Source organism: Mesorhizobium shangrilense (assembly GCF_040537815.1).
Taxonomy (GTDB): domain Bacteria; phylum Pseudomonadota; class Alphaproteobacteria; order Rhizobiales; family Rhizobiaceae; genus Mesorhizobium; species Mesorhizobium shangrilense.
Genome location: NZ_JBEWSZ010000001.1, coordinates 438,834 through 663,510, shown reverse-complemented (window position 1 = coordinate 663,510; position 224,677 = coordinate 438,834). Strand labels below are relative to the sequence as shown.

The 224,677-nt window shown below is 62.0% G+C and carries 219 protein-coding genes, 1 tRNA gene, 3 pseudogenes and 2 riboswitches (2 of these 225 only partly in view); of the genes and pseudogenes, 100 read left to right on the top strand and 123 right to left on the bottom strand.

Going from position 1 to position 224,677, the window contains the following annotated elements; all coding sequences use genetic code 11:
- Positions 1-258: the beginning of an acyltransferase family protein gene (locus tag ABVQ20_RS03525; protein WP_354458110.1), read on the bottom strand. Its footprint begins 735 nt before the window's first position; 258 of the gene's 993 nt are visible here — the first part of the coding sequence; it begins with the start codon at positions 256-258; its stop codon lies beyond the left edge, outside the window.
- A gap of 467 nt (positions 259-725) precedes the next feature.
- On the opposite strand from ABVQ20_RS03525, the gene ABVQ20_RS03520 reads away from it, so the two are divergent.
- Complete coding sequence (locus ABVQ20_RS03520) at positions 726-2,024, top strand: BtaA family protein (RefSeq protein ID WP_354458109.1); 1,299 nt, start codon at positions 726-728, stop codon at positions 2,022-2,024.
- Positions 2,021-2,689, top strand: a complete 669-nt coding sequence (locus ABVQ20_RS03515) for a class I SAM-dependent methyltransferase (RefSeq protein WP_354458108.1) — start codon at positions 2,021-2,023, stop codon at positions 2,687-2,689. The genes ABVQ20_RS03520 and ABVQ20_RS03515 overlap by 4 nt, the downstream gene beginning before the upstream one ends.
- Here the strand turns inward: ABVQ20_RS03515 and ABVQ20_RS03510 are convergent.
- Positions 2,686-4,077 (bottom strand): serine hydrolase domain-containing protein, encoded by a 1,392-nt coding sequence (locus tag ABVQ20_RS03510; protein WP_354458107.1) that lies wholly within the window; start codon positions 4,075-4,077, stop codon positions 2,686-2,688. The two genes, ABVQ20_RS03515 and ABVQ20_RS03510, sit on opposite strands and share 4 nt — an antisense overlap.
- Before the next feature lie 224 nt (positions 4,078-4,301).
- Between ABVQ20_RS03510 and ABVQ20_RS03505 the strand changes: the two genes are divergently transcribed.
- Positions 4,302-5,093, top strand: a complete 792-nt coding sequence (locus tag ABVQ20_RS03505) for a glycoside hydrolase family 25 protein (protein ID WP_354458106.1) — start codon at positions 4,302-4,304, stop codon at positions 5,091-5,093.
- A gap of 127 nt (positions 5,094-5,220) precedes the next feature.
- Positions 5,221-6,399 carry a lytic murein transglycosylase gene (locus tag ABVQ20_RS03500; protein WP_354458105.1) on the top strand — a complete coding sequence of 393 codons (1,179 nt, stop codon included), beginning with the start codon at positions 5,221-5,223 and terminating at the stop codon, positions 6,397-6,399.
- 126 nt (positions 6,400-6,525) lie between these two features.
- On the opposite strand, the gene ABVQ20_RS03495 is transcribed toward ABVQ20_RS03500, so the two are convergent.
- A complete protein-coding gene (locus ABVQ20_RS03495; RefSeq protein WP_354458104.1) occupies positions 6,526-7,746 on the bottom strand; it encodes an alanine racemase in 1,221 nt (406 codons plus the stop codon).
- Between the two features lie 202 nt (positions 7,747-7,948).
- Between ABVQ20_RS03495 and ABVQ20_RS03490 the strand changes: the two genes are divergently transcribed.
- Complete coding sequence (locus ABVQ20_RS03490; RefSeq protein ID WP_354458103.1) at positions 7,949-8,869, top strand: DMT family transporter; 921 nt, start codon at positions 7,949-7,951, stop codon at positions 8,867-8,869.
- Between the two features lie 620 nt (positions 8,870-9,489).
- Here the strand turns inward: ABVQ20_RS03490 and metF are convergent.
- Positions 9,490-10,407 (bottom strand): methylenetetrahydrofolate reductase [NAD(P)H], encoded by a 918-nt coding sequence (gene metF, locus ABVQ20_RS03485; RefSeq protein WP_354458102.1) that lies wholly within the window; start codon positions 10,405-10,407, stop codon positions 9,490-9,492.
- A complete protein-coding gene (locus tag ABVQ20_RS03480) occupies positions 10,407-11,414 on the bottom strand; it encodes an ArsR/SmtB family transcription factor (RefSeq protein WP_354458101.1) in 1,008 nt (335 codons plus the stop codon). Before ABVQ20_RS03480 ends, metF begins: the two co-directional genes overlap by 1 nt.
- Before the next feature lie 163 nt (positions 11,415-11,577).
- Between ABVQ20_RS03480 and tsaA the strand changes: the two genes are divergently transcribed.
- The 4 genes from tsaA to ABVQ20_RS03460 all read left to right on the top strand — a co-directional run bounded on the left by tsaA (position 11,578) and on the right by ABVQ20_RS03460 (position 14,435).
- The gene (gene tsaA / locus ABVQ20_RS03475; RefSeq protein ID WP_354458100.1) at positions 11,578-12,084 is read left to right on the top strand and encodes a tRNA (N6-threonylcarbamoyladenosine(37)-N6)-methyltransferase TrmO; all 507 of its coding nucleotides are present in this window, start codon (positions 11,578-11,580) and stop codon (positions 12,082-12,084) included.
- Positions 12,081-12,392 carry a DUF2293 domain-containing protein gene (locus ABVQ20_RS03470; RefSeq protein ID WP_354458099.1) on the top strand — a complete coding sequence of 104 codons (312 nt, stop codon included), beginning with the start codon at positions 12,081-12,083 and terminating at the stop codon, positions 12,390-12,392. The genes tsaA and ABVQ20_RS03470 overlap by 4 nt, the downstream gene beginning before the upstream one ends.
- A 113-nt stretch (positions 12,393-12,505) precedes the next feature.
- Positions 12,506-13,465: a D-amino acid aminotransferase gene (locus ABVQ20_RS03465; RefSeq protein ID WP_354458098.1), complete on the top strand. Its 960-nt coding sequence runs from the start codon at positions 12,506-12,508 to the stop codon at positions 13,463-13,465.
- Between the two features lie 130 nt (positions 13,466-13,595).
- Positions 13,596-14,435, top strand: a complete 840-nt coding sequence (locus tag ABVQ20_RS03460; protein ID WP_354458097.1) for an SDR family oxidoreductase — start codon at positions 13,596-13,598, stop codon at positions 14,433-14,435.
- Between the two features lie 50 nt (positions 14,436-14,485).
- Here ABVQ20_RS03460 and ABVQ20_RS03455 read toward each other — a convergent pair whose 3' ends face one another.
- Positions 14,486-15,103 (bottom strand): MOSC domain-containing protein, encoded by a 618-nt coding sequence (locus ABVQ20_RS03455; RefSeq protein WP_354458096.1) that lies wholly within the window; start codon positions 15,101-15,103, stop codon positions 14,486-14,488.
- A 17-nt stretch (positions 15,104-15,120) separates the two neighbouring features.
- Positions 15,121-15,750: a TetR/AcrR family transcriptional regulator gene (locus ABVQ20_RS03450; RefSeq protein ID WP_354458095.1), complete on the bottom strand. Its 630-nt coding sequence runs from the start codon at positions 15,748-15,750 to the stop codon at positions 15,121-15,123.
- A gap of 124 nt (positions 15,751-15,874) precedes the next feature.
- Between ABVQ20_RS03450 and ABVQ20_RS03445 the strand changes: the two genes are divergently transcribed.
- The 4 genes from ABVQ20_RS03445 to ABVQ20_RS03430 all read left to right on the top strand — a co-directional run bounded on the left by ABVQ20_RS03445 (position 15,875) and on the right by ABVQ20_RS03430 (position 18,030).
- Positions 15,875-16,297, top strand: coding sequence for a tautomerase family protein (locus ABVQ20_RS03445; protein ID WP_354458094.1), 423 nt, complete (start codon positions 15,875-15,877; stop codon positions 16,295-16,297).
- A 30-nt stretch (positions 16,298-16,327) separates the two neighbouring features.
- The gene (locus ABVQ20_RS03440; protein ID WP_354458093.1) at positions 16,328-16,726 is read left to right on the top strand and encodes a VOC family protein; all 399 of its coding nucleotides are present in this window, start codon (positions 16,328-16,330) and stop codon (positions 16,724-16,726) included.
- 82 nt (positions 16,727-16,808) lie between these two features.
- A complete protein-coding gene (locus tag ABVQ20_RS03435) occupies positions 16,809-17,318 on the top strand; it encodes a hypothetical protein (RefSeq protein WP_354458092.1) in 510 nt (169 codons plus the stop codon).
- 145 nt (positions 17,319-17,463) lie between these two features.
- Positions 17,464-18,030 carry a methyltransferase family protein gene (locus tag ABVQ20_RS03430; RefSeq protein WP_354458091.1) on the top strand — a complete coding sequence of 189 codons (567 nt, stop codon included), beginning with the start codon at positions 17,464-17,466 and terminating at the stop codon, positions 18,028-18,030.
- 18 nt (positions 18,031-18,048) lie between these two features.
- On the opposite strand, the gene ABVQ20_RS03425 is transcribed toward ABVQ20_RS03430, so the two are convergent.
- The 4 genes from ABVQ20_RS03425 to ettA all read right to left on the bottom strand — a co-directional run bounded on the left by ABVQ20_RS03425 (position 18,049) and on the right by ettA (position 22,230).
- Positions 18,049-19,170: a beta-ketoacyl-ACP synthase III gene (locus ABVQ20_RS03425; RefSeq protein ID WP_354458090.1), complete on the bottom strand. Its 1,122-nt coding sequence runs from the start codon at positions 19,168-19,170 to the stop codon at positions 18,049-18,051.
- Between the two features lie 119 nt (positions 19,171-19,289).
- Positions 19,290-19,625, bottom strand: coding sequence for a hypothetical protein (locus ABVQ20_RS03420; protein ID WP_354458089.1), 336 nt, complete (start codon positions 19,623-19,625; stop codon positions 19,290-19,292).
- Between the two features lie 116 nt (positions 19,626-19,741).
- Entirely contained in the window at positions 19,742-20,512 is a 771-nt protein-coding gene (gene tam / locus ABVQ20_RS03415) for a trans-aconitate 2-methyltransferase (protein ID WP_354458088.1), read from the bottom strand.
- 68 nt (positions 20,513-20,580) lie between these two features.
- Positions 20,581-22,230, bottom strand: a complete 1,650-nt coding sequence (gene ettA / locus ABVQ20_RS03410) for an energy-dependent translational throttle protein EttA (RefSeq protein ID WP_354458087.1) — start codon at positions 22,228-22,230, stop codon at positions 20,581-20,583.
- 242 nt (positions 22,231-22,472) lie between these two features.
- Between ettA and ABVQ20_RS03405 the strand changes: the two genes are divergently transcribed.
- Positions 22,473-23,765: a GGDEF domain-containing protein gene (locus tag ABVQ20_RS03405; protein WP_354458086.1), complete on the top strand. Its 1,293-nt coding sequence runs from the start codon at positions 22,473-22,475 to the stop codon at positions 23,763-23,765.
- A 69-nt stretch (positions 23,766-23,834) separates the two neighbouring features.
- Here the strand turns inward: ABVQ20_RS03405 and ABVQ20_RS03400 are convergent, their stop codons facing one another.
- Positions 23,835-24,833: a ribonuclease T2 family protein gene (locus tag ABVQ20_RS03400; RefSeq protein ID WP_354458085.1), complete on the bottom strand. Its 999-nt coding sequence runs from the start codon at positions 24,831-24,833 to the stop codon at positions 23,835-23,837.
- 212 nt (positions 24,834-25,045) lie between these two features.
- Between ABVQ20_RS03400 and ABVQ20_RS03395 the strand changes: the two genes are divergently transcribed.
- The 3 genes from ABVQ20_RS03395 to ABVQ20_RS03385 all read left to right on the top strand — a co-directional run bounded on the left by ABVQ20_RS03395 (position 25,046) and on the right by ABVQ20_RS03385 (position 28,909).
- The gene (locus tag ABVQ20_RS03395) at positions 25,046-25,981 is read left to right on the top strand and encodes an alpha/beta fold hydrolase (protein WP_354458084.1); all 936 of its coding nucleotides are present in this window, start codon (positions 25,046-25,048) and stop codon (positions 25,979-25,981) included.
- A gap of 106 nt (positions 25,982-26,087) precedes the next feature.
- A complete protein-coding gene (locus ABVQ20_RS03390; protein ID WP_354458083.1) occupies positions 26,088-27,263 on the top strand; it encodes a CaiB/BaiF CoA transferase family protein in 1,176 nt (391 codons plus the stop codon).
- Positions 27,260-28,909, top strand: coding sequence for a thiamine pyrophosphate-binding protein (locus ABVQ20_RS03385; protein WP_354458082.1), 1,650 nt, complete (start codon positions 27,260-27,262; stop codon positions 28,907-28,909). The genes ABVQ20_RS03390 and ABVQ20_RS03385 overlap by 4 nt, the downstream gene beginning before the upstream one ends.
- Positions 28,910-28,960: 51 nt before the next feature.
- On the opposite strand, the gene ABVQ20_RS03380 is transcribed toward ABVQ20_RS03385, so the two are convergent.
- Both ABVQ20_RS03380 and ABVQ20_RS03375 read right to left on the bottom strand, forming a co-directional pair.
- Entirely contained in the window at positions 28,961-29,401 is a 441-nt protein-coding gene (locus ABVQ20_RS03380) for a CHRD domain-containing protein (protein WP_354458081.1), read from the bottom strand.
- Between the two features lie 218 nt (positions 29,402-29,619).
- The gene (locus tag ABVQ20_RS03375) at positions 29,620-30,903 is read right to left on the bottom strand and encodes a cystathionine gamma-synthase family protein (protein WP_354458080.1); all 1,284 of its coding nucleotides are present in this window, start codon (positions 30,901-30,903) and stop codon (positions 29,620-29,622) included.
- A gap of 135 nt (positions 30,904-31,038) precedes the next feature.
- Between ABVQ20_RS03375 and ABVQ20_RS03370 the strand changes: the two genes are divergently transcribed.
- Complete coding sequence (locus ABVQ20_RS03370) at positions 31,039-31,497, top strand: Lrp/AsnC family transcriptional regulator (protein ID WP_354458079.1); 459 nt, start codon at positions 31,039-31,041, stop codon at positions 31,495-31,497.
- A 50-nt stretch (positions 31,498-31,547) separates the two neighbouring features.
- Here ABVQ20_RS03370 and ABVQ20_RS03365 read toward each other — a convergent pair whose 3' ends face one another.
- The 4 genes from ABVQ20_RS03365 to ABVQ20_RS03350 all read right to left on the bottom strand — a co-directional run bounded on the left by ABVQ20_RS03365 (position 31,548) and on the right by ABVQ20_RS03350 (position 35,754).
- Positions 31,548-32,519, bottom strand: coding sequence for an ABC transporter substrate-binding protein (locus tag ABVQ20_RS03365; RefSeq protein ID WP_354458078.1), 972 nt, complete (start codon positions 32,517-32,519; stop codon positions 31,548-31,550).
- A 40-nt stretch (positions 32,520-32,559) separates the two neighbouring features.
- Complete coding sequence (locus ABVQ20_RS03360; RefSeq protein ID WP_354458077.1) at positions 32,560-33,705, bottom strand: ABC transporter permease; 1,146 nt, start codon at positions 33,703-33,705, stop codon at positions 32,560-32,562.
- Positions 33,702-34,580: an ABC transporter permease gene (locus ABVQ20_RS03355; RefSeq protein ID WP_354458076.1), complete on the bottom strand. Its 879-nt coding sequence runs from the start codon at positions 34,578-34,580 to the stop codon at positions 33,702-33,704. The genes ABVQ20_RS03360 and ABVQ20_RS03355 overlap by 4 nt, the downstream gene beginning before the upstream one ends.
- Before the next feature lie 382 nt (positions 34,581-34,962).
- A complete protein-coding gene (locus ABVQ20_RS03350) occupies positions 34,963-35,754 on the bottom strand; it encodes an ABC transporter ATP-binding protein (RefSeq protein WP_354458075.1) in 792 nt (263 codons plus the stop codon).
- 130 nt (positions 35,755-35,884) lie between these two features.
- Between ABVQ20_RS03350 and ABVQ20_RS03345 the strand changes: the two genes are divergently transcribed.
- Positions 35,885-36,289 carry a cupin domain-containing protein gene (locus tag ABVQ20_RS03345; RefSeq protein ID WP_354458074.1) on the top strand — a complete coding sequence of 135 codons (405 nt, stop codon included), beginning with the start codon at positions 35,885-35,887 and terminating at the stop codon, positions 36,287-36,289.
- A 29-nt stretch (positions 36,290-36,318) separates the two neighbouring features.
- Here ABVQ20_RS03345 and ABVQ20_RS03340 read toward each other — a convergent pair whose 3' ends face one another.
- From ABVQ20_RS03340 to aptA, 6 genes are all read right to left on the bottom strand, one after another.
- Positions 36,319-36,696: a hypothetical protein gene (locus tag ABVQ20_RS03340; RefSeq protein ID WP_354458073.1), complete on the bottom strand. Its 378-nt coding sequence runs from the start codon at positions 36,694-36,696 to the stop codon at positions 36,319-36,321.
- 2 nt (positions 36,697-36,698) lie between these two features.
- Positions 36,699-38,150, bottom strand: coding sequence for a dihydropyrimidinase (gene hydA / locus ABVQ20_RS03335; RefSeq protein WP_354458072.1), 1,452 nt, complete (start codon positions 38,148-38,150; stop codon positions 36,699-36,701).
- Positions 38,151-38,223: 73 nt separating this feature from the next.
- Positions 38,224-38,697 carry a hypothetical protein gene (locus ABVQ20_RS03330; RefSeq protein ID WP_354458071.1) on the bottom strand — a complete coding sequence of 158 codons (474 nt, stop codon included), beginning with the start codon at positions 38,695-38,697 and terminating at the stop codon, positions 38,224-38,226.
- A gap of 205 nt (positions 38,698-38,902) precedes the next feature.
- Positions 38,903-40,153 carry a Zn-dependent hydrolase gene (locus tag ABVQ20_RS03325; RefSeq protein WP_354458070.1) on the bottom strand — a complete coding sequence of 417 codons (1,251 nt, stop codon included), beginning with the start codon at positions 40,151-40,153 and terminating at the stop codon, positions 38,903-38,905.
- A 3-nt stretch (positions 40,154-40,156) separates the two neighbouring features.
- Positions 40,157-40,603, bottom strand: coding sequence for an endonuclease domain-containing protein (locus ABVQ20_RS03320; protein WP_354458069.1), 447 nt, complete (start codon positions 40,601-40,603; stop codon positions 40,157-40,159).
- 112 nt (positions 40,604-40,715) lie between these two features.
- Entirely contained in the window at positions 40,716-42,044 is a 1,329-nt protein-coding gene (gene aptA / locus ABVQ20_RS03315; protein ID WP_354458068.1) for an omega-aminotransferase AptA, read from the bottom strand.
- 227 nt (positions 42,045-42,271) lie between these two features.
- Here aptA and ABVQ20_RS03310 point away from each other — a divergent pair, with 227 nt between their 5' ends.
- On the top strand, positions 42,272-42,907 hold the full coding sequence (locus tag ABVQ20_RS03310; RefSeq protein ID WP_354458067.1) for a TetR family transcriptional regulator C-terminal domain-containing protein: 636 nt from the start codon (positions 42,272-42,274) through the stop codon (positions 42,905-42,907).
- 291 nt (positions 42,908-43,198) lie between these two features.
- Here ABVQ20_RS03310 and ABVQ20_RS03305 read toward each other — a convergent pair whose 3' ends face one another.
- Positions 43,199-44,071, bottom strand: coding sequence for a helix-turn-helix transcriptional regulator (locus ABVQ20_RS03305; protein WP_354458066.1), 873 nt, complete (start codon positions 44,069-44,071; stop codon positions 43,199-43,201).
- Positions 44,072-44,173: 102 nt separating this feature from the next.
- Here ABVQ20_RS03305 and ABVQ20_RS03300 point away from each other — a divergent pair, with 102 nt between their 5' ends.
- Together ABVQ20_RS03300 and ABVQ20_RS03295 are read left to right on the top strand one after the other, a co-directional pair.
- A complete protein-coding gene (locus ABVQ20_RS03300; protein WP_354458065.1) occupies positions 44,174-45,013 on the top strand; it encodes an SDR family NAD(P)-dependent oxidoreductase in 840 nt (279 codons plus the stop codon).
- A complete protein-coding gene (locus ABVQ20_RS03295) occupies positions 45,010-45,732 on the top strand; it encodes an SDR family oxidoreductase (protein WP_354458064.1) in 723 nt (240 codons plus the stop codon). The genes ABVQ20_RS03300 and ABVQ20_RS03295 overlap by 4 nt, the downstream gene beginning before the upstream one ends.
- 2 nt (positions 45,733-45,734) lie before the next feature.
- Here ABVQ20_RS03295 and ABVQ20_RS03290 read toward each other — a convergent pair whose 3' ends face one another.
- The 6 genes from ABVQ20_RS03290 to ABVQ20_RS03265 all read right to left on the bottom strand — a co-directional run bounded on the left by ABVQ20_RS03290 (position 45,735) and on the right by ABVQ20_RS03265 (position 51,114).
- Positions 45,735-46,112 carry a DoxX family protein gene (locus tag ABVQ20_RS03290; RefSeq protein WP_354458063.1) on the bottom strand — a complete coding sequence of 126 codons (378 nt, stop codon included), beginning with the start codon at positions 46,110-46,112 and terminating at the stop codon, positions 45,735-45,737.
- Between the two features lie 69 nt (positions 46,113-46,181).
- Positions 46,182-46,640, bottom strand: coding sequence for a carboxymuconolactone decarboxylase family protein (locus ABVQ20_RS03285; RefSeq protein ID WP_354458062.1), 459 nt, complete (start codon positions 46,638-46,640; stop codon positions 46,182-46,184).
- 11 nt (positions 46,641-46,651) lie between these two features.
- Positions 46,652-47,182 (bottom strand): RrF2 family transcriptional regulator, encoded by a 531-nt coding sequence (locus ABVQ20_RS03280; RefSeq protein WP_354458061.1) that lies wholly within the window; start codon positions 47,180-47,182, stop codon positions 46,652-46,654.
- Between the two features lie 402 nt (positions 47,183-47,584).
- Complete coding sequence (gene preA / locus ABVQ20_RS03275) at positions 47,585-48,898, bottom strand: NAD-dependent dihydropyrimidine dehydrogenase subunit PreA (RefSeq protein ID WP_354458060.1); 1,314 nt, start codon at positions 48,896-48,898, stop codon at positions 47,585-47,587.
- Positions 48,899-48,910: 12 nt separating this feature from the next.
- Entirely contained in the window at positions 48,911-49,753 is an 843-nt protein-coding gene (locus tag ABVQ20_RS03270; protein WP_354458059.1) for a class I SAM-dependent methyltransferase, read from the bottom strand.
- 5 nt (positions 49,754-49,758) lie between these two features.
- Positions 49,759-51,114 (bottom strand): NAD(P)-dependent oxidoreductase, encoded by a 1,356-nt coding sequence (locus tag ABVQ20_RS03265; protein ID WP_354458058.1) that lies wholly within the window; start codon positions 51,112-51,114, stop codon positions 49,759-49,761.
- Positions 51,115-51,377: 263 nt separating this feature from the next.
- Here ABVQ20_RS03265 and ABVQ20_RS03260 point away from each other — a divergent pair, with 263 nt between their 5' ends.
- On the top strand, positions 51,378-52,154 hold the full coding sequence (locus ABVQ20_RS03260; RefSeq protein ID WP_354458057.1) for a VOC family protein: 777 nt from the start codon (positions 51,378-51,380) through the stop codon (positions 52,152-52,154).
- Positions 52,155-52,217: 63 nt separating this feature from the next.
- Here the strand turns inward: ABVQ20_RS03260 and ABVQ20_RS03255 are convergent, their stop codons facing one another.
- Positions 52,218-52,706, bottom strand: coding sequence for a hypothetical protein (locus ABVQ20_RS03255; RefSeq protein ID WP_354458056.1), 489 nt, complete (start codon positions 52,704-52,706; stop codon positions 52,218-52,220).
- A 205-nt stretch (positions 52,707-52,911) separates the two neighbouring features.
- On the opposite strand from ABVQ20_RS03255, the gene ABVQ20_RS03250 reads away from it, so the two are divergent.
- Positions 52,912-53,301, top strand: a complete 390-nt coding sequence (locus ABVQ20_RS03250; RefSeq protein ID WP_354458055.1) for a DoxX family protein — start codon at positions 52,912-52,914, stop codon at positions 53,299-53,301.
- A gap of 24 nt (positions 53,302-53,325) precedes the next feature.
- On the opposite strand, the gene ABVQ20_RS03245 is transcribed toward ABVQ20_RS03250, so the two are convergent.
- Complete coding sequence (locus tag ABVQ20_RS03245; RefSeq protein WP_354458054.1) at positions 53,326-55,752, bottom strand: GcvT family protein; 2,427 nt, start codon at positions 55,750-55,752, stop codon at positions 53,326-53,328.
- Between the two features lie 64 nt (positions 55,753-55,816).
- Positions 55,817-57,355: a trimethylamine methyltransferase family protein gene (locus ABVQ20_RS03240; protein ID WP_354458053.1), complete on the bottom strand. Its 1,539-nt coding sequence runs from the start codon at positions 57,353-57,355 to the stop codon at positions 55,817-55,819.
- 218 nt (positions 57,356-57,573) lie between these two features.
- Here ABVQ20_RS03240 and ABVQ20_RS03235 point away from each other — a divergent pair, with 218 nt between their 5' ends.
- Positions 57,574-58,164, top strand: coding sequence for a transglycosylase SLT domain-containing protein (locus ABVQ20_RS03235; RefSeq protein WP_354458052.1), 591 nt, complete (start codon positions 57,574-57,576; stop codon positions 58,162-58,164).
- Between the two features lie 82 nt (positions 58,165-58,246).
- Here the strand turns inward: ABVQ20_RS03235 and ABVQ20_RS03230 are convergent, their stop codons facing one another.
- The 8 genes from ABVQ20_RS03230 to ABVQ20_RS03195 form a co-directional block, all read right to left on the bottom strand.
- Complete coding sequence (locus tag ABVQ20_RS03230) at positions 58,247-58,684, bottom strand: TA system VapC family ribonuclease toxin (protein ID WP_354458051.1); 438 nt, start codon at positions 58,682-58,684, stop codon at positions 58,247-58,249.
- Positions 58,681-58,908: a CopG family transcriptional regulator gene (locus tag ABVQ20_RS03225; RefSeq protein WP_354458050.1), complete on the bottom strand. Its 228-nt coding sequence runs from the start codon at positions 58,906-58,908 to the stop codon at positions 58,681-58,683. The genes ABVQ20_RS03230 and ABVQ20_RS03225 overlap by 4 nt, the downstream gene beginning before the upstream one ends.
- A 155-nt stretch (positions 58,909-59,063) precedes the next feature.
- Entirely contained in the window at positions 59,064-61,268 is a 2,205-nt protein-coding gene (locus ABVQ20_RS03220; protein ID WP_354458049.1) for a dipeptide ABC transporter ATP-binding protein, read from the bottom strand.
- Positions 61,269-61,319: 51 nt separating this feature from the next.
- Positions 61,320-62,477, bottom strand: coding sequence for an ABC transporter permease (locus tag ABVQ20_RS03215; protein WP_354458048.1), 1,158 nt, complete (start codon positions 62,475-62,477; stop codon positions 61,320-61,322).
- A gap of 12 nt (positions 62,478-62,489) precedes the next feature.
- Positions 62,490-63,524: an ABC transporter permease gene (locus ABVQ20_RS03210; protein ID WP_354458047.1), complete on the bottom strand. Its 1,035-nt coding sequence runs from the start codon at positions 63,522-63,524 to the stop codon at positions 62,490-62,492.
- Positions 63,525-63,675: 151 nt separating this feature from the next.
- The gene (locus tag ABVQ20_RS03205) at positions 63,676-65,334 is read right to left on the bottom strand and encodes an ABC transporter substrate-binding protein (RefSeq protein WP_354458046.1); all 1,659 of its coding nucleotides are present in this window, start codon (positions 65,332-65,334) and stop codon (positions 63,676-63,678) included.
- Between the two features lie 261 nt (positions 65,335-65,595).
- Positions 65,596-71,646, bottom strand: coding sequence for a translocation/assembly module TamB domain-containing protein (locus tag ABVQ20_RS03200; RefSeq protein WP_354458045.1), 6,051 nt, complete (start codon positions 71,644-71,646; stop codon positions 65,596-65,598).
- Entirely contained in the window at positions 71,646-73,571 is a 1,926-nt protein-coding gene (locus ABVQ20_RS03195; protein WP_354458044.1) for an autotransporter assembly complex protein TamA, read from the bottom strand. The genes ABVQ20_RS03200 and ABVQ20_RS03195 overlap by 1 nt, the downstream gene beginning before the upstream one ends.
- Positions 73,572-73,949: 378 nt before the next feature.
- On the opposite strand from ABVQ20_RS03195, the gene ABVQ20_RS03190 reads away from it, so the two are divergent.
- The 10 genes from ABVQ20_RS03190 (at position 73,950) to ABVQ20_RS03145 (ending at position 89,248) form a co-directional block, all read left to right on the top strand.
- Positions 73,950-79,430 (top strand): alpha-2-macroglobulin family protein, encoded by a 5,481-nt coding sequence (locus tag ABVQ20_RS03190; protein WP_354458043.1) that lies wholly within the window; start codon positions 73,950-73,952, stop codon positions 79,428-79,430.
- Positions 79,431-79,646: 216 nt separating this feature from the next.
- On the top strand, positions 79,647-81,737 hold the full coding sequence (gene pbpC / locus ABVQ20_RS03185; RefSeq protein ID WP_354458042.1) for a penicillin-binding protein 1C: 2,091 nt from the start codon (positions 79,647-79,649) through the stop codon (positions 81,735-81,737).
- Between the two features lie 310 nt (positions 81,738-82,047).
- Positions 82,048-83,076 carry a sulfate ABC transporter substrate-binding protein gene (locus ABVQ20_RS03180; protein WP_354458041.1) on the top strand — a complete coding sequence of 343 codons (1,029 nt, stop codon included), beginning with the start codon at positions 82,048-82,050 and terminating at the stop codon, positions 83,074-83,076.
- A gap of 95 nt (positions 83,077-83,171) precedes the next feature.
- Positions 83,172-84,023 (top strand): sulfate ABC transporter permease subunit CysT, encoded by an 852-nt coding sequence (cysT, locus tag ABVQ20_RS03175; protein WP_354458040.1) that lies wholly within the window; start codon positions 83,172-83,174, stop codon positions 84,021-84,023.
- Positions 84,016-84,900: a sulfate ABC transporter permease subunit CysW gene (cysW, locus tag ABVQ20_RS03170; RefSeq protein WP_354458039.1), complete on the top strand. Its 885-nt coding sequence runs from the start codon at positions 84,016-84,018 to the stop codon at positions 84,898-84,900. Before cysT ends, cysW begins: the two co-directional genes overlap by 8 nt.
- 72 nt (positions 84,901-84,972) lie before the next feature.
- Positions 84,973-86,013: a sulfate/molybdate ABC transporter ATP-binding protein gene (locus ABVQ20_RS03165; protein WP_354458038.1), complete on the top strand. Its 1,041-nt coding sequence runs from the start codon at positions 84,973-84,975 to the stop codon at positions 86,011-86,013.
- 64 nt (positions 86,014-86,077) lie between these two features.
- Positions 86,078-86,239: a hypothetical protein gene (locus tag ABVQ20_RS40475; protein WP_435528319.1), complete on the top strand. Its 162-nt coding sequence runs from the start codon at positions 86,078-86,080 to the stop codon at positions 86,237-86,239.
- Between the two features lie 150 nt (positions 86,240-86,389).
- On the top strand, positions 86,390-87,376 hold the full coding sequence (locus tag ABVQ20_RS03155) for a sulfate ABC transporter substrate-binding protein (protein WP_354458037.1): 987 nt from the start codon (positions 86,390-86,392) through the stop codon (positions 87,374-87,376).
- A gap of 256 nt (positions 87,377-87,632) precedes the next feature.
- Positions 87,633-88,082 (top strand): RrF2 family transcriptional regulator, encoded by a 450-nt coding sequence (locus ABVQ20_RS03150; RefSeq protein WP_227346505.1) that lies wholly within the window; start codon positions 87,633-87,635, stop codon positions 88,080-88,082.
- An 8-nt stretch (positions 88,083-88,090) separates the two neighbouring features.
- Positions 88,091-89,248, top strand: coding sequence for a hypothetical protein (locus ABVQ20_RS03145; protein WP_354458036.1), 1,158 nt, complete (start codon positions 88,091-88,093; stop codon positions 89,246-89,248).
- Here ABVQ20_RS03145 and ABVQ20_RS03140 read toward each other — a convergent pair.
- The 7 genes from ABVQ20_RS03140 to ABVQ20_RS03110 form a co-directional block, all read right to left on the bottom strand.
- Positions 89,231-89,776 (bottom strand): gluconokinase, encoded by a 546-nt coding sequence (locus tag ABVQ20_RS03140; protein ID WP_354458035.1) that lies wholly within the window; start codon positions 89,774-89,776, stop codon positions 89,231-89,233. The genes ABVQ20_RS03145 and ABVQ20_RS03140 overlap by 18 nt on opposite strands.
- An 8-nt stretch (positions 89,777-89,784) precedes the next feature.
- Positions 89,785-90,771, bottom strand: coding sequence for an ABC transporter permease (locus ABVQ20_RS03135; RefSeq protein ID WP_354458034.1), 987 nt, complete (start codon positions 90,769-90,771; stop codon positions 89,785-89,787).
- The gene (locus ABVQ20_RS03130) at positions 90,768-91,748 is read right to left on the bottom strand and encodes an ABC transporter permease (protein WP_354458033.1); all 981 of its coding nucleotides are present in this window, start codon (positions 91,746-91,748) and stop codon (positions 90,768-90,770) included. The genes ABVQ20_RS03135 and ABVQ20_RS03130 overlap by 4 nt, the downstream gene beginning before the upstream one ends.
- Positions 91,745-93,292, bottom strand: coding sequence for a sugar ABC transporter ATP-binding protein (locus ABVQ20_RS03125; protein ID WP_354462109.1), 1,548 nt, complete (start codon positions 93,290-93,292; stop codon positions 91,745-91,747). The genes ABVQ20_RS03130 and ABVQ20_RS03125 overlap by 4 nt, the downstream gene beginning before the upstream one ends.
- Before the next feature lie 78 nt (positions 93,293-93,370).
- Positions 93,371-94,498, bottom strand: coding sequence for a sugar ABC transporter substrate-binding protein (locus tag ABVQ20_RS03120; RefSeq protein WP_354458032.1), 1,128 nt, complete (start codon positions 94,496-94,498; stop codon positions 93,371-93,373).
- A gap of 306 nt (positions 94,499-94,804) precedes the next feature.
- Positions 94,805-95,833, bottom strand: a complete 1,029-nt coding sequence (gene gntR, locus ABVQ20_RS03115; protein WP_354458031.1) for an HTH-type transcriptional regulator GntR — start codon at positions 95,831-95,833, stop codon at positions 94,805-94,807.
- 164 nt (positions 95,834-95,997) lie between these two features.
- The gene (locus ABVQ20_RS03110) at positions 95,998-97,227 is read right to left on the bottom strand and encodes an MFS transporter (protein WP_354458030.1); all 1,230 of its coding nucleotides are present in this window, start codon (positions 97,225-97,227) and stop codon (positions 95,998-96,000) included.
- 301 nt (positions 97,228-97,528) lie between these two features.
- On the opposite strand from ABVQ20_RS03110, the gene ABVQ20_RS03105 reads away from it, so the two are divergent.
- Positions 97,529-97,912 (top strand): GFA family protein, encoded by a 384-nt coding sequence (locus ABVQ20_RS03105; RefSeq protein ID WP_354458029.1) that lies wholly within the window; start codon positions 97,529-97,531, stop codon positions 97,910-97,912.
- Here ABVQ20_RS03105 and ABVQ20_RS03100 read toward each other — a convergent pair.
- The 3 genes from ABVQ20_RS03100 to ABVQ20_RS03090 all read right to left on the bottom strand — a co-directional run bounded on the left by ABVQ20_RS03100 (position 97,902) and on the right by ABVQ20_RS03090 (position 100,385).
- The gene (locus ABVQ20_RS03100; RefSeq protein WP_354458028.1) at positions 97,902-98,345 is read right to left on the bottom strand and encodes an SRPBCC family protein; all 444 of its coding nucleotides are present in this window, start codon (positions 98,343-98,345) and stop codon (positions 97,902-97,904) included. The genes ABVQ20_RS03105 and ABVQ20_RS03100 overlap by 11 nt on opposite strands.
- Before the next feature lie 264 nt (positions 98,346-98,609).
- The gene (locus ABVQ20_RS03095) at positions 98,610-99,386 is read right to left on the bottom strand and encodes a FadR/GntR family transcriptional regulator (RefSeq protein WP_354458027.1); all 777 of its coding nucleotides are present in this window, start codon (positions 99,384-99,386) and stop codon (positions 98,610-98,612) included.
- A 108-nt stretch (positions 99,387-99,494) separates the two neighbouring features.
- Positions 99,495-100,385: an NAD-dependent epimerase/dehydratase family protein gene (locus ABVQ20_RS03090; RefSeq protein ID WP_354458026.1), complete on the bottom strand. Its 891-nt coding sequence runs from the start codon at positions 100,383-100,385 to the stop codon at positions 99,495-99,497.
- Between the two features lie 117 nt (positions 100,386-100,502).
- On the opposite strand from ABVQ20_RS03090, the gene ABVQ20_RS03085 reads away from it, so the two are divergent.
- The gene (locus tag ABVQ20_RS03085; protein WP_354458025.1) at positions 100,503-101,441 is read left to right on the top strand and encodes an NAD(P)-dependent oxidoreductase; all 939 of its coding nucleotides are present in this window, start codon (positions 100,503-100,505) and stop codon (positions 101,439-101,441) included.
- Between the two features lie 192 nt (positions 101,442-101,633).
- On the opposite strand, the gene ABVQ20_RS03080 is transcribed toward ABVQ20_RS03085, so the two are convergent.
- Both ABVQ20_RS03080 and ABVQ20_RS03075 read right to left on the bottom strand, forming a co-directional pair.
- On the bottom strand, positions 101,634-102,413 hold the full coding sequence (locus ABVQ20_RS03080) for a FadR/GntR family transcriptional regulator (protein WP_354458024.1): 780 nt from the start codon (positions 102,411-102,413) through the stop codon (positions 101,634-101,636).
- Positions 102,414-102,552: 139 nt separating this feature from the next.
- Positions 102,553-103,542, bottom strand: coding sequence for a substrate-binding domain-containing protein (locus ABVQ20_RS03075; RefSeq protein ID WP_354458023.1), 990 nt, complete (start codon positions 103,540-103,542; stop codon positions 102,553-102,555).
- A 468-nt stretch (positions 103,543-104,010) separates the two neighbouring features.
- Here ABVQ20_RS03075 and ABVQ20_RS03070 point away from each other — a divergent pair, with 468 nt between their 5' ends.
- From ABVQ20_RS03070 to ABVQ20_RS03015, 12 genes are all read left to right on the top strand, one after another.
- On the top strand, positions 104,011-104,751 hold the full coding sequence (locus ABVQ20_RS03070; protein WP_354458022.1) for an ATP-binding cassette domain-containing protein: 741 nt from the start codon (positions 104,011-104,013) through the stop codon (positions 104,749-104,751).
- 41 nt (positions 104,752-104,792) lie between these two features.
- A complete protein-coding gene (locus ABVQ20_RS03065) occupies positions 104,793-105,791 on the top strand; it encodes an ABC transporter permease (RefSeq protein WP_354458021.1) in 999 nt (332 codons plus the stop codon).
- A 38-nt stretch (positions 105,792-105,829) separates the two neighbouring features.
- Positions 105,830-106,597, top strand: coding sequence for an SDR family oxidoreductase (locus tag ABVQ20_RS03060; RefSeq protein WP_354458020.1), 768 nt, complete (start codon positions 105,830-105,832; stop codon positions 106,595-106,597).
- Between the two features lie 391 nt (positions 106,598-106,988).
- Entirely contained in the window at positions 106,989-107,813 is an 825-nt protein-coding gene (locus tag ABVQ20_RS03055) for a helix-turn-helix domain-containing protein (RefSeq protein ID WP_354458019.1), read from the top strand.
- A gap of 120 nt (positions 107,814-107,933) precedes the next feature.
- Complete coding sequence (locus tag ABVQ20_RS03050; RefSeq protein WP_354458018.1) at positions 107,934-108,377, top strand: SRPBCC family protein; 444 nt, start codon at positions 107,934-107,936, stop codon at positions 108,375-108,377.
- 11 nt (positions 108,378-108,388) lie between these two features.
- Positions 108,389-109,183 (top strand): FAD binding domain-containing protein, encoded by a 795-nt coding sequence (locus ABVQ20_RS03045; protein WP_354458017.1) that lies wholly within the window; start codon positions 108,389-108,391, stop codon positions 109,181-109,183.
- A 60-nt stretch (positions 109,184-109,243) separates the two neighbouring features.
- Positions 109,244-109,726: a (2Fe-2S)-binding protein gene (locus ABVQ20_RS03040; protein ID WP_354458016.1), complete on the top strand. Its 483-nt coding sequence runs from the start codon at positions 109,244-109,246 to the stop codon at positions 109,724-109,726.
- 12 nt (positions 109,727-109,738) lie between these two features.
- Positions 109,739-111,106, top strand: a complete 1,368-nt coding sequence (locus ABVQ20_RS03035) for a xanthine dehydrogenase family protein molybdopterin-binding subunit (RefSeq protein WP_354458015.1) — start codon at positions 109,739-109,741, stop codon at positions 111,104-111,106.
- A 1-nt stretch (position 111,107) separates the two neighbouring features.
- Positions 111,108-112,112: a xanthine dehydrogenase family protein molybdopterin-binding subunit gene (locus ABVQ20_RS03030; protein WP_354458014.1), complete on the top strand. Its 1,005-nt coding sequence runs from the start codon at positions 111,108-111,110 to the stop codon at positions 112,110-112,112.
- A gap of 4 nt (positions 112,113-112,116) precedes the next feature.
- A complete protein-coding gene (locus ABVQ20_RS03025; RefSeq protein WP_354458013.1) occupies positions 112,117-112,998 on the top strand; it encodes an AAA family ATPase in 882 nt (293 codons plus the stop codon).
- A gap of 170 nt (positions 112,999-113,168) precedes the next feature.
- Positions 113,169-114,266, top strand: coding sequence for a vWA domain-containing protein (locus tag ABVQ20_RS03020; RefSeq protein WP_494337954.1), 1,098 nt, complete (start codon positions 113,169-113,171; stop codon positions 114,264-114,266).
- Positions 114,266-115,153, top strand: a complete 888-nt coding sequence (locus tag ABVQ20_RS03015; protein WP_354458011.1) for an amidohydrolase family protein — start codon at positions 114,266-114,268, stop codon at positions 115,151-115,153. Before ABVQ20_RS03020 ends, ABVQ20_RS03015 begins: the two co-directional genes overlap by 1 nt.
- 208 nt (positions 115,154-115,361) lie before the next feature.
- Here the strand turns inward: ABVQ20_RS03015 and ABVQ20_RS03010 are convergent, their stop codons facing one another.
- From ABVQ20_RS03010 to ABVQ20_RS02980, 7 genes are all read right to left on the bottom strand, one after another.
- Positions 115,362-115,769: a carboxymuconolactone decarboxylase family protein gene (locus tag ABVQ20_RS03010; protein ID WP_354458010.1), complete on the bottom strand. Its 408-nt coding sequence runs from the start codon at positions 115,767-115,769 to the stop codon at positions 115,362-115,364.
- Between the two features lie 218 nt (positions 115,770-115,987).
- A complete protein-coding gene (locus ABVQ20_RS03005) occupies positions 115,988-117,484 on the bottom strand; it encodes a sugar ABC transporter ATP-binding protein (RefSeq protein ID WP_354458009.1) in 1,497 nt (498 codons plus the stop codon).
- A complete protein-coding gene (locus ABVQ20_RS03000) occupies positions 117,484-118,539 on the bottom strand; it encodes a hypothetical protein (protein ID WP_354458008.1) in 1,056 nt (351 codons plus the stop codon). The genes ABVQ20_RS03005 and ABVQ20_RS03000 overlap by 1 nt, the downstream gene beginning before the upstream one ends.
- Complete coding sequence (locus tag ABVQ20_RS02995) at positions 118,536-120,659, bottom strand: ABC transporter permease (RefSeq protein WP_354458007.1); 2,124 nt, start codon at positions 120,657-120,659, stop codon at positions 118,536-118,538. Before ABVQ20_RS02995 ends, ABVQ20_RS03000 begins: the two co-directional genes overlap by 4 nt.
- A gap of 76 nt (positions 120,660-120,735) precedes the next feature.
- Positions 120,736-121,761, bottom strand: coding sequence for a sugar ABC transporter substrate-binding protein (locus ABVQ20_RS02990; RefSeq protein ID WP_354458006.1), 1,026 nt, complete (start codon positions 121,759-121,761; stop codon positions 120,736-120,738).
- Positions 121,762-121,825: 64 nt separating this feature from the next.
- Positions 121,826-122,812: an ABC transporter permease gene (locus tag ABVQ20_RS02985; RefSeq protein WP_354458005.1), complete on the bottom strand. Its 987-nt coding sequence runs from the start codon at positions 122,810-122,812 to the stop codon at positions 121,826-121,828.
- 273 nt (positions 122,813-123,085) lie between these two features.
- Positions 123,086-124,522: a DHA2 family efflux MFS transporter permease subunit gene (locus tag ABVQ20_RS02980; RefSeq protein ID WP_354458004.1), complete on the bottom strand. Its 1,437-nt coding sequence runs from the start codon at positions 124,520-124,522 to the stop codon at positions 123,086-123,088.
- Positions 124,523-124,764: 242 nt separating this feature from the next.
- On the opposite strand from ABVQ20_RS02980, the gene ABVQ20_RS02975 reads away from it, so the two are divergent.
- Together ABVQ20_RS02975 and ABVQ20_RS02970 are read left to right on the top strand one after the other, a co-directional pair.
- On the top strand, positions 124,765-125,766 hold the full coding sequence (locus ABVQ20_RS02975; RefSeq protein ID WP_354458003.1) for an ornithine cyclodeaminase family protein: 1,002 nt from the start codon (positions 124,765-124,767) through the stop codon (positions 125,764-125,766).
- Positions 125,763-127,244: an HAL/PAL/TAL family ammonia-lyase gene (locus tag ABVQ20_RS02970; RefSeq protein WP_354458002.1), complete on the top strand. Its 1,482-nt coding sequence runs from the start codon at positions 125,763-125,765 to the stop codon at positions 127,242-127,244. The genes ABVQ20_RS02975 and ABVQ20_RS02970 overlap by 4 nt, the downstream gene beginning before the upstream one ends.
- A 45-nt stretch (positions 127,245-127,289) precedes the next feature.
- Here ABVQ20_RS02970 and ABVQ20_RS02965 read toward each other — a convergent pair whose 3' ends face one another.
- Complete coding sequence (locus ABVQ20_RS02965) at positions 127,290-128,243, bottom strand: heme/hemin ABC transporter substrate-binding protein (RefSeq protein WP_354458001.1); 954 nt, start codon at positions 128,241-128,243, stop codon at positions 127,290-127,292.
- Positions 128,244-128,424: 181 nt separating this feature from the next.
- On the opposite strand from ABVQ20_RS02965, the gene ABVQ20_RS02960 reads away from it, so the two are divergent.
- The gene (locus ABVQ20_RS02960; protein ID WP_354458000.1) at positions 128,425-130,554 is read left to right on the top strand and encodes a TonB-dependent hemoglobin/transferrin/lactoferrin family receptor; all 2,130 of its coding nucleotides are present in this window, start codon (positions 128,425-128,427) and stop codon (positions 130,552-130,554) included.
- 2 nt (positions 130,555-130,556) lie between these two features.
- Positions 130,557-131,642 carry an SIP domain-containing protein gene (locus tag ABVQ20_RS02955; RefSeq protein WP_354457999.1) on the top strand — a complete coding sequence of 362 codons (1,086 nt, stop codon included), beginning with the start codon at positions 130,557-130,559 and terminating at the stop codon, positions 131,640-131,642.
- A 337-nt stretch (positions 131,643-131,979) separates the two neighbouring features.
- Here the strand turns inward: ABVQ20_RS02955 and ABVQ20_RS02950 are convergent, their stop codons facing one another.
- Genes ABVQ20_RS02950 through ABVQ20_RS02940 form a run of 3 tightly spaced genes read right to left on the bottom strand, consistent with a single transcriptional unit; the run spans position 131,980 to position 134,619 of the window.
- The gene (locus ABVQ20_RS02950; protein WP_354457998.1) at positions 131,980-132,414 is read right to left on the bottom strand and encodes an aconitase X swivel domain-containing protein; all 435 of its coding nucleotides are present in this window, start codon (positions 132,412-132,414) and stop codon (positions 131,980-131,982) included.
- Positions 132,411-133,658: an aconitase X gene (locus tag ABVQ20_RS02945; protein WP_354457997.1), complete on the bottom strand. Its 1,248-nt coding sequence runs from the start codon at positions 133,656-133,658 to the stop codon at positions 132,411-132,413. The genes ABVQ20_RS02950 and ABVQ20_RS02945 overlap by 4 nt, the downstream gene beginning before the upstream one ends.
- Positions 133,648-134,619, bottom strand: a complete 972-nt coding sequence (locus tag ABVQ20_RS02940) for a LysR family transcriptional regulator (protein ID WP_354457996.1) — start codon at positions 134,617-134,619, stop codon at positions 133,648-133,650. Before ABVQ20_RS02940 ends, ABVQ20_RS02945 begins: the two co-directional genes overlap by 11 nt.
- A gap of 93 nt (positions 134,620-134,712) precedes the next feature.
- Between ABVQ20_RS02940 and ABVQ20_RS02935 the strand changes: the two genes are divergently transcribed.
- Positions 134,713-135,660 (top strand): DMT family transporter, encoded by a 948-nt coding sequence (locus ABVQ20_RS02935; RefSeq protein WP_354457995.1) that lies wholly within the window; start codon positions 134,713-134,715, stop codon positions 135,658-135,660.
- A gap of 16 nt (positions 135,661-135,676) precedes the next feature.
- Here the strand turns inward: ABVQ20_RS02935 and ABVQ20_RS02930 are convergent, their stop codons facing one another.
- From ABVQ20_RS02930 to ABVQ20_RS02895, 8 genes are all read right to left on the bottom strand, one after another.
- Entirely contained in the window at positions 135,677-136,741 is a 1,065-nt protein-coding gene (locus ABVQ20_RS02930) for an ABC transporter ATP-binding protein (RefSeq protein WP_354457994.1), read from the bottom strand.
- Entirely contained in the window at positions 136,741-137,529 is a 789-nt protein-coding gene (locus ABVQ20_RS02925) for an ABC transporter permease (RefSeq protein ID WP_354457993.1), read from the bottom strand. The genes ABVQ20_RS02930 and ABVQ20_RS02925 overlap by 1 nt, the downstream gene beginning before the upstream one ends.
- On the bottom strand, positions 137,529-138,398 hold the full coding sequence (locus ABVQ20_RS02920; protein WP_354462107.1) for an ABC transporter permease: 870 nt from the start codon (positions 138,396-138,398) through the stop codon (positions 137,529-137,531). Before ABVQ20_RS02920 ends, ABVQ20_RS02925 begins: the two co-directional genes overlap by 1 nt.
- Before the next feature lie 63 nt (positions 138,399-138,461).
- A complete protein-coding gene (locus ABVQ20_RS02915; RefSeq protein ID WP_354457992.1) occupies positions 138,462-139,523 on the bottom strand; it encodes an ABC transporter substrate-binding protein in 1,062 nt (353 codons plus the stop codon).
- Positions 139,524-139,563: 40 nt separating this feature from the next.
- Entirely contained in the window at positions 139,564-140,535 is a 972-nt protein-coding gene (locus tag ABVQ20_RS02910; protein ID WP_354457991.1) for a PfkB family carbohydrate kinase, read from the bottom strand.
- Positions 140,532-141,572 carry an ADP-ribosylglycohydrolase family protein gene (locus ABVQ20_RS02905; protein ID WP_354457990.1) on the bottom strand — a complete coding sequence of 347 codons (1,041 nt, stop codon included), beginning with the start codon at positions 141,570-141,572 and terminating at the stop codon, positions 140,532-140,534. Before ABVQ20_RS02905 ends, ABVQ20_RS02910 begins: the two co-directional genes overlap by 4 nt.
- A 3-nt stretch (positions 141,573-141,575) precedes the next feature.
- Positions 141,576-142,301, bottom strand: coding sequence for a GntR family transcriptional regulator (locus ABVQ20_RS02900; RefSeq protein ID WP_354457989.1), 726 nt, complete (start codon positions 142,299-142,301; stop codon positions 141,576-141,578).
- 147 nt (positions 142,302-142,448) lie between these two features.
- Positions 142,449-142,718 (bottom strand): DUF982 domain-containing protein, encoded by a 270-nt coding sequence (locus ABVQ20_RS02895; RefSeq protein WP_354457988.1) that lies wholly within the window; start codon positions 142,716-142,718, stop codon positions 142,449-142,451.
- Between the two features lie 85 nt (positions 142,719-142,803).
- Between ABVQ20_RS02895 and ABVQ20_RS02890 the strand changes: the two genes are divergently transcribed.
- Positions 142,804-143,073 carry a hypothetical protein gene (locus tag ABVQ20_RS02890; protein WP_354457987.1) on the top strand — a complete coding sequence of 90 codons (270 nt, stop codon included), beginning with the start codon at positions 142,804-142,806 and terminating at the stop codon, positions 143,071-143,073.
- 365 nt (positions 143,074-143,438) lie between these two features.
- Positions 143,439-143,732, top strand: a complete 294-nt coding sequence (locus ABVQ20_RS02885; RefSeq protein ID WP_354457986.1) for a hypothetical protein — start codon at positions 143,439-143,441, stop codon at positions 143,730-143,732.
- Positions 143,733-143,852: 120 nt separating this feature from the next.
- Here ABVQ20_RS02885 and ABVQ20_RS02880 read toward each other — a convergent pair whose 3' ends face one another.
- Positions 143,853-144,098, bottom strand: coding sequence for a hypothetical protein (locus tag ABVQ20_RS02880; protein WP_354457985.1), 246 nt, complete (start codon positions 144,096-144,098; stop codon positions 143,853-143,855).
- A gap of 274 nt (positions 144,099-144,372) precedes the next feature.
- Between ABVQ20_RS02880 and ABVQ20_RS02875 the strand changes: the two genes are divergently transcribed.
- The 3 genes from ABVQ20_RS02875 (at position 144,373) to ABVQ20_RS02865 (ending at position 147,751) form a co-directional block, all read left to right on the top strand.
- Entirely contained in the window at positions 144,373-144,720 is a 348-nt protein-coding gene (locus ABVQ20_RS02875) for a hypothetical protein (RefSeq protein ID WP_354457984.1), read from the top strand.
- 393 nt (positions 144,721-145,113) lie between these two features.
- Complete coding sequence (locus ABVQ20_RS02870; RefSeq protein WP_354457983.1) at positions 145,114-147,366, top strand: PAS domain-containing sensor histidine kinase; 2,253 nt, start codon at positions 145,114-145,116, stop codon at positions 147,364-147,366.
- Between the two features lie 19 nt (positions 147,367-147,385).
- Positions 147,386-147,751 carry a response regulator gene (locus ABVQ20_RS02865; protein ID WP_354457982.1) on the top strand — a complete coding sequence of 122 codons (366 nt, stop codon included), beginning with the start codon at positions 147,386-147,388 and terminating at the stop codon, positions 147,749-147,751.
- An 89-nt stretch (positions 147,752-147,840) separates the two neighbouring features.
- On the opposite strand, the gene ABVQ20_RS02860 is transcribed toward ABVQ20_RS02865, so the two are convergent.
- The gene (locus ABVQ20_RS02860; protein WP_435528318.1) at positions 147,841-148,686 is read right to left on the bottom strand and encodes a YihY/virulence factor BrkB family protein; all 846 of its coding nucleotides are present in this window, start codon (positions 148,684-148,686) and stop codon (positions 147,841-147,843) included.
- A 324-nt stretch (positions 148,687-149,010) separates the two neighbouring features.
- On the opposite strand from ABVQ20_RS02860, the gene ABVQ20_RS02855 reads away from it, so the two are divergent.
- From ABVQ20_RS02855 to ABVQ20_RS02840, 4 genes are all read left to right on the top strand, one after another.
- Positions 149,011-151,092, top strand: coding sequence for an ATP-dependent helicase (locus ABVQ20_RS02855; protein ID WP_354457981.1), 2,082 nt, complete (start codon positions 149,011-149,013; stop codon positions 151,090-151,092).
- Between the two features lie 146 nt (positions 151,093-151,238).
- Positions 151,239-151,505, top strand: coding sequence for a DUF2934 domain-containing protein (locus tag ABVQ20_RS02850; RefSeq protein ID WP_354457980.1), 267 nt, complete (start codon positions 151,239-151,241; stop codon positions 151,503-151,505).
- 59 nt (positions 151,506-151,564) lie between these two features.
- Complete coding sequence (locus tag ABVQ20_RS02845) at positions 151,565-151,819, top strand: hypothetical protein (protein WP_354457979.1); 255 nt, start codon at positions 151,565-151,567, stop codon at positions 151,817-151,819.
- 181 nt (positions 151,820-152,000) lie between these two features.
- Positions 152,001-152,303, top strand: coding sequence for a DUF982 domain-containing protein (locus ABVQ20_RS02840; RefSeq protein ID WP_354457978.1), 303 nt, complete (start codon positions 152,001-152,003; stop codon positions 152,301-152,303).
- 125 nt (positions 152,304-152,428) lie between these two features.
- On the opposite strand, the gene ABVQ20_RS02835 is transcribed toward ABVQ20_RS02840, so the two are convergent.
- From ABVQ20_RS02835 to ABVQ20_RS02825, 3 genes are all read right to left on the bottom strand, one after another.
- Positions 152,429-152,620 carry a hypothetical protein gene (locus ABVQ20_RS02835; RefSeq protein WP_354457977.1) on the bottom strand — a complete coding sequence of 64 codons (192 nt, stop codon included), beginning with the start codon at positions 152,618-152,620 and terminating at the stop codon, positions 152,429-152,431.
- Positions 152,617-152,850 carry a hypothetical protein gene (locus ABVQ20_RS02830; protein ID WP_354457976.1) on the bottom strand — a complete coding sequence of 78 codons (234 nt, stop codon included), beginning with the start codon at positions 152,848-152,850 and terminating at the stop codon, positions 152,617-152,619. Before ABVQ20_RS02830 ends, ABVQ20_RS02835 begins: the two co-directional genes overlap by 4 nt.
- Before the next feature lie 84 nt (positions 152,851-152,934).
- Positions 152,935-153,171, bottom strand: coding sequence for a DUF6894 family protein (locus ABVQ20_RS02825; protein ID WP_354457975.1), 237 nt, complete (start codon positions 153,169-153,171; stop codon positions 152,935-152,937).
- A gap of 222 nt (positions 153,172-153,393) precedes the next feature.
- On the opposite strand from ABVQ20_RS02825, the gene ABVQ20_RS02820 reads away from it, so the two are divergent.
- The 5 genes from ABVQ20_RS02820 to ABVQ20_RS02800 all read left to right on the top strand — a co-directional run bounded on the left by ABVQ20_RS02820 (position 153,394) and on the right by ABVQ20_RS02800 (position 158,528).
- A complete protein-coding gene (locus ABVQ20_RS02820) occupies positions 153,394-154,113 on the top strand; it encodes a Crp/Fnr family transcriptional regulator (protein ID WP_354462105.1) in 720 nt (239 codons plus the stop codon).
- Between the two features lie 114 nt (positions 154,114-154,227).
- On the top strand, positions 154,228-155,403 hold the full coding sequence (locus ABVQ20_RS02815; RefSeq protein ID WP_354457974.1) for a GAF domain-containing sensor histidine kinase: 1,176 nt from the start codon (positions 154,228-154,230) through the stop codon (positions 155,401-155,403).
- An 83-nt stretch (positions 155,404-155,486) separates the two neighbouring features.
- On the top strand, positions 155,487-155,783 hold the full coding sequence (locus ABVQ20_RS02810) for a hypothetical protein (protein ID WP_354457973.1): 297 nt from the start codon (positions 155,487-155,489) through the stop codon (positions 155,781-155,783).
- A gap of 201 nt (positions 155,784-155,984) precedes the next feature.
- Entirely contained in the window at positions 155,985-157,295 is a 1,311-nt protein-coding gene (locus ABVQ20_RS02805) for an NRAMP family divalent metal transporter (RefSeq protein WP_354457972.1), read from the top strand.
- A gap of 162 nt (positions 157,296-157,457) precedes the next feature.
- On the top strand, positions 157,458-158,528 hold the full coding sequence (locus ABVQ20_RS02800) for a sensor histidine kinase (protein WP_354457971.1): 1,071 nt from the start codon (positions 157,458-157,460) through the stop codon (positions 158,526-158,528).
- A gap of 27 nt (positions 158,529-158,555) precedes the next feature.
- Here ABVQ20_RS02800 and ABVQ20_RS02795 read toward each other — a convergent pair whose 3' ends face one another.
- From ABVQ20_RS02795 to ABVQ20_RS02785, 3 genes are all read right to left on the bottom strand, one after another.
- Positions 158,556-159,047, bottom strand: a complete 492-nt coding sequence (locus ABVQ20_RS02795; protein WP_354457970.1) for a pyridoxamine 5'-phosphate oxidase family protein — start codon at positions 159,045-159,047, stop codon at positions 158,556-158,558.
- 564 nt (positions 159,048-159,611) lie between these two features.
- Complete coding sequence (locus ABVQ20_RS02790) at positions 159,612-159,776, bottom strand: DUF3309 family protein (RefSeq protein WP_227346437.1); 165 nt, start codon at positions 159,774-159,776, stop codon at positions 159,612-159,614.
- A 322-nt stretch (positions 159,777-160,098) separates the two neighbouring features.
- Positions 160,099-160,626 carry a hypothetical protein gene (locus ABVQ20_RS02785; protein ID WP_354457969.1) on the bottom strand — a complete coding sequence of 176 codons (528 nt, stop codon included), beginning with the start codon at positions 160,624-160,626 and terminating at the stop codon, positions 160,099-160,101.
- A gap of 433 nt (positions 160,627-161,059) precedes the next feature.
- Here ABVQ20_RS02785 and ABVQ20_RS02780 point away from each other — a divergent pair, with 433 nt between their 5' ends.
- Positions 161,060-162,928, top strand: a complete 1,869-nt coding sequence (locus tag ABVQ20_RS02780) for a CHASE3 domain-containing protein (RefSeq protein ID WP_354457968.1) — start codon at positions 161,060-161,062, stop codon at positions 162,926-162,928.
- Between the two features lie 303 nt (positions 162,929-163,231).
- Positions 163,232-165,823 (top strand): bifunctional lysylphosphatidylglycerol flippase/synthetase MprF, encoded by a 2,592-nt coding sequence (gene mprF / locus ABVQ20_RS02775; protein WP_435528407.1) that lies wholly within the window; start codon positions 163,232-163,234, stop codon positions 165,821-165,823.
- Between the two features lie 203 nt (positions 165,824-166,026).
- On the opposite strand, the gene ABVQ20_RS02770 is transcribed toward mprF, so the two are convergent.
- Both ABVQ20_RS02770 and ABVQ20_RS02765 read right to left on the bottom strand, forming a co-directional pair.
- Entirely contained in the window at positions 166,027-166,635 is a 609-nt protein-coding gene (locus tag ABVQ20_RS02770; RefSeq protein WP_354457966.1) for a methyltransferase family protein, read from the bottom strand.
- A 320-nt stretch (positions 166,636-166,955) separates the two neighbouring features.
- Entirely contained in the window at positions 166,956-167,093 is a 138-nt protein-coding gene (locus tag ABVQ20_RS02765; RefSeq protein WP_354457965.1) for a hypothetical protein, read from the bottom strand.
- Positions 167,094-167,479: 386 nt separating this feature from the next.
- Between ABVQ20_RS02765 and ABVQ20_RS02760 the strand changes: the two genes are divergently transcribed.
- Positions 167,480-170,371 (top strand): tetratricopeptide repeat protein, encoded by a 2,892-nt coding sequence (locus ABVQ20_RS02760; RefSeq protein ID WP_354457964.1) that lies wholly within the window; start codon positions 167,480-167,482, stop codon positions 170,369-170,371.
- 21 nt (positions 170,372-170,392) lie between these two features.
- On the top strand, positions 170,393-170,845 hold the full coding sequence (locus ABVQ20_RS02755; RefSeq protein WP_354457963.1) for a hypothetical protein: 453 nt from the start codon (positions 170,393-170,395) through the stop codon (positions 170,843-170,845).
- Positions 170,846-171,071: 226 nt separating this feature from the next.
- Here the strand turns inward: ABVQ20_RS02755 and ABVQ20_RS02750 are convergent, their stop codons facing one another.
- From ABVQ20_RS02750 to ABVQ20_RS02735, 4 genes are all read right to left on the bottom strand, one after another.
- Positions 171,072-172,094: an ABC transporter substrate-binding protein gene (locus ABVQ20_RS02750; RefSeq protein ID WP_354457962.1), complete on the bottom strand. Its 1,023-nt coding sequence runs from the start codon at positions 172,092-172,094 to the stop codon at positions 171,072-171,074.
- A gap of 2 nt (positions 172,095-172,096) precedes the next feature.
- The gene (locus ABVQ20_RS02745; protein ID WP_354457961.1) at positions 172,097-172,858 is read right to left on the bottom strand and encodes an ABC transporter ATP-binding protein; all 762 of its coding nucleotides are present in this window, start codon (positions 172,856-172,858) and stop codon (positions 172,097-172,099) included.
- Positions 172,855-173,634, bottom strand: coding sequence for an ABC transporter permease (locus tag ABVQ20_RS02740; RefSeq protein ID WP_435528406.1), 780 nt, complete (start codon positions 173,632-173,634; stop codon positions 172,855-172,857). The genes ABVQ20_RS02745 and ABVQ20_RS02740 overlap by 4 nt, the downstream gene beginning before the upstream one ends.
- Positions 173,635-173,715: 81 nt before the next feature.
- The gene (locus tag ABVQ20_RS02735) at positions 173,716-174,324 is read right to left on the bottom strand and encodes a YkoF family thiamine/hydroxymethylpyrimidine-binding protein (RefSeq protein WP_354457959.1); all 609 of its coding nucleotides are present in this window, start codon (positions 174,322-174,324) and stop codon (positions 173,716-173,718) included.
- Positions 174,315-174,428, bottom strand: a riboswitch (TPP riboswitch). (Overlaps the previous gene by 10 nt.)
- A gap of 166 nt (positions 174,429-174,594) precedes the next feature.
- On the opposite strand from ABVQ20_RS02735, the gene ABVQ20_RS02730 reads away from it, so the two are divergent.
- Complete coding sequence (locus tag ABVQ20_RS02730) at positions 174,595-175,074, top strand: DUF2127 domain-containing protein (protein WP_354457958.1); 480 nt, start codon at positions 174,595-174,597, stop codon at positions 175,072-175,074.
- 107 nt (positions 175,075-175,181) lie between these two features.
- On the opposite strand, the gene msrA is transcribed toward ABVQ20_RS02730, so the two are convergent.
- The 4 genes from msrA to ABVQ20_RS02710 all read right to left on the bottom strand — a co-directional run bounded on the left by msrA (position 175,182) and on the right by ABVQ20_RS02710 (position 178,438).
- The gene (msrA, locus tag ABVQ20_RS02725; RefSeq protein ID WP_354457957.1) at positions 175,182-175,700 is read right to left on the bottom strand and encodes a peptide-methionine (S)-S-oxide reductase MsrA; all 519 of its coding nucleotides are present in this window, start codon (positions 175,698-175,700) and stop codon (positions 175,182-175,184) included.
- 213 nt (positions 175,701-175,913) lie between these two features.
- Positions 175,914-176,066 (bottom strand): hypothetical protein, encoded by a 153-nt coding sequence (locus tag ABVQ20_RS02720; RefSeq protein ID WP_354457956.1) that lies wholly within the window; start codon positions 176,064-176,066, stop codon positions 175,914-175,916.
- A 72-nt stretch (positions 176,067-176,138) separates the two neighbouring features.
- Positions 176,139-176,564: a hypothetical protein gene (locus ABVQ20_RS02715; RefSeq protein ID WP_354457955.1), complete on the bottom strand. Its 426-nt coding sequence runs from the start codon at positions 176,562-176,564 to the stop codon at positions 176,139-176,141.
- A 317-nt stretch (positions 176,565-176,881) separates the two neighbouring features.
- On the bottom strand, positions 176,882-178,438 hold the full coding sequence (locus tag ABVQ20_RS02710) for a glycosyltransferase family 39 protein (protein ID WP_354457954.1): 1,557 nt from the start codon (positions 178,436-178,438) through the stop codon (positions 176,882-176,884).
- A 333-nt stretch (positions 178,439-178,771) separates the two neighbouring features.
- Between ABVQ20_RS02710 and ABVQ20_RS02705 the strand changes: the two genes are divergently transcribed.
- From ABVQ20_RS02705 to ABVQ20_RS02695, 3 genes are all read left to right on the top strand, one after another.
- Positions 178,772-179,341, top strand: coding sequence for a DUF4337 family protein (locus ABVQ20_RS02705; RefSeq protein ID WP_354457953.1), 570 nt, complete (start codon positions 178,772-178,774; stop codon positions 179,339-179,341).
- A gap of 69 nt (positions 179,342-179,410) precedes the next feature.
- Positions 179,411-180,112, top strand: coding sequence for a hypothetical protein (locus tag ABVQ20_RS02700; protein WP_354457952.1), 702 nt, complete (start codon positions 179,411-179,413; stop codon positions 180,110-180,112).
- A 264-nt stretch (positions 180,113-180,376) separates the two neighbouring features.
- On the top strand, positions 180,377-181,033 hold the full coding sequence (locus ABVQ20_RS02695; protein ID WP_354457951.1) for a hypothetical protein: 657 nt from the start codon (positions 180,377-180,379) through the stop codon (positions 181,031-181,033).
- A gap of 98 nt (positions 181,034-181,131) precedes the next feature.
- Here the strand turns inward: ABVQ20_RS02695 and ABVQ20_RS02690 are convergent, their stop codons facing one another.
- The 6 genes and pseudogenes from ABVQ20_RS02690 to ABVQ20_RS02665 all read right to left on the bottom strand — a co-directional run.
- On the bottom strand, positions 181,132-181,455 hold the full coding sequence (locus ABVQ20_RS02690; RefSeq protein ID WP_354457950.1) for a hypothetical protein: 324 nt from the start codon (positions 181,453-181,455) through the stop codon (positions 181,132-181,134).
- The gene (locus ABVQ20_RS02685) at positions 181,452-181,652 is read right to left on the bottom strand and encodes a hypothetical protein (protein WP_354457949.1); all 201 of its coding nucleotides are present in this window, start codon (positions 181,650-181,652) and stop codon (positions 181,452-181,454) included. Before ABVQ20_RS02685 ends, ABVQ20_RS02690 begins: the two co-directional genes overlap by 4 nt.
- Positions 181,637-181,876, bottom strand: a complete 240-nt coding sequence (locus ABVQ20_RS02680) for an ABC transporter permease (RefSeq protein WP_354457948.1) — start codon at positions 181,874-181,876, stop codon at positions 181,637-181,639. The genes ABVQ20_RS02685 and ABVQ20_RS02680 overlap by 16 nt, the downstream gene beginning before the upstream one ends.
- 94 nt (positions 181,877-181,970) lie before the next feature.
- Positions 181,971-182,174: a Pam3-gp28 family putative phage holin gene (locus ABVQ20_RS02675; RefSeq protein ID WP_354457947.1), complete on the bottom strand. Its 204-nt coding sequence runs from the start codon at positions 182,172-182,174 to the stop codon at positions 181,971-181,973.
- 12 nt (positions 182,175-182,186) lie between these two features.
- Positions 182,187-183,065 (bottom strand): glycoside hydrolase family 19 protein, encoded by an 879-nt coding sequence (locus ABVQ20_RS02670; protein ID WP_354457946.1) that lies wholly within the window; start codon positions 183,063-183,065, stop codon positions 182,187-182,189.
- An 88-nt stretch (positions 183,066-183,153) separates the two neighbouring features.
- Positions 183,154-183,345 (bottom strand): annotated as a pseudogene (locus ABVQ20_RS02665) (glycosyl hydrolase 108 family protein); the annotation flags it as partial.
- 177 nt (positions 183,346-183,522) lie between these two features.
- Between ABVQ20_RS02665 and ABVQ20_RS02660 the strand changes: the two are divergent.
- Positions 183,523-184,560, top strand: coding sequence for a class I SAM-dependent methyltransferase (locus ABVQ20_RS02660; RefSeq protein ID WP_354457945.1), 1,038 nt, complete (start codon positions 183,523-183,525; stop codon positions 184,558-184,560).
- Between the two features lie 1,698 nt (positions 184,561-186,258).
- Here the strand turns inward: ABVQ20_RS02660 and ABVQ20_RS40470 are convergent.
- The 4 genes and pseudogenes from ABVQ20_RS40470 to ABVQ20_RS02640 all read right to left on the bottom strand — a co-directional run.
- A pseudogene (locus ABVQ20_RS40470) lies at positions 186,259-186,909 on the bottom strand (phage terminase large subunit family protein); the annotation flags it as partial.
- 427 nt (positions 186,910-187,336) lie between these two features.
- Positions 187,337-188,065: pseudogene (locus ABVQ20_RS02650) on the bottom strand (terminase large subunit domain-containing protein); the annotation flags it as partial.
- Complete coding sequence (locus ABVQ20_RS02645) at positions 187,953-188,306, bottom strand: hypothetical protein (protein WP_354457944.1); 354 nt, start codon at positions 188,304-188,306, stop codon at positions 187,953-187,955. The gene ABVQ20_RS02645 and the pseudogene ABVQ20_RS02650, both read right to left, overlap by 113 nt.
- Positions 188,299-188,724 carry a hypothetical protein gene (locus tag ABVQ20_RS02640; RefSeq protein WP_354457943.1) on the bottom strand — a complete coding sequence of 142 codons (426 nt, stop codon included), beginning with the start codon at positions 188,722-188,724 and terminating at the stop codon, positions 188,299-188,301. The genes ABVQ20_RS02645 and ABVQ20_RS02640 overlap by 8 nt, the downstream gene beginning before the upstream one ends.
- A gap of 442 nt (positions 188,725-189,166) precedes the next feature.
- Between ABVQ20_RS02640 and ABVQ20_RS02635 the strand changes: the two genes are divergently transcribed.
- Positions 189,167-190,138, top strand: a complete 972-nt coding sequence (locus ABVQ20_RS02635; protein WP_354457942.1) for an IS1595 family transposase — start codon at positions 189,167-189,169, stop codon at positions 190,136-190,138.
- 402 nt (positions 190,139-190,540) lie between these two features.
- Here the strand turns inward: ABVQ20_RS02635 and ABVQ20_RS02630 are convergent, their stop codons facing one another.
- On the bottom strand, positions 190,541-190,690 hold the full coding sequence (locus ABVQ20_RS02630; RefSeq protein ID WP_354457941.1) for a hypothetical protein: 150 nt from the start codon (positions 190,688-190,690) through the stop codon (positions 190,541-190,543).
- 40 nt (positions 190,691-190,730) lie between these two features.
- Between ABVQ20_RS02630 and ABVQ20_RS02625 the strand changes: the two genes are divergently transcribed.
- Positions 190,731-191,270, top strand: coding sequence for a hypothetical protein (locus tag ABVQ20_RS02625; protein WP_354457940.1), 540 nt, complete (start codon positions 190,731-190,733; stop codon positions 191,268-191,270).
- A gap of 154 nt (positions 191,271-191,424) precedes the next feature.
- Positions 191,425-192,372, top strand: coding sequence for an IS1595 family transposase (locus ABVQ20_RS02620; RefSeq protein WP_354457939.1), 948 nt, complete (start codon positions 191,425-191,427; stop codon positions 192,370-192,372).
- A gap of 171 nt (positions 192,373-192,543) precedes the next feature.
- Here ABVQ20_RS02620 and ABVQ20_RS02615 read toward each other — a convergent pair whose 3' ends face one another.
- Positions 192,544-194,160 carry an HNH endonuclease gene (locus ABVQ20_RS02615; protein WP_354457938.1) on the bottom strand — a complete coding sequence of 539 codons (1,617 nt, stop codon included), beginning with the start codon at positions 194,158-194,160 and terminating at the stop codon, positions 192,544-192,546.
- A gap of 121 nt (positions 194,161-194,281) precedes the next feature.
- On the bottom strand, positions 194,282-194,713 hold the full coding sequence (gene crcB / locus ABVQ20_RS02610; protein WP_354457937.1) for a fluoride efflux transporter CrcB: 432 nt from the start codon (positions 194,711-194,713) through the stop codon (positions 194,282-194,284).
- 68 nt (positions 194,714-194,781) lie between these two features.
- Positions 194,782-194,844, bottom strand: a riboswitch (Fluoride riboswitch).
- 259 nt (positions 194,845-195,103) lie between these two features.
- Here crcB and ABVQ20_RS02605 point away from each other — a divergent pair.
- Complete coding sequence (locus ABVQ20_RS02605) at positions 195,104-195,373, top strand: hypothetical protein (protein ID WP_354457936.1); 270 nt, start codon at positions 195,104-195,106, stop codon at positions 195,371-195,373.
- A 27-nt stretch (positions 195,374-195,400) separates the two neighbouring features.
- On the opposite strand, the gene ABVQ20_RS02600 is transcribed toward ABVQ20_RS02605, so the two are convergent.
- Complete coding sequence (locus tag ABVQ20_RS02600) at positions 195,401-195,769, bottom strand: YbhB/YbcL family Raf kinase inhibitor-like protein (RefSeq protein ID WP_354457935.1); 369 nt, start codon at positions 195,767-195,769, stop codon at positions 195,401-195,403.
- 225 nt (positions 195,770-195,994) lie between these two features.
- On the opposite strand from ABVQ20_RS02600, the gene ABVQ20_RS02595 reads away from it, so the two are divergent.
- From ABVQ20_RS02595 to ABVQ20_RS02580, 4 genes are all read left to right on the top strand, one after another.
- On the top strand, positions 195,995-196,300 hold the full coding sequence (locus tag ABVQ20_RS02595) for a hypothetical protein (RefSeq protein WP_140613187.1): 306 nt from the start codon (positions 195,995-195,997) through the stop codon (positions 196,298-196,300).
- Positions 196,301-196,401: 101 nt separating this feature from the next.
- Positions 196,402-196,998: a TMEM175 family protein gene (locus ABVQ20_RS02590; RefSeq protein ID WP_354457934.1), complete on the top strand. Its 597-nt coding sequence runs from the start codon at positions 196,402-196,404 to the stop codon at positions 196,996-196,998.
- A 2-nt stretch (positions 196,999-197,000) separates the two neighbouring features.
- On the top strand, positions 197,001-197,744 hold the full coding sequence (locus ABVQ20_RS02585) for a hypothetical protein (RefSeq protein ID WP_354457933.1): 744 nt from the start codon (positions 197,001-197,003) through the stop codon (positions 197,742-197,744).
- Positions 197,745-197,911: 167 nt separating this feature from the next.
- Positions 197,912-198,337: a cupin domain-containing protein gene (locus tag ABVQ20_RS02580; protein WP_354457932.1), complete on the top strand. Its 426-nt coding sequence runs from the start codon at positions 197,912-197,914 to the stop codon at positions 198,335-198,337.
- Between the two features lie 75 nt (positions 198,338-198,412).
- On the opposite strand, the gene ABVQ20_RS02575 is transcribed toward ABVQ20_RS02580, so the two are convergent.
- Together ABVQ20_RS02575 and ABVQ20_RS02570 are read right to left on the bottom strand one after the other, a co-directional pair.
- The gene (locus ABVQ20_RS02575) at positions 198,413-198,841 is read right to left on the bottom strand and encodes a DoxX family protein (protein ID WP_354457931.1); all 429 of its coding nucleotides are present in this window, start codon (positions 198,839-198,841) and stop codon (positions 198,413-198,415) included.
- Positions 198,842-198,931: 90 nt separating this feature from the next.
- Positions 198,932-199,744: a sterol desaturase family protein gene (locus ABVQ20_RS02570; RefSeq protein WP_354457930.1), complete on the bottom strand. Its 813-nt coding sequence runs from the start codon at positions 199,742-199,744 to the stop codon at positions 198,932-198,934.
- 293 nt (positions 199,745-200,037) lie between these two features.
- Here ABVQ20_RS02570 and ABVQ20_RS02565 point away from each other — a divergent pair, with 293 nt between their 5' ends.
- From ABVQ20_RS02565 to ABVQ20_RS02545, 5 genes are all read left to right on the top strand, one after another.
- Positions 200,038-200,211, top strand: a complete 174-nt coding sequence (locus ABVQ20_RS02565) for a hypothetical protein (protein ID WP_354457929.1) — start codon at positions 200,038-200,040, stop codon at positions 200,209-200,211.
- Positions 200,212-200,552: 341 nt separating this feature from the next.
- Positions 200,553-200,744, top strand: a complete 192-nt coding sequence (locus ABVQ20_RS02560) for a hypothetical protein (RefSeq protein WP_354457928.1) — start codon at positions 200,553-200,555, stop codon at positions 200,742-200,744.
- A gap of 626 nt (positions 200,745-201,370) precedes the next feature.
- Positions 201,371-201,550: a DUF3606 domain-containing protein gene (locus tag ABVQ20_RS02555; protein WP_354457927.1), complete on the top strand. Its 180-nt coding sequence runs from the start codon at positions 201,371-201,373 to the stop codon at positions 201,548-201,550.
- A gap of 69 nt (positions 201,551-201,619) precedes the next feature.
- A complete protein-coding gene (locus ABVQ20_RS02550; protein ID WP_354457926.1) occupies positions 201,620-201,871 on the top strand; it encodes a DUF982 domain-containing protein in 252 nt (83 codons plus the stop codon).
- Positions 201,871-202,116, top strand: a complete 246-nt coding sequence (locus ABVQ20_RS02545; protein WP_354457925.1) for a DUF982 domain-containing protein — start codon at positions 201,871-201,873, stop codon at positions 202,114-202,116. Before ABVQ20_RS02550 ends, ABVQ20_RS02545 begins: the two co-directional genes overlap by 1 nt.
- Before the next feature lie 59 nt (positions 202,117-202,175).
- On the opposite strand, the gene ABVQ20_RS02540 is transcribed toward ABVQ20_RS02545, so the two are convergent.
- The 3 genes from ABVQ20_RS02540 to ABVQ20_RS02530 form a co-directional block, all read right to left on the bottom strand.
- Positions 202,176-202,307, bottom strand: a complete 132-nt coding sequence (locus ABVQ20_RS02540; RefSeq protein WP_354457924.1) for a hypothetical protein — start codon at positions 202,305-202,307, stop codon at positions 202,176-202,178.
- A gap of 191 nt (positions 202,308-202,498) precedes the next feature.
- Positions 202,499-203,563, bottom strand: a complete 1,065-nt coding sequence (locus ABVQ20_RS02535) for a PAS domain S-box protein (protein ID WP_354457923.1) — start codon at positions 203,561-203,563, stop codon at positions 202,499-202,501.
- Between the two features lie 192 nt (positions 203,564-203,755).
- Positions 203,756-204,286: a hypothetical protein gene (locus ABVQ20_RS02530; RefSeq protein WP_354457922.1), complete on the bottom strand. Its 531-nt coding sequence runs from the start codon at positions 204,284-204,286 to the stop codon at positions 203,756-203,758.
- A gap of 479 nt (positions 204,287-204,765) precedes the next feature.
- Between ABVQ20_RS02530 and ABVQ20_RS02525 the strand changes: the two genes are divergently transcribed.
- Both ABVQ20_RS02525 and ABVQ20_RS02520 read left to right on the top strand, forming a co-directional pair.
- The gene (locus ABVQ20_RS02525; protein WP_354457921.1) at positions 204,766-205,059 is read left to right on the top strand and encodes a hypothetical protein; all 294 of its coding nucleotides are present in this window, start codon (positions 204,766-204,768) and stop codon (positions 205,057-205,059) included.
- A 92-nt stretch (positions 205,060-205,151) separates the two neighbouring features.
- Positions 205,152-205,225: transfer RNA gene (locus tag ABVQ20_RS02520), tRNA-Gln, on the top strand.
- A gap of 75 nt (positions 205,226-205,300) precedes the next feature.
- Here the strand turns inward: ABVQ20_RS02520 and ABVQ20_RS02515 are convergent.
- Positions 205,301-205,507: a helix-turn-helix domain-containing protein gene (locus tag ABVQ20_RS02515; RefSeq protein WP_354457920.1), complete on the bottom strand. Its 207-nt coding sequence runs from the start codon at positions 205,505-205,507 to the stop codon at positions 205,301-205,303.
- Positions 205,508-205,596: 89 nt separating this feature from the next.
- On the opposite strand from ABVQ20_RS02515, the gene ABVQ20_RS02510 reads away from it, so the two are divergent.
- Positions 205,597-206,823 (top strand): tetratricopeptide repeat protein, encoded by a 1,227-nt coding sequence (locus ABVQ20_RS02510; protein WP_354457919.1) that lies wholly within the window; start codon positions 205,597-205,599, stop codon positions 206,821-206,823.
- A 295-nt stretch (positions 206,824-207,118) separates the two neighbouring features.
- Here ABVQ20_RS02510 and ABVQ20_RS02505 read toward each other — a convergent pair whose 3' ends face one another.
- Both ABVQ20_RS02505 and ABVQ20_RS02500 read right to left on the bottom strand, forming a co-directional pair.
- The gene (locus ABVQ20_RS02505; RefSeq protein ID WP_354457918.1) at positions 207,119-207,601 is read right to left on the bottom strand and encodes a hypothetical protein; all 483 of its coding nucleotides are present in this window, start codon (positions 207,599-207,601) and stop codon (positions 207,119-207,121) included.
- A gap of 131 nt (positions 207,602-207,732) precedes the next feature.
- A complete protein-coding gene (locus ABVQ20_RS02500; protein ID WP_354457917.1) occupies positions 207,733-208,014 on the bottom strand; it encodes a sunset domain-containing protein in 282 nt (93 codons plus the stop codon).
- A gap of 119 nt (positions 208,015-208,133) precedes the next feature.
- Here ABVQ20_RS02500 and ABVQ20_RS02495 point away from each other — a divergent pair, with 119 nt between their 5' ends.
- From ABVQ20_RS02495 to ABVQ20_RS02485, 3 genes are all read left to right on the top strand, one after another.
- Positions 208,134-208,340 carry a hypothetical protein gene (locus ABVQ20_RS02495; RefSeq protein WP_354457916.1) on the top strand — a complete coding sequence of 69 codons (207 nt, stop codon included), beginning with the start codon at positions 208,134-208,136 and terminating at the stop codon, positions 208,338-208,340.
- A 133-nt stretch (positions 208,341-208,473) separates the two neighbouring features.
- Entirely contained in the window at positions 208,474-209,244 is a 771-nt protein-coding gene (locus ABVQ20_RS02490) for a hypothetical protein (RefSeq protein WP_354457915.1), read from the top strand.
- On the top strand, positions 209,244-209,918 hold the full coding sequence (locus ABVQ20_RS02485; protein ID WP_354457914.1) for a hypothetical protein: 675 nt from the start codon (positions 209,244-209,246) through the stop codon (positions 209,916-209,918). The genes ABVQ20_RS02490 and ABVQ20_RS02485 overlap by 1 nt, the downstream gene beginning before the upstream one ends.
- Positions 209,919-210,401: 483 nt before the next feature.
- Here the strand turns inward: ABVQ20_RS02485 and ABVQ20_RS02480 are convergent, their stop codons facing one another.
- Positions 210,402-210,800, bottom strand: coding sequence for a hypothetical protein (locus ABVQ20_RS02480; protein WP_354457913.1), 399 nt, complete (start codon positions 210,798-210,800; stop codon positions 210,402-210,404).
- 1,497 nt (positions 210,801-212,297) lie between these two features.
- Between ABVQ20_RS02480 and ABVQ20_RS02475 the strand changes: the two genes are divergently transcribed.
- On the top strand, positions 212,298-213,017 hold the full coding sequence (locus tag ABVQ20_RS02475; RefSeq protein ID WP_354457912.1) for a thermonuclease family protein: 720 nt from the start codon (positions 212,298-212,300) through the stop codon (positions 213,015-213,017).
- 55 nt (positions 213,018-213,072) lie between these two features.
- Here ABVQ20_RS02475 and ABVQ20_RS02470 read toward each other — a convergent pair whose 3' ends face one another.
- Positions 213,073-213,804, bottom strand: a complete 732-nt coding sequence (locus ABVQ20_RS02470) for a hypothetical protein (protein WP_354457911.1) — start codon at positions 213,802-213,804, stop codon at positions 213,073-213,075.
- A gap of 526 nt (positions 213,805-214,330) precedes the next feature.
- Entirely contained in the window at positions 214,331-215,050 is a 720-nt protein-coding gene (locus tag ABVQ20_RS02465; RefSeq protein ID WP_354457910.1) for an HNH endonuclease, read from the bottom strand.
- A 160-nt stretch (positions 215,051-215,210) separates the two neighbouring features.
- On the opposite strand from ABVQ20_RS02465, the gene ABVQ20_RS02460 reads away from it, so the two are divergent.
- From ABVQ20_RS02460 to ABVQ20_RS02450, 3 genes are all read left to right on the top strand, one after another.
- The gene (locus ABVQ20_RS02460) at positions 215,211-216,887 is read left to right on the top strand and encodes a site-specific DNA-methyltransferase (protein ID WP_354457909.1); all 1,677 of its coding nucleotides are present in this window, start codon (positions 215,211-215,213) and stop codon (positions 216,885-216,887) included.
- Between the two features lie 262 nt (positions 216,888-217,149).
- Positions 217,150-218,022 (top strand): hypothetical protein, encoded by an 873-nt coding sequence (locus tag ABVQ20_RS02455; RefSeq protein ID WP_354457908.1) that lies wholly within the window; start codon positions 217,150-217,152, stop codon positions 218,020-218,022.
- A complete protein-coding gene (locus tag ABVQ20_RS02450) occupies positions 218,019-218,456 on the top strand; it encodes a hypothetical protein (RefSeq protein ID WP_354457907.1) in 438 nt (145 codons plus the stop codon). Before ABVQ20_RS02455 ends, ABVQ20_RS02450 begins: the two co-directional genes overlap by 4 nt.
- Before the next feature lie 327 nt (positions 218,457-218,783).
- Here the strand turns inward: ABVQ20_RS02450 and ABVQ20_RS02445 are convergent, their stop codons facing one another.
- The 7 genes from ABVQ20_RS02445 to ABVQ20_RS02415 form a co-directional block, all read right to left on the bottom strand.
- Positions 218,784-219,446, bottom strand: coding sequence for a hypothetical protein (locus ABVQ20_RS02445; RefSeq protein WP_354457906.1), 663 nt, complete (start codon positions 219,444-219,446; stop codon positions 218,784-218,786).
- 252 nt (positions 219,447-219,698) lie between these two features.
- Complete coding sequence (locus ABVQ20_RS02440; RefSeq protein ID WP_354457905.1) at positions 219,699-221,210, bottom strand: primase-helicase family protein; 1,512 nt, start codon at positions 221,208-221,210, stop codon at positions 219,699-219,701.
- On the bottom strand, positions 221,200-222,237 hold the full coding sequence (locus ABVQ20_RS02435) for a PriCT-2 domain-containing protein (RefSeq protein WP_354457904.1): 1,038 nt from the start codon (positions 222,235-222,237) through the stop codon (positions 221,200-221,202). Before ABVQ20_RS02435 ends, ABVQ20_RS02440 begins: the two co-directional genes overlap by 11 nt.
- Positions 222,238-222,322: 85 nt before the next feature.
- A complete protein-coding gene (locus ABVQ20_RS02430; protein ID WP_354457903.1) occupies positions 222,323-222,847 on the bottom strand; it encodes a hypothetical protein in 525 nt (174 codons plus the stop codon).
- 132 nt (positions 222,848-222,979) lie between these two features.
- Positions 222,980-223,204, bottom strand: a complete 225-nt coding sequence (locus ABVQ20_RS02425) for a transcriptional regulator (RefSeq protein WP_354457902.1) — start codon at positions 223,202-223,204, stop codon at positions 222,980-222,982.
- Positions 223,205-223,312: 108 nt separating this feature from the next.
- Positions 223,313-223,873: a hypothetical protein gene (locus ABVQ20_RS02420; protein ID WP_354457901.1), complete on the bottom strand. Its 561-nt coding sequence runs from the start codon at positions 223,871-223,873 to the stop codon at positions 223,313-223,315.
- Positions 223,873-224,677 carry the 3' portion of a site-specific integrase gene (locus ABVQ20_RS02415; RefSeq protein ID WP_354457900.1) on the bottom strand. The gene runs 575 nt beyond the window's last position, so 805 of the gene's 1,380 nt are visible here — the last part of the coding sequence; its start codon lies off the right edge, out of view; it ends in the stop codon at positions 223,873-223,875. The genes ABVQ20_RS02420 and ABVQ20_RS02415 overlap by 1 nt, the downstream gene beginning before the upstream one ends.

Below are 224,677 nucleotides of genomic sequence, written 5' to 3'. Positions count from 1 at the left end.
TATGCTGCACAGAAGGTAGATCGGAACGATCCTGAGCAGTCGTGCCCGGATGAATTCGGCGGGCGTTCTGCCAGGCGCTACCGTCGCCATGATCACACCGGAGATGACAAAGAAGATGTCGACCCCGGCCGAGCCTATCAGTTCAAATTCGTAGGGGATTACTCCGACAGCGGAAATCCGGGCCGCGGATTGTACAGCATGCAGAAAAACGACCATCAGCGCGGCTACAAACCGCAGCACCTGGAGAGACCAGATCATCTATAGCTAGCGGCTGTTGCGGCCATTTTCACTTATTTCCCTCTTCTCGGTGCATCCGCCCGTCCGCATCCAAAACCAAATCTGTTTCATCAGCAGTATGTGTTTAGAGGAAATATTCTTATTTTCTTTAAACAGATCGATGGTCACTACCAATTACGGTTGAATTAGATAAGGCTAATTTCAATCAAACAACGTCATTTGCCTGATACAAGATCAGCTCGCGTGAATTGCCGTGAGGCAGCGTGGAAATCAAAGGAGAACCGCGGTGACTGGCCCGTAACGCAATTCACCCAATAGTCGGTCACGCCGACAGGCATCGGCCTACGTCCGGCGAAGGTTTTCTCGTTGGGAAGCTATGAGGCCGGAGTGCGGCAGCCAGCAACCGTAGAGTGCCAAACCGGTTCTGGGCGCTGCACAAAGCGCAAGATTGGCGCCATCCAACGTCAACAGGCTGTCACCGGCCTGTCATGACCCTGCGATACCCGCTTGCGGCAAAGCAAATGGGGAATCACCTGGCTATGACGGACGTTTCTGGAGAACTGGTTTTCCGCCGCGGCAAGGAAGTTGGAAAAGCCGTCTACCAGAACCGCCCGCTTTCGAAAGCTGGCATCTCGGAGCGGCTCTTCGCCTTCCTCTTCTCAGGTCTCGTCTACCCACAGATCTGGGAAGACCCCGATGTCGACATGGAAGCCATGCAGCTCGGCCAGGGACATCGCATCGTCACCATCGCCTCGGGTGGCTGCAACATCCTCGCCTACCTAACCCGCTCGCCGGCAACGGTCGACGCTGTCGATCTCAACACGGCTCACGTCGCGCTGAACCGCATGAAGCTGCAGGCAGTACGTCATCTCCCCTCGCAAGGCGACCTGTTCCGCTTCTTCGGCGCGGCCGACACCCGTCACAATTCGGAAGCCTACGACCGTTTCATCGCGCCACATCTCGATCCAGTCAGCCGCCACTACTGGGAACGCCGCAACTGGCGCGGCCGCCGGCGCATCGCCGTTTTCGACCGCAATTTCTACCAGACCGGCCTGCTCGGCCTGTTCATCGCCATGGGCCACCGCACGGCGAAATTCTTCGGCGTCGATCCCGCCGGCATCATGGCGTCGAAGAGCATTGCCGACCAGCGCCGCTTCTTCAACGAGGAACTGGCGCCGGTGTTCGAAAAGCCGCTGCTGAAATGGGCGACATCGCGCAAGGCCTCGCTGTTCGGCCTCGGCATCCCACCAGCCCAGTACGATTCGCTGATTACGTCGGGCGACGGCACGATGGCCAGCGTCCTGAAAGCCCGGCTTGAGAAGCTCGCCTGCGATTTTCCATTGAAGAACAATTATTTCGCCTGGCAGGCTTTCGCGCGGCGCTACCCGAACCCGGGTGAAGCCGCCCTGCCCGCCTATCTGGAAAAGCGCAACTACGCGACGATCCACAAGAATATCGATCGCGTCGCCATCCATCATGCCAATCTGATCGAATTCCTCGCCGCAAAGGATGCCGGCAGCGTTGATCGCTTCGTGTTGCTCGACGCGCAGGACTGGATGACCGACGATCAGCTCAACGCGCTGTGGGCCGAGATCACCCGCACCGCGTCCGCCGATGCCCGAGTCATCTTCCGCACCGCCGCCGAGCCCAGCCTGTTGCCCGGCCGCGTCTCCACCTCGTTGCTCGACCAGTGGAATTATGAGGCCGAGGCCTCGCGCGAATTCTCGGCTCTTGACCGCTCGGCCATCTATGGCGGCTTCCACCTCTATGTGAAGCGCAGCGCATGAGCACCACCGAACTGCCCGCTGGCCATGCCGAACTGATGGACGGCGTCTACCGCTGGCAGCGCCACATCTACGACCTGACCCGCAAATACTATCTGCTCGGCCGTGACAGGCTGATCGAAGGGCTCGACGTACCGGCCGGTGGCACGGTGCTGGAGCTTGGCTGCGGCACCGGCCGCAACATCATCCTCGCCGCTCGCCGCTATCCTGAGGCGCGCTTCTTCGGTCTCGATATTTCGTCGGAAATGCTGGAGACCGCCAGCGCGGCAATCGCCCGCGAAGGCCTGTCGGCACGCGTCAAGCTGGCAAAGGGCGACGCCACGGATTTCGACGCTGCGGCACTGTTCGGCCTCGCATCCTTCGATGGCATATTCGTCTCATACTCGCTGTCGATGATCCCCGGCTGGGAAAAGACTGTTACCGCCGCCCTCGCCGCGCTTTCTCCCAAGGGGTCACTGCACATCGTCGATTTCGGCCAGCAGGAGGGGCTGCCGCGTTGGTTCCGTTCCCTGTTGCGCGGCTGGCTGCGGAAATTCCACGTCGAACCGCGCGCCAACCTGCGCGAGGTTCTGGATTCGGAATCTCAGCGGACCGGCACAACCTTTCGTTTCAGAACGCTTTATCGCGGCTACGCATGGCTGGCCGTGCTCGGATCGCACCGCGATTAATGTAGCGCCTTCACCAGAGCCCCCACCATCGCCTGCGGCCGATAGCCGACCTTCGCCGGCGTCAGCCCGAGCCGCACCACCACCAGTTGCTCGGACTGAATGATGGTCACCGTCTGGCCGTCATGCCCCTCCATCCAGTAGGTATCCTTGGGCAGGCCGGCGGCAACGCCGGCGCCGGGGCTTTCCTCGTCGCCCGGTCCCTCGATCCACAACTGGCCCTTGCCGTAGACTTTCGAAGCCGGCGCCGGCTCGCGCATCCAGTCGACGAAGCCGGCCGGCAGGATATTATTGCCGTTCCAGACACCGCCCTGAAGCAGGAACTGGCCGAACCGGGCCCAGTCGTGCGCCGAGGCGTAGAGATAGGACGAACCGACGAACGTGCCCTGTTCGTCGGTCTCCAGCACGGCGCTGTGCATGCCCAGCGGATCGAACAGCGCGGTCCTCGGCCATGCCAACGCCTTGTCCTTGTCGCCGATCGCTTCCTGCCAGAGCCTCGACAGCATCACCGCCGTGCCGCTCGAATAGGAGAACACTTTCCCGACCTCGCCGGACAGCGGCTTGGACGCGGCAAAGCCCGCCATGTCGGGTTCGAGATAGAGCATGCGCGTCACATCGGCGACGTCGCCATAGTCCTCGTTGAATTGCAGGCCGCTCGACATCGCCATCATGTCGGCAAGGCTGATGGCGGCGCGGCCGTCGGCTTTCCATGGCCCGAACAGGCCCTGGCTGGTCACCGCCATCTTGCCGTCCTTGACCAGCGTGCCGATGATGGCGGCATTCACCGTCTTGGTCATCGACCAGCCGAGCAGCGGCGTTTTTTGCGAAAAGCCGTCGCCATAGCGCTCGGCGACGATGCGGCCATTCTTGACCACCACCACCGCACGCATACCGGTGCCGGTCAGCCCCGCATCGTCCAGCAGCTTCGAAATCACCGGATTCTGTGAAGCCTCGACCCGCTCGCCATCCGGCCACAATGCATCCACCGACACATCCCGTGGCGACGCGACGGACCCGGCATGGAGCTTCGTCTGCCGGGCCTTGCTAAGATTGCCGTCCGGAACCGAAGCGCAGCCCACCCCGTCACGGGCAATGGCCACGCTCTTGCCGAGCACGCCAAGCAGGCCCGCCGAAACCGTGCCCCTGTTCTTGTCCACGGAAACCCGCATCAGCCTGAGCAGCGGATGTCCCGGCGCCTGCACGTCGACAGCCAGCACTTGCCTGGCATCGCGTCCGGCAAGGAAGACATTCGAACAGACGATCTTGGCCGAATAGCCGGAACCGACGCGGATCAGTTCGGGCGGCGCGATGTAGAGCCAGGCAACGAATGCCACGATCGCCAGCACGACCAGCCCCAGCAGCCATTTGATGATCTTCAAGAGGATCCGCATCTTTTCACCCTCGGTTCGACCGGGGTGTGTCCCCATGCCATCGATTTGCCGCCATTGCTTCCGCAAATCATGGCACTTGTCGAGCGCCGTCAACCGAATATCAACCATGATCGGCGATCACCTAAGATGCTGGGCGATCCTGTGGGGTGATCGTCCGGGGGACGACCAGGGGCCCAGGACAACAGACCCATCAGCGGCCGGCTGAAACCGGTTCAGGAGAAGCGATGCGCGGTTTCGCGGCCCTTATCATGCTGTCGCTGCTGAGCGCGTGCTCGACCGTCGACGACCTCGCACCGGTGTCATCGAGCAGCAAGACTGTCGTGGTGCGCGCGCCGCGCTTTGCCGACTCCAAGCCGCATGAATGGGACAGCGGCGCGCCCTGGAACTATGCCGTGCACGGCACCGACGTCTCCAAATACCAGACGTCGGTCGATTGGCCGGCAGCCAAGGCCAGCGGCATTTCCTTCGCCTTCATCAAGGCGACCGAGGGCGGCGACCGCTTCGACGAGTATTTCAACGAGCATTGGAGCCGCACGAAAGCCAACGGAATTCCGCGCGCGGCCTATCATTTCTACTATTTTTGCACGCCCGCCATCGTCCAGGCGCGCTGGTTCATCCAGAATGTGCCCAACGACCGTTCTTCAATGCCGCCAGTGCTCGACATGGAATGGAACCCGCAGTCGCCGACCTGCAAGCTGCGCCCCGATCCAGCCACGGTGCGCGCGGAGATGACCGTCTTCCTCGAGATGATCGAGAAGCACTATGGCAAGAAGCCGATCATCTACACCTCCGTCGATTTCTTCGACAACAACAATCTGTCGACCTACCGCGGCTATCCCTACTGGCTGCGTTCGGTGGCGGGCCATCCCCGTGAGAAATATGGCAGCCACCCCTTCACCTTCTGGCAGTACACCGGAACCGGCATCGTTCCGGGCATGACGGGCAAGTCCGACATCAACGTTTTCAACGGCACGGAAGCCGCCTGGAACAAGTGGCTGCGGCAGAACACCCGTTGACACCGGGCGCTTCGCCTGCTTTTCGACAAAGCCAGCGGTAATATCTGCAACCGCTGGTAATCCAGAGCCCAGTGTCCAAGTGGACGCTTAGGGGGCGCTCTGGCGTTTCAATGTCGGAAGGAAGTCCATGCTATTGCGTTCCCAAGCCCTCGCGGCGCTGTTTTTGTGCGCCACGGCGCTGCCGGCGATGGCGCAGGAATGCGGCGGTGATTTCGAAGCCTGGAAACAGGGCGTGGCGGCGGAAGCCAAGGCAGCCGGCGTCGGCGCGGTCGGCCTTGATGCGCTCGAAGACGCCGCCATCGACGACAGGGTGCTGGCGCGCGACCGCGCCCAAGGGGTCTTCACCCAGACCTTCATCCAATTCTCCAGCCGCATGATCTCGGCCTACCGGCTGAAGCAGGGCGCGGTGAATATGAAGAAATACGCCGATGTCTTCGCCCGTGCTGACCAGCAGTTCGGTGTGCAGGCACCCGTGATCACCGCGTTCTGGGCGCTGGAAACGGATTTTGGCGCCGTGCAGGGCGATTTCCACACGCTCAGCGCGTTGGTGACGCTGTCGCACGACTGCCGCCGCCCGCAGCTCTTCCGTCCGCAACTCGTGCCGCTGCTGGAGCTCATTGACCGCGGCGTGCTGCCAGCGGACGTCAAGGGCGCCTGGGCCGGCGAGATCGGCCAGACCCAGATCCTGCCTTCCGACTATCTGGCGCGTGGCGTCGACGGCGATGGCGACGGCAAGGTCGATCTTCGCAACAGCGTGCCCGATGTGATCATGACCACGGCCAACAAGGTGCTGTCGCGCGGCTGGAAGCGCGACCAGCCCTGGATCGAGGAAGTCCGCGTGCCCGACGAGATGCCGTGGGACCAGACCGGGCGCACCAACAAGCTGCCGCTGTCGCAATGGGCGCAGTGGGGCGTCACCAACCCGAACGGCACGCCGCTTGTGGACAATGGCCTGAAGGCGGGCCTGGCAATGCCGATGGGGCGCAAGGGGCCGGCCTTCCTCACCTATGACAATTTCGATGTCTATCTGGAGTGGAACCAGTCCTTCACCTACGCGCTGACGGCGGCCAACCTCGCCGCAAGGCTGGCGGGCGCGCCGCAGTTCGATCCGCGCACCCCCGAAACCGGCCTCAACAATGACCAGATGAAGGCGCTGCAGACCAAACTCGAAGCCAAGGGCTATGACGTGGGCACGGTCGACGGCATCCTGGGCACCAACACCCGCGAAGCCATCCGCAAGGAGCAGACGCGCCTTGGCCTGGCTGTGGACGGCTGGCCGACGCTGGATCTGTTGGGGAAGCTTTAGCTAGGCAGTAGGCAGTAGGCAGTAGGCAGTAGGCAGTAGGCAGTAGGCAGTAGGCAGTAGGCAGTAGGCAGTGAAAAAATGCTGCGAAAGCAGGAACTTGCAACCCCAATGCCTAATCCCTAATCCCTAGTCCGCCATCGTCTCCAAACTCGCAAACCCCTGGGGCGCGTCACCCTCGTCGAACGGTGTCGTCACCTCGACGAATGTGTCGGGGTAGAACCCATTGAAGCGGGTCCTCAGCGACAGTGAATAGGCGCCGATATGGCCGATCTCGATCCAGTCGCCGGTGTCGACGGTCTCCGGCAGCCAGAATGGTCGCGACAGGATGTCGACGGAATCGCAGGTCGCCCCGCACACCTTGAACGGCACGATGTTCTTTTCAGCGCCATTGCGCGTACGGATCGCCGGATCGGGAATGAAGCGCGCCGGCAGCGTGATCTTGCCGGTCCATGAATCCGACAGCGACGCCCAGATGCCGTCATTGATGTAAAGCCGCTTGCCCTTGCGCAAGAGCACACGCACGATCAGCGACAGGCAGCGGGCCACGATCACCCTGCCCGGCTCGGCCACCAGCGGCATCTGGTCGAACTGGTATTCCTTGAGGTCGCCCGACAGCCGCGACATGATCTGGCCGAGCGACGGCATCTCGATCTGCTTGCGGTTGGGGTCATGTCCGTATTCGGCGGGAAAGCCGCCGCCGACATCGAGCCCCGCAATATCGAAGGTCAGCCGGTTGCGCACCCAGTCGGCCGAGGCCAGCGCCCGCTCATAGGTGTCGGGATCCTCGATCTGGCTGCCGACATGGAAACACAGGCCGACCTTGTAGCCGGTGCGGTTCAGCCGCTCGGCCAGTTCCACCGCGTAGGCCGGCCCGGCACCGAACTTCTTCGACAGCTCATAGGCCGCGTGACCCTTGGTCTGCACGCGCACGAAGACGCTGATCGCGCCAGGATCGATATCCAGCGCCCGCACCACCCGGGTCAGCTTGGTGATCTCGTCCTCATGGTCGAGGGAGATGACGCGGATGGCGTATTTCTCCAGCGCCAGCTTGATGTCCGACTGCGCCTTGACCGGATGCATGTAGAGCATCTCGGCATCGGGCGAAACGGCGCGCACGGCTGCGAATTCGCCGGGCGATGCCACGTCGAAGGCGGTGACGCCGGCCTCGACCAGGGTTCTCAGCACGATCTGCTCGCCATTGGTCTTCACCGCATAGGCGGTCTTGCCGGGGAACATGCCCATGAACTGGCGGGCGTCTGCCTTCAGCACCTGCGGGCGGAAACAGTAGACCGGATCGTCCGGGCGAAGCGCCAGTGCCGCCTCGCGGGCATTCTCGAATCGCTGCATGGACGAATCCTCTTGGCACACAATTAATCCAAGCTAGCGGCTAATGAAAACAATTCTGTGTCTCGTGCCGCCCACGGCGAGGCGCTACGCCATTTGGCAGGAGAGTGAGGCCATCGGTCAGGTTTCGGGTGGCCCTTGTCGCCGAACCCGCTATGGCTTCAGGCAATGATGGGAAACGCAGACCGTCGGGGAGGACGATCACATGGCAAGTACAACCGCCACCGTCGCTGCACGCGGACCAATGGTGCTCAGGGACTGGGCGCAGCTTCTGCTGCTCGGCGCCATCTGGGGCGGTTCCTTCTTCTTTGCCCGTATTGCCGTTTCGGAGCTTCATCCGCTGGTGCTGGTGCTGTTTCGCGTCGGCATCGCGGCACTTGCCCTTCAGCTCTATCTCGCCATTCGCGGGCCGTCCTTCCGTCTTGCGCTTCCGCATGCCGGCCTGTTCTTCCTGCTGGCGCTCACCAACAATGTCGTTCCCTTCTCGCTGATCTTCGCCGGTCAGACACAGCTCGGCGCCGGCGTCGCTTCGGTGCTCAACGCGACAACGCCGTTCTGGACGTTGATCCTCGCCAATTCGCTGACATCAGACGAAAAACTCTCGTGGAACAAGCTGGCCGGCATTGCGCTCGGGATCGCCGGCACGGCAGTGATGATCGGTCCCGGGCTGGTCGCCGGGCTGGGCGGCCCGGTCTGGGCCAAATTCGCGCTGATCGGCGCCTCCTTGTCCTATGCCATCGCCCTGATGGTCGCACGCCGCTTCAAGGGCATTCCCTCGCCGGTCGTCGCCACCGGGCAGATGACCGCCTCGACCATCATCATGATCCCGGTGGTGCTGATTGCCTACGGCCCGGCTGGACTGTTTTCGGCCTCGCCGCCGGTCTGGGCGGCGGTGCTGGCGCTGGCGCTCTTGTCCACCGCTTTTGCCTATATCCTCTATTTCAATCTCGTCGCCTCGGCCGGCGCCACCAATGCCTCGCTGGTCACGCTCATCGTGCCGGCCAGCGCCATTCTGCTCGGCTTCCTGTTCCTGGGAGAGCGGCTCGAATTGTTCGAACTGGGCGGCATGGCGCTGATCGCGCTCGGCCTTATCACCATCGACGGCCGTGTGTTCGGCCGACGCTAACGCATGTCGCCCAAAATGCGCAGCGGTTTTGGGATAACGACACGCATCAGAAAACCTGGCGCCGCGCGTCCAATTGGACGCGCAAAGACCGTTCTGCCCACCAAATGAATCGCCGCATCGTGCTTTCCGAAAGTCGAATCCGGCTTTCCGGACGGCGTGGTAGCGGTACCAGCATTCGGCCCGGTCACAATTTATTCACAGGTGTGAAGCCGGCTTTTGGCTAGGAGTTTCAATGAGTAACGGCAAAGGTCAGGTCACGGCTCTCGCATTTTGACCGCATTGCGGCATATTTTTGACTTGCCTGTGGCACAAATGAACCTAGACTCCCCTCATAGCTCTTTAAGAGGAGGCTATGTCATGGGACTTACGAGGCCAATCAACGCATTGATGATCTGTGCCGCGTTCGCATTCATCGGAGCCCTCATCATGGGCTTTCTTCCGTAAGACCGCGCTAGCGGGGGAATGCCGGCACTGAATAGTCCAAACGATTGAAAAGGCCGGGTTTTACCCGGCCTTTTTGCATTGGCGGGTGCTGTTTAACTGGGCACCGGGCGTACCCTGCAATGCGCTGCCCGCACGCAACTCGAAACCATGCTCGCGCGGCGCCTCCCTCGCCCGACTCAGGCTGCGGCAGACCCCGCCGTCTCGGCCTCGTGCGAGCGGATGCCGATCATGTGGCAGACGGCGAAGACGAGGTCGGCCCGGTTCATCGTGTAGAAATGGAAATCGCCGACGCCGCGCTCGACAAGGTCCAGCACCTGCTCGGCCGCCACGGCGGACGCCACCAGCGCATGCGTCTGCGGGTCCTTCTGCAACCCGTCGAAGCGCTCGGCCAGCCACGCCGGCACAAGTGCACCGCAGCGTGCGGAGAAATTGGCGACCTGGGTGAAATTATGCACCGGCAATATGCCGGGAACGATCGGTATGTAGATACCGGCGCGGCGCGCCCGCTCGACATAGCGCTCGTAGAGGTCATTGTCGAAGAAGAACTGGGTAATCGCCCGTGTCGCGCCATTGTCGACCTTGCGCTTCAGCATGTCGATGTCGGTGGCGAAATCCGGGCTTTCCGGATGCTTTTCGGGATAGGCGGAGACCGAGATGTCGAAATCGCCCGCCCCTTTCAGCGCGCCCACCAACTCGGCGCCATTGGCATAGCCGCCGGGATGCGGCCGGTAGGCGGCACCCACGCCTTCGGCCGGATCGCCGCGCAAGGCGACGAAACGAGTGACGCCCATGCCGGCGAATTCCTGGATCACCGCATCGACCTCGTGACGGGAGGCGTCGACGCAGGTCATATGCGCGGCGGGCGTCAGCGTCGTTTCATTGAGGATGCGATTGACCGTGCGGGCCGTGCGCTCGCGCGTCGAGCCGCCGGCGCCATAGGTCACCGAGACGAATTTCGGCTGCAGCGGCTCCAGCCGGGTCACGGTGTCCCAGAGCCTCGCTTCCATCTCGTCATTCTTCGGCGGGAAGAATTCGAACGAGACCCTGATCTTGTCGCCAATATCGGGACGGCGGGAAAAGCGGAACTGGTTCATCAGGCGATTTCCCTTACCGGTTGGGCATCGTTGGAGGGATCGGCGATCAGCAAGCGACGATCGCGGCCAAGCCACAGCTTGACGGTGAGCTTGGCTTCGCTGCCGCCGCGCGGTTCGAATTCTTGGGCATCCTCGAGATCGAGGCCGGCCTCCGAAAACCAGTCGGCGATCTGCCGGTCGGAAAAGCCGAGCCGCATATGCGCGTGCTCGTCACGCAGGAATTCCAGCGCATGCGGCGCGAAATCGACGATCACCAGCCGGCCGGCCGGGCGCAAAAGCCGCGCCGCCTCGTGGATGGCGCGGGCCGGATCGTCGAGATAGTGCAACACCTGATGGATGGTGACGAGATCGAAGGCGTCACGCTCGACGGGCGGCGCAAAAATATCGCCCTGCCGCACCTGCGCATTCGAGACGCCGGCCTTGTCGAGATTGGCGCGCGCCACCGTCAGCATCTCGCGCGACATGTCGATGCCGACGCCGCGCCGGTAGAGCGGCGAGAATATCTCCAGCAGGCGGCCGGTGCCAGTGCCGAGATCGAGCATCGACTGGAACGGCCGCTTGCCGATGAGCTTCAGCAATGCCGCCTCCACGGCGCGGTCCGGCACATGCAGCGAGCGGATGTGATCCCAGCTCGCCGCGTTCTGGGAGAAGTAGGTGGCGGCGCGATCCTGCCGCTTGCGCTTGACCGAGGTCAGCCGCTCGAGATCGCGCTCGACCTGCGGGTCGGCGCCACGGATGCCCGAGATCAGCCTGAGAACGAAATCCCGCGCGGCGTCCGAATCCGAGAGCCGGAAGAACGCCCACGACCCCTCCTGGTAGCGGCCGATCAGGCCGGCCTCGAGCAGCAGCTTCAGGTGCCGAGACACGCGCGGCTGCGACTGGCCGAGGATTTCGGTAAGATCGGAAACCGTGAGGTCGCCGCGCGACAGCAGCGCCAAAATGCGCAGCCGGCTGGATTCGGCCGCCGCCTTCAATGTATCTACCATCGTGTCGAGCGCGACATGCATGAGCGTATTCTCTTTGAAAAGATATAAACATATGTTTATGTCGATTTTAACAACCATGCAAGACCTATGTCGCTGTCGGACAAGAAAATGACGCATGCGTGATTCCCAGGGCCGGGAGCGGTCCTCGGACTGAGCCACGCGAGACAGGACCAGGGGCGAGACCATGTTCGAGATGCGCGGCGGCGAAAAGCTTCTGGAAGCCGACCCAGCAACGTTGCCACCCGACGGCCACATCGTCTTCATCGGCCGCATCACCTCGCCATGGACGACGCGGGAGGATTGCCCGAAGAACATGAGGACGGCGGCCGAGACCGGGCAGCCCGCGCAGATAACAATCGATGCGCCCTACCGCGAGGGCCTGGCTGGGCTGGAGCGTGCCAGCCACGTCATCATCCTGTCATGGCTGCACCACGCGCCACGGAATCTGATTGTCCAGAAACCCCGCCATGCCGCTGAAGCGAAAGGCGTATTCGGATTGCGCTCCCCTGCCCGGCCCAACCCGATCGGGCTGCACGTCGCCAGGCTTGTCGCCGTCGATGTCGCGACCGGGCGCATCGAACTCAATGCCATCGACGCACTCGACGGCACGCCGATCATCGACATCAAACCCTATTTCGCCTCCGTCGACGCTGTTCCAGAGGCGACGGTAACCGGCAGGGACGAACGATGAGCGCGCCGACCGGCCGACGCCGCGCCATCGCCAAGGCGCTGACCGCATTGCTGCCGCTCGCGCCCTATGCCGACATGGAAAAGATCCGTGCGGATGCCGGCTCCGTCCACATGAAGACCTTGCCGACGACGATCGCGGTCTGGCTGGCGACGATCGCCCATATCCGCCATGTCCATACCGACTACGAAAAGCTGCTGAGCGAGGGCTATGACCGCGACTCCGCCCGTTTCTTCGTCATCGAGCAGACCAACATCGTGCTCACCCGCTGGCGCGCGACGCGCCTGCTCGATGCCGACGAGGAGGAATGACCAAAACGGAGGGTGTCGATGGCTCATCCGGCAACTCGCCCCTGGTGTCTTGTGGCGCCGGCGTGGCAGCTCTAACGGTCGGTTCGGCCAAAGCTGTGACCTGAGGAGACGAGATGAGCAACACCGTCGATCCGCAAGCCCGATCGCTGCCGTCCGTCTCTGACCGCCACATCGACCCGCATGCCTATCCCAATGGCATCGCCTTCCTCGACGGCCAGTACCTGCCGATGTCGCAAGCCAAGATCTCGGTGCTGGACTGGGGCTTTCTGCATTCGGACGCCACCTACGACACGGTTCATGTCTGGGATGGCCGCTTCTTTCGCCTCGACCTGCATCTCGACCGCTTCTTTGGTGGTCTGGAAAAACTGCGCATGACCATCCCCTTCGACCGCGACGGCGTGGCCGAAATCCTGCACAGTTGCGTGGCGCTGTCCGGCCATCGCGCCGCCTATGTCGAGATGCTGTGCACGCGCGGCGCCTCGCCGACCTTCAGCCGTGACCCGCGCCAGGCGATCAACCGCTTCATGGCGTTCGCCGTGCCGTTCGGCTCAGTCGCCAACGCCGATCAGTTGCAGCGCGGCTTGCGCGTCGCCATCAGCGACAAGGTGCGTATCTCGCCAGCGTCGATCGACCCGGCGATCAAGAACTATCACTGGCTCGATCTGGTGCGTGGTCTCTACGATGCCTATGACCGTGGCGCCGAAACGGCTCTGATCCTCGATTTCAACGGCAATGTCGCCGAGGGTCCGGGCTTCAATGTATTTTGTGTCAAGGACGGAAAACTGTCGACGCCCGCCATCGGCGTCCTGCCCGGCATCACAAGGCGCACTGTCTTCGATCTCTGCGCTGAGGTGGGTCTCACCGCCATCGCCGCCGATGTCAGCGTTGCAGCACTTCGCACGGCCGACGAGGTCTTCATCACCTCGACCGCCGGCGGCATCATGCCGGTGACGGAGATTGACGGTGCCCCTGTCGCGGACGGCAAGGTCGGGCCTATCACCAGCCGATTGATGGCGCTCTACTGGGAAAAGCACGACGATCCGGCCTGGTCGAGCCCGGTGCGCTATGCCTGACGGGTCACGGTCCTGACCAAATAATTCTACCCTGCCTCTGGAAAAAGGCGGGATGCGCCGTATATGGCGAGAAGCGGAGAGGCCTCCGCTTCCACAAAAAACGCGCCCTCCAGGGCAAGGACACCACGTTATGACAAACAAGGTTTGGTTCATCACCGGATCGTCGAAGGGTTTTGGCCGCGTCTGGGCCGAAGCGGCACTGGCTCGCGGCGACCGGGTCGCGGCGACAGCCCGCGATGCCCGCACACTTTCCGATCTCGTCGAAAAATATGGCGACCATGTCGCCGCGATAAAACTCGACGTCACCGACAAGAAATCCGTCGAAACAGCCATTGCCGAGGCGCGCAAGCGTTTTGGCCGGTTGGACGTCGTCATCAACAATGCCGGCTACGGCCATTTTGGCGCCGTCGAGGAAGTCAGCGAACAGGAAGCCCGCGACCAGATCGAGACCAATCTGTTCGGCGCCCTGTGGGTCACGCAGGCCGCCCTGCCGATCATGCGGGCGCAGCGTTCCGGCCACATCATCCAGGTCTCGTCGATCGGCGGCGTCAACGCCTTCCCCTCGCTCGGCCTCTACCATGCCTCGAAATGGGCGCTGGAAGGTTTCAGCCAGGCGCTCAGTCTCGAGGTCGCGGAATTCGGCGTCCATGTCACGCTGGTCGAGCCCGGCGGCTTCTCCACTGACTGGTCAGGTCCGTCGGCCAAGGTCTCCAAGGCGATCGCCGCCTATGAGCCGGCCCGCGCTGCCATGGCCGAACGCCGCAAGCGCTCGGTGGCGGGCGATCCCGAGGCCACCGGTCCGGCGATGCTGGCCATCGTCGATGCCGCCGAGCCGCCGCTGCGCGTGTTCTTCGGCGATGGCGGCCTGCCGATGATCAAACAGGAATACGCCAACCGCATCGCGCTCTGGGAAAAGTGGGACCACGTGTCCGACATGGCGCAGGGCGCCAACAAGAACCGCAAGGCCTGAGGCCCGCTAAAGTCCCGCCGCGTCGCCGCCCTGGCGGCGCGGCCCTACCCTCAGGCGCGGTAAATCCACTGCTCGGGCACCCGCACCGACATCTCCTCCCCGGCCTTGATCGTGCCGGGCTTCTCAACCCAGGCGACCAAGCCCCGCAACCGCTTGGCTGCTTTCGGGAACATCAGCGCGCCGGCTTCGACGTCTGCCATACCCGTGTTTTGGGCGATCGAACGCCCGGAGAGCCGGCACGGCCCGTTCTGTGCATCGACCTTGATGGTTACGCCGCCTTTGAAGAACAGCATCGAACCGGCCGGCAGCATCGACAGATGCGGCACGCCTTCGATGAGTATGTTGGCGCCGATCCATTCCGGCTTGATCTCGGTCAGCCCCATCCGCTCGGCCACAACAGCCAGTTCGTCCGCCGCCACGATCGACAATTGCCGCTCATTGCGCATCTCGGTGCCGCGCGGATACCAGGGTTCGCGGCCGCCCGAGCGCCGCGTTGGCCCTGCATGGAAATCGCCGGCAATGCCGTCGAAGCCCAACCGCAATTCATCCACCGGTCGCGTCTGGAAATCATCGAATGGCGCGACATAGAGCACGGCCGCTCGGGCGGAAAGTTTCCGGGCCGGGATGATTTCGACCGGCTGTTCGGCCTCGGGGAAAAGATCCAGCATGGTGTTCTTTCCTTGGTTCATGCTCCCAAGTTTTGCCCTTCGTCCGGCAAGGCCGCAAGAGCGGTTTGGGCCAAAGCGCGCAACTCTTCGGCCGAGGCGCCATCCCGCGCCTGGATCGACATGCCGTTCATGACCCCAGCCAGGTATTTGGCAAAACCCTCCACGGAAAAACCTTCGGGCAGGTCACCCATCACGCACCCCTTGGCCAGTCGCTCCGCGATCGCAGCTTCGCTTGCCTTGCGATAGGTCCTGAGTTCATCGGCAATGGCTTGCGCCTGCGGTGAGGCTGCCAGCGCGCCGCTGACGAACAGGCAGCCGCCGGGCTTGCCGGGCCTGGAATAAGCCTCCGCCGCGCCGAGCAGCAACCGCCGGATCGCCTCCCCGGTCGGCACCGGCGCGCTCAACGCATCCAGCGCAAACCCGATCTCCGTCTCGTGATAGCGCGTCAGTGCCTTGCGAAACAGCGTCTCCTTGTCGGTGAAGGCGTTGTAGATCTGCGGCGGCGTCAGCCCCATCGCCTCGCGCAACATAGCCAGCGACGTCGCCTCGTAGCCATGTTCCCAGAACAGATGCATCGCGGCATCCAGCGCCCGGTCGGGATCGAATGCGCGCGGACGGCCGCCGCGTTGCTTTTCCAAATTACCCATAACGATCGATACGAAACCTATTGACTCGCTTTCTCAACATAACGTAACAATTGATACGAAACATGACAAGCCGGAAGAAACCTCTTCCGAAACAGCCATGCGATCCCAGCCAAAGGAGAGCCAAATGCCAATCACCGTGACCGCGCCCGAAGGTGTACTGACCTCGGCGGGAGAGCGCGAAATACTTCCGCGCCTCAGTGCAGCACTCATCAAAGCGTCCGGCGCCACCGGCAATGCGTTCTTCAGATCAATCGTCGGCGGTACCGTCCATCTCCTTCCGCCCCACCACATCTATGCCGGCGGCGCCAATCGGCCGGTTGTCATGGTCGAGTTGAAATTGCCGAACATCGGCCTCGGCTCGACCGAAGCTCGAAACGCCTTCATCACCGCCGCCGCAGACATTGTCGCCGAGCTATGCGTGCCCGGGCACCGGCCAGAGAACACCTGGATCAACATCGTCAACGCGCCCGATGGCGGCTGGGGTATCGGCAGCCAGCAATATACAGGCGACCAGCTTATCGCCGCCGCCACCGCCGCCGCGCATTGATCCGCCACAACGACGAACAGGAGCGAACAGATGCGGCTCTCCCCTTCGCTGTTCTTCACCACCAACTGCGAACCGGCGCTGGCCTTCTACGAACAGTGCGGGCTTGGGCGGGGGACGATCCTGCTGCGCTGGGGCGACAACGACATGCCGGTGCGAACCGAAACCATGCGTGGAAAGGTGCTGCATGCCCGGTTCGAAGGCCCGGGCGTCCTGTTCCATGCCTCCGACAATGACGATGCCGAGCCAATGAAAGGCTCGGCATTGATGCTTGAGTTCGACGATCGTCTCGCCATGAAGGCACTTTTTGATCGCATGGCCGCGGGCGGCCGGATCACCGTGCCGCTGGCGCGGCAGCACTGGGGAACCAGTTTCGGCATGCTCGTCGACGCCTTTGGCGTGCAATGGATGTTCAGCTGTTCCAGCGGTTGATGTTGCGAGGCCCGTTCCATCCAGTCATTCGAGTTCCAGTGCGTCGGTTTCGATGCTAGCTTCGAGACAGCAGGAGGCGGCGATGGAACAAAGTGAAATCGTAAAACGATCGGCCGGAAACTTCTTGATCTTCGCGGCTTGCGCGTTCCTGCTGTGGATCTGGGCCGCGCTTATTGATCGGATTGCCCAGTTGGTGCACCTGTCAACACCGGGACACCTCACTGGCGTTGCCGCCTCGATAGCGAGTTCGTCCACGCTTCAGGCGATCATCAGCATCTGGCTTCTGACGGCTGCCGTGGCGATTGCATTTCCCGTGATCTGGCGACCGCTCTCCACGACCACGACGCTGATGTTCGACGTTGGCTATGGCATTCTTGGCGCCTTGACGGGCTTCGGCTTCGCCATCGGCCTGTTTGATGCCAATTGGCACATATTTCTCTGGGCGTTGATCTACAGCATTGCCATCGCCGTCGGCTATGCGCTGGTACGCTGGTGGCTGCCGCTTTCGGAAGTGCGATCCTACGGCAGCAGCCGGTGGATCCTTGCCGGCATCCTGTTCCTGGCCTCTCCGGTGATCCTTATCTGGGGATAGCCTGGCGAATGCCCGGGCCGCGCGAACGCGCCGGGATCCGATCACGATCTTCTTACCTGGAACGAGGGCCGGTTTCGCCGCCGCGCCGCATTGCCGCCGCGCCGCGCGGCTTTGGTGACAGGGCACAGGCTACGGGAGTCTCACCATGCGTCCGGTTACGGCAATCACGTTGCTCTGGCTGATCTGGGCCGTTTCATGGACCGTGGCGGCGCTCTGGGCCGACCCGGTCAAACGACGCGCCGGCTTCCAGGCCGAAATGCCCTACCGGGCGGTGCTGCTGCTCGGCGCGATCCTGTTTTTCATCCCGGCGCATGGCTATGCCGGACGCCTGCGGCTGTGGATGCCCGACAGGATCGAGGCATGGATCTGCGTGGCGCTGATCGCAGCCGGCCTCGTGTTCTCCTGGTGGGCACGCCTGCATCTCGGCCGACTCTGGTCGGGCACCGTGACGGCCAAGGCCGAGCACCACGTCGTCGACACCGGTCCCTATGGTCTCGTTCGCCACCCGATCTATACCGGGCTGCTGTTGGCGATCCTTGCCACCATGGCTGCCAAGGGCACGGTATGGGGCATCGCCGGCGCCATCCTTCTCACCATCGGCGTCGTCATGAAAGCCAGGCTTGAAGAGCGTTTCCTGCGCAGCGAACTCGGCACGGCCTATGACGACTATGCCGGCCGCATCCCCATGCTGGTGCCGTTCGCGCCAGCGTGAACATGCAGGCGTTCAGGTTCAGAGCATTCTCAACAAAGCGCCGCCAATCGAATAGCCCGCGCCGAAGGCGCAGAGCAGGCCGAAATCGCCGGGCTTCATGTCGGCATGGTTCTCCGACAGCGCGATGATGGCGCCGGCGCCAGCGGTGTTGCCAAGCCGCTCCAGCACCATCGGCGCGCGGTCATGGTCGACCTCGTGGCCGAACGACAGTTTCAGGATCATGGCGTTCATGCGGGCATTGGCCTGGTGCAGCCAGAAACGCCGGATCGCTTCCGGCGTCAGCCCATGCTCGGCCAGGAATTCGACGATGAATTTGTGCCCGGCAACGGTGACTTCCTTGAACACCTTGTTGCCGACCTGCTTGATCAGATTGCCTTCAAGGTTGATCATGTAGGGATCATCCTGGGCGGTGCGCGTGTGATAGCCGAGATTGGTGCGGATGTTGTTCGACATCTGCGTCCAGAGACGGGTGTCCAGCACCTCGAATCGACCGGGCCGCCTTTCGCCCTGGGTGAGGCCCTCGACGATCATCGACACCGATGCGTCGCCGAAGATGAAATGCGTCTGCCGGTCACGGAAATTCAGGTGCCCGGTGATGATCTCCGGCGTCGTCACCAGAACGCGCTTGTGCGCGCCCGAGCGCACCAGATTGACCGCCATGTGCAATGCCGCCGCCGCGGACGAGCAGCCAAGCCCCATGTCGAAGCCGGCCCCCTTGGTGCCCAATGCTTCCTGCATTTCAATGGCGATGGCCGGATACGGCCGCTGCTGATGCGAAGACGAGCAGATCAGCAGATCGATGTCCGACGGCTGCAGGCCGGCATGGTCAAGGGCTTTCCTGGCTGAAGCAACACCGAACTCGGCTTGCAGCGACAGGACGTCGTCCGGTCGTGCTGGAATGCGCGGCGCCATGCGGGTCGCATCGAGAATCCCCTCCCGCTCGATCACATGGCGCGTCTGGACGCCCGAGGCATGCACGATGAAGGCGCTGTCCGATTTCTGCAGCAATGTCTCGCCGGTGGTCGCGCGGCGCGCATTCTCGGTATCGACCCAGCTGTTGAAGCTGGCGACCAGTTCTTCATTGGTGATCTTGGATTCGGGGATTTCAACGCCGATGCCGCTGATGATGACGCGATGCATGTCCAGTCCGTCCATCCGCAAGCATTGCGGCTTCATGTGAGCGCCGAAAAGACTCGGGGGCTCAGGCTTTTCTCATTGTGGCGGTTTACGCCGGTTTAAGCAGAAGCATTGACCCGATATCACCAGGCACACAACTTGGTATTGGTCTGCGGGTTGTTCCAGCACGCGCCATCGTCGCGGCTGCGTACGAATTGGCCGGGCAGCGGCACATTGCGGCGGCCGAGATTGACATAGCCATAGGCAAAGCCCGGCGCGTCGATCTCGAGAACATAAGACGGATAGCCCGGTGCCGAAATGCGGAAACTGCCTGCGTCGTCCACGGCCCTGTAATTGCAAGGAAAATAGCCGTCATCGGTGGTGAAGCAGCGCGCCCGCCTGGCTTCGGCCGACATCGAGAAGGCCAGAAGTGCCGCCGCGCACACGCTGCCGCCGAAAGCCACCCTTTTCAATGTCATAGTCCACCCCTGCCACACGGCCTATCGATCGGGATCTTGCGGCGACGAAATGCGCACGACAGGCAAACCGGGTCAAGCGCATGCGGTCTCCGGTTGTATGGCGTGGCTAACCGATCCTAGCCGGCCCGCTTGGCGACGATGAAGATGCGGGGAAAGCGCAACAGCACCTTGCCATCAGCGGTCTTCGCATAAGCCTTGGCGATCTTGGCCGTGTAGCTGTCGAGGAACACCTTGCGCTCGTCGGCGTCCAGCGGATCGAGGAAAGGCTTCAGCCCGGTCGACTTCACCCATTCGACGATGGCCTGAGCGTCGGCCAGCGGGTGATTGTAGGCGGTGTGCCAGATATCGAGCCGGTCGGAGAATGGCGACAGAAGGTCATAGTAGAAAGACACCGGCGGCAGCGGCCCGCGCGCGGCACCTTTCATCTTTTCGGCAAACGGCATTTCCTTCGCCGTGTCCCGCATCAGCTGATGCGAGGCTTCACCGAGATTGTCGGGCATCTGGATGGCCAGCGCACCGCCAGGAGCCAAAAAACCCATCAGCCGCTGGAACACCGCCGGATGCTCGGGCAGCCACTGGAACACCGCATTGGCGAAGATGACGTTGACCGGCTCGGCCGGCTGCCATGTGGAGGCGTCCGCCAGATCAAAGGTGACACCAGGCAGGCGCGCCCTTGCCTTCTCGATCATATCGGGCGATGTGTCGAAGCCGCTCACCCCGGCATCCGGCCAGCGCTCGACCAGCAACTCCGTCGAATTGCCGGGACCACAGCCGATGTCGACGACCCGGCGCGGAAAATCCACCGGTACCTGCGCGACGAGATCGCGCGCGGGGCGCGTGCGCTCGTCCTCGAATTTCAGATATTGGGCGGCGGACCAGTCAGCCATTTGAGCTCTCCTCATATCCGTTGAGAAATTCGCCGCCCCAATACACTTACCGCATGAGAGTGAACCCCTTACCGCGTCAGCCTCTTGTAGGTCATGCGGTGTGGGTTGACGGCATCAGGCCCGAGCCGGCGGATCTTGTCCTGCTCGTAGTCCTCGAAATTGCCCTCGAACCATTCGACATGGCTGTCGCCCTCGAAAGCGAGGATGTGCGTCGCCAGACGATCGAGGAACATACGATCGTGGGAGATGATGACCGCGCAGCCGCCGAAATTTTCCAGCGCGTCTTCGAGTGCCGCCAGCGTTTCCGTATCGAGATCGTTGGTCGGTTCGTCGAGCAGCAGCACATTGCCGCCGGTCTTCAGCATCTTTGCCAGATGGACGCGGTTGCGCTGGCCGCCGGACAGATTGCCGACCTTTTGCTGCTGGTCGCCGCCACGGAAGTTGAACGATGCGCAATAGGCACGGGTGTTGGCTTCGAACTTGCCGAGCTTGACCACTTCGGCGCCGCCCGAGATTTCTTCCCACACCGTCTTTGACGGATCGAGCGCGTCGCGGCTCTGGTCGACATAGCCGAGCTTCACCGTCTCGCCGACGCGCACGGAGCCGGCATCCGGCTTTTCCTGACCGGTGATCATGCGGAACAGCGTCGTCTTGCCGGCGCCGTTCGGACCGATGACGCCAACGATACCGCCGGGCGGCAGCTTGAATTCCAGTCCGTCGATCAGCAGCGTGTCGCCAAAGCCCTTCGACAGGCCTTCCGCCTCGATGACCACGTTGCCGAGCCGCTCGCCATGTGGAATGACGATCTGCGTATCGCTCGGGCGCCGCTTGTCGGCGGCATCCAGCAGGTCCTGGAAGGCCTGGATACGGGCCTTGGACTTGGTCTGCCGGGCCTTCGGGCTCGACTGGATCCACTCGCGTTCGCGGCCGATGGCGCGCTGGCGGGCATCGTCCTCGCGGCCTTCCTGCTTCAGGCGCTTGGCCTTGGCTTCGAGGTACTTGGTGTAGTTGCCCTCATAGGGAATGCCGCGGCCGCGATCGAGCTCGAGGATCCAGCCAGTGACATTGTCGAGGAAGTAGCGATCGTGGGTGATGATCATCACGGCGCCCGGATAGGCGCGCAGATGCTTTTCCAGCCACGCCGTGGTCTCGGCGTCGAGATGGTTGGTCGGTTCGTCGAGCAGCAGGAGGTCGGGCTGGCGCAGCAGGAGCTGGCAGAGCGCGACGCGGCGGCGTTCGCCGCCCGAAAGCTTAGTGACTTCCGAATCCTTGGGCGGGCAGCCGAGTGCTTCCATCGCCATCTCGACCTGCTGTTCGAGATCCCACAGGTTCAGCCGATCCATCTCGTCCTGGAGCTTGGCCGACTCGTCGGCCGTCTCGTCGGAATAGTTCATCATCAATTCGTTGTAGCGCTCGATGACGGCGGTCTTGGCGGCGACGCCTTCCATGATGTTCTCGAACACCGTCTTTGCCGGATCGAGCGCCGGCTCCTGCGCCAGGTAGCCGACGGTGGCGCCTTCGGCCAGCCACGCCTCGCCGTTCCATTCCTTGTCGAGCCCGGCCATGATCTTGAGGATCGTCGACTTGCCCGAGCCGTTGGGGCCGAGGATGCCGATCTTGGCGTCGGGGTAGAAGGAGAGATGGATGTTCTCGAGCACCTTCTTGGTGCCATAGGCCTTGTTCAGGCCGGCCATGTGATAGATGAACTGGCGTGCCACGCGCGCTTTTCCCTGATCCGAATGAATGGAAGTTGCGCGCTATGTAGGCGATGCCGTGCCGAACGGCAATCGCTTTTGGCACATCAAGCCGGTCGCGCACCGCCGACATCCGCCGGACCATTGAAGTTTTCGCTGGCCGCAAGCGCGCGGGAAAGGTCCGGTTAACCCTTCCACGTCAAAACAGTACAGGGGTGGAATCGCCAGTAAGCCGCGATTCCAGGACAGAGATCGGATCGACGGCATTGCTGAACAGTATCCTGCTCCTTGCCGAAGCGGTTCTCTACTTCGGGGTCATGGTCACCCTTTTCCGATTCAGGAGTCGCATCGGCCTCGGCGTGTTCGTCTGCGCGCTCGGCGTCATGCATTTTCTGGAAACCTATCTCGCCAGCGTGTTCTATGTCGCCTTGCCGTTCGGCCTGGTTTCGCCGGGGTCCGCCGTGCTATTTTCCGGCAAGCTGGTGATGCTCCTGCTGCTCTACATCAAGGAAGATGCCGCCACTGTCCGCCAGCCGATCTATGGCCTGCTGCTCGGCAACGGGCTGATGATCGGGCTCGTGCTGCTGCTTCGCCTGCACGCCATCGCCACGCTTCCCGATGGCAGGCTGCCCGACATCGGCTTCATCGACGAGATGGGCTGGCTGATGGTGTGGGGCACAACGCTGCTATTCATCGACGCCATCCTCATCATCCTGCTTTACGAAAAGCTCGGCAAATATCTGCGCAAGTCGCCTTTCGCGCGCATCCTGGTCTCGGTCGCCTGCGTTCTGACCTTCGACCAGGCGGGATTTTTCGCGGCACTTCATATCTTCGCCGACGCGCCGTATGCGGTCTTCTTCGGCGGCTGGTTTGCCAAGATGATCGCCGCCTTGATCTTCAGCGCGATGCTTGTCGCCTATCTCAGATGGTTCGAGGCGCGCCAGATCGTGGTGCCGCGCGGGCTTTCCGACATTTTCGACACGCTGACCTATCGCGAACGCTACGAGGCCCTGGTCAAGCATGTCGGCCGCGATGGCCTCACCGGGCTTTTGCATCGCGGCAGTTTTGAAACCGATGGCGAGGCCGCGGTCGCCGCCAGCCTGCGCACAACCAAGCCGCTCAGCCTGCTGATCATCGATGTCGATCACTTCAAGTCGATCAATGACCGCTTCGGCCATGCCGAGGGCGACAAGGTGCTGAAATCCATCGCCGCCGTTCTGACCGAAGCCATTGGCGAAGGCGATCAGGCATTCAGGATCGGCGGCGAGGAGTTCGCCGTCCTGTGCTCGCGCCCGCATTCCGTCGCCAGGCTGTTTGGCGAAAGCATCCGCCATGCCGTAAAGGCATCCGCGATCGCCAGCAAATTCAACCTTACCGTCAGTGCCGGCGTCTCGACCGTCAGCGACAGCACCCGCCGCCTGGCCGATCTCTTCGCGCTGGCCGACCAGCGTCTCTACAAGGCCAAGCTCACCGGACGCGACCGCGTCATCGGCGAACCCGCCGGCAGCGAAAACCATGGCGCTGCGTGGACCACACCGGGAAACCGCACAGGCCTGTAGAGACCGTTCCTTCCGCTCGCTTGAACCTGATATCCATCGACGAGCGAAGCGCTCCGCGCTGCGATTGCGCTATTGGAATCCGATGGGATCGACTGTGCCCGTGGGACAACCGGCCTTGTTGGTCGGCACCGACGCCATCAGGAGATCCTTGAGCGAACTGTCCGGACCGATCGGACCAGCCAGGCCGAGCGTCAGCTCACCGATCAGTCGCCTGCCGTTCGAAGGATCTATGACGCAAGACACCCGGACCCGGTCGCCCGCGCCGGCGCCAAAGGCGCTGTCGAAGGCGCCACGGATCTGGTCCGCCGTCAGCTTCTGGCCGATGTTTTTTGCAAACAGGTCGCGCACCGGCGACGTGTTCACCGCGCGCATCAGGTTGAGCGCATCCGAAAAATACTCCTGCTGGCTCTTGCCATAGCAGGTGCCGTGCTTGATCCATTCATGCCGCTCCAGATCGGAAGCGGTGCCCGGCATCACCTGATCGAGCTCCGCCCGCGTCTTGTCATCCAGCTTGACCGGCGGCAAATCCTTCCAGCGGCCCGGATTGTCATTGGCCTTGTCGCTTGACGACACCTGGCAATAGAAGTTCCCGTTCGGCTGCGGCCACAGCCCGTGCAAGGTGAAATGCGTCGCGTCGAAATCACCGGCGTTCTGCGCCCTGCACTCGGTCTTGTTCGGCTTGGTTTCGCAAAACGCCGGCTGCCAGCTCAGCGCGAAAATGTATTCCGGCTTGCCCGAAGCCGCCTGCTTGGCCTGGCCAACGGGCATGGTCGACGCGCTGCCGCCGGAAACATGGCCGCAGCTCACCTTCACCCAGCGACGCTCCGGGTCGGCGCCCGGCACGAGGATCAGGTAATGCGTCGGCGTGTCCTTGTTGCCCGCCAGAAGCTCGTAACTCTTCCCGGCGTCGGTCGACAGATTGCCGGGGTTCTTGCCGCTCTTGATGGCCTGCGTTGCCGGGCACGAGGCGTCGGCCACGAAAGAGCCGCTCATCTTCACATCGGCCCGCGCGGCACCAGCCAGCGACGCGGCCAGAATTCCCAATCCCCAGACAAGACCCGTCCGCATTTCACCACCCCTGGCTCAACAATCGCGGCGACACACTGCCGCCGTCTCCGTGTCAGAATTGCGATACGCCGTGCGCCGAAGCAAGAACATCCACGCAGAAAAGCTGATATGCGCGATTGACGCAAAACCACTGTCGGCGCAAACAAAAGCCTACGCGCGGTGCGTCCTTTTCGGACGCGCGGGCAACCCCGCATGTTGGAGATGAAGCGGCGATGTCATTCAGCCAGCAGCGCACGCTCCGCTCGCCAACCGGCGCCGATCTCAATCTTTATGTGAAACGGGCTGACGGCCCTGCCCGCGCGGTCGTCCAGATCAATCACGGCCTGGCCGAACATGCCGCCCGCTATGCCCGTTTCGCCGATTTCCTGGCTGGGCGAGGCTACCATGTCTATGCCCACGACCATCGCGGCCACGGCGCCACCAAGGCGCCCGACGCCCCATTGGGCAGGTTCGGCAACGTGGATGGCGGCGCCAAGGTCATCGCCGATGTTGCCGCCGTGCATGACCTGATCGCCGGCGAGCACCCGGGGCTTCCGGTCATTCTCTTCGGCCATTCCATGGGTGGCCTCATCGCGCTGAATTTCATGCTCGACCATTCGGCGCGGGTTCAAGCCGCCGCCATATGGAACGCCAATTTTTCCGCCGGGCTTCTCGGCCGCGCGGCGCAGGCCCTGCTTGCCTGGGAAACATTCCGGCTGGGCTCCGACGTGCCGTCCCGCATGCTGCCGAAACTCACCTTCCAGGCCTGGGGCAAGGCCGTGCCGGACCACCGCACCCCATTCGACTGGCTGTCGCGCGACACAGCCGAGGTCGACAAATACATCGCCGATCCGCTGTGCGGCTGGGATGCCTCGGTGTCGATGTGGCGCGATGTTTTCGGCCTCATCTTCCGGGGCGCCGACAACGCCAATTTTGCCGGCGTCGGCAAGACGCTACCCGTCTTCCTGGTCGGCGGAGAAAAGGACCCCGCCACCGATGGCGGCAAGGCGATCAGCAACCTCGCCGAGCGTATGCGCGCAATGGGCTTTTCGAATCTCGTTTCAAAGGTTTACGGGCAGACCCGCCACGAAAGCCTGAACGAGGTGAACAGGGACGTCATCATGGCAGACTTCGCTGTCTGGGCCGACAGCGTGCTGAAGCAGCCGTGACCATGGCGCCTTCCTCCACCGGCCAATGTCTTGGCCCACCGCAAGGGCCGTGACAGCCACGGCCGGTCTTGATAGAGCCTGAGCTTTCGGCCAACCACGGTGATCCATGAGTGAACCCCCGCTGAAAGGCGTCCGCGTCGTCGAACTCGCCCGCATCCTTGCCGGGCCATGGGCAGGTCAACTGCTGGCCGATCTCGGCGCTGACGTCATCAAGGTCGAAAGCCCCGACGGCGGCGACGACACCCGCAAATGGGGTCCACCCTTCGTCATGAGCCATGACGGCGAGAACCTGTCGGCCGCCTATTACCATTCCTGCAATCGCGGCAAGCGCTCGATCGCAATCGATTTCTCGACGCCTGAAGGTGCGGAAACCGTGCGCCGGCTGGTCGAAACCGCCGACGTGCTGATCGAGAACTTCAAGCTGGGCGGCCTGAAGAAGTATGGGCTGGATTATGACAGCCTGCGTAAGATCAATCCGAAGCTTATCTATTGCTCGATCACCGGCTTCGGCCAGGACGGGCCCTACGCCCCACGCGCCGGCTATGATTTCATCATCCAGGGCATGGCCGGCATGATGTCGATCACCGGCGAGGCCGGCCGCGAGCCGCAGAAGGCCGGCGTCGCCATCTCCGACATCTTCACAGGCCTCTATTCGGTCATCGCCATCCAGGCCGCATTGCGCCATGCCGAGCAGACAGGCCAGGGGCAGCAGATCGACATGGCGCTGTTCGACACCCAGATTTCCGCGCTCGGCAACCAGAACCTCAACTATCTGGTCTCCGGCAAGCCGCCAGTGCAGATGGGCAATGCGCATATGAACATCGCGCCTTACGAGGTGCTGCCGGTCAGGGATGGCCACATCATCCTGGCCGTCGGCAATGACGGCCAGTTCGCAAAGTTCTGCGCGGCCGTCGGGCTGGACGATTTGCCGAAAAATCCCGACTTCGCCACCAACCCCGCTCGCGTCGCCAACCGGGTGAAGCTGCGCGAACTCATCATCGAAGCGCTGAAGCCCCTCGATCGCGATCCGCTGCTGGCAAAACTGGAAGCCGCAAGCGTGCCGGCGAGCCCCATCAACAACATTGGCCAGATGTTCGCCGACCCGCAGACCATCGCGCGTGGCATGCGGCTCGATCTCGACGACGGCCACGGCAATATGCTGCCCTCGGTGCGCGCGCCGATGGTCATGTCGGGCTCGCCGCTTGTTTATGAACGGCCCTCGCCGCGCCTTGGCGAACACACCGAAGAAATCCTTGCTGAGCTGGAGAGATCAGGGAAATGAAGACCGGCGGACAACTGATCGTCGACGCGCTCGAAGCCAACGGCACCGACCGCATCTTTTGCGTGCCCGGCGAATCCTATCTCGCGGTGCTCGACGCGCTGCATGATTCAACGATCCGCACCATCGTCTGCCGCCAGGAAGGCGGTGCCGCGATGATGGCCGACTGCCATGGGCGGCTGACCGGCAAGCCCGGCATCTGCTTCGTCACACGCGGCCCCGGCGCCACCAATTCATCGGCTGGCATCCACATCGCCATGCAGGATTCAATTCCGCTCATCCTGTTCATCGGCCAGGTCGCCAGCCACGCCAAGGAACGCGAAGCGTTCCAGGAAGTCGACTACAAGAGGTTCTTCGGCGACATCGCCAAATGGGTGGTCGAGATCGACGACGCCTCGCGCATCCCCGAATTCGTCACCCGCGCCTTCGCGGTGGCGACATCAGGCCGCCCCGGCCCAGTGGTCATCTCGCTGCCGGAGGACATGCTGACCAGCCTGGTGGACGCTCCGGCCGCTATTGCCCACACGCCGGTCGAAACCCGGTCCGGCGAGGCCGAACTCGACGCGCTGGAGAACCTGCTGGCCAATGCAAAGAGGCCCTTCGTCATCCTCGGCGGCACGCGCTGGGATGCCGACGCCGTGACCGACATCACCTCGATTGCCGAGGCGTGGTCGCTGCCGGTCGGCTGTTCCTTCCGTCGCCAGATGCTGTTCGATCATCTGCATCCGAACTATGCCGGCGACGTCGGCATCGGCATCAACCCGAAGCTGGCCGCTGCCATCAAGCAGGCCGACCTCGTGCTGCTGATCGGTGGTCGCATGGGCGAAATGCCCTCCTCTGACTACACGCTGTTGAAGAGCCCCTACCCCGACCAGACGCTGGTCCATATCCATGCCGATGCCGGAGAACTCGGCCGCGTCTACCGCCCGACGCTGGCGATCAACGCCTCACCGTCTGCCTTCGTCGAAGCCTTCGCAAAGCGCAAGCCGGCGAGCGCACCGGCATGGACGGCCGAGACGCCGAAACTCCACGCCGCTTATCTCGAATGGTCGACGCCGCCGGAAACCGGACCCGGTCCCGTCCAGATGGGCCCGATCATGAACTATCTGGAGAAGACGCTGCCGCAAGACACCATTTTCGCCAATGGCGCCGGTAACTACGCCACATGGGTGCATCGCTTCCACCGTTTCCGCCGCTTCGGCACCCAGGCAGCGCCGACCTCCGGCTCGATGGGCTATGGCACGCCGGCAGCGGTTGCCGCCAAGGCGCTCTATCCGGATCGCACGGTCATCGCTTTCGCCGGCGACGGCTGCTTCCTGATGAACGGGCAGGAATTCGCCACTGCCGTGCAATATGGGCTGCCGATCATCGTCATCGTCGTCAACAACGGCATCTACGGCACCATCCGCATGCACCAGGAGCGCGAATATCCCGGCCGCGTCGTGGCGACGGATCTCAACAATCCGGACTTCGCGGCTCTCGCCCGCGCCTATGGCGGGCACGGCGAGACGGTCGAGAAAACAGCAGACTTCGCGCCGGCCTTCGAACGTGCCCGCGCCAGCGGCAAGCCGGCGATCGTCGAGATCAGGCTCGATCCCGAGGCGATCACGCCGACCCGGACGATGACCCAAATCCGCGACAAGGCCTGACATAAGAAAAGGGGCGATCGCTCGCCCCTTTTTCCGTCGCCAATGACCTGCCTACATGGCTTTATCGATCTGGCCCCGGATCTCGCCATCCTTGTTGGCTGCCGTGTGGATGTTGACGTAATATTTGCCAGCCTCCAGGTCAGCCGCCTGGGCATCGGTCAGTGTCGCGGATCCCTCGATCGGGCTCTTGAGAGTTTTAAACGGAATCACCGGCTTGGCGTTTTCACCCACTGCCGCTGGCCCGTGAATGTGCGCGGCGATCGCCGGACCGCTCAAGCCCGAATATTTGACGTCCCAGCTGAGCTTCTTCTTGGCGGTGTCGAATGTGAAAGTGGCGGTTCCTTTGCCTTTGGTGGTGACAGGCGGGCTCTGCTGGCTGCCATCAAGCGTCGCCTTGTACTTCACCATATCAGCCAAAGCCGGCGAAGCGAGGAAGATGGAAGCGGAGACGGCAAGTGCCGAAACCATCGGCGAGAAGGACTGCATGCGCATTTTATGACCTCCGTTGTGGGTACAGCATTCCTCGCGGCCCCCAGCGCGTGGATGCACCAGCACAACGGACGGATGGCCTAAAGTATCCCTCGGGGACACGCTTTTTTGATTCCGGATGAAAAAGGGGCGGGTAACCCGCCCCTTTCCGGTTCCCGTCAACGCCGGCTGAGTACGCCAGCCTGTCGGGCCGATGCCTTCTGATCCGCGAAAGGCAATGCTTAGACAGCAGCCAGCGCCTGTGTCAGGTCGGCGATCAGATCATCCGGATGCTCGACGCCGATCGACAGCCTCACCGTGGTCTCCAGCACGCCGATGCGCTGGCGCACGTCGAAGGGGATGCCCGAATGGGTCATGGCCGCCGGATGACTGGCCAGGGATTCCGTGCCGCCGAGGCTCACCGCCAGCTTGAAGATCTGCAGGGCGTTCAGGAAGGCGAAAGCCGCCTTCTGGCCGCCCCTGATATCGAAGGAGAATGTCGAGCCGGCGCCGCTGCACTGCCGGAGATAGACCCGGCCTGCCTGCGTATCCTCGCCCAGGAACGGCAGGTAATGCACCTTCTCCACCTTGGCATGGTCGCGCAGGAATTCGGCGACCATTCGCGCGTTGTCGTTGGCCCGCTCCATGCGGATCGACAGCGTCTCCAGCGAGCGGCCGAGCATCCAGCAGGAATGCGGGTCGAGCTGCGTGCCGATCGCGCCGCGCAGCGCCTTGATCGGCTTGGTGACCGCCTTGCTGCCCATCACGGCGCCCGCGATCAGGTCGGAATGGCCGCCGACATATTTGGTCAGCGAATAGACGGAAATATCGGCGCCATGTTCGATAGGCCTCTGGAAGACAGGGCCGAGCAGTGTGTTGTCGCAGGCGATGATCGGCGTCATCCCTTGGCTCGCGCCGATCTCGTCGGCGATCTTGCGCATCAGCGCGATATCGACCAGGCTGTTGGTCGGGTTTGACGGTGTCTCGATCAGGATGACCGACACACGGCCCTTTGCGGTCGCCGCATCGGCCGCCGCGCGCACCGCCGTCTCGTCGACACCATCCGCGAAGCCGACAGCGCCGATGCCGAAGCCGGCAAGCGTGCGCGTCAACAGCGTCTCGGTGCCGCCATAGAGCGGCTGCGAATGCAGGATGACATCGCCGGGGCGAGCATAGGCAAGCAGTGTCGTGGCGATCGCCGACATGCCGGACGAAAACAGGATGCAGGCATCCGTGCCCTCATAGATGGCCAGCCGGTCCTCGACGATCTCGCTGTTGGGATGGTTGAAGCGCGAATAGACCAGGCCTGACGCCGTGCCGCTCGGCGGTTCCTTGCGCCCGGACGTGTAATCGAAGAAGTCACGTCCCTCCTCCGCCGACTTGAACACGAAGGTCGATGTCAAAAATACCGGCGGCTTGACGGCGCCCTCCGACAGTTGCGGGTCGAAACCATAACTCAGCATCAGCGTCTCCGGATGGAGCTTGTGGTTGCCGATATGGGTTTTCGAAGGGCGCGGCGCGGTCATGGTTTTTCCTGCTTTTGAAGGAGTGGTTCTCGTGGCTTGTGGGCAGCAATTTATGCGATCCCCATCCCGCAGTCCTTGCTATTTTTGGACCGGCATGGCTGCACTATCGCAATGAATTGCCTGGGGAGACCAAAAGTGCAGCAGAAAATGGCTGATGATTTCGACCGAAAGATCCTCCACGAATTGCGTGCCGACGCGCGCATCACCAACAACGAGCTTGCCGAGCGCATCGGCCTGTCGCCGTCGCCCTGCCTGAGGCGCGTGCGGCGGCTGGAGGAAACCGGAATTATCAGGGGTTACACCACGCTGGTCGATCCCGCCGTCTTCGGCTGGACCATGGTCGCCATCGCCACCATCCGGCTCAGCCGCCAGAACGAGGACGAGATCGTCATGTTCGAGGATGCGATCCGCGGCTGGGACGAAGTGCTTGAGTGCCACCTCGTCACGGGCTCGCGCGATTATGTGCTGAAGGTGGTGACGGGTGGCCTCGACCAGTACGAGCGCTTCATCAAGGAAAAGATCGCGCGGCTGAAATGCGTCGCTTCCATCGAGACCAGCTTCGTCATGAACACCATAAAGGAACGGCGCCTCTGACATGTTGCCAGAGGCGCCGTTCTCAGGATCGAGATGAAGCTTAAATAGGCTTACTTGATCGCCTTGTCGGTGATCGCGGTCGTGTAGGCGCCGGTCGGCTCCTTGGTGATGATCTTCTGGTCGAGCAGCGCCTTGGCGGTGCGCTCGTAGGTCGCCGGATCGAGCTTGCCGTCGGCATTGTCGATAAGCTTGGCGACTTCGCTCATCATGCGCTTCTGGTGGTTCTCGTCCTGGCCGCCGCCGTCCATGACGATGCTTGCCGCCTCGTCATTATGGTCGACGGCATATTTCCAGCCTTTCATCGAGGCGCGCACGAAACGCACCATCTTGTCCTCGAAGGCCGGATCCTTGAGCTTGTCCTGCGACGCGTAGAGCCCGTCCTCGAGCAGGTCGTTGCCCATGGCCGAGTAGTTGAACACGGTCAGCTGTTCCGGCTTGTAGCCGGCGTCGATGAGCTGCCAATACTCGTTGTAGGTCATGACCGAGATGCAATCCGCCTGCTTCTGGATCAGCGGCTGCACGTCGAAGCTCTGCTTCAGCACGGTCACGCCGTCCTTGCCGCCATCGGTCTTGAGGCCAAGCTTGTTCATCCAGGCGTAGAACGGATACTCGTTGCCGAAGAACCAGACGCCCAGCGTGTGGCCCTTGAAGTCGGCTTCGGTCTTGATCGGGCCGTCCTTCGGGCAGACCAGCTCCATACCGGCCTTCTTGAATGGCTGGGCGATGTTGACCAGCGGCACGCCCTTTTCGCGCGCGGCCAGCGCGCCGCCCATCCAGTCGACGATGACGTCGGCGCCGCCGCCGGCGATCACCTGCTCCGGAGCGATATCCGGGCCGCCCGGCTTGATGTCGACATCGAGGCCCTCGGCGTCATAGAAACCCTTGGCCTTGGCAACATAGTAGCCGGCAAACTGGGCCTGCGTGACCCATTTCAGCTGCAACGTCACCTTGTCGGCGGCCATTGCCTGGAACGCGGCAAGCGACATTGCGCCGGCCACAATCGGAATAATCAGCTTTTTCATTTTTTTACCCTCTGAAGTTAGCACCCTGAACCCACCGCCCCTATCCACCACGGACAGAGGGATGCCAAAACGTGACGGCTCTTTCGGCAAGAGCGACCACGCCATAAAAGACCGAACCCGCAAGTGCTGCAACCGCGATTTCGGCCCAGACCATGTCGATGTTCATCCGCCCGACCTCGGTCGAGATCCGGAAGCCCATGCCGACGACCGGCGTGCCGAAGAACTCCGCGACGATGGCGCCGATCAGCGCCAGCGTCGAATTGATCTTCAGCGCGTTGAAGATGAAGGGAGCGGCCGCCGGCAGCCGCAGCTTCAGTAGCGTCTGCCAGTAGTTCGACGCATAGGTGCGCATCAGGTCGCGCTCCATATGGCCGGAAGCAGAGAGACCCGCGACCGTGTTCACCAGCATCGGGAAGAAGGTCATGATGATGACCACCGCCGCCTTGGACTGCCAGTCGAAGCCGAACCACATGACCATGATGGGCGCGACGCCGATGATCGGCAGCGCCGAGACCATGTTGCCTATCGGCAGCAGCCCGCGCCGCAGGAACGGCACGCGATCGGCGAGTACAGCGGTGATGAAGCCGGCGCCGCTGCCCACCACATAGCCGAAGATCACCGCCTTGAAGATGGTCTGCCGGACATCGGCGCCGAGTATCGGCAGCGAGTTGGCGATACGCACGCTAATGGCGCTTGGCGGCGGCAGCAGGATGAAGGGAATGCCAGCGCCCCGCGTTACCGCCTCCCATATGATCAGGATCCAGGCGCCGAAAATGGCGGGGATGATCAGGCGCAGCGCGGTCCGAGCCCCGCTCGCCATCGGGCGAAGTCCCGACAGCACGGCGACGCAGCGCCAGCCGAGCAGCCAGGCGGCGGCGAGCAGCAGGAAGAACGGTGCCCGCGCCAGGCCTTCGAAGCCGGCGATCAACAGCCACGCCACCAGATGCGCGCCAATGAAAAGCACCACAGCTTCGAAAATGGGGGGTATTCGGGCCATCGAGATCAACGCCGCGAGAAGCAGTGCGCCGAAGATCAGCCAGGTCGTCGTCGCATAGGGATACATCAACGTCCCCGCGGCCTGCGCCAGCGGATCCACTTTTGGTGCGGCGATCGCGCCAAGCGTCACCGCCACTAGGCACAGCACAATGGCCAGCGCCGCTTGCCAGGAGGGTTTCAGCCGGTTCATGCCGGCCTCCCGCCCATGGCGCGGTCGACGATGCGGCCGGCAATGCCGACCACCATGACCAGCAGCGCGGCCACGATCGAACCGGCGACCAAGGCCGACCAGATGTCGATGGACTGGCTGTAATAGGCGCCTGCCAGAAGCTTGGCACCGATGCCGGCGACGGCACCCGTCGGCAATTCGCCGACGATTGCGCCTACCAGGCTTGCCGCCACCGCCACCTTCATCGAGGTGAACAGGAACGGCACAGAGGCCGGCACGCGCAACTTCCAGAAGGTCTGCGTGCGGCTGGCATTGTAGGTGTGCATCAGGTCGAGATGCATGATCTCGGGCGAGCGCAGGCCCTTCACCATGCCCACGGTCACCGGGAAGAACGACAGATAGGTCGAGATCATCGCCTTCGGGATCAGGCCGGTGATGCCGATCGCCGCCAGCACGACGATGATCATCGGCGCCACCGCCAGGATCGGAATGGTCTGCGAGGCGATGATCCACGGCATCAGGCTGCGGTCGAGCGTCGCCACATGCACGATGCCGACAGCGATGATGATGCCGAGCGCGGTGCCGAAGGCAAAGCCGAGCAGCGTCGACGACAGTGTCACCCAGGCGTTGTAGACCAGGCTGCGGTTCGAGGTGACGGGCCGCAGGAAGGTGTTTTCGAAGAAATTCACCGCCACCTGATGCGGTGCCGGCAGCGTCGGCTTCGGCTGTGACAGCGTCTTGCCGATGAGTTCGCTGAATGTGGACGTCTCATTGGCACGGCGGTCGAGATCGCGCTGGAATGGCGCGTTAAGGATGACGGCGAAGACGTACCAGAGCACGACCACGCCCGCGAGGATGGAGGTCACAGGGATGAGCTTGTCGCGGAAGGTGTCCATCTAGTGCTCCCCTTCTCCTCTCCCCGCCGGGGAGAGGGTGGCCGGAGCGAAGCGAAGGTCGAGCGCCTTCCTCTTCGTCATCCTAGGGCGAAGCAGGCACGAAGCGGCCTGCGTGGAAGGAGCGGCCAACCACGCCTTCGTCATCCTAGGGCGAAGCAAGGAGCGAAGCGACGCGGCGCAGACCCTAGGATCCATGCCATTACCTGCCCGCTCCGCAGCGGTGCGGAATACGGCTCCCTGCGCCTCGCTTTGCTTGGCGGGTATTCTCAGCCGTTTGCGCCCTTCGGCCGACGTCACGGCATGGATCCTAGGGTCTGCACTCCGCTTCGCGTCGCTCCGCCCTAGGATGACGAACGCGTGGGGCGCTCGCTGGTCAGGGCGCTCAATCATCATAGCTGTGCCCTGCCCTCAACCCATCGCGCACCCGCGCGGCGATCGCCAAAAACTCCGGCGTCTCGCGGATATCGAGCGGCCGTTCCTTGGGTAGCGTGGACTCGATGATGTCGCTGACGCGCCCCGGGCGTGGCGACATGACGACGATGCGCGTCGACAGGTACACGGCTTCGGGAATGGAATGGGTGACGAAGCAGATCGTCTTGTTTGTCCGCCCCCACAGTTCCAGCAATTGCTCGTTGAGGTGGTCGCGTACGATCTCGTCCAGCGCGCCGAACGGCTCGTCCATCAACAAGAGGTCTGCGTCGAAGGCCAGCGCGCGGGCGATCGAGGCGCGCTGCTGCATGCCGCCGGAAAGCTGCCAGGGGTATTTCTTCTCGAAGCCGGAGAGGTTGACGAGGTCGAGCGTGCGCTTGATGCGCTCCGCCTGATCCGCCTTGGACAGGCCCATGATCTCCAGCGGCAGCCCGACATTGCGCTCGATCGTGCGCCAAGGAAACAGCGCGGCGGCCTGGAAGACATAGCCGTAGGCGCGTTTCTCGCGCGCCTGTTCAGGCGTCATGCCGTTGACCGAAATGGTGCCCGAAGTCGGCTTCTCCAGATCGGCGATGACGCGCAGCAAGGTGGTCTTGCCGCAGCCGGACGGGCCGATGAAGGAGACGAACTCACCCTTGCCGATGGTCAGGTCGACATTGGACAGCGCCTGCACGGGGCCGTCATTGGTCTGGAAGGTGAGGCCAAGTTTGCTTGCCGAAACGACGGCTGGCGAGGTCCCTGTCATCGGCTGCGGCCTGCCTGTTCCCACCGCTGCGGCGCCGGCTGGAATCCGATTGCTTTTATCGCGATGTTGTTTTCCACTCGCCCCGTCCCATTGGTCTTGTCCCACTCGATCGACGCCCGGAGTTTCCCCGATGTCGCCTAAACCGACTTGTCATCTTATCCGCCCTGAAAGCACTTATGAAGGCAAGCAGGGTTTGACCTATTTCGCTGGCATCGCCGCCGAAACCGTCGGCGCCTCCGGCATCTGCATGCACATGCTGACCATGCCGCCCGGCGCCCGCGCCAAGGCCCATATGCATGAGAGCCACGAAACGGCGATCTACGTGCTCTCCGGCGAAGTCCATACCTGGTATGGCGACCGGCTCGAGCATCATATCGTCGTGAAGGCCGGCGACCTCTTCTACATTCCGGCCGGCGTGCCGCATCTGCCGGCCAATCTGAGCGGCGCCCCCTCTTCGGCGGTCATTGCCCGCACCGATCCCAACGAACAGGAAAGCGTCGTCCTGCTGCCGGAGCTCGATGCCCTGGTCGCATGAAGCTTGCGGGGGTGGGCAGAGCCTCCCCGTCATCGGCACCGGGAGACTTCGCCCATCACATTGCCGTCCTCGTCGACGATTACGAGCCCTTTGGCGCTCTTGGCGCTTTGCTTGATGGTGAACTGGGTGGCCTGCTGGCCGTCCTCGCCTTCCGCCTGGCATTCGGCCTTCACCACCAGCGAGCCGTCGGCCTGCGCCTTCTTGTCGCCAAAGGTGCAGGCGCTGGCCGCTGTGATCAGTTCCTTGTCGGTCAACAGCAGCATGTCCTCGGCATAGACTTCCTGGCCATTCTTGTTGACGCAGCCGGACTTGTTGCCAAAGGGCTTGGACAGGTCGATGCCGGCGGCCAAGGCCTGCCCGGCGGTCAGCATCGCGGTCGCCGCGACGGCAAGATGAAGAGCCCGCATGCTCAGACTCCAGTGGCCGGAATGCCCGTCCGCTCCACCTTGCGCGGCGCGGTGATCTCCTTCCAGGTCGACAGCGCCCGGTTGACCGCCGCGTTCGGCTCGCGGCCGACGAATTCGCCATGGCCGGGCTTGGCCTTGACCTCGGCCTCCTGGATCGACAGTTCGCCGCGCGAGAACACAAAGCGAGGCAGGCCGGTCACCTCGACGCCCTCGAAGACGTTGTAGTCGATCACCGATTGCTGCTTGCCAGCCGAAATGGTCTTTTTGCGTCTTGGATCCCAGACGACGATGTCGGCATCCGCGCCTTCGACGATGGCGCCTTTCTTCGGATACATGTTGAGTATCTTAGCGATATTGGTCGAGGTCACCGCGACGAATTCGTTCATCGTCAGCCGCCCGGTATTGACGCCCTTGGTCCACAGAACCGGCATGCGGTCCTCGAGCCCGCCGGTACCGTTGGGGATCTTGGTGAAATCACCGACGCCAAAGCGCTTCTGCTTGGTGGTGAACGCGCAGTGGTCGGTCGCCACCACCTGAAGCGATCCAGCCTGCAGGCCGGCCCACAGCGAATCCTGATGCAATTTGTTGCGGAAGGGCGGGCTCATCACACGGCGCGCCGCATGATCCCAATCCTTGTCGAAGTATTCACTCTCATCCAGCGTCAGATGCTGGATCAGCGGCTCGCCGAACACGCGCATACCCTTCTGGCGCGCCCGGCGGATGGCCTCGTGGCTCTGCTCGCAGGAGACATGCACGACATAGAGCGGCACGCCGGCCATGTCGGCGATCATGATGGCGCGATTTGTGGCCTCGCCCTCCACTTCCGGTGGACGCGAATAGGCGTGGCCTTCGGGGCCGTTGTTGCCGGCGGCAAGCAGTTTCTGCGAAAGCGCCGCGACCACGTCGCCATTCTCGGCATGCACCAGCGGCAGCGCGCCGAGGTCGGCGCAGCGCTGGAACGACGCATACATCTCGTCGTCATCCACCATCAGCGCGCCCTTGTAGGCCATGAAGTGCTTGAACGAGGTAATGCCCTTGTCGACGACATCAGCCATCTCGTCGAACACCTGCTTGCCCCACCAGGTGATCGCCATGTGGAAGGAATAGTCGCAGGCAGCCTTCGAGGTCTTGTTATCCCACATCTGCAGGGCCTCCAACAGCGACTGCTGCGGCGCCGGCAGGCAGAAATCGACGACCATCGTGGTACCACCGGCAAGCGCTGCGCGCGTGCCGGATTCGAAATCATCGGCAGAATAGGTGCCCATGAACGGCATTTCGAGATGGGTGTGCGGATCAATGCCGCCCGGCATCACATAGCAGCCGGTGGCGTCGAACTCATGGTCGCCATGCAGGTCGGAACCGATGGCGACAATCTTGCCGTGGCTGAACAGAACGTCGGCCTTCCAGCTGCGGTCTGCGGTGACAACCGTGCCGTTCTTGATGACTTTGGTCATTTTCTTGTTCCCTTGTGCTGTCGCGCTTCTTGCGAGCGCTTGCTCGATTTAGATCAGGTACGGCGTTGCGGCTTCATCCAACTGTCGCCGCCAAAGCTCGCCCCTTTTTCGACAGAGCATAGTCATGTGCCAAGTCGAAGAAGCTGATCGATCTGATGCGCCCCTGGGCATCAGGCCTAGCGACGTTGATGGAAACACCCTTCGCAAAATTGCCGGTCAGAAAAGATATTGCTTCGTCATATTTCTCCTCGTCCAACAAGGACAAAACCCTCGTCGTCGACAGCATTCCGACCGAGTCCTTCTCTGCCTTTGTTTCCAAGATCGTCGAGAACGGTTTCAATGGCAGTTCGTGCAAGGTCGACGACCTCTCGGAAGTTGCAAATTGCACAAAATCAACTGCCATCTGTTCCGGAGCCCCGCATTCAACGATTTTCTCCGCAAAGGTTGGCGGTTTACAAGTAAATGCACCCCACTTCCTGAATGACAAAGGCTCCGCCTCGTTACCCTGTGCCCCTATGATCTTCCATAGCAGTAGATCCAGTGTCATCGGCTTGGCCTGCAGAAGAAACTGTAGCCTACGCGTAGGCCAAAGTAGGATGCATTCCGCGCAGATGAACCACGGTCCATCCCTTCTCGAAATCGAACTCCAATACTTCTGCCACCCTTTTCCCTTCATCGCCGGCCGCAACCCGGCCTCCCAGGCTTTTCCGTACGCCTTGCGCTGCCGATCGTCTTCCCGGACGCCCACAGATTCACTCCACGATGACAGCTGTCTCCACCACAGCATGGAACAGCACGTCGGCGCCGGCCGAGGCCCATTCCTTGGTGATCTCCTCGGCCTCGTTGTGCGACAACCCATCAACGCAGGGGCACATCACCATCGCGGTGGGCGCAACGCGGTTGATCCAGCAGGCATCATGGCCGGCGCCGGACACGATGTTGCGATGGGAATAGCCGAGCCGGTCGGCGGCATCGCGGATTGCCTTGACGCAGCCCTTGTCAAAGGTGACCGGGTCGAAAGCGCCGACCTGCTCGATCGCATATTTGATATCGAGCGCATCGCAGATCGTGTCGATGCCTTCGCGGATGCGGCCGTCCATCGCGTCGAGCACTTCCTTTTCCGGAGAGCGGATGTCGATGGTGAAGACGGTGCGCCCGGCGATGATGTTGCGCGAGTTCGGATAGACCTCCATATGACCGACCGCGCCGACGGCGTCAGGCTGGTAGTCCATGGCGATCTCGTGCACCAACTCGATCACGCGGGCCATGCCGAGCCCGGCGTTCCGGCGCTTGGGCATTGGCGTCGAGCCGGTATGCGCTTCCTTGCCGGTCAGCGTCACCTGCAGCCATTTCAAGCCCTGGCCGTGGGTGACGACGCCAATGTCGATGTCTTCATCCTCAAGGATCGGCCCCTGCTCGATATGCAGTTCGAAGAAGGCGTGAATCTTGCGATCACCGACCTTCTCGGTGCCTTTCCAGCCGATGCGCTCCAGTTCCTCGCCGAATTTTTTGCCGTTCTTGTCCGTGTGCTGGTAGACATCGGCCTGGTCGAGCACGCCGGCGAACACGCCTGACGCCATCATCGCCGGAGCGAAGCGCGAGCCTTCCTCGTTCGTCCAGTTGGTGACGACGATCGGATACCTGGTCTTGATGCCGAGATCATTGAGCGAGCGCACCACCTCAAGCCCGCCGAGAACGCCGAGCACGCCGTCATATTTGCCACCCGTCGGCTGGGTGTCGAGATGGCTGCCGACATAGACCGGCGGCAGGCTGGGATCGGTGCCTTCGCGGCGGGCAAACATCGTGCCCATCTCGTCGAGGCCCATTTCGAGCCCGGCCGCCTCGCACCAGCGCTTGAACAGATGCCGGCCCTCGCCGTCCTCGTCGGTCACGGTCTGGCGATTGTTGCCGCCGGCAATGCCGGGGCCAATCTTCGCCATCTCCATCAGCGAATCCCACAAACGGTCTGAATTGATTCGCAGATTCTCGCCGGGTGCGGCCATGCTCTAAAACCTCATCGATTGCGGGTCGCCGGCGTCCCCCTCCCCCTCGAGGGGAGGGTGGCCGCGAAGCGGTCGGGTGGGGTCGTCGACCGTGCGCTCGACCTTCCCCTTGACCACCTGCGCGACATGCCAAGCGTTGTTTATGACATCGGGCTCGTCAACACGAAAGATGTCAAACCCGAGTGAGCGCAGATAGGCATCACGAACGGCATCGTGCCGCTTGGCCTTCTCGTATTCGTGCAGATCGCCATCGACCTCAACGATCAGCTTCACCGCCAGGCAAGCGAAGTCGACGATGTAAGGCCCAATCGGGCACTGGCGGCGAAACTTGATGCCGGCTGATTTCAGCTCCCGCAGTTCATACCACAGAAGGGATTCGCCCTTGGTCGCGTGAACTCGAAGCGCGCGCGCCTTCTGGCGCATTTCGAAGCTCACGCGGGTACGGGGCATCAGGAGCGGCCTCGCAGCAAAAGATCAGGTCGGCGCACTGCCGCACCGACCCCACCCGACCGCTTCGCGGCCACCCTCCCCTCAAGGGGGAGGGATATCCGCGCCCAGTCCTTCAATCGATCGACCTCAGCACATCCCGCACATGGTCGATCAGTTCGTTGATCTGGCCCTTGGTGATGATCAGCGGCGGCGACAGCGCGATGATGTCGCCGGTGGTGCGGATCAGCGCGCCGCGTTCGAACGCCTTGAGGAAGGCCGAGAAGGCCCGCTTGGTCGGCTCACCTGCGATCGGCGCCAACTCGATCGCGCCGATCAGGCCGATGTTGCGGATATCGATGACATGCGGCTCGCCCTTCAGCGAATGCAGCGCGTCTTCCCAATACGGCCCCAACTCCTCGCCGCGGGTCAGCAGGCCCTCTTCCTTGTAGGTGTCGAGCGTGCCCAATGCGGCAGCGCAGGCGATCGGGTTGCCCGAATAGGTGTAGCCGTGGAAGAACTCGATCATATGCTCCGGGCCGGTCATGAAGGCATCGTGGATTTCCTTCTTCACGAACACCGCCCCCATCGGGATGACGCCGTTGGAGACGCCCTTGGCAGTCGTCATGATGTCGGGCGTGACGCCGAAATAATCGGCCGCGAACGGCGTGCCGAGGCGGCCGAAACCGGTGATGACCTCGTCGAAGATCAGCAGGATGCCGTGCTTGGTGCAGATTTCGCGAAGCTTCTGCAGGTAGCCCTTGGGCGGCAGGATGACGCCGGTGGAGCCGGCGACGGGCTCGACGATAACGGCGGCGATGGTCGAGGCGTCATGCAGGGTGACGATGCGCTCCAGCTCGTTGGCGAGTTCCGCGCCATATTCCGGCACACCCTTCGAGAAGGCGTTCTTTTCCGGCAGATGCGTGTGCGGCATGTGGTCGACGCCGCCGAGCAGCGTGCCGAACATCTTGCGGTTGCTGACGATGCCGCCGACCGAGATGCCGCCGAAATTGACGCCGTGATAGCCACGCTCGCGGCCGATCAGGCGGGTGCGCGCGCCCTCGCCCCTCACGCGGTGATAGGCGATCGCCATCTTCAGCGCGGTTTCCACCGATTCCGAACCGGAATTGGTAAAGAAGACGTGATCCATGCCCTTCGGCGCCAAGTCGACCAGGCGGTTGGCCAGTTCGAACACGATCGGGTGTCCCATCTGGAAGGCCGGCGCATAGTCGAGCTCGGCGGCCTGATGCTGGATCGCCTCGGTGATCTTCGGCCGGCAGTGGCCGGCATTGACGCACCACAGGCCCGCGGTGCCGTCGAGAACCTTGCGGCCGTCGCTCGTCGTGTAATGCATGTCCTTGGCGGACACCATCATGCGCGGCGCCTGCTTGAACTGCCGGTTTGCCGTGAACGGCATCCAGAATGCACTAAGATCGTTCGGCGTGACTTTCAGCCGGTTGGACATGACCAAGACTTCCCCTTGTAACCTGTTTCGGTGCGGCCAACGCTTGGTCTTTGTTGCGTTTTCGTGCTACGCAAATTTTTGACCGGTTGGACAAACGTTAGCACCGCCATGTCGGCGGTCAAGGGATTACTAGCGGAAATGCGGCATTGGAAGCGCGCTCCACAGGCCGGAGAAAAACTGGTCCAGAGAATTGGTCCAGATGACAGTCAAAGCGAGGGCTTGCAACGGTGACGACCAGTACGGAAGCCCCTCGCCGCACCCGCATCCAGATGGAAAAGCGCGAGCTCATTCTCGAGGCGGCGCTCGAGGTTTTCTCCACCAACGGCTTTCGCGGCTCGACCATAGACCAGATCGCCGAAGCCGCCGGCATGTCGAAGCCGAACCTGCTCTATTATTTCCGCCGCAAGGAAGACATCCACGAAACGCTGATGCAGCGGCTGCTCGACACCTGGCTGGCGCCGCTCAGAGAACTCGACGATATCGGTGATCCCCTGACCGAGTTGCGCAGCTACATCAGGCGCAAACTCGAAATGGCGCGCGATTTCCCCCGAGAGAGCCGGCTGTTCGCCAACGAGATCCTGCAGGGCGCGCCGCGCATCATGCCGTTGCTGGCCGGCGAACTGAAGACGCTGGTCGACGAGAAGGCGACCGTCATCAAGGGCTGGATGCGCGCCGGCAAGATCGCCAAGACCGACCCCTGGCACCTTATCTTCTCGATCTGGGCAACGACCCAGCACTATGCCGATTTCGACGTCCAGGTCCGCGCGGTGTTGGGCGCCGATCGTGGCGGCGACGGCCGCTTCGAGGATGCGGCAAGGTTCCTGGAGCAACTGTTCATCGACGGGCTGAAGCCGAAAAGCTAGCGGCAGAATGGTCAGGCAGGTGGCATTCAACTTTCGCTCGGCTGTCGCAACCCTTCGAGATTAGCCGAAGCAGCTCTCTCTTCGTCATCCTGGGGCGAAGCAAGGAGCGAAGCGACGCGGCGCAGACCCCGGGATCCATGCCGCGACTTCAACGCGCTGCTACGGTTCAGAATTCTGCACCGCTGCGCTCCAGGGCCAAGGTGACGGCATTGATCCCAGGGTCTCCACGAAGCCGCTGTGCGGCTGCTTCGCCCTGGTATGACGAAGCTGAGGGGTTGCCGCCAGCCAGTCTCAGGCGCTGCGCCGCTCGGCCGGAAGTTCGTCCAGCAGTTTCCGCAACTTGGCGATCGAGTTCTGTTCGGCGAGCGGCGTGTAGACGATCAGTCTCATGTCCGAGCCGTCATCGATCGAAAGGCTCATATGCTCGAACGCCATGGCGCCGGCGATCGGGTGCCGGATGTGCTTCACGCCGGACAGGCGGTGCACCACGTCGCGCTGCGGCCACCATTCACGGAACTCGGGGCTCGAGCGCATCATCAGCGCAATCAGCCGCTCGAAATCCGGATCGCCAATATACTTCGCGCTTTCGGCACGGAATGCGGCAAGAGATGCGCGCGCCAGCTCTTCCCAGTCTACCAGCAGGTGCCGCCGGCGGGGATCGGTGAACACGCCATGGATGATGTTGCGGGCGTCGCCTTCCAGCAGGCCGTAGTCGCCGAAGATGGCCACCGCCGCATCATTCCAGGCCAGCACATCCCAGCGCGGTCCGACGACATAGGCCGGCTGCAGGACAAGGCTCTGCAGCATATGCAGCAAGGGGCCTTCGACCTTCGCCGGTGCAATGCGCCGCCGCTCGGGCTGCTGGCGACCGGCGAGCGTGAAAAGATGCCGCTTCTCTGCCGGGTCCAGGCGCAGCGCTCCGCAGAGCGCCGTCAGCACTTCGACGGAGGGCCGCACCTCCCTGCCCTGCTCCAGCCAAGTATACCAGGTGGTGCCGACGCCAGCGATCATCGCCACCTCCTCGCGCCGAAGCCCGGGCGTGCGCCGCCTGAGACCCGCCGAGATGCCCGTCGCCGAAGGCGTCAGCCTTTCGCGGCGCGAGCGCAGGAACGCGCCGAGTTCGCGCCGGCGGCTGTCTTCAGCGGAATGTGAGGGAGCGTCCATCCGCGCATTATAGCAGTATTGATACCAGGATAAAGTTTGAACTGTTTGGCATCCGCCGGGCGTCCCATCTTCCGTCCAGAGCACAGAATGGAGGCTCTGGACATGAACCTGAAAGACAAGACAATCCTCATCACCGGCTCAACCGACGGTGTCGGCCGCATGGTCGCGCAAAGGCTGGGCGCCGCTGGTGCCCGCGTGCTGGTGCACGGCCGCGATGCAACGCGCGGCAAGGCGACCGTCGCCGAGATCGAAGCCGCCGGCGGCAAGGCCGAACTGCTCGTCGCCGACCTCGCTTCGCTGGCCGAGGTTCGACGCCTCGCCGAGGCCGTGCGCGGCAGAACCAACCGGCTCGACGTCCTCATCAACAATGCCGGCATCGGCACCGCCGGCGCCAAAAGACAGGTCAGCGCCGACGGCTACGAACTGCGCTTTGCCGTCAACTATCTCGCCGGCTTCCTGCTGACATCGGAACTTCTGCCGTTGCTCAAGGCCAGTACCCCGGCGCGCATCGTCAATGTCGCCTCGGCCGGCCAGCAGGCGATCGATTTTGGCGACGTCATGTTGACCCGCTCCTATGACGGCGTGCGCGCCTACTGCCAGAGCAAGCTGGCGCAGATCCTGTTCACCGTCGACCTGGCGGAGCAACTGAAAGGCACCGGCGTCACCGTCAACGCGCTGCACCCGGCCAGCTACATGAACACCACCATGGTCCGGCAAGCCGGCGTCGCCCCATGGAACTCAGTCGAAACCGGCGCCGACGCCATCCTCAACCTCGCCACCTCGCCCGCGCTGGAAGGACGCAGCGGCCTCTATTTCGACGGCAAGCGGGAATCGCGCGCCGATGCCCAGGCCTATGACGCCAAGGCAAGACAGCAATTGCGCAGCCTGAGCCTCGACCTCGTCGGACTGGCTTCCGCAGCATCGAAGGAACAACTTTCATGACCAACAAGATCGAACACACAGTCATCATCGGCGGCTCGTCCGGCATCGGCCTGGCGACAGCGCGAAAACTGCTTGGCCCGGGCATGAAGGTGACCATCACCGGACGCAACCAGGACAAGTTGAACAGTGCCTGGAAGAGCCTCGGCGGCGCCGCCGAAAAGGCGGCGTTCGATGCTTCGAAGCCGGATGAAGTGCGTCAGTTCTTCGAGCGTCTCGGCCCCTTCGACCATCTCGTTCTGGCCGCGAGCGGTGGCAAGGGCCTCGGTCCGTTCGCGACGCTCGATCTTGCCGATATTGGCAGCGGCGTCGACGAGAAGGTGCGGCCGCAATTGTCCTGCCTGCAGGCAGCCTTGCCGACGCTCAGCAAGAGCGGATCCGTCACCTTCATATCGGCAGTGTCGGCTCAGGTCGCCATGCCTGGCATCGCCGGCATCGGCGCCATAAACGGCATGCTGCTGACCGTGGTGCCGATCCTCGCCGTGGAATTGAAGCCCCTGCGCGTCAACGTCGTGGCGCCTGGCGTCATAGACACGCCCTGGTGGGATTTTCTGGCCACCGAACAACGGCAGGCGATCTTTGCCGACTATGCCGGCAAGACGCCGGTCGGCCGCATCGGCCGCGCCGAGGATGTCGCCGGCGCAATCGCCTTCCTCGTCTCCAACGGCTTCATGACAGGCCAGGTTCTGACCTGTGACGGCGGCCTGCGGTTCGCGGCCTGACTTCAGAGCGCCTGCGCCATCAGCGTCAGGAAACCACCGCCCAGTGCGACATTGCCGACGAAGCCGTTGATACGGGAAGCACGGTCCGGGCCCTGATGATCCCAGAAATTGTGGAACATCGGCGTGGCGGCGATCAGGAACAGCACCAGCACCGCGCAGGCGATCGCCGTCCACAGGCCAGCCATCAACATAACGCCGGCGATGACCTGGAGCACAATGCCGACCCATAGCGCAAGCCGGGCCTGCCGCACGCCGCGCGCGGCCATCAGCTGGGCCAGGAAGGCCGCGTTCTGGATATTGCGCAGGCCAGCAAAAACAAAGGCACCGCCAAGCAACAGGCGGCCGAGAAACAACAAGGTCGAAGGCAAATCGGCAGGCATCAAACGCTCCCTTTGAAAACTCTTGGGGCGCCGCCTTTTGCGGCGGCGCCCCAAAACACGATCGGATAGTCAGGCCGCCTTGGCGGCCGGCATCGGATGAATGGCCTGGAAAGGAATGCACAGCCGGTTCCAGGTGTTGATCATGCCGAGTGCAACGGACAGCTTGACCAGTTCCTCTTCCGAGAAATGCTCCAGCGTGCGTGCATAGAGCTCGTCCGACACGCCATTGTTGGCGATCAAAGTCACCGCCTCGGTCCAGGCGAAGGCGGCGCGTTCGCGCTCGGAGAACAGCGGCGATTCCTTCCAGGCCGAGACCAGGTAGAGCCGCTGCTCGGTTTCGCCATCGCGCTTCGCCTCGCGGCTGTGCATCTCGACGCAGTAGGAACAGCCATTGATCTGCGAAGCCCGGAGTTTGATCAGATGCAGCAGGCTGACCTCGAGCCCGCATTCGTCGACCGCCTTGTTGAGCGCCGACACCGCCTTCATGATCTCGGGCGCCTTGGCGTAGAATTGCATCCTCTGTTTCATCGTCTTTCCTTTCACGTCTGCTTTGGGGGTTGAAGGATGGAACTGGATTTCTGCGGCCGCTGGTGGCGCGCCACGAAGGCGCAGCTCGCGGCAAACGATCTGGGATCTCCCTCCGTAGCGTAATCCGCCACGATGTCAGACAGCTTGGTCTCAGCCAGCGCGGCCCGATAGGCGCGCTCGGCCTTCAGCATCGCGGCATTGATGCCGCAGGGTTTGACATAGGCCGAGGCGTCGAGCTTGACCGGACCGTTGCGGCGGATTTCGCCGCAGCGAAAGGCCGGTTCGCGCCCTTCGACCGCCAGCACGATGTCGAGCAGCGTGATGCGCTCTGCCGGCCGCGCCAGCCGGTAGCCACCAGCAGGCCCCGGCACCGACTCCAGGATGCGCGCCGCGCTCAGCATGTTGAGATGCTTCAGGAGATAGCTCGGCGACAGGCCAAAGGACTCCGCCATGGCGGCGCCCGGCATGGTCGCGTCGCCCTCCACGCTGGCCAGCATGGAGGCACAGTGGATGGCCGCTTCAACGCCCTCGCCCAGTTTCATTGTCTTGGTCTCCAATTCATGGATATTTATTATCGTGGATACTTTTTATCTGCAATAGGGAGATTGAGAAATCACCGCTTTCGAGATGATGATTTGTGTTGCTGTAGGAGCGGGAAAGACACTGGTCATTTCAGAGGGCCGCGCTGCCCCTCATTGCCCTGCCGGGCATTTCTCCCCGTATAGAGACGGGGAGAAAGACGCGGTCATAGACGATTTCGCCAATTTTCGGCGTGGCAAGAAGGGCGCAAGCGTTGCTTTCAAGCCCATTTCTCCCCGTCTCTATACGGGGAGAAATGTCCGGCAGGACAATGAGGGGCAGCGCCAACCTCGGCAGTTAGTACAATACAAAATCGCCCCGTGCGGACACACAGGGCGATTGAGCTAAACCGTTAGTGGCAAACCCTACTCCGCGGCCACCTTGGCCATCGGATTGTTCGGGTGCGTCGTCCAGTTGGCGTAGATCGGCGACACCGGCTTGCCGGTACGCTCATCCATCGCGCCGGCCGCCAGCGGTTCCATGGTGATGCAGTTCTCGACGGGGCAGACATTGACGCACAGATTGCAGCCGACGCATTCGGCCTCGATCACCTCGAAGTGCCTGACGCCATCGACCATGCTGGTGATCGCCTGGTGCGACGTGTCCTCGCAGGCGATGTGGCAGCGGCCGCATTTGATGCAGGCGTCCTGGTCGATATGCGCCTTGGCGATGTAGTTGAGATTGAGATACTGCCAGTCGGTAACGTTGGGCGTGGCGCGGCCGATAATGTCGTCGAGCGAGCGGTGGCCCTTCTCGTCCATCCAGTTTTCGAGGCCGGCGATCATCTCCTGCACGATCTTGAAGCCGTAGGTCATCGCCGCCGTGCAGACCTGCACATTGCCGGCGCCGAGCGCCATGAATTCGGCGGCGTCGCGCCAGGTGGTGATGCCGCCGATGCCGGAGATCGGCAAGCCGTGGGTTTCGGGATCACGCGCAATCTCGGCCACCATGTTCATGGCGATCGGCTTCACCGCCGGGCCGCAATAGCCGCCATGCGAACCCTTGCCATCGATGGTCGGCATCGGCGCGAAGCTGTCGAGGTCGACGCCGGTGATCGAATTGATGGTGTTGATCAGGGATACCGCGTCGGTGCCGCCAGCATGCGCCGCACGCGCCGGCTTGCGGATGTCGGTGATGTTGGGTGTCAGCTTGGTGATGACGGGCATGCGCGTGTATTGCTTGCACCAGCGCACCACCATTTCGATATATTCCGGCACCTGGCCGACGGCGGCACCCATGCCGCGCTCCGACATGCCGTGCGGGCAGCCGAAATTGAGCTCGATACCGTCGGCACCGGTCTCCTCGACCAGCGGCAGGATGGCTTTCCAGCTCTCTTCTTCGCAAGGCACCATGATCGAGGCGATGAGCGCCCGATCGGGCCACTCCATCTTGACCTGCTTCATCTCGCGCAGATTGGTCTGCAGGTCGCGATCGGTGATCAGTTCGATGTTGTTGAGACCGAGCAGGCGGCGGTCAGCGCCCCAGATCGCGCCGTAGCGCGGGCCGTTTACATTGACCACCGGCGGGCCTTCCTCGCCCAGCGTCTTCCAGACCACACCGCCCCAGCCGGCCTTGAAGGCACGGATGACGTTGTAGGCCTTGTCGGTCGGCGGCGCCGAGGCCAGCCAGAACGGATTGGGCGATTTGATGCCGACGAAATTATTGCGGATGTCAGCCATGACAGGTCCCTTTCAGCCGAGACGAAGGAGCAATTCGACGGGTGCAAGAATGCCGCCTTCAAGCGCGGCGGTGAGATTGGCGATCTTTGTGCGGGCCTGGTCGCCCATGATCAGGCCCACACCGGGCGGCGACTTCTTGCCGTCCGCTTGTGCGGCTGCCATGCGCGCACGCATCGCGGCAAAGAACTCGATGGCAAAGGCGCCGCGTGGCCGCTCGGCAATCACCGAGAACCCCGAGGCGGCGGCGGCAGAACGATAATCATCAGGCGTGGCGACGAAGGATATCGCCTCGGTTGAAGCCCAGGGTAGCGGGAAAGACAGCGCTCCGGCCTTGAGGCGCATCACATCATAAACGGCGAAGATCCCACCCGGCCGCAACACACGCGCGGCCTCGCTCATCAGCTTCGGCTTGTCTGGCAGGTTCATGCCGACATGCAGGATCATTGCCGCGTCAAAGCTTGCGTTGCCAAATGGCATGTCCAGCGCGCTGCCCTGCACGAAGCGCGTCTTGTCGGCCAGTCCCACCCGCTTCGACAGGCTGGTCGCGATATCGACATAGCTCTGCGTCAGGTCGATGCCGGTGACATCGGCGCCAACATTGTTGGCGACAAAGCGGGCCGGACCGCCGACGCCCGACCCGATATCGAGTAGCTTGCTCGCCGGCTTCAGGCCCATCTGATCGATGAGTTCCCTGGTGGCGGCCACACCGCCAATGTGGAATTCGTCGACCGCTTCGAGATCGCTGGCGCGCAGATGGGCAACGTCCACGCCGGTGCCTGCCAGGGTGGCAATGATCAGCTCCTCCAGACCCGATACGTCGTAGTGACGGGCGATGCCCGGTTCCACCGTGGCCATGATCTCTATCCCTGCGTAAGACTCCTGTTGATGCTCTCCGCCGCGTCGCGCCCCTGCGCCACGGCCGAGACGGTCAGGTCGTCGCCGCCAAAGATGCAGTCGCCGCCGGCCCATACCTTGGCCAGCGAAGTGCGCCCCTCGGCATCGACCTTGATGCGGCCGGCTTCCAGTTCGATCGATGCGCCGCTGCCGTTGAGCGCAGTTGGGACAAAGCTCTGGCCGATGGCCTTGAACACCTGGTCGGCGATGAGTGTCAGCGTCTCGCCGGTACCGGCGAGCCTGTCGCCATTCATGGCGGTGTATTCGACTTCGATGGCTGATACTTTGCCCCCTTCGGCAATCACCCGCTTGGGCTGCAGCCAGTGGCGGATGGTGACCCCGTTGGCGGCCGCCAGATCCTGCTCGAACCCGGAAGCGTTCATGTGCTCCTGGCCGCGCCGGTAGCAGATCGTCACCTCCTCGGCGCCGAGTAGCTTCGATTGCACCGCAGCGTCGATCGCCGTCATGCCGCCGCCGATGACGACGACGCGCCGGCCAACCGGCAGGCCGGAAAGGTCGCTGGCCTGGCGCAGTTCGGCGATGAACTCCACCGCATTGGTGACGCCGTCGGCGTCCTCGCCATCGGCGCGCAGCGCGTTGACGCCGCCAAGCCCCATGCCGAGGAACACCGCGTCGTAATTGCGGATCAGGTCGGAGAGTTGATAGTCGCGGCCGAGCGCCTTGCCGTTCTGGATGTCGATACCGCCAATCGCGGTCACGTAGTCGACTTCTGCCTGGGCGAAATTGTCGACGCTCTTGTAGGCGGCGATGCCATATTCGTTGAGACCGCCGGCCTTCGGGCGCGCTTCCAGGATGGTCACGTCATGGCCATGGCGGGCGAGCCGGTGCGCGGCGGCAAGGCCGGCCGGACCGGCGCCAACCACGGCAACCGTCTTCCCCGTCGGGGTAGCGCGCTGATAAAACTGCTTGTTCTCGGCCATGGCGACGTCGGTGGCATAGCGCTGCAGACGGCCGATCTGCACCGGCTTGCCCTCGGCCACCTCGCGCACGCAAACCTCCTCGCACAGCGTCTCGGTCGGACAGACGCGGGCGCACATGCCGCCCAGGATGTTCTGGTCGAAGATCGTCTTGGCCGAACCGATCGGATTGCCGGTCGAGATCTGGCGGATGAACAGGGGAATGTCGATCGAGGTCGGGCATGCATTCATGCACGGCGCATCATAGCAGAAATAGCAGCGATCGGATTCGACCAGCGCCTCGTGGTGATCGAGCGGCGGATGCAGGTCGGAAAAATTGTCCGCGTACTGGTCGGGCGAAAGCCGTCCGCCGGCAATGCCTTCCTTGAACTGGCCCTCTGGCATTCTCAGTTCCCCATGTTTTGTTTTGAGGAAGGCTAGCACGTTTTATTTTTTTATCAATTGGTCAATTTTCGACCTAAGCCATTGAAATGCCCCGATAATAACATGATTTTTTTACTCATGTTATGGGAGGTCGAACCATCTGAAGCCATGGCACCTGCCCTGGCGTAATACTTTCTCTCCCGTTTGTCGGATTTCCGTCGCGAAGATCGTCCTAGGATGGATCGAACCCCCGATCGACAACTGGAAACGCAAGGAGCCCGACAATGGCAAAGTCCCCGATGCCCTTCTTCTGGTATGAACTGATGACCACCGATCTCGATGCGGCCGAGGCATTCTACACAGCCGTCGTCGGCTGGAGGGCTGAAGCCTTCGACAAGGCGCCCGGCATGCCCCGCTACATCGTGGTCAATGCCGGTGATCGCGGCGTCGGCGGGCTGATGACCATGCCGGAAGACGCCACCAAGATGGGCATGCCGCCGGCCTGGATCGGCTACATCCACACCAAGGATATCGAGGCCTCGACGGCATCGCTGAAGAAAGTCGGCGGTGCGGTGCATCGCGCGCCCGACGATATTCCCGGCGTCGGCCGTTTCGCCGTGGTCGCCGATCCGCAAGGCGCGACCTTCATGTTCCTGCAGCCCAACGGTCCGGACCAGCCGGTCGTGCCGGCAACCACGCCTGGCCATATTGGCTGGCATGAACTCTATACGAGCGACTGGAAGGCCGCCTTCGATTTCTATTCCAGCGAGTATGGCTGGGCCAAGGCCGGCGAATTCGACATGGGCGAGATGGGCATCTACATGACCTTCACGGCTGGTCCAGAATCCGGCGGCGGCATGATGAACAAGCCGGCGCAGATCCCCGTTCCTGTGTGGCAGTTCTATTTCAATGTCGAGGGCATCGATGCGGCGACCAAACGCGTCACCGACAATGGCGGCAAGGTGCTGATGGGCCCGATGGCGGTTCCGAGCAACCAGTGGATCGTCCAGTGCCAGGACCCGCAAGGCGCGCATTTCGCGCTTCTGGCGCCGGTGCGCTGAATCGGCCTCATGCCGGGCAGATCTCATCGCGCCGCCCGGCGCGATGAGAGAGACGTCAGGGATTCATTCCGGCGCCAGCACCGCGACCTTGATGCTCCGGTCCTTCACACCACTGAGTTGAATGGTAGCCGGACCGGCCGACAGCTTGAAACGAATGCTTTTGCGAATGCCGGCGCAGGTTTTTGCCGCGCTATACCCTGCTGACTTCACCGCACGGTCGTCTTGGACGACATCGATCCAAGCCTCACCGGAGAGGCTTATCTGCAGTTCTCCTTCCGGCGGCACCGCCACGTTTGCCGTCGCACCGAACGTGCCATTTGCCGGCGCGCGCTGCGGCGGAACGGTGAAGCTGATCGTGTCGACCGGAACCAATGTCACATCGGCAGCCTCGCCGACCGCCAAGGAGACGCCAGGCTGCGCACCTGGCGCTGCGGCAAACAGTGCCTGCTCGCGTGTAACCGGCCATTTGAAGGCAGCGCAACCGGCATCGGCGGCATTGGCGAAGCTGGTGGCTGCAAGGATTGCGACCAAACTGATGACGACTTTTTTCATGACAAAGGAAGCTCGTATGGTTTTGAACGTTCAAACATTCATACAACCATAGCGATAATATTGCAACCATGAGGAGAACGAATATTGATGATCAGACTCGGGACATTTCCAATCACTGATTGTTGATGGCACCCCGTAGGAAGTGAATGGTCCATTGCCGGGCGATAATCTATGGCCGGTCTGGGAGAGATAAATGGAGTTTTAGATGAAGCTTTTCAACAGCCTCGCCAGATACCAGCCGCAGGCCCTTGGCGTGCTGCGCATCGTGACTGCCTTGCAGTTCATCGAACACGGCAGCCAGAAGCTGTTCAATTTCCCGATAAGCGCCCAACCCCATGCTCTGGGCAGCCTGTCGCTGACCGCAGGCATCCTAGAATTCGCCGGCGGTATCCTGCTGGCACTTGGCCTGTTCACCCGCCCGGTCGCGTTCCTCCTGGCTGGCGAAATGGCGATCGCCTACTTCATGGCGCACATGCCGCGCGACTTCTTCCCGGTCAACAACAGCGGCGACGCGGCGATCTCCTTCTGCTTCATCTTCCTCTATCTGATATTCGCCGGCGCCGGCGCTTTCGCGCTGGAAAACCGTCGCGCCTGATCCGTGTCTGGCGCGGCTGGAACCCTAGCCACGCATCCGCTCGAAATTGGCATCGAACAGCGGCGCAGCCTGCATGCGTGCCGCGTGGCGATTGCCAAGCAGTTCGATCTCGAAGCCGTCGGTCTCGTCGGCGATCTCCTTCGGCACATAGCCCAAGGCGACGGATTTTTTCGAATGATGCGCGTAGCCGCCCGACGTCACCCAGCCACGTACGGCGCCACCAAACCAGATCGGCTCGTCGCCGATCACATCGGCATCTTGCGTCTCGACGATGAAGGCGCGCAGGCGCAGCTTGCCGCCCTGCTTACGCTCGGCCAGCGCTGCCGCCTTGCCAATGAAATCCGCCTCCTTGCCATAGGCGACGAAACGGTCGAGCCCGGCTTCCAGCGGCCCGTAGATCGGCCGGTATTCGCGCCCCCATGAGCCATAATTCTTCTCCAACCGCAGCGCGTTGAGGGCCCGCGAGCCGAACAGGCCGATGCCGAATTCCTCGCCGGCAGCCATCAATGCCTGATAGGCGGCGCGCTGATATTCCGGCGCCACCCAGATCTCGTAGCCGAGATCGCCGGTGTAGCTGACGCGACCCACCAGGCACGGCGCCATGCCGATATCCATCCGGCCTATGGCCATGAACGGAACCGCTGTGTTGGACACATCCGCCCGTGTGGCCTTGGCCAGCACATCGCGCGCCTTCGGCCCGGCGATCGACAGGCCGGTGAGCTTGGCGCCCAGCGCCTCGATGCGAACCGAGCCATCATCGGGCAGATGCTTTTCGAACCAGCGCATATGGTATTGCTCGGCAATGCCGGAGCCGGCCAGGAACCACCCCTCGCTGCCGAGATTGGCCAGCGTGAAATCGCCGATCAGCCTGCCGTCTTCCTTCAGCATCGGCGCCAGCGTCATGCGGCCGGGCTTCGGCAATTTGCAGGCGAGCATCTGGTCGAGCCAAGCGGCCACCCCCTCGCCCGTCACCTTGTACTTGGCGAAGCTCGAAATCTCCGACAGGCCGACGCCCGAACGGACCGTCTCCACCTCCTTGGCGACATGCTTGAAATCGCTGGAGCGCCGCCAGGAGAACTCGTCCTTGACGCCTTCGGGCGCATACCACAGCGGCACCTCAAGCCCGTAGGCGACACCGAACTGCGCCCCCTTGGCCGACAACAGATCGTAGATGGGCGTCGTCTTCAGCGGCCGTCCGGCCGGCAACTCCTCATTGGGAAAGCGGATCGAAAACCGCCTGGAATAATTCTCGCGCACCTTGGCATTGGTGTAGGCCATCGTCGCCCAGTCGCCATAGCGCGAGACGTCCATCGCCCAGATATCAGCGCCTGGATCGCCTTCGATCATCCAGTTGGACAGCGCAAGCCCAACGCCGCCGCCCTGCGAAAAGCCGGCCATGACGCCGCAGGCCACCCAGAAACCCGGCAGGCCGCGCACCGGCCCGACCAGCGGATTGCCGTCCGGCGCGAAGGTGAAGGGACCGTTGATGATCTGCTTGATGCCGGTGTTCTGGAACGCCGGGAAATGCCGGAAGCCGACCTCCAGCGACGGTGCGATGCGGTCGATGTCCGGCGCCAGCAATTCATGGCCGAAATTCCACGGCGTCTGGTATTCAGACCACGGCTTGTTGGCCTTCTCATAGGTGCCCATCAGCATGCCGCCGCGCTCCTGGCGCAGGTACAGCTCTCCGTCGAAATCGACCGCGTGGATGATCTCGGTGCCGGTCTTGGCGTTCCAGGCGGCGACCTCCGGCATGTCCTCGGTGATCAGGTACATGTGCTCCATGGCCAGCACCGGCAGTTCCAGCCCGACCATGCGGCCGACCTCGCGCGCCCACAGGCCTCCGGCATTGACGACATGCTCGGCCACCACCTCGCCCTTGTTGGTGATGACCCGCCACATCCCGTCGGCGCGCCGCACGATGTCCTCGACCTTGGTGAAGCGCTCCACCTCAGCGCCCAGCTTGCGCGCGGCCTTGGCATAGGCATGGGTGACTCCGGACGGATCGAGGTGGCCGTCCTCAGAGTTTCTGACGGCGCCGACGAACTGCCTGGGGTCGAGCAGCGGCATCAGCTCCGCCGCCTCCTTCGGCGAGATTTCCTCGAGATCGATGCCGAGATAGCGGCCCTTGGCGACGACGCCGCGCAACCAGTCAAGCCGCGCCTCGGTCGCCGCCAGCAGCACGCCGCCGGTCAGGTGCACGCCTGTCGCCTGCCCCGACAGTTCCTCGATCTCCTTGTAGAGCGAGATCGTGTATTTCTGCAGCTTGGCGACGTTGGGGTCGCCATTGATCGTATGCATGCCGCCGGCTGCGTGCCAGGTCGAGCCGGAGGTCAGCTCGTCGCGCTCCAGCAGCACAACGTCGGTCCAGCCATGGCGGGCGAGATGGAACAGCACCGAGCAACCGACGACGCCACCGCCGATGACCACGACCTTTGCATGCGATTTCATGGATTCTTCTCGTTATTTCAGGGAGTTGGATGGGTAAGATGAACGGGATGCGAAGTTGCGACCATCACGGCTCGCCTTGCCCGATCGCTTCCTTGCGCCTGGCCACATAAGCCTCCAGTGCCTCGCGCACCGAGATATCCATCACTGGCTCGACATAGTCCTCCAGCGCCTTCTTCCACAGCCGCGTCGCGCGTGCCGTGGCGTCGAGGCCGCCGGCTTCCTGCCAGGCTTCATAGTTCTGCCAGTTGGACAGCATCGGCTGGTAAAACGCCGTCGCGTAGCGCTCCAGCGTGTGCGGCTCGCCGAAGAAATGCCCGCCGGTCGGCACCGCACCCAGCGCCTCGACGGCAAGCTCGGCCTCGTTGACTTCGATGGGACGCAGGAACTCCATCATGTGCTGGATCATCTCGACATCGATGATGAATTTTTCGAACGACGCCGTCAGCCCGCCCTCCTGCCAACCGGCGGCGTGGTAAACGAGATTGCCGTGGCCGAGCACCGCGCCCCACAGCGCCATCAGCGTTTCATAGGCGCCCTGGGCGTCGGCCGCGTTGGAGGCTGAGCCCGGCGTGGTGCGGTAGGGCAGACCATAGCGTCGCGCCAACTGGCCGGAGGCGATGTTGGCCTTGGTGTTTTCCGGCGTGCCGAAGGCCGGCGCGCCCGACTTCATGTCGACATTGGAGGTGAAGGCGCCATACATGACCGGTGCGCCGGGCCGCACAAGCTGCGTCAGCACCACGCCGAACAGCGCCTCGGCATTCTGCTGCGCCAGCGCGCCGGCCAGCGTCGCCGGGCTCATCGCCCCCATCAGCGTGAAGGGTGTCACCGCCACCGACTGGCCGAACTCGGCCATGGTCATCAGCCCCTCTGCCATCATCTCGTCGAAACGGCGCGGCGAGTTGACCGAGATGATGGTGGTGACGCCGGGATCATCAGCCATCTGGTCGAGCGTCAGCCCGCGTGAAATCGCCATCATCTCGATGCCGTCCAGCGCCCTGCCCCGGCCGATCGCCGAGACATGGAAGCTCTTGTCGGTCAGCGTCAGATTGGTGAAATAGGTGTCGAGATGGCGGGAATTGGCCGGCAGCTCCACCGGCGCACAGACCTGGTTGCCGAGCATGTGGATGCAGTGGAAATGCTGCGCCAGCCGCGTCAGGTCTGAATAGTCACGCAAGTTTCCGGCGCGGCGGCCGCGTTCCATGTCGTGCACATTGGGCGGCCCTGCAACGAGCGTGAAGTTGATGGTGTTACCGCCGAGATGAACGGTGTTGGCCGGATTGCGCGGTGTCAGCGTATAGCTGGAGCGCGTGGTCTTCAGCGCATCGGCAACCATACCGCGATCAATGCGAACGTTGGCCGACGCATGATCGACCCTGGCACCCACTTTCTCGAACAGCGAAAGCGCGCGCGGGCTCATCACCTCGATGCCGAAATTCTCCAATATGTGCATCGAGGCCTGGTGGATCGCCTCGATCTGGTCGGCCGACAGCACCGCCATCGGCGGATAAGGATTTTTGACCTGCCTCGGGGGCAGTTGCGGGATGGCCGATGGCCCCCTGTTGCTGGTGCGCTCGGCGCCGCGCTTGCGTCTGGGTTCATTCATGCGGGGCATCAAAGCCCTGGCGTGGCGATCGGGCTGTCAGGAATTCGCCATTTGCCGGCGTGATTTTAGCCAAGGCGGCATATTCTCAAGACAGATAAAACAAAAGCGACACAAGGCGTCGAAATAGTCTTCGTCGATCCATCCTGGCCGAAGTGACCCGTTCAGCGTTAACGGACGCGGAAAGATTCCCTTTATGTTTTCGGCCTAAAGCTCGCCCAATGCGTAGGTCGAGTTTTAGTAAAATTGTCGCGGTTTCCGTACTGCTGGCGCTGTCGGCCTGCGCCACGGCGCCAAGCCATATCAACAATGTCTGCGCCGTCTTCGACCAGAATGACGGCTGGTTCGACAATTGGCAGTCGGCGGCCGAACGCACCCAGCAGAAATACGGCGTGCCGGTTCCCGTGCTGATGGCGACGGTGCGCAAGGAGTCGGGATTCAAGAGCAATGCCCGGCCGCCGCGCACCAAGCTTCTCGGCTTCATTCCCTGGAAGCATGTTTCCTCGGCCACCGGCTTTTCGCAGGCGCTGGACGGCACCTGGTCGCAATATCAGAGCGAAACCGGAAACTGGGCGGCGCGGCGGACAAAATTCGCCGATGCCGTCGATTTCGTCGGCTGGTATCATTCCAAGACTGCCGACACATACGGCGTCGCCCGCAACGACACCTACAATCTCTATCTGGCCTACTATCTCGGCTGGACCGCCTATGGCCGCGGCAATCGCGGTGACGCCGGCGTGCAGAACTACGCGCGGGCCACCGAGAAGATGGCCCGCGACTATGCCGAACAGTTGAAGCAGTGCGGCAATTAAAATTGTCGGGGCATTTCGCAGCAAAGTGAAATCACTGGCGCTGTGACTGCAATTTCTTCTTGAGCGCAACAGGCCTCAGAGTTCATCCGCTTGGGATCAGATGGAGGATTGGCTTGCCTCCCCTTACCGCCTCGGTCGATAGCTTTCGGTCAAAGGTCGCCAATTTGCCGCCATGTGCCTTTGCGAGCCCCAGCAGATAGCTATCGGTCACTTGCGCCGAAGTTAGAATCCTGGCTGCATCAATGTCGCTGGAACCGACGAGACTGATGTCATCCGACCAGAACTGGTGTCCTGAAAGGACATGCAGTTTGCCGACAATCTGCGCAACGACAACCGGCGAACCCGGAGAATTCGGGTATTTCTGGTTGCTTAAAATCCTGATGACACCATTTTCGGTGATAGGACATGTGGCCCATGACAAATGCCCGGTGGATTGGAACCACCGATGGGCATCATCATGCGCGACATGAGCCGGATCGATCAACGCAATCAGGACATTGACGTCGAGCAAGAAGGTCACGGCAGTTCATCGCGAAGCGCATTGACCATTTCGAGATCGACCATCGGGCCGTCGGGCCGCGATGAAAGCAAGGGGATGCCGTTGCGTTCACCGCCAGCCTGCGGCCTGCGCAGTGAATTGCGAACCAGATCGGAAATGACCTCGCCAACGCTGCGATCTTGCTGTCGCGCCATGGCCTTGGCGGCAAGGAGGACATCGTCATCGATTGCAAGCGTCGTTCTCACAATGCGTTTCCTTACTGCGCATCAAACATCACGCATCACATAAGGCAATTGACGGAGATATTCAAGCGAACGCCGCCTGTCATTCCTTGACGGATATGAGATGCGACGACCCCGCGAAGGCAATGCTCCAACGAACGGCATTGCCCCTATGCTGGTCAGTTCGGCTGTTTGCCATCCGGCCGATCAGGCGGCGTGCCTGCGAAACCCGGGCCGTCGCCATGTGGCGCGTCTTCCGGCACGCCCTCATGGTCGGCATGTTCCTTGTTGAACTTGATCACCGGCTCCATCGTCGCCAGCACATCATCGGAGAGCCAGCACAGGCTCATATGGCCGCCGCCAAGGTTCTTCACCGGCGGCACCTTGGTTTCGCACAGATTGTCCGGCACCAGCTTCTTGTAGCCGCAGCGTGTCTGGAACGGACAGCCGGAGGGCGGGTTCATGGCCGACGGAATGTCGCCTTCTAGCACAATGTGCTTCTTGACCACGCTGGTGTCGGCAATCGGGATCGCCGACAAGAGCGCCTCTGTATAGGGGTGGTACGGCGGCGCGAAGATCTGGTCCGTCGTGCCCTGCTCCACGATGTAGCCGAGATACATGACGACGACGCGGTCGGCGATGTAGCGCACGACCGACAGGTCGTGGCTGATGAACAGCATCGTCGTCTTGTTCTTGCGCTGGATATCCATCAGCAGTTCGGTCACCGCCGCCTGCACCGACACGTCGAGTGCGGAAACCGGTTCGTCAGCCACCACCACCTTGGCGTCGCCGGCAAAGGCCCGGGCCACGCCGATGCGCTGCTTCTGGCCGCCTGACAGTTGGCGCGGCTTGCGGGTCTCGAAGGCCCGCGGCAGCTTCACCAGGTCGAGCAGTTCCAGCATACGCTTGCGGCGGTCGGCAACCGTCTTGCCAATATTGAATTTTTCCAGCGTGCGGATGATCTGCGAACCGACCGAATGGCTGGGGTTGAGCGTATCGAACGGGTTCTGGAACACCATCTGGATCGATGACACCGTGTCGACGCTGCGCTTCTCGATGCCGGTCGACTGAATCTGCTTGTTGCCCAGCGTCACCGTGCCGGCACTTGCCGTCTCCAACCCGAGCAGCACCTTGGCCAGCGTCGACTTTCCGCAGCCGGATTCGCCGACAATGGCGACGGTCTCGGATTCGCGCGCCATGAAGGAGATCGTCTCGTTGGCCTTGACGACACGGCCCTCGCTCGAACCGAACACCTCGCTGCCGCCGACCCTGTAGTATTTCCTGAGATCCTCGATCTTGAGCACCGGGGCGCCGGGCACGACGCGCTCGTTGACCTTCTTGGCGCCGGGCGGCAGGGCTTCCCAGTCGATCTCGTTGAAGCGCACGCAGCGCGAGAAATGACCTTCATGGCCGGCGACCTCGACCATCGGGATTTCGGCGGCGTTGCAGACGCCCTCGACGAAATGGTGGCAGCGCGGGCCGAAATTGCAGCCCTTCGGCCGCTCATGCGGCAGCGGCAATTGTCCGGGGATGGAGATCAGAGGCCTCGAATTCTTGTCGGCGCCCGGCAGCGGGATCGAGCGGAACAGCCCCTGCGTATAGGGGTGGCGCATCCGGTCGAACACATCCTTGATCTTGCCCGTCTCCACAGCCTCGCCGGAATACATCACGGTGATGCGGTCGCAGGTTTCGAGGATCAGGCCGAGATTGTGCGACACGAAGATCATCGAGGTGCCGAACTTCTCGCCGAGCCCTTTGACCAGGTCGACGATTCCCGCCTCCACCGTCACGTCGAGCGCGGTCGTCGGCTCGTCGAGCAAAAGCAGCGCCGGCTTCGACAGCAACGCCATGGCGATGACGATGCGCTGCTGCTGGCCGCCGGAGAGCTGGTGCGGATAGGAACGCATCATGCGCTCGGGGTCGGGAAGCTTGACCGAGCGCACCATCTCGAGCGCGCGTTTATAGGCCTCTTCCTTCGACACCTTGTCGTGGATCAGCGGCACTTCCATCAGTTGCTGGCCGACCTTCATCGCCGGGTTCAGGCTCGCCATCGGTTCCTGGTAGATCATCGCGATCTTGTTGCCGCGAATGGAGCGCAACTCCTCGTCGGAGAGCTCGCCCATGTCCTTGCCCTGGAATTTGATCTTGCCGCCGACGATCTTCCCGATGTTGGAGAGGTCGCGCATGATGCCGAGCGACACGGTCGACTTGCCGCAGCCGGATTCACCGACGATGCCCATCGCCTCGCCCGGCATGACCGTGCAGGAAAAATCCATGACGGCCGGTATCTCGCCCTTGCGGGTGAAGAAGGAGATCGACAGGTTCTCGATCTCGATGATCGGCCCATTGGTCGGCGTAGCGGGATTTCGAACTGCCTCGTTCATGGGTCGCTCCAATCCTAATTCTGTCAGGCACGTCGGGTCGAAACCCGCAGATCAGTCTTTCATCGATTGTTCACGCAGCGAGTCGGCCAAGAGGTTGAGCCCCAGCACGAACGACATCAGCGCGATCGTCGGCGGCAGTGCCGGATGGATGAAGGAGCGCAGCAGGCGGCTGGCGTCCTTGATCGCGGTGCCCCAGTCCGGGCTTTCAGGCGCGAGACCGAGGCCGAAATAACCGAGCGTACCGAGCAGGATGGTGGTGTAGCCGATGCGCAGGCAGGCATCGACGATCAGTGGCCCGCGCGCATTGGGCAGGATTTCCCACAGCATGATGTACCAGGGCGATTCACCGCGCGTCTGCGCCGCGGCCACATAGTCGCGCGTCTTGATGTCCATCACCAGGCCGCGCACGATGCGGAACACGCCCGGGCTGGAGGCAAACACCACCGCCACGAAGATGTTGAGCTGGTTGGGGTCGATGTGGACGATATGCAGCGGGTCCTTGTCGAAGACGAGGCCGAGGTAGATCCAGCCGCCGATCACCAGGGTCAGGCCAAGCAGGATGTAGATCCTGTCAGGCCGGTTCTTGTAGCGCGTCCAGAACAGCACGCTGAAAAAGATGATCGGAAACAGGAAGAACACGCCGGCCAGCGCATAGGGTATCGGCGTATCCATGATGCCCGGTGTCACCAGCAGGTAGAACAGCAGGATGACCGGGAAGGCGAGCACAAGGTTGGCCAGGAACGACAGCACCGTGTCGATCTTGCCGCCATAATAGCCCGCGGGCAGGCCGAGCGTGATGCCGACCATCAGCGCGAAGCCGGTTGCCGCCGGCGCGATGATCAGCACGATCTGGCTGCCATAGACCATGCGTGAAAAGACGTCGCGGGCAAGCTTGTCGCCACCGAACAGATAGACCAGCCCCGATTGCGGCTCTACTGCGCCCGGCAAAACATCTTTCATCACCGGAAGCTGCCCAAGCGGATCGAAAGGCGAGATGGTCGAGGCGAAGATCGCCGTGAACAGCCAGAACAGGCAGATGGCGACACCAACGATGCCGACGCCGCTGTCGAACAGCTGGCCGTAGAGCGCCAGCTTCTTCTTGTAGGCGAAGCTCGCCCCCATGACGATGACGAGCGCGACCCAGACCGGCCAGAAGCGCGAGAGCACTTCGAGGACAATGGTGAAGGCGCCGATATATTGGATTTGCATGCGCCTTCTCCCCTACTGAACCCTGATACGCGGATTGAGGAACGCGTAGCCGACGTCGGAAATGAGCTGCGTGATCAAGACGATGAACACCGAAACCAGCGAACAGCCGAGCAGCAGGTCGATGTCGTTGTTGCCGGCGGCTTCGACCAGCGTGTAGCCGAACCCCTGGTAGCGGAACATCACCTCGACGATGACGACGCCCGTCAGCAGCCACGGAAACTGCAGCATGATGACGGTGAAGGGGGCGATCAGCGCATTGCGCAGCGCATGCTTGACCACCACGTTGCCGAAGCTAAGCCCCTTCAATCGCGCGGTGCGGATATATTGCTGCGTCATCACCTCGACCATCGAGGCGCGCGTCATGCGCGCGATATAGCCGATGCCGTAGATCGCCAGCGTGATCACCGGCAGGGTAAAATTGTAGAATGTGATGCCTTGGCTCGCCGACGCGGCCGAGCCGTTCAGCCAGCCGAGCCAGGAAGCGAAGACGACGGTGAAGATGACGCCCGACACATATTCGGGCGTCGCCGTCGAGGCGATCGAGGCCACCGACAGCACGCGGTCGGTGCGCGACCCCTCCCGCATGCCCGCCAGGATACCGATCAGCAGAGAGACCGGCACCATCACCGCCAGCACGCACAGCATCAGGATGCCGGTGGCGCCGAGCGCCGGAAACAGCTTTGCCGCCACCGTGGTCTTGAACTTGGTGGAGCAGCCGAAATCGCCCTGGATGACGCCGGAGAATTTCGGTTCGACCGGGTCGTTGCAGAACGAGAAGCGCTGCGCCGTCTTGCCAGTCGCCGGATCGGTCAACGGCTGCTTGGGCACGATGCCCAGCCACTGACCATAGCGCACGAAGAAGTTCTGGCGGTAGCCGTTCTTGACCAGCCAGCTTTCAAGCTGCTCGGCGGAGGTGTGCATTTCCGTCTGGCTGATGGCCAGCTTCTTCAGATTGGGTTCGAGATTGACGAGGAAGAAGACGACCAGCGTCAGGCACAGCATCGTGAGCAGAATCGTGCCGATGCGTCTGGCGATGAATGAGAACATTGTGCCCCCCTGCCGGCCGGGTTGGGGTCAGATATGGTCAACCCTGTTTCGAAAACCTTGTGACGTCAAGTCGCCGCTGCAAGACATGCAGCGACGACGATGTCGACGAAGCGAAGGGCGTTGCCGCCCTTCGCTTGCATCGAGCGATATGTCACGCCTGATCGAGCCAGACCTTGCCGAAGTCATGCTCGTAGGTGGGGTGCATCGAGTGGTTCTTCACCTCAGGCTTGATGTTGATGTAGAGCTTGCGCCAGTAAGGCTGGATGATGATGCCGGAATCCTGCAGGATCTGCTCGACATCCTTCATCACCACCTTGCGCTTCTCCGCATCGGCGATACCGAGGGCCTCGTTGACCTTCTTGTCGAAGTCCGGATTGGCATAGGCCGTCTCGTTCCAGGCTTCGCCCGAGCGGTAGGCGATGGCGATGACCTGGATGCCCAGCGGACGCATGTTCCAGTTGGTTTCCGAGAACGGATACTTCGTCCAGTCATTCCAGAAGGTCGAGCTCGGCAGCACGGTGCGCTTCACCTTGATGCCAGCTTCGCGCAGCTGGGCCGCGATCGCGTCGGTGGTGTTCTTGTGATAGTCCTCGTCGTTGCTGATCAGCTCGTGCTCGAAATCGATCACGCCGGCTTCCGTCAGCATCTGCTTGGCCTTGGCGATGTCGCGGGGGATCTTGGGCAGAGCGACATATTCCGGATGGATCGGCGCGACATGGTGGTTTTCAGCCGGCGAGCCGGCATTGCCGTAGCCGAGCTGCAGTACCACCGAATTGTCGACGGCCAGGCACATCGCCTGGCGTACCTTCTGGTCGCCATAAGGCTTGGCGTTGATGTTGAAGCGCGACACAACTGTGGCTGCGGTCACCACCTCGGAAACCGGAGCGCCGACACCCTCGATGATCTTGACGTAGTCGGCGGTCGTCTCGTGGTTGGTCTGCACCTCGCCCGATTCGAAGGCCGAAACCGTCGCGGCCGGATCGGTGCCATAATCGATGAACTGGACGCCATCGAGGAAGACCTCGCCCTGCCACCACTTGCCGGTCTCGCGGCGCTTGTAGACCACCTTCTGGCCGACATCATAGGAGACGAGTTCGAACGGGCCGGTACCGATCGGGCAGCTCTTGAAGTTGGCACCCTTCGCGTCGAAGGTCTTGTGCACCACCAGCGCCGGATAATCGGTCAAGTTGGCGATGAGCGCGATGTCGGGCTTGGTGAGCTTCAGCTTGACCGTCATGTCGTCGACCTTGACGATGGACCCTTCGCTCAACTTCTTGGTCTTTTCGTCAACGAGGCTGCCAAGGCGGCCCGGCATGGAATTGCCCGCCGCGTTCTTGTCGGCCCAGCGGGTGAAATTGTAGATCACGTCGTCGGCGGTGAATTTGTCGCCATTGTTCCACTCGACGCCCGGCCGCACATGCAGCGTGTATTCGGTGGCGTCGTCGTTGATGTCCCAGCCCGCCAGGAGATAGGGCGCGAACGTGTACTGGTGCGTGTACTTCACCAGCGGCTCGAGCGCCTGGCGTTCTGCATTGGCAATCTCCGACCAGTCGGCCGTGCGCGGATCCTTGGGATCCTTGACGGACATCGCGACCTTGATCACGCCGCCCTTCTTGCCTTGCACTTCATCGGCCTTGGCCGGGGTCGGGGCAGCGAGACCGAGCAGGCCGTAGGCCATCGCCGTCGATGCGCCGAAGATGCTGGCGAGCGCCAGGAATTCGCGCCGGTCCACCTTGTTTGCCTTGGCCTCCTCGGCCATCGCCAGGATGTGATCCGGAACGCTGTCGCCATTACTCTTGTAGATCGTCATGACTAACTCCCATTGTTGGCTTTCTGCCTTTTAACATTCCGCATCCGGGCCATCATGTCAAAGACAGACGGGATTGGGAACATGTCAGGGAATGTGCAACTTTGGAAGCAAGCCGGTTCGCGCGATAACGACAGTCTTGGCGCAAAATTGTTATTGCGGCGCAGATTCCGCTCGAATTTTCACGGTCGGTTAAATTGAGACATTTGCATAGGTTAGACCAGCGCCAGCCGAAGCCGAGGATGGTGCCAACGCACGGTTTGCCTAGTATTCCTTTTCGTAGAAAATGCCGCCCTTGGCCTCGCCGGCGTCATTGGCCTCGCCACGCAACTTGACGCCGCGCCCGACATTGAGGTCGATGGTCGCCTTGCCCGAGCCGGGCTTGTCGCCCTTCTGGATCGTCACATAGGTGCGGTCGTTCAAGTACTTGCCGGCAGAGACCGCGGTGCCACCCTGGCTGTCCGTGGTCACGTCGAGATCGTCGACGCCGATCGCGCTGCGCAGGTTTTCGAGCAGCGAGGTCGAGCCGCCGACGCCCGCCAACTGTCCCGCGGCCTCGGCAAGCTGCGCGATCTGCAGCGGCGACAGGTTCGACATCGAGCGGCCGAAGATCAGCTGCGCCAGGACTTCGTCCTCGGGCAGCGCCGGAACCGAGGAGAAGGTGAATTTCGGATTGGTCGCCTCGCCCGACACCACGATGGTGACGGTGGCGCTGGTGGTTGTCGAAGTCGCCGTGAGGTTGAGATAAGGCACAAGCGAGCCCGAGAAGCCGATCGTGCCTTCGGTGAAGGTCAGCCGCTTGCCGAGGATCGACAGCCGCCCGCGCTGCAAGGTGAAGGTTCCCACCGCCTGTGGCGACGAGGCCGGGCCGGTCAGCTTGAGCGAGCCGCCAAGCTCGGCATCGACGCCCCTGCCCTGGATGAAGATCTGGTTCGGCGCGTTGACCGTGACATCGAGGATGAGCCCACTGCCGCCGCCCTTGCCCGACGTCGTCGCTGGGCGTAGCGCCTTGTCCTGCGCACGAACAGCGGCCGGAGCGTTCTTGTGCTTGACGTCGAGCGCTGCCAGCGAGCCCGGCAGCTTGTCGGGGACGGTGATGACCGTCTTGGCCAGATTGACGGTGCCGGCAATCACCGGCGCCGATGTCAGCGGACCCTTGATCGTCAGGTCGCCACCGAGATTGGCGGTCACCACGCGGCCGTCCGTATAACGCCCGTCGACCAGCTTGATCGACAGGACGGCCGGGAAACCCTGCGCCGGGTTGATGCCTACCGTGCCGCTGGCCGACAGGCTGCCGCGCGTCGACAGCGTGCCGGTCAGGCGGTTGATCCTGGCGACGCCGTTGCCGATCGAGACGTCGAGGGCGATGTCATTGACCGCCAGTCCCGAATTGGCATCCACCAGCCGGGCGCCGGACGCACTCACCGTGCCGCCGATCATCGGCGATGTCGCCGGGCCGCGAACCTGCACATTGACGTTGGCGGCGCCGGTCAGCGAAAGGCCCTGCGCGGCGAGTTTCTGGGCGAGGAAGTCGAACGGCACCTTGCCGGAGAAATCGAGCGCGAGCGCGGGCGTGCCGGCGGTCGTCACCGTGCCGCCACCCTTGAGGCCAAGGCCGGCCCCATCGCTGAGATTGGCGTCGAAGGTCAGCTTGTTGCCGCCGAACGTGCCCGTGGACGAGATATTCACCCCGCCGAGCCCGGCGCCGCGCGTCTGCGAGGTCTGCACGCCTGCGGCGTCGATGTTGAAGGCCACGGCGGGACTGGCCGCGGCGCCCGTCACCTTGACCGTGCCCGAAATCACGCCGGCGGCATCGAGCCCCGGCGAAAAACTGTTGGCGAGCGAGGCCGGCACCCGCGCCAGCGTCGCGTTGAGATCGAGCGCCTGCCCGACCTTGCCCGAAACGGTTGCGGTACCGCCGCCGAGGTCGAGCACCAGTTTGTTAATGGCGGTCGTCCCATTGGCGATGGTGACCGTCGATGCCTGCGAAATGGCTGCCTTGATGCCCTGGACAGTCGCCTGTCCCGAGGCAAGCTCGATGGTCGTCGTGCCATTGGCGACCTTCACCCGTCCGGTGGCCTTGGCCGGAATGTCCTTGACGGTGGCGCCGCCGGAAAAGCCGGTCCAGTCGCCATCGCGCGTCAGGTCGACATCGATGCCGCGAATGACGGTGGTGCCGGAGGTGACGGTGTCGGCGCGCACCTTGCCGGAGATGACGGGGGCCGCCAGATAATTCGCGATCAGCGCATCGATCGACACGGTCTTCGCTGACAGATCGCCGCGCGTCAGCGACGCCGTGTTCGCCTTGATGGCCACCTGCGGCGCGCTGCCGTTCTTCGAGAAGGCGATCGTGCCGCGCACGTCGCCTTCGGCCTTTTCCAGTGCCAAGGCGGCCAGCGGCCCGATATCCGGCAGGTCGAGCGATACAGTACCGACCGGGACGAACTTCTCGTCGAGCGCAAGGTCGCCGGAAATCCTGTTTTTGCCCAGCGACAGCAGCAGCCCGTTGATGGCACTCTTGCCGTCCGACGTGGCCAGCACCGCGCTGCCTTGCAAGGGTTGGCCCGCGACATTGCCGGTCAGCTGCACATTGGCCGCCGGATTGGCGGCATCGGCCTTGCCGGTGGCGGTAAGCTTCAACCCGGTGATTTCCCGGTCAGCCACCGAAAGCCGGTCGCTGTTCACTGTCAACGACAGGTCCGGGGCAGTGGCCGGCCCTTGCGCATTCAACGCAAAGGCGATGGCGCCCTTGGCATCCTTCGACAGCAAGGAAATGTCCGAAAGACCACCCCTGATGTCGGCGGTCAGCTTGTTGTCTGCAAGGCTGGCCTGCCCCCGGGCGGTCAGCGCCCCGGACGCCAGATTGAGCGCATCAACGCTGACATTGCCACCGGCGTCACGCTTTAGCACCGCACTGAGCTGCGTGCGCTCGGCAAGCACGCCACGCGCTGCCGCCGGCAGCGCCGCCGAGGCGGCATCGGCCTTGAGGTCGAGGTCGATGGCGCCGTCGGCCAGCGAGACCCGGCCATTGAAGGCGCTGTCCAGCGCGTCGCTGGTCACCGAGCCACTGTCGATGGTGATGGCGTCGGCGGCAAGGTTGCCGGCCACCTTCGCCGTGACCTTGCCGGCGATCAGCGGCGCGATGGTCGGATTGTCGAGCCCGATCTTGTCGGCCGACACCGTGCCGGAAATCGGTCCCGTACGGCCCTTGAGGTCGAATGCATCGGAATGCAGGGCGACCGCTACGCCCTCTACCTTGGCCTGTCTGGTGGCAACCGAGGGCAGCATGCCGGAGATATCGAGCCGGGCCTTTGTGCCCTCGCCCGCTGCCTTCAGCGACAGCATCTGCAATTCGAGCTTGATCGGGCTTTCAGCGCTGCCCAGCGTCAGCGGCAGGCTCGGGCCGGTGGAAGCGAGGTCGAGGGCGAAATCGCTTGGGCCGTTCGGGTTGAGCGTGCCGGCCGCCTTGCCGGAGATCTTGTCGCCGGAGAGCGTCGCATGATCGACGATAACGCCGCCGGCCGTGGTGAAGCTGCCGGCCGCATCGACGGCCAGGGCTCCGAGACCGGCCTGGCGCGTCTGGCTGGTCTCGACATCAGTCAGTTGTGCATTGAAGCGAACATCGGGGGCCGACGGTGATCCAGTCACACTAGCCGTGCCACCCAGCGTGCCGACGGCATCGAGGCTTGGCGAAAAATCATTGGCAAGTGCTGCCGGCAGCGCCGAGAATTCAGCTTTGAGATCGAGCGCTTGCCCGGCGGTGCCGGACACGGTCACCGCGCCGCCGCCGACATCGAGCGCCAGTTTCTCTATGCTGGTCGTGCCATCCGCGATGCTCAGCGTCGAGGTATCAGCGATCGCCGCCTTGATGCCGCGAACGGTCGCCTCGCCCGAGGCGATCTCGACGCTCGTCGTACCACCGGCAATCTTCACCCGCCCAGTGGCGGTAGCCGGAATGCCGGCGATGGTGGCGCCGCCGGTGAAGCCGGTCCAGTCGCCGTCGCGCTTCAGATCGACATTGATGCCGCTGACTTCCGTGCTGCCCGAGGTGACCGTGTCGGCCTTGATCGTGCCGGAGATCGCCGGCGCCTTGAGATAGTTGGCCACGGTGGCGTCAACCGCGATGGCCTTGGCCGCCACATCGCCGCGCGAGACCGACGTGCTCTTGGCATCGATCGTGACCGACGGCGTGTCGCCTTCCTTGGCAAAACTGATCGTGCCGTTGATATCGCCGGTGATCGCCTGCCCCGCGAGCGCGGCGAGCGCGGCGATATCGGGCGCCTGCAACGTCAACGTGCCGAGCGGCACGAACTTGTCGTCGAGCGCGAGGTCGCCAGACACTTTGTTGTCGCCAAGCGACACGGAAAATCCGTTGATCGAACGCTTGCCCTCATTCGTCACCAGCGCCGCCTTGAGGTCGAGCGGCTGGTCGTTGGCTGAGCCGGTCAGCGTGACATTTGCGGCGGGATTGGCGATGTCGGCCTTGCCGGTCGCGTTCAGCTTGATGTTCTTCACCGTGTGGCCGGAGGCCGTCAGGCTGTCGCTGCTGGCCGATACCGAGAAATCGGGTGCCGTGGTCGCGCCTTTCGCAGTGAGCGCGAAATCGACACCGCCGGCAACCGGAACGCCGACCATGGGCGACAGCACCGAAACGTCGCCAAGCTTACCCTTCACATCGGCCTGGATGTCAGTGCCTTGTATGCTGGCCGTGCCGCTGGCGCTGAGCGAGCCGGAGGTGAGTTCGATCGAATTGGCGGCGAAGGATCCTTGCGGATCGCGCGCTGCAGTGGCTGAGAATTTCACCCGCGGGCCAAGCACCGAGGCGATCTGCGGCGGCAATGCCGTCGACACCGCATCGGCATTCATCTTGAGCTGCATCGACATATCCGCCAACGCCACCGTGGCCGTCAGGGAAGCATTGAGCGCGTCGCTGATCAGCGTGCCCTTGTCGATGACGATCGTGTCCCTGCTCACCGAACCGGCGAGATCGACAGCGACCTTGCCGGTGATCAGCGGCGCCAGCGTCGCCAGATCGGTGTTCAGACCGCCGGCCTCGATCTTGACCGTCACCGGACCGGCGCGGTTCTGGATGTCGAAGCCGTCGGAATGGATCTGCGTCGACAGATCGTCAAGCCGCGTTCCGCCCGCCACGATAGAGACGAAGGACGCACCGATGTCGACCTTCGGCGCCTTGCCGTCGCCGAAGGCGCGGGCCGTGGCGCCCTTGATGGCCACGGTGATGGGCTGCGCCTTGCTGCCGAGGCTGACCACCACGGGCGGGCCTTTGGCGGCGAGTTGTACGGAGAGATCGCTGGCGCCCTTCGGATCGACAACGCCGGAGGCAGTGCCGTGCACCGCGTCGCTGTCGATGTTGGCGCGCTCGATGTCGATGCCGCCGGCGGTGGTCGCGGTGCCTGCGAGGTCGAAACTTGTCCTGCCGGCAAACAGCTGTTTCAGGTTTTCCGGCAGGAAACGCTCGAAATCGCCATCGCCCTTGGCTTCGACATGGTTGCCCTTGTCGCTAAGCTGATGGCGTCCGGTGAGCTGGGTGACGATCTGGTGATCGACGAGGAAGGTACCGACACCACTCCAGTTGGCCAGCGGTCCGGTGCCCGAAACGACGATGTCGACTGGCGGCGCATCCGGCAGGTTGAGCAGATTGGCGATGATGCCGCCCGCCGGCTCCGACGCCTTGAGGTCAAGGTCCAGCTTGTCGTCGGCCGGCGCGAAATGCACCTTGGCGTCGACATTGCCTTGCTTGCCGTCGCGGCGGGTGACGTTGAGGTTCGTCTGCACCGCAAGCGGCCCTGCATCGACCTTGACCGCCCCCTTGGCCGTCAGTTCGGCGATGCCGCTGCCGGCCAGGGCCTGTCCGAGCGCGATGTCGGGAAGATCGATCTGCTTTACATCGATCGAAACCGGGAGGGTCGTCGATCCGCCTTGGCTCGGCTGCGTGCTGGCCACCGGCAGCCGAGCCAGTTCGATGCGGTCGGCGGCAATGCGGTCGGCACTGAAGTTCTTCGACAGAAGCGCAAGCGGCGACCAGTCGACGGCCACCTTGCGGGCCACCAGCCAGGCGCCCTGGCGATCTTCCAGCACGACATGATCAACGGTCAGCGCGCCTGACCAGATGCCATCGATGCCGCTGACCGTGACCTTGCGGTCCGCATTCGAAGCCATGCTTGAAATGAGGCCGGCGAGATTTTCGCGGCCGCGCTCGGTCTTGGTCAGCACGAACAGCGCGCCGGCGGCGGCGGCCACCACCACCAGCAGCGTGTAGACGACAATGCGAAGGATGCGCTTGAACGACTTCATCAGAACGCCTGGCCAATGCCGGCATAGATGCCGAAATGCGGATCGGTGGGATCGCGATTGAGGGGCACGGCAGCATCGATGCGCAACGGCCCGAAGGGCGTCACGTAACGCAAGCCGACGCCGGCGCCGACCTTTACCTCGGAGAAATTGGGGGCCGACCTGGTCGACACCGTACCGGCATCGACGAACGGCACGATACCAATCGTGTCGGTGATGCCGATGCGCATCTCGACCGAGGTCTCGAAGAAGGAAAGCCCGCCGGTCGGCTGGCCATTGATGTCCTTGGGGCCGATGCCCTGATAGGAGTAGCCGCGCACCGAGCCGCCGCCGCCTGAATAGAAGCGCCGGTCGGCTGGAACACTCTCCAGGCCAGTACCGACGATCGAGCCTATGGCGACGCGTTCTGCAAGGACGAATTTGGAGGCCGTATCCAGCGACTGGTAGGCCGACCCCTCACCCTTCAGTTTGAGGAACGCAGCGCCGCTCATTATGTCGTAGCTCGGCTCGGCATAGGCGAGCACCCTGAATCCCCGGGTCGGATTGAGGCGGTTGTCGCGGTTGTCATAGACATACTGCAAGGGAATGCTGGCGATCAGATAGGTGTGCTTGCCGAAGGCATCGCTGATCCTCGAATAGTCGAGCGCGACTGCCGCCGAAACCGTCTGCTTCTTGTCGAGATCATAGGCGATGCCCGTCTCGCCCTTGACCGAGAAATGATCATAGGCGTCCGGATGCTCAAACACGGTCTTGACGTTGGCGAAGAATTTCGATGTCGGCCCGATCACGCCCGGTTTTTCGAACATGATCCCGGCATTGTAGTTGAGCTTGGAGAGGTCGTTGCTGCCGATGCCGCTGATCGCTCCGTCGATGCGCAGCTTCTCCGCCTGGCCGAACAGGTTCCGGTGCCCCCAATAGCCTTCCAGGCCGAGCCCTTCGATATTGGAGAAACTGCCGCCGAGGCCGAAATAGCGGGGTTTGCGCTCGCTGACCTGGACGCCGATCGGAATGTTGCCATCGGCATCGAGCTTGTCGGCTTCCTTCAAGGTCACGCTGTTGAAGACTTCGAGCGCCAGAAGCCGGTCGCGCGCATCGCTGATCTCCTGCGGCGAATATTGCCGGCCGCGCTTCAGCCCGGTCATGTATTCGGTGAAATCGCGGTCGACCTTTTCCGTGCCCGAAACTGTCGTCTCGCCATAGCCGGCCACCGGTCCGGCGGCGACGGTCAGCGTCACGTCGAGCGTCGATGTGTTGTGATCGGCCACGATCTGGCGATCCGTCACCTTGGCCAGCGGCCTGCCCTGCTCCTTCAGCGTCCGCACAATCAGCGCCTCGGCCTTCAGAACCGCGCCAGAACCGGCATCGCCGCCGGCGATCAGGCCGTAATCGGCGCTCATCAGGCCGGCCGCGTCACCCTCGAGGCGGATGTTGCCAAGGGTGAATTTCGGTCCGACCGCGATGTTGACCGCCACCGGGATCGGCTGCGGCCCCTTGAATTCGGCGTCGGGCTGCAAATCGTCGATCGCCTTGCCGTCGATGGTGATGGTGACGACGCCCTCGTAGCGGGCATCGGCAAAAAGGGCGGCGACCAGCTGCTCGCGGTCGCTGCGCGCCTTGGCCATCAGCCCCAGCGAGCCGGACACCGGATGGTCCTCGTCGCTCTTCAGCGCCGAAGCGTTCTGGAGTTTCTTGAGAAGAGCCTTGTCGGCATCCGGCGCCTCGATCGTCACGGCATAGCGCAGGGGATCAACGATGTCGGTGTCCTCCTTGGAGGCGCCCCACAGCTTGATGCCAAAAATCTCGAAAGCCGCCGCATGCCTCGATTCGCCGACCAGCATGGTCGAGCACATGAACGCGAAAAGCAGGGCGCGCGGAAGCACGCGCCCTGGCGCGGTACCTCCTGACATCTGCGTTTCATGCGCCGGCATTATGAGTCCAACCTAAGTCCGAAATCTAAAATTGGAATGAAGTTCTGAAATGCTCGTAAAGGGGCCACAATCCAATTGTCTGAAATAGGCAGGGCTTGGAATTCACACCTTTTGCGTCTCCGCAAGAAAGCGTGATCCCCCAATCCTGTGGAGGTACTACCGGTCATTCGCCGGAAAGGGAACCGTTGGCAGGCGGAAGCTGCCGCGTCCTCGTGTTGACAAGCCTGACTGAAGCTTGATCATGGCTGGACGTTGGAGCGACATGCGTCCATTGGGACGTACAAAGTACGGTTTGGGACTTTGAACCATCGCATCGTGTTTTTCGAAGATCGATTCCGATCTTCACGCCGATGCGAAAGCAGTGTCTGGGAGGGTATTATGGCAATGCGCGCGGCTCGTGGCCTGTCGATCCTGATCCTTTTGTTTTTCGCCTGGGGAGGTATCGCGCAAGCGGCTGAGGCCCGGCGAATCGCAACCACCGACAATTCCGACTATTTTGGATTCGATCTTCGCTCCGATCAGAATGTCACGCTCGACCAATGCAAGACGACATGCCTGGGTGACCCCGCCTGCCGCGCCTTCACCTACAACACCAAGGCCAAATGGTGTTTTCTCAAATCCGACTATAATTCCCTAAAACCGTTTACCGGCGCGGTCGCCGGCAAGATCGTCAACGTCGATGGCGATCCCGATATCGGCGCCCCGCCTGCGCTGTCCTTCTTCCCGGACTGGATGGCCGATCAGGCGCAGCAATATCGCAACAAGCTGTTGGGTCCCGGCTATATCAAGCCCACGGATGGGCTGACGGCGCTGACGACCGCGGCCGAACAATCGGCTCGCACCGGCGACCATCGTTCGGCGATGCTGAGATACGAAGGCGCGGTGTCGGTCATGCCCGATGACGGCAAGCTCTGGCTGGAACTGGCGCACGAAACGCTGGCCGTGCAGCCCGCCGCCAACACCTCCGAGGCGTCGACCCTGCCCACCAACGCCACCTCCGCCGCCTTCAACGCCTACAAGCTGTCCCGCACCACCAATGCCCGTGCCGAAGTGCTGGCGCTGCTTGGCTCCGGCCTCGACAGGCGCGAACTTTTCCGGCCGGCGCTGCAGGCCTACGAAGCGAGCCTCGCGCTGGTCAATTCGGCCGCCGTCAAGGCGGACTATGAGGACCTGAAGGCGCGCAAGGGCTTCCGCGTCATCGACCACTCCGTCGATGCCGACACCAGCGCGCCGCGCATCTGCGCCCAGTTTTCCGAGGACCTGGTCAAGACCGGCGTCGATTATGCCCAGTTCGTCACCGTCGACAACGCGCCGCCGAAAGGCGTCGAGGCCAAGGACAAGCAGATCTGCGTCGAAGGGCTCGAACACGGCCAGCATTACGACGTGACCTTCCGCGCAGGCCTCCCGGCAGCGATCGGCGAGGTCACCGCCGCCCCGGTGGTGTTGTCGATCTATGTGCAGGACCGCGCGCCATCGGCCCGCTTCACCGGCGACAGCTTCGTGCTGCCCGCCGGCGCGCGGCGCGGCATCCCGCTCGTCACTGTCAACATGAACGTCGCCGAAATGAAGCTCTACCGCATCGGCGACCGTTCGCTGGCTCAGCTCCTCTCCGGCTACCAGTTCCTGCGCCAGCTCGACAGCTACGATGTCTCCAACATTTCCGACCAGATGGGCGCGCCGGTCTGGCAGGGCCAGCTCGACATCGCCAGCGACCTCAACAAGGAAGTCACCACCTCCTTCCCGGTTGACCAGGCCCTGCCTCAGCGCAAGCCCGGCGTCTATGTGCTGACCGCCAAGGCCGTCGACGGCCATGGCGACGACAGCAATTCGATCGCCACGCAATGGTTCGTCGTCTCGGACATCGGCCTGTCGACCTACACCGGCCAGGATGGGCTGAACGTCTTTGCCCGCTCGCTGGGCTCTGCCAAGCCGATTGCCGGCGCCGAACTGACGCTGCTGGCCAAGAACAATGAAATCCTCGGCACGGCAACGTCGGACGCCGAGGGCCACGCGGTCTTCAACCCCGGCCTGACGCGCGGCGAAGGCGGCATGGTGCCGGCCGTGCTGATGGCCAAGCAGGGCGACAACGACTTCGTCTTCCTCGACATGGGCCGCGCCGGCTTCGACCTTTCCGACCGTGGCGTCACTGGACGAGCCGCGCCCGGCGCGCTCGATGTCTATGCCTGGACCGAACGCGGCATCTACCGCGCCGGCGAGGAGGTGCATGTCGCCGCCCTCGCCCGCGACGAGTCCGCCAAGGCGGTGGAGAACCTGCCGCTGACCTTCATCTTCTCGCGCCCCGACGGCGTGGAGGACCGCCGCATAGTCAGTGACGGCACATCCGCCGGCGGCCATGCCGTGGACCTGGCGCTGCAGCCCAATGCCATGCGCGGCACCTGGACGGTGGCCATCCATACCGATCCCAAGCAGCCGGCCGTCGCCAGCCAGATGTTCCTGGTCGAGGATTTCGTGCCGGATCGCATCGAGTTCGACCTGACCGCCGACAAGCAGGAGATCGCGCGCGGCGAAACCGCCAATGTTACCGTCGACGGCCGTTTCCTCTATGGCGCGCCGGCCGCGGGTCTTGCGCTCGAAGGTGAACTGACACTGTCGACCGCCCGCAACTGGGACCGCTTCAAGGGCTATGTCTTCGGCCTTGCCGACGAGCAGTCGGCACAACCGTCGGTCACCCCGTTCACCGACCTGCCGGTCGTCGGCGACAACGGCAAGGCGACCTTCCCGGTCTCCGTCGACCAGATGCCTTCGACCACCAAGCTGGTCAACGCCAAGGTCACGGTGCGCATGCGCGAAACCGGCGGCCGCGCCGTCGAGCGTTCCCTCAACATCGGCATCCGCCCGCAAGGCCATATGGTCGGCATCCGCCCGGATTTCGACGGCGGTGAGGTGCCGCAGGGCGGCGTGGCGAAGTTCAGCCTGATCGCCGTCGATCCCGACGGCAAGCGCGAGGCGCTGAAGGGCGCGCAGTGGTCACTGGTCAAGGTCGAGCGCAACTATCAATGGTACCGCTCCAACAACTCCTGGAACTACGAGCCGGTCACCTTCACCAAGTCGGTCGCCAACGGTCAGGTCGACCTGACCGCCGATGGCGAAGCCACGGTTTCGGTGCCGGTCGACTGGGGCCAGTATCGGCTCGAACTCGTGACAGCCGATCCCGAGGGACCGGCGACCAGCTATGAGTTCGACGCCGGCTGGTATGTCTCCTCCACCACCACCGAGACACCGGACGGACTGGAGATCGCCCTCGACAAGGACACTTATGCAGCGGGCGAAGTCGCCAAGCTCAAGGTCTCCCCGCACTTTGCCGGCGAACTCTTGGTCACCATCGGCGCCGACAAGCTGGTCAAGACCGTCACGGCCAGCGTGCCGGCCGGCGGCAGCACCGTCAACATCCCGGTTGGCAACGACTGGGGCGCCGGCGCCTATGTCGTGGCAACCCTGTTCAGGCCGGGCGATGCGCAGGAATCGCGCATGCCGGCGCGCGCCATCGGCGTGAAGTGGCTGAAGGTCGATCCGGGCTCCAAGAAGCTCGCGGTCACCCTGACGCCGCCAGACAAGACCGTGCCGCGCCAGCAGCTGTCGATCCCGGTCGCGGTGGCCGGCGTGCAGCCGGGCAGCAACGCCTATGTCACGGTTGCCGCCGTCGATGTCGGCATCCTCAACCTGACCAACTATAAGGCGCCGGATCCGGAGAACTGGTTCTTCGGCCAGCGCATGCTCGGCCTCGAGGTGCGTGACCTCTACGGCCGCCTGATCGATGGCTCGCTCGGCACCACCGGCAAGCTCAGGACCGGCGGCGACGGCGCCAACATGCAGTCGCAAGGCAGCCCGCCGACCGAAAAGCTGGTCGCCTTCTTCTCCGGCCCGGTCCAGCTCGACGCCGACGGCAAGGCGCGGATCGACTTCGACATTCCGCAGTTCAACGGCACCGTGCGCGTCATGGCCGTCGCCTGGACCAAGGAAGCCGTCGGCCACGCCCAGACCGATGTCATCGTGCGTGACCCCATAGTGATCACCGCCGGCCTGCCGCGCTTCCTGGCACCGGGCGACGCCGCAATCATGCGGCTCGACGTCGCCGACACCGATGGTCCGGCCGGCGACTACAAACTGTCGATCGACACCACCGGCGACCTGTCGACCGGTGACAAGCCCCTGCCCGAAAAGCTGACGCTGGCGCAAGGCAAGCGGCAGACGCTGACCGTGCCGTTGATCGCTCAGACGGCGGGCAACGCCTCGATCACCATCAAGCTTGCCCATGCCGACGGCACCAATGTCGAGCAGACGCTCTATGTGCCGGTGCGCCCGGCGCAATTGCCGGTGACCACGCGCATGGTTGTCGATCTCAAGGGCAATGGCGGCTCGCTGCGCGTCGACAAGGAACTGCTTGCCGCAAGCCTGCTCGACGGCGCTTCCGTCAGCGTCGGTGTTTCGCAGGCCGCCGCCTTCGACGTGCCGTCGCTGCTGATGACGCTCGACCGCTACCCCTATGGCTGCGCCGAGCAGACCACCAGCCGCGCAATGCCTCTGCTCTATGTCAACGACATGGCCTCGAGCATTGGCATGGCCAGCGACCCCGACCTGCACGGCCGCGTCCAGGATGCCATCTACAAGGTTTTGAGCTACCAGGCCTCGGCCGGCAGCTTCGGCCTGTGGGGTCCGGGCTCCGGCGACCTCTGGCTCGACGCTTATGTCACCGACTTCCTGACCAGGGCGCGCGAGCAGAAATACGACGTTCCGAGCCTTGCGATGAGCCAGGCGCTGAACAATCTGCAGAACGCGATCGGCTACGACCAGAGCGTCCAGGACCGCGGCAGCGAGATCGCTTACGCGCTCTATGTTCTCGCCCGCAACAAGAAGGCATCGATCGGCGACCTGCGTTACTACGCCGACACCCAGCTCGAAGCCTTCACCAGCCCAATGGCGGTTGGCCAACTGGCGGCGAGCCTTGCGCTTTACGGCGATACGCAGCGCTCCGAAGCCACCTTCAAGACGGCACTGCAACTCGCCAAGGCGACCACCGAATACGACTATTACCGGTCGGACTATGGCTCTCCGCTGCGTGATGGCGCGGCAATGCTGGCGCTTGCGGCGGAATCGAAGCCGGTGTCGTCGATCGTGCCGGAGTTGATCAAGCTGGTGACCAGGGAGCGCGCCCAGGCCGACTGGACCAGCACCCAGGACGAATCCTGGATGCTGCTGGCGGCCCGCGCGCTCAAGGAGGGCAACGACTCGATCGCGCTGACGGTGAATGGCGCTGCTCATGCCGGCGGTTATTCGGAACAGATGGCCGGCACCGATCTCGCCGACAGCCCGCTAACCATCGCCAACACGGGCAAGGAGCCGCTGCAGGCGGTCGTCACCACGGTGGCGGCACCCGTCGAGCCGCTGCCGGCCAGCGGCGACGGCTTCACCATCCAGCGCACCTACTACAGGCTCGATGGCACCGAGGCGAATGTGACGGAGGTCAAGCAGAACGAGCGCTATGTCGTCGTGCTCAAGATCACCGAACAGAACAGCTGGCCGTCCCGGCTGCTGGTCACCGACCTGCTGCCGGCCGGCTTCGAGATCGACAATCCCGGCCTAGTGTCCAGCGCCCAATTGTCTAACTTCTCCTGGCTGACGCAGACCGACGCCGCCCATCTCGAATTCCGCAACGACCGTTTCGTCGCGGCGTTCAATCCGGCCGATGGCGACCACAATCACAATCTGACGCTTGCCTATGTCGTGCGCGCCGTGACGCCGGGCACCTATGCGCATCCGGCGGCTACCGTGGAGGATATGTACCGGCCGCAATATTCGGCCCGCACCGCCACCGGCATGATGGAGGTCAAGGCGCCGTAAGGTGCTGATAGTGACGATCATGAACCAAACGACGGCGCCGCCCCTCATCCGCCTGCCGGCACCTTCTCCCCGTATAGTGACGGGGAGAAGGGAGCTGTCGCGAATTTCGCCGCCTTTTTTGCAACGTTGGCGATTGGCGAAACCATCCGCGACAGCGTCTTTCTCCCCGTCACTATACGGGGAGAAATGTCCGGCAGGACAATGAGGGGTGGCGCCATGCTCTCCAGAAAATTTCTTCGTCGGGCAGCCATAGCCGCAGCTTCTTGCGCCGGCGTTCTAACCCTCTCCATCGCCGCCCTCTGGGAGCTCGACCGCGCCTTCCCGCCCCCGCTCCCGGCAAAGCTCACAGTCTCCACCGAAGTCCAGGACCGCGACGGCCTTCTGCTGCGCGCCTTCGCCACGCCGGACGGCTACTGGCGGCTGGAAACCCACCTCGACCAGGTCGACAAGCAGTTTGTCGACATGCTGGTCGCCTATGAGGACAAGCGCTTCTGGGACCATGAGGGCGTCGACGTGCTGGCGCTCGCCCGCGCCGCTGGCCAGTTCGCCACCAGCGGCCATATCGTGTCCGGCGGCTCGACGCTGTCGATGCAACTGGCGCGGCTGATCGAACCGCGCGAAAGCCGCAGCCTCGGCTCCAAGATCAAGCAGATGCTGCGCGCCATCCAGATCGAGCGGCGGCTGACGAAGCGAGAAATCCTCGAACGCTACCTGACGCTGGCCCCCTATGGCGGCAATCTGGAAGGCGTGCGCGCCGCATCGCTCGCCTATTTCGGCAAGGAACCGAAACGGCTCACGGTTTCGGAAGCCGCCCTGCTCGTCGCCCTGCCGCAATTGCCGGAACGGCGGCGGCCCGACCGCAACCTTCGGATCGCGCACGCCGCCCGCGACCGGGTGCTGACCCGCATGGTTTCGGCCGGCCTCATCGGCGACCGCGAAGCCGCGCGCGCCGCGCTCGACGATGTCGCAGGCTTACGGCGCAGGCTTCCGGCGTTGGCGGCGCACGCTGCCTATGCGATGCTGCCCAAGGCAGTTCCCGGCCAACCGTTGAAGCTGACGATTCGCAGGAGCGTCCAGGCCGGGCTGGAACAGGTGGCCCGGGACGCCGCGACCAAGCTCGGCCCCCGCCTGTCTGTCGCCATGGTGCTGGCTGACGCCCGCACCGGCGATATTCTGGGCGAGGTCGGCTCGGCCAATTTCTTCGACGCCAGCCGCTCCGGCTGGATCGACATGACCAAGACCATCCGCTCGCCCGGTTCGACGCTGAAACCCTTCATCTACGGGCTCGCCTTCGAGCAGGGGCTGGTGGCGCAGGAAACGCTGATTGAGGACAGTCCGGCCGATTTCGGCGGCTACCGGCCGAAGAATTTCGACATGGGCTACCAGGGCGATGTCAGCATCCGCCAGGCATTGCAGCTGTCGCTCAACGTGCCGGCGATCCGTGTGCTCGATGCAGTCGGCCCGGCGCGGCTGATGGCGCGCTTCCGCCAGGCCGGCGTGACGCCGGTGCTGCCGGTCAACGAGGCGCCTGGCCTCGCGATTGGCCTCGGTGGGGTTGGCGTCACGCTGCGCGATCTCGTCCAGCTCTATACGGGGCTCGCCAATGGCGGCAAGACGCACGCGCTGCATGACGGCAGCGAGCCGGCCAATGCCCAAAGCTCGACCGCCACCATCCTCGATGACCAGGCCAACTGGCAGATCATCGACATTCTGTCGGGTGTCAAGCCGCCGGAAGGCGCCATCCAGCGCGGCATCGCCTACAAGACCGGCACCTCCTACGGCTATCGCGACGCCTGGTCGGTCGGCTTCGACGGCCGCTACGTGCTGGGCGTCTGGGTCGGTCGTCCCGATGCCGGCGCGGTGCCCGGCCTGTCCGGCTATGTCTCGGCCGCCCCGATCCTGTTCGAGGGTTTTGTTCGCTCGGGCCTCGCAGCCGTCCCGCTGCCGGGCAGGCCGCCCGGCGTCCAGAACCCCAAGCGCGACGAATTGCCGGTCACGCTCACCCGGTTTGGTGCCGGCTCCGACGGGTTGGTGCAGGCGACACCGACGGAGCCGGCGCCGACCATCATCTTCCCGCCCGACGGCGCCCGCGTCGATCTGGCCACCAACTCGGCCGACGCCACCCCGCTGGTGCTGAAACTGCAGGGTGGCCGCGCACCCTTCCGCTGGCTAGCCAACGGCAAGCCGCTCACCGGCATCGACCGCACGCGCACGGCGACCTGGCTGCCCGATGGCACCGGCTATTCGACCTTGACGGTCATCGATGCGGCTGGACGGGCGGCAAGCGTGAAAGTGTTTGTCGAATAGAATCCGGCAAGGGATTCGCCACCTTGGTTTTTCGCGCGACGGCGCGAGCTGCCGATCTCCCCCCACGAGTGGGGAGATCGGCTGTCACCGCCGATTTCGCCAATTGTCGACAATGCGGGGGTGGGCGCGAAGGATCGCGGCCTTTACGCAACCGCGATCTGACTCCTCGCCTCACCAGCATGAGGAAGAAATTTCTTCATGCAGCCAATAGGCGGCGAAAATTTGCTTCGGAGGGGCAAAAAAGGCAACATTGAATGCATCTAAATTCTATCAATTCGGTAGAGTTCGCCTCAGTTCAACGGAGGCGGGAATGACCAAACCTTATTTCAAGAAATTGCTCGGCGCGCTGGTCGCCTCATCTGTCCAGTTCGGCACACTGGGTTTCGCGTTTGCCGACACCACCATCCTCAACGTGTCCTATGACCCGACGCGCGAGCTTTACAAGGCCTATGACGAAGCCTTCGCCGCGCATTGGAAGGCCGAGACCGGTGAGACGGTCACCATACAGCAGTCGCATGGCGGATCGGGCGCCCAGGCCCGCGCGGTGATCGACGGCCTCGATGCCGACGTGGTGACGCTGGCGCTGGAAGGCGACATCAACGCCATCGTTTCGAAGTCGAAGAAGATCAACCCCGACTGGCGCACGAAATTCGAAAACAATTCCGCGCCCTACACCTCGACCATCATCTTCCTCGTCCGCAAGGGCAATCCCAAGGGCATTCATGACTGGAACGACCTGGTCAAGGATGGCGTCCAGGTGATCACGCCGAACCCCAAGACCTCCGGTGGCGCGCGCTGGAACTATCTCGCCGCCTGGGCCTACGCCAACGCCAATGATGGCGGCGACGAGGCCAAGACCAAGGAATTCGTCGGCAAGCTCTACGCCAATGCCCCGGTGCTCGACACGGGCGCGCGCGGCTCGACGGTGACCTTCGCGCAAAAAGGCCTCGGCGACGTGCTGATCGCCTGGGAAAACGATGCCTACCTGGCACTGGATGAATTCGGCGCCGACAATTTCGAGCTCGTCTACCCGCCGACGTCGATCCTGGCCGAGCCGCCGGTGGCGATCGTCGACGCCAATGTCGACGCCAAGGGCACACGCAAGGTCGCCGAAGCCTATCTGGGCTGGCTCTATTCCAAGGAAGGGCAGACGATCATCGCCAAGAACCACTATCGTCCGGCGAAGCCAGAGCTTGTGGCGGCCGAGGATCTTCCTAAAACGCCTGCGATCAAGCTGATCTCCATCGACGATCCGCTCTTTGGCGGCTGGAAGAAGGCGCAGCCTTATCATTTCGGCGACGGTGGTATATTCGACCAGATCTACAAGCCGGCCCAGTAAGTGGCTGGGGAGAGGCCTAGGGGCTTCTTCCCGAAGGCCTTCGGACCATAGTGCCAAGCAATCTGGTTGAATAAAAAGGGACGATCCAGAATTCCATGACCACAGCACCCGCGCAGGCGGGGTGGCGGTTCAGACAGCCGAGTGTCATTCCGGGTTTCGGATTGACGCTCGGCTTCTCGCTTGCCTACCTCACCCTCATCATCCTCATTCCACTGTCCGGGCTGATCTGGCGCTCGGCCGCCCTTGGCTGGCCTGAATTCTGGGCGATCGCAACCGACCGCCGCACCCTCAATGCGCTGCGCATCAGCTTCGGCACCGCCTTCATCGCCGCCCTGGTCAACGTCGTCTTTGGCACACTTGTCGCCTGGGTGCTGGTGCGTTACCGCTTTCCCGGCCGCCGCGTCGTCGATGCCATGGTCGACCTGCCCTTCGCCCTGCCGACGGCGGTGGCGGGCATCGCACTGACCACGCTCTACGCGCCAAACGGCTGGATCGGCCACCTTCTGGCGCCACTCGGCATCAAGGTCGCCTACACACCGCTCGGCATCGTCATCGCGCTGGTGTTCATTGGCCTTCCCTTCGTCGTGCGCACCGTGCAGCCGATCATGGAGGAGATCGACAAGGAGGTGGAGGAAGCCGCGGCAACGCTTGGCGCCAGCCGCTTCCAGATCATCACCCGCATCCTGTTTCCAGGCCTAGCGCCGGCCATCATCACCGGCTTTTCGCTCGCCTTCGCGCGCGGCGTCGGCGAATACGGATCGGTCATCTTCATCGCCGGCAATCTGCCTTACAAATCGGAGATCGCGCCGCTTCTGATCGTCATCCGGCTGGAAGAATACAATTATCCGGCGGCGACCGCGATCGCAGCGATCATGCTGGCTCTGTCGTTCGTGATGCTGCTCGTCGTCAATCTGGCACAGACATGGAGCCGCAAGCGCTATGGCTGACCCCGAAATCAAATCCTGGGAACCGCATCATGAAAGCCGCTCAGCGGCGGTGACCGAGAGCCGGCCGGCGCAAGCCGTGCTGATGACCATCGTCTTTGCCTTCCTTGGCATCTTTCTGCTGCTGCCCCTGATCATCGTCTTCCACGAGGCCTTCGCCAAGGGCATTGGCGCCTATCTGCAGTCGCTGGGCGATGCCGACACCCGCTCGGCCATCCGGCTGACGCTGCTGGTGGCGGCGATCTCGGTGCCGCTCAACATTGTCTTCGGCATCTCCGCCGCCTGGGCGATCGCCAAGTTCGAGTTCAAGGGCAAGGCCTTCCTGACCACGCTGATCGACCTGCCCTTCTCGGTCTCCCCGGTCATTTCCGGCCTCGTCTACGTGCTTCTGTTTGGGGCGCAGGGGCTGCTCGGCGGTTGGCTGAAGGCGCATGGCATCGTCATCCTGTTCGCCGTGCCCGGCATTGTGTTGGCGACCGTCTTCGTCACCTTCCCCTTTGTCGCGCGCGAGCTGATCCCGCTGATGCAGGAACAGGGCAACGGCGATGAGGAAGCAGCACTTTCGCTCGGCGCCAATGGCTGGCAGACTTTCTGGTATGTCACGCTGCCCAACGTCAAATGGGGGCTGCTCTACGGTGTGCTCCTGTGCAACGCGCGCGCCATGGGCGAGTTTGGTGCGGTGTCCGTGGTATCAGGCCATATACGCGGCCTGACCAACACCATGCCGCTGCATGTCGAAATCCTCTACAATGAGTACAACGCGGTTGGCGCCTTCGCTGTGGCTTCGTTGCTTGCGGGCCTGGCGCTCGTCACGTTGGTCTTGAAAACACTTCTCGAGATGCGCTACGGCGCCGAACTCGCCGCGACGCGCGGACACTGAAAAATGCATATCGCCCAAAAGTGGCTACCGGTTTTGGGATAACCACATGCATCCACGACAAAGGGACTATTGATGGAAGTTCGCGTTGCCAACGTGCGCAAGGAGTTTGAGCGGTTTCCCGCGCTCCACGACGTGTCGCTCGACATCAAGTCGGGCGAGTTGATCGCCTTGCTGGGGCCATCCGGTTCCGGCAAGACGACGCTGCTCAGGCTGATTGCCGGGCTGGAGCGGCCGACGCGCGGCAAGATCTTCTTCGGCGACGAGGACGCCTCGCAGAAGTCGATCCAGGAGCGCAATGTCGGTTTCGTTTTCCAGCACTACGCGCTGTTCCGGCACATGACCGTCGCCGACAATATCGGTTTCGGCCTGAAGGTCCGCCACGGATCGACGCGTCCGCCGGCTGCGGAAATCCGCCGCCGTGCCTCGGAGCTTCTCGACCTCGTCCAGCTTTCGGGCCTCGAAAAGCGCTATCCGGCGCAGCTTTCCGGCGGCCAGCGCCAGCGCGTGGCGCTGGCACGCGCCATGGCCATCGAACCCAAGGTGCTGCTGCTCGACGAACCGTTCGGCGCGCTCGATGCGCAGGTGCGCCGGGAATTGCGCCGCTGGCTGCGCGAGATCCACGACGCCACCGGCCACACCACCGTCTTCGTCACGCACGACCAGGAAGAGGCACTGGAGCTTGCCGACCGCGTCGTGGTGATGAGCCAGGGCCGGATCGAGCAGGTCGGCACCGCCGACGACATCTACGACACCCCGAACTCGCCCTTCGTCTACGGCTTCATCGGGGAATCGAGCTCGCTTCCCGTCAAGGTCGAGAACGGCGAAATCTGGCTTGCCGACCGTCCGATCGGGCTTTTCGCGCCGCACGAACCCTCGGGCGATGCGACGCTGTTCTTCCGCCCGCACGATGTCGAACTGATGGACGGCTGCAGCGGCTGCATCGCCGGCACGGTCGCCGCCAGCCGTCGCGTCGCAGGCACAAGGCGCGTCGAACTCGAAATCGGCGGCGACCGCCAGCGCGTCGAGATCGAACTGCCGGTCAACCATCCGGCGGCACAGAAGAGCCGCGTGGCGTTCCGGCCCGGTCGTTGGAAGCTGTTTCCGGCCACCTGATCCTCGGTCGGCCTATACCAGCCAGTTCTCGACCTTCAGGCCCTTGATCCGGCTGAACTCACCCGTGTTTGCCGTCACCAATGAACAGGTCGTTATGGCCGATGGCCTGGTCCATGCCTTCCAGCTCGGCGCGAAGTGCGCCGTATCGGTCACATTCGCATCGGCCGGTTCTGGAACGATTGTGCACCCAGATGCCTTCAACGCGCCGCCAAAGGATGCAGAATGATTCATCTTGGAAGAAAATCCTAACAACTGCCTGTTCCGGCAATAACTTTTCTCGCCGAAGGGTCACACGGCCCCTGCGCGTGCCTCGTCGCGCACCGCGCGCCACGGCTATGTTCGCGCGATAAACGAATTGCACTGGAGACCCATTTTCATGAAGCGATTTTTCCTGGCCACGGCAACCTTGGCCGGCCTCTTCCTGGCATCCTCCCAAGCCTGGTCAGCCGACAAGCTGCTCAACGCATCCTACGATGTCGGCCGTGAACTGTTCGTGCAGGTCAACAAGGCCTTCGTCGCCGAGCATCCTGGCGTCACCGTCGACCAGTCGCATGCCGGGACCTCGGCGCAGGCGCGCGCCATCGCCGAAGGGCTCGCCGCCGACGTCGTCACTTTCAACCAGGTCACCGATGTCGACTTCCTGGTCAAGAAAGGCCTCGTCTCCGCCGACTGGCAAAAGGACTTTCCCGACAACGCCTCGCCCTTCTATTCGCTGCCATCCTTCCTGGTGCGCGCCGGCAATCCCAAGCACATCAAGGATTGGAACGACCTGGTGCGCGACGACGTGCAGGTGATCTTCCCCAACCCCAAGACGTCGGGCAATGCGCGCTACACCTATCTGGCGGCAACCGCCTACGCCAAGGAAGCCTTCAAGGGCGACGATGCCAAGGTGAAGGAGTTCATCACCAAGCTGTTCAACAACGTGCCGATCTTCGACACCGGCGGACGCGCCGCGACCACCACCTTCGTGCAGCGCGAGATCGGCGACGTGCTGATCACCTTCGAGTCCGAGACGCGCGGCATCCGCAAGGAGTATGGCGACGACAAGTTCGAACAGGTCACACCCTCGGTCAGCCTGCTCGCCGAATTCCCGGTGGCGATTGTCGACAAGGTCGCCGACGAGCATGGCACGCGCGATCTCGCCAAGACCTATCTGGACTTCCTCTACACGCCGCAGGGACAGGACATCCTGGCTGAGAATGGCAACCGCGTTCGCGACGCCGCCGTTGCCGCCAAGTACAAGGACCAGTTTCCCGATGTCCGGCTGCTGACGGTCGAAGACGTGTTCGGTGGCTGGGACAAGGTGCAGAAGGAGCATTTTGCCGCCGGCGGCCTGCTCGACCAGGCCTATGGCAGCCGCTGACATCTGCATCATCCGCTAGAAATGAGAAAGCCGGCGCTTTGCCGGCTTTTTCCATTTCATGCGCCGGCAACCCGGTCTCCACAGCAATATCGGCTTCATCTGTGAAAAACGTTACGAAGAATCAACGCGTTTGTGCCTAACGTGCCGTTGGGCGGGCTTGTTTTCGCGAAACATCATCGCGTGATCAAAACGTCATTATTTGCACACAAACAGTCGCCAGATGCGAGTGGTTGGGGCTTTATGGGTTGATCTGGGCATGCTGACAAAAAAAGGCAAATACGGCCTCAAGGCCCTCGTGCATCTGTCCGGCCTGCCGGTTGGCCAATTGGCCTTCGTCAACGACATCGCGGTGGCCAACAATATCCCGAAGAAATTCCTCGATGCCATCCTGGGCGAGTTGCGCAATGCCGGCTTCGTCCAGAGCCGCAAGGGCAAGGAAGGCGGCTATCGCCTCGCCCGTCCAGCTGCCGAGATCAAGATCGGCCATGTCGTTAGGGTGCTCGACGGGCCGCTGGCGCCGATTCCCTGCGCCAGCCGCACGCAGTACCAGCGCTGCGAGGACTGCGACGAGGCAACCTGCCAGGTCCGGCACATGATGCTGGAAGTGAGGCAGGCGATCGCCGAAGTGCTCGACAATCGCAGCCTTGCCGCCATGCGCGATGCCGACAATGACGATTTCCCGGTCGAACTGACCTCGCAGATATAGCGGCCTGCATGAGGCTGACGTGGCTCACAAGATCCCGGACAGCCCATCGGAACCGACCGTCCGGCGACCGCTATCGCTCCGAGATCATCGCCGATGCCCCGGTTCCCGGGCGTGAAGAGTCGGTCCTGTTCTTCAGCCGAAAGCTGATAAGGCCAGCAAGGCTGCGGGGGTTCTCGAACAGGGATCCGCGCGAGAGCCTTCTGCTCGGCTTCTATCTCGGTGTGGCGGCATTGCTGCCCGTCGAATGGTGGGCACCTGTTTGCCAGAAAGTGTCCAGGCTCCGCCTGAAGCGCCATATCCGCAAGGACTTTGCGCGCTACGCCAAGGCAGTGCGTGCCGTGCTCGGCGGCGGCATCGATGCGGAAGCACTGTTCATGGGCCTGCTCGCCGCCAACCATCGCCGCCGCCTGACGTTTGCCGCGCATCTGTGCCGCACGCGCTGGTCGCCGCTGATCCGGCTGGAAGGTGCGCACGGCCTGCAAGCCGCGCTGCTGCGCGGTCGCGGCGCCATCCTCTGGTGCGATCTGTTCACCGCCCAGACCATCATCGGCAAGCGCGCACTGCACGAAGCCGGCATCGATGCGCATCAGGTCAGCATCGACTTTCACGGCATCTCCGACACGATATTCGGCCTGCGCTTCCTGAACCCGGCGCTGGTCGAGGTCGAGAACCGCTACCTCAAAAGCCGCATCGTCTTCGATCGCAACGACACCTATCAGGTCACCGCCCGCATCCAGAAGATCCTGAAGAACAACGGCGTCGTGCTTATGACCAACACCATCCAGGCTGGTTCGACCTTCGCGGAGGCGGCGATGGGAGAGAGCGGCTGGACCCATCTTGCCTCGGCGCCGGCGAATTTCGCCGCCAGGGCCGGCACTGCGCTGTTCGCCATGTCGACCTTCGAGACCATCGCGTTTCGCGAATATCGCGCGGTCATCAGCCCCGAACTGGTGCCGGCGGCGAGGCAAGCGTCCGAAACACCGGCGATGGAAGCCAAGAACATGGCGCTGCTGGCTGAATATATCCTGCTCAAGCGTGACCGCCTGCTCGAGGCGCTGAAGCTGCATCCCGAGCAGATGATGTCATGGTCCGGCCATGAGGGGCTTAGCGAGAGACAGGACAGCGTCGCACCCGGCAATGATGCCGGCTTACGGCTTTCGCAATAGGCCGGCAGCCTCGGCGACGATGTCGGCGACCGGGCGCTTCGCATCGAGCGTCAATGCCGCCTCATCCGCTTCCGGTGCTTCGAGAATGGCAAACTGGCTGTCGACAAGGCTTGCCGGCATGAAGTGCCCCCTGCGGTTGGCCACGCGCCGCCGCGCCGTGGCGGGGTCGATCTCCAGATAGAGGAAAACAATGCCGCGGCAAAAGCCGCGCAGGCGGTCGCGATAGCCGCGCTTCAACGCCGAGCAGGTTGCCACCACGCTCAGTCCGCTGCTCACGGATGCCGCGACCTGCTGGCCGATGGCGTCGAGCCAGCCCGCGCGCAACGTGTCGGTGAGCGGCTCGCCGCTGGCCATGCGCGCGACGTTTTCGGGTGGATGCAGCCTGTCGCCCTCGATGAAGGTGGCGCCGAGCGTGGCGGCCAGTCCCTTGCCGACGATCGACTTGCCGCAACCCGCGACGCCCATCACCACGATGGCCGGTGGCGAACCGAAAGCACCCGCGGGCGACTGTGCTGTGTCTTCGCCCACGATACGGATCAGCGGCTTGCCGGCGCGCGGCCGTAGAGCAGGAGCATGGCGACGATGACCACGCCATAGATGATCTGCCGCCCCGCCTCCGGCATCTGCATGACCGACAGGATGGATTGCAGGAGCGTGATCAGGATGACGCCGGCCACCGTGCCGAGATAGGAGCCGCGCCCGCCAAGGATCGAGGTACCGCCGAGCACCACCGCCGCGATCGACGGCAAAAGGTAGGTATCCCCCATCGACTGTGCCGCCTTGGAGGCATAACCGGCCAGAAGCACGCCACCGAAGGCCGAGAGCCCGCCGGACACGGCAAACGCGATCATCACCACGCGGCGCGTATCGATGCCTGACAGATAGGCCGCGCGCTCACGATTGCCGATGCCGTAGACGGTGCGGCCGAAGCTGGTTCGCGAGAGCACGAACACGGTTGCTGCGCCGATGACAGCCCAGATGATGACGGCATTGGGGACGCCGGGAATGGTAAAACCTGTCGCAAGGTAGCGCATGGCTGTTGTGGCCGAATCCTGTGGCGAGAAGCCGCCCGTATAGACGACCATCAGCCCCTGCGCGACCGCGTTGGTGGCCAGCGTGATGATCATCGAGGGTATCCGCAGATAGGCGACGCCGATGCCGTTGACGACGCCGATCAAGACACCGCAGAAAATGCCGAAGGGAATGGCCAGCGCCACCCCGACCGGACCATATGCCGCCGCCGCGCAGGCCATCATCGCGCCCGCAGCCACCGCCCACGGCACCGACAGGTCGATCTGGCCGAGCAGGATGACCAGCATCATGCCGGTGGCGATGACCCCCAGGAACGATGCCACCTTGAGCTGCTGCAGCAGATATTCAGGCGACAGGAAGCTGCGCGAATAGAGACTGCCCAGGAACAGCAGCAGCACGATGCAGGCAAAGGCGGTCAGCACCGCCGGATCGGCGCGGCGCAAAAATTTTGGCATATGTCCGGCGATGCCGCCCAATGTCGTCTCGCTCACAGGAACCACTCCAGCCGGTTGCGGACCCGAAACAGCGCGAAGGCACCGAGGCTGACGGCGATCAGCAGGATAACGCCCTGGAACAGCGGCTGCCAGAGCGGATCGAAATCGAAAACGAAAAGCAGGTCGCCGATGGTGCGGAAGGCAAGCGCGCCGAAGATCGCGCCGATGGCGCTGCCCTTGCCGCCAAACAGCGAGACGCCGCCGAGCACCACGGCGGCGATGGAAAACAGCGTGTAGGAGTTGCCGCTCGCATAGGCCGCCTCCCCCGTATAGGTGAAGAAGGTCAGGAACAGCCCGCCGATGGCGGCCAGCAGCCCGGCCAGCGTATAGGCGGCGAACTTGCCCCGGCGGATCGGCACGCCCGACATATAGGCAGCCGTCTCCGACGACCCGGCGGCGTAGGCGGCGCGACCGAGCACCGAGCGGCTGAACGGCACCCACACCACCAGCACGACGGCCAACAGCACGACGAGGCTCGCCGGCACCACGTCGAACACGCGGCCGGTCAGCGCATCAGCAAAATCCTCATTGACCGAACCGCCGGGAAACGGCCGCAACAGCAGCCCGATGCCGTAATAGACGGCACCGGTGGCTATGGTGGCGACGATCGGTTGCAGCCGCCCATAGATGACGATGGCGCCGTTGATCGCCCCGCACAGGAGGCCGACCGCCAGCACGGCGATGACGCCCAGCGCCGTCTGCGTTGGCGTGCCCACCACCAGCCAGGAGGCCAGGCAGTTGGTGAGCAAAAAAATCATGCCGACGGACAGGTCGATGCCGGCGGTGATCACCACCAGCGTCTGCGCCATGGCGACGAAGGCAAGCAGCACGCCCTTGTTGGCCGCCGTCTGCACGACGTTGGCGGTAAAACCCGCCGGATGGTTCGAGGTGTAGATGATGAACATGACGATGAAGATGCCGAGCGCCAGCAGCGTTCCGCGCTGTTCGGCTAGCCAGTAGCGCCAATCCTTCACGCGTCCACTCCTTGGCTCATCGGGTTTCCTTCGCCGTGAATGTTGAGCGCGCTGGCAATCAGCGCCCGCTCGGTGATCTCGGCGCCGACCAGTTCGCGCTTGACTGCCCCGTCATAGAGAACCAGCACACGGTCGCAGCAGCCGATCAGCTCGTCATAGTCGGTCGAATAGAACAGGATCGCGGCACCCGCGTCGGCGAGCTTGCGCATCAGTTGGTAGAGCTCCTGCTTGGTGCCGACATCGATGCCGCGTGTCGGATCGTTGAGCAGGATGATGCGTGGCTGGCGCATCAACCATTTGGCGATGACCACCTTCTGCTGGTTGCCACCCGACAGCGCGCCGACCGGGATATCCAGACCCGCCGTCTTGATCGCCAGCAAGCCCACCATGTCGTCGATCAGTTGCTGTTCGGCGGCGCGGTCGATGATGCCGCCTTTGGACAACCGGTCGAGCGCGGCGAAAGACAGGTTTTCGCGCACCGTCATCGGCAGCATCAGGCCTTCGGTCTTACGGTCTTCCGGGATCAACGCCATGCCGATGCCGTCTTCGCGCGCGACGGCCGGGCTGGTGATCTTGACCGGTCTGCCGTCGATCAGCACCTCGCCGGTGAGGCCGCGCAGCACGCCGAAGAAGGCGAGCAGCAATTCGCGCTGTCCCTGCCCATCGAGGCCGCCAAGACCTACAACCTCGCCCGCCCTGACGCTCAGCGAGATGTTATCCAGCCGGTCGGTCCAGCTGAGCTTGCGGGCTTCGAGGACTGGAGCGGCAGTTGCTGGTGCCAGCACGGGCTTGGGCGGAAAGATATGGCTGTATTCACGGCCGATCATCAGCTCGACCACTTCATTGTCGCTCTTCGAGCCGGCCTTGTAGCTGGCGACGTTACGGCCGTTGCGAAACACGGTGCACTGGTCGGCAAGCTCGGCGATCTCGTTCATGCGATGCGAGATGTAGAGCAGCGCCAGCCCTTCCGAGCGGAGCCGCTTCAGCACGCCGAAGATCTTGGAGACATCGGCCGCCGTCAGCGCCGAGGTCGCCTCGTCGAGGATCAATATCCGCGGCCTCCTGGCGAGCGCCTTGGCGATCTCCACCATCTGGCGGCGCGACAGCGGCAGGTCCTTGACCAGCGCCAGCGGGTGGATGTCTTCAGCGCCCGCGCGCGCCAGCGCTTCTTCGGCGATGCGGCGCTGCGCCCTTCGGTCGATCATGCCGAAGCGCGTCGGCGGATCGGAAATAACGATGTTGTCGGCGACACTGAGTTCGGGAACCAGCGACAATTCCTGGAAGATGCAGACGATGCCGGCCTTGTTGGCCGCGCCAGGCGAAGCGAACGTCACCTCGCGCCCGTCCAGTGTCATGCAGCCTTCGTCGGGCGCCACCACGCCCGCCATGATCTTGATCAGCGTCGACTTGCCAGCGCCGTTTTCACCGAGGATGCCGTGGATGCTCCCGGCTTCGACCGTGAGTTCGGCCTTTTCCAGCGCCCGCACGCCGCCATAGCGCTTGGACATGCCTTCCATGCGAAAGAGTGGAGCCGCACCGTCCATCAACCCTCCCAAGGCGTTTTCATTCATGGCAGGGCGCCGCGGGATGAGACGCGACGCCCTGCGATATCCAGGGGCGGGTTACTGGTTTTCCTTAGACTGGCCCATGATCTCCTGGGCGCTGAAGTTGATGCCGCAGGTCGGGAAGGAATTGCCGACGAAGAAATTGTCGGATTCCTTCGGGAAGTAATCCGTGCCTTCCTTCATGTTGGGATCCGTGGCGACAGCCAGGGGCAACTTCACCTCTTGCGGCACCACCTCGCCCTCGAGTGCTGCAATCGCGGTCTTGATGGCAACGGCGACCTGGGCCGGGCCGGAACCGGCGGAAGTGCATTTCAGGCCATCGGCCGAATGCGCCGCGCAGAACTTGCGGAAGCCGTTCTCGGTCTCGCCGCCGAACGGCACGAACGGATGCTTGGCGTCGATCATCGCCTGCACGATGCCCGTGTCGCCGCCCTGCCCGGTGATGCCGTCGAACGGACCATTGGTGGCGATCGCGTCGGCGGTCACCTTCTGCGCCACGCCGTCATCCCATTTGCCGGCAACTTCGGTGACATCCCATTTCTTGCCGGACGCGGCGAACACCTCGTGGATGCCGTTGTGGCGATCGGTGTCGACGGAGGTGCCGGCGACGCCGCGCACTTCGAGGATCTTGCCGCCCTTCGGCACCTTTTCGACCAGCCACTTGGCCCACAATTCGCCAAGCCCCTTCTGGTCGACATTGACGTTGATGGCGTCCTTGGTGTCGAGGATGTTGTCGAAGGCAACCAGCACGATGCCGGCTTCCTTGGCACGCTTGATGACCGGGCCGAAAGCGGTCGGGTTCTGCGCGTCGGTGACGATCGCGTCATAGCCAGAATCGATGAAGTTGTTGATCGCCGAGATCTGCGCCGGCACATCCTCGCCGGTCGACACCACCTTGAATTCCTTGATCTTTGCCTTGACGTCGGGCTGCGCCGCATAGGCCTTGGCGGTCTGCACCATCTGGATGCGCCAGGTGTTGGCGATATAGCCATTGGCGAAGGCTATGCGGAACGGACCGGTCTTCTTGGGGTATTTGAAGAATTTGGTGTCGGCGGACCATGGCGCGAAGCAGTCCGCCTGAGCGGCGGGGCCTGATACGACCTCCGGGCCGGCGGCCATGGCGGCGGAGTTGAGCATGACGAATGCACTGGCGGCAACGATGCCACCAACAAGTGACTTGATCATCGATATTCCTCCCATTTGCGATTCTGAATTGTCGTTTCACGCTGTGAAATCTGGCGCCCCCGGCCGGCACTTCCCGCCTGCCCGGTCACACCTTTTCAGGCTGGCAAACCGCCAACCCGATCCCTCCCTTGTCGCCTCGCCCCGTCGAGGAAAATTATCATATTATATATAATAAACAAGCTTGAGCTGTCGCTTATATATAATAAACAGGCCCTAGCCTCTTGCCTCAGCGCCTGCTCAAGCAAAATGGTAGCGCTACCATGACGCAGTGTAAAGCGGCATTTGCAAGGGGTCTCGAAAGCGTGTTCAGCGCGCCGTGCTCTCGCGGCGCATGAGGTCGAAGCCGAGATCGACGACACGCTGCTCCGGCCTGTTGCCGGCAATCGCGGCCAGTGCCATGGCCACAGCGCGGCGGCCGATCTCATAGCGGTGGGTGCGGATGCTGGTGATCGACGGAAACGCCACCTGCATCATGTCGAGATCGTTGAAGCCAACGATGCCGATCGTCTTCGGTACGGCGATCGAGGCTCGGTGGCACTCGAACAACACGCCGAGCGCGATGTCGTCATTGTTGCAGAACACGCCATCCAGCGTCGGCATCTTGGCCAGCGCGTCGCGGAACAGTTCGCGCCCGAGCGACACGCTGGACGGCACCGGCGTGGTGGTGACCAGGCGCGGGTCGAACAGGCCGGCTTTCTCCATCGCCGCGCGATAGCCGGCCAGGCGCCGTTGTGAGCGCGGATCCATGCGCGCGCCGATGAAGCCGATGCGGCGGTAGCCGGCCTCGATCAGATGTTCCGTCGCCGCCCTGCCGCCGTCGAAATGCGAGAATCCGACCATCATGTCGACCGGGTCAGGCCCGGTCTCCATCACCTGCACCACCGGGCAGCCCGCCGTCTCCAGCAGCTTTCGCGATGATGGCGTCTGGTCGATGCCGGCCACGATCAGCGCCGCCGGCCGCTGCGAACCGAACACTTGCAGCAACCGCTCTTCCTCAAGGCCGGAATAATGGGTGTTGCCGAGCTGGATGCGAAACGGGCCGTCCGACAGGCTGTCGTAGATGCCGCGCACCACTTCGGCAAAGACGTTGTTGGTGAGCGACGGGACCAGCACGCCAAACACTTCGGCGCGCGCCGAGGCCAGCGCCCGCGCATTGGGGTCCGGCACATAGCCAAGCTCGTCGACGGCGGCCTGGATCTGGCGGCGCAACTCTTCGGAGACACGCCCCGGCTCGCGCAGGGCACGCGACACGGTGATGGCGCCGACGCCCGCCTTCTCGGCGACATCGGCGATGGTCGGACGGCCGCCGCCACGGCGCGGACGCGGCTTGATCAAGACCGCGGCCCGTGCGCGTGGCCGCCGAAGCATGCCCGCAATACGATCATCCCAGCTGTCGCCATCTCACCGGCCTGTTGCCGCACCCTTGGCCTCTGGCGTCGCGCAGTGCCTGCCGGTTGTCAAGCCGGGGGTGTGCCCCGGGGCCGCGCCCGCCCCTTGCCTCAGGCTGCCACGACAACTCTGTGCTTGGCCTTCCAGATAAACAACCCGATCGCCAGTATGTTGAGCAAATTCCAGGCAATGCCATTGAGGAAGGCGGCTGCGTACGAACCGGTAAGGTCGTAGATCCAGCCTGACATCCAGCCGCCGATCGCCATGCCGAAGATGGTCGCCATCATGACGATACCGATGCGCTGTCCCGCCTCCTTGGCGGGCAGGTATTCGCGCACGATGATAGCATAGCAAGGCACGATGCCGCCCTGCGAAAGGCCGAACACCAGCGACACGACATAGAGCGAGGCGAGCCCGTCAAACGGGATGTAAAACAGCAGTGACAGGCATTGCAGAACGGAACCGATGAGCAGCGTCTTCACCCCGCCGATGCGGTCGGCGACAAAGCCCGAGGCAAGCCGGCTGACAACGCCCGCCGCCATCATGATCGACAGCATGTCGGCGCCATGCGCCATGCCATAGCCGAGATCCATGCAATAGGCGACGATATGGACCTGCGGCATCGACATCGCCACGCAGCAGCCAAGGCCGGCGACGACCAGCAGCCCTTGCAGCGCCGCCGGCGACAGCGAAATCGGCTGTACCGGCCGGCTTCCGGGCGAGCCGACCGCGGCTGCCTCCGGGGCGCCGCGCCGCAGCATCAGAACCAGCGGCACCATGGTGACCAGGCAAAAGATGCCGATTGCCGCATAGGTGAAGCGCCAGCCTTCCGTCTTGATCAGCGTCGGCATGACGGTCGGCCAGATCGCTCCCGCAAGATAGTTGCCGGCTGCCGCCGCCGTGACGGCAACGCCACGCCGACGGTTGAACCAGTGTGAGATATCAGCGATCAGCGGTCCAAAGATCACCGACGTGCCGACACCGATCAGCAGCCCCTGGGCAAGGCTGAATTGCAGTATCGAGGTCGACAGCGCCGCGAGCAGGAGGCCGGCGGCGAGCGCGACCGAGGAGATCAGCGCCGGGATCCAGTAGCCGATGCGATCGATGGCGCGGCCAACCAGCACATTGCCGAAGGCAAAGCCCACCATGGTCGCGGTGTAGGGCATCGATGCCGCCGCGCGGTCGACGCCGAATTCAACCTGCACTGCGGGCAGCACCACGACGACGGCCCACATGCCGACGGCACCGATGGTCGCCAACACCATCGAGATGCCCAGCCGCATCCATGCATAGGCACTGTCGATGCCAGGGCCGGCCTGGCTGGAAGCGGTTTGGGTCAAGGCGTTTCCTGTCGGCGGCTCAGCAAATCGGCGACCGTTTCCGCCACTATCGGCGTATTCGTGGCGCCGAGCAGCGCCACGGCCGGCAAATCCGTGGCTCCAGCCCTATCGCAAGCAGCGTCTCAACCCGATGATTGGCATGTTCCGCTGATCGTGGTTGAAGCAACCGGCCACAGCATTTAACAATGGCGGCCTCTCGGTCGGCGCACGAGCAGCCGTCAGGGCCAATCCTCCCCGAAAACTCCGATATGCCGACCGCCGACAAGGCGAGTGATGCATCACATCATCGAAAAGGACAGCCATGCGAACCGCATCCTGCGCCTGCGGGCAGTTGAAGATCTCATGTGACGGAGAGCCGGCACTGGTCGCGCTCTGCCATTGCCTCGACTGCCAGAAGCGGACGGGCAGCACATACGGCGTCGCCGCGTTCTTCGAACGCGACAAGGCGGCGGCCGAAGGCACGGCCGGCATCTACAGCCGATCGGCACAGAGCGGCCGCCAAGTGGCCTTCCATTTCTGTGCCGCCTGCGGCTCGAGCGTCTTCTGGGAGCCGGAGCAGAAACCGGAATGGATCGCCGTTGCGGTCGGCTGCTTTGCCGACCCGACCTTCCCGGCCCCGACTCGCATCGCTTGGGAAGAACGGCGCCATCCCTGGGTATGCCTTGGCGGCGGACTTACTGATTGATCTCGGGTTCGACGAGCTTGGCCAGGTTGCGAAGCGATTCCTGCCAGCCGAGATAGCAGGCTTCGGCGGGAATGACATCCGGAATACCGGCCTGCGTGATGTTCACTTCCGTGCCCACGGACACTTTCGTCAACGTCACAGTCACCTCGATCTCACCCGGCAGGTTGGGATCGTCGAAACGATCGGTGTAGCGCAGGCGTTCGCCCGGAACGAGTTCGACATATTCGCCACCGAACGAGTGACTGTTACCGGTGGTGAAGTTGCGGAACGACATCTTGAACGTACCGCCGACCTTGCCTTCGAAATGATGGACCGTGCAGGTGAAGCCGTTCGGCGGCAGCCACTTGGCAAGTGCATCGGCCTCGATGAACGCGCGATAGACCTTCTGCGGATTGGTCGTGAGGACGCGGTGCAGACGTACGGTGCTTGGCATTTCGATGTTCCTTTGTGCTTTCTGGTCGATGTTCCAAGGACGGCCAGCACGGTGCTGATCCGACACGGCTATCGGATTTTTTTGACTGTCGCCACACTGGCGCCGCATCGCCTCCCCCGCCAAGGGTGGCAAATTACGGCTGGACCGAACCGCCGCCATCGAGACGATGCGCGAAGCCGGCTTCGACGGGGCGGTGGCAAGGGACTCGCGGCGACTTCAACAGATCCATCGCAACGGGCGAAGCATAGGCCGAAAGCCGGAAATCTAGCGCGACCGAATGACCGTGTCGGTATTGGCCAACAGCTTGCGCACGGCGTTGCGCGCCGCATCCGGCCGTTGCAGCCGGATGTTCTTCTCGATCGCCTCATGCAGCTTCTGCGCATGGTTGAGATCGTCAACGGCTCGTGTGGTGAAGGTGAAGAGATGGTCGAACGCGGATTCGATCAGCACGCCCAGCGGCACCAGGAGGTCGTTGCCCGAAGCCCGCAAGATCGCCAGATGGAAGCGCGTGTCGGCGCGCGTGCGCTCCTGCAGGCTGGTCGCCTCCCCCATCTCACGACATGCCCGACTGATCTCGGCCATCTGCTCGTCGGTGCGCCGCATGGCGGCAAAGGCCGTCGCCTCCGGCTCGATGATGTGGCGGAATTCCTGCACGGTCTTGAGGAACACCTCGCGGTCCGGCGAGGTCGCGTACCAGGCCAGCACATCGCGATCGAGCAGGTTCCAGCGCTCCTTCGGCTCGACCCAGCTGCCGATCTTGGGGCGCGATGCCAGAAGGCTCTTGGCCATCAGCATCTTGATGGCTTCGCGCACCGCCGAACGGCTGACGCTGAAGATTTCCGACCATTTGGCTTCATTGGGCAGGATGGTGCCCGGCGGATAGTCGCCGCGCACGATCCTCAGGCCAATCTCGCTGGCCAGCGACGTATGCACGCTGGCGCCCGGAATGCGCGCCGCGTCGGCGCGGCGAACACCGGCCGGGCGCTCGGTGGCGGCCGTTTTCTTCGGCGATTTTTCCTTGTTCGGCTTTGCGTCCCGCATGGGCTCCAGAAAGTCCGGTTTCAGCAAGCTGTCAAGCGCGGCTGGCGGCTTCACCCGCAAAGCCGGCCGCTGTGCACAGATCAACCCGGATTTGCCCGCTATCGGGCCCTATTTGACGTATTTGCGCCAGCTATGAGCGGGGCGGAAGCCCAGCATGTCCCTGGCCTTGCGGTTCGACAGCAGCGTCTCATATTCGCCGAGTTCGCCCTTGACCGGCACGCCCGGATAGAACCGCCTCAGCAATTCGGCGGTCGGCAGGTCGGACGAGGTGTCGTCATTGGCGGCGTTGAACACTTGGAAGCCGAGCCCATCCTTTTCGATGGCGCGCAGCGTGATCTGGCCGAGGTCGCGTGCATCGACATAGCTCCAGGCAATGCGCTTGCGGAAACTGGGGTCGGCGAACCATTTCGGGAACAGCGAATATTCGTGCGGTTCGATGACGTTGCCGATGCGCAAGGCATAGATGTCGATGCCGCTGCGCAGCGCGAACGAGCGGGCCGTCTTTTCGTTGACGATCTTGGACAGCGCATAGCTGTCCATCGGGTCGACATCGTAGTCCTCATCGAGCGGGAAATGCGTGGGGTTGCGCGGCTCGTTGGCGAACACGAGGCCATAGGTTGTCTCGCTGGACGCGATCACCACTTTGCGGATGCCGAGCTTCACCGCCGCCTCGATGACATTGTAGGTGCCCATCGCATTGATGCGGAACACTTCGTTGTCGGGCGTGATCATGATGCGCGGGATCGCGGCGAAGTGCACGACGGCATCGACCGGTTGGGCGCGCAACGACGGGTCGAACTCGTGCAACCCCATATAGCTCGACAGCGCGTTGAACACCTGCCCGCTGTCGGTGATATCGGTGATCAGCGTGCGCACCTTGGGATTGTCGAGCGGCTTGGTGTCGATGTTGAGCACCTGGCAACCCTGCTCGACCAGATACTGCACGACATGGCGTCCGGCCTTGCCGCTGCCACCGGTGAACATGATCCGCTTCGTCATTTTGCCCTCCAATGCCTGGGATTTATGTGTATTGTCAGACAATATGGCATTCCGCAACCATCCTCGCCTGCAAAATGGCAGCGCCGAATATCAATCACCGCAACAGGACTTGAAGACATGAGCACGACCGCCGCGAACGAAAAGATCGGCTTCATTGGCCTTGGCCTGATGGGGCATGGCATCGCGAAGAATATCGTCGACAAGGGCTACAGCCTGACCTTCCTTGGCCGCAGGAACCGCAAGCCCGCGGAAGATATGCTGGGCCGAGGGGCCAAGGAAGCGGCGACCGCGCGCGAGGTGGCAGCGGCATCCGATATCGTCTTCATCTGCGTCACCGGCTCGCGTGAGGTGGAAGCCATCATTCGCGGTCCTGGCGGCCTCAAGGAGGGATTGAAAAAGGGCTCGGTCGTCGTCGATTGCTCGACCTCCGATCCGGTCTCGACGGTGGCGCTGGCGACTGAACTCAAGGCGATAGGCGTCGACTATGTCGACGCGCCGCTGAGCCGCACGCCGAAGGAAGCCTGGGAAGGCACGCTCGACGCCATGGTCGGCGCGCCCGACGCCGTCTTCGCCAGGGTGAAGCCGGTGATCGACACCTGGGCTGGACGCATCGTCCATATCGGCGACACCGGCGACGGCCACCGCATGAAGCTGCTCAACAACTTCATTTCGCTGGGCTACGCCGCGATCTATTCCGAAGCGCTCGCGCTGGCCCAAAAAGTCGGCATCTCGCCGCCGCGCTTCGACAGCGTCATCCGCAACGGTCGCATGGACTGTCCCTTCTACCAGACCTTCATGCGCTGGACGTTGGAGGGCGACCGCGATGCCCACAAATTCTCCATCGCCAATGCCTTCAAGGACCTCACCTATCTGGAATCGATGGCCGGTGCCGCCGGCATCGCCAACCCGCTGGGTAACGCGACGAAGAACGCGTTCGCGGGTGCCTTCGCCGCCGGACCCGAGGAGCAGTTCGTGCCAATGCTGGCGACGCATATCGGCAAGGTCAATGGCGTGGATCTGATGCCGACGAAGGATGGGAAGAAGCAGACGATTTGAGGGTGAGAAACGGTCCGCGCAGCGGACGAAAAGCCAATTGCTTGGCTTTTCGAGTTTCGAACGGTGAAGGCCCGATCCGCCTTCGGGCGGATCAAAAGGTCCAGTGGACCTTTTGAAGGGACTGAACGCCCTAAGGCTGGGAGCCTGCGAAGGACCGGCGGAGGCTACTTGTAAAGATTCAAGAGGCCTCAACTATCGCCGCCACCGACCGATCCCCTGATCGGTATTCTCAAGCAGCTTATGCACGGCATTGCGCGCCGCCGCCGGACGTCGCAACCGGATGTTCTTCTCGATCGCTTCATGCAGCTTCTGTGCGTGGTCATGGTCGTTGACCTGAACGGTCGTGAACGCAAACAGATGATCAAGCGCGGATTCGATCAGCACGCCCAGCGGCACCAGCAGATCGTTGCCGGCCGCCCGCAGGATGGCGAGATGAAAGCGGGTGTCGGCGTGCGTGCGCTCCTGCAGGCTCGCCGCCTCTCCCATCTCTCGGCACGCCTGGCTGATCTCGGCCATCTGCGCGTCGGTGCGCCGCATCGCGGCAAAGGCCGATGCCTCCGGCTCGATGATGTGGCGGAACTCCTGCACGGTCCTGAGAAACATTTCGCGGTCCGGCGCGGTCGCGTACCAGGCCAGCACGTCGCGATCGAGCAGATTCCAGCGCTCCCTGGGCTCGACCCAACTGCCGATCTTGGGGCGTGACGCCAACAGGCTCTTGGCCATCAGCATCTTGATGGCTTCACGCACCGCCGAGCGGCTGACATTGAAGGTCTCGGCCCATTTCGTCTCATTCGGCAGGATCGTGCCCGGCGGATAATCGCCGCGCACGATCCTGAGACCGATCTCGCTGGCGAGCGACGCATGCACGCTCGAGCCGGCGAACCTTGTCGCATCGGCCCGGCGAAGGGTGGCCGGAATGCCGGCCTGTTGCTCCGCCCCTACGCCTTCCTTGCTTGAATTTCTGTCCGGCATAAATGTTCCAATGCGTCTGCCGTTTGCCCTGAACGATGGGCACGCCAAAGCGGGGGCCTGTTGCCCCGAACAACGCTGCCTTTCTCGTGGAAACGATATGACGGGGCGGCCGCTAACCGGACGCCCCGAAAATTTCGGCCTACTTTTGGATGCAGGTGTCGACCGTGTCCTTGGTGCACTCGTCGAGGCCAGTGAAGACCGGATCGGCAACCTTGTTGCCCTTGATGAGATCGATCATCACCGCAGGCGCCTTGTAGCCCATTTCGAACGGCCGCTGACCGACCAGCGCGGTCACAAGACCATCCTTGGCGATCGCCACCTCATCGCCGATCGTGTCGGCAGCGCCGATGACGAAGTCGTTCTTTGCCAGCCGGTCCTTGAGCGGACCGACCAGATCACGATAGGGCTGCGGGGCGCCAAACAGCGGCCAGCCACCCATGATGCCGAACGCGTCGAGCTTGGGATTGGCGGCGAGAATATCGGTCATCGCCTGCACACCCTTGGCGCCATCGTCATTGGTGAACACCGGGCAGCCCGCAACTTCGGTCCAGCCGCCCTCGCCGGCCAGCGCCGCGAGACCTTCCTTGCCCGTCAGCGCGTCGCGCATGCCCTGCGCTCGGCGCAGGATGTTGTCGGCCGCCGGATTGCCCTCGATGGTGCAGATCGTGCCGCCCTTCGGCTTGGCCTTCTTGATGTATTCGCCGATCTTCTTGCCCATCAGGTAATTATCTGTGCCGAGATAGGTCTTGCGCAGCGCAGCGTCCGCCTTGGCCAGGTCGGCATCGACGGTCATGATCGGGATCGTCGGCTTGGCGGTCTTGATCGTCTGCGCGATCAGCGGCGCGTTGGACGGCGAGATCGCCATCGCGACGGTGTCGGCCTTGCTCAGCATATCCTGCACGATCTGCGCCTCGCCGGCCTCGTCCGAGGTCGACGCCGGGCCGGTGTAGAAGCATTCATATTCCGAACTGGCGTTTTCCTTGTTCCATTTCTCGCATCCCTGGTGAATGGCTTCGAAGAACGGGTTGTCGAGCCCCTTCACCACGATGACGAGCTGTTTCTTGGCCAAAGCCGGCCCGGCGCCAAGCGCCATCATGGCGGCGGCAGCGAGCAGAAGTGATTTCCTCATGTCAGTCCTCCCTTGAAACAAGACGGACACGGCGTGCCCGCCACACAGACCGACCCGGATGCGAGATGACAGAGGATCGTTACGCGAGCGCTCGTGTCGCCAAGCCAGATCGATAAGCATTTTCAGATGCGATCGTGTCGGCTCCAACCAGAGCTGGCATGATCTGATCCCGCCCTGCAGACCGGCAACATGGGGATCGGCATGTTACTCCTCCAAGTCTCAGCTAATAACGGCGCGCCGCCGACGTCAATGCCATTTGTCCTACAAAACGGATTTTTCAAAACCGTGAAATCCTATTCATCCGACAATTGCCGGTTCTTATTCGTCTGACAATTGACGGCTGCGTGGGCATTTGCGTAAATGAAGTCGTCGCTGTTTCCCGGGAGGAGCTGGGGAGAGCGAAGGCCAGGGCTTAACCCGCATTGACGACGGGAACAGCGGCTGCATCATGGGGAGGCAAGAAGGCTGGTGGCGGTTCTCGAACTCACCAATATCTCGAAACATTTCGGCGCCATCCAGGCGGTCAACGACGTGTCGCTGTCGATCGAAGCCGGACAGGTGGTCGGCCTGATGGGCGACAACGGCGCCGGCAAGTCGACGCTGGTCAAGATGATCGCCGGCAATTTCCGCCCGAGCCACGGCACCATGCACATGGACGGCAAGGAACTGATCCTGCACAAGCCGGTCGAGGCGCGCCAGCACGGCATCGAGATCGTCCACCAGGACCTGGCGCTGTGCAACAATCTGACGGCGGCGGCCAACGTCTATCTCGGCCGTGAGTTGCGCCGCGGCGTCGGCCCGTTTCGCATCCTCGACTATGCCTCGATGTACAGGCGCGCCGGCCAGATCTTCGCCGAGCTGAAATCCGAAACCCGCCCGCGCGACCTCGTCAAGCAGATGTCCGGCGGCCAGCGCCAGGCGGTGGCGATCGCCCGCACCATGCTGTCGCAGGCCAAGATCGTGCTGATGGACGAACCGACGGCCGCGATCTCCGTGCGACAGGTCGCAGAGGTGCTGAACCTGATCCGCCATTTGCGCGACCAGGGCATCGCCGTCGTGCTGATCAGCCACCGCATGCCCGATGTCTTCACCGTCGCCGACCGCGTCATCGTCATGCGGCGCGGCCGCAAGGTGGCCGACAAGACGATCGCATCGAGTTCGCCCGAGGAGGTCACCGGGCTGATCACCGGCGCGATCGAACAGGTATGATGACCGGCATTCCAAACGTTTGCAGCAGGTAAGGGCCGACGATGGCACTGACAATTGACCAGCCGATCGAACACAAGCAGCAGTCGCTGCTGACAAGGTTGTTTGCCAGCCAGACCTTCTGGGTGGTGATCGCCGTCATCCTGGCCTGTCTGTTCCTGTCGTTTGCCACCGACGCCTTCGCCACGTCGAAAAACCTCTACAACATCACCCGCAACGTCACTTTCGTCGCCATCATCGCGCTCGGCATGACGTTCGTCATCATCACCGGCGGCATCGACCTCTCGGTCGGCTCGGTGCTGTGCCTGTCGTCGATGGTGCTGGCCGTCACCATGCATGCCGGCTACTCGATCGAAATCGGCATCCTCGCCTCGATCGCCACCGCGCTCGCCATCGGCGCCTTCAACGGCATCTTGATCGCCTATCTCGGCTTTCCGCCCTTCGTGGTGACGCTCGGCATGCTGTCGATCGCCCGCAGCCTGGCCATGGTCGCCTCCAACAACACCGTCATCTTCCAGTTCGGGCCGGATCACGACAAGCTTCTGGCGCTGGGCGGCGGCGCCTGGGTGTTCGGCATCGCCAATCCGGTACTCTACACCATCGTGCTGGCGCTGATCACGGGCTTCACCCTGCGCTGGACCAAGTTCGGCCGGCACATCTTCGCCATTGGCGGCAACGAACACGCGGCGACGCTGACCGGTGTGCCCGTGCGCCAGATCAAGGTCGCCGTCTATATGATCTCGGCGCTGTCGGCCGGCATTGCCGGCATCATCGAGACGGGCTGGCTGGGCGCCGTCACCACCAACATCGGCACTGGCATGGAACTGCAGGTCATCGCCGCCACCGTCATTGGCGGCGCCAACCTCGCCGGCGGCGTCGGCACCGCCTTCGGCGCCATCGTCGGTGCTGCCCTCATCGAGGTGATCCGCAACAGTCTCGGCCTGCTTGGCATCAACGCCTTCTGGCAAGGCGTGTTCATCGGCGGCGCCATCTTGCTTGCTGTCCTGTTCGACCGTATCCGCAATTTCAGGCGCAACGACTGAAGCCGGCGAGAAGCCGGCCGACGATGCGGGATGATGCGATGACAAATTCCCTGTTCAGCCTCGATGGACGGCTGGCGCTGGTCACCGGCTCGGGCCAAGGCATCGGCCTTGCGCTGGCGCGAGGCCTCGCTGAACACGGCGCAAGCGTGGTGCTCAACGGCCGCGATCCGGCCAAGGTTGCAGGTGCCGTCGCGAAGCTGTGTGATGCCGGCTTCAAGGCACATGCCTCGATCTTCGACGTGACCGATTTTCACGCCGTTCATGACGACGTCGCCCGCATCGAGGCCGAGATTGGCGCCATCGATATCCTGGTCAACAATGCCGGCATACAATTCCGCGCCCCGCTCGAGGATTTTCCCGAGGAGCAGTGGGAACGCCTGTTCAAGACCAATGTCTCCGGCGCCTTCCACGCCGGCAAGGCGGTCGCGCGCCACATGATCACGCGCGGCAAGGGCAAGATCATCAACATCGGCTCGGTGCAGAGCGAGCTCGCCCGGCCGAACATTGCCCCCTATACCGCGACAAAGGGCGCGATCCGCAACCTGACAAGGGGCATGTGCGCCGATTGGGCCAGGCATGGCCTGCAGATCAACGCCATCGCGCCCGGCTATTTCCACACCGAGATGAACCAGGCGCTTGTCGACAATCCAGAGTTTTCCACCTGGCTGGAAAAGCGCACACCGGCCGGGCGCTGGGGCCATGTCGACGAACTGATCGGCGCCGCCGTGTTCCTCGCCTCCGATGCCTCGTCCTTTGTCAACGGCCATACGCTGTATGTCGACGGCGGCATGACGGCTTCGGTGTGAAGCTTGGCGTTCTTTCCTTCTCCCCCTGTGGGAGAAGGTGGCCGAGCGGAGCTCGGTCGGATGAGGGGTGCTCCAGCTTGGCACACACCTTCGTCCATATCCGGCGTGCGGAGACAGGTCAGCAACGCCTCATTTCTTCCAGCACCCCTCATCCGTCTCGGCGCTGCGCGCCGATCCACCTTCTCCCACAAGGGGGAGAAGGGAGAACCAACGCCGGCGCGTCTCATCCAACCGCTATTCATTTCAATGCCTATCGCTCAGTCTGAAAATCCACCGCCACGCCGCATTCAGGACGCCCGCCCTCGCCCCGCGCCTTGACGCCCCCCCAAACTCAGCCACACAATCCCCATGCAGGCGAAGGGAGGCCAGTCGCTTGCGGGAGGATATGCCCATGACGGAAGCGATCAGGCTCTACTGGGGCCGGTTCGGACATGTTTCTGTCCTGAATGTCGCGAGCGACTTCGTCACCCATGCCCATGTCGAGGCGCATCTGATCATCTGGCTGGAAGGTACCGCCGGCGAGATGACCATCGGCCGCGAGACGGTCCAGCTTGGACCCTGCACCGCTGCCGGCATCAACTCGCTTCAGCCGCACAGCCACGTCCTGTCTCAGGGCAAACCGGGCCTGTTCCTGGCCTTCTACATCGATCCCGATTGGGCACGCCGCCGTCGTGACCTGCCCTCCTCCGCGCCGCTGTTTTCACAGGCTGCGATCACGCTGGAGCCGTGGCTACACCAGGCCGCCGTCAGCCTGCTCGACCATCTGAGCGACAATGAAAGCGTCGACGATGTCGCCAATTACGAGATCGAGCGCTTCATCGACTCGGTGCTCGATGCCGCCGACGCCTCGGCGCCGCAGGAGGCGCGCATCCGCATCAACACCATGCAGGACTTTCGCGTGCGCAAGGCGATCCAGCTGATGCGGGCCAATGTCTGCGAGCGCATCTCTTTCGATGACGTGGCGCGCAGCGTCGGCCTGTCGCGACCGCATTTCTTCGCCCTGTTCAAGGAACAGACCAATCTGACGCCCAATGTCTATTGGAACACGCTGCGCATGGAAGAGGCGGTGCGCCAGTTGCAATGGTCGCGGGAGCCGCTGATCTCTGTCGCCTGCAATCTCGGCTTCACCACGCAAGGCAATTTCTCGCGCTTCTTCCGCGACCATGTCGGCGTACCGCCGACGCTCTACCGCGAAGCCGCACGGGCGACCGCCTGAGCCGGCCTACCGAGCTCGCTTTTTCAGACTCCTTGATACGCGCTCAAGACGCATTGATAAGCATCGTCGGAACCACCGCCCTACCCTTGCCGCAACGATCATTCGCAAGGGAACATCGGTATGGCCAAAGTCACCATCTCCAGCGTCATCGACGCGCCGGTCGAAAAGGTCTGGGCGCGCATCCGCGACTTTAACGGCCTGCCGGGCTGGCATCCCCGTATGGTCGAAAGCCATATCGAGGACGGCAAGGATGCCACCGCTATCGGCTGTGTGCGCAATTTCCAACTCGCCAGCGGGGCGCGCATCCGCGAAAAGCTGCTCGATTTCTCCGACGACAATTTCCTTGTCAGCTACTCCATCCTGGAGACGCCGCAGCCTCTGACAAACCATAAGGCAACGCTGCAGCTGCGGCGCGTAACCGACGGCGAGCGTACCTATGCCGAATGGACCGCCAGCTTCGACGCGGCACCCGAGGAGGCCGACAAGCTGGCCGCGGGCATGGGCGCCAATGTCTTCCAGGGTGGCTTCAACGCCCTGAAGGACCATTTCGCCGGACAGGGCTGAGGGAGCGGGCCATGGCGCTGGCACTGCAGACTTTTGCAACCGTGAAGGACGCCAATGCGGCGCTGAGGTCGACTGGCACACGCTATCTCGGAGGCGGCACACTGGTGGTGCGCGCCGCCAATGAAGGCGATGTCTCGGTTTCCGGCCTCATCCGCTCGACCGACCCGGCGCTATCAGCCATCGAGATCATCGGCGATAATGTCCGCATCGGTGCCTCGGTGACGATGGCGGCGATTACCCGCCATCCGAACCTCGGCACGCTCACCAAGGCAGCACGCGCCGTCGGCGGCCCGGCGATCCGCAATATGGCCACCGTCGGCGGCAATCTGTTCGCGCCGGCGCCCTATGGCGATTTCACGGTTGCCTTGTTGGCGCTCGACGCCACGGTGAGCACCGATGATGGTGAGATGCCGATAGAGGCCTTCCTGGCCGGGCGGGACGGCAGCCGCGCCATCATCACCTCGGTCAGTTTCACGCTGCCGCAGGCTGACGGCTTCCGCTTCCTGAAAGTGTCGCGGGTCAAACCCAAGGGCGTCTCCGTGCTCAGCATTGCCGCCGTCCTGCTGCTGGCTCCAGACGGCACCGTTTCCTCGGCCCGGATTGCGCTGGGCTGCATGGCAGACCGGCCAATGCGCGCCAAGGCGACAGAAAAGGCGCTGCTGGGCAGGACGCTTGACCAGCACGGCATCGCAGTGGCGCTGGCCGCCGCCACCGAAGGCATCGCGCCGATCACCGATCCGATCGCCAGCGCCTGGTATCGCACCGAAGTCCTGCCGGTCCATCTCGGCCGGTTGCTGCTTGGCTGAAACACCCATCGGGGGGCGCGCGCCTGTCCGATCGATCGGGCAGGCGCGCAAGGAGGAAGAATGGCAAAAATCCCAGTCCAGTTCACGCTCAATGGGTCCGAAAAGGCCGAATTCGTCGATGGCGGCACGACGCTGCTCAATGCTCTGCGCGACAAGATCGGCGACACCTCGCCGAAAGGCGGCTGCCATCAAGGCACCTGCGGCGCCTGCTCCGTCATCATCGACGGCGAGATCCGGCTTTCTTGCCTGACGCTGGCCGAGACCTGCAACGGCGCCGACATCAAGACGCTCTCCGGCCTTGCCGAAGGCGGTGTGCTGCATCCGCTGCAGCGCGCCTTCCTCGACACCTTCGCCACGCAATGTGGCTTCTGCACGCCGGGCATGATCATGGCCGCCAAGGTGCTGCTCGACCACACGCCCAACCCCAGCCGTGATGACGTGGTCGAGGCGCTGTCGGGCAACATTTGCCGCTGCACCGGCTATGAGCCGATCATCGAGGCGGTGCTGCTTGCGGCCCGCGCCAATTCGCAGAACGCGGCCTGAGGGACCAAAAGAATGGAACTGCGCAAGAGCTACTTCGCCGATGTCCGCAAGGACGATCTGCACGAGATCGGCCAGCCAAGGCCGCGCTCGGATTCGCCCGGCCACGTCACCGGCAAGACCGCCTATTTCGCCGACCGCAACTTTCCCGGCATGCTGCACCTGAAGATGGTGCGCAGCCCGCACCATCACGCCCGCATCCGCTCGATCGACACTTCGGAGGCCGAAAAGCATCCGGGCGTGGTCAAGGTGCTGACGGCCAAGGATGTGCCGCACAATGTCTACACCATCCTGACCCTGATCCAGATCGGACCCGAGGACGAGACCGTGCTGGCCGACGGCAAGGTGCGCTGGAAGGGCGAGGCCGTGGTGGCGGTACTGGCCGAGACCGAGCGTGCGGCACAGGAAGCCGCCGCCAAGGTCAAGGTTGACTACGAGGTGCTGCCGGCGGTCTTCGACATGGAGGAAGCGCTGAAACCCGGCTCGCCGCTTGTCAACGAGTACCACGGCCACAACTATTATTCCTACGACAGCGGCGCGTGCCGCAAGGTGCGCTTCGGCGATGTCGAGGCAGGCTTTGCCGAGGCCGATCACGTGCTGGAGCAAAGCTACCAGTCCTCACCGATAGAGCACGCACCGACAGAGACCACCGGCTGCGTCGTCGCGCCCGAGGGCAATGACCGCTTCACCTGCTACACCAACACGCAAGCGATGTTCTTCACCCTCGACAACACCTCGATCATCCTGCAGATGCCCGGCAGCAAGCTGCATTTCGTCGGCGGCACCGTCGGCGGCGGCTTTGGCGGCAAGGTCGACGTCATCGTCGAGCCGATCGCCGTCCTCGGCGCCAAGCTAACCGGCCGTCCCGTTTCCTTCATCTACAGCCGCGAGGAGGAGATGCAGATATCCTCGCCCCGCGCCGCCGAAAAGGTCGTCATCAAGGACGGCGTCATGAAGGACGGCCGCATCATCGCGCGAAAAGTCACCGGCTATACCGACGCCGGCGCCTATTCCCGCCACTCGCCCTACGGCGCACAGAAGGGTGCGGGACACTATCCCGGCCCCTACACCATCCCCAATGTCTGGATCGACACCTACTGCGTTTACACCAACCGCACGCCCTCCTCCGCCATGCGCGGCTTCGGCGTCACCATTGGCGACTTCGCGCTGGAGGTGCAAATGGACAAGCTGGCGCGGCTGATCGGCATGGACCCGCTCGAATTCCGCTTCATCAACGCCTACCGCGACGGTGACATGAAGGCGCATCGCCAGCCGACGGAGGGGGCTGCACTCATCGAGTGCATGCAGGAAGCCTCACGCACCGCCAACTGGCCGGTGGCGGAAAAGTACATGGCGATGTCGTCCTACGTGAAGGGAGCTTGAGATGGCGATCCGGCGCGGACGCGGCGTTGCCGCGATCAACTATCCCACGGGCATGAACCTCGGCGGCGATCCGACCCAGGCGCTGGTGCATTCCACACCGACCGGCAATTTCATGGTGACGCTTTCCAGCGTCGATCTCGGCCAGGGCATGAAGCAGATCATGGCGCAGATCTGCGCCGAGACCATCGGCGTGCCGACCGACCGGGTCGTCGTCGACACCGCCGACACCGACACTGGCCCGCACTGCATGGGCACCTTCGCCTCGCGCGGCACGCACCGCGCCGGCAACGCCGTCATCCAGGCAGCGAAGGAAGCCCGCCAGGTGATGCTGGAAGTGGCTGCCGAAGAGCTGGAAGTGAATGCCTCCGACCTCGAAACCGACGGTCAGGGCAACATCCTGGTCAAGGGCGCGCCGCAGAAGTCGATCTCGATCTTCGATGTCGCTCTATCGGCGCACTTCAAGCGCGGACGCTCGATTTCGGGACGTGGCATGTTCCTGATCCCGCGCTCCTATCCGGAGAAGGAAACCGGCGCGATGAAACCGTCGACCTGCTACGCGCATGCCTGCACCGTGGCCGAGGTCGAGGTCGACGATGAGACAGGCGAAGTCACGGTTCTGACGATGAAGAACGTCTTCGAGATCGGCCGCGCGCTGAATCCCAAAATGGTCGAGCAGCAACTGGTTGGCGGCTCGTGGATGGGCATCAGCCACGCGCTCTACGAAACGACCGAGCCCTACTATCCCAACCGCGATCATGGCGGCACCGACTTCAACCAGTATCTCATGCCAGGCCCTGGCGATCTCGCCGAAACCGAGATCATCGTGCTGGAGCGGCCTTCCGCCGACGGGCCTTATGGCGCCAAGGGACCGGGTGAAATGTGCGCCAACCCGCAGATCCCCGCCGTCGCCAATGCGGTGTTCGACGCTGTCGGCGTACGTATCGACACGCTGCCGATCACGCCGGAGCGCATCCTGCGCGCGCTCAAGGCGCAAGCGGCGAACTGAGGACATGGCCGAGGTGAACGCCGAGACATTAGCGACCTCGCCGGAGGCGGTGGCGCAGCAGCTCGCCGCCTCGCGCTATCTGGCCGACGAAAGCCTGGCGACCGCCATCTTCCTGGCGATCCGGCTGGGCAAGCCGCTGTTGCTTGAGGGCGCGCCGGGCGTCGGCAAGACGGAGGCGGCCAAGGCGATCGCTGAAATGCTCGGCCGTGATCTGGTGCGACTGCAATGCTACGAAGGCATCGATGCCGCGCATGCGCTCTACGAATGGAACTACCAGCGCCAGCTGCTCGCCATCCGCCATGCCGGCGAACACGAGATCGATATCTACGACGACCGATTCCTGATCGCCCGGCCGCTGCTGCAGGTGTTGAGAGCGCCAGAGCAGCGCGTGCTGCTGGTCGACGAGATCGACCGTTCCGACCACGAGTTCGAGGCACTGCTTCTGGAATTCCTCTCCGACTTCCAGATCAGCATTCCAGAGCGCGGTACCATTCGCGCCGCCGCCCAGCCGATCGTCATCCTGACCTCGAACCGCACACGCGAGCTGGCAGAGGCGCTGCGCCGTCGCTGCGTCTACCATTGGATCGGCTATCCCGATGCCGCGCGCGAAGCTGATATCATCATGTTGCGTGCCGGCGATGTCGCTGAAGACACCGCACGCGCCGTGGCGGCCGCCGTGCTGACCATCCGAGCGCGGCCACTGGCCAAGCCGCCCGGCATCGCCGAGGCGGTCGAATGGGCCAATGCCGCGACCATTCTGGAAAAAGGCGGCAGTCCGTGGCCGGAAGCCTTCCGCCGCGCCATCGGCGTGCTGATCAAGGACGAGGAAGACCTGTCCTATATCGCGCCGGAACTCGGCCGCATCGTCGAGGAGGCGCTGGCGTGACGCGCGATGTCGACAATCCCATCTCCCCGTTTACGGGGAGAAGGTGCCCCGAAGGGGCGGATGAGGGGCGGCGCCATGGTGGCCAGAGGCCGGCGCCACCCCTCACCTGCCTGCCGGCATCCTCTCCCCGTGAACGGGGAGAGGAGAGCTTACCCCGTGCCGCCGCACCCTTGCTAGGTTTCGGCCGCCTGCTGCGCCGTTACGGCTTTGCCGTCGCGCCCGAGCAAGTCTCCGGCTTCATGCAGGCGGTTACGCTGCTCGGTCCGCGCTCGATGGCCGACATCCGTGAGGCGGCGCTCGCCACGCTGGCGCCACCGGCCGACCGCCGCGATGAATTCGAAGCGCATTTCCAGAGCCATTTCCACGGCAACACATCGGCCGTGGTCGAAGGCGACGCCGACGAGGAAACCCGCATCAAGGACGATGGCGGCGCCGACGACGAACGGATCGAAGCCGAGCAGAGGCAAGAAGGCGGTGAACTGTCCTCGGCCCTGGAACAGCTGAGCGCGCGCGATTTCCAGCGCGACGACGATGGGTTGACCGCCTTTCGCCGCAAACTGTCAGCCGCCCTGCCCGCCCGCCGTTCCTTCCGCACCGTGCGCACCCATTCGCGCGGCAAGCTCGACTTGCGCCGTTCGCTCAGAGAAATCGTCAGCGCCGACGGAGACGTTCCCTCGCCGCTGCTGCGCCGCCGCCAGACCGTGCCGCGCAAGCTGCTCATCCTGATCGACGTCTCCGGCTCGATGAAGCTGCACACGGCGGGCTATCTCAAGCTGGCGCATGCCGCCGTGCAAGGCGCGGATCGAACCGAGATCTTCACCTTCGGCACGCGGCTGACCCGCATCACCACAGCGCTGCGCATCCGCGACCGCGACCAGGCATTGGCTCGCGCGGCCGCCCAGGTCGACGACTGGGACGGCGGCACCCGCATGGGGCCGACGCTGCTCGCCTTCCTTTCGGTACCGCGCTTCTCGTCCTTTGCGCGCGGTGCCGCCGTGATCATCCTGTCCGACGCGCTGGAGCGTGGCGACCATGCAGAACTGGAGGCGGCGATGCGCCGGCTGAGCGCCTGCGCCTTCCGCCTGTCGCTGGCCACACCCTTGGCCGGCGATCCGCGCTTCCGCCCTGCGACAGCAGCACTCACCGCCATCCTGCCGGTGCTCGATGATCTCATCGACGGCTCCTCTGTGAAAGGCCTCACCGATTTCATCCTGTCGCTTGCCCGCCCGGCTCCGACGGCGGCGACAATGTGGAAAAGGGTATCGTGATGCAGAAAGCCATCGACGCACATTTCCACATCTGGCGCCAAAAGGATCAGCCCTGGCTGGTCGGTCCGATGGTGCCGCGCATCTTCGGCCCCTACGAGCCGATCCGCCGCGACTATCCGATCGGGGAATTCCTCGAAGACCAGAAGGGCTCGGGCGTCGAAAAGGCCGTCTATGTCCAGACCAACTGGGCCAAGGAGGATTTCGAGAAAGAAGTCGCGTTCCTGCAGAAGACCGCCGACGAAACCGGCTGGCCAAACGCCATCGTCGGCTATGCCGACATGATGGTGGACGATGTCAGGCCGCAGATCGACCGGCTGATGAAATACAAGCTGCTGCGTGGGGTGCGCATGCAGTTGCACTGGCACGAAACGCCGGCCTTCCGTTTCGCCGCCTCGGCCGACCAGGTCATCGACCCCAAGGTGTGCGCCAATGTCGCCCGGCTCAGGGATTACGGCCTGTCCTTCGACCTCCAGCTTTTCCCAGCCCAGATGAAGGACGGGGTGACACTGGTCGGCGAGAACCCTGAGACGAATTTCGTCCTCACCCATGCCGGCATGCTGACCGGCATGGAGCCAGAAACCACCGAAGCCTGGAAAGCCGGCCTGCGCGCGCTCTCGGCCGCGCCCAATCTCTACGCCAAGCTTTCAGGGCTTGGGACGTTCATCCACCGCAACGATCCGGCTGTCATCGCCTACATCGTCGACAACGCAGTCGATATTTTGGGCTCAAACCATCTGATGTTCGGCTCGAACTTTCCGATCGAAAAACTGTGGACCAGCCACGCCGAGCTGATCAAGGCGCATCGGGATGCGGTGGCCAGGCATGGCGCGGCGGCTGAGGCAGATGTTTTCTGGAACACGGCGGAGAAAGTTTATCGGCTGGTGTGAGGCGCCTTTGCCTTCTCCCCTTCTTGTGGGAGAAGGTGGATCGGCGCGTCAGCGCCGAGACGGATGAGGGGTTCTGGAAGAAACGCAACGCGAACAAGATATAGGTATATCAAGCACTTAGCTCTGCAACGTGCCGATCCTTCCAACACCCCTCATCCGACCTCGCTTCGCGAGGCCACCTTCTCCCACAGGGGGAGAAGGGAACACCTCACTTCACCTCGAACTGCGGATCGACCGGGATCTGCAGCGCCGTGACCATATGGTTGGTCTGGCCGGCCAACCCGATGATCGACACCAGCTCGCCATGCTGCGCGTCGGTCATGCCCTTCGCCCGCGCCGCCGCCGTATGTGAATGCACGCAGTAGGAGCAGCCATTGGCGGTCGAGACTGCGATGTAGATCATCTCCTTGGTCAGCGGATCGATGGCGCTGTCAGCCACCATCACCGTCTTGAGCTGTTCCCATGTGCGCTTCAGCGAACCCGGATCGTTGGCCAGCCCACGCCAGAAATTGTTGACGAAATCCGACTTGCGCGTCGCGCGGATGTCGTCGAACACGGCCTTCACGGCTGGGATTTGCTCGACCTCGGCATCGGTGAGGAGTCTTGTGGTGGCCATGGCGTTTTCCTTCGTTGGATCGTAGCGTGAATTGAATCAGATCTTGAGCAATTGCGGCGAATCCACTTGTCCGATTCACTTTTTCCAGGCCGGCGTCGAGGTTCAGGTCAGGCCGAGTCGAAAATGGTGGGTCCCGAGAACCGGAGCGGAGCGTACTTTTCGTACGTGAGCACCGGAAGCGCAGGAAGCCGCCATTTGCAGGCCGGCCTCACCTGAATCTAATGCACGGCCGCGTACATGATCTTCTCCTCGGTCGCCTCCGCCGGTGAAAACTCCTCCACGATCCGGCCCTGCCGACAGACGAGAATCCGATCCGACAGGTTCATGATTTCCGGCAGGTAGGACGAGATGACGACGACGGCGAGGCCCTCGTCGGCCAGCCGGTTGATGATCTGGTGGATTTCGGCAATGGCGCCGACATCGACGCCGCGCGTCGGTTCGTCGAAGATGACGATGCGCGGCTTCTGCACCAACCCCTTGCCGATCACCACCTTCTGCTGGTTGCCGCCGGAAAGCTCGACCACGCGCGCATTGTCGTTGATCGCCTTGATGTTCAGCGTCTTCGTCCATTCGGCCGCAAGCTGCCGCATCTCCTGCTGGTTGATCACCCAGGCCTTTTCGCGGCCAGCCGCCAACAGCCCGCCAAACAGGTTCTCGGCGATGCCCATCGTCTCGAAAATGCCTTCGCTCTTGCGGTCCTCGGTGATGTAGACGATGCCGTCGGCCACTGCTTCGCTGGGCACGAGGTAGCGCACGGGCTTGTCGTCCAGCTCGATGGCGCCGCCACGCAGGAAGTCGCGCTTGTAGATGCCGGAGATGATCTTGAAGGTCTCGGTGCGGCCCGAGCCGATCAGTCCGAACACGCCGGTAATCTGACCCTCGAAGATCGAAAACGACGTGTTGCGCACGACATTGCTCATCGAGATGTCCTGAACCGACAGTACTTTCCTGCCGGCCTTGCGCAGCTTCGCCTCGTCGCGCTGCTGGTAGAGCTGGCCCGACAGCGTACGCCCGACCATGGCGGCGACGATCCTGTCGCGGTCGAAGGCGGATGTGTCGTCGGTAATCACCAGTTCGCCGTCGCGCAAAATGGTGATGCGGTCGGCGATTCCAAGCGCCTCTTCCAGCGCGTGGCTGATGAAAACGATGGAAACACCGCTCGCCTTCAGCCGGCGGATCAACGCGAAGAAGTGGCGCTTCTCCTCCGGCGTCAGCGTCGCCGTCGGCTCGTCGAAGATGATGATCTCGGCATTGTGGTGGACGGCGCGCGCGATCTCGACCATCTGTCGCTTGGCCGCCCCCAGCGTTGCCACCATGGCGTTCGGATCGACCGGGAAATTCAGCGACTGCAGGAACTGCTGTGCTGAAATATACGTGCCGCGCAGCCGGTTGAGGAATTTTTCAGTACCGAGATAAAGGTTCTGCGCCACCGTCATCGACGGCACCAGGCTGGTCTCCTGGAACACCATGGCAATGCCGGCCTCAAGGGCCGAATGCGGCGAGGCGTACGCGACCTCCCGGCCCTTGTGGATCATCTTGCCGGAGGTGGCGTCGACGACGCCGGCGATGATCTTGGTCAGCGTCGATTTGCCGGCGCCATTCTCGCCGAGCAGCGCGTGGATCTCGCCCTTGCGCAGCTCAAAGGTGACGTTCTTCACCGCCGGCACGCCGCGATAATTCTTGGTGACGTTTTCCAGTCGAACGATCGGGTCCATCACAAACCTCCCGATACGAGGTCGACGGCCAGAACGCGGTCTCCACCCCTGGAGGCAATAAACAGTTGGCCGTCCTTTTCCGCCACGCTGCAGATGCCATGGCGCGTGCCGTTGGCGCGGCTGTGCAGGCTGAATTGCGGTTGCATTTTTGGGTCGAGCTTGACCACCAGCCCATAGGAGCGGCTCGGCGACCACGGCTTGTGGATGCCCATGGTACGGATGCCGCCGCATTGCAGCGGTTCGAGGAAGCTGCGGTTGGAGGCCAGCGCCGGGGCGATCCAGTAGGCCGGCGGCACCTGTTCGATCATGTCCTGCCTGTAGTGCGTTTCCTGCAGCACGAACTCGATCAGCCGGTTGCGTGGCGCAAACAGGGTCAGCCATGCCCCGCCATCACCCGACGGCGACAGTCGCGCCGGATAGCCGGGGAGATGCGTCAGCACAGTCGAACGATTGCCGGTCGCGCCATCGAAGCGGATGAGCTGGTGACGCCAGCTTTCGCTGACCAGCACATCCCGCCCCATGGTGTGAAGACCGTATGGGAATGCGATGTCGCCGGCGACCTTCTGGAAGCGAATCTCGGAGCGGCCGCATCTCCATAGCGAACCGGAGGCACCCTTCTTCATCAGGTCGGCGGCCCATTGCGACGGCGTATGCTCGGCCGAACCATTGGCCAGCCACAGCGCACCATCATCAGCATAGGCAAGTGCGGTGATGCAGCGGATTTCCGCCGGCAGCGAAACCTCCTTGCCTGCAATCAGCAGCTTGCCGCTTTCGATCCCGACCACCAGCTCGCCCGTAGGCGACAAAGCCAGCGCGGTGACCGGGGACGAAAAGGTCTCGATCACGGCGGGCTCCGCGCCGACTTTGATCACGTAGATGACGTTGCCGCTGGAAGCGAGCAGGCGGCCATCGGCAAGCAGCAGATTGTCGGGTTCGGCCAGGCTGGCGAAAGCCGGCGCATCATCCAGCCGCGTGTTGGGCCGGAAGGCGCCATCGAGCGGCGGGATGGTGACGGCCTTGCCGCGAAACATATCCAGGATCGGATCGAGGATCATGACTTCGCTCCCCAATAGGAAGCGGGGCTGGTCCAGTTCGGGTCGGCGCCCGAAATCTTGTAGCGGCCGATCCGGTTGTTGAGGATGCCGCCGACGAAGAGATAACCCTTGTGCTCGCGCATCGAGGTGACCATCGGATGCGCACCGCCCGAAAGGTCGCCCATCGCCTCGACGATGCCGCCCGTCTCGTTGAACTTCACCACGCCGCCGGTGTTGATATTGGGGAACAGCCATTCGTCCTGCGGCAGCCGGCGCGTCATGCGCTTGCGCATGTCGGGGTGGCGCAGCGAGAGATCAAAGCTCGGCGTGCGCATGCCCAGCCACGCCATCCAGTAATTGCCGTCCGACGCGCGGTTGATGTTGTCGGGGTAGCCCGGCATGTCACGGATGACGCATTCGGCGGTGCCGGCCTTCGGCCCTTCCAGCCAGTAGCGATGCACGCGGCAGGCCCAGCTTTCGGCGAAGAACAGAGACTTGCCATCATGCGCCATGCAGACACCGTTGGTGTAGCGATAGCCGTCGAGCAGCGTTTTCGTCGAGCCATCCTTCGGGTCGTAGACCAGCAGCCGGCCGGTGGCGCGGTTCTCGATCGAATCCAGCGCCCAGTCGTGGGCGTCGTAGCGCTTGGTCGAGTCGGTGAAGTAGATGCGGCCGTCCGGCGCGATGTCGCAGTCATTGGGGTCGCGCAGCCGCGCATCGTCGACGATCGAGGTCCAGGAGCGCGATGTCTCGGCCGACAGGCGTTTCACTTCCCGCTCCGGCGACACCGAATAGAGCCCCATGGCGCCGACGCAGCTGATCAGATTGCCTGATCTGTCGAAAGCGAGGCCCAGCGGAAAGCCGCCAATATGGGCAAAGACTTCCGACTTCACATAATCCGGCGCGAAGAAGCGGACGATCTCGCCATGGCGTGTACCGCAATAGAGGTTGTCGTCGCGGTCGAGGATGACGTCCTCCGGTCCTTCCAGCTCGCCAAGCCCGATATGGTCGGCCGCCGACAGCCGGTTGTCGAGTTCGTAGGGCGTGCCCGAGCCGGGCGCGGCGGACTGCGTTTCGCCCATCTTGAGATAGACTGGCGCGACATAGACTTCGTTCAGCACCTTGTGGCGGTTCTTCAGCCAGCGAATGTCGATGGTGACCGCCACCGCCAGCATGATGCCCAGCACCATCTGATTGGTGCCGGTACCGTAGCCCAGCCGGATCAGCCCGTTGGTCATGGTCAAGACGATGATGGCGCCCATCAGCCCCTTGATCACCGAGCCGCGTCCGCCGCCGAGGCTGACGCCGCCGACCACGGCCGCCGTCAGCGCCATGATCTCGAGGTTGAGGCCGGTGCCCGGCCCTGCCCCGCTCAAGCGGCAAGCGATGAGGAAGCCGCCGATCGAGGCGCAGAAACCGGAGAACACATAGGTCATGAACACGGTGCGGCGCACGCGGATGCCGGCATTGTGGGCCGAGCGCCTGGAGCCGCCGACCGCCAGCACATGCCAACCGGGCCGCGAGCGCGTCAGCGCGATATGGGTGACGATAGCCAGGATGATCGCCAGCCATACCGAGACGGAGAGCCCCCAGAACGTGGTGTCGCCGATGAAGTCGAGCACTTTGGAAGTGGCTGTCGAAAGCTGCACATCGGCGGCATAGGTGGTGACGAGGATATCGAACAGCGCGCGCCCGAAGATGAAGGTGACCAGCGTGGTGAGGAAGGCGCGCAACCGGAGATACCCAACCAGATAGCCGTTGATGGCGCCGAAGACGAGGCCGGTGACAAGCGACGCCGCCAGCGCCAGCCATATCGACTGTTCCAGGATGAAGAAGACATAGACGGCGGAGAAGCAGGACAGCGCGAAGATCGAGCCGACCGACAGGTCGATGCCGCCGCCCAGCATCACCACCGTCATGCCGGTGACGACCATGGAGAATTCGCCGAGTTGACGGGTCGATTCCTGCAGCGCCGTCAGCTTGAAGAAGCCGGGGATGATCGAGCCGAAGGTCGCCAATGTCGCCACCAGCGCCAGGAACGGAATGGCATTGTCGGTCCAGCGCTTGGTCAGGATCTCGCCGACGACATGGTCGGGCACGAGATTGTAGCGCCAGGACTGGAGGCGTTCGCGAAAGGACATCGGCCGCTGCTGTTTCAAGAGAAAGAGGTGGCCGGACAATCCGGCCACCCCGTTGATATCAGGCTGGGGTGGCGGCTTACTTCGCCGCCGCTTCGGCCTGCAGCGCCTTCAAATCCCAGCAACTGTCGGGCTTGAGGTCGGCCTTGGTCGTCGCCTTCTCCAGCGTGTAGATGTAGGTGTGCGACGTGCCGGCCGGCTGGCCGCTCTGCAGCAGGAACTTGATGATGGCGTTCATGTCGCCCGACTGGCGGGCAAGGTCGGTCATGACCACCGCGCCATAGGTGCCGTCTTCAAGCTTGTCGCAATCGGCTGCCTTTTCGCCGCCGCCGGTGGTGACCAGGAACACCTTGCCGTCGAGCTTGGCATCGCGGATCGCGGCGGAAGCGCCGGTGGCGTCGCCATCCCAGAAGTCGATGATGGCGCAGATGTCCGGGTTCTGCTGCAGCATCGTCGTCGTCACGTTGCGCGACGTCGTCGCATCCCAGTTGGAGTCGGGCTTGGCCACCACCTTGAAGTCGGGATTCTTGTCCAGCACCTTCATGATGCCGGCATACTGGTAGAGGCTGGAAGAGTTCGCCTGGTCACCCTGCACCAGCCCGATCTTCTTCGACGAATTCGGGCCGCAGCCCTTGATCGCCGCTTCGGCCTCGAGCTGGCCGAGCCGGTCCCAGTCGCTGCCGACGAAAGCATCGGCCGGGAAGTTGGCGGGATTGTCGACCAGCATGACATAGGTGCCAGCGGCCTGCGCCTTCTTCATCAGCTTGGAATAGGAATTGAGGTCGGGCGCGTGGATGATCAGCACGTCAGGCCTGGTATCCGACGAGATGGCGTCGGTGATCGCCTGCGCGCCGGCATCGACCACCCAGTTCGGGTCGCGCGTTTCGAACACGCCGCCCCAGGCTTCGACTTCCTTCTTCAGATAATGCGACCAGCCCTGTGCAAGGTCGAAGCCCATCGCCAGCGGCACCAGCATGACGCGCTTGCCCTTGAGCGCCTGCGCGTAAGCCGCCGGGCCTGGATCGTCAGCGGCGAAGGTTGGCGCCACGAAGGCGGTGACGGCAAGGGCCGTGGCCGCGGCCATCAATGTCCTGATGAATTTCATGTCAGATCCTCTCGTTTCAAGTGTTCATTGCCGGCCGACCGGGATGGATCGAACCGGGTACCCCCTAAATGTCGCCCTGCTGGGCGGTCTGCTCGTCGCGTGGATTGATGATGCCGTCGACGATGATGGCGCCGAGCAGGATCGCCGCCTTGATCAGGTTTTGATAAAGCAGCGGAATGTCGATGATGGTCATGGCGTTGAGCAGGATGCCGATCAGTGCCGCACCCACCAGAACGTTGCGCACCCCGCCCCGCCCGCCGGACAGCCCGATGCCGCCGATCACCGCCACCAACACGATGTCGTAGAGCAGCGTGGAATTGACGATGCGGGTGTTGATCGAATGCAGGCTGGCCGCGGTCAGCAGGCCGGCGACCAGTGATACTATGGCAGAAACCACATAGCGCAGCACCAGCATGGGCCGCACCGGAATGCCGATGTTGCGCGCCGCCACCGGATTGTCGCCGGCGAAATAGATGTAGCGGCCCCATTTGGTGTAGCGCAGGAATAGGAAGAAGACGAAGGCCAAGCTCGCAAAGACGAAGACCTCGATGGGAATGTCGAGGAAGCGCAGGCCGCCCAGAAGCTCGACCCAATGCCCTTCGGGAACCGGCACGGCATCCTGCGTGATCAGTTGCGAGCGCACATAGCCGAAGACGAAGGAACCGGTGGCCAGCGTCACGAAGATCGCGGGAACATCGGCATAGGCGACGAGGAAGCCATTGAGCAGCCCGATGGCGAGCACGCCGGCCAGCACATAGGCGAAGGCCAGCCCGTCAGGCGTTCCGGTGTTCAGGAGCTGCAGGTACCAGGCGACCGACATTGCCATGATCGCTACGGCCGACAGGTCGATGCCCCGGCCGATGATGACGACGGCCATGCCGAGCGCCAGAATGCCCAGCACCGACACCGAGCGCACGATGGCGACGAGATTGTTGGGATCGATGAAGCCGGGCAAGCCTATGGCAGCGGCAACGAACAGGATGACCGCGATGGCAAAGACAATGCCTTCCTGGTTCAGGCGCCTCCAACTCGGCCAGCCGGTCGTGTTCATTGCTGATGTCTTTCACCCCGATGGCAGCGCTGCCATCCCGGATGAAAGCTAATCGGCGCAACGCCGGTTCGTCAAATGAATCCGCGTTCAACAAGCCTGGCTTGCGGCGATATTCCAGGGGTGGCCGGATTGATTGCCGGAACTGGCGCAATGCCCGGAAAATCCTGCACTTTTGGCAATTGGTTGCGCGGATCGGACGCCTCGCGAAAGCTTCGCTCCATGGCCAGGGCGAGCCATGGAATTTGTCTCCGCATTCTCAGCGAAAAGCCGATTTCAATTCCTTGGGCTGTGGCCGGAAACCTCTGCGCCTGCGTTCCGCGGCAATGCCAGGAAGCGAAACGATGTGATGAGGCCAATGCCGCCGATGACCATGAAGGCGATTCGGAAGTCGGCGAGATCGAGCGCTGACTGTTCCCTCGCGATCTGCGACAAATTGAGGATCGCCGCCGCCACCGCCACGCCGAACAGCATCGCCACCTGCTGCAGCATCGAGGACAGTGTCGCTGCCGAACTGCGCTGCTCGGCGGCAATGTCGGCGAAGGCCAGCGTGTTGAGCGCGGTGAACTGCATGGAACGCGACAGGCCGGCGATGAGCAGCAGCGCCAACACCAGCGGCTGCGGCGTCTGCGGCGAGACCGCACCGCAGGCCATGATCGACGCGGAAGCGATGACGCCGTTGACGACCATCACCGAGCGAAAGCCGAAGCGGCGCAACGTCGGCGTCGTCACCACCTTCATGCCGAGATTGCCGAGGAAATAGGCGAGTATCATCATGCCGGCATCGACAGGACTCAGGCCGAAACCGACCTGGAACAGAAGCGGCAACAGGAACGGCGTGGCGTTGATCGCCACCCGGAAGATGGTGCCGGCGGCAAGCGTCGAGATGGCGAAGGTCAGCACCTTGAACGATGAGAGATCGAGCAGCGGATGCCTGGCGACAGCCAGATGCCGAACCGCCAGCCAGCCGATGACGATACCGGCGGCGATCAGCAGCAGGGTCGGCAGGATGCCGTCCTCCGGATGCGCGATGCGTTCGAGGCCGTAGAGCAGCAAGGCGAGGCCCAGTGACGTGAGAAAGAACCCCGGCCAGTCGAGCGGCTTGGGGTCGGCCTCGCGGTCACCGGGGATGAAGCGCGCGACCAGTGCCAGCCCAGCCAGCCCAAGCGGAATGTTGATGAAGAAGTTCCAGTGCCAGGACAGATAGGTGGTGATGAAGCCGCCCAGCACCGGCCCGATCACCGGCGCGAACAGTGCCGGCCAGGTGATCAGCGCGGTGGCGTTGAGCAGCTCGGATTTCGACGCATTGCGCAACACCAGGATACGCCCGACCGGCGTCATCAGCGCGCTGCCCAGCCCTTGCACCGCGCGTGCCACCACAAACTCGGTCAAATTCTGCGAGAAGCCACAGGCGAGCGAGGCCAGCGTGAACATGGCGATGGCCAGGAGAAAAATGTTGCGCGCGCCGTAGCGGTCCGCGAGCCAGCCCGACAGCGGCACGAACACCGCCATGGTCAGCATGTAGACGGTGATGCCGATGCTCATCGCCACCGCCGGCACACCGAAGGACTGCCCCATCTGCGGCAGCGAGGTGGAGATGATCGTCGAATCCAGGAACTGCATGAAGAAGGCGATGGCGACGATCAGCGCCACGCGTCGCGCATTCGCCGTGTCCGGCTTCGAGAAGGCTTCTTTTTGTGGCGTGACGTTCATGCGGTGGATGGTCCGAAAGGGAATTCCGGCCGTGGCACCACGGCCGGAATGGTCGGCGGGCGACGACGAAGCGGTTTGAACAGCATTCGGCGGGAGCCGTCCAGACAACGGGTCAACAAACTTTCGTGTCGCATCCTTCCTGTTGTGGCGCGCCCTGTTGTGTAATGAATACAGCCTCGCCGCCGAACCGGCTGATGACACCAGCGATCTCGTTTCGCTCCTTTCGAGCAGGACCCTTGCGCATGAAACCCATCTATATCGACTATCTGAACGCTCTTGATATCGAAGCGCTGGCGATGACCGACGGCGAGATCATCGACGCGGTCGAGGCGGGACTTGTGGCGCAGGGCAAGGGTCAGACAGTGATCGAGCCCCGTGTCCATCTGGAGCCGGACCCATCCTTCCACGGCCATTTCAACGTGCTGCGCGGCTACGTGGCGCCGCTCGATACGGCGGGCGTGAAGATCGTCGGCGATTATGTCGACAACTATCTGCACGGCCTGCCGTCGGAATTCGGCATTCTCAATCTGTTCGATCCGCGCACCGGCACGCCGCGCGCCATCCTCGACGCCACCGTGATCACCGACATGCGAACGGGCGCCGTCACCGCCATCGGCGCCAAACACCTGGCGCGCAAGAATTCGAAGGTGCTGGCCCATATCGGCGCGCGCGGCACCGCGTACTGGAACGTGCGGCTGCTCGACCATCTCTTCGACTTCGACGATATCCGCGTGCATTCGCGCCGCCCGGAAAGCCGCGATGGCTTTGCCGCAAAGCTGGCTGCCGATCTCGGCAAACCGGTCACCGCGGTCGCCGACTGGGAAAGCTGTGTCAAGGGCGCCGACATCGTCGTCGAGGCATCGCGGCTGCCGGAGCCGCAGCCGCTGCTTAAAACGGAATGGATCAAGCCCGGTGCTCTGGTGGTTCCCTACGGCACGATGAGCGCGGTGGAACTGTCGCTCACCGACATCATGCAGAAGATGGTCGTCGACGACTGGGGCCAGTGCAAGGGCGGCAAGTTCGGCTCGCTGCGCGCCCATGTCGAGACCGGGCGGCTGAGCGAAAAGACGCTGCATGCCGAACTCGGCCAGATCGCCGCCGGCCTCAAGCCGGGACGCCAAGGCGACGACGAAACGATCCTGTTCTGGCATCGCGGCCTGTCGCTGTCCGACATCGCGCTCGGCAAGGCGATGCTGGCCAAGGCAGGAGAAGAAGGCATCGGGCAGAGGCTGCGCTTCGCATGAACGCGCTCGTCCTCACCGGCTCCGGCGTCAGTGTTGGCGATGTCGCATCCGTCGCCCGTGGCGGCCGCAAGGTCGAGGTCACGCCCGCCGTCCTTGAACGGCTGGAACAGGCACGAAAAGTGCTCGACGAGGCCGCCGCTTCCGGCCAGCAGATCTACGGCCTGAATACGGGGCTTGGCGCCAATCTCGGCACATCGGTCGAAGGCGACGCGTCAGCCTTCCAGCGCCAGTTGCTGGAAGGGCGCAGCGGCGCGGTCGGCGATGCTCTCTCGGAGGCCGCCGTCCGCGCGACCATGCTGGCCCGCGTCGCCATGCTGTCGGCCGGCGGCTCAGGCCTGTCGCCCAACGTCTACGCCGCGCTGGCGGACGCGCTCAATGCCGGCGTCCATCCGGTGATGCCGTCTCTCGGCTCGATCGGCGCCGGCGACCTGGTCATGATGACGGCCATCGGGCGCATGCTGATCGGCGAAGGCGAGGCCGACTATCAGGGACGGCGCATGCCGGCGGCCAAGGCGCTGATGATGGCCCGCCTCGCCCCGGTCGACCTAGCGCCCAAGGACGGCCTGTCGCTGATCAACGCTTCGGCGGCTTCGACCGGCGGCGGCGCGCTGGCGATCGCCGATGCGTTATCCGCTTTCGTCCAGCAGCAGCAGGCCGGCGCGCTGACCATGGAAGGCTTCAGTGCCAACCGCACCATCCTCGATCCGCGCCTGCATATGGCACGGCCGGCCGCCGGCCAGCAGGAAGCCGCCAAGGAGTTGAACCGCCTGTTGGCGCGCGCGGAGGCGCCGGCGCCGACGACCTTGCAGGATCCGCTGTCGATCCGCTGCATGCCGTCGATCCATGGCGCGCTGATCGAGGCGATCGACCGGGCGAGGCAGGCCGTCGAGATCGAGCTCAACGCCGCAGCCGACAATCCGCTGGTGCTGGGCGAAGACGGCGTCGTGATGTCGACCGGCAATTTCCACACCGCCTCGCTGTCGTTGGCTTTCGAGATGCTCGGCCTTGCCATCGCCCAAAGTGCCGCCGCCTGTGCCGCCCGCTTCATCCAGCTCACCGGGTCGGGCCGCAATGGCCTGCCAAAATATCTGTCGCCGGTGGGCGGCGCGTCCGCCGGCTTCGTGCCGCTGCAGAAGACGGTGACCGCCATTGTCGGGGCTATCCGTCACAAGGCCAATCCGGTGATGCTCGATTTTCTTCCGGTTTCGGAAGGCGTCGAGGACCACGCCACGCAAACACCGCTCACCGTTTCGAAATGCGCCGAGATGATCGTGCTGTGGCGGCGACTGATCGCCTTCGAACTGATGGCCGCCGCCCAGGCGGTCGACCTGCGCGACGGGCTGACGCTGGCGCCGGCCACGGCCGCTATTCATGGCGCGGTGCGCGCACTGGTGCAGCCGCTGAAGGAGGATAGGCCGCTGGGCATCGACGCGGACATGCTCAATACCGCGCTCGCCAATGGGACGTGGCAGGCGTAGCCCTGGCTTGATCCGTCGGCGAGCTGGAGCAAGGCCCAACCAACCCTAGTCGACGCTGTTCGCCTGCGGATAAAGCGCCTGTGCCAAGTCGCGGATCGCATCGGCGGTGCGCGGGCCGAAGCCGATCATGTAGGCGCCGTCGAGCACGACCAGCGCCTTGGTCTTCGCTGCCGGCGTGGCCGACAGCGCACGGTTGCCGAACACCTCATCGGCGGTGGGCCCGCCCTTGCCGTCGTTCATCATCAGGATTACGTCGGGCGCCATCTCGATCAGCTTCTCCTCCGAGGCCGCCTTGTAGCCATCAACGACCGCCATCGGATTGATGCCGCCGGCATAGCGGATGATGGCGTCGGCCGAGGTACCCGCGCCGGCGGCGCTCAGCCGCACCAGCCCATGGAAGAACACCACCTTCTTGCGCCGCTCCTGCGGTATTTTCGATGAAAGCTCGGCGGCGGCCTGGAAGGAGGAGAGCACCCCGCCGGCAAGCTCCCTGCCCTTGTCCTCGGCGCCAAGTGTGGCCGCGATCAGCGTGATCTTGCGCTCGATGCCCTGCCCGCTGTTGTCCTCGGGAACGAAGACGATCGGGATCGACAGGGATTTCAGCACCTCGACCGCCTCGGGCGGCCCGCTGTCCTCCGCCGCCAGGATGAGATCGGGGCGCAGCCCGGCCAGACCTTCGACGGAAAGCTGGCGACGGTAGCCGACATTGGGCTTCTGCGTGACGGAGGGCGGATACTTGCTGCCGCGATCGACGCCGACGATGCGCTCGCCGGCGCCCAGCGCGTCGACGATCTCGGTGACGTCGGAGCCGAGTGTCAGGATTCTCATCGCCGGCCCCGGCGCGACAGTTCGCCCCAGAGCGTCGACAACTGTGTCGGCAGCCATCGCCTTGAAGCCGCAGGACGGTGCAAGCACCGACAGCGACAACAGCAGTATCGCCGCCAGTTTGCCGGGTTGGAACCAGCCTGACCGCCCGAACCCGTTCTCGCCGCTCATCATGCTCTCGCTCCTATGCCGCTGATTTCAATGATGGTTGGCCTATAAATTTAAAGTTGACTTATGTCATCATGTTTTAATAAGTGACCCCTGCCCCGACCCGCTGGTCGAGGGATTTCCGTCATGCCAGCCAAGGTCTTTCGGCCACCGCCAGCAATCTTGCTTTGCCTGGGGGCTGCATTTCATGAGAACGACGACCAACACCGCATTGATGGCGAGCACGGCGCTCGCCTTCGTACTCGGCCTGTGCGCCGCACCGCTCGCCAATGCGCAAGAGCAGGAGCCGGAGAAGAAGGGAGCCGCCGCCAAGACCGATCGAATCGGCCAGGCCACGACCGCCCAGAATCAGCCGACGACGGTGCTCGACCTGATCACCATCTCGGCGACGATGATCAAGACCGCCGTCATTGACTCGATGGCCGCCATCAGCGCCGTCGACCAGGACGATCTCGATCGCATCCAGCCCGACACCGCCGCCGACATTTTCCGCACCACGCCCGGCGTCGCCGCCTCGATGAATGGCGACGATCCCGCCACCGCCATCAACATTCGCGGCCTGGAGCAATACGGCCGCGTCGTCGTCACCCTCGACGGCGCCCGCCAGGATTACTGGCGCGTCGGCCATGGCTCGGGCTCGTTCTATGTCGAGCCGGATCTGATCAAGGAAGCCACGGTCATTCGCGGCCCGGTGTCGAACGCCTATGGTTCGGGCGGTATCGGCGGCGTCGTGTCCTTCGAAACCAAGGACGCCGGCGATTTCCTCAAGCCGCAGGAGCATTGGGCGCTGAGCGAGAAGCTCGGCTATGAGAGCAACGGCAAGGGTTTTACCACCAGCACCACCGGCGCCTATCGCTTCAGCGACGACGCCGATGTCATCGGCAACCTCATCTATCGCGACCGCGACAGCTACACCGACGGCAATGGCGCCACGGTGCCGTGGACCGGTGAGCGCGTGACCAGCGGCTATCTGAAGACGACACTGCGCCCAGCCGACGGCCATGAGCTGAAGCTCGGCGCCATCCTGCAGCGCTACAACGACCAGATCACCGGCTCCAGCGGCTCGACCTCGCCGACGTTGAGCCGCTACGACACCAACACCACCAACCAGACCTACACTGCCGCCTACACCTGGAAGCCTGACGACAACCACCTGATCGACCTCAGCGCCAATGCCTATCACAATCGCACCCGCGCCGAGCAGACACAGGTCTGGCCCGCCAACATGATCGGCAATTTCCGCTTCTACGACGTCGCCACGACCGGCTTCAACGTGAAGAACTCCTCGCGCTTCGACGCCTGGGACATCGCCCACACGCTGACCTACGGTCTCGACTACTACTTCCTCGAAGGATCCTCGGAAGCAGCGCATTTCGGCGCCGGCAAGCAGCAGGGTTATGGCGGTTTCCTGCAATGGCAGGGCGATTACAAGGAGTGGCTGCAGGTCATCGCCGCTATGCGCTATGACGGCTATGAACTGGATGGTGAAACCCGCGTGCCGCTGCCGCAGCAGGCCTCGATCTCCGGCGACCGCTGGTCGCCGCGTCTCACTGTCGGCGTCACGCCGTTTGAAGGTTTTCAGCTCTACGGCACCTATGCCGAGGGCTACCGGGCGCCGGGCCTGCAGGACGTCTTCCGCGGCGGTGGCGCGCATGGCGGCAGCGATGCCTATCGGCCCAATCTGCTGCTGCAGCCCGAAATAGCAAAGAGCTGGGAGGCTGGTATCAACGTCAAGTACGACGACGTGCTGACGGCGGGCGACCGGCTGCGCGCCAAGCTCAACGTCTTCCACACCGATGTCGAGGATTACATCGAAACCAACCTGACCGTCACGCCACGCACCGCGATCAACATCGGCGACGCGCGGCTGAAGGGCATCGAGGCTGAGGCCGTCTACGATTATGGCTGGGGCTTCCTGAACCTCTCCGGTGCGCTGATCGACGCCAAGGTCGTCAGCGGTATCTATTCCGGCCAGCCATTGAACAACACGCCGCTCGACCGCTTCTCGGCCACCATCGGCTTCCGCATGCTGGAGGACCAGCTCACCATCGGCGCGCAATATCTCGGCATCGGCGAGATCACGCGCACCAGCCGCACCAATCCGAAACTGGCGCCGGTCGTCGATGACGGCTTCGAACTGGTCAATGTCTTCGCCAACTGGCGCATCAATGACAACGCCAAGCTCGATTTCGGCATCGATAACGTCTTCAACACTGCCTACACCGACCCGCAAAGCGCATGGTCGACCACGGCGGCAACGGAACAGGGCAAGGGCCGCACCTTCAAGGTGGCGCTCACCGGCAGGATAGGAGGCTGAGCATGAGCCAGGCATCGGCGAACGAACTGGTCTGCGAGGCGCGGTTGAACCTGCGCAACCTGCCTGACTACATGGACCGCATCACGGACAGGCTGCAGAGTTTCGAAGCCGATGCTTCGCATGATGGCTGGCGCATCGACTTCCGTTTCGCCTTTGGCGGCGCTTCCTTCGACATGGAACGGCTGGTGATGCGGGCCAATGCGGCCGACCGCGACGGTCTCGCCCGCATCAAGGACCTGCTGGCCACCGCGGTCCAGGTCTATGCCAGGGAGGAAAACCCGGAGATCGTCTGGACCGGCGATCTCTCGGGCGAGACCAGCCTCGCCCAGTTCCGCGAAATGACGGTGACGGAGGTTCGCAACCTCACCCCGCATATGCGTCGCATCCGCTTTGCCGGCGAGGATCTCTCGCGCTTCGCCAAATTCGGCGGCATGCATATCCGCATGCTATTTCCGACCAGGGATGTTCCCGATCCACTGTGGCCGGTGCTGGGCGGCAACGGCTTGCCAGTGTGGCCCGCCGATGACCGGCGACCGGTTGCGCGCGTCTACACCATCCGAGCGCTCGACGTGGACAAGGGCATCATCGACGTCGATTTCGCCGTCCATTCCGGCGAAAGCGTCGGTGCCGCTTGGGCCATGCAGGCAACACCCGGCATGAAAATCGGCATCATGGGTCCGGTCGGCCGCCCGGTGCGGCAAGCGGGCTGGTACGTCATGGGCGCTGACGAAACCGGTCTTCCCGCACTGGCGCGGATGTTGGAAGCCCTGCCCGCGCAGACCCGGGGCGTCGCCTTCGTCGAAATCGCCGATGATGGCGAACGGCAGGAGATCGCCAACGCCACCGGCATTGAGCTGCACTGGCTGACGAGAAACGGCGTGCCGGCGGGCGAGGACCGGCGGCTGGCCGATGCCGTCCGCGCGGTGGCCTGGCCGAAGGACGTTTCGACCTTCGGCTGGTTCGCGGCGGAAGCCGCCGCCGCGAAAGTCATGCGCGAACACTGGCGGGGAACGCTGGGGCTCGGCCGCGACGAGACGCTGGCGGCAGCCTATTGGCGGCGTGGTGCGGCGGGGCTGATGGCGGGTTGAAGCGCGTCTGATGGGGAGAGAGAATTGAGAAGCGCTGGTGCTGCCCCTCACCTGCCTGTCGGCATCATCGATACAAGGCGCATGAAGCTTGTCCGCCGCAGCGCAGCGCAGCGCCGCTTGGCGCTGCGGCGGACGCATAAGGGGAGAACTGTTACCTATGTATTCGGTTCAATCTGTTACCCATCTATCGGCTGGACAGCTGTCATCACCGCCTTCGCCAATCATCAAAGTTGCAGGAAGGATGCCGGCGTTGCGGCCAAGCCCTTTCTCCCCGTCCCTATACGGGAGAAGATGCCGGCAGGCAGATGAGGGGCAGCGCTGATTTTGAACGATTTTCTCAGACTTTACTGACGACCGCCCGACCATCCCCACCAACACCAATCGCAACCCGGTCACCGGAAACAATCCCACCAATGTCGCACACCACCAGCGGCATGCTGATCGCGTAAAGAAACTCCGCCACGATGGCGCCGACCGCCAGGATCGGGTCCGGCCGTTCCATGAGAATGCCGGCCGGCGCCGTGCCCCGGCGGATCGCTTCGGCCAGGACAGACGACGAAGACGACGACCCCCGCCCGCTCGGCATGACCAGGATTTTGCCAGCGACATTCTGGCCAAGGCCCGGATGGGAATGGTCGATGATGTCGCCCGTCTCGGCATCGATGCCGCCCCAGAAGCTGAGCGGCTGCGAAAACACCAGCGCCTCGCCCTCCGCCTCCCCGGCCAGCTGGAAGCTGCCAGCTCTTTCAAAGGCATCCAGCGCTAGCATCATGATGCGCTCCGCGTGACATGCCCGACAGCCGCCGAGCGGACGCAGTCCTTCATCTCGGCAAAGGCCACGGTCACGCCGATATTGCCTGGCGCGTAGTGCGCCCATTTGCCGGAATTGGTCATCACCACGCCGTCGAGCCGTTCGAGGATCGAGGTGACATAAGTGCAGGTATCGGCAACCGGGATCAGGCCGAACGCCTCCATGCCGGCCAGCGCCCCCTCCTCCTGCAGTCGCGTCAGCGTCGCACGGCCGGTGTTGACATAGATCGGGATGCCCCTGCCTGGTGCTGCCTCGCGCAGCATCGGCAACAGGCGCATCCATTCCTCATGCGAGAAATGCGGCGTGCCCAGTGACACGGCCGAGAGCGGCGCGCCGTCCGGCACGCTCGACAGCCCCGCTAGCGCATGATCGATGTCCGCACGCGTGATGCGGATCGTCTCTTCCGGCGGATGGCCGTGGAACGCTTCATCGATTGTCCCGGCTTCCGGGGTGATGCCGACCGCATGGAACAGCGCCACCGCGCCGGTCGTTGCCGCCGCGGCACCCAGCGCCTTCAGCTGGTCTTCGTCGCGCGGCCGAGGCAGGCCTGAGATCACCGGAATACGGTCGCCGCTGGCTTGCCCGATGATCAGCCCGACACCGACGAACAGGCTGTCGCTCGGCTCCGGTTCGAAGGCCAGCTCGAACAGGACGCGGCCGCGCCGGTTTTCACTGAGATGCAGGCCCCAGGCGGGGGCGCGTCCAGTCATGGCGCAGCACAGGTCGATGAAGTCGCCGTAACGGTTGGTGCGCGCGCCGATCACCGAATTGGCAAAGACAATGGCGTTGGATTCACCCCAGGCGATCTGCTGGCCGAACGCTGGCCGGAACCGCGTCTGATAAGGCGCGCAGGTGAAGGTCGCCTGGCAGCCGAGCTCCATATGCGCCTTCATCAGCCGCCGCGCCGGCACTTCTTCCTCCGCCGGCATTTTCACCATGCCGGGATGGATGAGGTCGAACGAGCCGACATTCAGCGTCGTCGGAACCTGGACGCGACCACCGCCCTCGACCAGCCGTTCGACGAAATCGAGCCCGGCTTTGCCGTGGTAGAGGCAGCCGTCGATATGAGCGCCGGCAATGTCGAACAGGCTGCACGCCCCGACCGCATTGGAAAAGGCGACGAGGATTTTCATCGCAGCGGCGGCGGACGGGCCTTGCTCGCCGTCGAGCATGGATTGGTCGCGCGCCGTCAGTTCAAGCATCATCGTCAGCTCCCCATTGAACATTCCGAGATTGCAGTCCGCCTGGCAAGCTGGAGGATGCCTCAGACACCAGGCCTGCGGTCCCGAAGTGATCAATAAAGGCCCGGAGGAGTCCGAGGCGCGCCAATGGCTTCGGAAAATACAGAAAGAAACCGGGACGAAGCGCGCTGTATGCAGGCAGGACTTCCACAAGATCCCCTCGCCTCAGATCTTCCGCAACGCCTGCGCGTAGCGACCAGCCGATACCCAGGCCTTGTCTGGCAGCTTCCACGATAGTCCGCAGATCGTTGAGGACAAGTCGCCCGGCTACCTCAACCGAAACTTCTGCCCCCTCCATCAGAAAGCGCCACTCGGCGATCCGTCCAGAAGAAACCTGCCGATGGCGGATACAGCTGTGCGACAGCAGATCACTCGGATGTATCGGATTCCCGTGCTGCTTCACATAGTCGGGCGAGGCAACATAGGCTCCGTCCAGTGGCGGCGTCAGCCGCCGCGCGATCATGTCGTTTTGAAGGTAATCGCCTAGCCGAATTCCGGCATGAAAACCCCGGGAGACGATATCGACCAACCCCTCGTCTATCGAAAGATCCAGAACCACATCGGTGTAGGCAGCTTGGAACGCAGTCAATCGGGGCGCGATGATCAATTGCCACGCCCGGTACGGGAGAGTGATGCGCAATTGTCCCGACCGGGCCTTGCCGACTTCCCGCGCTGTGTCCAGTGCTTCTTCGATGCCGCCGATCAGATGACGCGTGCTGAGAAAGAGCGTCCGGCCGGCATCCGTCATCGTGACCGAACGAGTGCTGCGGGTAAAAAGCGCCGTGCCGAGCCGATCTTCAAAAGCCTTGAGCTGAAGCGAGACCGCAGGCGGATTTACGCCAAGCGCGCGTGCCGCCGACCGCAGCGATCCGTGCTCGGCGATGGCAAGGAAAGTCTGGAGGCCCGAGAGCTCTATCCGAGCCATTGATTAAGAAAACAAACCATATTGATAATATTATGCCGCCTAGCCGAAATTATCAACAGCTGCAAAGCTGCGGATCACCGCTGGAGGCGATCAATGACCATCCTACCGAACGAACGCGCTTTGCCGGCGACCGGCGTGATTGTCATTCTCATCACCGTGTTTGCGATGGCGTTGACCGACGCATTTGTGAAGTTCTCCAGTGCGAATCTGACGCTTTGGCAGATCTATGTCCTGCGCTCCGTCATCGCGATACCGGCCTTGCTGCTGCTCACGCGCCGCGCGGTCTGGCCATCGGCCCCCGGGTGGGTGGCGCTGCGCAGCGCCTCGCTCCTGTTGATGTATCTTGCGATCTACGCCGCCATCCCCATCCTTGATCTCTCAGTCATCGCGGCCTCGCTCTACACCGCGCCCTTGTTCATTGTGCTGCTTTCGTCGCTCGTGCTTGGCGAACCGATCGCGCGGTACCAATGGACAGGCATCGTGACGGGGCTTGTCGGTGTGCTATTGATTGTACGCCCGGCAGCTTCCGGCTTTTCACTATTACCGTTGATACCTGTTGCCGCCGCGTTCCTCTACGCGATCGCCGCGATTGTCACGCGCGCGAAATGTGTGCGGGAAACACCGATGACCATGGCCCTGTGGTTGAATGTGACCCTGCTGATCGCCGGAACCATCGCAAGCCTTGCCATTGGCTTTGCCGCGCCATTGCCCGCCTATCCCTTCCTGTTCGGCAGCTGGGCCGCCATGGGCACGCGGGAATGGCAAATCATCGCTGTTCTTGCAGCGCTGATCATCGGCGTAAGCATCGGGTTGGCCCGAGCCTACCAGTCACCGAAACCCCAGATCATCGCGACATTCGACTACGCATATCTGATCTTCGCGGCATTCTGGGGCTATGTGTTCTTTGGCGAGGTCCCAAGCCCACTTACAGTTACTGGAATGGCGCTGATCGCATTCGCCGGCGTCATGGTGCTATGCACCGCATCACCGCCAGAGAAACGGCAAGATCGGCCGGGCGACCCGGAACAATCAAATCTGTGAACGAGTGAGCGTTGCCCTACCCCGCCGCAATCAACACCGTGCTCTCCGGCGACCACCTCAGCACCACATCCTGACCTTCCGCCAGCCTGTCGGCGCCGGTATTCTGAACGATGACCTTCAGCGTCTGGCCGGCGCGCTCGACAAAATATGTGCTGTTATTTCCGGCGAAGATGCGCTTCGAAACCTGGCCCTTCAATGTGTTGGCATGGCCGTCTGAAGCCCCCGCATCAGTGGCAATCCGAATGCGCTCGGGGCGCACGGCGCAGCTGGCCTTGGCGCCGGCAGCAAGCGTCGGACCGGCGCCGGCAGCAATTGCCGTGCCGTCCGGCAGGCGGATGCCATTGCCTGTCGAGTCGCCGCGAAAGATGTTGGCGTCGCCGAGAAAGGTGGCGGCGAATTCGCTTTGCGGCCGGTCGTAGATTTCTTCCGGCGGTCCCTCCTGCACCAGCCTGCCGTCGCGCAATATGCCGATGCGGTCGCTCATCGTCAGCGCTTCTTCCTGGTCGTGGGTGACGAAGATGGTGGTGATGCCGATCTCGCGCTGGATGCGCTTCAGCTCAATCTGCATGTCGACGCGCAGTGCCTTGTCGAGCGCGCCGAGCGGCTCGTCGAGCAGCAGCACGCGCGGCTTGGTGACGATCGCGCGGGCCAGTGCCACCCGCTGGCGCTGACCGCCGGAGAGCTGATGCGGGCGACGGCCGCCGAGCTTGCCGAGTTGCACGAGATCGAGCGCACGCTGCACTTCCGTCGCAATCACTGCCTTGGCCTCGCCGCGCACCGACAGGCCGAAGGCGACATTGTCGGCAACGCTCATATTGGGAAACAGCGCATAGTTCTGGAACACCATGCCGATGCGCCGCTTTTCGACCGGCACCCGCTCGACGCTCTCGCCGCCAATGGCGATGCGGCCGGAGTCAGGAAAGTCGAAGCCGGCGATCTGCCTGAGCAGTGTGGTCTTGCCGCTGCCGGACGGCCCGAGCAGCGCATAGAAGCCGCCATCGGCGAAATCGATGGAGACGTCGTCCAGCGCCTTGTGCGCGCCAAAGCTGCGGGAGACGTTCGATACCTGCACGCCGGCCATTATTTCTCTCCGCCGAATTTGAAGAACCGCGCCGTGAGCAGCATGAGCGCCATCGACACGACAATGATGATCGTCGAGACCGCGTTGATCTCGGGCGTGAACCCCTTGCGGATCGCGGCGTAGATTTCGACCGGCAGCGTCGTCTGGCCGGGCGTCGACAGGAAGTAGGACACGACGAACTGGTCGAACGACACAGCGAAGGCGAACAACCCGCCGGCGATGACGCCGGGCATGATCCAGGGTAGCGTCACCCGCATCGTGACCTGCCACTGGTTGGCGCCGAGCGAGCGCGCCGCCTCTTCCAGCTCCGGCGCAAAAGTCTGCAGCCGCGCCGAGACCACGACGATGACATAGGGCAGCGCCAGCGCGACATGGCCGAGCAGGATGGCGAACAGGCCGCGCCCAATGCCGACACCGTAGAAGAAAATCAGCATCGCCGTGCCGGTGATCAGCCACGGAATGGCGATCGGCGGGAACAGCAGCGCCTGCAGGATCTTCTTGCCACGAAACTCATAGCGGTAGAGCGCCAGCGACGCCGCCGATCCCAGCACCGTGCAGATGATGGTGGTGATGACGGCGATCTCGATGCTGTTCCGGGTCGCCGATATAAGTTGATCGTTCTGCCACAGCGACGTGTACCACTCCGTCGTCCATTCGAACGGCAGCTGGTAGAAGGGCGAGACGTTGAACGACATCAGCGCCATGATGATGATCGGCAGATAGAGGAAGCCAAGCAGCAGCCAGATGTAGAGGCGTCCCAGCCATTCGAGGATGCGGGTCGTCATCATCACGCAGCCCTCCGCAACACCGGCGAGGCGACCGCCAGGATGACCAGCACGACGGCCAGCAGGATGAAGGAGAGTGCGGCGCCCAGCGGCCAGTTGAACACGGCGACGAACTGGTCCTCGATGACCGTGCCGTAGAAGGTGCCGGTGCGTCCGCCGAGGATGCGCGGCTCCATGAACGAGCCGACGACAGGAACGAAGATGAGTGCTGCGCCCGCAACCAGCCCCGGCATGGACAGCGGGATGATCACCCGCTTCAGCACCTGCAGCCGCGAGGCGCCGAGCGAGCGGCCCGCCTCGATCAGCGAGTCATCGATCGCCTGCAGCGTGAGGTAGCAGGTCAGCACCATGTAGGGCACGTAGGAATGTACCAGCCCGATGATGACAGCTGGGTAGGAATACATCAGGTCGATGTTGATCTTGAACGGCAAAACCGCGTTGAGCGCCGTATCCAGAATGCCGCCTTCGCGCAGCACCATCGCCCAGGAGAAGATACGCACCAGACCGTTCGACCAGAACGGCAGGATGACGAGCAGGAAGATCGCCTCGCGGCTGCGTCCCTTCAGCACCTTGGCCAGCACGTAGGCCGCCGGATAGCCGATGACGATGCACCACAACGTCACCTCGAGGCCGAGCCGGAGCGATGCCAGCAGCAGCTTGAGATAGAGGCTTTGCGAGAAGAAGGCGGCATAGTTGCCGAGCGTGAAGGCCCACGGCTTTCCCGACAGCGGCAGGTCGGTCATGAAGGAGAAGAAGACCATGGCGGACAGCGGCAGGAAGATCGCCACCGTCAGCCAGAGATAGGCTGGCGCCAGCAACGGCAACGCCTTGCTCAGTCCGCCACGCGACGCGGTCGCACCCTCTGCCATGATACCCTCCTCCCCAGGATTGAAGAACCAGCCGGCGCGAACCGCCGGCTGGTTCGGACGTGCGTCTTACTTCACGTCGACCTTCAGCTGCTGCCAGAGCGCCAGATAGGCTTCGCGCTGGGCGTCGGTGATCGGCGCCTGGAACTGGATGCGCTTGGCCACCGCCGGATCACCCATCACCTTGCGGTTGAAGGAGTCCTCGGGCAGCGCTTCCACCGCCTTGGTGTTGGCCGAAACCGGAGCACCGACCTTGGTGACCCATTCGACATAGAACTTCGGGTCGATCATGTAGTTGATGAAGGCTTGTGCGCCTGCGACGTTCTTGGAACCGACCGGAATGGAGAAGGCATCGAGCCAGGCGACGGCGCCTTCCTGCGGAATGACCAGCGAGACCGGCAGCTTGAAATGCGTCTTGGCGCGGTCGGCCGAGCCGCTCCAGTAGGTGCCGATGTCGATCTGGTTGGAGGCGACCATCTGGTTCCAGTCGTTCTCCGAGCTCCAGAAGGTCTTGATCTGCGGCATCAGTGACGTCAGCTTCGCCTTGACGGCACCCATGTCCTTGATGTCGTTGATGTTCTGGCCGGTGGCGATGGCGCCGAACTGCACCGCCTCGACAGCGTCGTCGCGAATGACCACGCGGCCCTTGTGCGCGGGATCCCACATTTCGGCAATGCTCGTCGGCGGCTTGTCGAAGGACTTCTCGTTGATGGCCAGCGCGGTCAGGCCCCAGACCCACGGCACGCCATAGACCTTGCCGTCATGGTCGAGCATCGGCGAGCCCGCCTTGTCCTTGCTGATATCGGCGTAGTTCGGCAGCTTGGAGGTATCGATCGGCTGGATCAGCTTTTCCGACATCGCCTGGTCGTTGAAGGCTGCGTTGATCATGACGACGTCGTAGAGGCCGGGATTGGTCCGGAGCTTGGTCAGCATTTCCTGTTCGGAATTGAAGAAGTCGTTGACCACCTTGTTGCCGGTGGCCTTTTCGAAGGCGGCGATGGCCCAGGGTTCGTCGGCGCCATAACCCTTCCAGTTGAGCACATGCACTTCATCGGCCTGGGCGGCAAAGGCCAGTGCGGAGGTGAAGACGGCGGTTGCCGTCAACAGGGCAGTCAGATTGGGCATGCGCATGGTTCGTTCCTCTCTTTGGTTCGCCCGGTTCCCGGGCTTGTCAGGCTGTAAGATGGGCCTCTTGGTTCCGGCCTCCGCTGGCTGCGGCATGGCTCAGGAATGTCTGGATTTCGGCGTCGGTCGGCGCGGATGAGCCACCATGGCGGGTGACCGAAAGCGCCGCCGCGGCATTGGCGTGACGAGCCGCCTCGAAAGGCCGCACGCCGCGCGAAAGCGCGCTGACGAAGGCGCCGATATGCGTATCGCCGGCGCCGTTGGTATCGACGGCCGCGACCTTGAAGCCCGGAATGGTCCGGGCGCTGCCATCGGCCAGCCGCACATGGCAACCCTTGGCGCCAGCGCGGATGACGACGCCATCGGCCTTCGGGCAATGTTCAGCCAGAAGCCGTGCCGCGAGCACCTCGACATCGCCCGGACCGGCAATGTCGGCGGCTTCCGTCGTGTTGCAACTCAGCCAGGTGGTGCGGGCAAGCACCCGCGACAGGACGGGACGCGGAATGTCTGAAATGACCGGCGTCGGATCGAAGACGAAAGGTGTTTGCTCCGGCAGTGCCTCGATCCAGTCGGTGAGCGCGTCACGGCTGCCCGGATAGCTCAGCGTATAGCCGGAGGCGAACACCCAGTCCCCCTGCGTTACCGATACAGGCGCCATCATCTCCAGGCTCAGTACGCTCTCGGCACCGGGCCACGACACGAAGGTGCGTTCCGCGTCACCGGAAATCATGGCGACACAATTGCCGCTGTCCATCACAGGCGATGGCGGCGTCAGCGTCTCGATGCCTTCGGCGGCGAAGGCCGCGCGCAGGAAGTCGCCATTCGGGCCGCTGCCGAGCTGGCCGCCGAACACCACTTTCATGCCAGTGCGGGTGGCCGCGACCATCATGTTGAAGCCGCCGCCGGCAACCTGGGCATAGCTCGACGCCGTCTTCTCCATGCCAGGCGCCGGCAAGGCGTCGATGCGGTAGACATAGTCGACCACCGCGCTGCCGATGTGGACGAGACGCCCGCTCATGCCGCCGCGTCCTTGCCGGAACCGGCTTTCGCCAGCCGCGCGGCCACGAGGTCGCCGGCAAGCGCGCGGACTTCGGCAATGTCGATGCCGACAAGCCTGGCAATGTGCTGCTGCGGCAGTTTCGAAAAGCCGGTGCAGGCGCCGGCCATGCCGGCGGCGATGGCGCCGATCGTGTCGGTATCGCCGCCGAGATTGGCGCTGATGACGGCGGCTTGCCAGGGATCGCCCTCGGCGACCTCCAGCACGGCGAAGGCCGCGGGCACCGATTCCTGGCTCGCGACGCCGGTGCCGACCAGATCGGTGATCAGGCGGATCGCCTCTTTCATGCCCTTGCCGCGCACTAGCGCCTGCGCCCAGCCGATGCGCGCGGCGATATCACCGCCGGTGACCCAGTTGCCAAGCGCTGTCCCGAGTTCGGCCGCCGCGATCGCCTGCTGGCAAGCAGCCCGCCAGTCCGAACCGGCGACGCCGCTGCTTATGGCGGCGGCAACGGCACTTGCGGAGGCAATCGCGATCGAGGTGTTGTGCGTGGCGCGGCAGGTTTCCGCCACCTTGGCGACCAGAGCGTCGAGCGGCGCCAGCGGCATCATGATGCCGACCGGCGCGATGCGCATGGCCGCGCCGTTGGTGTCGCCACTGCGCCCGGCTTCCTCGGCCGGCGTGCCGTTGTTGATGGCGTCGATGGCGCGCTTGGTCGACGGACCCAGAAGATCGTAGCTGCCGCGCGCCTTGACCTCGCGCTCCCAGTCGAGCAGTGCGTTGACCCAGCGCGTGTGGTCGAAGCGCTCGCCGGATTCAATCAGGATGCGGCCAAGCAGCAAGGCCTGCTCCGTATCGTCGGTGATGGTGCCGGCCACCAGCCCCTTCGACACCGGATGGTCGGCGAAGGGCGCGACGAAATCCTCGACATGGCCGTAAACAGCCGCGATACGGGCCGGCGACAGAAGCTGCGTCGGCATGCCCAGCGCATCGCCGAGCGCCCCGCCGATCAATGCGCCCATGGCGCGGTCGAGCGTATCCGTGGCTTTGTTCGACATCGCTCAGAACCTCATATGCAGCGCGAAATGCGCGGGGTTGAGCAAGCTGGTGACATATTCGATCGGCCGGTCGTCGGCGGCGCGGGTCAACCGGCGTCCACGCAGGAACGGCGTGCCCTGCGGGCAACCGAGGATGGCGGCGTCGTCGGCATTCAGCATCTCGATCTCGATCCATTCCTCGCCGTGATCGGGCACCAGCCCGGCGGCGCGCAGCGTCTGGTGCAGCGATCCCTCGCGCAGGCCGCGCAGCGGCACGTCTTCGAGTTCCGGCGACAGCGGCAGGCGGCTGCGCTCGATGGAGATCGCGTGGCCATCGCTGGCATTGGTACGCACCCGGTCGACGGCGATGAAGAACGGGCTTTCTATGCCAAGCAGCGCGGCAAGATCGGCGTCCTCGATCACCTCCAGCCGCAGCGTGCGGGTCTCGGCATTGGCGCCGGCATTGGCCAGAGCTCGCGACCAGCCGATCGAGTCGTCGACCGGCTTGCCGTCAAAGGTGACGAAGGAACCGATGCCGACCTTGGTGGTGATCAGTCCGCGGCTGGACAGCTCTTCCAGGCCTTTGCGGACGGTGTTGCGGCTGACGGAAAAGCGCTGGACGAGCTCGTTCTCGCTCTGCAGGCGGTCACCGAAGCCCAGGACGCCGGAGCGTATCTCATGCTCCAGAACGGTGGCGATCTGCTCGGGCTTGCCCGTGCCGGGAGACAATTGAACCGCGCCGCGCTTCATATGGGTACCTGTTCAGTAAACCTGTGCAGTCCTGTTCAATAAAGAGGCAAAAATGCGTTGTCAATGGTGGCGCGAGGTCACGACTGCCCCCTCAGCTAGCGACGACATGCAGGAAATTACGGGTGGAATGCGAAACGCTGGCGGCCTTTACCGGTTCGGAATCTTGCCCGGCTCGACCAATATATCCGCCTCGATGGCCGCGTTGATGAAGGCCGCCCGCGCCACCCAGGCTTCCCGCGTGCCTTCCAGCACGGCCAGGCATGCCTTGCGGGCCACCATGTGCCGCTGTCCGGTCACCACGGGCCAGCGGTTGATCAGGATATCGGCGGCCTGAGCCACCCGCTCCACATTGAAAATCGTGTTTCCGGATCGGCCAAGCGCCACCTTGACCGGCTCATCGAAACGCTGATCTTGCACCACAGCCCATCTCCCCGAAGTCGACGTCTCGATTCGCGGCCTTCAATTCCCGATGATGTGATAGGTTCCGTGCGGAAGGTGCAAGATGTCCGAGTCCAATAGCCAGTCCAATAGCCAGAAAAATCCGAAACTGATCGTCGTGATCGCGTTCGATCGCGGCGACGACGGGGAACTGTTCCCCGCCTTTGGGCCCGCCGACCAGCAGAGCGAGGATCGCGCCATCCGCACCGCCAAGGCCTTGGCGGCAAAACATGCAGGTGTCATCGCCTGGAGCCGCGATGCCGATCCTTCACTTGGCGAATACGGTCCGCCAAGAACACTCTTCGTCAGCGGCGACGTACCCGACATGGAGTGACGCTACGGGCGGGTGCGCCGGCGCAATATCCTCTCTGGTTGGATGATGGACTCTGGTTCCGCGGCCTTCGTGGCCAGGCGCAGCTGCCGTAGCCTTTCCGTCTTGGCCGCGCGAGACGCCGCCTCAAGCTGAATTGCCTGTCGCGCCTCCCGGTCGGTGCGCTGGAATTTTGTCTGACGTTCGCTTTCCGTGCTCATACAAACACAACGATATTGTCACCCAGATCGTTCCGACATCTGCATCCAGGCCCCGATCGAATTAAAACGAAATACTAATCCGGACTTCTGAGGCGGAACTGTTTTCCATTCGGCCCGTTGTGCTTAGGGTCGTTTGTTCCAATGACCTCCAAAGAGAGGAATACTCAGATGAACTTCAAGATGCTCACGATGGGCGCGATGGCGCTTGCAATGATGACTGGCTCAGCGCTTGCCGCCGCCGGCGGCAATACGTCAGCCCTCGACAATCCAGAAAAGATGGCTCCCTTCTACACGGATTCCGGCATGAAGACGATGCGGTCCGACAAGGAATTCAAGGCTGCCTGGATGGCGATGAAAGAAGAAGACCGTGCCTCGATGCTGAAGGACTGCGGCGACAACGTCATCGGCAAGTCGCATGACAATTTCTGCGCCAAGACCAAGCAGCTCGGCGGCGCCAACTAAGCACCTCCATTCTGGCAGCATGCCGGGAACAGAATAAGGAAAAGGCGGGCCTGGTGCCCGCCTTTTTCCTTTAGGCGACCCAACCCTGCAGCGGTTGCGTGCCGGCGTCGCCAGCCGAAACTAATCCGACGAGCCGCCGGCAGCCCCATCGCCATTTCCCGCGCCGGGCAGAATTCCAAAATCCTGGGACTTGATCCCCTGCTCCGCCGTCAGGAAGCCGTCCGAAGCAAGACCGCGCCGCAGCAATTCCCGCACAGCCGCCGAGCGGCTGGGCATACGCTTTTCGAACCGCCAGTTCTCAAGCGCGGCGAGTTCGTCGGCATTCAACATGATCTGCAATCGTTCCGGACGTTCAAGTTCGGCCATCTGCGCCTCCAGCCGCTAAAGACCAAAAGTACGGTGAGTTAGTATGTGTCTCACTAGGAGTAAAATTAGGGTAGCGCTCAAACGACGTCAAGACCCGCTGATGTGCAGCTGACGCAGGACACCAATGATGATCAAAGACCGCCGGATGCACAACTGGCGCATTATGCTAACTAATTGATTTACTTGTCATTTTTTGAAATATCGCTTGCATGATGCAAGGCATCGGCGCATTGTGGATATCGGCGGAAGAACGTTCCCGAAAGGAAGGTTTCCCATGCGATTCGAATATTCCACCCAACTGCGCGAAGACGTCAATTCCAGGGTTCAGGCCGCGCTGCATGCCAAGGGCATCGTCAACATCAGCGTTGTCGCTGAAGAGGTGCGGCTGCAAAATCTCGCCGAAAATGTCGCGCTCGAAGATATCGAGTATCTGGTGATGCACGCCGCTCAACTTTTCGGCGCAGCCATCGAATTCGACGGCGTGGCCGGTCTCGACATGACAAGTTTCGAGATCGACCTCCCCTTGCGAGCCGGCCCCCTCCCATCGGAAAATGGCCATCTTGCCGTCGAGGATGGCTCTGGCATGGCGGCGATCTCTCCCGACCGCCGCTTGCCTCACTAGCGCTCTCAGGGCCGATTGCTCGGCCCGATGACGCGTTGTTGCGATGAGCAACAGCGTTGAAATTGCCTTCGAAGATCTGCGTCGAGCGATCTCGTGCAGTGCGCCCGAAAGCAGCAGGCGGCCCTGAACCCGACGCGCGGGTTGGTCTTTCGCGTCCGCCCCAGCATAGCCTGTTGCCAGCGCAAAAGAATCGCCTGACGTGGAACCGAACGCCTCGCCGGATGTTGGGCGATCGGGGTGGTCAGTCGTGACATTTTCCGTAAGTGGTTTGAAGAGCAGGCTCGGGTACTTTCGCGTTCAGTCTAGCGGTCCAGCCGCTGGAGCTGGCTTGATTCATTCGATCCTGTTCGACAGGCGCCCCGCAATTCTCTCCAGATGGCCAGACGAGACCCTATGCTAGCAGAACAGCCGATCCAAACCGACGACCTTGCTTTCCTGGCTGGCGGTGGCGATCTGGGGTGTCTTGTCGCGACCTTCGATTGGGCGCAGACATCGATCGGACCGATCTCGACCTGGCCGCAAAGCCTCAAGACCTCCGTATCCCTGATCCTGCGCTCGCAGGTGCCGATCGTCATGTTGTGGGGCGAGGACGGCGTCATGATCTACAATGACGCCTATTCCGTATTCGCCGGCGGCCGCCACCCGCAACTGCTCGGTTCGAAAGTCCGCGAAGGCTGGCCCGAGGTTGCCGACTTCAACGACAATGTAATGAAGGTCGTTCTGGCCGGTGGCACGCTGGCCTATCGCGATCAGGAACTGACACTGAACCGGTCGGGAAAGCCGGAACAGGTCTGGATGAATCTCGACTATTCTCCCATCCTCGACGAGCGCGGCCGGCCTGCCGGTGTCATCGCGATCGTAGTCGAGACGACGGAGAAGGTCGCCGCCGAACGCTGGCAGAAGAGTGAGCGCGAGCGGCAGCGCCAGATGTTCGAACAGGCTCCGGGCTTCATGGCCATGATGTCCGGCCCTGACCACGTCTTCGAACTCACCAATGCCGCCTACATGCAATTGGTCGGCCACCGCGACGTCATCGGCATGCCGGTTCGCGAAGCCCTGCCGGAAGTGGCGGGCCAAGGCTTCTTCGAACTGCTCGACCAGGTCTTCACCAGCGGCGAGGCCTTTGTCGGATATGCCCTGAAAGCGGAACTGCAGCGCACGCCCGGCGCGCCGAAGGAAGAGCGTTTCATCGACCTCGTCTACCAGCCCGTTCGCAATCCCGGCGGCGACATCATCGGCATTTTCGTCCAGGGCGTCGACGTCACGGATCGCCTGATTGCCGAAAGCGCGTTGCGCCGGAGCGAGGCCCAGTTCCGTACATTCGCCGAGGCGATGCCGAACCATGTCTGGACCGCATCGCCGCGGGGCATGCTGGATTGGTTCAATCCGCGCGTCTATGAATACTCAGGCGCAGCGCCCGGCGAACTCGATGGCCAGGCATGGGCCGTCATCGTGCACCCCGACGACATCGGTTCGGCCGCCGAGAAATGGGCTGACGCCCTGTCTTCCGGCCTATCCTACGAGACCGAGTTCCGGCTGCGACGGCATGACGGCGCCTATCGCTGGCACATTGCCCGCGCTGTCCCGATCCACGATGCCGGCGGCAAGATCCTGCAATGGATCGGCACCAACACCGATATCGACGACCAGAAGCAAGTGGCGCAAGCACTGCACGAAAGCGAGCGCCGGTTGCAACTGTCGCAGAACGCGGCCGGCATCGCCGCGCTCGAACTCGATATCGCCACCGGAACCGTGGTGGGCTCCGAGGGGTTCTGGGACCTCTGGGGACTGTCGCCGCGCGACAGCGTCCACATCAGCGTGCTGGAAAACATCGTGCTGCCCGAGGACAAGGATGTCCGCTCCACCGCCGAGACCCGCAAACAGGGTTCGGCGGTGCCGAATGTCGAATACCGCATCCGGCGGCCCGACAATGGCGAACTGCGCTGGCTCTCCCGCCACATCGACTTCGTCCACGACGAAACCGGCAAGCCCATCAAGATGTTCGGCGTCATGCAGGATATCACCGACCGGCGCGAGGCACAGGCAAGGCAGGAACTGCTCACGCATGAACTCGAGCACCGGATCAAGAACATCCTGGCCATGGTCGCGGCCATCGCCTCGCAAACCCTGCGCAACACCGACATCGCGACGGCAAGCGCCACCTTCAACGAACGTCTGCGCGCGCTCGCCAATGCGCACGACATCCTGAACAAGACCCGCTGGACCAGCGCCTCGATGCGCCAGGTCATCGACAACACCATCGCCGCCTTCCCCGTCGCGCAGATCTCGGTTTCCGGGCCGGCGCTGCCGATCAATCCAAAGATGGCGCTGACGCTGGCGCTGGCCGTCAACGAGCTGGGCACCAACGCGCTGAAATACGGCGCACTGTCGACACCGGATGGAACGGTGACAATCGAATGGGCGCTCGTGCCGTCAGCCGAAGGCGCCGCGACGCTGGTCTGGCGTTGGCGCGAGGCCGGCGGCCCGCCTGTCACCTCGCCAACCCGCAAGGGGTTCGGCCGCTTCCTGATCGAACGCGTCTTCGGCACGGATTTCGGCGGATCGGTTCGGATCGACTACCACCCGGATGGAGTCGAGTGTGTGTTGACCGCTCCACAACCACAGTTGCCAACATCGGTTTACTGACTACATAGAGTTCATGCCAATGCCCCCTAATCCCGCAACCGTTCTTGTCGTCGAGGATGAAGCGTTCCTGCTGTTTGCCATAGCCGATGAACTGCGCGAGGTGGGATTCACCGTGTTTGAAGCCAGCAACGCCGATCAGGCAATCATGCTTCTGGAGACGCATCAGGACATCAGCATTCTGTTCACCGACATCGACATGCCTGGTTCGATGGATGGCCTGCGCCTTTCGGCTGCCGTCCGGGATCGCTGGCCGCCGGTCAAGATCATCGTCACTTCCGGCAAGCGCAGGCCCGACAGCGGCGCCCTGCCCGATGGTGGCGTCTTCCTGCCGAAGCCCTACGCGCCCGAGAAGGTGGCGGCCACTATCCGCCAGCTGATTTCATAGGGCGGCCCGGCGCGAAAATTCCCTGTAAAACAACAGGATGGATTCCCGACCGGATTCATTTTGACAACGCCGGACCACATATCCTCTCGTCAGTCGGAAGCCTTTCCCAAAGTGTCGGCCACCACGGCCCCGCGTTCGCCCATCGGCAGCGGTGGACCGGTCGTGGAGTCCAATGCCGTCTGATGCTCCATTTCCGCATTGATGGCAGCACCCGAGATCAGGATGATCACCGAAATCCATGTCCACATCATCAGGCCGACGACAGCGCCAAGCGAGCCGTAGGTCACGTTGTAATTGGCAAAGTGCTGCAAATAGAATGAAAACATCCAGGAGGCGGCGATCCACACCACCGTCGCGATCAGCGCGCCCCAGCTCAACCAGCGCCATTTCGCCTTTTCCCGGCTGGGCCCGAAGCGATAGAGCAACGAGATGCCCGTGACGATGGCCACCAACAGGATGGGCCAGCGAGCAGCCGTGATCAGCGTCTCCTTCCAGGCATCGAGGTACAGATAAGCGAGCAGCGCCGGAACCACACCCACCATCAGGAACAGCAGGATACCGGCGGTCAAGGTGCCCATGGTGAAGATGATCGACATCAAATTGAGTCTTAGGAAGCTGCGCTTCTCCCTCTCCTCATAGGCGATGTTCATCGCGTCGAACAACGCCTTCATGCCGCTGTTGGCGCTCCACAGCGCGATGCCCAGGCCGACGAAGAAGCCGATGCCCAGCGCACCGGTGTTCTGTTTCGCCAGGGCCTGCAATTGCTGGCGTATGAGGTCGAGCCCGGCGGACGGCAACAGGCTTCCCAGATACGCCACATGATCGGCGACGGTCCTCGGGTCGGCGACAAATCCGTAAAGCGAGACAAAGGCGGCCAGCGCCGGAAACAACGCGAGCAGCAGATAGAAGGTCGCGCCGGCCGCGACGAGCAGCACGCGGTACGCGGTCCTTGTTGAACTCTTCCCACAGCCGCCAGCCTATATCTTTCCACCCGAGCGCCGGGATCTCGGATGGCCACGCGGCGTCGCGGCCCCGATCGCCCTCCTCCGTGGCCAGCACGACCTTGCTGTTCTGCTTCGACCGTGCGGCGCGACGCTGGGCGTCGTCATCGATGATCGACTTTGGCTTGCCCGATGATTTCGATGAAGTTGCCATTGTGGTCCCAAACCGTGCCCTTCTTGCAATGAGCTTGGTTGGCTTCCGGTTCCATCGGGAGCGGAGCACATTGCGAACAAAGCATAAACGATGCTTGATGGGCGATGATCCTCGCCGCGCATGATTCGACCTTGCAGCCAGCCTATCTTGCCAAGCTGAACGATCAGCAGCGCCTGGCCGTGGAGCATGGCGACGGACGCATCGCCGGACCGTTGCTGGTGATCGCCGGCGCCGGTTCCGGCAAGACCAACACGCTGGCGCACCGCGTCGCCCACCTCATCGTCAGGGGCGCCGACCCACGGCGCATCCTGTTGATGACATTTTCGCGCCGCGCCGCGTCCGAGATGGCCAAGCGTGTCGAGCGCATCGCCGGTGAAGTGCTTGGCCGCGATGCCGCTGTTATCACCGATGCGCTGACGTGGGCCGGCACCTTCCACGGCATCGGCGCCAGGCTGCTGCGCGACTATGCGCTGGAGATCGGGCTCGACCCTGCCTTCACCATCCACGACCGCGAGGATTCCGCCGACCTGATGAATCTGGCGCGCCATGACCTTGGCCTGTCGAAGACCGAGGCGCGCTTTCCGACCAAGGGCACTTGCCTGGCCATCTATTCGCGCGCCGTCAACGCGCAGGCGCCGCTGAATGAAGTCCTGGGATCGGTGTTTCCCTGGTGCTCCGGCTGGGCCGAGGAGTTGAAACAGCTCTTCGCGGCCTATGTCGAAGCCAAGCAGGCGCAGAACGTGCTCGATTACGACGACCTCCTGCTCTACTGGGCGCAGATGGCTGCCGAGCCTGAAATCGCCGGTCATCTGGGCGAGCGGTTCGACCACGTGCTGGTCGATGAGTACCAGGACACCAACCGTCTGCAGGCGTCGATCCTGCTGGCGCTGAAGCCTGACGGCGCCGGCCTGACGGTGGTCGGCGACGACGCGCAGTCGATCTATTCGTTTCGCGCCGCCGAAGTCCGCAACATCCTCGATTTCCCCCGACAGTTCGCCAGGCCTGCCGAAATCGTCCTGCTGGAGCGCAACTACCGTTCCACCGAGACCATCCTCGCCGCCGCCAATGCGGTGATCGACGGGGCTTCCGAGCGTTTCACCAAGAACCTGTGGTCCGACCGCAAATCGCTGCGCAAGCCGGAACTGGTCACCGTCCGCGACGAGGCGGACCAGGCGAACTATGTCTGCCAGGCGATCCTGGCCGAGCGCGAGGCAGGTACGGCATTGAAGTCGCAGGCCGTGCTGTTTCGCGCCTCCCACCATAGCGGGCCGCTGGAGATCGAGTTGACCCGCCGCAACATTCCCTTCGTCAAGTTTGGCGGCCTCAAATTCCTCGATGCCGCCCACGTCAAGGATGTGCTGGCGGTGCTGCGCTTCGCCGAAAACCCGCGCGACCGTGTCGCCGGCTTTCGTGTGCTGCAGCTTCTGCCGGGTATCGGTCCATCAGCGGCAACCGCGATCGTGGAGAGCATGGCCTCGGCGCTCGACGAGACCATGGGTCTGGCACGCTACCGGCCGCCGCAACGCGCCGCCGATGACTGGCCGGGCTTCGTCGACATGTTCTCGCAGCTCCGGGCCGGATCCGGAAAATGGCCGGCCGACCTCGAACAGGTGCGGCTGTGGTATGAGCCACATCTGGAACGCATGCATGAGGACGCGACGACACGCCGTGCGGACCTGCTGCAGCTCGAACAGATCGCCTCCGGCTATGCCTCGCGCGAGCGCTTCCTCACCGAGCTGACGCTCGATCGTCCGGACGCCACCAGCGACCAGGCCGGTCCGCCACATCTCGACGAGGACTATCTGATCCTGTCGACCATTCATTCGGCCAAGGGCCAGGAGTGGAAGAACGTCTTTGTGCTCAACACCGTCGACGGCTGCATCCCGATCGACCTCGGCGTCGGCAGCAAGGACGAGATCGACGAGGAGCGCCGACTTCTCTACGTGGCGATGACGCGCGCCAAGGACGGTCTGCAGATGGTCATGCCGCAGCGCTTCTTTGTCCACGGCCAGGCGGCGCGTGGCGACCGTCACGTCTACGCCTCACGCACCCGCTTCATCCCGGCCTCGATCCTCGGCGCCTTCGAACAGACGACATGGCCGATCGCTCAACTTGCTGAAGGCAGGTCGCCACGGCCCGAGATTCGTGTTGATATTGGCGCGCGCATGCGTGGCATGTGGAAATAGGCTGCCGGCGCAGGAACGTTTATCGACCGAACCCGTTCACTTGCTCGGCAACCCGAGTGAACGATGCAGACGGAAGCGCCATGCGCCGCGGGAGGCGCTTTCTGAAGTCGGGTTATCGCGCGGCGTTGGGACGACGGAGGCAGGAAGTGACAACGGACCGGCAGGAACGCATTCGCAATCGCGCGCATCAGATCTGGATCGAGGAAGGAAAGCCGTTTCACCAGCACGAGCGCCACTGGGAACAGGCGACAGCTGATATCAACAAGGAAGACGCCGAAGGTTCCGGCGCGCATTCCGACCCGGCGACGGCGGGCTCCGCCGAACGGGTGGCCGGAGCTGGCCCAGCCCTTGCCGAGCACTTCAAGGATGCTGCCAAGCCGGCTGGCCGAAAGCCGAAACGCGCCGACAAGTAAGACGACCAAGCCGACGACGGATTCAGAGGCCGCGCGTTTTCAACGCGCAGGGAGGCACTATGCGCAAAGAACTGTCGGACATCCGCAAAGCCCTGAAGAACGATGTTCGAACGGAACTGCAGGCCAGAAAACTGGCCAAGGTTGCCGCAGCGGCCCTCAACCCGGAGGCCACGGCGACCGGAGAGAAGCTGGACGAGGCGTTTCGCCTCATTCCGGTCGCCGATCAGCTCCGTGGCGAGAGCGCGGCTGCTCGCCAGTCCGCGATCGAGCTGCTGGATGAGGCCGCAAAAGAGGCGGCCAGCAGGAAGAAATAGCGCGATCAGGACAGGGTCTAACCGAAGAAAAGATCAGGCTTTAACAACAAGATATCGCTTCATCCTGACTCGACGGCAAAGACGTGGGAACCTCCGGGCGCACCGGGCGTTCTCATGCGTCCCGAACTCCAATCGCGGACGCCATTTCCGGAAATTTTCCGACAATCCCAGGAGCCTGTTCATGCACGAGAAACTGTTTCATTCGCCCGTCGCGATAACCGTTGGTCTCGGCTTCAAACGCGAGATCGCCTCGCTGACCGAGATGCATGATTTCCTGACCGAATGGTCGACGTCCCGGCGGGGGCCGCTCTACCAGAATGCGGTCAAGGCCTGCGGTCTCGCGATCCCCGGCTACCTCACCATCGAACAGGCGCGCCGCGCCCTGGTTGCCTTTGCCGAAGCCGCCGGCATTCTCTGGCCGGACGTCGAACCGGCGCTTCCCACGCACGCCGTAGCGCGCGGCTATGGCGGCTTCGCCGCCTGATTTCGCCTGATCGGCAAAACCTGCAAGCCTGATCGCGATGGCTCAGGCGATCAGAATTGCCTGCTATCGCGGAAAGCCCGGCCCGGTTCCTCTCCGGACCGGGCTGCGCGCCAATCACCTCAATCCTATGAAAGATCGCGTCGACGCGCCGATCGTTTTGGCTTGGTCGGTTCTGGCTCGGCCTGTTGCGCCGCCAGACGAAGCGCTTTCAGCCGGGCGGTCTTTTGTTCACGCGCAACACGCTCGGCCTCGATCACGATCTGGGATTCACGCTTGGCTCGCTCATCGCGCTGCGTATCGACTTTGGCGCGGTTCATCCGTTCAACTCCAAAAAGGCATCGAAGCGGACACTTCTGCCGCGGGCAACGGCCACCTCCGCAACCAGATCGATGAGTTCCTGGTCGGACAGGCCGCAGTCCGGCATCACCGTTTTCAAGGTCAGCAAAGCATGCCGCATCGATATTGGGCTGACCGTTGTCTTTCGGCTGTCGACATATTGTCGCGCATGCCTGAAGCTTTGCTCCGGTGTCCTGGCCATGTTCACCATCTCCTCGTCTCAAGAGCATGCGGCAAGGAGATCGGAGCGGCGCTATCAAATGATAGGCGCAAGGGATTTTCCGTCCGCACGGCTTCAATCGTTCCAAGCCGAATCCAGCGTCAGCGACGCCTCGAAGACCGCACGTCCGCTTTCGTCCCTGACCTTGACCATTATTCGCGCCCGATCGCCGTCGAACATTTCGTCGCGTAAGACATCGGGAAGAATGCGCATTGCCTCGCGGCGCAGGCGCGCGCGCGTCTCGAAAACCTGTCCCTCTTCATCAACAGTCAGGCCATCGCCGTGATAGAGGTCGAGGTAATATCGAGGCATTGGACTCGGGGTTCGTATGGTTGAAGTTGCGGGCTTGCTTGGAGACTCAAGCTCCTCCCGCGCAATTTGTTCCATTGGCTGTGATGTTTGCCGACCAACAAGCGCACCCTAACAAATGTTAATGCCTGTTATCGCTCGAAAGCCTAGAGGTCCCGAAGCCGCCCCTTGCTTCCGACAGAACCCTTGGCGATCGGCTCTAAAGCCCTGTTGCTGGAGATCGCGGTGCTGGAATCCCTCTATCTGAACCTTGGCCAGCACGACGCTCTTTCCGATGCGGAGAAGGCACTGTTGGCTGGCGCGATGTCATCCGAAAAGCACTTTGCAACTGGCCAGGACATCGTCGTGTCCGGATCGCGCCCGACCTACAGCACCTTGATCCTCGATGGGCTGGCGGCACGTTACAAGGTGCTGGAGGATGGCGGCCGCCAGTTCACCTCGCTGCAGGTGCCCGGTGACTTCGTCGACCTTCATGCCTTCCTGCTGAAGACCATGGACCACGGCATTGTCGCGCTTTCGCCATGCCATGTGATCTTTGCCGACCACAGCAAACTTCGCACCATCACCGAGGAAGCCCCGCACCTGACCCGGCTGCTATGGCTCGACACGCTGGTCGACGGCGCCATCCATCGCGAATGGATCGTGGCCATGGGCCGGCGATCCAAGGCCGGACATCTTGCTCATCTTGTCTGCGAACTGTTCGTGCGGCTCCAGGTCGTCAAGCGCACCAACGGAATGAGTTTCCACCTGCCATTGTCACAGGCCGAACTGGCCGATGTGCTCGGCCTGTCCGTCGTTCACATGAACCGCGTCATCGGCGCGCTGCGCAAGGTCGGGGTGATCAGCTGGTCGAGCCACACCGTGACCATTCTGGACTGGCACCGGCTGCAGGAAATCGCCGAGTTCGACCCGACCTACCTCAGCATGATGCGCGAGCCGCGCTGAAACGAGCCGCGGGTCGTCAGGCTTCTGTACCAAAACCTATATCTTTTGCGCACGGTGACAATTCCTGGTTGCTCGGCTAGCGTGCCGTCAAAAATACCGTCAGAAAGCGCCTGAGTGCCCCACGACTTCCAAGCCGACATCGACGCGATCGCGCGCATCGATGCTATCCCCACCATACTGGACGTGGTCTGCAGAACGACCGGCATGGGCTTTGTCGCCGTCGCCCGCGTCACCGATGACCGCTGGATCGCCTGCAGCGTGCTCGACAAGATCGACTTCGGCCTGCAACCCGGCGGCGAGTTGCCGGTCGAGACGACCATCTGCAACGAGATCCGGCAAAGCCACGAAGCCGTGGCCATCGACAGCGTTGCCGATGACGGTGTCTATTGCGGCCACCTCACACCGGCGAGATATGGCTTCCAGAGCTATATATCGGTGCCGATCATGCGCCGTGACGGTTCTTTTTTCGGCACGCTCTGCGCCATCGACCCAAGACCCGCGCAGCTTAAGAACCCCGAGACCATCAACATGTTTCGGCTCTTCGCCGACCTGATCGCAACCCATCTGGATTCGGCCGAGCGGCTGGACAGGGCCGAAACCGAGGCCGCCCAGCAGCGTTCGCAAAAGGAATTGCGCGAGCAGTTCATCGCTGTTCTCGGCCACGACCTGCGCAATCCGCTGGCCTCGATAGCGGCTGGCGTCAAGATGCTGAAGCGCACGCCCGACGAGGCAAAGAAAGAGCATCTGCTTGCCCTGATGGAAGGCAGTGTCGTCAGGATGAGCGGCCTGATCGAAAATGTGCTGGATTTCGCCCGCAGCCGAATGGGTTCGAAGCTCATCCTGCGGGAACCCTATCTGCAGTCGATCGGACCTGTGCTTGACCAGATCGTCGATGAATTGCGCTCTGTTCATCCGGGACGCACCATCGAAACTGACTTCGATGTGACCCAACCCTTCTCCGCCGACCATTTGCGGCTGGCAAGGCTGTTCTCCAACCTCTTGGGCAATGCGCTCGTGCACGGTGTCGACGCGCAGCCGGTGTGGATAAGCGCATCGACCGCGGAGGGCCGTTTCGTGTTTTCGGTGGCCAATTCCGGCAGGCCCATCCCCCGGGAAATCATCGACAATCTCTTCCAGCCCTTTGCGCGCGGCAAGGGTCGGGAGCAGCAAGGCCTGGGTCTCGGCCTCTACATCGCCTCCGAGATCGCCAAGATGCATGGCGGCACGCTGGAGGCAGTGTCCAACGACGACGAGACCCGCATGACATTCATCATGCCGATCGCTTCCTGACAACAGGGCCGGGAGCCACGAAACCTTCGAGAGACGGAACCGAAAGCATCGGTAACAGTTGGGAACGACAGGAGTTTTTCCCAATGCCCAAGGCACCGGATTCCAACCAGCCAGACCCCAGCGGGTCGGGCCTGATCGATACGTTGCGCCGAACCTGGCACAGCCTGCGCACCATACGAAAGGATGTCGCCGACGGTGGCCACATCGAGACCATGAGCGATATCGATTCGCTGGTGGGCATGGCCCAGCAGGAGGCGGAACATCAATTGCAGGCGCAAGGATTCTCGGCGGGCGCGCTGGTCGAGACCTCCGAACCGTCGCCAGACGCAAAAAGCCCGCCACCTCCCCCCGAGGTGGCGGGCCCTTCGAGCGACCGGTGAGGGCATCCGGAAACCGGCCGCGACGAGCAACAGTCGTTATGGATCGCACCGCGCTCCACGGTTCGTCATTCAAATTTGACATATCGAAAGCAAAAAAACCGCCGCCTCGGTCACGGAACGAAAGGCATGGTCGGAGGTTGTTTTAGCTAAGGGACACATAAGCGCACGGCAGGCGTGCGGCCCCAGCAAACAGAGCAAGACATGCCGCAATCGCCGACGACCGCAACCGCAGCTGCAGCGGCCCCCGTAAAACAGCCCGAAACGCCCAAGCTTTTAAAGATTCTAGGGCCAGGCCTGATCACAGGCGCGTCGGACGACGACCCCAGCGGGATCGCCACCTACTCCCAGGTTGGCGCCCAATTCGGCTACGGCATGGGTTGGGTCATGCTGTTCAGCTGGCCGCTGATGTGCGCCATCCAGGAGATCAGCGCGCGGATCGGCCGGGTCACCGGACAGGGAATTGCCGGCAACCTGAAAAAACACTACCCGGCGAGCGTCGGCATTTCGATCGTATCGCTGCTCGTTATCGCCAACATCATCAACATCGGCGCCGACCTCGGCGCGATGGGCGCGGCGCTGAAGCTGATCGTCGGCGGGCCAGCCCTGCTTTACGTGGCGCTGTTTGGCCTGGTGACCGTCCTGCTCGAGGTGTTCTCCCGCTACTCGCGCTACGTGTCCGTGCTGAAGTGGATGACGCTGTCGCTTTTCGCCTATGTCGGCATAGTCTTCGTGGTGAAAGTCCCGTGGGCGACGGTCGGCTACAATCTGGTCGTTCCGCACATCAAGTTCGAGGCGCCCTACATCACCGCCGTGGTCGCCATTCTCGGCACCACGATCAGCCCCTATCTTTTCTTCTGGCAGGCCGAAGAGGAGGTTGAGCAGGTTCGCGAAGACGCCGACAAGCAGCCGCTCAAAGGAGCTCCGGAGCAGGCAAAGCCCGAGTTCAACCGCATCCGTATCGACACCTATATCGGCATGGCGTTCTCAAATACGGTGGCGCTGTTCATCATCATAACCACGGCGGCGACGCTGAACGCCCATGGCATCACCGACATCCAGACATCGTCCCAGGCCGCCGAGGCATTGCGTCCGATTGCCGGTCCCCTCGCCTTTTTCATCTTCGCGCTCGGCATCATCGGCACCGGCCTGCTGGCGCTGCCGGTGCTGGCAGGGTCTTCAGCCTATGCGCTGGGCGAAACATTCGGCTGGAATGTGGGCCTGGCGCGCAAGCCAGGCCGGGCCAAGGCTTTCTATGGTGCGATTGCCGTTGCCACGCTGATCGGAGTCGGCCTCAACTTCAGCCCCATCGATCCGATCAAGGCGCTGTTCTGGAGCGCGGTCATCAACGGCGTCGTGGCTGTTCCGGTGATGGGCATCATGATGCACCTGTCCAGCAAGTCGGCCGCGATGGGTGACTTCCAACTGCATATCGGCCTGAAAATCGTCGGCTGGCTGGCGACGGCGGTGATGGCGATCGCCGCGATCGGACTGTTCGCCACCTGGGGTTCGTGATCCCTGCCTTCACCACGCGCCGTGCTGGCATGAACGACTTCTTGCGCAAACCGCCCTCGTTCACGTTGTCATGTCGCGCGGATTCAATCCGCGACAAGACCCTCCCGATCCTGTAACAGTTGGGGTAAGAGGGCCACACGCCTCAAGATTGGCTTCAAGCCCATGTTTTACCCCATTTCGAATGTCGAGGATGCGCAGACGCTGGCGCAAGCCATCGTCAATACGATCGCCGAACCGTTTCTGGTCCTTGACGAGAAATTCCGCGTTCTGGAAGCCAGCCGCTCGTTCTACAGCACCTTCAAGGTCGATCCCGAACAGACGCGCGGCTCCCTGCTTTACGCTCTGGGCGACGGCCAATGGGACATTCCGGCACTCCGCCTGTTGCTGGAGACGATCATCCCCGAGAAGACAGCCATGGACGGCTTCGAGGTCGAACACGACTTCCCGCAGATCGGCCGCCGCACCATGCTGCTCAATGCCCGCAAGGTGCTCTACGACCACAGTTCGGCAATCACCATCCTTCTCGCCTTCAACGACATAACCGCCCGGCGCGTCATCGAGAAAGAAAAGGAAGAGTTGCTCAGCCGCACCGAAGAGCTGCTTCACCAGAAGGATGTGCTGCTTCGCGAAATGGAGCACCGGGTGGCAAACAGCCTGCAGATCATAGCCAGCATCCTGTTGCTGAAGGCGCGCTCCGTCACCTCGGAGGAAACGCGCCAGCACCTCAAGGATGCGCATCAGCGTGTGATGTCGGTCGCCGAAGTGCAGCGTCACCTCCACACCGCGTCCGGCGTCGACGAGATCGATGTCGGATCCTATTTTCCGAAACTGTGCAGCAGCCTGGCATCGTCGATGGTCGGCGAAGCCCAGCCGATCGCGGTTACAGTGACGGCCGAAGGTGGCCGGATGGATTCACAGCGGGCTGTCAGCCTGGGGCTGATCGTCACCGAACTCGTGCTCAATGCGATCAAATATGCCTTCCCCATGGAGAAGGCGGACGCCCGCATCCAGGTGAGCTACGAGACCGCGGGCAGCGACTGGAAACTGACGGTTTCAGACAATGGCGTCGGGAAAATCGCCAATGATGTGCCAAGCACGGGTCTGGGAACGGCAATCGTCGAGGCGCTGGTGAAACAGCTGGAGGCCAAGGTGGATGTCATCAGCGACACCGCCGGCACCAGCGTGTCCATCACCAGGGCGACATTCACCTCAAAGGTACCGCGGGCAGCCTAGCGGAAAGCGGCGGGTCTCGACGCACGATCATGCGGCAACATAGGATGCCTGTCTTCCGGAAATCGTCTCGATCCGGATCTGATAGAAAAGATGGTTCCCCGAAACGGTAGCGGTAGCACCCGGCTTGAGGGCTCCAGGCTCCCACCAGTTCGCGTGCTGTGCAAGCAGGGACCATGCAAATTCACGGTCATGGTCCTCAGCCGGGGTCTGCTCCAGGGCGGGAACCGTCGGATCCAGGGCTGGCCCCTTCGACAGTTCTTCGAATACACCTTCGACGACAACGCTTTTCCAACCTTGGGCACTGCCGACATCATCGACCTGAAGACAGACGCGAGGATTGCCGCGCATCCACTCGACCTTCCTGCCTGGCAGCGAGAAGCTGAAGATGAAGTTGTCGTTAAAGGCAAAATGAACCGGCACAACATAGGGCCGGTTGTCCCTGACGCAGGCCAGCCTGCCAAGCCGCGCCGACTTCAACAAGTTGATGCAGTCCTGGCGCGTCATGTCCTTGACGTTCATCGCGATCCTTCTTTCCGTTCAGGTTTTCAAATCGATCCGCCGAATGGCCTTAACAGCCTCGGCTTCGGCAACGCCGATCAATGCATCAAGCCCCTGGATGGCCTCGATGTGGCCCCGAGCCGCCACGATCTTGCGCATGACGCGCAAACCGTCTCGAATTTCGCAAAGCGTGGTCCGAAGCGTCACGGGCATTGGCAGCCTTCAAGACGTCAACGATGTCGAGCCCGAACCGGTTCCCTCAGCGGCAAAAGCAAAAGCCCGCCCGGCGAAGCCGGAGCGGGCCTTGGAGAAGGACACGAGGTGGGACCCTTGTCCTCTTTTTTCCACAGGGGGGTTTGTGGACCGCATACATTTTACCGTAGTTGCAGCCGAATGCATTTCCAGTTAGCCCGTCCTGCATCACGTTTTGCGTTCTCGCCCATCACGTTCCGGTGAGAAAACAAACGGGGGTTGCGCTCGACGCATGGCTTCAGCCGGACCGTGCCAATACTGCTGAACGCAAATCGCCCCGGCCTGACAGGCCGGGGCGATTTGCCATTTCGATTCCTGTCCGTGACCTAGTTGCTAAATTCGTCCGAGAACGACCAGCACAATGATGATGAGCAGCACAAGGCCGAGGCCACCGCCGCCATAGTAGCCGGTGCCGTAGAATGGACCGCCGCCAAGGCCGCTGAAGCCACCCAGCAGCGCAATGACCAGAATGATGATGAGTATGGTTCCTAAGCCCATGGTTTCCCGCTCCTGTATGCGCTTGCGCGCCGATTTCAACATCGCGGCCATTCGCGTGTCGCTGGAAATGTGAACGCCTGGAAGGCGTTAGCGTTCCCTCGCGCGAGCGACATCGGACTTCGTATGAACGTTATTTCCATCCCGGCGAAGACTTGCCTCAAAGCTCAAAAAGCCCGCCACTGCGTGGCGGGCTTTCCGACTGGCCGGAGGCCGGGAGAGCGTTGTCAAAGCCTCACGGCTGGTTCGACACTTCCGTCTCCGTCGCCTCTTGTCTTTCAGCGCGCCGCGTCGAGTTGGACGCGCAAAGGACGCCCACCATGCACTAGCGACGCGCGATCAGCAGGCACAGTTGCCGCAAGTCGCGGTCATACACGCCGGAGTCGCTCAACACATCGGCGCAACGCTTCTTCATGCGCGCCACCTGGGTATCCGTCATCTGGGCGACCGCAGTCGTAAGACGACCCGGAATTCCCGGCGTTCCAGGGGTGCCAGGATTTGTTCCGACACCAACGCCAACGCCGACGCCATTGCCGACGCCGACACCCGCGCCGACGCCGATGCCACCCGTGCCGCCGACATCAGCACCCAGTCCGGCGGTAACGCCGCCCGCACCGCCGACATCTGCCCCGACGCCGGCATTGACCCCATTGCTGCCACCCACGGATGCGTCAGCTCCGGCATTGACGCCGCTGGTACCGCCGACGGAGGCTCCCACACCTGCATTGATACTACCGCTGCCGCCGACCGACGCGCCAACGCCGAGCCCTGCCGCGCTGGCGGGCATCGAAAGCATGAAGATAACAGCACCACCTGCCAACCCACTGGTGATTGTTTTGATTGTAAAGGTCATAACACTCTCCCTGTTGTAGTTGCGCATAGCAGCCGGCACATCACCGATTGCATCATGGAAATACGAACAAGGCAGGCATTAGGTTTCTGGACCGAACGATTATCCGAAGGAGATGGTATTCGCAGATGAAATCATATTCTTAAAAGAAGATAATAATTTTCTAAAAAACTGTGTATTTCATATCCCTACGCCTGATCGTGAGAACTCTTCACGGATACAGAAAATATTGCACGAACTCCCGTAAAACAACCAATTTCCAGAAATAGCCGATCCAAGGTTGCTTTCGGTTGCACCACCAATTTCTTCATCAGCGGGCTAGCCCGAATCCGGGGCATATCAGCCCGTGACAATGACAAGCACCCGTGCCTTGCGTTCTGCCGTGGCGCCGCTTACCACATGCATCCTTCGGGGAAATTCCTTTGGCTCAGGGCATATGATAGCGAGATTCCGGCGCGCCATGCGGTGGCAATCGCTTCCACTCATTATCGGCTTCGCCATTCTGGCATTGATCGTCGGCTCGCGCGCGATCCTGGTTGAGAACCAGAGCGCCAACGGGCTGGCTGCCCGCGATGCAATCGAATACCAGCAATTGCTGTCGGGACTGCTGTCTCTTGCTCAGGACGCCGAGAGCGGCCAACGCGGTTACCTGCTGACCGGAGAGAAACCCTATCTGGAGCCGTACCAGAAGGCTGTCGATGCCTTGCCCGGGCAATTGGCCCGGATCGACAAGATGAGTGCGGGCGATGATGCCCGGATGCAGCAGATCATCGGCATCAAGGACGCGCTCTCTCAAAAGCTCGCGGAACTGGCCGAAACAGTCCGGCTTTATGACGCCGGCGACAAGGCTGGGGCCATGGCGATCGTGGACAGCGGCCAGGGCAGGGCCGCGATGGATCGTATCCGGGCCAGCCTCGATGTCATCAGGCGCGATGGCGGGGCCACCCTGCAGGCCCGCTATGCCCGCACGGATCAGCTCGAGGGATGGCTGCGCATTGGCTCCTTTACCGCATTGCTGGCGATTTTCCTGCTCGGCGTCTACACGGTTCGGGATTCCCGTCGCCGCTTTCGCGAAGTCGTTCTAGCCCAGGATGAATTGCACAGGAAGAACATCGCGCTCACCAGCGAAATCCGGACGCGTGAGAAGGCCGAATCGCAAATACGCCAGATGCAGAAGATGGAGGCAGTCGGCCAATTGACCGGCGGCATCGCGCACGACTTCAACAACATGCTGGCCGTCATCATCAGCGCGATGAACCTTGCCCAGCGAAAACTGGCGCGCGGCGAGCACGACATCCTGAAATTCGTCGAAGCGGCGACCGACGCCGCGACGCGCGCCGCCAATCTGACGGCGCGACTGCTCGCCTTTTCACGCCAGCAGCCGCTGGCTCCGCAGGTCGTTGACGCCAACCGTCTGTTGACCGACATGTCCGACCTGCTGCGCCGGGCGCTGGGCGAAACAATCCGCATCGAAACGGTTCTGGCCGGCGGCCTGTGGAAGACCCATGCCGACCCGAGCCAGATCGAGAACGCCATCCTCAACCTCGCCGTCAACGCGCGCGACGCCATGGGCGACGGCGGCAAGCTGACGATAGAAACCGCCAACAGCCATCTCGACGACAACTACGCCTCCGCGCATACGGAAGTGACCGCCGGCCAGTATGTGATGATCGCCGTCACCGATACCGGCTCGGGCATGTCGCCGGAGGTCATGGCCAAGGCGTTCGAACCTTTTTTCACCACCAAGGGCGTCAACAAGGGCACCGGCCTCGGCTTGAGCCAGGTGTTCGGCTTCGTCAAGCAGTCCGGCGGCCACGTCAAGATATACTCCGAACCTGGGGAAGGCACGACGGTGCGCGTCTACCTGCCCCGCTTCTTCGGTGCCGAAGGGACAGCCTCGCCCGACGGTCCGGCCGAAAAACCCGCCAGACCGGCGACCGAGACCATCCTTGTGGTCGAGGACGACGAGCGCGTCCGCGCCTCGACCACCGATGCGATCCGCGAGCTCGGCTACAGCGTCATCCATGCCGGCAGCGGCGAGGAAGCGCTACGCAAGCTCGATGAGAACCCTTCGATCGCGCTGATTTTCACCGACATCGTCATGCCGGCGATGAACGGCCGCAAGCTCGCCGAAGAGGCGACCGCACGGATGCCCGGACTGAAGGTGATCTTCACCACCGGCTTCACCAGGAACGCTGTCGTGCACAATGGCGTGCTCGACCACGACGTGCATTTCCTGGCCAAGCCCTTCACCATCGACCAATTGGACGCAAAGCTTCGCGACGTGCTGGATCGGGAGAAATAAACCTCCCCGGCATGGTCCACATCGATTGGCCTGCAATCCTGCAGGCTTCGCCTCGCACAGTGGCTTCGCGGCGGCACAAACGTTCCGACGAATTCAATGAAACCGCGTCTCGGTCACACCGCCGACACAGATGCGGCGCTATCCACCGTCAGGCGGTTCGTTAGCTTCCGCTCATAATGTAGTGAAATTGCCGTCGACTGCCTTAAGCAATCTGCATTTTCGACAAGACCCAGGGAACTACTTCGCAAGATGACGTCAAAAACCGAGCTGACAGTCCCGAGCGATCCGGGCCCGAAGGCCGATATGCTGCGTGGGCCCGAAGCGCGCCGCCAGATGTTTGGCTTCTGGAGCCGTTACCAGCATTTTGCCATGCCCGTCGCCGGCGTGGTGATCGCGGCTATCACCGTCATCGTGTTGCAGCGATTCCTCAGCGATCTTTCGCTCGACCATGTGCTGGAATCGGCGGCGAACATTCCCGGCAAGCACCTCATGACGGCGCTTGCGCTGACGGTGGTCAGCTTTGCCGCCATCGCATTCTATGACGTGGTGGCCGTCGAGACGATCGCGCCCGGCCGCATCCCCAGGATCGTGTCGGCAACCGTTGGCGCCGCCGGCTGCGCCATTTCCAATGCACTCGGCTTCTCGCTGCTGACCGGCGGCATGCTGCGCTACCGCATCTATGCCGGCGAAGGCATTGCGCTGTCCGATATCGGCCGGATCATCGGCACCTCATGGCTGGCGATCTGGTTCGCGTTCACCGTCATGATTGCCCTTGGCCTGGTGCTCGATCCCGCCCGCACGCCGTTCATCGACCAGCTCGATCCGCGCCTCGGTCTCGCGCTTGGCATTCTTCTGATCCTTGCGATCGGTTTCCTGGTCGGCTGGCTGTCGCGCGGCGAGCGCACGCTGACAGTTGGAAAGATCTCGATTCGTCTGCCCAATTCACGCGGCGCGCTGACGCAGATCATCGCTGGACTGGTCGATGTCTGCGCCGCTGCCGGAACGCTTTATGTCCTGATGCCCGACACGGTCACCACCAGCCCGGCGGTGTTCACGCTGGTCTTTGTGATGGCGACCATCATCGGCATCGCCAGCCATGCGCCCGGCGGGCTGGGCGCCTTCGAGGCCTCGATGATCGCCGGCCTCGGGCTTGGCAGCAACCCGGACGCCATCGCCGCACTCCTGGCATTCCGGATCATCTATACGCTTTTGCCGTTCCTGGTGGCGATCGTCGGCGTCCTGGCTTTCGAGATCTACGCCAGCCACGCCCATGTCTCGCAGCGCGTGCGCTCCGCTGGACGCATCCTCGAACCGCTGGTTCCGCCACTTATCGCCGCAACGACCTTCTTCGGCGGCATCATGCTGTTGCTGTCGAGCTCCATTCCAGGTGCCACTGAACGCCTGGACCTTTTGTCCGACCTGTTGCCGCTTCCCTTCATAGAAGTCTCGCATCTGGCCGCGAGTTTCGTCGGCATCGCCATGCTGATCCTGGCACGAGGCCTCGCGCGCCGGCTTCAGCAGGCCTGGGCGGCTTCGCTCCTCCTCTTCATCCTGGGAGCCGTCTTCTCGATCGGCAAGGGCCTGGACTGGGAAGACGCCATGGTTCTGCTGGCCATGTCGGCAATCCTGATCGGTTTCCGCAAATCTTTCTATCGCCGTCCCATCGAGGGCGTCGGCCCCTTGTCTTGGGGCTGGCTGGCCAGCGTCATCAGCATCGTCGCGATCTCGATCTGGCTCGGCTTCTTCAGCTATCGCAACGTCGAATATTCCAACCAGCTATTCTGGCAGTTCGCTGTCGACGGTGACGCGCCCCGCTTCCTGCGCGCAAGTATCGTGATCCTGATCGCGACGGCGGCCGCCGCGCTCCACACGGCCGTCAATCGAAATGCCATAGACCGCAAGCAACGCATCGAGATCCCTCCGGCCGTCGGCGCCATCGTCGCCTCCTCGAACGTCACCCATGCGGCCCTGGCCATGCTTGGCGACAAGCAGTTCCTGATGTCGCCGGACGGCCGCGGCTTCATCATGTACGCACGCTCCGGTGGCAGCCTTATCGCGCTCGGCGGCCCCATCGGTCCGATCGAAGGCGACACCGACCTCGCCTGGGCCTTTCACGATCTTGCCGATCGCTCGGCCGTCCGCACCGCCTTCTATGGCGTCGAGCCAGGGCATCTGCCCATGTATCTCGACATGGGCCTGGTCGCGCTCAAGCTCGGCGAGGTCGCCCGCGTCGATCTCGCGGCGTTCAACCTTGATGGCGCCCGCCGCCAGCCCTTGCGCTACGCCGATCGCCGCGCCGAAAAGGACGGCCTGGTCTTCGAGGTCGTCAAGGCATACGACGTCCCGCCGCTGCTGGGCGAGTTGCGGGCCGTGTCGGATGCCTGGCTCGAAATGAAGGCGGGAAGCGAAAAGGGCTTTTCGCTTGGCTACTTCGAGGAAGATTATCTCAGCAAATTCGACATCGCCGTCATCCGCCGACAGACCCGCATCATCGCCTTCGCCAATCTGTGGGGTAGTGCCGACAAGAGCGAACTGACCATCGATCTGATGCGCCATGTGCCCGATGCGCCCAAGATCGTCATGGACGCACTGCTGACCAGGCTGCTGCTTCACGGCAAGGCGCAGGGCTACCGCTGGTTCAACCTGGGTGCTGCTCCCCTCTCCGGCCTTTCCGCCAGCCGGCTTGCCTCGCGCTGGAACCGTTTCGGATCCTTTCTCTACCGACGCGGCCAGAATCTCTATCGCTTTGACGGATTGAAGGCGTTCAAGGACAAGTTCGATCCGGTGTGGACGCCACATTATCTTGTCTGCCCGCCGGGACTGGACTCCATCCGTTCCCTGTTCGACGTCACCGCGCTGATCAGCGGCAGCCCGCTGGAACTCATCCGGAAATGACCAAGAGCTTGCGCGGATGACCAGGAGTTTCACGAGGCAGGCCGAACCGGCAGCAGACCGCACCGGCATGAGAGCGACAATGTCGTAAGCGTCATTGACGCGCAACCCCGCTGACAATGCGTCTCGCTGCAGGAAGTTCAAAGGCCCGCCCCTGCTTCGCAGGAGCGGGCCAAAACTGTAGGGGTGGCGTGGCTTTGTCGTCGTCAGAACAGGCCGTAGATCACCCTGTAGCGGACACGATTCATATAATCCTGGTACTCCGGCGTCCTTGCGAGGATCGCTTCCTCGCGCAAGATGCGGTGAACCTGGAGACAGGAGACCAGGGCGTAGGCCGTGAGATTGTAGAAAGAGAAACTCGACAGCAGGAACAGGATGTGGCCCACCAGATAACCGGCATAGATCGGATGGCGTACCAACCGATAGGCGCCGTCCGTCACCACGCCGCGATTTGCCGGCAGGATGGCGAAGGACCGCCCGAGCGACATCTTGCCCCAGATGACGAACCACAGCGCAAGGAACTGTACCGGTGCCGCTACGTAGAGCGGGATGATGGCTATGCCAGGATCCAGCGTGACGAACCCGGTGCCGAAGCTGGCGACCAGCGCCACGACAACGGTGAACGGGTTCCAATCGCGAACCAGCGGCCGGCGTGACAACAGCAGCCAGATGAAGGTGAGCGTCTCCGAAATCGTCAGCAACAGGACATTGAGACGGGTCGGATCTATAACCAGATGATAGACCCCGCGGTAGACGAAGAAGCCCGCGACAAGCAAGGCGGCGAAGCGGAACAACGCTTCGCGCACGTCCGTCATGATTTCGCGCTTTCGCGCTTCCGTAAGAATTGCTTTCCGCTCGAGATGCGGCAGAGCTTCGCTTTTCGAGATGAACAACGCGGTTACCCCCAGGGTGGTCCCTAGGAGTGACCGTTGCACGTTAGCATTGCCGCCGGGTTAACCGATCCGGATAGGATCGAAATAAAGCGGGCTTCCTTTGCTGATGAAGGCTTCGCAAGCCCAACAGCGTTCCTACCCACGCCATGGCACGGGTGCTCGCAGCCGACGTATCAATCAAGCGTTCTGACCAAGGCAAAGAGTTAGAGCGGTTTGCCGTTTCCGTGAAACGGTGAACCGCGCTACGGCATCAGCACTGCATCAGCGACGGCGAAGAACACCACTGTACCCACGATGAACACGCCCCATCCGATGAGCGAATGCCGGACCGCGGCCTTTCTCTCGGCGTCGGAGCGTTTGTCGTTGTCAAATTCAGCCATTCCGGCCCCCTCTATCTCCTGACTATATCAGCCCTTTAGTAGATGCTGGCGACGCCTGCAACCGGCTGGATCGGCCAGCCACGAGCCCCAGTCACCACGGCGGCGCCCATCGTGTTTTCGGTCAGTCAGCACATTGATCGGATATGGGAAAGTTGTTGGGTGGGGCTGTTCCTCCCACGATCTCGAAACGGCCGTGATGCGAAAAACGCAGGCAGCCGATCGTCATTGCAATTTCTGCTTGCATTTTTCTTGGAACAAAGGAAGAACTGTGTCCGATTGGCCGCGTGGGAGCGGTTGAAGGTTTTCGGGGGAGAGCCAGCAAAATGACAGGTTGGGCGCGCGCGTCGATTGGTTTTGCGCGAACTCGGTTGGCGGGCGGATCACTGATGGCGCTTGCCGTTCTGCTAGTCTTGGCGCTGCCAGCGATGGCCGACGGCAAAGACGCATCGATTGCGGCGGAGAATACTGGCGAAGCCGGCGCCGCCAAAATCTTGCTCGAGCGCGGCATGGTGCGACTGTCGAAATATGGCATAGACGGCGCCATCCTCGATTTCGACAGCGCAATCAGGCTCGATCCTAACAATGCCGATGCCTATTTCAGCCGCGGCCGGGCCAAGACACTCAAGGGCGATGATGCCGGAGCCGCCGCCGACTGCCAGCGCGCCGTCGAACTCGATCCGAAACGGACGGGGAGCTGTGGCGAACAGGTTGCCGGCACGCAAAGCAAGCCGGCGCCGACGCCAGAAAGCCAACAGTCGAGGCGGCCCGCCGCCGCTCCGAACATGGCCGCCACGGAAGATACACTGGTCGCAAGGGCCTTGGAGGCGACCGACCCGCAAGCTCTGGAATTGATTCTGGGCGGCGATGCCTTTCTGGACATGGGCAAATACGACAACGCGATCGGCGCGTACAACCAGGCGATCAGACTCGACCCCAACAACCGGTTCGCCTATTTCGGCCGCGGCAAGGCCTGGGCCGCCAAGCGCGTCTACGAGCAGGCGATCGCCGACTACGACAAGGTCATCGAGCTTGCTCCCAATTTTGCCGCCGGGCATTTTCGCCGTGGCCTCGCCAAGGTCACGTCAGGCGATGCCGAGGGCGCCCTTGTCGACTGCGACCACGCCGCCAAGCTCGATCCTGCCGCGCGGGACGCCTTCTTCTGCAAGGGCATGGCCTGGCATGCGAAGGGCGAAGCCGGGCGAGCGGCCGCTGCCTATTCGGTGGCGATCGAGATCGATCCGAAAGACGACGCCAGCTACTATGGGCGCGGCATGGCGCGGGCCGATAGGAAGGACTATGACGGCGCCATCGCCGACTTCGACCGGGCACTCAAACTCGACCCGGACAACACCGACTATCTCGTCAGCCGCAAGGCGGCGGCAGCGGCGAAAGTTGAAAGCTATACGGCAGCCGCCATGGCGCCTGCGGCAAAGCAGGGTGCCAACGACAGAACCCAGTCCGACGTCAAAGTGTCCACCGCCAGGATGGCGGAACTCATTCAAGCGACCGACCCACGCGTTCTGGTCACAGTGCAAAAGGGTGACAACTTTTCGGATGCGGGGCAGTACGACCAGGCAATCGGCGCATACGGGAAGGCGATCGCGCTCGACCCCGACAGCGCCCTCGCCTATTTCGGACGCGGCAATACCTGGTCGGCCAAGCGAGTCTATGATCGGGCGATTGCCGACTATGACCAGGTGATCCGGCTCGTACCAAATCAGGCCTCGGCCCATATTCGCCGGGGCCTGGCAAAGGCCACGTTCGGTGATGCCGAAGGTGCTCTCGTTGATTGCGGTCGGGCCACCGTGCTCGATCCGAAGGCGCCGGACGCATATTTCTGCATGGGCATGACTTGGCACGTGAAGGGCGATGCCGGACGAGCGATCACAGCCTATTCCGCGGCGATCGAAATCGATCCGAATGACGCCCCCAGCTATTACGGACGTGGCGTAGAACGGGCCGACAACAAGGACTACGACGGCGCAATTGCTGACTTCGACCAGGCTATAAGGCTCCATCCGGACAATCCGGACTACGCAGTCGCCCGCAAGGCGGTAGTGGCTGCGCAAGGAAAAGGCGGTGCCGCACCTGGTGCCGTCGGCTCGGATCCCAAGAACCTGAAGGCCTTCATGGATCGCGGCGATGCGTTCTACAGGAAGCGCAAATACGATCGCGCCATTGCCGAGTACAGCCGCGCGATCGCGCTCGATCCAGAGAAAGCCGCCGCCTATGTTTGGCGGGGGCTGTCGCGCGCCGGGAAGGGTGACTATGATGGAGCCATCGACGACTACGGCAAGGTGATCGAGCTCTATCCGACCTACTTCGATGCTTACATCGGCCGCGCCGTTGCCTGGAGCAAGAAGGACCAACTGGATCGCGCCATCGCCGACTACAATCGCGCGGCAGAGATCGAGCCCGGCTACGCACCTCTCTATTTCGGGCGCGGCAGTGCCTGGTTCGCCAAGGGCGACTACGATCAAGCCATTGCCGACTACGACCAGGCTCTCAAACTCGATCCGAAGCTGGGCATCGCTCGCAAAGGCCGCCAGGTCGCTGTAGCGGCGAGAGGGAAAACACCTCCATCGAAGCAGACCGGCAAGAACGCCAGGCAGGCCAGCAACGCGGCGACAGATCTCGACCACACTCCGCAAGACGGCAACCCGGCAAGCCTGGCGTTTTTCACCAAGGGCCGTGCCCTGCATGACAAGGGCAACTACGACGGCGCCATCGCCCTGTACGACAAGGCGATTGCGCTGGCCCCAGAATTCCACGATGCCTATTTTGCTCGCGCGTTGGTCTGGGATGCCAAGAGCGATTTTGATCGCGCCATCGTCGATTACGACAAGGCGATCGCGCTGGATCCGAACAATGCTGCGACCTATTACGGCCGCGCCCAGAACTTTACCTTTAAGGAAGATTATGATCGGGCGCTTGCCGACTATGACAAGGCGATCAGCCTCGCGCCCACAGAGGCAAAGATCTATGCCGATCGGGGCCTCGTGCGGATGGGACAACACGACGACGTTGCGGCCCTCGGCGATTTCGACAAGGCGCTCAGTCTCGATCGCAACAACGTCTACGGCTATTTTGGCCGAGGGGTCATTCGGACAAGCAGGGCGGACTACGACGGAGCCATTGCCGATCTCAGCAGCGCCATCAAACTCAATCCCAAGTTTGCCAGTCTCTACGAAGCGCGAAGCCAGGCCTGGGAAGCCAAGGGCAACCACAAGCGAGCAGCAGCCGACCGCAAGAAGGCGCTCAGACTCGGTGCGAAATAGACAGTCTTCGGAGGTTCCCAGATGGCGCGTTGGACGGGTTTGGGCGTGGCGGCTGTAGCCGCTCTGTCTTTCGTTGCGGTGAAGGCACTATCGTGGGCACTCGGCTTTGCCGGCGGCAAATATCTCTATGAAACGGCAACAGGCACCGTCTCCGCACCGCCCGCTCTAACCACTGCCCAGATTCGTGACCAGATACAGGGGCAGGGGTTCCAGATTTTCAAGGCAATCGAGCAGGAGTTTCCCGCCGAATATGAGGCAATCGTTCAGAAGATCGCGGCAGTGACCAAGGCAGGAGGAGGCATCGGAGAGGTGTGCGGTGCGACCAGGGCAGCGGTCACCGATCACAAAGGGCCCGGACGCCCTGAATACATCGGACCGCGATCTCGCGCTCTATATGGACAAGATCGGCGCGACCTTGTTCCACGCGTTCGGAGCAGCGAGGAGAAGCGGCTTACCGGCGACTTCCGCCAGTAACGAAGACTGGTCGATGGTCGCCACTGCGTTCATCCGTGTCGGCGGTACACAGGCCGATATGGAAGCGATCGGGAACGCAAACCAGGCCTATGACGGTCTATGCCCGGCGGTTGCAAAGTTCTATGAGGCTGCCCTGTCCCTCAATGACGAACCAGGGCGGCACGTCAAGGCCGCCCTGCTCTTTCAGATCGCCAGGAACGAGGCCGGCAGCCTGGCTTATATGCCCCTACCCCAGATACACGTTGCTGAAATAGCCAGAAAAGTCAGGCTTTTGCTTCAGCGCGTTGCCATCGGCATCGCGCAGGATTCCGGAGGAAAACAGATACGCCCCCATCGCATCGATCTTGGCCTTGTCGATCGTGCCGATGATGCCGCTTTCGCCGCGCAGATAGTGTCCATCGATGAGCGCCTTCAACGACGCCTGGATCAGGGTGGGATTGGTCAGCGCGTCCTTGTTGGCTGAAATCAAGAGGGCAGCCGCCTCATCGGGATGGTCGACGGCAAACTGATAGCCGCGACGCGTTGCTTGGACGAAGGCAGAAGCGATCTTCGGGTTTGCCGCCAGATAGGCGTCGCTGGAGGCGATGAAGGTGGTGTGCTCGTCGGGAACGCCATAGTCTGCGTAGCGGAAGCTGTGCTGTTTCATGCCCCGCAGCTCGGCGTCGACGCCTTCCCAGGTCGACACTTCCAGCGTGAAATCGACCGAGCCGTTGGCCAAAGCTTCATAGGCCGAGGTCCCGAGCGTCACAGTCTGGAATGTGCCCTCGCCGCCATCGTGACGGATGATGGTCGAGATCAGCGCATTCTCCCAGCCGCTGCCGAAGCCGCCATAGATGAGGCCGTCGAGGTCTTTCGGGCTTTTGATCTCGCTGCGCGCGGCATTGAACACCACCCGGCCCGTCTCGTGCTGCACAACGGCATAGACGGCTTTCAGGTCGGCGCCCGCGGCTTTCTGGGTGAACAGGCCCAGCGCGCCGCTGATACCGAAATCGGCGATGCGATTGCTGATCAAGGTACCCGAGCCGGTGTCGCCATAAGGCAGGATGTCGGCCTGCAGGCCAGCCTCGGTGTAAAAGCCTTTCTCGCGGGCGACGAACAGGCCGATGTGGTTGGTGTTGACCGTCCAGTCGAGTGCGACAGTGACCTTTTGCGCGGACGACGCCGATGACTGCGCGAAGGAACGGGAAGTGCCGGCAAGGCCGGCGGCGAGTGTCAGCAGCAGGGCCTGTCGGCGCGAGAAATCAGTCATCGTCATGTCCTTTGAGCGGTCCGTGGGTTGAGAATGATGTCGAGGATTTCGGCTTCGAGCGCGCCGGCCTGGCGGGCCATCTCGTCGTTGAAATCGCGCGGGCGCGGCAGCGGCACCTTGATCTCGCTGACAATGCGGGCCGGCCGCGCCGACAGTACGTAGATGCGATCGGACAGGAACACCGCTTCGCGAACATCGTGGGTGATGAGCAGCGCCGTCCAGCGATGATGCCGCCACATCTGTTCCAGCCAGCGCTGCATGCTCGTTCTGGTGAGGGCGTCCAGCGCGCCGAAGGGCTCGTCGAGCAGCAGCATGTCGCGCTGCTGCACAACCGTGCGCAGCAGTGCCGCGCGCTGTCGCATACCGCCCGAAAGCTGTGCCGGATAGTGCCGTTCGAAACCAGCCAGCCCGAATTCGGCAAACAGCGGCTCGACACGAGCGCGGGCCGCCTTGCGGCCGACGCCTTGCACCTCGAGGCCGAGCGTCGTGTTGTCGATGATGCGGCGCCACGGCATCAACGCGTCACGCTGCGGCATGAAGGCGAAGTGACGGCCATGGTCATCAAGCGGTGCACCGTCGAACAGCAGCTCTCCGCTCGCGCCGTTCAGCCCACCGGTCAGCAACTGGAAGATCGTCGATTTGCCGGCGCCGGACGGGCCGAGGATCGAGACGAATTCGCCGGCCGCCACGTTGAGCGAGACATCGGCCAGCACATCGAGGTTGCCGAAGCGCTTGCTGACGTTGCGCAGTTCGAGCCGGGTCATGACGCCCCCTCCCCGGCATGCTGCCTGTGCTCCTCGCCTGCCCCCTCCCAGGGCATGGCGAGGCGCTGGACGAGCGCCGTCAGCCCGAACAGGATCAGCGTCAGCACAGCGCTCACCGCGACCGCGGCCAGCACCAGATCGGGGCGGAAATTGTTCTTGGCCGACAGCATGTAGATGCCCAGCCCCTTCGCCGCGCCGGCATATTCGGCGAAGATCGCGCCGACCACCGCATAGGTGATGGAGATCTTCAAGCCCGCGAAAAAATAGGGCAGCGCCGAGGGCAGCCGGGCCGAGAGAAAAATCCGCCAGCGCCCTGCCCCCATGGACTTGAGCATCTGGCCGATCTCGATTTCGGTCGCCTCATAGCCCTGCACCAGGGCCACCAGCATCGGAAAGAAGGTGACCAGCGCCACCAGCAGGATCTTGGGCGCGAGGCCGAAGCCGAACCACAGCACGACCAGCGGTGCGATGGCGACCAGCGGCAAGGTCTGGCTGACGATGAAGACCGGAAACAGCGCCCGTCGCAGCGGACGATAGAAATCGATGAGCATTGACAGAACGAAAGCGGTGCTCAGCGAACAGGCAAAGCCAAGCAGCGTGGCGCGGACGGTGGGAATGGTGTTTTCAAGCAGCGCATCTCGGTTCAGCAGCGCCTGTTCGAAGACACGCGAGGGTGCCGGCAGCGTCGTCGGCTTGATGCCGGAGAAGCGGGCGTAGAGTTCCCACGCCACCAACAGCGCACCGACCGAAACGACGGCCGGCAAGGCCTTGGCGATGGCTGATGTGAACCCGCGCGAACGGGCATCTGGTAAACCGGGCACGGCACGAAACCTCTAGCGAACGGCGCGCTGGCGGCGTCAGATGGCGGTTGGGCTGTTGGCAGAGACCGTGACGTCGAGGGTTACGTGGCCGGCGCCCGGTCCGAACCGGCAGAAGGCCTCGTTCAGCGTCGAGAACACTGCACCAGCGTCGCCGCGCAATCTGCTGCAGAAATGCTTGGAACGGTCGAAGACGCCCGACTGCTTGAGGAAGTCGATGCAGCCGTAGATTTCGTCCATGTGGTCGCCGGTGCCCATCACATAAAGCGAGAACTGCACCGCCACCGGCTGGCCGGTGACATCCGCTTCCCGCACCGCTGCGATGGCCGCATCCTTGCGCAGGCTGAGTGGTCCGACCGGCCCGCCGACGGCGTCGGAACGGCAGATCGGATCGTCGGGCTCGCCGGGGCAGCCGCGCGAAATGGCCGCCGAAAGCACGCAATGCTTGCCGCTGGCCGCCGCCGCCACGAACAAGTCGCGCATGGCAGGAAACAGCACTTCGGGCGGCCCGACCAGCAAAGTCGAGATGTCGTCGGTCTCGATCCTGAGCTTGTCACGGTAGGGATCGAGAGCGCCTAATGCGCCAAGGATGACACCGACGAAATCGTCGGTCATGGGATATAGTGAAATCTGTGCGCCTGAAAACATAGCCCGCCTCGCTCCGCTGGTATTACCCAGATCAGCTTCTAGGGTTTGTGGGCTTGCCGCCCCCGTCTCAGCCCCGACCGTACGGAGCACCCCTGTGGATGGACGCCTTAAAGCACCATTCGAGCGATTGCGGAAGTGGTTTTTTCAGAGCATCGCGCGCAATACGTCGCATCAAAGCGCGTGCGCCGGCAGGAACTGGATGAATGAACGCCCGTTACGGTTGAAATAGCCGCACCCTCAAATTGATCAATCAGTCGCTGGCTGGAGCCTATGAACGAACACCGTATCCACCAGATTTTCCAGATCAGCGTGCTGCTCAAGGGCGCGCATGCGCTCGTCGAGTGCGTCGGCGGCCTCGTGCTTGCCCTCGTCAGCACAAGCACTATCGTTTCCCTGGTCAACAGGCTGACACAGGAAGAACTGATCGAGGATCCCCATGATTTCATTGCCAGCCACTTGATGAGCATGGCGAGCAATTTCTCGGTCAGCACGCAGCATTTCTACGCGTTCTATCTACTAAGCCACGGACTGGTGAAAATTGCCCTGGTGGCAGGTTTGCTCAGGAACAAACTGTGGGCGTACCCGGCGTCTCTCGTCATCTTGTCGCTGTTCATCGCCTACCAGGTCTACCGCTTCAGCTACACCCACTCGGCCGGCCTCGTCGTACTCACCGTGTTCGATCTGATCGTCATGGTGCTGATCTGGCATGAATACCGCCTTGTCCAGAAACACGGCACAGCCGCACAGTAGATCGCGCCAAGTAGTCATCGACGGAGGAAAATGAATGAGGCCGTGGAGCACCCGCTCCACGGCCTCATTGTTGCAAGCACAATACGCAGCCTCTCGGCCAGTGAACCTTACGAAACCGCCTTCTCCCTAACCGGCAGCTTCCAGCCCGGTCTGGCGAAATGGCAGGTATAGCCATTGGGATATTTCTCCAGATAATCCTGGTGCTCCGGCTCCGCCTCCCAGAAGGCGCCAGCTGGCGTGACTTCGGTGACGACCCTGCCCGGCCACAGGCCCGACGCGTCGACATCGGCAATCGTGTCCTCGGCAACGCGCTTCTGCTCGTCGCTGGTGTAGTATATCGCCGAGCGATAGCTCATTCCGACATCGTTGCCTTGACGATTGCGCGTCGTCGGATCGTGGATCTGGAAGAAGGATTCCAGCAGCGTGCGATAGCTGATCCGGTTCGGATCGAAGATGATCTCGATGGCTTCGGCATGAGTACCGTGGTTGCGGTAGGTGGCATTGGGCACATCACCACCGCTGTAGCCGACCCGGGTGGAAATGACGCCGGGGTAGCGTCGTATCAAATCCTGCATGCCCCAGAAACAGCCGCCGGCAAGAACCGCGCGTTCGGTCGAAGTCGCCATATCACGTCTCCTTTGGATTTCCCCATAAATGGGCATTGCTGCAGCCTTCGTCCAGTCGTTCAAAACCTGGAGGTGGAAGCATGCAAGCGAGGGGCCATCGCTTCGCAACGCCAAAACGCGAAAAGCCCGCCCCGGCGGAAGCCGAGGCGGGCTGCGAAGACAGGTACCATGATGGCACCCGCAGGAGATGCCTAGCGGGCTTCTGCTACATTGCTACATTGATCCGCCGGACGCATCATCGGCGGCCGCGGGCCGCTGGGCGTAGTCGGCCCTGTGCCTCAGTCGGTCATTGGCAAACACGATCAGGGAAATCGCCACCAGCGCCGCCAAGATCATCAATACGATCTTTTGGATGTCGCTCATCATCCACCCCATCTGATTTCTCGGATTGTCGCAACGAACAGCTGCGGTTTCGTTCCAGTCCCCGACAAGAGCCCGTTACGGCCGGTCTTTCCGATTGATCTCCGAAGAAAGCTTAACCTCGCCCACCATCAGCAAGAACCCATCCGCGATCAAGGCGTTTCCGTATAGAGGGCAATCACAGAGATGCGAATGATTGATGCCAGATTTGATTTGTCTGCCGAACCAAATGGAAAATCGAGGTTCGGATAATATGTTGCTTTCGCCACCCAACCTTGATGCCCCTGCATGGCTTCCGTGACAAGCGAACAGACCTCGCTGGGCCTCGAAGCCCGCGCCAGCACCGGCTTTGGATACAAAACAGCCGCCGGCCAGGCAGCCGGCGGTCAGGGTGCCATGAATTTCAGCCTCGTCCACGGCCGTTGCCGCGATTGCCCCCTCTGTCATGGTCGTGATTTTCGCCACCCAAACAGTTCGCGTCGCCGGTGCCGCAACACCGGCCATTCCACAAATCGTTGGTGATCGTCTTGTCGCATTCCGTCTTGACGGCCTGGCTGTCGGCCAAGGCGGACCCGGCCATCGAAGATATTGCGACAGCGGCGAGAAGTGCGTTTCGCAGTATGGTAGTCATCTGAACTCTCCAATGAGGTGTTTCCGTCTACGATGATGTGTCGCGCATCGAGACGGAATGGTTCACGGAGAATGCAAAAACCTGCCGCGTGACGGCCGGTTGGATCGCAGGACGAATACCCGGTTGCCTGGAAATCAGCTGCTGCGTCGGAGGGCACGGGCGGTGGTCGCGCCGTCAACCAGGCGACTCGTCATCTTCCCTGGCTTGCCTCAATCGGCAGGTCGGGCGTTCCCGGTGGAATCGCCACGAAGCTGACCGGCAAGGGCGGAGCCTTGAGCGACCAGTGGAAAAGAACGGTCTTGACCGGAAGGTTCTTCACCCAGGCCCCGATTTGAGGCGGCGGTGCGCCGTCGCCCGGCCAGACCATCAATATGCCCTGTTCCTGCAATCGTTGCGGGGTGATCCACGGCGCGAACTGCATGTTGAGATCGGTGAAGATCGACGGCTTGTCATAGGCTTTGAGTCCAGCGACCAGGGCCGTGCCGGTTTCGCCGCCAACGATGCCGAGGGGTGCCTGCACCTTCTCGTGCCAGTAGGCTTCCGCCTCGTCCGAAATCGCTTGCGAGGGCCAGCAGACAGGTTGCAGGTGGCCGAACAGATTGCAGCTCGACCAGCGGATTCCGGCATAGGCGCTGGACATGACGACGATGCAGGCCGCCGAACAGACCATCAGCGCGCGCATCTCGCGGCTGCCGAGCCGGTGGCCCAGAAAAGCAATGGCAACCACGCCGACCAGATTGTACATCGGCGCTCCCCAGGCCTCGCCGATGCCGGAAAACAGCGAAGCGATCATGATGAGGATCGCTGGCCCAAGCCCCATCCACAGCACATAGACAAGCGCGCGACGTTCGATCGGCGGCTCGCGCGCCGCATCGGCCTGCGGGGCCGTCCCTCGCCGCAACAGGCCGGATATGGCGAGCACGACGAAGAACCCGACGAGCGCCGCACATTGCACGCCGATGTAATAGAGGCGCGCGCGGTTCGCCATGACCCACGAATCCCGATTGGCGACATAGGAAAAGGGCAAAAAGTCCATGCGGAAAAGCGCGATAGTGACCGGCGTGATGACAGCCAGGAAAGCCGCGAGTGCGAGCCACGGCCACGGTGTGGCCAGCCGGCTGCGCGCGCGCGCGTCGTACAGAATCCATAGCCCGCCAAAGACCAGCAACAGGCCGGTGGAGAACTTGGCGTAGATTCCAACGCCCGCGACCAGTCCCAGCGCAAGCCACCAGCCCGGTCCGTTTCTGGTGGTGCTGCGCCACAACAACCAGCAGATGGCCGCCCAGAATGGCATCTGCGCATAGTCGTGATTGAATTGCGGCGTTGGCCAGCCAAAGAAGTAGATCGACGGCATCAGCAGCACAGCGGCCAGCGCACGCCTGTGGCCGAGAATGTCACGTGCCAGCAGATAGACGAATACGAAGGTCGACGTAACAACCAGCTGGCTCAGAAGATATTGTGGCCAGCGGAACGACCCGGTCAGGAGATGGGCGGTCTCGAGCAGCCATGCCGGAAGCTGCGGATGCTTGTAGGTCAAAAGCACCCATTCGCGCCCCCACATGAACCCCTCGACAACATCGCCGGGGGGCGCAACATCCACAAGCGCCGGCAACGCAGTCCAGAAGACGATCTGCATCGCGCACAGAAGCGCCAGCACATAAGCGGGATGGCGAGAGAGGACGGACAGGGCCGATAGGGAATGTCTGTCCTGCGCAACGGGCACGTCTGCCGGCAGCCACTTGCTCATGGAGTCTTCGATTTCATGTCGCGTTTGGATCGCACCGGGCGGGTTTTCGGCTGTGCCTATGGCATAGACTTGCGGCCGGAGCCAGCGGGAGAACGCCAAACCTTCGAGCGATGGCTGCCCTCCAAACGTTGCGGCATCGGAGCCAGGCAGCCGTCCCGCGCTCTCGCCCGTTGGACAAAGCCGCCTTTTCTGGCTTGGCGGTACACGCCACCGGGGCGGCGCGCCCGGTCCAAACCTTACGGAAATGTATAATAATACCACCATCGCAAAACCAAGATTGCAGCTGAGATTGCCGCGCGACGCCGACTTTCACCGCGAATCCAGGCAAAAAAAATGGCAATGGAAGACGCTACCCAGGAGCATCTCGAAAACGCCGAGCATGCCGAGCATGCCGCACACGAGGGCAATCCCTTTCTGACCACCGTCTCGGTCACCATAGCGGTTCTCGCCGTCATGGCGGCAACCGTCGGCAGCTTTGAATCGCTGGAAACCGCGGACACGATCAACGACAAGAGCGAAGCCGCCTATCTGCAGAACAAGGCGAGCGACCAGTGGAGCTTCTTCCAGGCCAAGAGCATCAAGAAGAACAGCTATGAAATCGCCGCCGCCATGGGCGGGCCTGCCGCCGCCCAGTTTCAGGCCGACGCCAAGCGCAACGAGGCCGACAGCGCCGACATACAGGTCAAGGCGCAGGATTATGAGAAACAGGTCGACGAGAAACTGCGCGACAGCGACGCCCACGCGAAAAGGCACCACATCCTGACATTTGCAGTAACGGTGCTGCACATCTCCATTGCCGTCGCGACGCTATCGATCATCATGCACGGCAAGCGTTGGCCGTGGATTGGCTCGCTGGTTCTGGGCGCATTGGGCCTCGTCGCGGCAGGCTTCGCCTACATCTGATCGATATCGGGCCCACGCCGCCTTCGAGATTCCCCTTCATCAAGATTTTCTCATTCACAGGATCCTGCGATGAGCCAGCATGCCGTCATCCACCATCGTGCCCTGGACTTCTGGCTGGCGCGCGCGGCGGTGCTGGTGATCATCTGCCTGCAGCTTCTGGTCATCAACGATCTGTCGTTTGGGCCGCGCTGGCTGGCGCCGGCCCTGGAAACGGCGCTGCTGGTACCCTTGTCGGTGGCGACGGCCTGGACACAGGCCGAGGCCAGAAAAGCCGCCCAGGATCATCAATGGCATTCGATCGGCGAGTTTCGCGTGCTGATCCGCAGGGCAGCCCTGGTCATGACCGGCGTCATCAGCATCATGAATTGCGGTTCGCTGTTCCTGTTGGTGCGCGCTCTGCTGGCGGGCCATGCCGGTGGCGGAACCACCCTCCTCGTTGACGCCCTGAACATCTGGGTCACCAACGTCATCGTCTTCGCGCTGTGGTTCTGGAGCACCGACCGGGGCGGCCCGCCGACCTGCGGCCTGGTCAAGCGCGCCCAGTCCGATTTCCTGTTTCCGCAGATGACATTGAACGACAGCGATCTGCGCAACTGGCTGCCGGGCTTCGTCGACTATGTCTTCCTCGCCTTCACCAATGCGACGGCGTTCTCCCCGACCGACACCATGCCGCTCTCCCCGCGCGCCAAGCTGCTGATGATGGCCGAGGCGATGATCTCGCTGCTGACGATTGCGCTTGTGGCCGCGCGCGCCGTGAATATCCTGACGTGAGCTTCGGTGCAGGCTCAGGAGAAGGCCGCACCGATCCGTTGCAATTGCGCCAAAACGCAAAAAAGGCCCGCCCGGCAAACCGGGACGGGCCTTTTAATTTTCCCGAGGAGCGGGTCCAGACAAGAAGCCGGGCAACGCGGTCACCGCGCGTCCTCCTGACCTCGCGCTGTCTTCTGGAGCCAGGGCGAAGTCACGCAGTTGCGAATTGGATGATGCCCGGAAGGCGCGCACTATCGTCCAGCCAAGTCACGAGGAGAGGACCCCATGGCGTTCGACTACTGCCACCCGACTGCACCGCACAAGAAACTGCGCATCCCCAATTGGTACGTATCGAGCCTGATGATGGACCGGGCGCTCGACGCCGTGGCGCGCAAGGTCAAGAACCTCGACCGCGAGCACGACATCCCTTACCTCGCCGGCTATTCGAAGGACGGCAAGACGATCTATATCGACCGGCACATGCCCAGCGAATGGCAATACAAGGGCCGCACGATCAACACCGACCGCTTCCTGCTATTGCACGAGGAGGTCGAAAAGACGCTGATCGACCAGTTGGACCTGCACTATCTGCACGCCCACCAGATCGCCACCCGCGCGGAAGAAGCCGCGGTGCGGGCGGCCGGCATCTCCTGGCGCGAGTACGACCGCTTCATGCAGAAATACGTGAAGACGATGGACGACGAACGGCTGACGAAGGTGCCAGACGATCTCGATCTGAAACCCTATCGTGACGAGCACGACACGGACCTGCTGGAGCGCATGGCCGCCAACGTCGAGAAGGGTGTTCAGCCCACGGGCATCGACAAGCCCGGCCTGCACGCCAGGATCAAGGGCCAGTTGGAGACGATGCTGGCGCATTCCCATTCGCACGAGCCGAAGGGTGGCGCAGCGGCGAAGGCCAAGCCCGCCACGAAGAAGTGAGTCTTGCGGCGCCAACCAAACCGGTCGACCGGATGATTTGACGAATGATAGCGAGCAAGAAGCCCACGTTTCCAATCTCGCGTCAGCGCGACCGGACTCTATCCGTCCTCCGCTCCCGGCTTGAACCTGCGCACGACCACCTCGAACACAATGTCGGAAATCCACATCGCCGACACCCCGATGAGGAAAGCCGCGGCCAGCGTCGTCGTATCGTCGTCGGCGAGCGGCAGGCCGGTGACGCGGAAATACTGCACCACGGGAAGCGTCAGATAGGCCGCCGCCAGGGCGCCGCAGATCGGCGACGCCACCATCTCGCGGACTTTGTACCGATGGCGCGACAGGGCGCGCAGGATGCCGCCGGAAAGGCCGGCGACCACCACCGGCGCCTTGATGCCGAGAGCATCGAGAAACTCGTGGATCATGGCGCCCACCCGCACAGCGCCTGACCCTTGCGATTGTGCGCGAGCATCGCCCTTACCTCCGCGTCCGACAATGCATCGACAGCGGAGGTAGAAAGCCGAGCCGGGCTCGAGATCGCGCAAAAACTTCCCTTGGCCGTGGTGCAGCCGGCCAGCGCCAGGAACATCACGACTGCCAGGACGCTCAGCTCCTTGCCCATGATCTCAGCTCCTTGCGGGCAGCATCGGCTGGCAATGCCCCTATGTCGTTCTGGACCTGGTCGGCAATGTCGCGCGCGGCGGCCTCCACGGCCGCCTGCCTGACGCGTTCTGCCTTGGCGCCGGCCAGCCTCTGCTGAAAGCCGAAGCCGAGCCCGCCGACGATTGCCGCGCCGATCGCGAGAATGGCCGGATTGCCGAGAAGGAAGGCGAGGATTGCGCTCACAGCAGCCACCCGATGATCACGCCAGCGATAAACCCGACACTGCCGCCAATGGCGTAAGGCAGCGCGGCACTGATATAGGCGGTGAAAAGCTCCTTCATTTCGCCCACCCGAAGCGATGAGCCAGCCAGTACCAGCCTTCGGCAACGACGCCGACCACCACGCCTGCCCCGGTTTCGATCACCATTTGCAGGTCGGGGTCGGTGGAGAAGGCGGAACCGTCGTCAGCGGACAGGAGCCCGCGAGCGACAAGGATGCCGGCGAAATACCGGAGCACAATGCGAACAGTGACAGCGGCCATGGTGAAGCCCTTTCAGAAGAATGAGTGAACCCAGGTGGTGATCTCGTTCCAGCGCATGGCGATGGTTGTGCCGAGGATGGCGAGCAATCCGACGGCGGCTGTGGGCTTGCCGACCGACTTTGGCGTTGATGGTGTCGGGCTTGGGGTCGACACCTCCGGCACAGCCACGGGCGGCACAGGTGCGGCAGGCGCTGGCGTCTGCCGAGGCGGAGCCGGCTGGACGGGCGCTGGCGAGGCAGCCTGCGACGCGGGCGCGGCGGGAAACGATATGACAGCGCCATCCGGCCACACCTTGGCGGCCTTGGCCAGCCATGTCCTTTGGTCAGCCAGCCCGATCGTGCCGCCATTCACCGCTTTGCAGACGCTGGTCGTGTCGTTCCTGTCGGCCAGCGCATTGATGTTGCGCTTCGTCCAGTAGATCGTTGCCGCCCGCAGTGCGCCCGGGAAGGTGCGCAGCAGCTCAGGGTTGGCCGTCACAGGCAAACCAGTTGCGGCCTCGACCTCTTCGAAATTCTCGCGACCAGTATTCTGCAACAGCCCAGAGCCGCGATAGGCCCATCCGTCGCCGGGCTTGAAGTTCCCGAGCCGGCCGCCATAAACTTTCTCCGCCAGCTTCACGGGAGCGTTGGCGAAAGGCTTTGCCGCAGCCGAAGTCGCAAACCGCGAGGGCCACACCTCACTGGCGCGCTTTGCCGTGTAGTTCAGGTTCTCCTCAAGGCTCCCCAGCCCTCCGGTTTCGATGCACACCCGGGCGAAGAAATGGCGCAAGCGGATCGGCGTGTTGATACCGGCCTGGTCGAGCAGGTGCGCGTTGTCGGCGATGCCGGCGATGATCGCCTTCGACGCTTTCGGGCAAAGCTGCGCCAGTTGGCTCGCAAGGGTGCGGTCCATGGGTTTTCCTTTCGGAAGATGATTCAGTATGGTCGGCGCCAGGGGAGCCGATGGGCGAATTCAAGTCGAGTGATGCGCGATATTGGGGCTAACGCGCAGGCGGATCGCCGCCCGCTTGCGTCCAATAGGACGTTCGGTAGATGGCCTCAGCTCCATTAAGCGTCAGCGCCTTGACGTCGCCAGCGTGTAGGTTGGGCTTGCCTCGGTAGGCGCGCAGCGTCTTAAGCGTGACGCCGTATTTCGTCAGGTCGCCAGCATCGGTGGAGCGGTTCGAATAGCCGCCCTCGTGTGCCGAACATGACGGGCAACGCTAAGGCAAGCGTTTCTCTGGCCATGGATTGGCCTCCTTGGATTTGTGGGCGTGGAATTGGCGAAGCGTAAGAAGCGATGCCGCCCTAGAGGAGGCGGCAAAATAATGTTATGCGTCCTCTACATTGTATTCGAAAAGGAGGCGAACATGCAGTGGATCACTTGGAAGCCTCGCAAAATAAGAGCGGAAGCAGTTACTGCAAACCTCGCCTTCGTCCAATCTAACTACGAGCTAATCGTGAGTAGGGAGCAAGATTTTTACCACGGAGAGCGGCCATCTGCGAGTATCCCGGGCATATTCACCTATTGGGCGGTCAAGTACCTTTCTCCACGGTTGCGGGAGATGTTCAACGCCGCCTCGATTGAAGAATTTTACGCCAACGAAATCGAGCGTGTTGCACCCGATGGCCCGCTATCGATCCTCAGCTTGGGCAGCGGCGAGGCAAGCACCGAGCTAGAAATCGCCATTATCCTGGTGGCTCGCGGGCGAACGGTGAAATTCTACGGGACCGACATCTCCCCTGCCATGAGCGAGGCGGGACGCCAGAACGCGGAAGCTAAAGGGCTCGCCAACAGCTTCGAGTTTCTCACCTGTGATATCAACAAGCAGTTTCCGCCGACCGATGCCACCATTGTGCTGGCCAACCACAGCCTCCACCACTTTGTAGAACTGGAGTTCATCTTCTCAAACGTCAGGCGTCAGATCGGCGCCGAGGGCGCGTTCATCACCAATGACATGATCGGCAGAAACGGCCATCAGCGGTGGCCCGAAGTGAGAGGCTTTGTAGAGGCATTCTGGCGCCTTCTGCCTGTCGACAAGCGCGTCGATCGGATACACAACATTCGGAAAATGGAATTCAAGGACTTCGATTGCGCTAACGGCACCTTCGAAGGGATTCGAGCGCAAGACATCCTGCCGCTATGCCTGCAGACGTTCAATTTCGAACGGTTTCTCGGCACTGGCGGCATCCCCGATGTTTTCCTAGATCGGATGTATGGCGGCAATTTCTCACACGATGACCCGGTCGATACCGCATTCGTCGATGTGTTAGAGAACACGAACACATCGCTGGCTCTGCTCGGATTGGTAAAGCCCACGATCATGTTTGCGACCATGCGCAACAAGCCTATCGAATGCGCCTACTGGCCGGCGCACCCCTCTGTCGCCATGAGACACCCAGATTAGGACTCGTATTGGCCACTCTGCTGTTCGCCGGATATTGGTTTTCCGAACGGGACTTGACCTGCGACAATTACAAAAGGCTGCAGGAAACCCACCGGACACGCCCTCCTCTGTCAATACACTCGCGCCTCAGAACCTTGCTAAGCCGCAGAGTTAGTTGGCTGCCATGATGATCCAGTTGGTGCCATCGCTTTTTGCCTTGGCCCATTTCCCGGCAGTTCCTGCGAGTATAGCCGTACCGGGTGTGGCGCTGGTCAGCGGCGCTACATTTGATGACGCCGAGACCACCGTGAACGCCTGTATGGTTTTGATGAAAATATCGCGCCCGACATAGCTCGCAGCAGATGGGAACGTGACCGTGCAGGAGGATCCCTTGTTGACGATGATGTCGTTCTCACCGTCCGCGATGGTGAAGTCTGTGGTCTTGGTGACCGGCCCCACGCTGGTTGCGTAGTCGTATTGGCTTCCGGGCCTGATCACACCAGCGACACTGCCGGGGAAGTAGTTGAACCCCTGGAGGTTCGTATCAATCATGCCGTTCTTGTGGACGAAGAACCGCTGGCCCGTTGCCGCGCCTGAGAACGTCGTGCCTTCGAAGTTGATGAAACTGCCCGCGTTGCCGCAGAAGTATGTGCTGAAAGCCGGCGTGCCCGTTACCGTGATGGTCGTATAACCTATAATGACCTCGCCGAACTGGTAGGCGTGAACGTGACTGAGGGCGCTGCCGCTGATCGTATAACCGCCTAAAAGCGTTGACAGCACCTCGCCGCGATCCGAGGCCGTGATGTGCGGCCCCGCGCAAGACCCAAAATCCATTCTGTCGAATGTAATTGTTCCGCCATAGAGAGCGTACAGGATCGATCCGACCGTCGTCGTGGTGCACTTGAAGCCCTTGACCGTGATGGTGGCGCCGTAACTAGCGGAGAAGACATTGGCTGAAGTTGCGTTGATCACGCAGTTGGCGGGCGTGGCCACGTTGCCGATAATCGAAATCAGTCCGTTGCCCACGAGAGGGCTGTTGGCGGACGCTCCGGCCGTATAGGTGCCATCAGCGACGGAAACAGTAATGGCAAAGCCATTATTGTCGAGAGACTGAGCCACCGCCACAGCCTTGGCTATCGTCAGGAAAGCGCCTCCTACAGTGTTGGCAAGCCCGTTGTTGCTGTCACTGCCATCAGTGCGAACGTAGTAGATCCGGGCGGCGATCAGGACTTCGCGACCGCCCGGTGGCGCGGCCCATTCCGGCGCGGTCGCACCAGCGTTCATCCGCATTGCCTGAAGAGACGTTCCGGCTACCAGCCTTTGCCAACTCGTCGCACCACGATACAGAATGTCGCCCTGGGCAGCAGACCCGACCATGTCGAGCACCTGCGTAAGGGTCAGATCCTCGGCTGCACCAGTTGCCGCAGTGGCACGCCCCTTGACCCGAGCTGTCGCCATGTCCGCCATTTTGGTATTGGAAACAGCCTTGTCCGCGATGTCGATAGTGTCGACAGTAGCGCCCCCGTCCTTGATGATCTTGCCAGATGTCCCGTTGAACCGCGCGAAACCGTTGTTCGCCGAAGTTGCTGGACCTACTACGTCACCCGCTCCAGTTCCATCCGCGCCCTTGTCACCCGCGCGGTCGAACATCAGCCAGATGCCGTTGGCAGTCGTCGGCAGCGTGCCGGCGCCGCTGATGCAGGCCAGGTTCAGCTTGCGGTAGCGTGTCGCCGCCATCAGGTCGTCGCGCAGTTTTACCACCTGGCCGTCCTTGCGATGATAGAGCCTGAACTCCTCGAACCACTCGGTCAGCGTCGAGAAAACCTTGAAGCGGCCGGATTGCATGCGGTCCAGCATCTCCATCAGCCCGGCCTCCACCGAGACGGAGCCGTCGGCGAAGCGGGCATGGCCGGAGAGCATGTTCAGCCCATGCGCGGCATATTGCTTTGCCAGCGCCACGCCCGCCCCTTCCAGCGTCTCGCGGCGGCCGTCGCGCGGCCATGCCCAGGGCAGCCATTCGCCCCACGGCTTCAGCGTCAGCGCCTGCATGGCCGGCGTCTGCTGCGAGGCGCGGCTGGTTTTCGAGACACAGACGACATCGGCCTCCGTATCCCAGGCGAGCTCGACGGCGGCGGACGGATGATCCCAACCGAAATCGAGCGCGCCGAGCCTGGGCCAGTAACGCGGCAGCCGGAACGGCTCGCAGACGATCCGCTCCTCGGCCACCGGAAAGATGCGGCCCGAGCCCAGCACCGGAATGCCCGCCGCCCGTGCCTCGCGCTCATGCGCGGGATAGGCGGCAACGATCGCCGCGCGCTCCCGCGGCGTATAGTGCTCGGCATCATCGATGGTCATGAAGGTGACGTGCCGGCTCATTCTTGTGTGCTCCAATCAAGCTCCAGAGTTGATAACGACGGGGGTGGGTGCGAAGTTGGCGAAGGACTTGGGGGGATACATGATCCGCATAGCAATCATTGTAGCAATCGCTGCCAGCGCAACCGCATGCACTAGCCAAGCGAATGTGCCTTATTCGAGTGCAAGAACAACATGCACAAACCATACCGAGTACGGGGCAATCCCCGGCGGAAAGCTTGTGCCTGTGAACGTTAGAGTTTGTATCCCAGACACACCCAATAAATCTTGTCTGCAGTATCTTGATCGTATTTCAGGGCAAATGGCGGTCATTTGTACCCCGCTCACCCGTAAATCGCCGACTACCGAGGGCCGCGCCAGACAGCTTGCAGGTAGCAAGTACCCATAGCTAGCCCTTCCCCATCTTCTCCACCTCGCCAGCCGACAGGAACAGCAGCACCACGTCGGACATGCCGAGCAGCGGCGTGAAGGTGACGATTGTGATGCCGCCGGTGGCGTTGGTGCGGGTCAGGCCTTCGGAATAGATGTCCAGCGGCGGCTCCTCGTCGAACCACACGCCATGCAGGGTTTCGCCCTGCCATTTCTCGCGGCCCTTTTCGTAGCTCTTGAACGACAGCACGCTCTCATCGGCCTGCACATCGCCGCCGCCGCCATGGCGCACCACGACGCTGTCCAGCGCACCGGGCGCGCCACGCCCCATGATGGTGTTTAAGATGGCATCACCGGGGATCATGCCCGTACCCCAGGCCGCCTGCTGCTGCGGCGGGCCCATCAGCACGCGCTGCGGGTTGTCGCGCGTGCCCTCGCCGGTCACGCCGGCAGCCCACAGCCGAACAGCATTGTCAAAAACCTTGCCCTGCCACCAGTCGGGATAGCGGCCGGTCAGATGCATCGCCCATTCGGCGCCCCCTGCCCTGGTCTTGCCAAGCTGGTTGCCGGCCATGAACAAGCGTTCGCGGTTTGTGGCGCCGGCGGCATGAAACTCGGCCTGGCGTTGATACGGCCTGTAAACAGCCAGTTGGTTGGTACGGCGCCTGCGGTCAAGCTCCGCCAGCAGCGCCAGATATTCCGTCTTGGCCGCGATCGGCACGCCCTTCGAGGAACGGCCTGAGGACGGTCTCGAGACTGCGGATGCGGATGCGGATCTCCTCATCGCTCAGCCCGTCCAGTTGGTTGATCGAAACATCAAAATCCTTGGGCAGCACCGAAAGCACGATCTTCAGATACTGGTCGGGCTTGTCGGCCCGCACCTCGGCGATGACACCGGCGCCATACGCCCGGAAATCGGCGCGCACGGCGGCCAGGAAATCGTCGCCCAGCGTCTTCTTGGTCCGCTTGGGACGGGCTTTCGCAGCGGGCTTGCGGCGCGTTTCGTCGCTGCCGGTATCAGTCATGCGCCGGCCGTTCGGCCGGTTTGGCCGCCCCTGCCCGTCGCTTGCGGGCCTTCTTGCCCTTGGCTGCCTTGACGCGAACCGGCTTTGCCTTGCCGCGTCTGGCTGGCTCCGGCTCTTGCGTGGCAGATGCCAGGCTCACGGCCGGCAAGGCCTCTCGCTTATTCGCCTCGGAGCGAACCTTCTCCAGCATGGCAAGCGCAATGGCGCGGCCATTGACGCCAGTCGAGCCCAGCGGAAAACCGAACCCGCCGGCGGCATCGACCGGACCGCCTCGCACCATGCCGATCAGCACGCCCGGGCCAACCGCCTCGGCGCGTCCCGCCGGCAGATCGGGCGCAGCACCCTCGAACTGGCCGATGCCGCTAACGACCTCACGGCCGTCATCGTCGGTAATGATGGCGGCATAGCGTGTGGGCATGGGATTTCTCGCGGATGTTGCGGAGTGGTCAGCGGCCTGACCGAGGAACGCTGGCGCTCTACGGCGCCCCCCTCTGTCCTGCCGGACATCTCCCTCACAGGTGGGGAGATTGGCAGCCTCGCCGCTCTGCCAGGCTGCCAATGTTTGCGATTGGCAAAAGCCAGAATTGCAGCTGATCTCCCCACTCGTGGGGGAGATGTCCGGCAGGACAGAGGGGGGGCGCCGTAGAGCGCCAGCGTCCATTGTCGGCCCGTTCGTCTTATGGTCACCAGAAACACAAAACCCGCCTCTGCAGCGGGTTATCGGCGCAAATCAGCACCATGGACAAAAATATAGCACCGCTGCCCTCACCCGGTCAACGACCTTCTAAGAAAATATTCCTAATTATATACGTGACAAAGCATGGGCCGTTTGCTACAAACATGGCAGGGAGCACCTAGCCATGAAACTCGACAGCCCAATCTTGCAAGACGCCGACGCAGCCCGCATCCATTTGGAAGCGCAGCGTTGGCCGCATGGTCCGAACTGCCCGCATTGTGGCAACGCTAATCCCGACCGTATCACCAAGATGGAAGGCAAGGCTCACCGCCCCGGCCTGTACAACTGCATGGAATGCCGCGAACAGTTCACCGTCACTGTAGGCACCGTGTTCGAGCGCTCCAAGATCGCCTTGAACAAGTGGCTTCTGGCGACGTTCCTCATGGCTTCGTCAAAGAAGGGCATGTCCGCGCACCAGCTGCACCGTATGCTTGGCGTCACCTACAAGACCGCTTGGTTTATGGCGCACCGCATTCGCGAAGCCATGGCGGAAGACGTGAAGTCGGCTGGTCCGCTTGGTGGAGAAGGCAAGACTGTCGAAGCCGACGAAACCTACATTGGCCGCGTTGATCGCGACTACCTTTCGCCCCAGCGTAAGGGCCAGCCGCGCTTGAAGCGCAAGATGAAGCCGAAGCGCACCGTTATCGGCCTTGTCGAGCGTGGCGGCAAAGCCCGCATGGTTCACGTCCAGCACGCCACCAAGGCCGTTGTGCGCGATATCCTGGTGCGCAATGCCGACCGCGCTTCGACGCTCTACACCGACCAGTCCAAGCTCTACACCGTGACCGGCGAGGAGTACGCCTCACACAAGACGACCAATCATTCCGCTGGCGAATATGTTCGCTATGAGGACGGCGTGTCGATCCATTCGAACACGATTGAGAACGTGTTCTCAGTGTTCAAGCGCGGCATGGTTGGCGTTTATCAGCATTGCGGCGAGGCTCATTTGCACCGCTACTTGGCCGAGTTCGATTTCCGCTACAATCGCCGCACCGCGCTTAAGGTGACTGACACCGAACGCCATGACCAGTTGCTTGCAATGATCGAAGGCAAGCGCCTTACCTATCGGCGGATTGGTGAAACCGGTCACGCCTAAGCAGAAGGCGCGCAAGCTACTTTTGTTACGCAAGAAAAAGCCGCCTGTGGAAAGCGGGTAACAGGGCTTGTGAGGGTCGCTAGGCGACCGCGAATCAAATAAATACTGAGTCGGCCTCCTTTGGCTCGATGCACCGGCGCTTTGCCAGCGGTGCATGGTGCACCGAGCAGCGCGGGCATACTCCGCGCAAAGGAGAAACGAACATGGTGACATGCTCGTGGCCGAAAGCTGTACACGTCATCTTTTACTGGCGCGTACGGTTCGGACGATTGGAATTCGTCCGAGAACATTGTCGGTCATACCCGACGATGTGATTGGTAGAAGACTTCAACTCCAAGCCCCGCTTCGGCGGGGTCTTTTTTTACAAACGAATCGTGGCCGGATTCGCTAATATTTGCAAACCTAGTCGTCCCCCTTCTGTTCCGTTTTGGGAGATTTATTTTCTCGACTCGGCTTAGGATGCGCTTCGTGCGGCTTCGGCGGCGTCTTGAGCATCCGCTTCAGCGTCTCATTGAATTTGGCTTCATCTTCTTTTTGATCGGTGTCTCTCATGGTTTCAAACTCTGATCCGCTGCGAAGTGTAGGAGCCGCATTGTCAAATTGGTCGTTGGTAGAATTTCAACTCGCAAATTTGTTTGCTGCTGCGGCCGATATCAAAAACCAGCGTAGAGCATATACCATTTTTGACGTGATCATCAGTTTCGACACGCGGCTGGCGATTTGCGACAGCCTGATGTCCTTGGAGGAAATCGATGAGATCGAGTCCACCATGTGGACGCAGCTCTCTGCAAAACTCTCCAAGTCCTACAAGAAGCGACACGAGTTGGCGCATTTCTCGGCGAAGTACGATGATGCTGGCGATGCCTGCATCGGCATAACGCCGTTTTCTAACTGGACAAAATTCGCGACCGGAACCGGTAAAACGCTTACCCTCCTAGACATCCAGGAGCGATCCAAGAAATTCATAGACCTACACATGGCAGTTGGATGGTTTGCCGTTAGGGCCTTTTTTCGCCACACAGGATCGCCTCCACCAGATCAGCCAGAACCCGCACTCGTCCCTCAGCTTCGGGCTTTAGCAATCCAGAGGATAGAAGCAAAGACACGCCCACCCGATGCAGGTCGGGCGTGATCTCGATTCCGTGTAACCCTTTGCCGGCCTGTCGCTTTTCACTATCGCACATGGAGCTTACTTTGTCACGTATATAATTAGGAAAATATTCCGCATATTATACTTGACGTACCCACACAATCGGAATAGGTTGATTCCATAAGGAGTTAGACCGATGTCCGTGCTTTCAGACCGCCACTTTCACGACGAGGCCGAGGCCTACAAGTTTGTAGAAGCCAGGATTTGGCCGAACGGTCCCACTTGCCCGCATTGCGGCGGCGTCGAGCGCATTTCGAAGATGGAAGGCAAGAGCACCCGCATTGGCACCTACAAGTGCTACCAGTGCCGCAAGCCCTTCACCGTGAAGATCGGCACCATCTTCGAAGCCAGCCACGTCAAGCTCAACCATTGGCTACAGGCGATCTTCCTTATCGCCTCGTCAAAGAAGGGCATTTCGAGCAACCAGCTTCACCGCACCCTTGGCGTGACCCTGAAAACCGCTTGGTTCATCTCGCATCGCATCCGTGAAGCCATGCGCGACGGCAAGCTTGGTCCGCTTGGTGGCAGCGGTATGGTCGTCGAGGCCGACGAGACTTATCTCGGCAAGGCAACTGATCAATCGCCTTCGCCACAGCGCAAGGGTCGCCCGCTCTTGAAGCGCAAGGCTGGCACCAGCAACAAGCGCGCCATCCTTGGCCTTATCGAGCGTGGCGGCTCGGTTCGCACCTTCCATGTTGTGCAGGCGACCAAGGTCAACGTGGCCGAACTGGTGACTGACAATATCGCCCGCGAAAGCATCCTCTACACCGACGAGAGCAAGCTGTACGGCGGCATGGGTGATCACTTTGCCGATCACCAGTCGGTCAAGCATTCAGCCAAGGAGTACGTCCGTGGCGAGGTGCATTCGAACACCATCGAAAGCTATTTCAGCATCTTCAAGCGCGGTATGCGCGGCACCTACCAGCACTGCGCCGAAAAGCACCTTCACCGCTATCTTGCGGAATTTGACTTCCGCCACAATGCACGCGTAGCCCTTGGCGTGAACGATGAAGCGCGGGCCGGTCGCATCCTTGACGGCGTTGTCGGCAAGCGCCTGACCTATGAAACGACTAGTGCAAGGTGAGGCACCCTATGGCGTCTGGCGACCCTCCAAATACCGTCCGAAAGCCAAGCGGCAAAAGGGCGGAAAAACTTAGTCAGAAAGAGCAATCCGAGCGGTTCAAGGAAGCCGCTCGGGAACTTGAGGCGGACGAAAGCGGCAGGGCATTTGACCGCGCAATTGCCAAGGTTATCCCTAAGCGGCCCTAGCTGCCTTGTAGTCCTTATAAGTTGCATCACAATAAGGATGCGCTATCGCTTCATTGGATTGGCGATTGTCACCCCCCTCCCTTTTAGGGCTAACGTGATCGCCATGAAATGAATTCCGATGCCATAGTCCAGAACAGTATGGACACCTAGGAGCCCCGGGGAGGGCCGCATCCCATATCGCCGCGGTCGTGGTTTTGGCAGCGAATTTGCCCGTGCCGGGCTTTTTGTCTGCCGCTGCCATGCGGATCATTGGATCCTTAGTTCGCAAAAGACCAAAGTCTTTGTGATCACTCATTGTCTGGATCACCTCGTCATAAGTTTTCCCGTCCATGAATGACTGCAAAGCAAGAGACCAGTAACGGTCGAGCCATGGTATGCTACGGTCACCGCTACCATTCTTGTGGATGATTTCCGTCATTACCCATTTGTGGGCTATTAAAAAACGTTCCATCTCGCTGCGTACGTCGCAAAACCGGTTCACTTTCCCCTCAGCAAAGATGCGGTCGATTATCTGCGACCACGCGAGGAAGGCCCACGGGGAAAATGCGCCGCCGCGGGTGTAATAGTAGACCACCGGATGCATACCCAGAGATGTAGGTTCTTTGCTCGTAAGGCGGGATACGGTTCTCCACACGCGCCGGAGATACTTTGCGGTATCGGCGCCTTCGGCGTCTGGCTCTAAACGATCCTTTATCTTTGCCCCAGTGGAATCCGCGACCTTAGTCGCATTAACCTGGTTCACTAGATCAAAGACAAAAGGCAGCACGCTGTAGCCGCGACCGGCGACCGGAACATCCAGCGTGTCAACCGGACCCTCCAGCATAGGCGGCCTATAGAGTGCCGTGTAAATGTCCTTGGACGTGTCAATAATGGTCTTCTGCACGCCATCGGGGAATTTCTTCCAGTAAGAATATCCGCTGCCGCCGTGTGCGATTGCCCGAGACGAGATTGCAGCCGCGGATTCTCGTGAACGAATGATCCGTTTTTCTGTCTTGTCTAGCGGTGTTGCCGCGTCGTTGATTGTAAAGAACGATTCTTCAGCCGCCTTTGCGCTGGTTGCGGGAACCCACTGAGCTACAAAGAACGCGATAGTTAGGTTGCTCATCCGAGCTGTCTGGGAATCGGTAACGACACTTGGGTAAGTCAACCCAGCTTGGTAGAGTTTGAATTTACCGATGTTTTTATCGATCAGCGTCCGTGTTTTCCCAGCTAGCGCCACCTGTTCCGGTGGCAGGCGCGGCCCGAAAAGCTCCTTTGATCGATCACCATCTCCATAATCATCATATATCCAAGCCATAAGGGCAGAGATGCGGTGCGCTCCATCGACCACGAAATTGAACTGGCCAGCACGCCAAAGGATGACGGCAGGGACTAGTCGCCGGTCCAAGAAGTCGGCCACCAAGTCGTAGATTTTCTTAGGGGACCAATGGACTGTTTCTCGCTGGAATTCTGGCTTGCGCAAGAATTTAGCGAAGAAATCATCCTCCTTGAAATGCGAGTAGGTAAGTTGCGTAGGACCCGTTTCGCCGGCTACCACTCCATCACCAACAGACAAATCTGCCCGCGGGATCAGCGCGTCCAAGTTTACGCCGTTCGCAGCCATTCCATCCGCCCCCCATCCGATTTTCCCGTGGTGAGTCATATCTCACCTCGCGCTATCGGCATAGTGGGTACGCAAAGTATAATATGCTGAAAATATTCCTAGATTGTTCGGAACCTCACTCCTAAGCCTCTTCCTTAGTCCCGACCTGCGCGATCTGCGCAGCACCGCCATTGATGCGCGCGGCGATGACATGGCCGAGCGCCACGGCGCCCACGCACAGCACCACCGACAGGCCGATGTTGAGCGCCGCCCGGCCGAACCCGCCGGCGCGCATCAGATCCAGCGTCTGCAGGCTGAACGAGGAGAACGTGGTGTAGCCGCCGCACAGGCCGATCATCACGAACAGGCGCAGGCTTTCGGGCGCCGGATAGCGGCCGCTGGCAAGGGTCAGCGTGCCGAAGAACCCGATCAGCAGCGAGCCGCTGATGTTGATGATGATCGTGCCCCAGGGCAATTGGCTGCTCACCGGCAGCGCCCAGGTGGAGACGAGATAGCGCGCCAGCGTGCCCAGCGCACCACCGACCATGACCAGGAGACAATTCGCAAACGACATGCTCGATCCTCTCAGAGGCGAGCACGAAGCCCGCCATTGCGGCGGGATCGACAGACTCCCACCGCGGTTTCGCGGCAGGAGTCATCAGCCATTATCGGCGGTTTCGGGAGAACTCCATTCCCATCGCGATCAGGATGCCAGACATCCGCCGCTTCGACAAGCCGGCAGTTTTGGCGGGAGCGAATGGGGTAGAAAACAAAAAACCCGCCTCGACGGCGGGTCTGGAAGGTCATGACGCAAATCAGCACCACACCCAAAACAATAGCACAATTGCCCTCACACGGCAACCAGCTCAACCTCTTCGGCCGGCGTCGGAAGCGGCCTTTCGCACGGGCTGGATATTAGTCGGCGCTTGTGAAATCATTCTCTCCAGGGGGACTCGGAGAGGACATGGACAAACCAGCCATGGCATCCGTCTTCAGGATGCGGCATGCGCCGGCAACGGTTTCCGGCGTCCGCAGCATTGGCCAGGGGCAAGCCGACCCCATCTTCCGGCCACGCTCGCTCGGCGAGGCCATACAGCTCGTCGCTTCCGCCTACCCCCACTACGACATCAGCGCCGCCGTCATTGCCTATGGCGATCCGCCCACCCCGCGCCTCGGCAGCCTGGAAGCGAAGATGCTGTGGCGCGAGTATGGCGAACGGTGGCGCGAGGCGTAGACCCTTACCCTCCCATGTCTGGCGGTGTCAGGGAAAACGTCTTCGCGCCTTGGCCGTGGCGAGGGCTTTGCCGCCGGCATCGAGCGCCCGCACCGAGATCTCGTAGGTATGCGGCCTGGGCGGGCATGGTCCGCGATAGCTGAAGGCGCCATAGGGCAGGTTTTTCTGGCCGCCGAAGGCCACCGTGCCACCGCCATGCTTGAAGCTCGGCGCATCGAGATCGATCATGTTGAACGCCAGCGTCTTCGTCCCGGCGGGAACACCGGACAGCGTGATCGGCGGCGATTTCGGATCGAAGCACTTGGCCGTCGGCCCCCATTCGAAATTCATCATCATGCCGGCGGACGCGGCCGTCGTCATCGCCGCGGCAAAACCAAAAGCCAGTACAAGGCGCAACGCAACCTCCCTGCTTCGGAACCCAGCCCAAGGCGATTATAGTCGCTTTTAGCACGCAAGGCATCGCGGCCACATTTGCATGAAAACAAGAGCTTAGGCACGCCGCGTGAATCAGTTCATGCACGGCGCGCCTTGCGGATCTCCAGCCTTGGCAGGCACCCGCACGCTGTCATCCGGATCGGAACCGGCCTTCGCGCGTTTGGAACGATCAATGGGAGCAAAGCCATGAACGTCGCCAACCTGCAAATCGAAGGCCTGCTGATGGCCATCGCGGCCATCAACCACGCGCTTGTGCGCAAAGGCGTACTCTCGGCCGAGGAAATCGACATCGCCTTGCGGAAGGCCGAAGCCAGCGAGACCAGCGAAGAACGCTCCGAAGGCATGTCGTCGTCGAGCCGCGACGCCGTCAATTTCCCGATCCGGCTGCTGGAGCTGGCCAATCAATGCCAGCCGGAAGCCGACATTCCGTCATTTTCAAAACTGGCGCGAATGGTCGGCCAGATGAAAGAGGCCTACAACGACCAGATGTGAAGCCCGGGGGCAGCTTTCGGGCATTTGAAGCCGGCCCTGGTCTCACGACCGGGGAGCGTCGCATATATCCAAATTTATACGCCCTCGCGTATAACCGGAAAATGCCGGCACCGTCCTACCTCCCCCGCAATCGCCTGGACGCACTCGTCGATGGCATTCTCGCCATCACCATGACGCTGCTCGTCTTCGGGCTGAAGCTGCCCGACGATATCCATGGCGATCTGTTCGGCGCGCTCGCCACGCTGCGGCCAACCATCGTCTCCTGGGTGGTGAGCTTCCTGATACTGGCGCTCTGCTGGCAGCGCCATGTCAGGGACTTCCGCCAGGTCGGGCATATTGACGGGCGGCTGTTCAGGTTGGTGGTGCTCTGGCTGCTGGTGACCAGCGTCGTGCCGTTCACCACCACGTTCATCGGCGAGCATGGCGATCTGCTGCAGTCGCACATCGTCTATGCCGTCAACATCACCGCCATCCAGCTGGTGGCCGTGTTGCGCAACCTGCACTTGAGGGCTCACCCCGCGTTGTTCTCGGACGGCAAGGCCGAGGGCCACGACATCGGCTGGCGACCGGCGCTGATCATCGGCGTCAGCGCGCTGGCCAGCGTGGCGGTCGCCTTCGTGCGGCCAGGCGATGCCTCCATCGCCTACATCCTGATCTGGCCGCTGAGCCTGCTCTCCAACCGGTTGGGGCGGCAATAGGTATGGAGCCCGACGCCGAACTTCAGCGCCTGATCGACGATTGCTACGAAGCGTTTGCAGACTATCCAAGGCCGCGTGCCCTGCACGCCTCGCCGCTTCGCGACCCGGTCGAAATCCTGAAAACGCTGACCTCGGCGCCCCTGCGCCAACTCACCGACGAGCAGATCGGACCTTACGCCGGCTATGCCCTGACCACGGTTGGCGGCGTCGACGACTACAAGCACTTCCTGCCGCGCATTCTGGAACTGGCCATCAACGATCCACCACAGCTTGGTATCGACCCCCCGATAGTTGCCCATAAGCTCGGAAGGGCTCAATGGTTGCAATGGCCGGCCTCGGAGCAAGAGCCTATCCGCACCCTGTTCGCGGCGGCGTGGCGACACGCCGTCCAGCAGCATCCTGACGAGGTTGATCCGCACAGTTGGCTTTGCGCCATTGCCATCCTCGGTCAGGACTTGCCGGCCGCACTTGAAGCATGGCCGGCAGTGCCCTCGCCCAATGCCGGCCTGCAGGCGGTGCATTTCGTCACCATGTACGGAGCGTCGCTATTCAAGGACAATCCAGACCGCCGAGGCTTCTGGAGCTATGTCGATGAACAGACAATTGAAACCATGCGGCAATGGCTGCTCGGCGAGGCAGCCTTCAAATTGCTTTCGTCGGCAAGCGGCCCACCGGCTCCGGTTGAGGAATGGAAGCTCGACGAGGCGTTGTCCATCCTGGCCGCATGCGAGGCTCGCCGACGGTAGCCATCCAGCCTGTTTCGGCGGCGCAACTCCGGCCACGGTTTTCGCTCCGTGCTCAGTCGCGGCGATGGGGCCAGGCATTTTCGAACACAGATAGCGCTTGGCCTTTTCCCACGCCGGGAGGATGATCCCCTCGCCTGCGCCGCATGCGCCGGCCGAGGGAGCGGAACATGGCAACGGAAACGATACGCATCGGCGGGCTGGAATTGCGGTTCCTGCAGTCCAGGGAGACTACCGGCGGCAGCATCGACATGTTCGAGATGACGGCGCAGCCCAACGCCCGCATGCCGGTCCCCCATTATCACGAGAGCTGGGACGAGGCCGTCTACGGGCTGGACGGCACCATCAATTTCCACATCGACGGTCAGGACATCGCCATTGGCCCGGGACAATCCGCCTTCATCAGGCGCGGTGTGGTGCATGGCTTCACCAACAAGACGCAGGCGCCGGCGACCTGCCTCTGCCTGCTCACGCCGGGTGTTCTGGGTCCCGGCTATTTCCGCGAGATCGCAGCACTCCTTGGCGCCGGCGCGCCTGACCCGGCGAAGATGAAGGAGGTCATGCTGCGCTATGGCCTGATCCCCGTCGCGCCCTGACATCGCCGATTGGCGAAGCCAACCGGCCGGCAAGGCCGGGCCGGCGCCAATCAAAGCGCCGGCGGCTTCGCCTGCCTACGCCCTGCCCGGCCATCCCGGATTGAGCGTCAGCACGCGGCCCGGCCCGTTGGCGGCGGCGAACAGCAGCCCGGCCAGGAAGGTGAAATGGTCGACGAAGAAGCCGAACTCGTCCTGGTTGGCGGCCCAGTGTCCCGGCCCGTGGAAGGTAAAGCCCAGGAACAGGACATAGACGGCGGCGACCAGGGCGGCCTGCGAAAAGAAGGCGCCGGTCAGGAAGCAGACGACCAGCGCGCATTCAAGCAGAGCCGCGCACCAGGCCAGGAACAGGGGAAAGGGAAACCCCGCCGCGGCAATGTAGCCGGCGGTGGCGCCCATGCCCATGAACTTGAATGACACCGCCATCAGGAAGACGGCGGCGAAGATCAGGCGGCCGATGAGAATGGCTGCTGTTTTCAGTGGCGTTTGAATGGCTTGCGATGACATGACTTGGTCCTCCGTTGGTTCCCCCAAGGACGACCGACTGGCGCCAACTCCGACAGGTCCGCGAAACTTTTTGCCGGATCAGCGGTCCGCTCAGCGTTCCCTGGGCGTTTCGGAAGCCAGTTCCCGCGGCGCAAGTGCCGCCGCGTTGGCCACGAATGGATAGGCCAGTTGCTGGTGGTAGAGGTGGGGAACAGGGTCGTCGACGCCGTATTTCTCCGGCATCCGGTCGGGCATGAACAGGGTGCCGCCCAGCATGTCCAGGAACGGCAGCTGCCCGGCGAAATTCTTGTCATAGGCCTCGCGCTGGTTGGCATGATGCCAGTGGTGGAATTGCGGCGAGGCGAGCAGCCATTTCAGCGGACCGAACCTGATGCGCGTGTTGGAATGGATGAGCAGCGACTGCCACTGATAGACCAACGTAAAGATCAGGATCGCCGAGCTGGAAAAGCCAAGCGCGAACACCGGCAGGAACGAGGCCGATTTGGTCAGGATCTGGTCGACGGGGTGCACCCGGTGCGCGGCCAGCCAGTCCATCTCCTCGATCGAGTGGTGGATGGAATGGAAGCGCCACAGGAATGGCACGGCGTGAAAGGTACGATGTGCCAGGTAGAAACCGGTATCGGCGATCAACAGGACCTCGATCGCCTGCAGCCATACCGGCTGCGACTGTATCGCCGCCGTCAGGCTGTCCGGCACGAGCCGATGGGCGGCCAGCATGGCGACGCCGATGACCACCAGCAGGCCGGTCTTAATAAGGATGCCGTTGAAGACCAGGTAGACGACGTCGTTCAGCCAGTGACGCCGCGTCGGCGACTGTTCCGCGTGAAGCGGCAGCAGCCGTTCGAGTGGCAGGAAGATCAGCGCGATGACCAGGATCGCCTTGAAGTCGATGAGATTGGACACCCTGCACTCACTGTCTGACGTGGGCCGGACGCGACGACACCGCACCAGTTCCGGCCGTGGCATGCGAAAGAAGCCAGTCTAGATCCGCAGGGATGAACGGATCGTTGACATGCGTCTTCGGCGATCGTCCTTGAGCCTGATCCCCTTCTGCCCTATAGGCCGCGCGCGGGCTGCTGCATCGGCCCGAAAACCGGACCCGGTTTTCGGCTAGCACGGTGCATGATTCAAAGGGACTTCGGGCACGCTGCGCTTCCGCTTGAACGCGCAACGACGCTCCAAGGAGGAATGGGGACATGGAACAAAAACTGCAGTCATTGCTGGCGCGCCTGAAGGCCGAACAACGCCAGCTCCTCTACGCGGCGGCCGAGATGGCGACAATGCCGAGCGCAAGCACGCTGCAGATGGTGGCACGGCTGGAGCTCAACATCGCAGCGATCGAGAACACGCTGGCCGACGACGACCGCTGACCAAGCCTTGTCCAGCAGCCCTTTGCCCGGCAGCCCCTTGCCGGGTTTTGGGCGCATTGGTGCTCGCCAGTCCGGCTATCTTGATGCCAAGCCTCGGGTGGCCGCAAAGCCCATGCGCTTGCGCGCGGATGCCCTGCGCCGAAGCGGTTCCAGCATGCCGGCAAGCGGACGATCCGCGTGAAAGCCGACGCCCGCCCTTGTGGCGAGGCAAGCCGGCTGACAAAACGAGCGGCCAGAAAGCCTCTAAGCCGTTGAATCCATGTGCCGGGCTCGCAGAAATCGATTCCGATTCCTGCGCGGGTGTTATAGATTCGTGAACTCGGACGGAGGGGAAATCGCACATGGCCAAGGCACTCACCATCAGTGCGCCGCAACACAAGGCAATGCACGCCGCCTATGAGAAGGAATGCCGGGAGGTGCTTTCCCCTCACCTCGAGGCGCTGCTCGACAAGGTCGAGGCCGCCGGCTGGGACCGCAAGCAGGCCGCCTCGGCGCTCATGTATCTGTCGGCCATGCATCTGAAGCCGGCCTGAAGCGCCGAGACGCCATCCGAAAACCGAGCGGATTCCAGTCGCATCGCTAAGCAGCCGCCTCACTCCGGATGAAACCGCATTGCGTTTGACCGGGCCTGCCGGGCTCCAGCACTGTGAAACTTATCTGTAACCGGCGCTGTTTTAATATAAGCTTGGGCTGATATGCTGTGGCAGGCATTTTCGGGTGGGGCATATGTCGGGCGTAAGTGCGAAGTACGGGGCGCGTTCATTTCTGGTCCGGCCAACGACGCCGGAATGCCATGGCTGCGGCGGTGCGGGCCAGGTTTTCCAATGCCATCGCTGGGACGACTCCAACGGTCATTGCTGTCCCGCCGGCACGCAACAGCGTGGCTGCCCCGGACAAAGCACCCCGTGCACCACCTGCCGGCAAACCGACGAAGCTGGCGCGGAACAGGCATGGCAAGCCATGCAGACGTGTTACGGATCGCGGTAAGACGGCGCTGCAGTCCGTAGGGGCAACCGCGTTGGCGGGGCTTGACCGTTGCATGCCGGGCCCGCCGTCCCCATCTCTACCATCAAACAGCCGGGTGTCCCGAGCCATCGTGGCAATGCAGGCAGGCGAACGAGGCCTACCTCCTCCCGGCAGCAGATATGAGGATTTTCCCATGACAGACGTCAAATCGAAGACCAGCCTGGATCGCAAACCGGTGGCCGGTGAAGAGCCCTACGAAGCCGCCGCCTTCGCCCGGAAATACGGCATCCCGCAGAGCGAAGCCAAGACCATCATCAAGCGTTATGGCCCGTCGCGGCGCAAACTCGACTCCTACATGGCGGCACGGAACTAAAACCGGTCCGGGCAGGAACCTCGGGCGGTCAGTGACGTTATCCGGGGTTCCAAGCGACGGAGAACCACCTTGAACGACAAGATTTTCCCTCACCCGGTCAGGTTGAAATTCGGCCCGGCACGGGAACGCGTGGTACGCAGCGCCTGGGAAGGCCTTGAATGCCTTGGCGATTGGCCGGCACATGAAGGCCGCCGCTACCGGGCAGCGATGCGTTGCTGCCGCGATGCACTCGACGGCTGGACACCGCCGGAGAAGGCGATGAAGGCCATGATCGATGCCGCGCGCGAGGCGGAACTTCTGTCCCACGGCGGGAAATCCTGATGGTCGACCTGCCCCTGGTCACACCGCTGCGGATCAAGCCGCTTGGTTCGGACACGATTCGCCATGTCTCGACCCTCAAGGACGCGAGCGAAATCCTGATCGATTGGCCACATGCCAAGCGCGGCCCCTTCTATCAGGCCGCGCGCGAGATGGTCGAAGCCGCGATGAATGGTAACGGGAGTGCTTCCCAAGCCCAGGAAGCATTTGGCGCGCTGTGCGATCATGCCAGCGTGGTGGCCGGATAGAGCCATCAGGCAATTGAGCTCGGCAATCCAAGTCCAAGCCGCTGAAATCCTGTGCCTCCCTATTTGGACGCGCCAGCTTCAACAACCGGATGGGAAGAATCAAAACCAAAATTCTTCGGACCCATCAGCATCAAAACGATCACCATGGCGATCGAGGCAAGAACTGCAGCGGTCCTGGCAATATCTCTCACGATCAATTCCTTTTCAGACTTCCTCTTAAGGCAGAAACGTTTTGTTAACGCCGAGGTTCCTCGCCCTCATCGCTGCGAATTCCATCCTTCGGGATAATTGAAGTGGCAGCCCCAAAAGATTAAGGGCGGGTTCCCTGCTTTTAGTCTTCTCCTGACGGCCAATGCCGCCTACTGTTTCGGAAGCCCGAACCTCAGAGGCCGAAGGCCGGCACGCTGTCGGCGGCTGCTATCTCGACGCCGAGTTGCGGAACGATGATCGAATCCAGCGGCGCGGACAGTGCCCAGGTGACATGGCCGGGACAACGCTCCAGAACCGCCGAGCCGTTCAGCGATTGCGGCGCGACCCGCTGCAGCACAATGGTGCCAAACCCCTTGCGCGTGCTTTCGGCCTGCCCGGCATGGACAGGAAACGTCTCGTCCCAGACCAGCTGGATTTCCCGCTCGCCCGAAACGCGGGTAGCGATCTGCCAGGTGATCTCGAGCCGCCCGGTGCCGCTGGCAAGAGCGCCGTACTTGGACGAGTTGGTGCCAAGTTCGTGAAATGCCATGCCCAGATTCTGCACGGCGTTTGGTTGCAGGGTCATGAGCGGTCCAGACAGCGATACCCGCTCCTCATGGCCAAACGGCTTGAGATGCTCCTGGATGAGGTCGAACAGGCTGGCTCCCGCCCATTCCGAATTCACCAGCAGGTCGTGCGAGCGCGACAGCGCCATGATGCGGGAGCGGATCAGTTCCTCGAACTCGCGCGGGTCGGTTGAACGCCTGCCTGTCTCCCTGACCATGGACAGGATCACCGCGAACTGGTTCTTGACGCGATGGTTCACCTCCCGCATCAGGAGCCTGATCCGGCGCTCGCTCTCCTTGGTCGCGGTGATGTCGCGTGCGATCTTTGACGCGCCTACGATCTCGCCTGCTTCATTCCTGATTGGCGAGACGGTCAGCGATACCGCAACCAAGCTGCCGTCCTTGCGCCGCCGGACTGTCTCATAGCTGGCCACGCGCTCGCCACGGCGGACCCGGCTGATGATATCGACCTCTTCGTCCCTGAGATGATCGGGGATGAGCATCAGGATGGACCGGCCCACCGCCTCCTCGGACGTGTAGCCGAACATGCGTTGCGCCGCCCCGTTCCAACTGGTGATGACGCTGTTCAGATCCTTGCTGATGATGGCATCGAAGGAGGAATCGACAATCGCCGCCAGCCTTGCGCCGGCTGGGATGACGGTCGGACCACCGACGCCCGCCAATTCTGTCATACCCGTGCCTGCCTCTCCGGTCCGCGCCCGCCACGAAATCTCGTCACCCATGCCAAGCAATGCGCGGCAAGCCATTTTGGTTGCGATCGGCGCGCGACATTCCGTATTCGCGCTCGCCCGGCGTGTCAGGAGGCGTTGTCAGGAGTTGACCCTTGCGGGGCTGGCGTGACGGCGAAGGACCTGGCGAGAACCTCAGTGGCCGTAGATTCCGATCTCGTCAGGCTGGAGCGAGCCGGTGAACCCCCTGCCCTTGGCAAACTCACCCGCCTGTTTGGCCAGCGCCGCGTCGAGCTTCTTGCCGCCGTCGCTCTTCGGGTCGATGGTCGCATCGACGAGATCGTCGAGCGAGACACCCAGTCTGTCCAGCCCCAGTCTCTTCTCGATCGCGGAGATTACCAGCGCGGAGCCCGGTTTCGCCTTCAATTGATCAACAGCTCTTTTGATGTCCCAGCCGTAAGCGGTCATCGAAGTGTAGTCGCTTTGCTTGATGCCGAATTCCTCGCCCAGACGCCCGATCAGCCTGACCTTCATCTCCGTCGGGTCAACGCTGTTGACGCTGAACATGGCATCGGAAATCTTTGCGCGCGCCTGCGTCAAGGGCGAACCGGCGCCGACCAGCCCCGAAGCACCGGCATCGACGCTGCCATCGGATGACCTCGCCAATGGGCGGGACTGCTGCAGGATCAGCAAGGCCGTGGTGTTGACGGGAAATATCGAAGACATGCCTGGCCTCACTGGCCGGGCGCGTTCCAGATCGAACGGCGCGCCGGTAATCCGAGCCAGGGCATCATGCCCCATGCGACCTTTATGGGCCAATCATGGTGGAAACTTCCTTAACAATGGACTGGTCGGGAATGTCTCTCAGCCGGGCTCGATCCCGGCCTCGTCGGGGCTAGCGGGCGGAACGGCCGAAAAATCCTTTTGCGGACACTGCTCATAGCTGTGGTCGCGGCTGCCGCATCGGGCGCAACACATCGCCTGACGGTCCTGGCTTCCACTCCACCAGCTCGGCGTCTCATAGGGTTTTCTGCTGTCCATGACCAGCAATGCGCCACCCGCGATTTGGTTGCCGGGTGTGTTGTCGCCAAAGCGTGTGGCCGGATTTTGGCATCCGCCGCTCGCTGCATCGTGACAGCGAGGCTGTTGCGGACCCGCACCGCAAGGTGCGAATTTAGCTGATGATGTTTTGTGAGGATGCCGTCATGACCATTCGCAAGATTGCGCTGTGCGCCGCCGCGATTCTGATCGCCGCGACAGGTTTTGCCGATGCCCGGCCGGACACGCGGAAAATGACCTGCGAACAGACCCAGGCGCTGATCCAGAGCCAGCACGCGGCGGTGCTTACCACCGGCCAGAACACCTATGACCGCTATGTCCGGCAATACGGCACCGAATGCGACTATCCGGAAGTGCCGATGTCGGCCTATGTCACGACAAGAGACGGCCCGTGCCCGCTCTATCGATGCGATGAGCCGGCGGTCAATTTCCCGAATTGATCCGATTGCTGTCGGCCGAAAAGCACCGCCAATGCATCGGACGCGTTGATCCCACCCACCGAACCGGCTAGGGGTAACGTCACGTTGCCTTTTCCCGCTTCGTCTAATGGTAGGACAGCGCCCTTTGAAGGCGTGAATCGTGGTTCGAGCCCATGAGCGGGAACCAATAAAATCAACTAGTTAGATGATTGCCTTGCAGGATTGTCCAACATCTGGCCAATAATCGTCAGTTGATGGTGCCCTAGGCATCTTCCGAAAGAAGATCGACTGGCCTTACATCGAGCGCTTGCGAGATCTGCCACAGAGTGATGACCGTCGGGTTTCTCTTCCCCATTTCCAGCCCGCTTACATAGGCGCGATCGACGCCCATCTTCACTGCCACCTCGTTCTGCGTCAGGCCTGCCGCAAGGCGGCAGCGCTTCACGTTCTTGGCAACGAGCTGACGCATGTCCATCTGGCATGCGTGGCGAATTGTGCACTTTAGTGCGACGCACTATAATGCTCTCCAAACACCGAACGCACTTCAGGAGGCCGGCCATGTCCCTTTACGGTAAATTGGTCTATGGGTTGGTGGGGCTAGGACTAGCGACCTTTGCCTCAACGGCGTTTTGTGCTGACGAGGTAGACGAAAGTAAGTTGAATCTTGATCACGCTGCGAGCCTTTCTCAGGAGGGCAACTACATGGCAGCGCTGTCAATCATCAAGCCGCTAGCCGACGCTGGCGATGCCCGTGCGCAAACTTATCTCGGCAAGATGTTTCTCGCGGGCCAGGGCGTTCCGAAAGACCTATCGGCGGCGTTGGCGCTGTTGCATCGCGCCGCAGATCACGACTATCGCGAAGCGCAATTCATGCTTGGGGTGACCTATGCAGTTGGAGGGCCTACTGAAACGGTGGACTACATCGAGGCCCTGAAATGGCTGATAATAGCAAAAACCCAGGATGGCCTCGCTTATAGCATGCTCACTCATCAGATGAGCGCTGATGCGGTGGCAACCGCCACTACAAGAGCTGCACTTTGGCGCGAAGATACTGACCGCAAAAAGGTGCAGACGGCATTGGCTGTCGGAAATAGGAATGACGTTTCTGATCTCACCCGACTTGCCGATGAAGGCATACCAACTGCTCAATACGAGTTGGGTTTGTTGTACGCCGTCGGAGTGCCAGATGGCATTCCTTCGAAGTCGGTTCCAGGGCTGATGGAATTTCAGGCGAACGATCGGAAGGCTGCTGAACTATATCTTAGGGCCGCCACACAGGGGTATCCGCCTGCGCAATCGAGGTTGGGCTCGATCCTTTTCGAAGGGAGAGGAGTGGCCGTCAACAAAGGTGAGGCTGCGAAATGGTTCGAGAAGGCAGCTGCACATTCAGAAGCTAGCGCAATGACAGCGCTAGCGGATATGCTGGCAGGAGGAGACGGTATCCAAGCGGATAAAGGTCGAGCGATCACATTGTACAGCCGTGCCGCCGCCAAGGGCGATGCGGGCGCCATGAAGGCGCTCGGAGAGAACTACGCGAATGGTCGGCTCACTGAGAGGGACAGCCAACTGGGGTACATGTGGCTTACTCTCGCCAGTCAGAAATACAGAAAAGAGCTTGTTGAGGCTTTTGCAAACGAGGCCGACGAGACCCGTCGTGGCTTGGTTGAGTTGATGTCCCAGTCTGAAATAGATCGTGCTAAGGACGCTGCCAACAGGTGTTTGGAGACAAACTACCAACAATGCGGGCGCTCGGGCTTCGTCGACTGGCTGTGGGAGGTTCTGTAGCCCATTTCGACAGGGCAAGGACATGAGAGAATGCTGCAGTAGCCAGTGCAAGCGTTCTAAAATAACAAAAGCTTAGTCGTCTCGCCACTCCCTATCCGCCAAACTCTTCCCCCAACCAATTGAATCACATTATGATTTTCAGCTGGCGCCACCCTTCCCCACTTCTCCCACCGCAATTAAGCCTTTCGATAGGCGACCAGGTGGGAATAGCCGGGAATTGGCGGGCGCCATGCACGACAGGTACAGTCGACGGACGAGGGAATTCGGAAGCCAGTTGCGGCTGGAGAGCCTCGCTTCAGTCTTTCTCGGAGGAATCGTCGGATTCATTGGCCGAACGGGCATTTAAAATGATCCTCCCCATTGCATCCATAAAATGCGAATGGATAGGCCACCGGTTGGCGGTCTCCAGCGTAGGCGCGTCATCACCAGTCAGATTAGCAATCCGCTGAGCCTCATCAAAAAATGAGTTTCCGTGGCCGCCCGGATTAGGCTTCTTATGTTGATATAATGCTTGGTGGATCATTTCATGAACCATCAGGCGGCATGCGATTTCAGCTTTCGCTAGCGCCTCATCATCCCCCGCAAGCCGATCATCTTCGCTGAATTCAAACAGCTTGTCGATCATGATGCATTTCGATTGCAGAACGTATTTCCCATGGGCACCGATGCCATTGGGACCGCTCAATTCTTCAAAACCGATCGCACTCAGCGGTTCGAGTTGTCCGTCGAAGCAGGTTCTATTGATCTGCACCCACATCGCGTAGAGACGTTCGTCCATTCTCTGTTCCCATTTGCGGATCACTGGCTGCGCAATCGACAGCGAATTTGGGTGCGGCGTCACTACCGTCACCCAACCTGACAAAATCTATCCGGTGTCGGTATCGAGTTTCAATAAGACGGCGGACGGAGCTATGTCTTTGACCGTCGCCAACCGGCCTTCCGCGCCTCAGCTTCTGAGCAGAACCATCTCTCGCCGTACTCTGGCCGGATGATAGTTTGCGCATAATATTCCTGGCCGGGCACGTGATAGATGTGCTCGCCGGTCTCAATCGAGATGTTGCCTTTGATGTTGCAATTTGACCGGGCAACGATTGCCGTGGTTGCCGCCGACGCGGCATGCAAAAGGTCGTCGGCAAAATAGCCAACTCCGCCGGCGGCGAGCAGAACCGCTGCTGGGATGAACGCTCTCATCGGCTGAGGGATACCACCAAGCCCTCAATCGCCGGTTTCGCCGGTCGGTAAAATTCAACCAATCACCAACCGAAAGGAATTGTTATGGCCCGCAGCCTTGCGGAGGCATTGGCGCAACTATGACCGAATGCCTCGAAGACGATCATCGCCGGCATTGTCGACAACGCGCACTTGCTCGACAGGCTGTCCGCAGCGAATGGGGTGAGCGCAATCGTGCCTACGATCAGCAGGCGACGGAATTTACGCGCCGACTGGACGAGCTACGGCAGGACTTCGGTGCAGTTTATGGCACACGCGATGTCATCCAGGACATGAAGAGAGATTGAGCAATTGCGACGGGCGAGGCCAACACCGCAGTAGTTGGCCACGCACAGAAATCTAGGAGGGCCACAAAGCCAAAAAAGTCGAAGGATTTGCCGCAACCCCTCTATTGCCATGCAAAATATTTGAGTGTACCGCTTGAAAAAATATAAGGGGGGACCGTTGCCCAGCGCAGCGCGCAGCATTCAGTTTGTCCATTTTGTCGACAACGGCAAAGAGACGGACGCACGATCCATCTTCACCCTCGCCTTCGGCGAGGAACCAGATAATTTGCATACCTATTTAAAGCCGTTTGGACCCCAAGAAGTTTGGGGCAGCGCGAATGGGCTCCGAGACGGACTTGAACGTATTGTCACGGTGCAGTCGTCGCGTATCGACATTTTCATGAGAGTAGTACCTGGCCCAGAATCCACCGTAATCGAAAATGTCGAAGACGAAATCCCAAAAATCGCCAAGGCCCTTCAAGGCATGCCCAGCCCTATAAAGGGGGTGTCTCGGCTAGCGGTGGTGGTTGACTTCATTCAACGATTTGATTCTCTCGATGACACTAATGCTGCTATTCGAGACCGTTTGGGAACAGCCTTTCCAGGAGCGAACCAAAGCGACTTTTTGCTCCAATTGAACGTGACAAAGGTGTCAAACGTCCGAAATCACACACTGAACCGACTCGTCAAATGGACGTGTGAAAATGTTCAGGAATTCGCATTTCAAGCCCAGCCCGGCCAGACTATGGTCAAACTGGATGCTAGCAATGCGGTAAGGAGTTTCTACATATTCTCTCAGTTGATAGATGTTAACACCGTTCCAGTCGCTGGTGTCGACCCAGCTGATCAGGCCAAATTGCTGACCGAAATGGTCGCAGAATGCACTTGGCTCCGTACGAACGGGAAGTTGGACAGGTGGGCGTAGTGAACGAATTGTCACTTCTGACGAATACCCCTTTGGGCGCAATCGGGGGCTCAATTGGACCTATTGGAGCGGATGGCATTTATCGGATGGCGCCCACGCCGGACCGCCACAATTCGAATGAGTCTGTCGTTACAAATGCGACGGGATCAATTGAGAGGCCATGGACAATATGGCAGCACAATAGATATGCGACAATCAACCGTTTCACCTGGCGCGGTTCATTCTCGGCTTCTGACGGCGTGGGTGAGCGAGTGCATCTTTTTGCGGTCGCTGGATCGTCGGCGAATGAGGACGGTGCAGCCCAGCTATTGAATACACAATATCAAGCGGTCGCCGCCGCGCTCCAAGACATGGTCGAGGCTGGCGAGGACGAGTCCCACTTTATTGACCAGCCAACGTTTCAGCAGTCCGTAAACTTTGTAAATTACCTGCGGCTGTTTGACGTCCCAGCTCCTAAGGTTTTTGCGCATGGTGGCGACGCGATTACATTTGTCTGGGCTATTCCAGATCGCAAGCGTTACGTGACACTGGATGAGGATGGTGCGACATTCTTGGAGATGATCAAGCGCTCGGGAGTAACATGCGAGGCTGAAGCTTACATTGAGCGCAAAGATTTCTCTACATTGATAAGTGTACTTGGGGGCAAGGCTTGGCAGAACCGGGCGAGCGTTTAAAGCCGAAGGACGTAGTGGCGAGAAGCGCGATACGCCCTAAGATATTTCAGAATAGTCAAATAGACAACGGATTCGCTCACGAGTCGCTAATTGATCTAGCGCAACCTGATAGGTCGATACCTAAATATTTATCTTCCGTCGGCTGGCTTCGGTTTTTGACTGAGGAGTCGGAAGTTCACGCTTACGGCTGTCGGGTCGCGGCTGACAAGAATAAGGGACTTGAGGAGCGGACGGGGGTGAAACCTGTCCCTCTCCAAAAGAAATGTCACTACCTCGGCTATTACACCCTGGCGATAGACGCGCTACCTCAAATCCAGTCGGAAATATATGAGGTTTTCGTTGAATATAATCCGGAAAACGATGAGGTGGCACATTGCGATCTTTGGATGGTGGAACGTCCAACCGCAGACGAGCCAAAAACTCAAAAGAAAAGCGACCGCGCAAAGGTAATTGCTCGGATGTGGGATAATTTTATCGGTCCGTTCAGGGGCATTTGCGATGTGGACGCTCCTTATGCGGAAGTTCTGTTGGCAACTGAGTTGCCCGTCCAGAGACTGCCGCAACGGTGAATTCGAAAACTCCCGCCTGACGAGCGTTGAAACACCGGAGCCAGTCTCGGTTGACCCGAGGCGGGCTTTCGCGTTTCAGTGTTCCCTTGCCCGCTCGACCGCAAAACTTGGGGGCGTCCACCCCTTCACCAGCCTGGAGAAATTCAATCAAGGCTTCCATCAGGCGTTCGGCGGTCAGCTTGTTCATCACAACGCCGATTGGTCCGGTGTCAGTATCGAGTTCGAGCAACCCAAGTAGCCTGTCGCGCGAAAGCAGGGTGACGTCGGTTGCCAACAGTTTATTGTATCCGGTTGCGCTAACCTTGCGAGTCATGTCGACCGCCACTCCGTTTGCCGGAAGCGTATAGGCTCGGGGCGCGCGGAAACTCAACGCACGCAATGGTGAGCGGAAAGGGTAGCAGACCTGCTTACCCGTCATCTTCGATGGTGCCGCCGATCTTATTCCGGAGCGAACGCAGCAGGCGCGATACCACTTCATCCTTCGTATAGTGCCGACCGCTAATATCGACTTGGACGTCTCCATTAGCTTCCAAATCGACGTAGGCGATAGCATCGCTCCCGCCTATTGCGAGGAGCAACCAAGGATGCCGTTGGCTGGGAAGTTGCCGGTCCAACTCCGCCTCAGTCTCACACCTGGCCTGGAGCCCGGCTCACAACGGTGCTCGCGCCAACAAAGTCCTGAATGAACACTCAAGGCGCTGGCGCGATATACTATTGAAGATGGAGAGCTGACTCGATGCTGACATCAAGGCACTGCAACGTGGTCGGCATGTCTGAGGGCGGGTTGAGCACCGTGCCGTCGTCGGCACAATCGCTGACGCCATAAATACGATCACCCATCTTTACGTCAAGGCAGTTTCGGAAATCACCTGCAACCGCGCACTCTTGGCGGGCTTTTGCATAGTCCGTACAGAGCAAGCCGATTTTGCAAAGCTCAACATGTCGAGATCGCCTCGCGGCTGTAGCTTGGTTTGCGGCCACCTGCGCTTCCAGCCGTCGCTGCGTCTCTTGCGCCGTCTCAGGAGGGGTAGTTAACTTCCCCAGCATAGCAAGGGCACATAAGCTGAGATAGAATACGACCACCCACATGACGGTCCGTCGCCTGCCTGTATTTTTTGCCGGTGTCTGGTTGCTCATATCTCAAAGTATTGCACCAAGATTTGTAGAAAGACCAGACTGAAGGGCGGCAGCTAAACGCTTCTGTTTGGCGATGCAGAAACCGTTGTGATAACGGTTCCCGCACCTTGTGCAGACCAACCGCACCTCTAATGCTTTGATCCGGGTGTCTCGACCGAGCCGGCGCTGAAGCTCCCAACCGTCGCCAGTACCTCGCGGTAGCGGCGGGCAAGCGCTGACCTGCCGTCCCATCCGATCGAGGAAGAGCTGAGCGCCCGTGGTGGCGCGAGATTGAGCCTCGGCTTCGCAGCTGTCGGCTGGGTTGCCACGGCGTAGCTGCGGCATGTTGGACCTTCCGTTGGTACAATTATTGGACACAACATCGCGCCGTCGCTGTTTTTGTTAGGTTTTCTACGTCAATCTACATCTAAATTGCGCCTTATAGGGGCGCACTTGTACGATTTTTCCATCGAAAGTCGGTCTCCACTCGCGGTTCCGCTCCTGTGGGCGCTGGAAGTGCTTCTGGACTCCATACGGCAAGAGTCGCATTCTGCCCGTGGGGAGAAGGGGCGTGGACAGATACCGTCACGACAATCGGTCTGACCAATGGCGCAAACGGACCGGTGCCAGGGTTCGGCGCGCGCGCCTGCTGGCAAGCATTCCGAAGCGGCTCGTGTTCGTGACAGTCGCAGCGATGGCCGCCTACGCGACGTTGTTTCTCGTGCAGCACAGCGAAAGCGCGCCCGACCTCAACCCGTCGCACTGGATTGGAAGTTCACCGGCGCCGATCGCCGGGGTGGCCTCAGTCATCGACGGCGACACGATCGAGATCCACGGACAGCGCATCCGCTTCAACGGCATCGATGCGCCGGAATCTGCCCAGCAGTGCGACGACGCCAAGGGCTTTCGCTATCAGTGCGGGGCAAAGTCGGCCGCTGTCCTTGATGCCTTCCTTGAGGCCTCGCGGCCGGTCCAGTGTACCTTCGTCAGTTGGGACCGCTACGGCCGGTATGTCGGCGATTGCCGGCGTGCGGACGGCTCCAGCATTGCCTCGTGGATGGTCGAGCATGGCCAGGCGCTAGACTGGCCCCGCTACAGCCACGGTGCCTACGCATTACAGCAGGCGAAGGCCGAGGCGACAAAGGTTGGTGTGTGGGTTGGCACGTTTCAGCCGCCTTGGGATTGGCGCGCCGAGCATCGGGACGATGGCCAGTCGGCAAGCGCTCCTCTCTTCGCCGCCGGCAATAGTGGGTGCTACATCAAGGGCAACATTTCGGCCGAAGGCGAGCGCATCTATCACATGCCGGGTCAGAAATATTATGGCGTGACAAAGATCACCGAGGCTAAGGGCGAGAGGTGGTTTTGCTCCGAGGCCGAAGCTATGGCGGCAGGGTGGCGCAAATCGAAAAAGTGAAACCTGCATGGAGGGCTAGCAAAATGCCTAGCGTCGCCCTTAAGACCTCCTACGACTACTTCCCGTGGCGATCACATTCAGTCTGATGCCAGCGGTGCGCAGCACCGTTTTCGAGTCCAGCAGCCGCGCCCGTCGCCTGCAATGCCATCGACCAGGCTTCTGCAATCCCCAGTTCAAAGGCAATGGCAAATACGCTCGCCGAGGAATCGGCACTCGCGGTTTCTGGTGTCATGGATGTCGCGCCGCCAAACGGAAGGTGGCTACTCCTGGCGAACCAAAGCGCGCAGTTAGCCGCTCGATGCGCATGATAAAGTGCACGATCGATGGGAGTGAAATGCCGTTCGACTCCCTTTTCCCTCCCGCGCATTATCTCGCGAATTCGTTCAGCTCGACCACGGGCTTCTTCGAGGGTTGTAGAAGCTCCCAGAAACCTGCCGAAGCGGTTCTTTCCTTCACCGCGCAGGACGACGCCAGCGGCGTGGATCGCTTGCCACGCGAAGAACTCATTTCGTGATTGCTGCATCGCCGGATCGATCGTGCCGATGAGAACCGTGAGGTGCGGTATTAGTTCATCGCGCGTCGACTCATTGGCACTGTCGTTGATACCGCGAACAAAGGCAGCGATGATGGGACAAACCCCCGTCGGTCGATCGGTGTGTGGTGCGCCTGATAGCCAAGCGACCATTTCTAGCGCGCAAGTCCCCTCATCTCGCGACGCATGGCTGCCAGCGGTTAGATGCAATCGCGTTGTGTTCGAGTTGACTGCCTTACCAATTGATTTGGACAAAACTGGATGTCCTCTATTTCCGGAAAGCGTTGTTGAGCCACCACAAGACCCTGCAGAGAATTTCGTTCAGATTCCTCCTCTCGCGCTGCTGCCGATGAATCGCTTGAGCTCGTGACCCAAAAGTATTCCGACGCGTCAGCGATCCAGCGCAGCCTCGGCGCGGCATATTCGATGCCGACGTCCTGATCGATGTTCTGCCAACGCTCGCGCAAATCCTCGCTCGACAGTTGCAATTGGTTTAACATCGACCGCTGTGGTGTGCTAGCAGGCACCATACCAAGTTTTGACGCCACCCATGGTGCCCCACAGGTACCTTTGAATGGTGTGACCGTGCCGAATTGCTTCGACAGCTAGATATGTATGATGTTCGCAGGCGCGAATTTGGCGCGTGTGGGCATGCGATCAAATTGTGACGCCATCAGCAGGGGTGTGCTGGCGGAAGCATATTCCGTCCGTTTCGCTGATCTTCATGCGTTTTCGGCACGACTAACCGGAATAGGTCACCACTGTTGCGCGTGATTGGGGCTCACAAATGAATCTTTGTGCGCGCCTCACTAGCTTCGGCGATGCCAATCCAGCGCTTATTGTCTGCGATCAGTCGATGGATGAACCGATGGCAGCAAGCGCAGAGCAGTGACATGTCAGATAGGCGCGTATAGCGCTCGCCTTCCGCCGCAGCCAAAGGGATTGTGTGATGTCCTTCAAACAGACTGTCGGTCGACCGCGGAGCATTCGCGGTTACTCCGAAGCTGCACACCTCGCATTTCAGTCCCGATGGCCGTCGCGCTTCGATGAGTTTCGTTCGCAATCGCCGATCTCGTTGACGGTGCCTGACAGTCAAAATCCTGCCTTCGGCAAATTCCAGGTCTTCGTCATCTGTTTCGATTAGAAAACCGGCTAAAAGGGCAAGTCGAATAGCCGTTGCCAGTTGGGCAAGCTCGATCTTTCGGCTGCTCGGAAATTCCGCAACGACCTTCGTGTCCGTGTTTGAGAAGCTAAGCCCGCGGTTCGGATCAATCGCAGATAGCAAGTTTTGCATCTTCAGCGCTACACCATCGGCGTTGCGAAAGTTGTCCTTCCGTCCCGCCTCCGGATAAATCGAGGCTGCACGAAGCAGGTTCGACAACTCCAAAACGTCGGTATGATGTCGGTCGATTGGCTTTCCGTGTCTGTAAAGCAAATCTAGTGCTAACAAGGATTCGTCGCGTGTCCACTTCGGATTGCCGGACCCTTTTGTTACAGGCATGACAATGAATCTCTCAAATTGGCTGATTGATGATACTGACTTCGCGCTTTTTGCGAATGCGCATGTAGCATAACTGGATATTAGTTATTTGGTAACCTTTCCACAATGCTAATTTAATGTATGCAAGGGATTATCGCCTGACGCAACTGGGGCGGCGACGATGAACAAATTATTCTTTGGCGACAATCTTCACGTTCTTCGCGAGAGGATCAATCCGGAATCTGTTGATCTCGTCTATCTCGACCCGCCGTTCAACTCGAATGCAAATTACAATGTGCTTTTTCGCGAGGATGGCGGAGCCCCTACCGAGGCGCAAGCTGAAGCTTTCAGGGATACATGGGAGTGGGGTGAACATGCCGCTGAAGCATACGAAGACGTTATGCGTGCGTCCGGTGATGTTGCTCTGGCCCTAAAGGGAATGCGAGCTTGGATAGGTCAGAATGCGATGATGGCCTATTTAGCGATGATGGCGGTACGGCTGCAAGAATTACGTGATGTTCTGAAGCCGACCGGATCGCTGTATTTACACTGCGATCCCAACGCCAGCCACTATTTGAAAATCATCCTAGACGCGCTGTTTGGTCCGTCGGGTTTCCGAACGGAGATAAGTTGGAGGCGCCAGTCTGCGCACAACGACGCGAAGCAAGGACGAAAACAATACGGAAACGTGCGCGACACGATACTTTTCTACACCAAGTCCGATAAATGGAAATGGAACACTCAGTATACCCCCTATGATCCCGGGTATGTGCGGGATTTCTATAAACACAGAGAGCCAGGAACAGGCCGCGCATATAGGTTGAGCGACCTCACCGGCCCTGGCGGAGCCGCCAAAGGCAATCCACTTTATGAAGTGATGGGGATTAAGAGACACTGGAGGTTCAGCCGGGAGAAGATGGACCTATTAATTTCTCAAGGGCGGGTCGTTCAGACTAAACCCGGCACCGTCCCGGCCCAAAAGCGGTATCTTGACGAAATGCCCGGCGTAGCTCTTCAGAACGACTGGTCAGATATAAAAGCGGCATCTGGCAGAGAAGCACTAGGGTACCCGACACAAAAGCCTCTCAGCCTTCTAGAACGCATAATTCAGGCATCCTCGGACCCCGGCGACGTCGTGCTTGATCCCTTCTGTGGCTGCGGCACTACTGTTGAAGCGGCAGAACGGATCGGGCGTCAATGGGTCGGCATTGATGTAACCCACTATGCGGTAACGCTCATCGAAGCTCGGCTAAAGGCCAATCATCCTAATGCATCTTTCTCAGTGCATGGTCGGCCAGTCGATCTCGCGAGTGCACGTGACCTTGCTAGACGGGACAAACATCAATTCCAATGGTGGGCAGCGTGGCGCGTCGGCGCGCAAACCTATCGGGAAGAAAAACGAGGGGCTGACCGCGGCATTGATGGAAACATTCTCTACAAGAACGGTCCCTACGGTGACGGTCGAATTATCATATCTGTTAAGGGTGGCGAACACGTTGGCGCGCAAATGGTGCGCGATCTACGCGGCGTGATCGAGCGTGAGGAAGCGGAAATGGGTATTCTCGTCTCGCTTGCCGAACCGACTCAACCAATGGTCCGCGAAGCTGCTGACGCCGGGTTTGTCACTCGCTCTGCTCATGGTCGACTGCCTAGAATTCAGATCGCGACAATCGAAGATATGCTTTCCGGACGTATGCCAAAGCTGCCTCCGCTGCCGATTCCCGAAAGGAAACTAACGCCTTCTATCCGACGGAAGGACAAGGATCAGCTAGAGTTGCTGCTCCCATTCGACGGCGAAAAGATCATTGCGGCCAAAGGAGTATTTGTCGACCCGCGCTTTGTGACATTGACGGGCTAGGGTGTCGATTGAGCAACCATTATGGTGCCAAGATTGGCGGAGGACTGCTCCGCTGGTTTCGATGATTCTTTGGGCGTTCTCGGGCTACTAGCAAGGATCGCTAACCGCGAGGTTCGGCTGGCCGCGCTTGTTGCAGGCCGAGATAGATTGAACGGAGCCGTCTCGACCGCACTGAAGAAAGTGGCGGCCTATTATTGCAAAACTCGAACTGATGGAATCAGATTGCGTTGCGACTAATTGTGCAAATGGGACATCACGGCCCGTGTCAATTCAACGCAATTTGGCATTCTCAGCCCTGTTTGGAGCTCTCGCTATGGCGGCCGCATCTAACTTGGCGGCCAGAGAACTAGAATATTCGCAAAATCCCATTCTTACCGGAGCGATATGCATTGCAGGGCCAGAGGAAAATCTGGGAGCAGTAACATCTCTCATAGAGAGCAAAGGGAGTAGGATAGTCCACGATGTCGATCAAGATTGGCGATGTGACGATGGGACACAATACTACCTCAGCTTTCCAGAGGGCTTGGAAAGCTGGGCAGATACCGTGATCAATGACGCCAAATTGGGGCCAACTGTGCATCCAATCGGAACATCCGGAGGTAGTGGAATTTTTCGGGTGGCTCTTCAGCCTTCCGACATTTTGGCTGATAAGCCCACGCCACAAAATTTAGCGATGATAAAGAATGACCTCATGTGCAAAATGCACGATAGGTTGTCGAAATACTTTTCTGCCGTGAATTTTGCGCCATGTGCAAACTATGGAGAGGGGTTTTGTTGGGATATTACTTTGCTTGACCATGCCAAGAAATCAAAAGGGTTCAATTCCAAAACCCTGAACAATCTGATTTCCGACAAATACTGGTTCCGCGTAACGGCTGAGGTATGGATGGGTTATTTCGAGCACTATTCCGATAACTTTATGAGCGATGTTGGAGCGCGCGTAGATGCGACAAGCATAATTGTACAAAGCGAATTTGCAAGATCGCCGGTCGCTGCCCCCCCTGAGAATGACAGGTATCATGATATTGGCTCTTTCGATGCCAGCATTGATGAAAGAAATGTAGACGATACTATGAGAGATCGCTTTGCGGAAATTCTCTTTTCATCGCCCATGAAGTGCGAGCACGCGCCATGAAAAAAGAATACTTCCGTATGGGCATTGGGGTATCCGTTATAGCCGTTCACGCCATTTGCTTTGCCATTATCTTTTTTGGCAAGGATGCGTATTTGAGCTCTGCACAGAAGATCGATGTAGCCTTGCTCTTTATGCCAATTACGGCTGCGTATGTCGTGGCAATTGTCAGGAATGCGGTAGACAACGCGACCGCCGCAGCAGATTCGTCCAAGGTAAATTTAAACTATGCTCTTATTGCTCTATTAATAACTGTCATAACCTTGCTTGGATTACTCTGGACCGTAATTTCTCTCACTGGTAATGATTCTAGCGATCGGCAACAAGTCGTCATTTTCGAAATTGTATTTGGCGCTGCGTTCGGTCTCGTGGCGGCAGATTTGTTCGGAAAAGTTGAACGGGTTGTCGTCAACCCCGATGATTTGAAGGGTAAGTAAGTGGCCGATGCGCGTAAATGAAGCCATCATAAAAGCTCGCGGGGGCGTATTACACACTGGAGTCAATCGCTTAACCACTCACCAAACAGACCTCACCAATTGATTCTAACCGTGATTGCTCTTGATCCCTCGTGATCGGCTAAAGTTGTGGATAGAGCAAATCGGAACAATCAGTTGCAGAGCGCGGTGATCCCCTCGTGGCGACGGTTGACGCCTTGAGATACCGGGAGCTCTCTCCGCCTAATCGTTCATCGAGCCTCGGAGAATATGCTGAAGCAGTTAGAAAAGGATGGTGATGCCCCCTCTGCCCCTCTGCAGGGTCACCAGTCACCAATCGGCGAGCGGATCGTCCAACGGGACTGGTTCCCCATCAAAGTTGTGGAAGGTTGGTTCGCCGTCAAAGTCGCGCGTCGCTTGCACGGGACCGACGGCGGGTTCTGACGTCCCGTGGTGTGGGGCCTTGCCGATGCCAACCGGTATGTCCTTTAGCATTTCTAGCAGCGCCAGCGCGGCCTCGCGGAGTGCTGATTCGCCTGCGGCCTTGACCTCGGCGTCACGGCGCCGTGCTTCCAGGGCGTTAGCGACCAGTTCGGCCGCGCGTCGGTCACGACCGCGATCAAGCGCGTCTCGGAATTCTGCGTACTTAAGGCGCCAGCGCGATATAGTGCGATCCGTGCACCCTAGTTCAGCGGCGATCTCAACTAACATAGCTCCGCGCTCGGCAAGCTGTCGCGCCTCGGGGCGGAATGTTGTTGGGCGCCCCACTCCTTTTTTAGGGACTCTCATAACAGGGCAGACATAATTGGGCTTTTCCGTATGGCCGGATCTCATCGTCCACGCTCCTTTAGTCAGCTTTTGCTTTTCAAGAAGCCGCTCCACGTCCTGCAGCAGCAGCTTGAGTTTCCGTTCCTGCTCCAGCGCCGGCGGGCTGACGGCGGGCTTGGGCGCGTAACAATCGCGCCACCTCGCCCAGCCTGAATTCCAGCTCATCGCGTTTGGGCGTGGTCATCTGGTCGATCCTTTCGGGACGTCAGCACGATCGGTGATATCGGTGAAATCGGTGATTTCTCTCCCTTGCCCCTACACAACTTCCAGCACCCATCTTTGGCACGTCGTCGGTGGTCGCCCTTTTTCGTGAATTTTTAGAAATGCAAACAAGAACAATAAGATGGTCGCTGGAAGGTGCGTGGGGTGAAGGGAGAGAAATCAGCGATTTCACCGATATCACCGATCGTGCTGCTGTCATTTGCTCTTGCTCTTGCGCCGTACCAATTCATGCGCCGCGTTGAACCGCTCAGCTATTGTCAGTGCTTCTCTCGCGTAGACCGCCTGCCGCACGCCATGGACGACCCAGTACCCGTCCTTGGCATTGCTGCGAACCGCAACGTACTTACAGGCCTGCATGCGGTGCGGTATCCTTGCGCGGTTGGCACGCTCGCCTAGGGATCGGCCGATGCTGCTGCCTGCAAGCATGGTCAACGTGACCGCGTCTTCGCCAAGCTCCTCAAGCGCGCCCGCAAGCTCGGTGTCGTCGGGGTTCGTCGACGCGTTGACGATTTCCCAGAAGGCTTCCGTCTTCTTAGGCGGCGCTTTTGAATTGAAGCTGCTGATATCTAGGGTGCGAAGGTAGTGCACCACGTTCTCGATGCCGCCGCACTCGTACCAGGCGTTCAGCGCGTTCCAGTACTTCACCGACCTGGGGTTCTCAGGCAGCGGCGACCACGCCACATAATTCCGCCGATCATCTGAAGGGAGATAGAGCCCGTCCGTCTTGTGGTTCGTCGTGTAGATCACGCCGCACAGGTTCTGGATGTAGTGCTGCCGCAGGTTCTTCTCTTCGACCCGCAGCACCGACGGCGGATCGACGATGTAGCGCTTCGATCGCTCGTAGAAGGCATAGCGGTTGGTGTCGCCCAGATCGTGCACTTCAGAGATGCACAGGATGACGCTGCGCGCGTACGGGTTCCATTTCTCTAGAAGGTTCTGCGGGTTGATGTCCGCAAAATTCCACGGCCCCACGGCGTGCCGCACCGGCACGAGGAGGGTGTCTTTGCCAATGCCCGGACTGCCGCCGAGCAGAACCGCGTGGTTGAGCTTGACCGCCGGCTGCTGGACGCGATGTGCCAGCCACAATAAAATATGATCGAAGTCGTCCGGGTAAATGCTGTATCCTAGTTTGAGCCAAGGCTCGACGTCGCCCGGTATCCCGACGACCGTTGGGGGCCTGTACAGGTTAAGCGTCGTCGCGCCCTTTGCGTGCACCCGCCCGCCGTCTACGAATAGCGTGTCCTTGATAAGCGCCGGCTCACCCGGCATCCACGTCATTTGCTCGATCGGCCTGTTCTGGTCCAGCCACTCGCTTGCGCTGATGTCCGTGCCGCCATTCACCTCGATCGGCGGCACACGCGCGTTCACGCTCGCCGCTGGCCATGGATCGCGGTTTGGCAGGTAGATGTAGTTGTGCATCGGCATGTAGGCGACAAAGGCGTCGATCGTCAGCGCGCCACCCTCTTTCGTTGCCGCGTTGGCGCGCTTCGCTTCCGCGCTACGTTTCCGCTGCACCTTGCTTACCATCGCCTTCAGCGTCTTGAGGTTTAGGTCGAAGCGCGAGGCGACGTCCTTGCATGTGAGGTCGTATTCCGAGCCCTTCAGCCACGACAGCGCATCGACCTCTCTGTCGAGCATCTCGTGGTAAGCCTTGCGCTCGACTTCCGCAGTGTCGTCGGTCTCTGGCGGCGTCTTGCTACCATGCATGGTCCTGATCCTTGCTATTGCGGATGCGGTTCATCAGCGCCCATAGTTTGTCGATGAGCACCTTATGGGTGATCGTCTGCTGCATACTCGGCGCAGCTCTGGACGCCGCGAACATGGCCGCGATGTCAGGCCGACCGCGCCAGCCGGGGCTAGACTTCTCAGCCCAGTAGAACACGGTGCCGGCGCCGGCGCCGGGCCGAGACCCGAACGTCTCCCACTTGCTGTGTGTAGCGCCGTCGTACGTGTCGGACTTCTTCGACCACTTGTCCCAGAGTTCGAGCCCTTCGGCGCTGCCGTCTGTGGCGTGATAGAGCGCCGCGCCTACGGCGATCCATCGGTCATATGTCTCGGGGTAGATCGACATGACCGACATGGCGGCGGTTAGCAGCGGTAGCGGCGCGTGCGGGTCGGCCGCCGGGCTGCGCTCGGCGGATTGCTGTCTCGCCACCTTCCTTGCCCAGCCAGCTGCGGCGCAGGTGCGGTTGACGTAGTCGACCAGCGCGAAACCATGCTTCTCGGTGATGAGCGACAAGGCCGGCTTCGGCGTGTCGATCAACTCTTGATCCGGCCAGTAGTACGACTTACCGGTGCCGGGGTGGATCGCATACGCGACGAACTGCTGGCCGTCGGCGAGCAGTTCGACCTTGTGCTCGTTGCCGTCCGGCGAGATGAACGTGTCGGACTTCACTTTGCGGAATGGCGTCTCGGCCCTGTAGACGAACAGCTCCCTCGGCGGCTGTCCTATGCGCGCGATCGTCGGTCCAATGTTGTCGACGCACCAGTCATAGACCTTCTCGATCAGCCATTCGGACGGGCTGTCGGCATCTACTGCGGGGGTGAACCTGGTCTTCACGCCAACGCCGCTGCCGCTGAACATGCGACGGCCCTGCGGCGTGGCGAGAAGGGCGCCGAAGTCCGTATTCTGCCACCCGTTTGTGACCGGGCGCTTCGTGCCGATCTTGATCGGGACCGGATCATAGCCAAGCTCGGCAAGGCGCGGCCCGTGCGTTTGGAGAAAGCCGGTCATGGCGCCGGTTCCTCATGTGGATATCGCTGTTCGCTGCGCACCCTGGCGGCGGCCATCAACGCGCTGGTTTTGTATTCAGGGAAGGTCATTGGACGCCCCCTCGCGGCTTCTCGCAGATGAGCAGGATCTTGCGGCCGGGCGCCAGCGCCTTGATGGTTTCGATCCACTGGCTCTCCTGCTCCGGTCTGGTTTCGACCATGAAAACGTGCTCGCGGGCGATGCCTGCGGCGATCGCGGTGGCGAGATAAAGCTCCGGTCCCTGACATGAGTTAACGACAATGTTATCGGCCATCTTCAAGACCCGTCGCAGCGATGCGCGGTGGAAGGCGCCGGGGCCAAATGTTCCAGAGACGAGGTCTTCCACGAAGGTGATTACAGGTTTGCCGCCAGGCAATTTGAACGGGTGCCCCCATGGCGGCAGTATGGCTAACACCACACCGTGGTCGCGCACGGCCGTAAGGATCGAGCCGAAGCGTGTGTCAGCGCCCTGCGTAGCTATACCGGCGGTAAGGCCCTGTTGGAAAAACGACGTACCGTCGTGATCGAGAACGATGACGCCGAGCGGCGGCGCCTTGCGGGTCTTTGTGCGGCTTAGTCGGGGGTTCAGCATTGGTCGGACTGCCTTTGATGCAGGCCGTCGCGAATTGACGCGTCAGGGGAAATAGGGATATATTCCCAGGCGTTCCGAAGCCCATCCCTTAACCCCCGCCGTTGGCCTCATCTCGCCACGGCGGTTTCTCTTTTATGCCGCTCGGGTGCTGCGCCGCGCATCTTCGGCGGACTCACGCTCGCGGACCCACTCCGCCTCGGCCTCGGCGCTGATACGCACGAGTTTCCCGACCACGTATTCCCGTGGACCGAGGCCGGCCGCTTTCAGGTTGTAGTACGAACTACGGCTAATCTTCTGGCGCGCGACAAAGCCAGCTATGCTTGGGTCACGGGAGGTAATGTTGATCTCGGCGTTCACGAGCATGCATCCTCTGTTTTGCCTGACTTGGACGACGATCTATCCAGGTGGGCCGTTGACGACGCAGACAGAGATATGCGTGATTATTCGTGAGGTCGTGGAGTGGAATTACGTTCCGGCTTTCCACTCCATCCGGCGGTATAGCTCGACGCTCTCTTGGTAGTGTCGAGACTTCCGCCAGTCCCGCACAGTGGCCTCGGCGGTCTTCTGCGGCGTATTATTATCCTTACTTAACAGCAGGCCGGTATTGCACAGGTGCTGAGCGACCTTGTATCGCGTCGCCGGAGCGTTGGCGGGATACTTCGCTTCGAACTTGACTGCTGCCCGGTAGGCGCTTTCGCTGGTGGGCCGGAAAGGCGGCGTGCTGGCGCCTCTCTTGAGAAAAGCGATCGCGTCGACCAGCCGCGACAGCTCATAGGGGATTGGCGCCTCCACGTCGACGTACTGCCCCGTCAGCCATATGACGGCAGCCTTGACAGTCTCTTTCGAGTACCCCTTCACCGGCACCCCGCCCTTTCCTACGAGCGCCTGCCATTGCTGCCACAAGCCACGCGCGTAGTCGTCCAGAACCTTGGGGTCGTCCTCGACCATAAGCGCGTGGCGCCACAGGAGGCTGTCGTCCCCAATTAGCCGCGCGTTCTTGTCGAAGCGGGGGAGTTGCGCGTGCATCACCGCATCTCAATCCGCAAAACCTTGCCATCGCCGGCAAGTGGCGGGGGCATCAAGGGGACGATCGCCGCCCGTGCCATCTCCTCCAGGCCGCTCGTGATCCACTTGGCATAGTGTTTTTCGATCATGGCAACCGAAGTGTCGTGCGCCGCAGCTACCAATCTAATTGGAAGGTTTTGCCTGATGCCCCGAACGATGGACGAATGGCGCAGGGCGTAGGCGATCACTGTCGGCATCTGCGCCCTTTCGCGGATCGCCTTCCAAGGTTGGGCGATGAAGCTGGATGTCTGCCACGGCCCGCGCCCGTCGCGCACCCAGCGGATGCTGCCGGCTACCTGTCTGTGCTGCCAACGCTCCAGCAGCCAAGCATCATTGGCGCGGCCTGTCACCACTGGCCGCAGAGCGTCGATCACGGCTGGCTCGACCGGGATCGTGATCGAGCCGCCCTTGCCTTTGCCCTTGCGGCTGGAAGGCACCAGCAGTCGCGCCTCGGACAACTGACAGTCGCGCACTTTCATCCGCACAATCTGCGAGAACCGTGCGCCCGTGGCGTTCAACACAACAACAAGACGGAACAGGTCACCATCCCAGCCAAGTTCGCCGTCGACCTGCAGGGCCGCGCCGAGCAGGCGCATGATCTGTACGTCGCTCAAAATCTGATTGTCTCGGGCGACGGGCTCGGGTTCGTCGACGTCGCCTTTGAGCCCGTCACCGACGACCAGCGCCGAGTTCAATTGCTTGCGCTGGCTGTGGAGCGCAGCCTTGAGGTCGTTGACCAGCCGCTGCTTTGTCGTCTCTTTCAAC

Bases quoted from the DNA above. Each gene is read 5' to 3' on its own strand.
- ABVQ20_RS03520 (WP_354458109.1), top strand. From the start codon at position 726: ATGACCCTGCGATACCCGCTTGCGGCAAAGCAAATGGGGAATCACCTG.
- ABVQ20_RS03515 (WP_354458108.1), top strand. From the start codon at position 2,021: ATGAGCACCACCGAACTGCCCGCTGGCCATGCCGAACTGATGGACGGC.
- ABVQ20_RS03510 (WP_354458107.1), bottom strand. From the start codon at position 4,077: ATGCGGATCCTCTTGAAGATCATCAAATGGCTGCTGGGGCTGGTCGTG.
- ABVQ20_RS03505 (WP_354458106.1), top strand. From the start codon at position 4,302: ATGCGCGGTTTCGCGGCCCTTATCATGCTGTCGCTGCTGAGCGCGTGC.
- ABVQ20_RS03500 (WP_354458105.1), top strand. From the start codon at position 5,221: ATGCTATTGCGTTCCCAAGCCCTCGCGGCGCTGTTTTTGTGCGCCACG.
- ABVQ20_RS03495 (WP_354458104.1), bottom strand. From the start codon at position 7,746: ATGCAGCGATTCGAGAATGCCCGCGAGGCGGCACTGGCGCTTCGCCCG.
- ABVQ20_RS03490 (WP_354458103.1), top strand. From the start codon at position 7,949: ATGGCAAGTACAACCGCCACCGTCGCTGCACGCGGACCAATGGTGCTC.
- metF (WP_354458102.1), bottom strand. From the start codon at position 10,407: ATGAACCAGTTCCGCTTTTCCCGCCGTCCCGATATTGGCGACAAGATC.
- ABVQ20_RS03480 (WP_354458101.1), bottom strand. From the start codon at position 11,414: ATGCATGTCGCGCTCGACACGATGGTAGATACATTGAAGGCGGCGGCC.
- tsaA (WP_354458100.1), top strand. From the start codon at position 11,578: ATGTTCGAGATGCGCGGCGGCGAAAAGCTTCTGGAAGCCGACCCAGCA.
- ABVQ20_RS03470 (WP_354458099.1), top strand. From the start codon at position 12,081: ATGAGCGCGCCGACCGGCCGACGCCGCGCCATCGCCAAGGCGCTGACC.
- ABVQ20_RS03465 (WP_354458098.1), top strand. From the start codon at position 12,506: ATGAGCAACACCGTCGATCCGCAAGCCCGATCGCTGCCGTCCGTCTCT.
- ABVQ20_RS03460 (WP_354458097.1), top strand. From the start codon at position 13,596: ATGACAAACAAGGTTTGGTTCATCACCGGATCGTCGAAGGGTTTTGGC.
- ABVQ20_RS03455 (WP_354458096.1), bottom strand. From the start codon at position 15,103: ATGCTGGATCTTTTCCCCGAGGCCGAACAGCCGGTCGAAATCATCCCG.
- ABVQ20_RS03450 (WP_354458095.1), bottom strand. From the start codon at position 15,750: ATGGGTAATTTGGAAAAGCAACGCGGCGGCCGTCCGCGCGCATTCGAT.
- ABVQ20_RS03445 (WP_354458094.1), top strand. From the start codon at position 15,875: ATGCCAATCACCGTGACCGCGCCCGAAGGTGTACTGACCTCGGCGGGA.
- ABVQ20_RS03440 (WP_354458093.1), top strand. From the start codon at position 16,328: ATGCGGCTCTCCCCTTCGCTGTTCTTCACCACCAACTGCGAACCGGCG.
- ABVQ20_RS03435 (WP_354458092.1), top strand. From the start codon at position 16,809: ATGGAACAAAGTGAAATCGTAAAACGATCGGCCGGAAACTTCTTGATC.
- ABVQ20_RS03430 (WP_354458091.1), top strand. From the start codon at position 17,464: ATGCGTCCGGTTACGGCAATCACGTTGCTCTGGCTGATCTGGGCCGTT.
- ABVQ20_RS03425 (WP_354458090.1), bottom strand. From the start codon at position 19,170: ATGCATCGCGTCATCATCAGCGGCATCGGCGTTGAAATCCCCGAATCC.
- ABVQ20_RS03420 (WP_354458089.1), bottom strand. From the start codon at position 19,625: ATGACATTGAAAAGGGTGGCTTTCGGCGGCAGCGTGTGCGCGGCGGCA.
- tam (WP_354458088.1), bottom strand. From the start codon at position 20,512: ATGGCTGACTGGTCCGCCGCCCAATATCTGAAATTCGAGGACGAGCGC.
- ABVQ20_RS03400 (WP_354458085.1), bottom strand. From the start codon at position 24,833: ATGCGGACGGGTCTTGTCTGGGGATTGGGAATTCTGGCCGCGTCGCTG.
- ABVQ20_RS03395 (WP_354458084.1), top strand. From the start codon at position 25,046: ATGTCATTCAGCCAGCAGCGCACGCTCCGCTCGCCAACCGGCGCCGAT.
- ABVQ20_RS03390 (WP_354458083.1), top strand. From the start codon at position 26,088: ATGAGTGAACCCCCGCTGAAAGGCGTCCGCGTCGTCGAACTCGCCCGC.
- ABVQ20_RS03385 (WP_354458082.1), top strand. From the start codon at position 27,260: ATGAAGACCGGCGGACAACTGATCGTCGACGCGCTCGAAGCCAACGGC.
- ABVQ20_RS03380 (WP_354458081.1), bottom strand. From the start codon at position 29,401: ATGCGCATGCAGTCCTTCTCGCCGATGGTTTCGGCACTTGCCGTCTCC.
- ABVQ20_RS03375 (WP_354458080.1), bottom strand. From the start codon at position 30,903: ATGACCGCGCCGCGCCCTTCGAAAACCCATATCGGCAACCACAAGCTC.
- ABVQ20_RS03365 (WP_354458078.1), bottom strand. From the start codon at position 32,519: ATGAAAAAGCTGATTATTCCGATTGTGGCCGGCGCAATGTCGCTTGCC.
- ABVQ20_RS03360 (WP_354458077.1), bottom strand. From the start codon at position 33,705: ATGAACCGGCTGAAACCCTCCTGGCAAGCGGCGCTGGCCATTGTGCTG.
- ABVQ20_RS03355 (WP_354458076.1), bottom strand. From the start codon at position 34,580: ATGGACACCTTCCGCGACAAGCTCATCCCTGTGACCTCCATCCTCGCG.
- ABVQ20_RS03350 (WP_354458075.1), bottom strand. From the start codon at position 35,754: ATGACAGGGACCTCGCCAGCCGTCGTTTCGGCAAGCAAACTTGGCCTC.
- ABVQ20_RS03345 (WP_354458074.1), top strand. From the start codon at position 35,885: ATGTCGCCTAAACCGACTTGTCATCTTATCCGCCCTGAAAGCACTTAT.
- ABVQ20_RS03340 (WP_354458073.1), bottom strand. From the start codon at position 36,696: ATGCGGGCTCTTCATCTTGCCGTCGCGGCGACCGCGATGCTGACCGCC.
- hydA (WP_354458072.1), bottom strand. From the start codon at position 38,150: ATGACCAAAGTCATCAAGAACGGCACGGTTGTCACCGCAGACCGCAGC.
- ABVQ20_RS03330 (WP_354458071.1), bottom strand. From the start codon at position 38,697: ATGACACTGGATCTACTGCTATGGAAGATCATAGGGGCACAGGGTAAC.
- ABVQ20_RS03325 (WP_354458070.1), bottom strand. From the start codon at position 40,153: ATGGCCGCACCCGGCGAGAATCTGCGAATCAATTCAGACCGTTTGTGG.
- ABVQ20_RS03320 (WP_354458069.1), bottom strand. From the start codon at position 40,603: ATGCCCCGTACCCGCGTGAGCTTCGAAATGCGCCAGAAGGCGCGCGCG.
- aptA (WP_354458068.1), bottom strand. From the start codon at position 42,044: ATGTCCAACCGGCTGAAAGTCACGCCGAACGATCTTAGTGCATTCTGG.
- ABVQ20_RS03305 (WP_354458066.1), bottom strand. From the start codon at position 44,071: ATGGACGCTCCCTCACATTCCGCTGAAGACAGCCGCCGGCGCGAACTC.
- ABVQ20_RS03300 (WP_354458065.1), top strand. From the start codon at position 44,174: ATGAACCTGAAAGACAAGACAATCCTCATCACCGGCTCAACCGACGGT.
- ABVQ20_RS03295 (WP_354458064.1), top strand. From the start codon at position 45,010: ATGACCAACAAGATCGAACACACAGTCATCATCGGCGGCTCGTCCGGC.
- ABVQ20_RS03290 (WP_354458063.1), bottom strand. From the start codon at position 46,112: ATGCCTGCCGATTTGCCTTCGACCTTGTTGTTTCTCGGCCGCCTGTTG.
- ABVQ20_RS03285 (WP_354458062.1), bottom strand. From the start codon at position 46,640: ATGAAACAGAGGATGCAATTCTACGCCAAGGCGCCCGAGATCATGAAG.
- ABVQ20_RS03280 (WP_354458061.1), bottom strand. From the start codon at position 47,182: ATGAAACTGGGCGAGGGCGTTGAAGCGGCCATCCACTGTGCCTCCATG.
- preA (WP_354458060.1), bottom strand. From the start codon at position 48,898: ATGGCTGACATCCGCAATAATTTCGTCGGCATCAAATCGCCCAATCCG.
- ABVQ20_RS03270 (WP_354458059.1), bottom strand. From the start codon at position 49,753: ATGGCCACGGTGGAACCGGGCATCGCCCGTCACTACGACGTATCGGGT.
- ABVQ20_RS03265 (WP_354458058.1), bottom strand. From the start codon at position 51,114: ATGCCAGAGGGCCAGTTCAAGGAAGGCATTGCCGGCGGACGGCTTTCG.
- ABVQ20_RS03260 (WP_354458057.1), top strand. From the start codon at position 51,378: ATGGCAAAGTCCCCGATGCCCTTCTTCTGGTATGAACTGATGACCACC.
- ABVQ20_RS03255 (WP_354458056.1), bottom strand. From the start codon at position 52,706: ATGAAAAAAGTCGTCATCAGTTTGGTCGCAATCCTTGCAGCCACCAGC.
- ABVQ20_RS03250 (WP_354458055.1), top strand. From the start codon at position 52,912: ATGAAGCTTTTCAACAGCCTCGCCAGATACCAGCCGCAGGCCCTTGGC.
- ABVQ20_RS03245 (WP_354458054.1), bottom strand. From the start codon at position 55,752: ATGAAATCGCATGCAAAGGTCGTGGTCATCGGCGGTGGCGTCGTCGGT.
- ABVQ20_RS03240 (WP_354458053.1), bottom strand. From the start codon at position 57,355: ATGAATGAACCCAGACGCAAGCGCGGCGCCGAGCGCACCAGCAACAGG.
- ABVQ20_RS03235 (WP_354458052.1), top strand. From the start codon at position 57,574: ATGCGTAGGTCGAGTTTTAGTAAAATTGTCGCGGTTTCCGTACTGCTG.
- ABVQ20_RS03220 (WP_354458049.1), bottom strand. From the start codon at position 61,268: ATGAACGAGGCAGTTCGAAATCCCGCTACGCCGACCAATGGGCCGATC.
- ABVQ20_RS03215 (WP_354458048.1), bottom strand. From the start codon at position 62,477: ATGCAAATCCAATATATCGGCGCCTTCACCATTGTCCTCGAAGTGCTC.
- ABVQ20_RS03210 (WP_354458047.1), bottom strand. From the start codon at position 63,524: ATGTTCTCATTCATCGCCAGACGCATCGGCACGATTCTGCTCACGATG.
- ABVQ20_RS03205 (WP_354458046.1), bottom strand. From the start codon at position 65,334: ATGACGATCTACAAGAGTAATGGCGACAGCGTTCCGGATCACATCCTG.
- ABVQ20_RS03200 (WP_354458045.1), bottom strand. From the start codon at position 71,646: ATGAAGTCGTTCAAGCGCATCCTTCGCATTGTCGTCTACACGCTGCTG.
- ABVQ20_RS03195 (WP_354458044.1), bottom strand. From the start codon at position 73,571: ATGCCGGCGCATGAAACGCAGATGTCAGGAGGTACCGCGCCAGGGCGC.
- ABVQ20_RS03190 (WP_354458043.1), top strand. From the start codon at position 73,950: ATGGCAATGCGCGCGGCTCGTGGCCTGTCGATCCTGATCCTTTTGTTT.
- pbpC (WP_354458042.1), top strand. From the start codon at position 79,647: ATGCTCTCCAGAAAATTTCTTCGTCGGGCAGCCATAGCCGCAGCTTCT.
- ABVQ20_RS03180 (WP_354458041.1), top strand. From the start codon at position 82,048: ATGACCAAACCTTATTTCAAGAAATTGCTCGGCGCGCTGGTCGCCTCA.
- cysT (WP_354458040.1), top strand. From the start codon at position 83,172: ATGACCACAGCACCCGCGCAGGCGGGGTGGCGGTTCAGACAGCCGAGT.
- cysW (WP_354458039.1), top strand. From the start codon at position 84,016: ATGGCTGACCCCGAAATCAAATCCTGGGAACCGCATCATGAAAGCCGC.
- ABVQ20_RS03165 (WP_354458038.1), top strand. From the start codon at position 84,973: ATGGAAGTTCGCGTTGCCAACGTGCGCAAGGAGTTTGAGCGGTTTCCC.
- ABVQ20_RS03155 (WP_354458037.1), top strand. From the start codon at position 86,390: ATGAAGCGATTTTTCCTGGCCACGGCAACCTTGGCCGGCCTCTTCCTG.
- ABVQ20_RS03150 (WP_227346505.1), top strand. From the start codon at position 87,633: ATGCTGACAAAAAAAGGCAAATACGGCCTCAAGGCCCTCGTGCATCTG.
- ABVQ20_RS03145 (WP_354458036.1), top strand. From the start codon at position 88,091: ATGAGGCTGACGTGGCTCACAAGATCCCGGACAGCCCATCGGAACCGA.
- ABVQ20_RS03125 (WP_354462109.1), bottom strand. From the start codon at position 93,292: ATGGACGGTGCGGCTCCACTCTTTCGCATGGAAGGCATGTCCAAGCGC.
- ABVQ20_RS03120 (WP_354458032.1), bottom strand. From the start codon at position 94,498: ATGATCAAGTCACTTGTTGGTGGCATCGTTGCCGCCAGTGCATTCGTC.
- ABVQ20_RS03105 (WP_354458029.1), top strand. From the start codon at position 97,529: ATGCGAACCGCATCCTGCGCCTGCGGGCAGTTGAAGATCTCATGTGAC.
- ABVQ20_RS03100 (WP_354458028.1), bottom strand. From the start codon at position 98,345: ATGCCAAGCACCGTACGTCTGCACCGCGTCCTCACGACCAATCCGCAG.
- ABVQ20_RS03095 (WP_354458027.1), bottom strand. From the start codon at position 99,386: ATGCGGGACGCAAAGCCGAACAAGGAAAAATCGCCGAAGAAAACGGCC.
- ABVQ20_RS03090 (WP_354458026.1), bottom strand. From the start codon at position 100,385: ATGACGAAGCGGATCATGTTCACCGGTGGCAGCGGCAAGGCCGGACGC.
- ABVQ20_RS03085 (WP_354458025.1), top strand. From the start codon at position 100,503: ATGAGCACGACCGCCGCGAACGAAAAGATCGGCTTCATTGGCCTTGGC.
- ABVQ20_RS03080 (WP_354458024.1), bottom strand. From the start codon at position 102,413: ATGCCGGACAGAAATTCAAGCAAGGAAGGCGTAGGGGCGGAGCAACAG.
- ABVQ20_RS03075 (WP_354458023.1), bottom strand. From the start codon at position 103,542: ATGAGGAAATCACTTCTGCTCGCTGCCGCCGCCATGATGGCGCTTGGC.
- ABVQ20_RS03065 (WP_354458021.1), top strand. From the start codon at position 104,793: ATGGCACTGACAATTGACCAGCCGATCGAACACAAGCAGCAGTCGCTG.
- ABVQ20_RS03060 (WP_354458020.1), top strand. From the start codon at position 105,830: ATGACAAATTCCCTGTTCAGCCTCGATGGACGGCTGGCGCTGGTCACC.
- ABVQ20_RS03055 (WP_354458019.1), top strand. From the start codon at position 106,989: ATGACGGAAGCGATCAGGCTCTACTGGGGCCGGTTCGGACATGTTTCT.
- ABVQ20_RS03050 (WP_354458018.1), top strand. From the start codon at position 107,934: ATGGCCAAAGTCACCATCTCCAGCGTCATCGACGCGCCGGTCGAAAAG.
- ABVQ20_RS03045 (WP_354458017.1), top strand. From the start codon at position 108,389: ATGGCGCTGGCACTGCAGACTTTTGCAACCGTGAAGGACGCCAATGCG.
- ABVQ20_RS03040 (WP_354458016.1), top strand. From the start codon at position 109,244: ATGGCAAAAATCCCAGTCCAGTTCACGCTCAATGGGTCCGAAAAGGCC.
- ABVQ20_RS03035 (WP_354458015.1), top strand. From the start codon at position 109,739: ATGGAACTGCGCAAGAGCTACTTCGCCGATGTCCGCAAGGACGATCTG.
- ABVQ20_RS03030 (WP_354458014.1), top strand. From the start codon at position 111,108: ATGGCGATCCGGCGCGGACGCGGCGTTGCCGCGATCAACTATCCCACG.
- ABVQ20_RS03025 (WP_354458013.1), top strand. From the start codon at position 112,117: ATGGCCGAGGTGAACGCCGAGACATTAGCGACCTCGCCGGAGGCGGTG.
- ABVQ20_RS03015 (WP_354458011.1), top strand. From the start codon at position 114,266: ATGCAGAAAGCCATCGACGCACATTTCCACATCTGGCGCCAAAAGGAT.
- ABVQ20_RS03010 (WP_354458010.1), bottom strand. From the start codon at position 115,769: ATGGCCACCACAAGACTCCTCACCGATGCCGAGGTCGAGCAAATCCCA.
- ABVQ20_RS03005 (WP_354458009.1), bottom strand. From the start codon at position 117,484: ATGGACCCGATCGTTCGACTGGAAAACGTCACCAAGAATTATCGCGGC.
- ABVQ20_RS03000 (WP_354458008.1), bottom strand. From the start codon at position 118,539: ATGATCCTCGATCCGATCCTGGATATGTTTCGCGGCAAGGCCGTCACC.
- ABVQ20_RS02995 (WP_354458007.1), bottom strand. From the start codon at position 120,659: ATGTCCTTTCGCGAACGCCTCCAGTCCTGGCGCTACAATCTCGTGCCC.
- ABVQ20_RS02990 (WP_354458006.1), bottom strand. From the start codon at position 121,761: ATGAAATTCATCAGGACATTGATGGCCGCGGCCACGGCCCTTGCCGTC.
- ABVQ20_RS02985 (WP_354458005.1), bottom strand. From the start codon at position 122,812: ATGAACACGACCGGCTGGCCGAGTTGGAGGCGCCTGAACCAGGAAGGC.
- ABVQ20_RS02980 (WP_354458004.1), bottom strand. From the start codon at position 124,522: ATGAACGTCACGCCACAAAAAGAAGCCTTCTCGAAGCCGGACACGGCG.
- ABVQ20_RS02975 (WP_354458003.1), top strand. From the start codon at position 124,765: ATGAAACCCATCTATATCGACTATCTGAACGCTCTTGATATCGAAGCG.
- ABVQ20_RS02970 (WP_354458002.1), top strand. From the start codon at position 125,763: ATGAACGCGCTCGTCCTCACCGGCTCCGGCGTCAGTGTTGGCGATGTC.
- ABVQ20_RS02965 (WP_354458001.1), bottom strand. From the start codon at position 128,243: ATGATGAGCGGCGAGAACGGGTTCGGGCGGTCAGGCTGGTTCCAACCC.
- ABVQ20_RS02960 (WP_354458000.1), top strand. From the start codon at position 128,425: ATGAGAACGACGACCAACACCGCATTGATGGCGAGCACGGCGCTCGCC.
- ABVQ20_RS02955 (WP_354457999.1), top strand. From the start codon at position 130,557: ATGAGCCAGGCATCGGCGAACGAACTGGTCTGCGAGGCGCGGTTGAAC.
- ABVQ20_RS02950 (WP_354457998.1), bottom strand. From the start codon at position 132,414: ATGATGCTAGCGCTGGATGCCTTTGAAAGAGCTGGCAGCTTCCAGCTG.
- ABVQ20_RS02945 (WP_354457997.1), bottom strand. From the start codon at position 133,658: ATGATGCTTGAACTGACGGCGCGCGACCAATCCATGCTCGACGGCGAG.
- ABVQ20_RS02940 (WP_354457996.1), bottom strand. From the start codon at position 134,619: ATGGCTCGGATAGAGCTCTCGGGCCTCCAGACTTTCCTTGCCATCGCC.
- ABVQ20_RS02935 (WP_354457995.1), top strand. From the start codon at position 134,713: ATGACCATCCTACCGAACGAACGCGCTTTGCCGGCGACCGGCGTGATT.
- ABVQ20_RS02930 (WP_354457994.1), bottom strand. From the start codon at position 136,741: ATGGCCGGCGTGCAGGTATCGAACGTCTCCCGCAGCTTTGGCGCGCAC.
- ABVQ20_RS02925 (WP_354457993.1), bottom strand. From the start codon at position 137,529: ATGATGACGACCCGCATCCTCGAATGGCTGGGACGCCTCTACATCTGG.
- ABVQ20_RS02915 (WP_354457992.1), bottom strand. From the start codon at position 139,523: ATGCGCATGCCCAATCTGACTGCCCTGTTGACGGCAACCGCCGTCTTC.
- ABVQ20_RS02910 (WP_354457991.1), bottom strand. From the start codon at position 140,535: ATGAGCGGGCGTCTCGTCCACATCGGCAGCGCGGTGGTCGACTATGTC.
- ABVQ20_RS02905 (WP_354457990.1), bottom strand. From the start codon at position 141,572: ATGTCGAACAAAGCCACGGATACGCTCGACCGCGCCATGGGCGCATTG.
- ABVQ20_RS02900 (WP_354457989.1), bottom strand. From the start codon at position 142,301: ATGAAGCGCGGCGCGGTTCAATTGTCTCCCGGCACGGGCAAGCCCGAG.
- ABVQ20_RS02890 (WP_354457987.1), top strand. From the start codon at position 142,804: ATGTCCGAGTCCAATAGCCAGTCCAATAGCCAGAAAAATCCGAAACTG.
- ABVQ20_RS02885 (WP_354457986.1), top strand. From the start codon at position 143,439: ATGAACTTCAAGATGCTCACGATGGGCGCGATGGCGCTTGCAATGATG.
- ABVQ20_RS02880 (WP_354457985.1), bottom strand. From the start codon at position 144,098: ATGGCCGAACTTGAACGTCCGGAACGATTGCAGATCATGTTGAATGCC.
- ABVQ20_RS02875 (WP_354457984.1), top strand. From the start codon at position 144,373: ATGCGATTCGAATATTCCACCCAACTGCGCGAAGACGTCAATTCCAGG.
- ABVQ20_RS02870 (WP_354457983.1), top strand. From the start codon at position 145,114: ATGCTAGCAGAACAGCCGATCCAAACCGACGACCTTGCTTTCCTGGCT.
- ABVQ20_RS02865 (WP_354457982.1), top strand. From the start codon at position 147,386: ATGCCCCCTAATCCCGCAACCGTTCTTGTCGTCGAGGATGAAGCGTTC.
- ABVQ20_RS02855 (WP_354457981.1), top strand. From the start codon at position 149,011: ATGATCCTCGCCGCGCATGATTCGACCTTGCAGCCAGCCTATCTTGCC.
- ABVQ20_RS02845 (WP_354457979.1), top strand. From the start codon at position 151,565: ATGCGCAAAGAACTGTCGGACATCCGCAAAGCCCTGAAGAACGATGTT.
- ABVQ20_RS02840 (WP_354457978.1), top strand. From the start codon at position 152,001: ATGCACGAGAAACTGTTTCATTCGCCCGTCGCGATAACCGTTGGTCTC.
- ABVQ20_RS02835 (WP_354457977.1), bottom strand. From the start codon at position 152,620: ATGAACCGCGCCAAAGTCGATACGCAGCGCGATGAGCGAGCCAAGCGT.
- ABVQ20_RS02830 (WP_354457976.1), bottom strand. From the start codon at position 152,850: ATGGTGAACATGGCCAGGACACCGGAGCAAAGCTTCAGGCATGCGCGA.
- ABVQ20_RS02825 (WP_354457975.1), bottom strand. From the start codon at position 153,171: ATGCCTCGATATTACCTCGACCTCTATCACGGCGATGGCCTGACTGTT.
- ABVQ20_RS02810 (WP_354457973.1), top strand. From the start codon at position 155,487: ATGCCCAAGGCACCGGATTCCAACCAGCCAGACCCCAGCGGGTCGGGC.
- ABVQ20_RS02805 (WP_354457972.1), top strand. From the start codon at position 155,985: ATGCCGCAATCGCCGACGACCGCAACCGCAGCTGCAGCGGCCCCCGTA.
- ABVQ20_RS02800 (WP_354457971.1), top strand. From the start codon at position 157,458: ATGTTTTACCCCATTTCGAATGTCGAGGATGCGCAGACGCTGGCGCAA.
- ABVQ20_RS02795 (WP_354457970.1), bottom strand. From the start codon at position 159,047: ATGAACGTCAAGGACATGACGCGCCAGGACTGCATCAACTTGTTGAAG.
- ABVQ20_RS02790 (WP_227346437.1), bottom strand. From the start codon at position 159,776: ATGGGCTTAGGAACCATACTCATCATCATTCTGGTCATTGCGCTGCTG.
- ABVQ20_RS02785 (WP_354457969.1), bottom strand. From the start codon at position 160,626: ATGACCTTTACAATCAAAACAATCACCAGTGGGTTGGCAGGTGGTGCT.
- ABVQ20_RS02780 (WP_354457968.1), top strand. From the start codon at position 161,060: ATGATAGCGAGATTCCGGCGCGCCATGCGGTGGCAATCGCTTCCACTC.
- mprF (WP_435528407.1), top strand. From the start codon at position 163,232: ATGCTGCGTGGGCCCGAAGCGCGCCGCCAGATGTTTGGCTTCTGGAGC.
- ABVQ20_RS02770 (WP_354457966.1), bottom strand. From the start codon at position 166,635: ATGACGGACGTGCGCGAAGCGTTGTTCCGCTTCGCCGCCTTGCTTGTC.
- ABVQ20_RS02765 (WP_354457965.1), bottom strand. From the start codon at position 167,093: ATGGCTGAATTTGACAACGACAAACGCTCCGACGCCGAGAGAAAGGCC.
- ABVQ20_RS02760 (WP_354457964.1), top strand. From the start codon at position 167,480: ATGGCGCTTGCCGTTCTGCTAGTCTTGGCGCTGCCAGCGATGGCCGAC.
- ABVQ20_RS02755 (WP_354457963.1), top strand. From the start codon at position 170,393: ATGGCGCGTTGGACGGGTTTGGGCGTGGCGGCTGTAGCCGCTCTGTCT.
- ABVQ20_RS02750 (WP_354457962.1), bottom strand. From the start codon at position 172,094: ATGACTGATTTCTCGCGCCGACAGGCCCTGCTGCTGACACTCGCCGCC.
- ABVQ20_RS02745 (WP_354457961.1), bottom strand. From the start codon at position 172,858: ATGACCCGGCTCGAACTGCGCAACGTCAGCAAGCGCTTCGGCAACCTC.
- ABVQ20_RS02735 (WP_354457959.1), bottom strand. From the start codon at position 174,324: ATGTTTTCAGGCGCACAGATTTCACTATATCCCATGACCGACGATTTC.
- ABVQ20_RS02730 (WP_354457958.1), top strand. From the start codon at position 174,595: ATGAACGAACACCGTATCCACCAGATTTTCCAGATCAGCGTGCTGCTC.
- msrA (WP_354457957.1), bottom strand. From the start codon at position 175,700: ATGGCGACTTCGACCGAACGCGCGGTTCTTGCCGGCGGCTGTTTCTGG.
- ABVQ20_RS02720 (WP_354457956.1), bottom strand. From the start codon at position 176,066: ATGATGAGCGACATCCAAAAGATCGTATTGATGATCTTGGCGGCGCTG.
- ABVQ20_RS02715 (WP_354457955.1), bottom strand. From the start codon at position 176,564: ATGGCCGGTGTTGCGGCACCGGCGACGCGAACTGTTTGGGTGGCGAAA.
- ABVQ20_RS02710 (WP_354457954.1), bottom strand. From the start codon at position 178,438: ATGAGCAAGTGGCTGCCGGCAGACGTGCCCGTTGCGCAGGACAGACAT.
- ABVQ20_RS02705 (WP_354457953.1), top strand. From the start codon at position 178,772: ATGGCAATGGAAGACGCTACCCAGGAGCATCTCGAAAACGCCGAGCAT.
- ABVQ20_RS02700 (WP_354457952.1), top strand. From the start codon at position 179,411: ATGAGCCAGCATGCCGTCATCCACCATCGTGCCCTGGACTTCTGGCTG.
- ABVQ20_RS02695 (WP_354457951.1), top strand. From the start codon at position 180,377: ATGGCGTTCGACTACTGCCACCCGACTGCACCGCACAAGAAACTGCGC.
- ABVQ20_RS02690 (WP_354457950.1), bottom strand. From the start codon at position 181,455: ATGATCCACGAGTTTCTCGATGCTCTCGGCATCAAGGCGCCGGTGGTG.
- ABVQ20_RS02685 (WP_354457949.1), bottom strand. From the start codon at position 181,652: ATGGGCAAGGAGCTGAGCGTCCTGGCAGTCGTGATGTTCCTGGCGCTG.
- ABVQ20_RS02675 (WP_354457947.1), bottom strand. From the start codon at position 182,174: ATGGCCGCTGTCACTGTTCGCATTGTGCTCCGGTATTTCGCCGGCATC.
- ABVQ20_RS02670 (WP_354457946.1), bottom strand. From the start codon at position 183,065: ATGGACCGCACCCTTGCGAGCCAACTGGCGCAGCTTTGCCCGAAAGCG.
- ABVQ20_RS02660 (WP_354457945.1), top strand. From the start codon at position 183,523: ATGCAGTGGATCACTTGGAAGCCTCGCAAAATAAGAGCGGAAGCAGTT.
- ABVQ20_RS02645 (WP_354457944.1), bottom strand. From the start codon at position 188,306: ATGACTGATACCGGCAGCGACGAAACGCGCCGCAAGCCCGCTGCGAAA.
- ABVQ20_RS02640 (WP_354457943.1), bottom strand. From the start codon at position 188,724: ATGCCCACACGCTATGCCGCCATCATTACCGACGATGACGGCCGTGAG.
- ABVQ20_RS02635 (WP_354457942.1), top strand. From the start codon at position 189,167: ATGAAACTCGACAGCCCAATCTTGCAAGACGCCGACGCAGCCCGCATC.
- ABVQ20_RS02630 (WP_354457941.1), bottom strand. From the start codon at position 190,690: ATGAGAGACACCGATCAAAAAGAAGATGAAGCCAAATTCAATGAGACG.
- ABVQ20_RS02620 (WP_354457939.1), top strand. From the start codon at position 191,425: ATGTCCGTGCTTTCAGACCGCCACTTTCACGACGAGGCCGAGGCCTAC.
- ABVQ20_RS02615 (WP_354457938.1), bottom strand. From the start codon at position 194,160: ATGGCTGCGAACGGCGTAAACTTGGACGCGCTGATCCCGCGGGCAGAT.
- crcB (WP_354457937.1), bottom strand. From the start codon at position 194,713: ATGTCGTTTGCGAATTGTCTCCTGGTCATGGTCGGTGGTGCGCTGGGC.
- ABVQ20_RS02605 (WP_354457936.1), top strand. From the start codon at position 195,104: ATGGACAAACCAGCCATGGCATCCGTCTTCAGGATGCGGCATGCGCCG.
- ABVQ20_RS02595 (WP_140613187.1), top strand. From the start codon at position 195,995: ATGAACGTCGCCAACCTGCAAATCGAAGGCCTGCTGATGGCCATCGCG.
- ABVQ20_RS02590 (WP_354457934.1), top strand. From the start codon at position 196,402: ATGCCGGCACCGTCCTACCTCCCCCGCAATCGCCTGGACGCACTCGTC.
- ABVQ20_RS02585 (WP_354457933.1), top strand. From the start codon at position 197,001: ATGGAGCCCGACGCCGAACTTCAGCGCCTGATCGACGATTGCTACGAA.
- ABVQ20_RS02580 (WP_354457932.1), top strand. From the start codon at position 197,912: ATGGCAACGGAAACGATACGCATCGGCGGGCTGGAATTGCGGTTCCTG.
- ABVQ20_RS02575 (WP_354457931.1), bottom strand. From the start codon at position 198,841: ATGTCATCGCAAGCCATTCAAACGCCACTGAAAACAGCAGCCATTCTC.
- ABVQ20_RS02565 (WP_354457929.1), top strand. From the start codon at position 200,038: ATGGAACAAAAACTGCAGTCATTGCTGGCGCGCCTGAAGGCCGAACAA.
- ABVQ20_RS02560 (WP_354457928.1), top strand. From the start codon at position 200,553: ATGGCCAAGGCACTCACCATCAGTGCGCCGCAACACAAGGCAATGCAC.
- ABVQ20_RS02555 (WP_354457927.1), top strand. From the start codon at position 201,371: ATGACAGACGTCAAATCGAAGACCAGCCTGGATCGCAAACCGGTGGCC.
- ABVQ20_RS02545 (WP_354457925.1), top strand. From the start codon at position 201,871: ATGGTCGACCTGCCCCTGGTCACACCGCTGCGGATCAAGCCGCTTGGT.
- ABVQ20_RS02535 (WP_354457923.1), bottom strand. From the start codon at position 203,563: ATGACAGAATTGGCGGGCGTCGGTGGTCCGACCGTCATCCCAGCCGGC.
- ABVQ20_RS02530 (WP_354457922.1), bottom strand. From the start codon at position 204,286: ATGTCTTCGATATTTCCCGTCAACACCACGGCCTTGCTGATCCTGCAG.
- ABVQ20_RS02525 (WP_354457921.1), top strand. From the start codon at position 204,766: ATGACCATTCGCAAGATTGCGCTGTGCGCCGCCGCGATTCTGATCGCC.
- ABVQ20_RS02515 (WP_354457920.1), bottom strand. From the start codon at position 205,507: ATGCGTCAGCTCGTTGCCAAGAACGTGAAGCGCTGCCGCCTTGCGGCA.
- ABVQ20_RS02510 (WP_354457919.1), top strand. From the start codon at position 205,597: ATGTCCCTTTACGGTAAATTGGTCTATGGGTTGGTGGGGCTAGGACTA.
- ABVQ20_RS02505 (WP_354457918.1), bottom strand. From the start codon at position 207,601: ATGGACGAACGTCTCTACGCGATGTGGGTGCAGATCAATAGAACCTGC.
- ABVQ20_RS02500 (WP_354457917.1), bottom strand. From the start codon at position 208,014: ATGAGAGCGTTCATCCCAGCAGCGGTTCTGCTCGCCGCCGGCGGAGTT.
- ABVQ20_RS02495 (WP_354457916.1), top strand. From the start codon at position 208,134: ATGACCGAATGCCTCGAAGACGATCATCGCCGGCATTGTCGACAACGC.
- ABVQ20_RS02480 (WP_354457913.1), bottom strand. From the start codon at position 210,800: ATGACTCGCAAGGTTAGCGCAACCGGATACAATAAACTGTTGGCAACC.
- ABVQ20_RS02475 (WP_354457912.1), top strand. From the start codon at position 212,298: ATGGCCGCCTACGCGACGTTGTTTCTCGTGCAGCACAGCGAAAGCGCG.
- ABVQ20_RS02465 (WP_354457910.1), bottom strand. From the start codon at position 215,050: ATGCCTGTAACAAAAGGGTCCGGCAATCCGAAGTGGACACGCGACGAA.
- ABVQ20_RS02460 (WP_354457909.1), top strand. From the start codon at position 215,211: ATGAACAAATTATTCTTTGGCGACAATCTTCACGTTCTTCGCGAGAGG.
- ABVQ20_RS02450 (WP_354457907.1), top strand. From the start codon at position 218,019: ATGAAAAAAGAATACTTCCGTATGGGCATTGGGGTATCCGTTATAGCC.
- ABVQ20_RS02445 (WP_354457906.1), bottom strand. From the start codon at position 219,446: ATGAGCTGGAATTCAGGCTGGGCGAGGTGGCGCGATTGTTACGCGCCC.
- ABVQ20_RS02440 (WP_354457905.1), bottom strand. From the start codon at position 221,210: ATGCATGGTAGCAAGACGCCGCCAGAGACCGACGACACTGCGGAAGTC.
- ABVQ20_RS02435 (WP_354457904.1), bottom strand. From the start codon at position 222,237: ATGACCGGCTTTCTCCAAACGCACGGGCCGCGCCTTGCCGAGCTTGGC.
- ABVQ20_RS02430 (WP_354457903.1), bottom strand. From the start codon at position 222,847: ATGCTGAACCCCCGACTAAGCCGCACAAAGACCCGCAAGGCGCCGCCG.
- ABVQ20_RS02420 (WP_354457901.1), bottom strand. From the start codon at position 223,873: ATGCACGCGCAACTCCCCCGCTTCGACAAGAACGCGCGGCTAATTGGG.